This is a genomic window from Cupriavidus gilardii, from assembly GCF_013347325.1.
GTDB lineage: Bacteria > Pseudomonadota > Gammaproteobacteria > Burkholderiales > Burkholderiaceae > Cupriavidus > Cupriavidus gilardii.
Window position 1 is genome coordinate 1,853,745 of record NZ_CP054624.1, and the last position, 228,384, is coordinate 2,082,128.

The window sequence follows — 228,384 nt, forward strand, 5'->3', positions numbered from 1 at the left end:
TGATCAACTTCAGCTGCGCGACGATTTCCTCGACGATCACCGGCGCCAGGCCTTCGACCGGCTCATCGAGCATCAGCAGGCGCGGATGGTTCATCAGCGCGCGGGCGATGGCGAGCATCTGCTGCTCGCCGCCCGACAGGTTCGCGCCGCTGTTGCGGCGCCGCTCGCGCAGCCGCGGGAAGATCCGGTAGACGTCGTGGAGCTGCCACGGGGAATCGCGCCGGGCACCGAGCTTCAGGTTCTCCTCGACGGTCAGCAGCTTGAAGATGCCGCGATGCTCCGGCACGAAGCACAGCCCTTGCGCGGCGATGCGGTGCGGCGGCAGCCCGGCGATATCGTTGCCGCGGAACAGCACGCGGCCGCCGCGCGGGGGCACCACGCCGGCGATCGCCTTCAGCGTGGTCGACTTGCCGGCGCCGTTGCGGCCCAGCAGCGTCACCAGTTCGCCCTCGCCCACCGCGAACGAGACGCCTTGCAGCACATGGCTCTTGCCGTAGTAGCCATGGATGGCCTGCACTTCGAGCATCGTCATCGCTGCCCTCCGGTGATCATGTTGCCGAGATAGGCCGCGCGCACGCGCGGGTCGCCGCGCACGCTGTCGGGCGGGCCTTCCATCAGCACCTTGCCCTGCTGCATCACGGTGATGGTGTCGGAGATGTCCATCACGATGTCCATGTTGTGCTCGATCAGCACGACGGTATGGTCCTCGGCCAGCCCGCGGATCAGCCGCTTCATCGCGCCGAGATCGTCGACGCCCATGCCCGAGGTCGGCTCGTCGAGGAAGATCGCGCGCGGCCGCGCGGCCAGTGCCATGCCGACCTCGAGCCGGCGCTGCTGGCCGTGCGACAGCGCACCGGCCACGGCATCGGCGACGCGGGTCAGTTCCAGCCGCTCCAGCACCCGCTCGACGGTATCCGTACAGGACAGCTCGCCGACCGGGCGGCGCCAGCAGTTCATTGCGCGCCGCGGCTGCGTGCCGAGCGCGGCCAGCCGCAGGTTTTCGCGCACCGGCAGGCTGGGAAACAGGCTGGTGACCTGGAACGAGCGCGCGATGCCTCGCTGCACGCGCTGGTAGTCGGTTTCGCCGGTGACGTCGTGGCCGTCGAACACGATGCGGCCGCTGGTCACGCTGCGCGTGCCGGTCAGCATATGGAACAGCGTGGTCTTGCCGGCCCCGTTCGGTCCGATCACCGAATGCACGGTGCCGGGCATCACGCGCAGGTCCACGCCGCCGAGCGCCATGAACTTGCCGTACTGCTTGACCACGCCGGTGGCCTCGAGGATCGGGGCGGTCATGCGCGTTCCTCCCTTGCGGTGACTGCTTCCGTGGCGACTCCCGCGGCGGCTTCCGTGTCGGGGCCGATCGCGGCGGGCTCGCGGCGGATGCCGCGCAGCCGCAGCCAGATCGTCGTGCCCAGCCCCCACAGGCCGCGCTGCATGAACAGGCTGACCGCGATCAGCAGGAAGCCGAGCAGCATCAGCCAGCGCGGCCACAGCGTCGACAGCCAGTCGGCCAGCAGCACATAGAACGCCGCGCCCAGCACCGAGGCGAACACGTTGGCGGTGCCGCCGATCACCGTCATGATCAGGATCATCTCGCTGACGTGGTAGTCGATATTGGCCAGCGGTGCGATGCCGGTCAGCATCGCGTGCAGGCCGCCTGCCAGGCCGGTCACCGCGCCCGAGATCACGAAAGCCAGCAGCTTGAACGCCTTGATGTTGTAGCCGACCGCCAGCGCGCGCTCCTCGTTGTCGCGGATCGCCAGCAGCGTGCGGCCGAACACCGAATCGGTGACGCGCAGCACCAGGAAGAACACCACCAGGAACAGCACCGCGACGAAGCCGTAGAACTGCCACGGCGAGGCCAGCGAGACCAGCTCGCGCCCGGCGAGCGACAGCGCGGGTCTCGGGATGTCGAGCAGGCCGTTGTCGCCGCCGGTCAGCGACGGCACCGAATAGGCCAGGAAATAGAACATCTGCGAGAACGCCAGCGTCAGCATCACGAAGTAGGTGCCCCGCTGCCGGATCGAGAACCAGCCGACCAGCGCCGCAGCACCCGCGCCGATGGCGATCGCCAGCGCCAGCGACAGCGGCACCGGCAACGCGATACGAGTCAGCGCCAGGCCCAGCGAATAGCTCCCCAGGCCGAAGAAGATGCCCTGGCCGAACGACAGCAGCCCGGTGTAGCCAAGCAGCAGATTGCAGGCCATCACGGCCATCGCGTAGATCAGCACCTCGGTCGCCAGCGTGCCGGAGCGCAGCGTCAGCGGCAGCAGCAGCGTGACGGCCAGCGCCAGCCACCAGAATCGATACGCCATCATCCCCTCCCCAGCAGGCCGTGCGGACGCAGCAGCAATACCGCCGCCATCGCAACATAGATCATCAGCCGCGCGCCCTCGGGCCACAGCGTGCTCATCAGGCTTTGCACCACGCCGACCAGCAGCCCGCCGATCAGCGCGCCGGTAAAGCTGCCCATGCCGCCGACCACCACCACGATGAAGGCGACGCCCAGCGCCTCGACGCCCATGAACGGCTCGGCGCCGCGGATCGGCGCGGCCAGCACGCCGGCGATCGCGGCGGTGGCGGCGCCGAGCGCGAACATCAGGCTGAACAGCCGGAACACGTTGATGCCCAGCAGCGACACCATCTCGGTCGACTCGCTGCCGGCACGCACCGCGCTGCCCAGCCGCGTGCCCTCCAGCAGCCACCACAGCGCCACCGCCAGCAGCGCGGTGAACGCGATCACGAACAGCCGGTACTTCGGATAGATGAAGTCGCCCCACATCACCACGCCCTGCAGCGCGTCGGGCGGCGGCACGTCGACGCCCAGCGGGCCCCAGCCGACGATGATCAGCTCCTGCACCGCGAGCGCGAGGCCCACCGTCACCAGGATATGGAACTCATGGGGCTGGGCGTAGACGTGGCGCAGCATCATGCGCTCGACCAGCCAGGCGAGCGCGCCGATCAACAGCGGCGCGAGCACCAGCGCCGCCCAGAAGTTCATGCCCAGCTGCAGCGCCTGGAAGCATAGATAGGCGCCCAGCGCATAGAAGGCGCCGTGCGCGAAGTTGACGAAGCGCAGCAGCCCAAAGACGATCGACAGGCCGACGGCAAGCAGGAAATACAGCATGCCGATGCCGATCCCGTTGATGACCTGCAACAGGTAGACGTTCATGAAGCGCTTCTTCGCTTTTGCTGTCGGATTGGATGGCGCCCTCTGACCATCGAAGGCGCGGCGTTCTTCCTGTCCCCTCAGGGGGACAGGGTTGGGGAGAGGGGCTGGTTGCGAAGCGCAGGGGTTGGCAAGCGCCCCTTGCCCTGTCCCCCACCCCTCTCCCGCAAGCGGAAGAAGGAGAAGGGGGAAGATCAGCCGGATCGCTCAAGCCATCTTGCACTGCGTCTGCTCGGGCGGCAGGAAGGCCTTGCCGACGCTGATCACGTCGGCGTAGTCGTCCTTGTCCTTCATCCTGGCCTTGGCCTTGCCCTTGAGCAGGTAGTAGTTCTTCAGCACCTGGTGATCGGCCGCGCGGATTTCCTCGGGGCCGGTCAGCCCCTCGTACTTGAGCCCTTCCATCGCCGCGATCACGGCCTTCGGGTCCGCACTGCCGGCCTTGACCATCGCGTCGAGCATCAGCTTGGTACAGATATAGGAACCGGCCAGGCTGTAGTTCGGATTGGCCTTGAAGGCCGTCTTGCAGCGCTGCACCAGGTCGCGGTTCAGCGGCGTGTCGACCCCGTGCCAGTATTGCGCGCCGAAATAGACGCCGTCGCACAGGTCCGCGCCCAGCGATTCGAACTGCTCGAGCCCCGAGGCCCAGGCCAGCAGGATCGTCGTGTTCTTCTTCATGCCAAAGCTGACCGCCTGGCGCAGCGTGTCGGCCGATTGCGAGCCGAAGTTCAGGATCAGCAGCACGTCGGGCTTGGCCGCGATCGCGTTGGTCAGATAGCCGCTGAATTCCTTCTCGTTGAGCGCGTGGTAGCTGTTGCCCACATGCTCGATGCCCTTCTCCTTGAAGATATTCTTGGCCGCCGACAACAGGCCCTCGCCGAACACGTATTGCGGCGTGATCGTGTACCAGCGCTTCGCCTTGGGCATCGACTCGATCAGCGGCCGCACGGTGCGCTCGATCGCGCCGTAGGTCGGCACCGACCAGCGGAAGGTCGCGCGGTTGCAGTCCTTGCCGGTGATCTCGTCAGCGCCGGCGGTGGTGACGAAGACCCCGCCGAACTTCTCGGCCTCCTTGCCCATCGCCAGCGATTCGGACGACAGGATGCCGCCGGCGAAGTAGCGCGCGTTCTTCTGCTGCGCCAGCTCCTGCACCTTGCGCACCGCAGTGGCGGGCTTGCCCTCGGTATCGAGCACGCTGTAGCGCAATGGCTTGCCGAGCACCTTGCCGTACTGCTCGACGATCAGCTTCATGCCGAGATCGGCGAACTTGCCGTTGGCCGCGAACGGGCCGGACATCGGCACCGGGCAACCGAGTTCGATCGCATCGTCGGCGGCCAGAACGGCACCGGCGCGCAGCAGGGATGCGGGGACGGCGGCCAGCGCGCCGAGTTTGAGCACGTCACGACGATTCAAAGCTCACTCCTTGGATCTGTGGGGTCCATCGAAAGGGAAGGTCCGGCACGCGACAGGATCGCAACAGCGCTACAGCAAGAATCGAACCCGTTTATTCTATTTATACGTATAAACTGGTTGAAGGCATCATAGAAGCCGGTTTGCGCGACTGTCAATGAAGCGCCGGTCAGGGTTTACCTGCGCCCACGGACGCGGCGGGCATGCGCGAACGCGGTGCCGTGCGCACCGCGATGGACCTTGGTGAACCGGCAAGGCGCATGCCGCACCGGCATGGCGATCAACGAAAGGAAGGACAATCCATGGTGACGTTCCGCGGCGCGAAGGCGCCGGCTCTGGCGATCCGCAAGCAGAAGCGCGCCGACCTGGTGGCGGAGGAACTGAAGCGGCTGATCACCGAGCGCGATCTGAAGCCCGGCGACAAGCTGCCGCAGGAGATCAAGCTGCAGCAGACCTTCGGCGTCAGCAAGAGCACGATCCGCGAAGCGCTGAAGTCGCTGGAGGTGCAGGGGCTGATCAGCGTCAGCACCGGTCCGGCCGGCGGCGGCACCATCGTCGAGGTGCCGCTGGACCGCACGTTCCAGCTGATGCAGAACTACCTGTTCTTCAAGGACGTGGGCATCGCCGACGTCTATACGGTGCGCCGTCTGCTCGAGCCGGAGCTGGCCGCCGGCGCGGTGCCACATCTGACGGAGGACGACTTCCGCGCGCTCGAACACACGATCGACCTGTGCGACCCGACCTCGGCCTCGGCCGCCGCGCCGCTGGACCAGCGCCAGGAGGACCTGAGCTTCCATGACATCCTGGCCGCGGCCAATCCGAATCCGATGCTGCGTTTCTGCTGCGAGCTGATCAACGAGATGCTGCGGCAGCTGGTGGTGTTCGGCAACGACACGCCGGCCTGCGAGCACGAAAAATTCGGCGCGTCCAATGTCCGCTTCCACAAGAAGATCGTCGCGGCGGCGCGCGCGCGCGATGCCGAGCAGGTGCGCAAGCTGATGGCAGCGCATATGCAGGACTGCACGCGCCATATCACGCGGATGAACGGCCGCGTGCATGGCCGGCTGGTGCTCGACTCGGAATTGCCGCGCCGTTCGCTGGTGGTGCGGCCCCGCGATCGCGAGCCCGAGCAAGCCGGTTGAAGGCGCGGTCGGCCCCGCGCCGCAGCGCTAGTCGGCCTTGATGCCGGTTGCGCGGATCAGCTCGGCCCAGCTCGCGGTTTCTCCCCGGATCCGCGTCGCCAGCGCTTCGGGCGTGCTGGCCCGCGGCGCCAGCATCGCGTACCACGAACTGACCTCGATACCGGCCATGCCCTGCTCCGCCATCGAGGGAATATTCGGCGCGGCCGGCGAGCGTTTGGCGGGGCCTGTGTGAAAAAGCCGGGCGCTCATGCCGGGTTGTCTTCGAATACTTCGGCCAGGGTTTCGGCGCGAAGCAATCGCGTTGACCAGTGATCGAGCTGCTCTTCCGTTGCGCACTGAATCCTGGCTACCGCATATTCCGGCAACGATCCGAAGCGAATGGTAAGCTGCCGCTGCAGTATCCGGGCCTCGCCCTCCAGCCTTCCCTCAAGCCGGCCTTCGGCCTTCCCCTGTTCAATGTACTGACGCTCCCACACCTTGAAGCTCTGACTCAGTTTCATATTCATCTCCTTAAAATCGTTGACCACCGCTATGTCCAGCGTGTTGCCACTACGCCGGCCAATGAGCTCCGGCAACACGTTAAGGAAGATTCGCTGCAGCTCCGCGTCGCCCTTCACGATGTCGGCGAGTTTGTCGACCAATTCGCCGACCTCCTGCGGGGTTTCCGCCTCTTCCAGCTGCATCAGTACCGCAACCGGGTTGCGCATCGCGCGCAACTTTTCCTTGCTGATACGTCCACTATCCAACAGCAGGTATTTAAGCTTGGGCAGGTAGTCACCGACAAGTCCAAGCATCTCCGGCAGCATCTCCGCAATGTCGGTCGGCGCATCCCATGGCGTTTCGCCGTTGTAAAGCACAATCGGCAACACCGGCGGGATGCCAAGCCGAGGCTTGACGTATTCCTTGCGGATCAGACTTTGATAGAGCAGTCCAAGATAGGACATGATCCGCACCGGCATGCCGTAATCGACTGTGCTCTGGAACTCCATCATCAGATAAAGGTAGACCCAATCGTCATTGGCGCGAACCCGCCAGACGATGTCATTGGCCCGCTGGCGCAGATCGTCTGCGACATAGTGGCAAGGGATACTTTCTAGCGTGCCGAAGTCGAGCCTGCGGAGCCATGGATCTGGAATGAATCCCGAGACCAGGTTGCGGACCATCGATGGAGAGGAGAACAACTGCTTGTAGCTGGCGTCTTCGAGTTGGACCATGGTTGGCATCGAGGAGTATCGAGGCCGACAGCATCCTGCGCGCGGGCTCTCGATGCTTCACAGAAGGACACGCATTTTGCGTTTCATGCCGCCGTCGGCCGACATTGAGAATCGTCTTAGCGATGGGCGCGCCGTGGCCCATCAGGCTGACCTGGCCGCCAGCAGCCTTCGGCAAAATCGCGGACACTATCCGGCGTTGCAATACAACTCGATCGGCTTGCCGCCGGGATGAACGGCGGTGCCAGGCCGCCCCGAAGGAGACACCATGACCCAAAAGAAGGCCATCCTTGTCATCGGCGCCGGCGATGCGACCGGCGGTGCAATTGCGCGGCGCTTCGCCCGCGAAGGCTATATCGCCTGCGTGACCCGGCGCAACGCCGACAAGCTGGCGCCGCTGGTCGCGCAGATCGAAGCCGAGGGCGGCATCGCCCATGCCTTCGGCTCGGACGCCCGCAAGGAAGAGGAAATGACGAGCCTCGTCCAGCGCATCGAGGCGGAGATCGCGCCGATCGAGGTGGCGGTGTTCAACATCGGCGCGAACGTCCGCTTCGACGTGCTGGACACGACGGCCCGCGTCTACTTCAAGGTCTGGGAGATGGCCTGCTTCGCGGGCTTCCTGATGGGACGCGAGACGGCGCGGGTGATGGTGCCGCGCGGCCGCGGTTCGATCTTCTTTACGGGAGCGACCGCCAGCCTGCGCGGACGCGCCGGATTCGCGGCGTTTGCGGGCGCCAAGCACGGCCTGCGCGCGTTGGCGCAGTCGATGGCGAAGGAGCTGGGACCGCAGGGCATCCATGTTGCCCATCCGATCATCGACGGCGCGATCGACACCGCGTTTATCCGCGAGAACTTCCCCGAGCGCTATGCGCTGAAGGATCGCGACGGCATCCTGAATCCCGAGCACATCGCCGACGCCTACTGGATGCTGCACCAGCAGCCGCGCGACGCGTGGACGCACGAGCTCGATCTGCGGCCCTGGATCGAAGCCTGGTAACGGGCTGAGTCGCTCGGTCCCGGCGCTGGCGGGAACGATAGCGACGCTTGCACGAGGCGAGCTACGTCGCCCCGCGCACGCGAAAACCCAGTGGCCTGGACGCCTGGAGACCCGCAGCCGCCCGCCGCTCAGCGCCCGCTATCGAACATCCCCGCCAGCCGCTGGAACGTCAGCTGCTCGGCCTCGTTGACGATCCGGTCGATCAGCGTCTTGACGCTCGGGATGTCGTGGATCAGCCCGGCCACCATGCCGCAGCTCCAGGCCCCTGCCTCGACATCGCCCTCCACCATGACCTTCGGATAGATACCGGCGACCTGGTCGTAGATATCCGAGATCTTGAGGTCGGCGCCCTTCTCGCGCTCGATCTGCAGCAGCCGCTCGACGCCGCCATTGTTCAGCACCCGCTCGGTATTGCGCAGCGCCCGCATGATCAGCCGCGTATCGAGCTCGCTCGCTTCGACGATCGCCTGCTTGACGTTCGCATGCACCGGCGCTTCCTCGGTAGCCAGGAAGCGCGTGCCCATGTTGATGCCGTCCGCGCCCAGCGCCAGCGCGGCCACCAGGCTGCGGCCGTCGGCCATGCCCCCGGACGCGACGAACGGAATCTTCAGTGCTTCGGCGGCCCGTGGCAGCAGGATCATGTTCGGCACGTCGTCCTCGCCCGGATGGCCGCCGCACTCGAAGCCGTCGACGCTCGCCGCATCGCAGCCGATCTTCTCCGCCTTCAGCGCGTGACGCACCGACGTGCATTTGTGAATCACCTTGATGCCGGCCGCCTTCAACGCCGGCATGTACTGTTCGGGACTGCGGCCCGCGGTCTCGACGATACGCACGCCACCTTCGGCGATGGCCGCAATGTATTCCGCGTAGGGCGGCTCCGAGAACGTCGGCAGAAAGGTCAGGTTGACGCCGAACGGCTGGTCCGTCATCTCGCGGCAGCGCGCGATCTCCCTGGCCAGCAGCTCGGGCGTGCGCTGCGTCAGCGCAGTGATGATGCCCAGGCCGCCGGCATTGGAAACGGCCGCCGCCAGATCGGCAAGGCCGACGAAATGCATGCCGCCCTGGATGATCGGATAGCGGATCGCGAACAGTTCAGTGATGCGTGTTTTCATGGGCAGGAGGCCTCCGAACGGGTGGAAAGGCAGGACGCGAATCAGGCGGCGCGCGCGCGGACGATCTCCTCTTCGACGTCGCGCAGGCTGTCCTTGCCGAAGAAGATCTCGTCGTCGACGAAGAACGTGGGCGCGCCGAACGCCCCGCGCTCGAATGCGCGCTGCGTATTGGCGACCAGCGTTTCCTTGACGGCCGGCTGAGTGATCGCCTCCAGCAACAGGGCACCATTCAGTCCGGCTTCGTTCAGCACGGATTCGATCACGGCTGGATCGTCCATTTTCAATCCACGCTCCCACATCGCGCTGAAGACCGCATCGACATAGCGCGCAAAGCTGCCATCGCGATTTGCCGCGATTGCGCCTCGCATGATCTGCAGCGTGTTGACCGGAAAGTGGGGATTCATTCGAAACGCGGTCAGGCCATGTCGCCGGATAAAGCGCTGCATTTCCAGCTGCCCGTATTCCGGCTTGTTCCTGATGCCGGCAAACGCCTCCATCGGCGAACGGTTGCCGGTCAGCCGAAACAGGCCACCGAGCAGAATCGGCACGTATTCGAAGGTCACACCGGTGCTCGCTTCCATGGCCGGAAGGACCTTGTGCGCCAGATAGGCGTTGGGACTGCCGAAATCGAACAGGAACTGCGCGTTGACGGTACGCATTGCTTGTCTCCATCTCCGATGGTGGTTCTTTTGCCGATCGGCTTCGCCGGCTCGTTCTCCGCCAACAATGTATCGTCGTGCGGGTGTTTGGCAAGGCTTTCCGCGTCCGTTCCACCATGCAGTCCGGGCGTACCAGCCGCGCAGGCGTCAGCCGCGGCTCTCCCCGATCGGCGCGCCGCGCTTGGGCACCACCTTGGCCTTGACCACCGAGGTATTGGTTTCGGCCATTTGCGCGACCCGATCCAGCAAACCATCCAGTTCCTCGATCGAACGCACATACAGGCGGGCAACAAAGCAATCCTCGCCGGTCACCTTGTCGCATTCGCCGATCTCCGGAATGTCGGCGATCAGCTTTTGCACGATATGGAGCTTGCCGGGCAGCGGGCGGATACGAACGATCGCCTGCAGCGGATAACCAAGCGCGGCCGGATCGATATCGATGGTGAAGGCACGAATGACCTTGCGTTCTTCCAGGCGTTTGAGCCGTTCCGAAGTGCTCGGCGAAGACAGCCCGACACGGGCGGCCAGTTCCTTCAGTGAAATCCGGGCGTCCTCTGCCAGCACGGCAAGGATGCGCCGATCGACATCGTCGAGCATTTTTATCTTCCTTAGGCGATCAGGCGATATGCCTTCCAAATACAGGAATGGACCCCATCCAGCCTAACAAACCATATAGAATCGCGGCCCTCCTCATGCGATTCTAAACACCATTCAGCCTTCAGGAGAAAGACGGTGAATTCCCTACGCGGCACTGCCGAAATGACGGCCTCGATGGTGTTGTCCGGCACCATCGGCTGGTTCGTGGTCGAGTCCGGACAGCCGATCCGCGACGTCGTGTTCTGGCGCTGCCTGTTCGGCGCGCTGACGCTGCTGGCGGTCTGCGCCGCGCTGGGCATGCTGCGTCAGCTGACCTGGCGCACGCTGGGCCTGGCGGCACTGGGCGGCGTGGCCATCGTGATGAACTGGCTGCTGCTCTTTGCGGCCTATCCGCGCGCATCGATTTCGATCGCAACGGCGGTCTACAACACGCAGCCGTTCATGCTGGTGGCATTGGGCGCGCTGCTGTTTTCCGAGCGCATCACGCTGACCAAGCTGGCCTGGCTGCTGATCGCGTTCTCGGGCGTGCTGATGATCGTCCAGGCCAAGCCGGACCGCGGCCATGGCGCCACCGACTATCTCGGAGGCATCGCGCTGGCGCTGGGCGCGGCCTTCTTCTACGCGGTGGCGGCCATCATCACCAAGCGCCTGTCCGGCGTGCCGCCGCATCTGATCGCGCTGATCCAGGCCTGCGTTGGCATGGCGATGCTGGCACCGTTCGCCAATCTGTCGGACCTCGCGGCCTATGACGGGTCGTGGCCGATGCTGGCGACGATCGGCGTGGTCCATACCGGGCTCGTCTATATCCTGCTGTATGGCGCGATCCAGAAGCTGTCGACGGCGATGACGGCGGCGCTGTCCTTCGTCTATCCCGTGGTCGCGATCGTCGTCGACATGGTGGCCTTCGGTCTGCGCCTCGATTGGGCGCAGTGGGCCGGTGCCGCGGCGATCCTGATCGCGGCCGCGGGCATGACGCTGGGATGGCGGCTGCCGCTTGCGCGCAAGCACGGCGCCGCCGCCAAGAGCGGATCCGCTTAACGACGTCTCCGCCCTCCTGCCACCCCGTTCCGGTATACTTCGGCCCGGGTGCTCACCCCACGGGGTGGCAGGATTAGCGTCGGTCGGGCCGCCACGCGGCTTTTCCGCGACCGATGCATGCACCACCCTCATCCGGACCATTCCCCTGGTCGACTCACCGCTCCCACGCGCTGTCACGTAACGCCGCCTTCCGCGCCTCCCGGCAACGGAAGCCGCGGCGTCTGCGCGCGCGCAATCCCATTCGCTTCCATCCCGGTATAGCTTCCCAAGAGAGGTCCCATGGCAATCGTACAAAGACGACTCTCCAATACGTTCCAGCGCTTTTTCGAGTCCGAGAAGGCGGGCGGCATCCTGCTGATCGCCTGCACCGTCGTTTCGCTGATACTGGCCAATTCGCCGGTCGGCGATCAGTACCTCCACCTGTGGCATGTGAAAGTCGCGGGCCTCAGCGTCGAGCACTGGATCAATGACGCGCTGATGGCCATTTTCTTCCTGCTGATCGGCCTCGAACTCGAACGCGAGCTGTACAACGGCGAACTGTCCAGCCTCCGCAATGCCCTGCTGCCCATCGTCGCGGCGGCCGGCGGCATAGCGGTTCCCGCACTGATCCACTTCGGATTCAACGGCGGCACGCCGACGCAGGCCGGCATCGGCATTCCGATGGCGACCGACATCGCGTTCGCGCTCGGCGTGCTGGCGCTGCTCGGCAGCCGCGTGCCCGCGTCCCTGAAGATATTCCTGACCGCGCTCGCCGTGATGGACGACCTCGGCGCCATCATCGTGATCGCGCTGTTCTACACGGCCGAGCTGGCATTCGTCTATCTGGCCGGCGCCCTCGCGGTATTCGGCGCGCTGCTGTTCATGAATCGCGTGCTGCGCGTGATGTCGCTGATTCCCTATCTGCTGGGCGGCGTGCTGATGTGGTTCCTGATGCTGAAGTCCGGCGTGCACGCGACGATTGCCGGCGTGCTGCTGGCCTTCGCGATCCCGTTCTCCGGCCGCCAGGACGACGCCGCATCGCCATCGCATCGGCTCGAGCATTTCCTGCACCGGCCGGTGGCCTTCGTGATCCTGCCGATCTTCGCGTTGGCGAATACCGGCATCGTGATCGGCGGCGACTGGGCGCAGGAGCTGGCCTCGTCGAACAGCCTGGGCATCCTGGCCGGACTGATGGTCGGCAAACCGCTGGGCATCACGATCCTGAGCTTCGTCGCGGTGGCCGTCGGCATCTGCAAGCTGCCGCTGGACCTGCGCTGGCGGCATGTCTTCGGCGCGGGCCTGCTGGGCGGTATCGGCTTCACGATGTCGATCTTCATCACCAACCTGGCCTTTGCCGGCGAGCCGGGCGTGATCAATGCATCGAAGATGGCGATCCTGCTGGCATCGCTGAGCGCGGGCGTGCTGGGCTTCGTCTGGCTGAAGCTGTTCGGCAAGCCGGTGGCGTCCGATGTCGATATGGATACGATGGACTTCGAGGCCGATCCGGTATCGCAGCCGGACGCCCCCTCGGGGCGCTGAGCCGCAGAGGGGTTGTTCCGCCCTGCCCACTGCGGCCCCTCCCCCGCTTGCGGGAGAGGAAGGCCGCGCAGCGGCGGAGCGGCACCCTTGTCCCATGAGTGTGCTCGAGGTTTTCTCACCTCTCCCGCTCGCGGGAGACGGGCGGGGGAGAGGGCAGCCCCCAGGCACAACGCTACCTCTTGTCGTGCGAATGCACCTGCAGCGCCTCCAGGAAGCGCGACACCATGTTGTACGCCGCGATGGTCGCGGTCAGCTCGACCACATGCCGGTGCCAGAAGTGCCGCGCGATCTCCGCAAACACAGCCGGCTCGACACGAATGTCGCGCGTCATCGCGTCGGTGTAGGCGAGCACCGCGCGCTCGACATCGGCGAACAGCGTGCTGTCGCGCCAGGCGGGCAACGCATCGAGCTGGGCTTGTGTCATACCCTCCTTCAGCGCGATCGGCGCATGCTGGTCGGCCTCGTACGACGCGCCGTTCAGGATCGCCACGCGCATGATCACCATTTCGCGCAGCGCGCCGGGCAAGCTCGATTTCTGGCGGATCGCGGTCAGATAGGTCAGCCAGCCTTCGGCCACCGGCGGCGCGTGCAGCAGCATCTGATAAAGATGCAGCACGCTGCCACGCTCGGCGGCAATCCGCTCGGCCAGCGGCTGGATGTCGGGCGCCGACAGATCGGCGTAGGGAATGGCGGCCATATTGATGTTCGTAGTGGCGTAGTGAAATGGCGAAGCTTGAGACCGACCGGTGCGGTCCGTTGGCCTGGTCAGCCGCAAGACCTCGCCGCCGTCGGAAATTGCGGCGCAGGCCATGGTGGAGGTCGGCATCGTCGCCGACCGGCTGAAGCGGCGGTGGCCGGGATGGATCTGGCCACCGGCCGCGTAGCGTTGCTGCGGTCCTGCCCTTACCGGCTGAACGCCGCCTGCAGGTCGGCCTGGCTGGTCACGCCTCGTTGCAACAGCAGCATCAGCAGGATGCGCGCCTTGGCCGGCTTCAGATCGTCGGCCATTACTGCGCCGGCGTCGAAGCTGGTCTTGCCGCCGCCGACGAAGCCGTAGTTCGGCAGGACGCGTCCGTTGTGCACGCGGGTCGAGATCACGACCGGCACCTTCTTCGACAGCGCGTATTTGACGGCTTCGAACATCGGCTGATTCATGTTGCCCATGCCGAGCGCCTGCACCACGATGCCCTTGACGCCACGGTCGACGGCGTTGCGCAGCGCCGCGCCATCGGCACCGCCGTACATCGCGACGATTTCGACTTCGGGCATCTTGTCGGTCTGGATCGGAATATGCTGGCGGCGCGATGGCGTGCTGCTGTAGATGACCCGATCGGGATACACCTCGCCGATAAAGCCGAAGTCGCCCGAGTTGAACGTCTCGACGTTCGCGGTGTGGGTCTTGGTGACGTAACGGGCGGCATTGATCTGGTTGTTCATCGCCAGCATCACGCCCTTGCCCTTCGATTGCTCGTCGACGGCGATGCGCGCGGCGTTGAGCAGATTGCGCGGCCCATCGAAGTCGGGCGACGAGGCATTGCGTTGCGCGCCGATCAGCACGACGGGCTTGTCCGAGCGCACGGTCAGGTCAAGCCAGTATGCGGTTTCTTCCAGCGTATCCGTGCCGTGCGACACGATGACGCCGGCCACGTCCGGCCGATCCAGCGAAGCCTGCACGGCCCTGGTCAGCGCGATCCAGCGCGGCGGATCCATGTAGTCGGACGGCACGTTGGACAGATTGTTGACCTGGATGGTGGCGTACTTGCCGATGTCGGGCACCGTGGCCAGCAGGTCGTCGCCAGAGATCGCAGGTACCGGTGCATTCTTGACCGGGTCGATCTTCATCGCGATGGTGCCGCCGGTGGCGATGAACTGCACAACCGGCTTGTTCTGCGCGAACGAAGTGGTAGTGGCTGACGCAAACAGCAGCATGCTGAGCAGGGCGCGGCTTGGCTTCATTCGAAGTCTCCTGGGATGTGATTATCGGAACCCGGCTCAGTCCCTTGGGGGGACGGACGGGTTCGCTTGCATTGGGCCACATCTTGCCGCCCCGCGCCATCCGGGCGACTCCCCGGATTCCCGGGGCGCTGCTCGACGCCCCGGCGGGGACAGGACCGCTATTGCTTGCGCTGCGCCAGCGCATTGCGGATCGCCGCTTCCGTTTCCGCGTACTGCCCCTCGCCGAAATGCTGGTAGACGATCTTGCCTTCCGCATCGACGAGATAGAGCGCGGGCCAGTACCGGTTGTGATAAGCCGACCATGTCGCATAGCCATTGTCCTGAGCGACCGGATAGCGGATATCGAAGCGCTTGATCGCGGCCTGGACGTTGGCGGTCGACTTTTCGAACGGAAACTCGGGCGTATGCACGCCGACCACGACCAGCCCCTGATCCTTGTACTTGTCATGCCACTGCTTGATGTAGGGCAGCGTGTTGATGCAGTTGATGCAGGAATAGGTCCAGAAGTCGACCAGCACGACCTTGCCGCGCAGGCCCTCCATGGACAGCGGCGGCGAGTTCAGCCAGCGGTCGATGCCGACGAATTCGGGCGCCCTGGTTTGATGGGGAATAGTGGCGCCACCGGTGGAACCCACGGCGTTGGCGCCATTGCCGATGAAACAGACCGCGGCGATGCCGGCGGCGGCCAATGTGGAAGCGAGGAGCGTGCGCATGATATGTCGGACGGATCGAAATGGATGAGAGGAGGCGGGTTGCGGACTGGGCTGGCAGGCCACTGCCGGTCAGTTGACCGGCAGGAAGGCCGTTACACGCTCAAACCAGCACGGTCTCCACGTGGATGTTTCCGCGCGTTGCCTTCGAGTACGGGCAGATGCCGTGCGCCGTCTCGACCAGAGCCCGCGCCACGCCGCTGTCGACGCCGGGGATATGGACCTGCAGACGGGCCTGCAGCAGGAAGGCCTCGCCGGCCATGGCCAGGCCGACCTCGGCGTCCACCGACGGTGCGGACGGCAGCGCGACGTTCAGCTTGCCGGCGGCCTTGCCCAACGCGCCGATGAAGCAGGCGGACCAGCCCGCGGCGAACAGCTGCTCCGGGTTGGTGCCGGCGCCCTTGCTTCCCGGCGGCGACAGCTTGATGTTCAGCCGGCCGTCGTCGCTGTGTGCCTCGCCGTCGCGTCCGCCGGTGGTGCGGGTCTTGCCGGTGTACAGCACCTTGTCGATCGGGGCTGCCTGGGTCGTCTGGGCCATTTCGGTTTCCTCGCTGGTTCGATCCATGGGTTGCGTTCGATGATGATGATTTCGCTTGCCGGACGGTCAGGCGTAGGCGCCGTCCAGATACGGATCGACACTGCGCGCAGGTTCGGCCGAGACGCCGGTGCGGTCCTGTCCGGCCAGCGTACGGGCACCGTCGGTGTACAGGTCGAACTGACGGGCACCGTCGCTGTACGGGTCGGTCTGGCGCGCGCCGTCGCTATAGACGCTGCGCGGCTCCTGCGCCGAGCGGGCGCCGCTGCTGTACGGGTCGCGTGCATCGGCCACCGAACGGGCGCCTTCGGTGTACGGGTCCCGCGCACCGGGCTGGGCGAAGCCGGCGGCTTGCGCGCCGACGGCAGCGGCGGCGAGCGACAGGGCAAGAACAAGGCGCTTGGCGAATTGGGCGGTCATGATCGTTTCCTTTGAAAGAGAGATTGCGTTGCGGGTTGGTATCGCGCGGTCCGGATCGCTTCGTTGTCGTTCAGCGCCGGGCCACGGATGCCATTCAAGGCGACCGACGTATCGCGCCCGTAGCGGGCAAGGGTCGTTTTTGTCTGGGTGCGTATCGCCGCGGACGCGAGATACAAAGGCATACAAAGCGGGCAAAAAAAATCGGCCCCGAAGGGCCGATCGAAATGCCTGCGCTCTTGGTCGTTCCCGCGTTCGCGGGAGTGACGGGTGAGAAGGGCCAGGCGTCAGCCCAGCCTGACTTCGGCCGCCAGGCCGCCCCCCTCGCGATTGCGCAGCGTCAGCGTGCCGCCGATGGCGGCAGTCAGCTCGTGGGCGATCGCCAGGCCCAGGCCGGTACCGCCGGTTTCGCGGCTGCGGGACTGTTCCAGGCGTACGAAGGGCTTGAGCACGGCCTCGAGCTGGTCGTCGGGGATGCCGGTACCGCGATCGAGCACCTCGATGGCCACGCTGTCCCCGTCCCGGCGCACGCTCAATTCCGCCGCCCCGCCAAACTTCAGCGCGTTGTCGATCAGATTGGTCAGCACGCGCCGCAATGCATGCGGGCGCGTGACGATGGCCCCGCCGGCGTTCTGCAGCACCGTGACGGCCTTGCCGGTGTCCTGGTAATCGTAGGCCAGGCTCTCGACAAATGAGCCCAGGTCGAGCCGCGACGGCTTCTCGCCGTCTCCATGCGCGCTGCGGGCATACGCCAGCCCTTCCTGGACCAGCGTCTGGATCTCGGACAGGTCGTTCAGCATCTTGCGCTTGTCGTCCGAATCATCGGCCATCTCGGCACGCAGCTTCATCCGCGTGATCGGCGTCTGCAGATCATGCGAGATCGCGGCGAGAATCTGCACCCGTTCCTCGACAAAGCGGGCGATGCGGCCGCGCATCGCGTTGAACGCGCGCGCGGCGCGGGCCAATTCCGTGGGGCCGGTCTCATCGAGCGGCGCCGGCTGGGTGTTCGGATCGAGGGCGTCGGCGGCATCGGCCAGCGCGACCAGCGGCCGGATCGCCAGCCGCACGGCGAACCAGCAGCACAGGATCAGCAACAGCAACTGCAGGACCAGCACATAAGGCAGCCATTGCGCGATCGGCGTCATGCGCGGATGCACGTCGATGGTCAACGGGCTGCCGTCGCTCAGCGTCAGATGGGCCTGCACGCGCTTGCCGTCGCCGGGAATCGATTCCACCCGCACCGGAAAGCGGCCTCCGCTTGCTTCGGTGATCCGCTCGGCGATATCCCTGCCGCACGCGGTCATCTCGGGCACGCCCGGCAGCCCGGTGCCAAGGATGTACTGATAGTTGCCGCGATTGACGCGGGGCAGCCACTGGGGCCGCTCCGCCGCCGGCACCCGGTCGAGGATCGCGATCGACGTCGCGACATCGGTCTCCAGCGTGCCGAGCATCACCTGCCGCGCCGACATATAGCGCTCGGAAAACAGCACGGCGAACGACAGGCCGTGGGCGACCACCAGGCCGGCAAGCAGGATCAGGAAAAGCCGCGATCGCAGCGTGCGCGGCCACGCCCAGCGGGGCGCGCTCACTGCCGGGCCTCGCGGATCTCCACCGGCGAGGCAAAGACATAGCCCTCGCTGCGCACCGTCTTGATATAGCTCGGCTCGCGCGCATCGTCGTTCAGGCGCTGGCGCAGCCGGCTGACCAGCAGGTCGATCGAGCGCTCGAACATCTCGGCCTCCCGGCCCTGCGTCAGATTGAGCAACTGGTCGCGATTGAGCACGCGCTGCGGATGGTCGACGAACACGCGCAGCAGCCGGTATTCCGCGCCGCTCAACGCGACGATCGTGCCCTCGGCGTCGATCAGGTGGCGCGCGGTGGTATCGAGCTGCCACGTGCCGAAGGCGAGGATCTGTCCGGCCTCGGTGATCTGCAGATTGGGCGGCAGCATGCGGGTACGGCGCAGCACCGCCTTGATGCGGGCCAGCAGCTCGCGTGCGGCGAACGGCTTGGCGAGGTAATCGTCGGCGCCCATTTCGAGGCCGACGATGCGGTCGGTCTCGTCGTCGCGCGCGGTCAGCATCAGCACCGGCGTGGCCTTGTGCTTGCCGGCGCGCAGCTCGCGGCATAGCACCAGGCCGTCGTCGCCCGGCAGCATCACGTCGAGCACGATCAGGTCGACCGTGTTGGCGTCCAGGAAGGCACGCATATGGCGGCCGTCGGGCGCCACGGTCACGCGCAGACCGTTCTTGGTCAGATACGTCGAGACCAGTTCCCGGATTTCCCGGTCGTCATCGACGATGAGGATATGGTCGACGTGAGCGTCCATTGTTGTCACCAGCAGATTGAAGGAGAGCGAGCTGTGCGCGACCGGCGTGCCGCCATGCCTGCCGCCCCGGCATTGTATGGGGACGGCAAATCCGCGTGTATCGCAATGTATCCGGCCGGCGTGGCCTCACACTGCGGTACAAACTCGCCGCTTCACGACACATCGCAGCGACGCGGGCCGGGTCTGATCGAGGGCAAGCCAACCCCTTTTTCCTGGAGATACGATCATGACCCTGCTGATTCTCGCCTACCTTGGCGGCGCCCTGACCATCCTCAGTCCCTGCATCCTGCCGGTGCTGCCGTTTGTGCTGAGCCGGTCCGGACAGCCCTTTCTGCGCGGCACGCTGCCGATGCTGGCCGGCATGGCACTGACCTTTGCCGCCGTGGTGTCGCTGGCGTCGGCCGGCGGCGCCTGGGTCGTTCAGGCCAACGAATACGGACGCATCGCCGCGCTGGTACTGCTGGCGGTCTTCGGGCTGGCGCTGCTGCTGCCCCGGCTGGCGGATGCGCTGGCGCATCCGCTGGTTGCGCTCGGCAACCGCCTGGCCGACGGCAGTGGCGCTGGCAGCGGCAGGGGTGGTGGTGGCAGTGCCGGCACCATATGGGGCTCGCTGGGCCTTGGCGCCGCCACCGGCATGCTGTGGGCCCCGTGCGCGGGGCCGATCCTCGGGCTGGTACTGACCGGCGCCGCGCTGAACGGCGCCAGCGTATCGACGTCGCTGGCGTTGCTGGCCTACGCCGCCGGGGCCGCGACCTTGCTGGCCGCGGCGCTGGGCATCGGCGGCCGCGTGCTGGCGGCAATGAAGCGTTCGATGGGCGCCACCGAATGGCTGCGCCGCGTGCTGGGCCTGGCCGTGCTGGGCGGCGTGCTGGCAATCGGCACCGGGGCGGACACGGGCTTGCTCGCCCGCCTGTCCACCAACGGGCCGGCGTGGCTGGAACAGGTGTTGGTCGATGCGGTCGGGCTGCCGGCCGGTGCGCACTAGCGCTTGGCCGGGGAACGAGGCCCAGCGGCGCCCAACGAGGTCCGCCCCTTGGGCGATCGACCTCCGATCAGGGCCGCTCGCGCCTCGGTTCCAGGTACGGCTCCACCCGCGCGTCGCGCATCGCGTAGCCGCTGTCGCCCATTGCCGTCTCGGCGCGCTCGACGCGCAGCAGGCCCTCGATCCACACGGTGTCCATCGTGCGGATACCCTGCAGCGGCGCCTTCGCCTGGACGTGGACGACCTGATTGGCGGGCGGTGGCGGCACGTGGATGCAGGCGCCGAAGTACGGCACCAGCAGGAATTCGCGGATCGCCTCGCCCTCGCCGCCCAGCGACACCACAAAGCCGGGCAGGCGCACCGGCGAACCATCGAGGGAAGGTTCGACCGGCGCTTCCTGCCAGTATTGTTTGGCCTTCTCCAGCGCTGCCTGCGCCCGGGGATCGCCATCTTCCATCTGTGCCAGATCGAGGCCCTTCAGCGGCGCCAACGGGTCCCAGCCCTTTGGCAGCAGGGCGTCCCATTCGATTTCGCGATAGGTCGTGGGCGCGGGCGTCGTGGGCGCCGACTCGCGCTGCAGCGTTTCGCCGATCGCGTATTTGCGCTGCGCCGCAGACGGCGGCCCGGCCGAATCGCCGCGGCCGCGGATCCACCAGAGCCCCGCGGCGCTCAGGCCCGCCACCCCCGCCACGCCGCCTGCCGCGAGCAGCCACTTGCGGCGCCGCGTGTTGCCAGGCGTTTGCCTTGTCATCTTTTATGTCCTCGGATTGAGCCCGTCCGCCAGGCTCAGGCGGTAGGCCCGCCATGCCGGCAGCAGGCTTGCTGCAAACCCGGCCACGACCAGCGCGGCCAGCAGCGGCAATTCCGCCAGGCTGGGCCACGATACCGGCAGCGCCACGCCCAGGCGCGCCTCGAGCCAACCGGCCAGCAGCGCGCTGCTCAGCGACAGCAGCGCCACGCCCGCGGCGACGCCGGCCAACATCAGCATCATGCCCTCGATGGCGAGCAATGCCAGGATATCGCGCGGCCGCGCCCCGGCCGCCCGCAGGATCGCCAGCTCGCGCCGCCGCTCGCCCAGCGCGGCCAGGATCGACGAGGCCAGTCCGGCCAGTCCGATCACCGCGACCATCGCCGACACGGCGCGCAGCGCATTGCCGGCGATATCGACGAGGTCCCACAGCGCGTCGAGCGCCACACCGGGCAGCACCGCCATCAATGGCTCGCGCGTGTCCTGGGCGATCTCCCGCTGCAGCGCGAAGACGCGCGAGCGCAGCTTCAGGCCGACCAGCACCGCGGTGACGCTGTCGGGCGTCAGATCGAAGCGGCGCAGGTGTTCCGGAGCGATCGCCGCGCCGGGCACCCGTGTGCCGCCCTGGAAATCGAGATGGATCGCCTGCATCGCCTCCAGGCCGATATGGATGGTGCGATCGACCGGCGTTCCGGTTGGCGCCAGGATACCGACCACGGTAAAGGGCTTGTCCTCGTGCTCGAGACGCAGCGCGCCCGGGGCCGCCGCATCGCCATGGGTCAGCACGATCTTTTCTCCGATGCGATAGCCCAGCCGACGGGCAACCTCGGCGCCGAGCACCGCGTCGAACATGCCATCGAGGCGGTCGTCGAAGGGCCGGCCCTGCGCGACCCGCAACGCGCGGCCGTCGCCATGGCGGAAATGCTCGAAATACCCGGCCGTGGTCGCCAGCACCGGAAAGCCGCGATGCGAATCGCCAAGTGAAAGCGGGATCGTCCATGCGACCTGCGGGTGGGCGGCAAGGCGTTGCACGCTGTCCCAACCGATGTTGTTGGTCGCGCCGCCGAGCCGGAAGACCGCGTACAGCACCAGCTGGATCGGACTGGTGCGGGCGCCGACGATCAGGTCCGTGCCCGACACCGACTGCGCGAAGCTCGCGCGCACCTGATGCCGGACCCGCTCGATGCCGAGCAGCAGCGCGGTCGACAAGGCGATCGCGATCACCATCCAGACCAGGTTGGCGCGGCGGTTCCAGGCGCTGCGCGCGGCGATCGACATCAGCGCGATCATGCCGGCTCCCCTTCGCGCGCCGCCGGCATCGCGAAGCACCGGTCGAAGCCGGACGCCAGCCGGTCATCGTGGCTGACCATCACCAGCCCCGCGCCGGACGCGCGACACTCTCGCTGCAGCAGCGTCATGAAGGCGGCCTGCCGGGCGGCATCCAGGGACGACGTGGGCTCGTCGGCCAGGATCAGCGCGGGCCGGCCCAGCAGCGCGCGCGCCGCGGCGACGCGCTGCTGCTGCCCCACCGACAGCTGTGCGGCGGGACGCCGCCACAAGCGGGCCGGCATATCGAGCCGTTCCAGCAGCATGCCGGCCGCCTCGGTCGCGCCACCGGCCTGCTCGCGGGCGCGCGCTTCGCGGCTCGCGGAGAAGCGGCACGGCAGCAGCACGTTGTCGAGCACGGACAGATAGGGCAGCAGGTTCAGCTGCTGAAAGACGATGCCGATGTGGTCGGCGCGAAAGCGGTCGCGTCCAGCCGCCGGCAGCGCCGCCAGGTCGATTCCGGCGACGCGGATGATGCCCTGGCGTGGCGACACCACCCCGGCCAGCAGCGACAGCAGCGTGGTCTTGCCGCTGCCGCTGGGGCCGGACACGAACAGATGCTCACCGTGGGCCAGTTCGAAGGCAGGCAGCGACAGCGCGCCGCCTTCGCGCCCCGGCCAGCGAAAGACCACGTTCTCGGCCACCACAAGCGGCTCGCCGTGCTGCGCGTGCGCGATCGCTTCAGCCATGGCCATCACCAGCGCAGGCGCGGCTGTGCCGGCGTCAGCGTCGCGCCCGACTGACGCGTCTCGGCGGCAAGCTGGGCGGCAATCCGGCTGACGCCTGGAAACAGGCGGAACACGCGCACCTCGAGCGAGCGCAGTGCCTCGGGCCGCGCGCAGCGGAAGCGGTAATCCGCATCGAGATCCGCATGCTGGTGCCCCGCCTGCGGCTGTCCGCGTGGGGCTTCCCCCTCGCCGGTCAGGCCGTGATGCAGCTTGCCGAAATGAACCTGCGCGGCCTCGAGGCGACAGTCGGCCTCGGGAGAAGGCCGGAACAACGCCGCGCCGTCGCGCAGGGTCGCGGTTGCCTGACGGACCTTCGCCCGCTCGGCGTCGGTGCGCGGCAGGCGCTCGAAGCCGAACACATTGTCCAGCGGCGATGCCAGCGCGATCGACAGCACCGGCCCTTCCACCGCGACATCGAGCGTGGCCTGCCCATGAACATGCGGCCCGGCGGCGTGCGCATGGCCGGCCAAGGTCGTCGCGACGAGCGCGATGGCGGACAACAAGCGCGGGAGTAGCGAATACACGTGTCGATCGTCCTTCTGCGAAACCCGTCCATCGGCCGGGTGGGAGAAATGCGTGCACGCGTTGGGCTGCGTACACCGATCGATTAATGATAACTTATTATCAGTAGAGTTCCCGTGCCGGCCCCCGCCTCGCACCATTAGCGCGGCGCCAGCACGGATGCATCGATCGCGTCCAGCGTGGCCCGGCCCGTCAGCGCCATCGCGACTTCGAGCTCGGCCTGCAGCAACGTCAGCATATGCGCGACGCCCGGCATGCCGCCCACCGCCAGGGCATGGAGCACCGGTTGACCGACCATCACCGCCGTCGCGCCCAGGGCGATCGCCTTGACGATATCCGTGCCGCGCCGAATGCCGCCATCCAGCAGCAGGGGCACCCTGCCCCGGACTTGCGCGGCGATGGCCGGAAGGCAATCGATCGTCGCCGGCACCGTGTCCAGCGTACGGCCGCCATGGTTCGAGACGACGATGCCGGCAACCCCGGCGCTCAGGGCCGGCTCGACATCCCGCGGGTTGAGCAGACCCTTGACCAGCACCGGCAGCGAGGTCTGCCGGCACAGCGCCTCGATGTCCCGCCATGTCGGCGCGCTCTTCAGCATGCCGCGGAAGACGGGGCTGCCGTTGCTGGCGTTGACCGGTTCGGCCAGCGCATAGCCCGCCAGATTGACGGCCCCGACATCGTCCGGCAGGCAGAAGCCCGCGCGCTGCTCGATATTGCGGATGCCGCTGACGACGGCATCGATGGTCACGACGATGGCCCTGTATCCGGCCTGTTCGGCCCGGCGCACCAGATCGCCCGTATCCTGCGGCCGCGGCTGGAAATACAGCTGGAACCACAGCGGCACCGTCGAGGCCCGCGCAATCGCCTCGAGCGTGACGCTGGCCTGCGTGCTGACCGTCATCCACGTGCGCGTCAGCGATGCGGCCTGCACCGTCGCCAGTTCGCCGTCCGGATGCACCAGCCGATGGAAGGCCGTCGGCGCGATCAGGATCGGGTAGTCGAGCGCCTCGCCGAACAGCGTTCGCCGTGCCGAGGCGTGCGACATGTCGACCAGCGCGCTCGGCATCAGCCGCAGCCGCTCGAACGCGGCGCCGTTCTCGTGCTGCGTGATGCCGTCGGCGGCGGCGCCCGCGACATAGGCGCGCACGCCCGGCTCCACCCGTTCGTGGAAGCGCCGCTCGTAATCGCGCAGCGAGACGGTATCCGCGGGGATCTGCCAGCGCGTCACAGCTCGGCCCAGCGCCGCAGCAGGTTGTGATAGTGATTGACGAGGGCCAGCACCGCGTCCTTGTCATCGCCCAGCTGCTTGCGGATCTCGATGATCGCGAGATCGAGCTCGTACAGCATGCGCCGCTGGCCGTCGTCCTTGACCATCGACTGCGCCCAGAAGAACGAAGCCCAGCGCGTCCCGCTGGTGACCGGCGTGACCGCGTGCAACGACGAGGCGGGATAGACGACCAGATGGCCAGCCGGCAGCTTGACGGTGTGCGAACCGTAGAGGTCCTGGATCACCAGCTCGCCGCCTTCGTACTCATCGGGATCGGACAGGAACAGCGTGCTGGAGACATCCGCGCGAATGCGCATGCCGCCCGTTCCCGGAACGGTGCGGATCGCGTTGTCCACGTGCGTGCCGAAGTTCATCGCGCTGTCGTAGCGATTGAACATCGGCGGCATCACGCGCAGCGGCAGCGCGGCCGAATGATAGGTGGGGTTGCGGCCCAATGCGGTCAACACCAGCTCGCCCAGCTCGCGCGCCTCGGCGCTGTCGACCGGAATCTGCAGGTTGTGCTTCGATTGCGCCGCCAGGTCGCCGGCGGTCACGCGTCCATCGACCCATTGCGAGCGCTCGAGGCGTTGCCGGCAGTACCGGATTTCTTCGGGGGTCAGGACGTCGGGGATCTGGACCAGCATGGCAGCGTTGGCGGGAGGAAAGGCGGTGCGGCGGAAGCCCCGATTCTAGCGGCTTCCCGGAAAGCCGAAGGGGCCGCAGACAGCCGGCCCCTTCGTCTCCGCTTAGAACGTCATGCCGACGTTCAGCAGGAACGTCCTGCGCGAGGTGGGCACCGCGCGCACGGCGCCGAACGAGGACTGATAGTTCAGATGGTCCGTCAGGTTGTAGCCGTTCAGCGAGATCCGGTACTTGCCGACCTTGTACGCGATCATCGCGTCCAGCGAGAAGTTGTCCGGCATCTTCGCGGTGTTCGCCGAATCGGCCCAATAACCGGTGGCGTACTGCAGGCCGCCGCCGATGGTCAGCTTGCCCGGCACGGGAAGCAGCGTGTGCGGGATGTCATAGGCGGTCCACAGCGTGACGTTGTGGCGCGACACGCCCGGCGCCGCATTGCCGACGATGGCGCCGTTGGTGGCCGAGGTCACCTCGCCGCTCAGGTAGGCATAGGCGACATTGGCGGTCCAGCCGCCGACGATGCGGCCGCTCAAGCCCACCTCGACGCCGCGGATCTTGCGGCCCTCGCCCGAATCGGAGAAGCCGTTGGTGATGTCGCCGGTCACCGGATCGACCGTGTAGGCGTTGGCCTTCTTCGTCTGGAAGATCGCGCCGGTCAGGCCCAGACGCTTGTCGAGGAAGTCCACCTTGGCACCGACCTCGATGGTGTCCGAACGCTCGGGCTCGTTGCCGACGCCGTTCTGCGGCACTTCCGAAGCCACGCCGCCGACCGCCACCGCGATATCGGTGCCCACCGGGCGGTAGGTGCGCGAGAACGACGTGTAGAACATCGCGTCCCTGGTCGGCTCCCAGATCGCGCTGATCGACGGGCTCAGCTTCTTCGAGTCCGCCTTGCCGCCCAGCGTCGAGGCGCTGGTCGAGAATTCGCTCTGGAAGTAGTCCCAGCGCAGGCTGCCCAGCAGCGAGAACTTGTCGTTGAGCCAGACGCGGTCGTTCATGAACACGCCGACATTGGTCGCATTGGCGTCGCGCGTGTTGCCGTACGCGACCGTCGCGTTCGGGCTGTTGTCGAACACCGGATTGACGACGGTCTGGTTGTTGTTGCGGCCGGTCCACGTGCCCAGGCTGCGATGGTCGCGCTGGTAGATCGTGTCGAGGCCGACCATCGCCTTGTGGCGCAGGCTGCCGGTCATGAACTCGCCACGGGCGCTCAGCACGTTCTGGACACCCCAGCCGCGCTGCAGATAGGTCATGCCGCCGCCGGCGCCGTATGACAGCGCGACGTTCTGCCCGGCCAGCAGCCGCTGCAGGTTGGCGGCATTGATGCCGGCGGGATTGGTCGCCGAGAAGTCGCGCTCGTAGTAGCTGAAGCGGGTGTCGTTGCTGATCGTGATGCCGTTGTCGAGCTTCGTCTTGAAGTTGGACGACACCACGTGCGCATCGGTCCGGTCGCGGTCGGTATTGCGCACGTACGAGGTCGACGACGAGATGCCCGGCACGCCGTACTCGGTCAGCGGACGGTAGATGCCATCGGCGCCCTGCGCGACGGGCACGCCGAAGTCCGGCGCGCCGGTGCGGCGCAGGTACGAATAGTTCAGGTGCCATTCGGTGCTGGTACCCAGGCCCGTGCCGAAATCGATCGCCAGGCCGCGGCGGTCGTCGCCGACGTGGGCGCGGTCGGCCACGCGGCCGTTCTGGAACATGCCGTTGATGCGTAGCGCCGACGTGTCGTTCAGGCGGAAGTTGCTGTCGACGGTGGTGCGGTAGGTGTCTTCGGTGGCAAAGCCCTGATCGATGCTGGTGCTGGTATGCAGGTTCGCCTTCTTGGTGGTCTGGTTGATCAGGCCACCGACGTTGCCGACGCCGAAGCTTTCGCCGGACGGTCCCTTGATCACCTCGACGCTTTCCGTATTGAATGCATCGCGCTTGTAGGCGCCGAAATCGCGCAGACCGTCGACATAGATGTCGCCCTTGGCGGACAGGCCGCGAATGCGGAACTGATCGCCGTTCTGGCCGCCGTTGCCCTCGCCGGTCGAGATCGTGATGCCGGGCACGTTCTTCAGGATCTGTTCGAGCGAAGTGGCGTGCTGCTGCTCGATGACCTCCTGCGGCACCACGTTGATCGTCTTCGGCGTTTCCCGAACCGTTTCCGGCAGGCGCGAGATGCCAAGCGGCGCGTCATTGGTGTTCTGGATCGCGTCGCCGGAGACCGTCACCTGGGGCAGCACGTTGCCGCCGGTGCCGGCGCGTCGGCCGGCCGCGTCCTCACCAGCGCCCGCCTGCGCGTGGGCGGCGAGCGGGATCGTCGACACCGAAATCACCAGACCCGCGGATGCGCCTGAAACCAACAGACGGATGGCGTTCGCTATTTTTCTTTGCTGCACGGAGGACTCCAGAGAAGGACAACGGACATGACGCTGCCGAGCCTCCGCTGGAAACCATGCGCACCCTCCCCGTCAAAGAGGTGAACACTGCATTTCGGCGCTGCCGCAACGGCAGGCATTCAGCAACAATCAAAATGCGAATCATTACCATTTGATGTTGCCGGCGTTTGTTGATTTGTGGCGAACGATGGCGGCACGGACGAATTGACACAATTCGCCACAATTGGCCCCTGGCGGGCCCGAGGGCGGGCGCCCCTGGTGACTGCCGCCTCAGTTCGGCAGCTCGATCAAGGCCCGCAGGCCGCCTTCGGCACGGTTGTGCAGCGTGACGTCGCCGCCGTGGGCGCGGATGCACGAACGGGCGATGGCCAGGCCCAGGCCAAGCCCGCCGGTATCGGCGCTGCGCGCGGAGTCAAGCCGCGTGAACGGCTCGAACACCCGCTCCAGATGCTCGGGGTCGATGCCCGGCCCCTTGTCGTCGACCTCGATGCGAAGCGTGTGCCCGATCTTGTCGGCCACCACGCGAATGCCGACCTCGCCGTAGCGCGCGGCATTGTCGATGATGTTGCTCAGCCCGCGCTTCAGATGGACGGGGCGGCAACGATAGAACAGGCCCGGATCGGGCCGCGTTACGCAGCGCACCGCGCGCCCCTGGATCGTCTGCTGATCGACGATTTCCTGGATCAGTTCATCGAAGCGGACGTCCTGGGTCGGCTCCTGCAGCGCATCGTCGCGCGCGAACTGCAGCGCGCCTTCGACCATCACGCTCATGTCGTCCAGCGTCTTGACCATCGCGTCGCGCAGCTCGCCGTCATCGATCAGCTCGGCCCGGATCCGCAGCGAGGTCAGCGGCGTGCGCAAGTCATGCCCGATGGCCGCGAACATCTGGGTCCGCCCGTTGACGAAGCGAGCCAGGCTCTCCTGCATGTCGTTGAATGCGCGGGTAATCTCGCGCACGCCGCTGAGCCCGTCCGGTGCGGGCAGGATGACCCGCTCGCCGCGGCTGACGCGCTTCGAGGCCTCGGTCAGCAACCGCAGCGGACGCATAATCCGCCGCCCGAACAGCAGCGCGATCAGTGCCGTCGGCAGCATGCCGACCAGCAGCGAGAAACTGAGCACGCGCGACCAGTGTGCCGGCACCATCGTCGGCCAGTGCCGGCTGCGCAGCCAGCGTCCATTGGGCAGCTGGACCTCGACGTCCAGCGCCAGCGCGTGGGTTCTGCTGAACGCCTGTTCCAGCCAGTTGCCGCCGCGTTGGCCGCCCCGCTCGGGTTCGGCCTGCTGCAGGCGCACGTGGACCGGTACGTTGTCCGCCACGTCGAGCAGGCCGCGCAGGCGCTGCGCGATCGCCCGCTCCTGCTCGCCCATCCCGTACGGGTCCGGCAAGGCGTGCGCGGCCAGGCCGAACGTCGAATCCGGCAGGCTGATGTCCGCGAGCAAGGCATCGGCATCGGCGGATCGGCTGGCCAGCCGGTAGGCCGAAAGGATCCGCGTCTCGATGGTCCGCACCGACAACGGATGCAGCGTGACATTGTCGGCGCGCCACCACGACAGCGCGACCACGGCGAACACATGGGCGGCCAGCATCGCCAGCAGCCACAGGGCCACGAGCTGGCCCGACAGGCTGCGCGGGAACCATTTCATGAGGGCAGCACCGACACCTTGGTCGCCAGCAGATAGCCGTCGCCGCGCACCGTCTTCAGCATGCCGGGATGCCGCGGATCGGGTTCGAGCTTCTTGCGCAGGCGGCTGACCTGACTGTCGATGCTGCGGTCGAACGTCATCGTGCCCGAGCGCTGCGTCATGTCGAGCAGCTGGCTGCGGCTCAGCACGCGGTTGGCGTTCTCGACCAGCGCCCGCAGCAGATGAAATTCGGCGGTGCTGAGCGGGACCTCCTCGTCGCTGGGATTGCGCAGCGCCCGCGTCCTCGTATCGAAGGTCCAGCCGCAGAACGTGAAACGGTATTCCCGGGGCGCGGGCGCATCGCTCGCGTCGCGCGCCTCCGGCACGCGGTTGCGTCGCAGCACGCTGCGGATGCGAGCCACCAGCTCGCGCGGATCGAAGGGCTTGACCACATAGTCCGCCGCGCCGATCTCCAGACCGGCGATCCGGTCGGCCTGCTCCGTCATCGCGGTCAACAGGATCACCGGCGTTCCCACATGCTCGGACACGTAACGGCACAGCGACAGCCCGTCCTCGCCGGGCAGCATGATGTCCAGGATGATCAGGCTGTAACGGCGCGCTTCGAGCCGCTGGCGCATCGCCTTGCCGTCGGCCACGGCCTCTACGTCAAAATCGAAGCGCCTGATGTAAGTCGACAAGGGATCACGTATGTCCTTGTGATCGTCGACGATCAGGATGCTGGGACGGGGGTCCATTGTGCTCACACTGCTATCAATAAACGAGAATCGTTATCGCATTTTACCGTGAGGTGGCCTGGCGGCTCGGCAACCGGCCGGGGCACCCGGCTGCGGCACGCGGTTCGGCAACGACTGCGACACCCGGTCGCACTCCCGCGGCCTCGCTTGCCCAGCATCGACGTTCCGTTCTAAACTTTCAGAAATTACTGAAAATTCAAAACATACAAACATGCAACTGTCGCCCCTGGTCCAGCGCTTCGTTCTGCATTTCGGCGAAATGGGAAGCCGCTGGGGCATCAACCGCACCGTCGGCCAGATCTACGCGCTGCTGTTTACCGCGGCGCGCCCGCTCAATGCCGACGAGATTGCCGAGTCGCTCGGTTTCTCACGCTCCAACGTCAGCATCGGGCTGAAGGAACTGGAGTCGTGGAACCTGGTACGGCTTTCGCACCAGCCGGGCGACCGGCGCGAGTACTTCTCGGCCCCGGACGATGTCTGGGCCATTTTCCGGACCCTGGCCGAAGAACGCCGCCGCCGGTAGATCGACCCGACTTTGTCGATGTTGCGGGAAGTTCAGCTCGAAACGCCGTCCGATCCCGACGACAAGCATGCCCAGCGGCGCATGCAGGAGATGTACGAGCTGATCCTGCTGGTGACGGGCTGGTTCAACGATATGCAAAAGCTTGATATCGCCACTTTGGAAAAATTGATGCGACTGGGCTCCCGCGTGACTAAGCTGCTGGAAGTGAAGGACAAGCTATCCGGGGCCGTCGGCGGCAAACCCGCCGAAGGCAAGCGCAAGCCGGCTCGCACCAAGAAGGAGTAGTGCCCCATGTTGTCGTCGCTCGACCCGATCCTGCTGGCGCGGATCCAGTTCGCCGCCAATATCACCTTCCACATCCTGTTCCCCACCATCAGCATCGCGCTCGGCTGGGTGCTGCTGTTCTTCAAGCTGCGCTACGGCAAGACGGGCGACGAACGCTGGATGGCGGCCTACCGCTTCTGGGTCAAGGTGTTCGCGCTGACCTTCGCGCTGGGCGTGGTCAGCGGCATCACGATGAGCTTTCAGTTCGGCACCAACTGGCCGGGCTATATGGAGACGGTCGGCAACATCGCCGGACCGCTGCTCGCCTACGAGGTGCTGACCGCGTTCTTCCTGGAAGCGACCTTCCTCGGCATCATGCTGTTCGGCATGCGCCGGGTCAGCAATCGCACTCATACCATCGCCACGCTGCTGGTCGCCGGCGGCACCACGCTGTCGGCGTTCTGGATCCTGGCGCTGAACTCGTGGATGCAGACGCCCGCCGGCTTCGAGATGATCGACGGCAAGGCCCACGTGGTCAGCTGGCTGCAGGTGATCTTCAACCCATCGTTCCCGTTCCGCCTGACCCATATGCTGATCGCCTCGGGCCTGACGGTGTCGTTCCTGCTGGCCGGCATCTCGGCCTACCGCTGGCTGCGCAACGACCGCTCGCCCGAGGTCCGCTCGACCATGCGCACCGGCGTGATGGTCGCGGCGGTGCTGATCCCGCTGCAGATCGTCGTCGGCGACCTGCATGGCCTCAATACGCTGGAACACCAGCCGGCCAAGATCGCGGCGATGGAAGGCATCTGGACCACGGGCACCAGCGTCCCGGCCGTGCTGTTCGGCTGGCCCAATGCGGTGACCCAGAGCACCGACTGGGAAATCTCGATCCCGAAGCTGGCGTCCTTCTACCTGACCCACACCTTCGACGGCGAGGTCAAGGGCATCGACGCGTTCCCCGGCAAGCATCCGCCCGTGGCGCCGGTGTTCTTCGCCTTCCGCATCATGGTCGGCGTCGGCATGCTGATGCTGCTGGTCTCCTGGCTGGCGGCCTGGCAGTTCAAGCGGCGCGGCGAGCCGTCCAGGGGCGTGGCCCGCATGCTGCTGGCAATGACCTTCTCCGGCTGGGTCGCGCTGGTCGCCGGCTGGTATGTCACCGAGATCGGCCGCCAGCCCTACCTGGTCTACGGCGTGCTGACCACCGCGGAGGCTGCCTCGAAGGTGCCGGCTACGATGGTCGGCTCGACCCTGCTGATGTACCTGTCGCTGTACCTGCTGCTGATCGCGGCCTATGTCTCGGTGGTGTTCTATCTGGCCCGCCGCGCCGGCACCGATCCGGCCATCGACGAGCCGGAAATCGAAACCCCTCAACCCGTCATCGGCGGCAAGCCACGGAGCGCGCAATGACCGACCTGTCCCAACCCGCCGGCTGGATGCCGCTGGTCTTCCTGGCCCTGATGGGGCTGTCGATGCTGATCTACGTGATCCTGGACGGCTACGATCTCGGCGTCGGCGTGCTGCTGCGGCGCGCCGACGATGCCGACAAGGACACGATGATCGCGTCGATCGGACCCTTCTGGGATGCCAACGAAACGTGGCTCGTGCTCGGCGTCGGCCTGCTGCTGACGGCCTTCCCGATGGCGCACGGCGTGATCCTGACCAATCTGTACCTGCCGGTCGCGCTGATGCTGGCCGGCCTGATCCTGCGCGGCGTGGCCTTCGACTTCCGCGTCAAGGCGCGCGCCCACCACAAGCCGTGGTGGAACTGGGCCTTCTACGGTGGCTCGCTGCTGGCCTCGTTTTCGCAGGGGCTGATGCTCGGCCTCTATATCACCGGCTTCGAGTACGGCTGGCTCGACCTGCTGTTCGCGGTGGTGGTCGGCCTGTGCCTGGTCGCGGGCTACTGCCTGCTCGGCGCCAGCTGGCTGATCATGAAGACCACCGGCAGCCTGCAGGCGCGGGCAATCTACTGGGCCCGGCGCAGCCTGTGGCTGACCGGCGTGGGCGTGGCCGCCATCTCGGTGGTGACGCCACTGGTCAGCGAGCGGATCTTCGACAAGTGGTTCTCGCTGCCGAACATCATCCTGCTGGCGCCGATTCCGCTGATCACGATCGCGCTGTTCGTGGTGATCGACCGGCTGCTGCGGCGGATGGGCCCGCTGCAGAGGGCGGGGAACGACCGCCTGGCCTGGGTACCCTTCGTCGGCACCGCGGTGATCTTCCTGATGGCGTTCAACGGCCTGGCCTATAGCCTGTTCCCCTACCTGGTAGTCGACCAGCTCGACATCTGGCAGGCCGCCAGCGCGCCGGAATCGCTGGCGGTGATCCTGATCGGCGCGGTCATCGTGCTGCCCACCATCCTCGGCTACACGATCTACGCGTATCGCGTGTTCTGGGGCAAGGCCACCGACCTTCGTTACTATTAGGCTGATTCAGGAGGCTGATTTTCAGGCTGATTCAGGCCGATTCAGGCGAGTTGGCCTTTCACCGAAGGCGGTACGAGATCAGGCAGGCATGAAGGGCAGTGAAGGAAGCAGGCAAGGGCTGAACGCCGCGGCAACGCGCCCGGGCGGTGTGGTCCGCCGCGTGCGCGAACAGGCCGGCGCGCATGTTCGCGCGCTGACCCGCAGCAACTCCGGCCTGACGCTGGACTACGACAATCCCCCCGGCGATCCGGGCCTGTTCGGGCCCGATGCGGTCTGCTGGCGCGTGCATGGCGACTTTCCCGCGATGCTGGCCGGCGGCGTCAGCGCGCTGCTGATGCAGACGATGCACCCGCTGGCGCTGGCCGGGGTCTGGGATCACTCCAGCTTCCGTACCGACATGCAGGGGCGGTTGGGCCGCACGGCCCAGTTCATTGCCGGCACCACCTATGGCAACCGCGCCGACGCGATGCGCCTGATCGAACGGGTGCGCCGCATCCACACTGGCGTCACCGGCACCGCGCCCGACGGCCGCGCCTATGCGGCCAGCGATCCCGAACTGCTGACCTGGGTCCACGTGGCCGAGGTCTCCAGCTTCCTCGCCGCCTATCTGCGCTATGTCCGTCCGCTGTCCGCCGCCGAGCAGGATCGCTATTACGACGAGGTGGCGCTGGTCGCCGAACTGCTGGGCGCCACCGAAGTGCCGCGTTCGCGCGACCAGATCGCGGCGTACCTGCGGAAGATGCGACCGCAATTGCTGGTGACCGAGCGGACCCATGAGGTCGTGCGGCTGGTGATGCAGATGCCGGTGGCCAATCCGCTGCTGGTGCCCGCGGTACGGATCATGGCCGATGCCGGCATCGCGCTGCTGCCGCACTGGGTGCGGCGCGAGCTCGGGCTGGCGGGCGCCAGCGCCAGCGCGCTGCGGCGCCCGCTGTCGCTGGCCGGCATGCGGGTATTGGCGCCCACGCTGCGCTGGTCGCTCGGCGGCGGGCTGGCAGCGCGTGCCCGCCGGCGGGCCACTGCGGCGCCGCGCTAGACAAGTGCTGATCGGCTCAGGCGCCCAGCTCCACGGCCGGCGTCGAGCGGGCCTGCCGCATCCCTGCTGCGGCGCGACGCCCTGCCCGCTTGCGGGCCCAGAGCGCCACGCCCGTTACGCACAGCATCGCCACCACCAGCCCCATCGCCGAAATCAGCAGATGGCGGCGGCAAGGCCGAACCAGCGGTGCAGCCGGACAAGAAGAGCGCGCATGGGTCAACGGAGGGACATGGTTCCTCTGACATTGACGAATCACGGCGCGGCATCGGAACCGGGGACGCGTTCAGTCGGCCTGCGCGCTTGCCTTGACGGTGACCGGCGCATACCCGTACTGACGGGAAAAGGCGCGCGAAAACGCGGCGGCGCTGCCGAATCCGGCTCGGCTGGCGACCGCCTTGACGCTGTGTCCCATGGCGAGCTGGGCCCTGCCGAACGCCAGGCGCCACGAAGTCAGATAATCGGCCGGCGTGGTGCCGACCGTCCGGGCGAACTGCGCGACGAAATGGCTGCGCGACATGCCGGCGATACGAGCCAGATCGTCGGTGCGCCACGGCCGCGCTGGCTCGTCATGCATGGCGACCAGGCATGGATGGAGCCTGGGGTGCGCCAGGCCGGCCAGCAGGCCCGCATTGACGGTGCCCATCGCGATCGCACGGCGCAGCGCGAGCACCACGATGATTTCGCAAAGCCGGTCCTTGACGGTCGGACTGCCGCATCTGCAGTCCTCGACCTCGGCGACGAACAGCTCCGCCAGGCCCCGCATCCCCGGGCGCTCGGCCAGCGGGAACACCAGTTCGTCCGGCAAGGCCCCGACCAGGGGATTGGCGGCGCCGCCGAAATCCACGGCCGCCGCGGCCAGAACCGCGCCACCGGCATGGCAAGGCGTTCCGCCCGAGGCACGGAACACGAGATGCGTGGGAACGCCGATACCGCCGTCGGGATCGTCGGCATCGCCGATGACATACAGCATGGCGAGCGCCCCACCTCTCCCCGCATCGGCGCTCGCGACGGCCCGCAGGCCGAACGCCCGCAGGAAGGCAGCCAACCGATCATGTTTTGCTTCGCGCACCGGCATTTCGATCATCTCTTTGTCCGAAAGGATGATCGATCTTATGCCAGACTTGGCCGATCGCAATACAGGAACAAGAACGATGACTGCCGACACCGCCGCCAAATTCGATCCCTTGCGCGCTGCCGAATACGAGAAACAGAGCCGGATCGCGCTCGCCGGCTACGACGCCTGCCATGAACTGGCCGCCTGCATGCTGACCGCCGCGCTTGGCCCCGGGTCGAGCGCCACCGTGCTGGTGGCGGGCGCCGGCGGTACCGGCAACGAGATCGTGGTCGCTGGCGCGCTCGAGCCGAACTGGCGCTTCGTCGCGGTCGATCCCTCGCAGCCGATGCTGGAGCTCTCGCTGGCCCGAATCCGCGAGGCCGGCCTGTTGGGGCGTACCGAGCCGGTGCTTGGCGTGGTCGCCGACCTGCCGGACGAGGTCCGCTTCGACGCCGCGACGCTGGTCGGGGTGCTGCACCACTTGCCGGGCGACGCCGCCAAGCAGGCGATTCTCCGCGACATTGCCCAGCGCCTGAAGCCGGGCGCGCCGCTGGTCCTTGCCGGCAACCGCTACACCTATGCGTCGCGGCCGGTGCTGATGGCCGCGTGGGCGCAGCGCTGGCGCATGAATGGCGCCAGCGAGGAAGAGGTCCGCATCAAGCAGGGCAAGATCCTGCAGGGCGCGGATCCGCCGGAATCCGACGAGGCCGTCGCCACCTTGCTGACCGATGCCGGCTTCGAGAAGCCCGAGCCGTTCTTCTCGAGCCTGTTTTGGGGAGCCTGGATGGCGCGACGCGCCTGAAGCCGCTGGCGGCAACGCGGTGCCTTACTGCAGCGTCAGCCCCGACTGCCTGACCAGCTTCTCGGTACGCGGAATCTCCGCATCGACCATCGCGCGGAAATCGGCCACGCTGCCGCCGCGCGGCTCGGCGCCCGTCGCGGCCAGCTTGTCGCGGAAGGCAGGGTCCAGCAGATGCCGGTTGATCGAGGCATTGAGCTTGCCCACGATGTCCGCCGGCGTTCCCTTGGGCGCGACGATGCCGTACCACGGCGCGATGTCATAGCCGGGATAGCCCTGCTCCGCGATGGTCGGCACATCGGGCGCCATCGCCGAGCGTTTGGCGTTCGACACGCCGAGCGCCCGGAGTTTCCCGGCCTTGACGTAGGGCAGCCCCGTCATGATGGTGTCGAAGTACATCGACACCTGACCCGACAGCAGGGCCGGAATCGCTTCCCCCGCGCCCTTGTACGGCACATGCACGATGTCGATGCCGGCCATCGCCTTGAGCATTTCGCCGGCCATGTGCGAGGTGGTGCCCGCGCCGAACGACGCATAGGTCAGCTTGCCCGGATTGGCCTTGGCGTAGGCCACCATGTCGGACAGCGTGCTGAACGGCAGCGACGGATGCGACAGCAGGATATTCGGCGTATAGGCCACCACCGCCACCTTCTCGAAGGCATCCGGGTCGTAGCTCAACTTCTTGTAGAGAAAGCGGTTGGTCACCATCGAGGCGGGGCCCGACATCAGCAGCGTATAGCCGTCGCCCGGCGCGCGGGCCACCGCTTCGCTGCCGATCATCGCGGCGGCTCCCGGCTTGTTCTCGATCACGAAGCTCTGGCCGTACTCTCTGGCCAGGGCCTGACCCAGCTGGCGCGTGATCAGGTCGGTAGCGGCACCGGGGTTGAACGGCACCACAATCTTGACCGGCTGCCTGGGCCATGCAGAATCGGCATGGCTCCACGACGATGCGGCAAGGATGGCCGGCGCGGCGACGGCAAGGCAAGCGCGAAGAAGACGGGAACGTAGTGGCATCGACAGACCTTTTTGAGCGAAGGGGATGCGCCGGCGCAGCGGCTGGCGACGCGCAGTCCATCGCAACTGCCGTGCCCGCGGAAAACCGTGCGAAATACGCCGAAAACCACCGGATGCGGACGCACGTCTCCCGCCGGCGCCATCGGCATGACGCCAGTCCCCTTGTTGCAACACGGTGCACCAATCCGGTCGATGCGGGCTCACCGCCCAGGGGCAATCGCCACTACGTCAGGCTGATCCAGGTCGTCTTCAGGTCGGTGTACTTGTCGAGCGCATGCAGAGATTTGTCTCGCCCCGAGCCCGACTGCTTGACGCCGCCGAACGGCACCGTGATATCGCCGTCCATATAGCAGTTGACCCAAACCAGCCCCGCCCGCAGCTGGCGCGACACGCGATGCGCGCGGGCCAGGTTGGCCGTCCACAGGCCGGAGCCGAGACCATAGGGCGAATCGTTGGCCATGCGCAGCGCCTCTTCCTCGGTGTCGAACACGGTGACCGCCAGCACCGGCCCGAAAATTTCCTCGCGCACGATCGACAGCGATTGCGCCGGACACTCGAAGATCGTCGGCTGCAGGAAGTAGCCGCCGGTTTCCGCCCGTACGCGTTGGCCGCCCAGCCTCAACCGTGCCCCTTCGCGCTGGCCCGCCGCCACATACGACATCACGCGATCGAGCTGGCGCGCATCGACGATCGCGCCCATCGCGGACGCCGGGTCGAGCGGATCGCCGGGCTGCATGTTGGCGGCGCAGGCCTCGAGCTTCGTCATGAACGCGTCGTAGATGCCGCGCTGCACGTAGAGACGCGAGCCGGCGATGCAGATCTCGCCCTGGTTGTTGAAGATGCCGATCGCGGCGGCCTGCGCCGCGCGGTCCAGGTCCGGGCAATCGTCGAAGACGATGTGCGGCGACTTGCCGCCGCATTCGAGCCAGACCCGCTTCAGGTTCGACTGGCCCGCATACTCCATGAAGCGCTTGCCTGTGGCGGTCGAGCCGGTAAACGCAATGCAATCCACGTCGGGATGCCGGCCCAGTGCCTGCCCCGCCTGGGCGCCCAGTCCCGGCACCACGTTGAACACGCCGGCCGGAATGCCGGCCTCCTCGGCGAGTGCGGCCAGGCGCAGCGCGCTCAGGGGCGACTGCTCGGCGGGCTTGAGCACCACGCTGTTGCCGGCGGCCAGCGCGGGCGCGACCTTCCAGCTTGCCATCAGCAGCGGATAGTTCCACGGCACCACGGCCGCGACCACGCCCAGCGGCTCGCGCGTGATGGTGGCCAGCACGTTGGCATCGGTCGGCGCGATCTCGTCGTAGATCTTGTCGATCGCTTCGGCGTACCACGCGTAGGTGCGCGCCGATTCGGGGATGTCGTACAGCAACGTGTCGGCAATCGGCTTGCCCATGTCCAGCGTTTCGAGCAGCGCCAGTTCCTCGCGATGCGCATCGATCAGCGCCGCCAGCCGCAGCAGCGTGGCCTTGCGCTCGCGCCGCGGCATGGCGGCCCAGGCGCCCTGCTCGAAGGCCCTGCGGGCCGCGGCGACCGCGCGGTCCACATCGGCGTCGCCGCATGCCGCCACCTTCGCCAGCACGTTGCCGGTGGCCGGATCGACGCTGTCGAAGGTGGCGCCATCGGCGGCGTCGGTCCATCGGCCGTCGATATAGGCCTGTCCGCGCAGGTTCGGGACGATCGACTGCGCGCGTTGGCGCCAACAAGCCGGGTCGTGAAGCTCGCTCATGAAGGTTGCCTCGAATCAATTGAGGAAGGAGAAACCGCCGCTGCCGCGGGTCGCCCCGGCAGCGTCAATGACAGCCCGGCGGCGACGATCAGCGCAATGCCGCCCATTGCCATCGCATCCGGCCAGCGGCCGAACCACCAGGCGCTGTAGACCAGCGCGAGCAGCAGATGGCAATAGTTCAGCGGCGCCAGCGTGGAAGCCGGGGCCCGCTGCAGCGCCAGGATCAGCAGCACCTGGGCCAGCGCGCTCATGAAGCCCATGGCGAGGATCGTCAGCCAGTCGACCAGGTCCGGCCACACCGCCGGCAGGAAGAACGGCGCCGGCAAGCCGGTGGCGATCATGCAGATGATCGCCGCGAAGCCGTACTGCACCGTCGCATCGACCTTGCCGGCCATGCGCCGGGTCAGCAGTTGCAGCAGCGCGTAGCCGAGCATCGCCGCCACCATCAGCGCCGTGCCGATCCACGACAACTGGCCGCCGGGGCGCACGATCAACAGCATGCCGGCGAATCCCGTTGCCACCGCCAGCCACTGACGCGCGCCGACGCGCTCGGCCAGCAACCACGGCGACAGCGCCACCACGACCAGCGGCGCCATGAAATAGATCGCCGTCGCTTCTGCCAGCGGCATCCACAGCAGCGCGGTCATGAAGCAGGTACCCATGACCGCCAGCATCAGGCCCCGCAACACCAGCAAGCCGCGATGGGGCGTGCGCCAGAAGCGCAGGCGGCCCGCGTTCGCCAGCATCGCGATGGCAACGGTGCAGGTGGCCGCATAACGCACCGCATTGAGGAAGGGCGCCGGATAACGCCCCACCAGGTGCTTGGCGGTCGCATCGACGGTGGCGAACAACATCACCACGCACAGGAACAGCAGGCCCCCGCGCCACCAGCCGGCGCCGTTGCCGGGGACCGGCGCGGCGGCGCTCACGTGCCCGCCCGCGCCACCATCGCGCCGAGCAGCACGTTGGCTCCCGCCTCCAGATGCTCCGGCCTGGCGTCCTCGATCTCGTTGTGGCTGATGCCGTCCTTGCAGGGCACGAAGATCATCGCCGTCGGCGCGACGCTGGCCATGTAGACCGCGTCATGGCCAGCGCCGGTGACGATGTCCTGATGGCGATAGCCACGCGCCTCGGCTTCGTTGCGCACGTCGGCGATCAGCTCCGCGGCGAACGGCGTCGGCGGGAAATACTGCACGTCACGCACATCGACCTCCAGTGCCGTGCCCGTGGTGGTACCGGCGGCCAGCGACGCGCAAGCCGCGCGAAAGCGCGCATCCATCTCGGCCAGCCGGGCCGCATCCTCGTGGCGCAGGTCCACCGTGAACGTCACGGCGCCGGGAATCACGTTGCGCGAGGCCGGATGGGCATGGACCACGCCGACGGTGCCGCGGCCGTGCGGCGCGAAATCGTTGGCGATGCGCACGACTTCCTGCATCAGGAAGGTGGCGCCATACAGCGCATCGCGCCGCAGCGGCATCGGCGTGGGGCCGGCATGGGCTTCCATGCCGGTCACCGTCACGTCGTACCAGCGCAGGCCCAGCGAGCCGGTTACCACGCCGATCACGTTGTCCGCGGCCTCGAGGATCGGGCCTTGCTCGATATGCGCCTCGAAATAGGCGCCGACCCTGCGGCCTCCGACCTCGGCGCTGCCGGCATAGCCGATCGCCCGCAATTCGTCCTCGACCCGCTTGCCGTCGCGGTCGGTAGCGTCCAGCGCCGTCTGCAACGGGAAGATGCCGGCGAACACGCCGGAGCCCATCATCACCGGCACGAAGCGCGTGCCTTCCTCGTTGGTCCAGATCGCCACCTCGAGCGGGGCCTCGGTCTGGATGCCGCGATCGTTGAGCGTGCATATCACCTCCAGCCCGGCCAGCACGCCGAAACACCCGTCGAACTTGCCGCCGGTCGGCTGCGTGTCGATATGGCTGCCGGTCATCACCGGTGGCAGCGCGTCGTTGCGGCCTGCGCGTCGGCCAAAGATATTGCCGACCTTGTCTACCGTCACGGTCAGGCCGGCCTCGCGCATCCAGCCGGTCACCAGGTCGCGCCCCTGACCGTCCAGCTCGGTCAGCGCCAGCCGCGCGTTGCCTCCCCTGGGCGTCGCGCCGATGCGCGCCAGCGCCATCAGCGAATCCCACAGCCGCTGGCCGTCGATCTTCAGTGTCGTCATCGTGTTCTCCTCGGGAGGCGGTGCTCAGGCCATCGCCGGCGCGAAGCCCGACAGAAAGGCATCCAGCGCGGGGCCGATGGCCTCGACCTCGTAGCCGCCCTCCTGCACAACGACCGTCGGCACGCCGAGCGCATGGATGCGTTCGCCGATGCCGCGGTAGCCGTCCATGCCGACGGCCAGCACGCTGATGGGGTCGTCCACATAGGTATCGAAGCCAAGCGACAGCACCAGCGCCTGCGGCCGGTAGTCGCGCAGCGCGTCGAGCGCGCTGTCGAGCGCGGCCAGGAAGCCGACGTCGCCGGTGCCGTGCGGCAGCGGGAAGTTCAGGTTGTAGCCATAGCCCGCGCCGTAGCCGCGTTCGTTGGCATAGCCGGTATAGAACGGGTAGTAGCCGGCCGGGTCGGCATGCAGCGAGATCGTCATCACGTCCGAGCGCTGGTAGAAGATCTGCTGCGTGCCGTCGCCGTGATGCGCGTCGACATCGAGCACCGCGACCTTGCCGAAGCGCTTGAGCAGCCCCTGCGCGGCAATCGCGGCGTTGTTGACGTAGCAGAAGCCGCCGGCTCGGTCGCTGTGCGCGTGATGGCCGGAGGGCCGGCAAAGCGCGTACGCCATGCCGCCGTCCTGGTGTTCGCAGACATAGTCCGCCGCCGCCACCGCGCTGTGTGCCGAGCGCAGGATCGACAGCCAGCTGTGCGGGCCGAGCGGGCAGCTCAGGTCGCCCAGGTAATACCCCGCCTGCGCGATCACCGAGTCGGTCGGGCAATCGGGCCGGCGGCTCTGGTCGAGCTTGCCGTTGTGGTACGGCGAAAGGTTGGGCAGCACTTCGATGCCAGGTTCGAAGCCGGGGCGCGCCAGCGCCTGCCAACGCTCGTAGGCCTGACACAGGAAATCGAGATAGGCGGCGCTGTGCACCGCTTCCAGCGGCGCGCGGCCGTAGTCCGGCGCGACGGTCAGATCGATGCCGCGCGCGGCAAGCGCCGCCTGCAGCGCGGCCGCGCGTGCGGGCACGTCGGTCGGCTCGCACAGCCGGCCCGCGCGCATGAACTGGCGGGGCTGATGGAGCAACTGGTCATCCGAGAAGAAAGCACGCATATCGTAGGTGTGGGTTGTCGAGCGGCGATCGAGGGTGGCGCGCGCAGCGCGACGCGATCAGGCGGCCGCCTCCGCCTGGCGCGCCAGCGCCGCTGCGCGAATCTGCGACAACGTCATGCCGGGCGCGATGCCGTCGGGGTCGTAGCGCAGTTCGAGCAGCGCGGGCAGACGTTGCGTATGGGCAAAGTCGAGTGCCCTCGTCAACGCCGGGCCGAACTCGGCGTCGCTTTGCACCACCTCGCCGTGGCCGCGATAGGCGCGCACCAGCTCGCTGAAGTCCGGGTTGTCGAAGCCGAGCGCGATGGTGCGGCCGGGAAACTCGCGCTCCTGGTGCGCGCGGATGGTTCCCCACATGCCGTTGTTGAATACCAGCACGACGATGCCGAGCCGGTACTGCATCGCCACGCCGAGCTCCTGCAGGTTCATCTGGAAGCAGCCGTCGCCGGCGTAGCACACCACGGAGCGGTCCGGATATTCGAGCTTGGCCGAGATCGCGGCCGGCAGCCCGTACCCCATCGATCCCACGGTCGGCGCGAGGCTGGTGCCAACGCCCTGGAAGCGGTGGTAGGCATGCGCGAACAGCGCGTAGTTGCCGGCGCCCACCGTGATGCAGGCGTCAAGGGGCACGTGGTCGCGCACATGGCAGGCGACGGCATTCAGGTTCAGCGGACCGGGTGCGGATGCCGGCTCCTGCTGCGCCAGGTAGTCCCCGCGCGCCGCGCGGGTCTGGCTGGCCCACGCCGGTTCGGCTGCGGGCCGCAGCGTGTCGACGGCCTGTGCGAACGACACGACGTCGGCGACGATCGGCAGCGCAGGCTGGAATACGCGCCCGAGCTCGTTGGCGTCGGGATAGACATGCACCAGCCGCTGGCGCGGCAGCGGGCTCTCCACCAGCGTGTAGCCTTCGGTGGTCGCCTCGCCCATCCGCGTGTTCACCGCGATCAGCAGATCGGCATCGCGGATGCGCGCGCGCAGCGCCTCGCCCATGCCCCAGCCGACATGGCCCACAAAATTCGGATGATGGTTGTCGAAGCACTCCAGCCGGCGCCAGGCCGCGCCGACCGGCAAGGCGAAGCGCTCGGCGAAGCCTTCGATCTGGCGCATCGCTTGCGGCGTCCAGCCGGAGCCGCCAACCAGCAGGAACGGCCGCCGCGCCTGCGTCAGCAGCGTGCCGAGCGACGCCAGTGCCGCCGGGGTCGGTGCTGCATACGAACGCTGGTAGCGCGGCAGATCGGCCACCGTGGCCTTGCCCCACAGCGTATCCTCCGGCAGCGCCAGCACCACAGGCCCGGGCCGGCCGCTGGTCGCCACCGCAAAGGCGCGCGCGATGAACTCCGGGATACGGTCGGTGCGGTCGATCTGCGCGACCCACTTCGCCATCTCGCCGAACATGCGGCGATAGTCGATCTCCTGGAACGCCTCGCGCTCGATGAAGTCGTTGCCGACCTGGCCGACGAACAGGATCATCGGCGTCGAGTCCTGATAGGCGGTGTGCACCGCGATGCTGGCATTGGTCGCGCCAGGACCGCGGGTCACGAAGCAGATGCCGGGCTCCCCGGTCAGCTTGCCGTAGGCCTCGGCCATATAGCCCGCGCCGCTTTCCTGGCGGCAGACCACCGGCTGGATCGCGTCCTGATGGTCGTAGAGCGCATCGATGCAAGGCAGATAGCTTTCGCCGGGCACCAGGAACACGCGCTTGACGCCATGGATGCGCAGCTGCTGGACCAGGATCTGGCCGCCATTGCGCTCGCGCAGCGGTTGGCCGTCCACGGGGCGGCTCGGTGTGGACGCTTCGGTCATGGATTGGCTCCGTGTGCAACCGTGCAAGGCGGCGATGCCGCGCCCGCCGCCGTCTTGATCTCGATCTCGACGAACACGCATTCGCCTTCGTGCGCGTTGATCACGTTGTGTTCGACGCCGGCCGGCCGCGAATACGCGCGTCCGGCCACCAGCTGGCTGGTGACCTCGCCTTCCGGCGTCTGCAGCAGCAGCGGGCCGGTCGTCATCGGCACCACCACGTAGTCGTAGCCATGCCGGTGAAAACCGGTCTCCGCGCCGGGCGCGAAGCGCCATTCGGTGACGATCACACGCTCGTTGTCGACCTGCACGGTCGGCACTGCCTGGGGTCTGCTCATGTTGGGGCTCGCATTGGGGTTCGGTGGTGCAGCGGCTGTCGGCTGTCGGCTGTCAACTCTCAGCGGTCGATGCCGCCCATGCACAGGTACTTGATTTCCAGATAGTCCTCGATGCCGTATCGCGAACCCTCCCGGCCCAGGCCCGATTGCTTGACCCCACCGAACGGTGCGACCTCGTTCGAGATCAGGCCGGTGTTGATGCCGACCATGCCGTACTCCAGCGCTTCGGCGACGCGCCAGATGCGGCCGATATCGCGGCTGTAGAAGTACGAGGCCAGGCCGAATTCGGTGTCGTTGGCCATGCCGACCACCTCGTCGTCGGTATGGAAACGGAACAGCGGCGCCAGCGGGCCGAACGTTTCCTCCTTCGCGACGCGCATCGCCGGTGTCACGTCGGCCAGCACGGTCGGCTCGAAGAAGGTACCGCCGATCGAATGCCGCTTGCCGCCCGCCAGCACGCGCGCGCCCTTGTCCAGCGCATCGGCGATATGCGACTCGACCTTAGCGACCGCGTCCTCGTTGATCAACGGACCCTGCAGCACGCCGGGCTCGACGCCATTGCCGACCTTGAGCTGCGCGACCGCGGCCACCAGCTTGCGGGCGAAGGCGTCATAGACCTTGTCGTGCACGTACAGCCGGTTCGCGCAGACGCAGGTCTGTCCGGCGTTGCGATACTTCGATGCAATGGCGCCCTCCACCGCCGCGTCGAGATCGGCATCGTCGAACACGATGAACGGCGCATTGCCGCCGAGCTCCAGCGACAGCTTCTTGATGGTGTCGGCAGACTGGCGCATCAGGATGCGGCCGACCTCGGTCGAGCCGGTGAAGGTCAGCTTGCGCACCACCGGATTGGCGGTCAGCTCGCCGCCGATCGCGACAGCGTCGCCGGTCACCACGCTGAACACGCCCGCCGGCACGCCGGCGCGCTCGGCCAGCACCGCGAGGGCCAGCGCCGACAGCGGCGTATCCTCGGCTGGCTTGAGCACCATCGTGCAGCCGGCCGCCAGCGCAGGGCCGACCTTGCGCGTGATCATCGCCAGCGGGAAATTCCACGGCGTGATGGCCGCGCAGACGCCGACCGGCTCCTTGACCACCACCAGCCGGCGGTCCGCCATCGGCGATGCCAGCACATCGCCGCAGACGCGCTTGCCTTCCTCGGCAAACCACTCGAGGAACGAGGCGGCGTAGACCACTTCGCCCCTGGCCTCGGCCAGCGGCTTGCCCTGCTCGGTGGTCATCAGCAGCGCGAGGTCGTCGGCGTGCGCCAGCATCAGTTCATGCCACTTGCGCAGGATCTGGCTGCGCTCGCGCGCGGTGCGGCGCCGCCAGTCGATCTGCGCGACGCGCGCGGCCTCGATGGCGCGCCGCGTCTCGGCGGCGCCCATCATCGGCACCTTGCCGATCGGCGCACCGGTGGCAGGGTTCGTGACGACGAAGGACTCGCCGCGGTCGGCGTCGATCCAGGCGCCGCCAACCAAGGCCTGCGCACGCAGCAGGCCGGTATCGTTCAGTTGCATCAATCGCTCCGGAAATTGGGCCGCGGATGTCGATCAGCGGGCCAGCACGTCGGCCAGGATGTCCAGCCCTTCGTCCATCACCGCATCGGGAATGGTCAGCGGGAACAGGAAGCGGATCACGTTGCCGTGCACGCCGCACGACAGCAGCAGCAGGCCCTTCTGCAGCGCGCGGTTCTGTACCTCGCGCGTGAACTCGGCATCGGGACTGCCGTCGGCCTGCTGGAACTCCACCGCGACCATCGCGCCGAGCCCTCGCACTTGCGCGATCTGCGGCACGCGCGGGCGCAGGCTGTGCAGCCGGTCCATCAGCCGCTCGCCGAGGGCGGCGCCGCGCGCGATCAGGTTCTCCTCTTCCAGCACCTCGAGCACCGCCAGGGCCGAGGCGACGGCCAGCGGATTGCCGGCATAGGTGCCGCCGAGCCCGCCCGGGGCCGGCGCGTCCATGATCTCGGCACGGCCGCACACCGCCGACAGTGGCATGCCGCCGGCCAGGCTCTTGGCCATCGTGGTCAAGTCCGGCGCCACGCCGTAGTGCTCCATCGCGAAGAGCTTGCCGGTACGGCCGAAGCCGGTCTGCACCTCGTCGGCGATCAGCAGGATGCCGTGCTCGTCGCAGAGCGCGCGCAGCGCCTTGACGAAGGCGGCGGGCGCGACATTGAAGCCGCCCTCGCCCTGCACCGGCTCGAAGATGATGGCGGCGACCCGTTTCGGATCGACGTCGGCCTTGAACAGGACCTGCAGCGCCTTCAGCGAGTCGTCGACCGACACGCCGTGCAGCTCGCATGGGTAAGGCGCGTGATAGACCTCGCCCGGGAACGGACCGAAGCCGACCTTGTAGGGCACGACCTTGCCGGTCAGCGCCATGCCCATCATCGTGCGGCCATGAAAGCCGCCGGAGAATGCGATCACCGCGGGTCGCCCGGTGGCCGAGCGGGCGATCTTGATGGCGTTCTCGACCGCCTCGGCGCCGGTGGTGAAGAACGCGGTCTTCTTGGCCCACTGGCCCGGCGCGCGCTGGTTGATCTTCTCGGCGAGCTCGATATAGCTGGCATAGGGCACGATCTGGTAAGCGGTATGGGTGAACCGTTCCAGCTGCTTCTGCACGGCTGCCACCAGCCGCGGGTGGCGGTGGCCGGTGTTCAGCACCGCGATGCCGGCCGCGAAGTCGATGAAGCGGCGGCCTTCGACATCCCAGATCTCCGAATTCTCGGCCCGTTCAGCGTAGAAATTGCACATCACGCCCACGCCGCGGGGCGTGGCGGCATCCTTGCGGCGGACCAGTTCGGCATTCTTCATCGTGTTCTCCATGGGGCTTCGGGTTGGGCGCGCGGACGGCATCCGGGCATGCGGGCTTGCCGGCCGGGCCAATGCGTTGTCAGGCGGCGGCGCGGATCGCCTTCGGATCCCACTCCTTGCCGGGGATCGCCGCGATCAGGCGCTGCGTGTAGTCGTGGCGCGGCGCGTCGAAGATCTGGGCCGGCGGCCCTGACTCGACCACCTTGCCCTTGTGCATCACGATCACGTGGTGGCAGATCTGCGCCGCCACGCGCAGGTCGTGCGTGATGAAGATCAGGCCGATGTCGAGCCGCTTCTGCAGCGTGGCCAGCAGCTCCAGCACCTGCGCCTGCACCGAGACGTCGAGCGCGGACACGGACTCGTCGGCCACCAGCAGCTTCGGCTCGAGCGCCAGCGCGCGAGCAATGCCGATGCGCTGGCGCTGCCCGCCGGAAAACTGGTTCGGATAGCGGTCGAACGCCGAGTCCTCCAACCCGACCAGCTGCAGCAGCTCGCGCGCGCGCGCCTCCGCCTGCTGGCGCGGCACGCCATTGGCGATCGGCCCGTCGCTGACGATCCGACCTACGGTATGGCGCGGATTGAGCGAGGCGAACGGGTCCTGGAAGATCATCTGCACATCCTTGCGCAGCGGGCGAAAGCGCCGTTCGGGCATCCGCGCGATGTCCTGGCCCTGGAACAGCAAGGTGCCGCCGTCGATGTCGGTCAGCCGCAGCAGGCATTTGCCGATGGTCGACTTGCCCGAGCCCGACTCGCCGACGATGCCCAGCGTCTCGCCGCGCCGCACGGCAAAGCTGACGCCGTCGACCGCATGCACCACGCGCTTGCGCGAGAAGAGCCCGCCGCCAGACACATAGGTCTTGCGCAGGTCGCGCACGTCCAGCACCGTCTCCGCCGCCTGGCCGTCGGCTTCGCCGCAGCGGCCGTGCGGCACCGCGCCGATCAGCCGGCGCGTATAGGGATGCTGGGGGTGGTTCAGCACCTGCTGTGCGCTGCCCATCTCGACCAGCACGCCCTTCTCCATCACGGCGACACGGTCGGCAATCTCCGCCACTACGCCGAAATCGTGGGTCACGAACATCACGCCCATGCCCTTTTCGGCCTGGATCCGCTTGATCAAGGCGAGGATCTGTGCCTGCGTCGTGACGTCCAGCGCGGTGGTCGGCTCGTCGGCGATCAGCAGCGCGGGCTCCAGCGCCAGCGCCATCGCGATCACCACGCGCTGCCGCTGGCCGCCCGACAGCCGGAACGGATAGCTGTGCACCAGCGTGGCTGGATCGGGCAGGCCGACGAAATCGAGCAGTTCCAGCACGCGGCGCATGCGCGCCTCGCCCGGATAGGCGTGGTGCACGCGCATGACCTCCGCAATCTGGTCGCCGACCGTCATCACCGGATTCAGCGCGGACAGCGGCTCCTGGAATACCATCGCCATGTCCTTGCCGCGCATCGCCAGCAAGGTGGCTTCGTCCTGCGCGAGCAGGTCCTTGCCGCGGAACAGGATGCGGCCGCCCTGCGGCTTCAGGTAGGGCGGCAGCAAGCCCATGATGGCGTTGGCGCTCATCGACTTGCCCGAGCCGGATTCGCCGACGATGCAGAGGATCTCGCCGGCGTGCAGGTCATAGGAGATGTCGCGCACCGCGTAGGGGCGGTCGCCGCCCTTGGGCAGGGCAATGGTCAGGTCGCGAATCGACAGCAGCGGCGCGGCGACAGACTGGTTCTGGGGGTGCGGCATCGATTGAACGGTCATGGCTCGCTCCCTCATTCGCCGCGGCGGCGCAGCTGCGGATTCATGGCGTCGTTCAAGCCTTCTCCGATCAGGTTGATGGACAGTACCGTCAGCAGGATCGCCACGCCGGGCCACACGCTCATCCACCAGGCTTCGCGGATCATCGTGCGGGCCGCGCCGATCATGAAGCCCCAGCTCATCATGTTGCGGTCGCCCAGTCCCAGGAAGGACAGCGCGGACTCGGTCAGGATGGCGGTCGCGACCATGAACGAGGCCGACACGATGATCGGCGACATCGCATTGGGCAGGATCTGCGTGGCGATGATGCGCAGCGGCTTCTGGCCGATCACCACCGCGGCCTGCACGAACTCGCGCTGCTTCAGCGACAGGAATTCGCTGCGCACCAGGCGCGCCACCGGCGGCCAGGACACCACCGAAATGGCGCCGACGATCGAATAGATCGACGGATTGAAGATCGCGACGATCACCACCGCCATCGCGAGTTGCGGAATGGTCTGAAAGAACTCGGTGAAGCGCATCAGCGCGTCGTCGATGCGGCCGCCGCAGTAGCCGGCCACCGCGCCGATCAGGATGCCGAACAGCAGCGCCACCGCGGTGGAGATCACGCCGACCAGCAGCGACACGCGCGCGCCGTACAGCATGCCCGCGGTGATGTCGCGGCCCAGCATGTCGGTGCCGAACGGATAGGCCGGATCGGCGAACGGCTGCACCAGCGGATCGGCCACCATCAGCCAGGGCGATTCCTCGTACAGCACCGGGGCGAACAGCGCGAACGCGATCACGGCGAGCAGCACCAGCGCGCCGATCACCGCGCCGTAGTTTCGGCAATAGCGTTGCAGGAAGGCTTTCATGCGGTGACTCCCTTGCCGGCGACCGAGATGCGCGGATCGATGAAGCGATACAGCACGTCGGTCAGCAGGTTGAAGAAGACGACGAGGGCCGACGTCACGAAGAAGATGCCCAGCAACAGCTGGTAGTCGCGCTGCAGCAGCGCGTCGAACATCAGGCGGCCGATGCCGGGCCACGAGAACACCGTCTCGGTCAGTACCGCGCCGCCGGCCATCTGGCCGAGCTGGATGCCGGCGAAGGTGATCACCGGCAGCAGCGCGTTGCGCAGCACGTGCACGCGGATCACCCGGCTGGCCGGCACGCCCTTGGCGCGCGCGGTCTTGACGTAATCCATGCCCATCACCTCCAGCATCGAGGCGCGGGTCAGCCGCACATAGACCGCCATGAAGAAGCAGCCCAGCGAGATCGTCGGCAGGATCATGTGCAGCGCCACGTCCTTGACGCGCGCCATGCCGGTGTAGCCCGCGCCGATGGTTTCCATGCCGAAGGCCGGCAGCCAGCCGAGCACCACCGAGAACAGGATGATCGCCATCAGCGACAGCCAGAACAGCGGCGTCGCGTACAGCAGCAGCGCGCCGGACATCACCGCGCTGTCGATCCAGCGGCGGCGGTTCTCGTAGCGCGTCCGCGCGGCGATCACGCCGAGCAGCACGCCCAGCACGATCGAGAAGACAAAGGCGCCGCTCATCAGCAGGAAGGTCGCCGGCAGGCGGTCCAGGATCAGGTCCAGCACCGGCAGATGGTTGCGGTACGAGTAGCCCAGGTCGAGCTGGGCCACGCCCTTCAGATAGATGCCGAGCTGCGTCAGCAGCGGCTTGTCGAGGCCGAACTGCTCGCGCAGCTGGCCGACGAACGCGGCATCGCCGGCGCCGGCCTCGCCCGCCATCACGGTCGCGGGATCGCCCGGCGCGAGGCGGATCAGGAAGAAGTTGATGATGACGACGCCGAGCACGACCACGACGGCCTTGCCAAGACGCGATATCAGGAAGGAAAGGAAATTCACGGCAGGCTCCACTGACTTCGTGGTGGCGGTCACGCTGTCCCCTGCCCTCTCCCGCAGGCGCGAGAGGGCAGAAAACAAGGGGCGACGAACGCGGCTCAGTTCTTCTCGATCGAGACGTTGTCGAACGACTCGTTCAGGCCGATCGCCGTGGTCACCAGGTTCTTCACGTTCTTGCGGTAGAGCGTCGGGAACTCCAGCTCGAACAGGTTGGCGTTGGCGACGTCGTTGACCAGGATCCGCTGCACCTCGCTATAGAGCTTCTGGCGCTCGGCCGGATCCATGGTGGCGCCCGCCTTGGTCCACAGCTCGTCGGCCTTCGGATTGTTGTAGCCCTGCACGTTGGCGAACGGCGTGCCCTTGACGATATTGCGCGCCACGTACAGCCGCTCCACGCCCAGCGCCGGATCGCCGTACTGGTAGGTGTAGGTTGTGGTCAGGTCGAAGTCCCAGTTGCTGACCCGCGCGGCCCAGGTGCCGGCGTCGGCCGATTCGATGCTGACCTTGAAGCCCAGCTGCTCGAGCATCTGCTTGGTGTACTCGTCCAGCCGATCCCAGTTGGCGCCGTACGAGGTCGCCAGGATCTTGATCGGGTACTGGCCGACATTGACGCCCGACTCCTTGATCAGGTCGCGTGCCTTCTTCAGGTTGAAATCCATGTTCGGCATGTTCTTGTCGAAGAACAGCGTGGTCGACGCGAACGGGCTGACCGCCGGCTTGCCCATGCCGAAGAAGATGTTGTTGACGATCATCTTGCGGTTCAGCGCATGCATCACCGCCTGGCGGACCTTGACGTTGTCGAACGGCGGCTTGCGCTGGTTCATCAGCATGCTGGCCATCGGCGAGAACAGCTCCCAGCCCTTGGTGGTGTATTCCACGTTAGGCAGCGCGCGCAGGCGCTTGACGTCGACGTTGTCGACATCGCCGCCGCGCAGCACCTGCACGTCGCCCTTCTCGAACGCCACCGCGCGCGAGGCCGAATCGGGAATCACGTAGAAGACCAGCTCGTCCAGGTACGGCTTGCCCTTCTTCCAGTAGTTCGGGTTCCTGGCCAGCTTGATATAGGCGCCCTTCTTCCACTCCTTGAACATGAAGGGGCCGGTGCCGACCGGTTTCTGGTTGGCCGGGTTGTTGCGGTAGTCGGTGCCCTCGTACAGATGCCTGGGCATCATCGGCATGGTGCCGGTCTCGAACATCGAGATGAACGGCGGGAACGGTTCCTTCAGCTTGATTTCGACCGTGGTGTCGTTGACCGCGCGGATCGACGCCATGTACTTGTTCAGCACGGCACGCGTGCGCACATGGACCTCGCGCAGCAGCTTGTCGATCGAGAACACCACGTCGGCCGAGGTGAACGGCTTGCCGTCGTGCCACTTGACGCCGCTCTGCAGCTCGAAGGTATAGGTCAGGCCGTCGGGCGAGATCTTCCACGACTTGGCCAGCTCGGGCTGCGGCTTCAGATCCGGCGTATAGGTCAGCAGGCCCTGATAGATCTTGCCGGCGATGTACTGCGTCGGCGCCTGCGAATTGAGGGCGCTGACCAGGATCGGCGGCTCGGGCTGCACGATGCCGGACAGCGTGCCGCCGGTGGTCTGGGCGGCGGCGTTGCCGGCCGGCAGCGCCAGCGGCAACAGGGACAGGCCTGCCGCCGCGATCGCCAGCGAAGCCAGGCGCTGTTGAAAGCGCGTCGTAACTCGTTTCATCGGCTCGTTTCCTTGTCGTTGTGAACAGCGGGTACTGATGGCACCTACGGAGTCGCAAACTGAGGCGCAACTGAAGCGCAAACTGAGGCACTGCTTTGCATGGATCGCGTCTTGTCACGCCGTGACAGAACGCGTGGCCGGCGTCATGCCCTGGCAATCGGCTCCACACCGCACCAGTCGTGCAGGAACTGCGCCAACGTGGTGGTCACCCGCACCATGCTGTCGAGCGACACGGATTCGTCGATACCGTGGATGTTGCGGGCGATGGGCCCGTAGCACGTCACCGGGGTATCGAGCATCAGGCGGAAATGGCGCGCATCGGTGGTCGCGGTGGTGGCCTCGCGCTTGACCGGCTCGCCGTGAACCTTGCGATGGGCCTCGGCCAGCGCCTGCATGCTCGGCACGTCGAGATCGAACTCGCAGCCGGGCGCATGAAAGCCCTCGTAGCGGATGGCAAGTTCGAGATTGCTGGCAAGCCGCGCAACGGTGGCGCGGATGCGGGCTTCGACGATGGCCTTGGTCTCGTCGATGTCCATATGCGGATAGAAGCCAATGCGCACGCCCAGCGTGCAGGTGCACGGCACCGACGAATTCCATTCGCCGCCGTGGATCTGCCCGAGATTGAAGTTGATCGGGTGGGCATGATCGCGATACACCGGCGGGCGGTTCTCCGGCCGGTTCCATTCGGCCTCGAGTTCGCGCAGGTCTTCCATCACGGCGACGCCCGCCTCGACCGGATTGACGCCCGAGGTCATGTAGGCCGCGTGGGCCGGCTTTCCGGTCAGTTCGATGAACATCCAGTAGACGCCGACCTGCGCGCTCATCAGTCCTTCGCCGAGCGGCTCGGGAATGATCACCGTATCGAAGGCGGCCAGCTTGCCGGCGCCCACCGCGCTGCGCAGCGCGGCCACCGTGGCCAGCGCGCCGTTGCCGGTGTTCTCTTCCTCGAGCACCGCGTTGAACCCCACCGCACCCGCCGGCTGCACGCCCAGCGCGCGCAGCGCCTTGAAGGCGGCCAGTGCACAGACGATGCCCGCCTTCATGTCGCCCGAGCCACGGCCATAGAGCCAGCCGTCCTCCACCACTGGCGTGTACGGCGGGTTGCGCCACATCGATTCGGGGCCGGTGGGCACCACGTCGAGATGGCCGTTGAACAGCACCGAACGTCCGCCTTTCGCAGCAGGCCGGTGCGTGGCCAGCAGGTTGTAGCGGCCGCCGTCCGGACAGCACGGCGGCGAGAACAGCGGCAGATGCCTGATGGCATCGGCACGCAGTTCGATGCGTTCCGATGCGAGTCCCAGATCGCGCAAGGCCGCCTCGATGAATTCCGCCGCGGGCTGCTCCTGTCCCGAAGGGCTGGCCGCGGCGACGAAGCTCGACAGCGTCTCGACCATGTAGGGCAACAACGAGCGCACGGCGCCGGCGATGTCGGTGGTACTGAGGTGGCTTGCCGAATCTTGCATGAGGGCTCCTTGGAACACCGGGCTGCGAGGCTCGCCGATGTGAAAACTGCTTGCACCGGCGCGCGATGGGTGGGAAATTAGCGCACAGTTGGCACCATAGATAGGTCCATATTTGCCGTTTTTGCTGGAGCCATTTTGAAAGAGTCCATTCTGTCCGAGCTGCTGCTGCAACGGCTGGAACGGCCGGCCGACGGCAGCGCCGACAAGGCCGGCATGCACATGAACCGGCAGGTCTATCAGATCATTCGCCAGGAAATCCTTGCAGGTACGATCCCCGCGGGCTGCAAGCTGCCCGCTTCGCGGATGCTGGCGAAAGAGGTCGGGGTGTCGCGCAACACGGTGCTGTACGCCTACGAGCAGTTGTTGGCCGAGGGCTATGTCACGGCGTCGACGGGAAGTGGCACCTTTGTGTCGCACACCTTTCCCGACCATAGTGCATTGCACAAGGTTGGCGCCGGCAATGGCACCATCACCGCGCCTGCAGCGCAGCAAAACCCGAACCGCTTTGCGTTGTCGCGGCGCGGCCAGCATCTGGTGTCGCATGCCGGTGCGTCAGATCGCCAATGGGGCGCGTTCATGGCCGGCGTGCCCGACGTCTCGCTGTTCCCGCGCGCGGTATGGACCCGGCTGCTGAACAAGCATTGGCGCGAGCCGCGTCCAGAGCTGCTGACCTATGCGCACAACGGCGGCTATCTGCCGCTGCGCCGCGTCCTCGCGGAGCATCTGCGCCTGGCCCGCGGCGTCCGTTGCGATGCCGAACAGATCATCATGACGACGGGCATCCATCAGGCGATCGACCTGATCGCGCGCCTGCTGGCCGATCCCGGCGACAAGGCCTGGATGGAAGATCCCGGCTACTGGGGCACGCGCAGCCTGCTGTCGAACTCGGGCGTGGAGCCGATCCCGGTCCCGGTCGATGGCGAAGGCATCGCGCCGGACGCCGCCACGCTGCAGAATCCGCCCCGCTTCATCTTTGCGACGCCGTCGCATCAGTATCCGCTCGGCACCGTGATGAGCCTGTCGCGCCGGCGCATGCTGCTCGAATACGCGCGCCAGCGCGGCGTCTGGATCGTCGAGGACGACTACGACAGCGAATTCCGCTTCGAGGGCCGCCCACTCGCTTCGCTGCAAGGGCTCGACGAGCACGATCGCGTGATCTACATGGGCACGTTTTCGAAGACGCTGTTTCCCGGCATCCGCATGGGCTTCATGGTGTTGCCCAAACCGCTGGCCCCGCATTTCGCCATCGGCCTGTCGGAGCTGTTCCGCGAGGGACAGCTGATACAGCAGGCCGTGCTGGCCGACTTCATCGAGGAAGGGCACTACGCCACCCACATCCGGCGCATGCGCTTGCGTTATGCGCAGCGGCAGAGCCTGCTGCGCGAAGCCATCGCCGAGCGCTTCGGCGCGGACTGGCCCACGTCGACGCACGAGGCCGGGCTGCACCTGGTCATGCATCTGCCGCCCGGCGCCGACGACCTTGGCATCAGCATGGCGGCACGCACGCAGGGCCTGAGCGCGCGGCCGCTGTCGCGCTATTACTGCGACGAGACGCAGGCGCGGCAGGGACTGCTGATGGGCTATGCCTGCGTGCCCGAGGAAGAGATCGGACCGGCGTTCCGCAAGCTCGCCGAGGTCATCGAACCGGCCATGGAGCATCTGGCCCGCAAGCAGGAACCGCGACGCGAGTCGACGGTGAAGATCAACCGCGAGGCGTGGAGCGGCGCCTGATCGCGCCACGGATTGTCTCGCCCTTTTCCCCTACCCCTTCGCTCCCGCTACAAGACTCGTTCATGGCAATCTCCAGCAACCAAACCCCATCCGCGCCGGCGAACCGCGACGCCGTGCTGTCCGAACTGGCCGCCGCGCTCGATGCCGCCGGCCTGCAGACCGGCGACGACATCGAAACGCGCTTCCGCAAGGACTGGTACGCCCCGCTCGATCCGGAGCCGCCGATCGCCGTGGCGCGGCCGCGCAATACCGCCGAGGTGTCCGCGGTGCTGGCGATCTGCCATCGCCATCGGCAAGCGGTCGTGCCGCAAGGTGGCCTGACGGGACTGGCCGGTGCTGCGACGCCGGCCGGCGGCGAACTGGTGCTGTCGCTGGAACGGATGCGGGGCGTCGAGGAGATCGACGATCAGGCGGGCACGATGACCGTGATGGCCGGCACCACGCTGCAGGCCGCGCAGGAGGCGGCGCGCGCGGCGCACTGGCTGCTGCCGGTCGATCTGGGTGCGCGCGGCAGCTGCCAGATCGGCGGCAATATCGCGACCAACGCCGGCGGCAATCGCGTGATCCGTTACGGCATGATGCGCGACCAGGTGCTGGGACTCGAAGCGGTGCTGGCCGACGGCACCGTGCTGACGTCGCTGAACAAGATGCTGAAGAACAACGCCGGCTACGACCTGCGCCAGCTGTTCATCGGCAGCGAAGGGACGCTCGGCGTGATCACGCGCGCCGTGTTGAAGCTGGCGCCGCTGCCCGCCAGTACGCAGACCGCGCTGTGCGCCTTGTCCCGCTACGAGGACGTCGTGCAACTGCTGCGCCATGCGCAGCGCAAGCTGGCTGGCCGGCTGTCCGCGTTCGAGGTGATGTGGGCCGACTTCTACGAGCTGGTGACGACGCGCGTGTTGGGCGTGCGTGCGCCGCTGCCGGCCGGCCACCCGTTCTACGTGCTGCTCGACCTGCAGGGCGACGACGCCGGCCAGGATGCGCCCGCCTTCGAGTCGATGCTGGAGACCGCGATGGACGCGGGGATGATCCAGGACGCCGCGGTCGCGACCAGCGACAAGGAGGCGCAGAGCTTCTGGCAGTTGCGCGACGCCGTCGCCGAGTTTCCGGTGATGTGGGCGCCCAACGCCGCGTTCGACGTCAGCCTGCCGATCGGCCGCATCGGCGAGTTTGCGCAGGCCTTGCGCGCCGCCGTGCTGGACCGATGGTCCGAGGCCGAGCTGGTGAACTTCGGCCACGTCGGCGACAGCAATCTGCATGTCAGCGTCTATCTGCCCAACGTTGCGCTGCCCGACTTTCCGGAGCACGAGATCAGCGAAGTGGTCTATCGCGTCGTGCAGGAATTCGGCGGCAGCATCTCGGCCGAACACGGGATCGGCACGCACAAGAAGCCGTTCCTCGGATGTTCGCGTACGCCCGAGGAACTGGCGGTCATGCGTCTGCTGAAGCGGACGCTCGACCCGCACCACATCCTGTGCCCGGGCCGGGTCGTCGATCTGGAGTAAATCGCCGAGCGGGCGCCGCATCGCATGAGGCCGCACGCCTCGACGGTTCGGCCGCTATTCGGCAGCTATTCGACCGTTATTCGACCGTTATTCGCCCATTATTCGACGGTCGCCGCGGCCTTGACCGGACTGCCGCGCAGCGTCGCCTCGCGCAGCCGCACGACCAGCAGCGGCGCCAGCAGCGAGACCGCGGCGCTGGCGAGGAACAGCGCGCGGAACGAACGTTCCGCGGTCTGCCGCACCGCCGCCGCCTCGGCGCCATCGCCCAGCGACAGCACCTCGCGGAACAGATGCATCAGCACGTCCTCCCCACCGGGCAGCGGGCTGACCGCCATGCCGCTATGGCGCAGCAGCGCGATCAGCACCGTAGTCAGCACCGCGACCCCGACCGCGCCGCCCAGCATCCGCGAGAACGCCGTCAGCGCGGTGGCAACGCCGACCTGCTGCGGCGGCACCGCGTTCTGCGTCGCCACCAGCGCGCTGGGCAATTGCAGGCCGATCGCGAGGCCGAGCGCCACCATCACGATGCCGGTCAGCACGACGGCACGCGGGTCCACGAAGGCCAGCGCCGCAATCGCCAGCGGGGCGGCGGCGGCGCCGATCAGTTGCAAGGGCTTGTAGCGGCCGCTCCAGGTCATCAGCCGGCCCGCGATGAAGGCACCGAACGGGATCGCCAGCGTCAGCGGCACCAGCCGCAACGCCGCGCTGTCCGCCTGCGCGCCGCCGACCACCTGGAAGCGCAGCGGCAACAGCACCGACATCGCGATCAACTGGAAGAAACACAGGAACAGCGTGATGCAGCAGATCGCCACCGTCGGCACGCGCAGCATTGCCAACGGAATCACCGGATCCGCCGCGCGGCGCTCCTGCCAGACGAACACCAGCAGCGCCGCCACGCCGCCGCCGAGCAGAGTCAGCGAGTCGGCGCGCCAGACATCGTGGCCCTGGCCCAGCCGCGTCAGGAACACCAGCACGCCGGTCAGTCCGCCGCCGAACAGCAGCGCGCCGAGATAGTCGATCCGATGCTTGCGGCCGCCGGCCGCAGGCAGATGGCGCAGCGCACGGCGCACCGTAAATAGCGCCAGCAGGGCCAGCGGCAGGTTGATCCAGAAGATCCAGCGCCACGACAGATAGTGGGCCAGGTAGCCGCCGATCACCGGTCCCGCCATGCTGGCGACCGCCCACACGCCGCTGACATAGCCCTGATAACGGCCGCGCTCGCGCAGCGGCACCACGTCGGCAATCGCCGCCTGCGACACCGAGATCAGCCCCCCGCCGCCGAGCCCCTGCAGGATGCGCGCGACGATCAGCTGCGGCATCGTCTGCGCCAGCGCGCACGCGATCGAGGCCAGCAGGAACAGCACGATCGCGAACGACAGCACCGAGCGCCGGCCGAGCACGTCGGACAGCTTGCCGTAGATCGGCGTGGCCACCGTCGACGCGATCAGGTAGGCCGACACGACCCAGGCCATCACATCGAATCCGTTCAGGCGTAGAGCGATCTCGGGCAAGACCACGGCCACGATCGACTGCTCGAGCGCACCGAGCAGGATTGCCAGCATCAGGCCGAAGATGACCTGCATCACCGGCACCGGCGGCGACCCGGTCGGCTCGCCGGATGGAATGGGCTTTGGTGGAATGGAGGGGACCGCAGGCGAGGCCGGCGACCCAGCGGAAGCCGCAACGGAAGCAGCCGCGCCGGCAAGGCGCAGGCCAGAACGAAGGGGAGCGATCATCGGGCGGGCAAGGAGAAACAACATAGCCGGTGCACGACCGCACTGGCCGGACCGGCTTTTCTAATGAAGGACAGACGGCTATTGTAGGCGCTTGCTTAAAAGTGTGCGTTTGGGCGCGCTTTTACTCGTCGCTTTGGCCCTTGGTGCTGTCCAACGTGGCAAACAAGTCTTTTGCCAGGGCTACACAGTCGTCGTAGCTCCGGGCGAATTGCCGCCGCTCGATCTGCGCGAATTGCTTTTCAAGGATCGGGCGCCGTCCAACGACCTGGTCCATGAACGCGGCTGCGTGTCGTAGCAAGAACGGCGCTGCGCCCTCGAGCGCGTCGCGATCCTGTTCGACAACAACAGCCAAGTCGAACAGGTCGCGTGCGGTCGCCCGGTCGCCTCGGTGGTACAGCTTCTTTGCAACGATCTCGGTCGCGGTTTCGACGCGAACCGGCCGCCCCATGATTTCCCAGACCTCAAATGGATCGTCGGTCAGGTTTGGGGAAGCCACAAAGTCGACCTCCCCGGAATCCAGGACGAGTTTGACGAAGTTTCCCTGCTCCACATAGTCGGAGGTAATGGCCTCTGCCACATCGCTTAGACGTGGTGTCACAAAGCCGAGGTACTGCGGATCAGGGACGAAGATATCGATGTCCTTCGACATGCGATGGTCGTAACGCAGCATCAATACCGTGCCACCGCCAAACGTCCAGAGCGGCTCGATGCCTCCATGCGTCTTCACTTCCTCCATCAGCGTTAGCGCATGCGGAAATAGGGCCTCCCAAGGGTCGCCGCGGAGTTTCACCGTCATGCCCATAGGCCACCCCGCGTCGCCGTCAGCTCACGCGCCATCCGGCGCAGGTTCTTCCAGATTTCGGTGGGCTTCCGATCGTGGCGCGTGGCCACTTCCGCCACCATCTTCGTCACCAACTGCAGCGGCGCCTCATCCAGGATTTGGGCGACTTGGGGCTGCAGTTCGTCGGGAACTTGTCCGCTGATCAGCGCCTGCTCCAGTGCCATTGGCGTCAGCTCACCGGAATAGCTGGTATTGGCACCCTTCGCCGCCATCCATACCGCCCGCGCGGGGCGACCCCGCTTCTGTTCAGGGTCCGCAACTTCCAACGTCAGCCCCAGAACGTCCAGAAGACGGCCAAGCGTGTCTACGGTGACGTTGACATGGCCGTGCTCGATGCCGTTCAAGGTTTGCCGCGACAGCACCGCCATATCTGCCAATTGCTGCTGGGTCAGGCCCAGTTGGATTCGTTTGCGGCGAATGGCGTTGCCAAGTAGAGCGACGTTCATTTGGCGTCTCCAGTTTTTGTCAATTATAGACGACAAAAACGGAGCGCCAAATCGCCCTTCCTGGCTCCGGTCGACCACGCAAATTGGGACGCGGTCTACGTCCCAACTACGTTTCAGAAACTCTGCCAGTCATCTGCGCCAGCAGCCGGCGCTCCCGCAGCGGCCAGAGCGGCGGGCCGCACCGGCGTGCCACGGGACTTCGCGCCTGCTGCGTCAGCACCGTCGGCGCGAGAGACCGCCGGTGTCTTGGGAGTGGGTGCGGTCGTGGCCGCACGCAGCGAGGCGGGGCTTGCGGCCGATGCAACCTTGGCCCCCGGCGCAGCTTTGGCAATCGGCGCCGCCACGGCGAGCATCGGTTCCCGAGCCGGGTCCGTGGCTCGCGACAACGCCACCGTCGCCTCCTCGACACGGAACTTCGCCGCGTCCTGCACCAGCCCCGCAGCCTGCTGCTGCAGGCTTTCGGCGGCGGCTGCCGCCTGTTCGACCAGCGCGGCGTTCTGCTGGGTCACGCTTTCCATCTGCGCGATCGCGCGGTTGACCTGCTCGATGCCGGTCGACTGCTCGGCGCTGGCGGCGGAGATCTCGCCCATGATGTCGGTCACGCGGCGGACCGCTTCGACGATGCCGTCCATGGTGCCGCCGGCCTGCTCGACCTGGCGGGCGCCGACTTCCACCTGCTCGACCGAGCGGTTGATCAGCTCGCCGATCTCCTTGGCCGCCGCCGCGCTGCGCTGCGCGAGGCTGCGCACCTCGGCCGCGACCACGCTGAAACCGCGCCCCTGTTCGCCGGCGCGCGCGGCCTCGACCGCGGCGTTCAGCGCCAGGATATTGGTCTGGAAGGCGATGCCCTCGATCACGCCGATGATCTCGGCGACCTTGGCCGACGACTGCGAGATGCCCTGCATCGTCTCGACCACGCTGCGCACCGTACGTCCGCCCTCGGCGGCCACCGCCGAGGCGTTGACCGCGAGCTGGTTGGCCTGGCGGGCGTTGTCGGCGTTCTGGCGCACGGTCGAGGTCAGCTGCTCCATCGACGCGGCGGTCTGCTCGAGCGAGGCCGCCTGCTCCTCGGTGCGTTGGGACAGATCGGTGTTGCCCTTGGCAATCTCGCGCGTGGCGCCGTCGATCGCGCCCGAGGCGCCCTGGATGCCGCGCACCAGTACCGACAGTTCGGCGAAAGCGCGCTGCATCGCCTTCAGCATCCGGCCCATCTCGTCGTCGCCCTTGGCGCGGATGGCGAAGGCCAGATCGCCTTGCGCCAGCGCTTCCGCCGCGGCCAGCGCCTGCCGCGCTGGTCCGGCGATCGAGCGGGTGATCGCCACTGCCAGGCCGACGGCCAGCAGCGCGGATACCGCGCCGAGCGCGAGCAGCAGATTGCGCGTGAACAGATAGTCGGCCTGGGCCTGCTGCACGGCCTCGGTGGCCATCTTGCGGCCCGAGGCGATCAGCGTGTCCAGGCGTTCGAAGTACGCTGCCTGCGCGGCCGGCAGCGTGACGATCAGACCGGCACGCGCGGCGACAAACTCGCCTGCCTGCAGCTGCGTCAGCAACTGATCGAGCTGGGTGTTATAGGCGGCGCGATGCTTGCCAAGCTCGTCGAACACCTGCTTGAGGCCGGGATTGTCGGAGGCGGCAATCAGCCTGGAGAGATCGTCGAGCGTGGCGCTCATCTGCTTGCGGCGCTCGTTGACACGGCCGACGTTCTGCTGGACCACGGCCGGGTCCTCGGTCAGCACCGCGTCCCGCACCATGATGCCGATGGCCTGCGCGCCCTCCTTGACGCCGTCCAGTTCCATCACCTTCAACAGACGCTGCTCGACGGTCGTCCGCATCGAGGCATTCATATCGCCCAGCGCGATCACGCCGAAACCCGCCACCACGGCCAGCAACGCCACCATTGCGGCAAAGGCTGCCGCCAGGCGCGCGCCAATGCCGAAATGCTTCCACCCTCCCATACCGCCCCCTCTTCTCGTAGTCGGCGCCGCGCGCGTGTGCGCGGCGGTGCTTCGCTAACGGCAAGAAGGAACGCTTTCTTGATGGCAGCCGATACGGCCTGGTATCGGCTATCGGCGGTCAGAGGTCAGGAAAAACGAGCGGCAAGCGCGGCGCCATGGCGAAATGGCAAACAAGGGGCAAAAACCCCCTCAACTCCATCGATTGCCCGGAACAGGACGGGTGTCCAATTGACGCCGAGCATCCGGTATTCCGCCCGAGGCGGGCGAAGACGTCCGGCATTGCACAGGACGCGGGCAAAAAAGAAGCCCACGCGCGGGGTGCTCGTAGGCTTTCCAGGACTGCTAGAGCCGATTGGCTCGCGGCCGACTATAGCGGTGCTTAGATGAGGTGTAAATACAGTTTCCATCAGGGTAAATGCCGATAGTGGCACTTACTTTGTTTTACAAATAAAACAAGGAAAGATCGCCCCGATCGCTGCGGAAAAGCGGCGAGGTGAGTACGTACTCGGATGGGAACCCGCCTCGGCCCGCAGTTCGCTTCAAACGCTGCGCCGATCGAAGCACTTTACGCCGAGAACAGCTGTGGTTATCGGCACATGTATGCAAGCACTTAATTAGAGGTTTACCTCTAGACGCATGTCACGGCTTCTTCGATCCCCGAGTTGTAAAAATTTGTTACCCTCCGGGCCGAAGTATTCCCCTTCTCTTCTGGCAGCACGCCAGTCCGACCGTCGAGGCTACACATCCGCGAACCACAAGCGCCACGGCCGCAAGGACACGCGATGACTTCCCCCGCGCCGGTACCGAGAGCGAATGTTTCATCCCTCGCCAGATCGGGCTCTCGCCAATACGGATACCGTCGTGCCGCATCCGTGCCGGCTCGTGCCTGATCCCCGTACCGTTGTCTGCCGACAGAACCCTATCGGGCTCGACCGGAGAAGTCGTGAAGTATCAGGAAATCAGAAGTATTCGCCCGGGCCGTCAGCTCCAGGACCGACAACTGGCCTTTCACCGCGCCAGCCGGCATCCGGTAGTGCTGCATCTGACCAGTGGCGTGCGCCTGCACGGGGTCGTGGTCGGCGCCGACGCCTATATGGTGTTGCTGGCCCTGGCTCCCGGCGACCCGGCGCCGCAGATCGTCTACAAGCATGCGATCGCGGCAATCACCCCGGACAACGTCGACGGACAGCCGATCGAGCTGCCCCACGACGAGGTGCCGCCCGAGTTCGTCCGGCTCTTCACCCCTCGCACCCGGTCCCGGCGGCGGGCCTGAGCCAGTCCGGGAGCCGCCCCCAGCCTTGCAATGAGCGCTTTCCGCACCGCCGACTGAAAGTCACTCTAAACCTTTCGGCAGCCCGGTCGATAACCTTGGCAACGGAGGCACTTCACGCCCTGCAGTGCAGGCAGCCAACGTTACGGCACCCGCCGGAATGCGTAAAACATTGCAAATAGGAGTCGTACCATGGCGCAAGTCATTAATACCAACTCGTTGTCTCTGATGACTCAGAACAACCTGAACACGTCGCAATCGGCGCTGAACACCGCGATCCAGCGCCTGTCCTCGGGCCTGCGTATCAACAGCGCCAAGGACGACGCGGCCGGTCAGGCGATTGCCAACCGCTTCACCGCCAACATCCGCGGCCTGACGCAAGCTCAGCGCAACGCCAACGACGGCATCTCGCTGGCGCAGACGACCGAAGGCGCGCTGACGGAAGTCAACAACAACCTGCAGCGTATCCGTGAACTGTCGGTGCAAGCCGCCAATGGCTCGAATTCGCCTTCGGACCTGAAGTCGATCCAGGACGAAATCGCTCAACGCCTGGATGAAATCGACCGTACGTCGCAACAGACCGATTTCAACGGCGTCAAGGTGCTCGCTTCCGACAAGACGCTCACCATTCAAGTGGGCGCCAACGATAGCGAAACGATCGATATCGATCTGAAGCAGATCAACCGCAACTCGCTCGGCCTCGGTGGATTTAATGTCGGTGCATCCACCACGGTGACATCGTTCACCACTACCGCGGCTGGTGTTACCACAACGGCCAAGGTCAATCTCGCAGGCGTGGCCGGAGCCGAGCTGCCTGACGGCGAGCTGAAGCTCGTTGGTTACGGCGCTTACACGGCTGCAACCGACACCTACGCAAACTACGCGGTTGTCGACTCTGCTGGCAACGCGTACAAGCTTACTGCCGGCGACGTGAATGCTGGAACTGGTGCGGTAACTAACACCACAATCTTCGCCACGCAGGCAAGCATGGCTGCCGCCAAAGCAGCATATGACGCTGACGCCGCAGCGGGGACTGCTTCGACGGCTAATCCGCTCGCAGCACTTGATGCGGCGCTGAAGAAGGTCGACGAACTGCGCAGCTCTCTGGGTGCCGTGCAAAACCGTTTTGATTCGGTGATCGCCAACCTGGGAACCACGGTGACCAACCTGTCGGCTTCGCGTTCGCGCATCCAGGACGCTGACTACGCAACGGAAGTGTCGAACATGACCCGCGCGCAGATCCTGCAGCAAGCCGGTACCTCGGTGCTGGCGCAAGCCAACCAGACCACGCAAAACGTGCTGTCGCTGCTGCGTTAATTCGCAACGGCGCGGAAGGCCGGGCCCGCAAGGCCTGGTTTTCCGCTGGGAATGCTTTGCAGGCAGTTCGCTGCCTGCAAAGCGTTTCTTGGGACGCGTTGACGTAGACAAGCTGAACAACAAAGGCAGAAGACTATGGCTACCATCTCCAACATCGGTATCGGGTCCGGACTGGAACTCGGCTCGCTACTCGAGAAGCTAGAGACTGCGGAAAAGGCCCCACTGAAGCTCATCGAAAGCCAAGCTTCCAGCTACCAGGCCAAACTTTCTGCCTACGGTACCCTGAGCAGCGTGCTGTCGGCCTACCAGGCCGCCGCCAAGAAACTGGGGGATGCAGCGACGTTCGGTGCGGCCAAGGCCGCGGTCGGCTCGAGCGACATCATGTCGGCGGCTGCCGCCTCCAACGCGGTGCCAGGAACCTATTCGGTCAACGTAACCAGTCTCGCGCAAGCCCAATCGCTTGTTGGCAAGAACGTCGCCAGTCAGACCACCGCCATCGGCACGGGCAAGATCACCATCGAATTTGGCGAGCGCCTCGGCTATAACGCGGGCACTGGCGGCTACACCGATCCGCTAGGATTCACCGCCGACGCCGAGCGCACCAAAACCATTGACATCGGGCCCGGCCAGAACACGTTGCAGGGCATTCGTGACGCCATCAACAAGGCCAATGCCGGCGTTACTGCGAGCATTGTCAACGACGGCAGCGACACACCGTATCGTCTGGTGCTGACTTCGAACACCACAGGGGAACAGTCCAGCATGCGGATTTCCGCGGACAGCCCGGAACTGAGCAATCTCGTAGGCTTCGACCCTACCCAAGCAGTGCAGCCGAGCGGTATGCAGGAAACGGTTCGAGCCACCAACGCCGAGTTGAAGATCAACGGCATCGACGTCACCAGTCAGACCAACACGGTCACCGACGCGGCACAAGGTGTCACGCTAACGCTCAACAAGACTGGCACGAGCAGCCTTACGGTGACGCGCGACGCTGATGCGATCAAAGCGGCGATCCAAGGTTTCGTCACCGCATACAACAACATTCAAAGCACCGCCAAATCGCTAACGTCGTTCGACAAGACCACCGGCAGCAGCGCCGCGCTGAACGGAGACAGCACCTTGCGATCGATTCAGACCCGCCTGCGCAGCATGCTGAACGTTCCACAGCCTGACGGCAACGGCGGCACCATCACCCTTTCGGAGATTGGTGTGTCATTCACCAAGGATGGCACGCTGGCGATTGACGACGCCAAACTTACCAAGGCGATTAAAGACGATCTCGGTGGCGTTACCTCGATGTTCTCGCACACCACCGGCGCCGGCGGCTACGGCAAGCAGATCACCGACGCGATCGACGATCTGAACAAAACCAACGGCGCGATCAAGGTTGCGACCGATGGCCTGACTGATACGCTGAAGGACCTGGAAGACCGCTATACGCAGGTCGAGGACCGCGTCAACGCGACCATCGACCGCTACCGCGCGCAGTTCACCCAGCTCGATTTGCTAGTCAGCCAGCTGAACCAGACCAGCAGCTATCTAAACCAGCAGTTCGCCGCGCTGGCCAACCAGACCAAGAAGTAACCAACGGCAAGGACCGCCATCATGTACGCGCGCCAAGCAATCAACGCTTATGCCCGGGTCGGCGTGCAGACCGGGGCCATGAGCGCGAGCCCGCACAAGCTGATCGCCATGTTGTACGACGGCGCGCGCTCGGCCATCGCACGGGCCAAGTTCCATCTCGATGCGGGCGACGTGCAGGCGCGCGGGCTGGCCATCTCGAAGGCGATCGACATCGTCGACAACGGCCTGCGCGCGGTGCTGGATCACGACACCGGCGGCGAGATCGCCGCCAACCTCGAAGCGCTGTACGACTACATGACCCGCCGCCTGCTGCTGGCCAATGTGCGCAGCGACGTCACGCTGCTCAACGAGGTCGACGCGCTGCTGGAAAACCTCGCCACCGCATGGGCGCAGATCGGCGAACCGGAAGCCGGCGACCACGCCGCGCAATCGGCGGCCCCGGCTCAGTCGGCGGCCGTTGCCGAAGCACAGGAGAACTGATGATGCGTACCGTGTCTCCTACCGTGCTGAATTACGAGGAACTGCTGGTGCTGTCCGAGCAGATGCTCGAGGCCGCCGAGGCGGAAAACTGGACCGCCTTCAACGACGTGCAGACGGTTTACCTGGCCGTGGTGGACCGCCTGCGCGAGCTCGAGCACAACGTGCCGGTCTCGGCCGAAGAACGGATGCGCCGCCACGCACTGCTCGACCGGATCCTGGCGTACGACGCCCGCATCCGCGACCTGATGCTGCCGCACCTGGCACGCCTGGGCCAACTGCTGGGCGATTCGCGCCGCCGCCAGAATCTTTCGCACGCCTACGGCAGCCTTGCCTGACCCTGCACCGGGTCCCGCTGGCCGTCGCCGGCGAGCCGGTGACCCAGCGGACCATCCGGAAGCGACCCCATGACCGCGATCCATCTGCCGCCCGGCTCGCCGTCAGGGCAAGGCCTCGATGCCAACACGCTGCGCGCGCAGGTGTCGGCCAACAAGCTGGCGGCGCTGATTCCAACCACCAGCCCCGGCGGCGCCACGGTCCGGCAATCCGACGGAACCGCTCCCGGCGCGGTGGAACTGTCGGTGCGACCCGGTCCACATGGCCAGACTACGGCCACCTCGCCCACCGGCTCCACCCGCGAAACCCTCAGCTTCGCCGCCCGTACCATCCTGACCCTGCTGGCGCAGGGTTCGGCCGCGCCACTGCGCAGCGCCGGTCCACTGCTGGCCGTGCCGCCCACGCGGCTGCCCGAGGGAACCGCACAGGTACGGCAGGCGTTGATGCATCTGGTGCAGGACAGCGGGCTGTTCTATGAATCGCATCTGGCGCAATGGATCGCTGGCGAACGTGGGCTCGCGAGCCTGGCCCGCGAGCCGCAGGCCGGGATCGGCCGGCATCCCTATCCCGGGACCGGCGGCCTACCGCATGGTGGCACCGCCTCGGGTCAGGGACCGGCGGCTGGACCCTACGGCCAGCAGCCCGGTGCACCGATGCAGCCCTCTGGCACCGCTCCCCTGCCGACTCTGCCCTCCGCCTCGCCCGCCGACGCCCAGGCCCTGAGCAGCGCGATCCAGGCGCTGGCCGCCGCCGAACCGTCGCAGGCCGTGCTCGACGCGGCGTTGAATGCGGCCCGATCCGCGGCCAGCGCAGGGGCCGATGCCGGCGCCGACGATCCTGCCGCAGCACCGGGCGACACCGGTGCCCGCAACAGCGACGCGCCACGCGGCAACGAAACGCCGCGCTCGCTGCAGGCCGCTGCGCAGGCGTATCAGGCCGCCGCCAACGATGCCGCCCGCCAGGCTGGCGCGCAGACCTCGCTCGGCGCGACCGCTGACGAGGCGCTGGCACGGCCGGACCCGACGGCCAACATGCCGAAAGCCGAAGCCGCGCCCGTCATCCATCCGAATACCGAAGGCATCGTGCGCCAGCAGCTCGAACTGCTGGCCACCCAGCAGTTCCGCTGGGCCGGCGAAGCATGGCCCGGCACGCCGATGCAGTGGGACATTGCCGAACGCCAGCACGAGCATGGGTCTTCCGGCGAGCACGGCGACCGCGCAGACGAGCGTACATGGTCCAGCCGCCTGGTGCTGGAGCTGCCTCAGTTGGGAACGGTGGAAGCGCGCCTGACTCTGACGCCGAACGGCCTGGAAACCCGGCTGGCGGTGCAGGAAGACCGCATCGTACGAATGCTGGACGACGCGCAGGGCCGCCTGCGCGAGAACCTCGGCGCGCGCGGCATCGACCTGCTGCATTTCTCGATCCGCCGCGGCACCGACGCGGAGGGCGCCGCATGAGCCAGCAGGACACGCCCCGCGGCGCCGCCGTCGCGCTGTCGTACCAGAAGAACGACGCGGCCCCGCGCGTGGTCGCCAAGGGCTACGGCCTGATCGCCGAATCGATCATCGCGCAGGCGCGCGAGGCCGGCGTCTATGTCCATGATTCGCCGACGCTGGTCAACCTGCTGATGCAGGTCGACCTCGACAGCCAGATCCCGCCGCAGCTCTATACGGCGGTGGCCGAACTGCTGGCCTGGCTGCATCGGCTGGAAGCGGATACGGGGATCGTGCGGATCGAGTGAGGGCCGCCGCAGGCCCGATCCACAACGAAAAAAGGCGACCGCAAGGGTCGCCTTCGCGGGCAAGCGGGACGCTTACACCGCCATATTCATCACTTCCTGATACGCCATCGCCAGCCGGTTGCGCACCTGCACGCCGGTCTGGAACGAAATGCTGGCCTTCTGCATTTCGATCATCACGTCGTTCAGCGCGATTCCCGGCTTGCCGAGCTCAAACGCCTCGGCCAGGCCGTAGGCGCGTTCCTGGGCGCCGCTGATCTTCTGCAGCGAACGCTGCAGCTCGCCGGCAAAGCCGGTGGCCGCTGCCGGGGCAGTCTGCGAGGTCGTGCCCGACGCGCTCTGCGCCAGGCCGCGCAGCTGCTGCAGCATGCCTTCGATGGAAGCAATCGAACTCATCGGTCTGTCTTTCCGTAATGGGCGGGGCGCCGAAACAAAGTCGGCCGGCCCCTGATTGGGTCGGTCGGACGGGCGCAGCCGCGCCGCGCGGGCGGCCGTTCCCATCCAGCAGCCGAAGCGTACCCGTCGCCTTCGGCATGGCATAGGCCGAAATCGGACCGAAAAGCCGTCCTATTCCCCGGATTGTCTGTGCGCCCGGTAACCGATCATCGCTACCGTGCCGGGTCTGGCGGGTTCTCGCCTTGCCGCTCCCCACCCGCATCCCTGGTTTGCCGCCAGAGATTGCATTAACGACACCGGCGCCCCTTTGTTTAACTATCGCGGAGAGTACGCGTGTTTTGTCTGCTGCGTGATCTGAGCCATGCCGACATCGGCCACCGCCAGGGCGGCGCAATGCGCCCCCGGCAAGGTTCGCCCCTGCCCGGCCGGCTCGGCGGGTCGGCCAACACGGAGGCCCGCGCATGAATGCCGCGGCCGTGCTGGGCAACCGCTCGGAATTGATCGAGCGCTTCAAGGGCAATCCGCGCCTGCCGCTGATGCTGGGCGGCGCTGCGCTGGCGGCCGCGATCGCGGTCGGCGTGCTGTGGTCGCGCAGCCCCGACTACAAGGTGCTGTACAGCAACCTGTCCGAACGCGACGGCGGCGCGGTGATCGCGTCGCTGCAGCAGATGAACGTGCCGTACAAGTTCGCCGAGGGCGGCGGTGCGGTGATGGTGCCGGCCGACAAGGTCCATGAGATGCGGCTGCGGCTGGCCTCGCAGGGCCTGCCCAAGAGCGGCAACGCCGGCATGGAGCTGATGGACAACCAGAAGTTCGGCATCAGCCAGTTCGCCGAACAGGTCAATTACCAGCGCGGGCTCGAAGGCGAGCTCGCGCGCTCGATCGAGTCGATCGCGGCGGTGCAGTCCGCCCGCGTGCATCTGGCCATTCCCAAGCCGACGCTGTTCGTGCGCGAGCGCCAGAAGCCGACCGCTTCGATCGTGCTGACGCTGCATCCGGGCCGCGCCATCGATGAGGGCCAGGTCGCGGCGATCAGCCATCTGGTCTCGTCGAGCGTGCCGGAGCTCACGCCCAAGTCGATCTCGATCGTCGACCAGCATGGCAACCTGCTGTCGGGCAACGGCAGCAACGAGCGCATGCTCGATGCCACGCAGCTCAAGTACGTGCAGACGCTCGAGCGCACCTATGTCCAGCGCGTCGAGTCGATCCTCGCGCCGATCGTCGGCCAGGGCAATGTAAAGGCCCAGGTTACCGCCGACGTCGACTTCAATATCGTCGAGCACACCGACGAATCGTTCAAGCCGAACCAGGACCCGACCCGCGCGGCGATCCGCAGCCAGCAGACCAGCGAGTCGAACCAGCAAGGCGGCTCGCCGGTCGGCGGCGTGCCGGGCGCGTTGTCGAACCAGCCGCCGCTGCAGGCCGCCGCGCCGGTGGTCACGCAGCAGCCGGGACAGCAAGGACAACAAGGACAGCAGGGTCAGCAAGGCCAGGCCGGCCAGCAGGCCCAGGGTCAGCAGGCCGGCACCGCGCAGGCCGCGCTCGCCGGCGCGCAGACAGGCCCGAGCAGCAACCGCCGCGACTCGACCACCAACTACGAACTGGACCGCACCGTGCGCCACGTGCAACAGGCGCCGGGCGGCATCCGCCGTCTGTCGGTGGCGGTGGTGGTCAACCATCGCCAGGTTGTCGGCGCGAACGGCAAGGTCACCAGCGAACCACTGACGGCCGCTCAACTGGCGCAGATCGAGAATCTGGCCAAGGAAGCGATGGGCTTCTCGCCGGCGCGCGGCGACTCGCTCAATGTGGTCAACAGCCCGTTCACCTCCGGCGACGAGATCAAGCCCGAACTGCCGCTGTGGAAGCAACCCGAGATGATCGAGCTGGCCAAGACCGCCGCGCAATACCTGCTGCTGGCACTGCTGGCCCTGTTCGTGTGGTTCAAGGTGGCACGGCCGATCCTGCGCAAGTACACCGCGCCGCCGTTGCCGCCGCCAGCGGAGGCCAACGCGGCCGAGTCGGTGCTGCTGCCGGTCGAGGAGCAGCAGCCCGATCCGGAAGTGCTGCGCCTGACCGCCAAATATGAAAGCGATCTCGCCCTGGTGCGCGACGCCGCGCAACGCGACCCGCGTCTGGTCGCCAGTGTGATCAAGAACTGGATGTCTAGCGATGAACGGTGAGGGCTTGCAGAAGAGCGCCATCCTGATGATGTCGCTCGGTGAGGATGCGGCGGCCGAGGTGTTCAAGCACCTGTCGCCGCGCGAAGTACAGACGCTGGGCTCCGCCATGGCGTCGCTGAACGCCGTCACGCGGGAAGAAATGGCGGCAGTGCTGGCCGAGTTCCGCAGCGAGACCGAGCAGTTCCTGGCGCTGTCGGTCGACTCGAGCACGTTCATCAAGAGCGTCCTGAACAAGGCGCTGGGCGAGGAACGCGCGCTGTCGGTGATCGAGGACATCCTGGAATCGCGCGACCCGGGCAGCGGCATCGATTCGCTGAACTGGATGGACGCGACTTCGGTGGCCGAGCTGATCCGCGACGAGCATCCGCAGATCATCGCCACGATCCTGATCCACCTGGACCGCCAGAAGGCGTCCGAGGTGCTGGCGCTGTTCACCGACCGGCTGCGCAACGACGTGGTGCTGCGGATCGCGACGTTCGGCGGCGTGCAGCCGGGCGCGCTGCAGGAACTGACCGACGTGCTGACCAAGCTGCTGGCCGGCCAGAGCCTGAAGCGCAGCCGCATGGGCGGCATCCGCACCGCGGCCGAGATCATCAACCTGATGAACACCACGCACGAGGAGGCGGTCATTGCCGGCGTGCGCCAGCACGACAGCGACCTCGCGCAGAAGATCATCGACGAGATGTTCCTGTTCGAGAACCTGCTGGAAGTGGACGATCGCGGCATCCAGCGCGTGCTGAAGGAAATCGCCACGGAGTCGCTGATCGTCGCGCTCAAGGGCGCGCCGCAGGAGCTGCGCGACAAGTTCATCCGCAACATGTCGACCCGTGCGGGCGAGATGCTGCGCGAGGACCTGGAAGCGCTGGGTCCGGTGCGCGTGTCGCAGGTCGAGGCCGAGCAGAAGAGCATCCTGCAGGTGGTAAGACGCCTGGCCGACGCCGGCGAGATCCAGATCGGAGCCGGCGACGATGCCTATGTCTAATCCCTACGCGCGGCAGGCGCTGGGCCACCATCTGGGCGGCCCGCTCGGCAACGAGCGCGACGATGAGCGCGACGACGGTTTCGGCGCACGCTACGAGCCGCGTGCACAAGCTCGCGCCGCAGTGCAGCCTCCGCCCGCCGCATCGCCATCCGCGTCCGCTGGGCTGAACCTGCGAGGCGGCCGCGACGGTGCGGGCTTCGAAAGCTTCGATGCGTTGGGGGCCGGCGAACGCCAGCCCGGCGGCAAGCGCGGGGACCCCGGCGGCGACGGCAACGGCTGGCGCCGCTGGAAGATGTCGGCCTTCGACGCGCCGCCGCCTCCGCCGCCCGCATTCGAAGCCGAACCGGAAGAACCAGCGCCGCCGCCGATCGACTTCGCCGCGCTCGACGCGATGCGCGAGGGCGCCCGCAAGGAAGGCTATGCCCAGGGCTACACGCAGGGCCAGACCCAGGGCTACGGCGACGGCCATCGCGAAGGCTACGCGCGCGGTCTCGAGACCGCGCGCCAGGAGGCTGCCCGCCTGCAGGAACTGGCCGGCACCTTCGCCAGCGCCCTGCGCCGCATCGACGACGAGGTCGGCCAGACGCTGATCGCGCTGGCGCTCGATGTCGCCCGCAAGCTGGTGCACGACACCGTCGCGCACAACCCTGCCGTGCTGCTGTCCGCGGTGCGCGAGCTGCTGGCCAACGAACCGGCATTGTCCGGCGCCCCCTGCCTGCTGCTGAACCCCGACGATATCGAACTGGTGCAGACGCATCTGGCCGGCGAGCTGGAAGCGGCCGGCTGGTCGGTGCGCGCCGATGCGACCGTCGCACGCGGCGGCTGCATCGCCAGCGCCGCCAGCGGCGAGCTGGACGCGACGCTGGCGACGCGCTGGAGCCGCGTGGTGAAAGCCCTTGGCCGCAATGATCCCTGGGAAGCGCCCGATGCGTGAAGCGATCGCCGCTGCCTCGACCGATGCCGCAGCCGGCGTGCCCGAGCTGCATGGCCAGCGCTGGCGCGATGCGCTGGCCGGCGCCGCCGCCAACGTGGCAGAGCTGGACAGCAAGCGCAGTTGCGGGCGGCTGACGCGCGCCGCCGGGCTGGTGCTGGAGGCCGTCGGCCTGCGCCTGCCGGTCGGCAGCGACTGCCTGATCGAAATTCCCGGCCATGCCGGCGCGGCCGGTCAGGGGCCGCGCATGGCGGAGGCCGAAGTGGTCGGTTTCGGCGCCGACCGCCTCTATCTGATGCCGCAATCGGACGTACTGGGCCTGGTGCCCGGCGCGCGAGTCTATCCGCTCGAACCGTCGCCGCTGCCCAGCGGCGACAGCGCGCCGCGCGAACCCGGCTCGAAGCGGCTGCCGGTCGGCGAAGGGCTGCTGGGCCGCGTGCTCGACGCCGCCGGGCGGCCGCTGGACGGCCTCGGCCCGTTGCAGGCCGCGCGTGAAGTACCGCTGGCCGGCTCGCAGATCAATCCGCTGTCGCGCGCGCCGATCGATACCGTGCTCGATGTCGGCGTGCGCGCGATCAACGGCATGCTGACCGTTGGCCGCGGCCAGCGCATGGGCCTGTTCGCGGGCTCGGGCGTCGGCAAGAGCGTGCTGCTCGGCATGATGGCGCGCTATACCAGCGCGGAAGTGATCGTGGTCGGCCTGATCGGCGAACGCGGCCGTGAGGTCAAGGACTTCATCGAGAACATCCTTGGCGAGGAAGGCCGTGCGCGCTCGGTGGTGGTTGCCGCGCCGGCCGACACCTCGCCGCTGCTGCGCATGCAGGGCGCCGCCTATGCGACGCGCCTTGCCGAATATTTCCGCGATCAGGGCCGCCATGTGCTGCTGATCATGGATTCGCTGACGCGCTATGCGATGGCCCAGCGCGAGATCGCGCTTGCCATTGGCGAGCCGCCTGCAACCAAGGGTTACCCCCCTTCGGTGTTCGCCAAGCTGCCGACCCTGGTCGAGCGCGCCGGTAACGGCGCCGAGGGCGGCGGCTCGATCACCGCCTTCTATACCGTGCTCGCCGAGGGCGACGACCAGCAGGACCCGATCGCCGATTCGGCGCGCGCGATCCTCGACGGCCATATCGTGCTGTCGCGCAGCCTGGCCGAGGCCGGCCACTACCCGGCCATCGACGTCGAGGCCTCGATCAGCCGCGCGATGACCGCATTGATCTCGCTCGAGCAATTCGGCTCGGTGCGCCGCTTCAAGCAATTGATGTCGCGCTACCAGCGCAACCGCGACCTGATCAGCGTGGGCGCCTACGTGCCGGGCGCCGATCCCGAACTCGATCTGGCGATCCGCCTGCATCCGCGCATGGAAGCGTTCCTGCAGCAGGACATTCACGAGCGCGCCGGCTACGGCGAATCGATCGACCAACTGCATCTGCTCTTCGACAGGAGCGCAAATGGCTAAGACCTCTCCGCTGAACACGCTGGCCGACCTGGCCCAGAACGATACCGACACCGCCGCGCGCGAGCTCGGGCGGCTGCAGGGCCAGCGCACGCAGGCCGAGCAGCAGCTCGCCGCGCTGACCCAGTATCGGCAGGAATATCGCGCGCGCATGCAGGCGCTGATGCAGAGCGGCATGCCGTCGGCGCGCTGGCACGACTTCTCGCAGTTCCTCGATTCGCTCGATGCGGCCATCCGGCACCAGACCGAGGCGCTGGCCAAGGCCGAATCGCAGCTGCTGGCCGGCCGCGCCAACTGGCAAAAGCAGAAGCAGCGGCTGAACTCCTTCGACACGCTGATCCAGCGTGCCGAGTCGCGCGAGCAGCAGATCGCCGCGCGCCGCGAGCAGCGCGCCACCGACGAATACGCCGCGCGCCTGGCGCGGCAGCAGATCCGCAGCGGACACAACCAATAAGAACCCGATGATCGACATCAGCCAAATCGTCAGCGGCGGCACCGCGGCCGCCACCGCCCCGCGCAACCCGCAGCCGGCGTCTGGCGCCAGCGAGTTCGGCGATGCACTGGCGCGCGCGCGCCAGACGCAGCCCGGCGAAGCGCGCCCGGCCAGCCAGCAGCAATCGGCGGCCAGGAATGGCAAGGCCGCCGACGGCGCCGGCAAGAGCGCGGCCGAAACGGGCAAGAAAGCGGAGTCCCCTGACGCCAACAGCCAAGCCGAACCCGGCAAGACACAGGCGAATTCGGGCAAGGTCGGCGGCACGACCGAAGATCGGAAGGACAGCACCGACCTGGCCGACGGCGAGGCCGGTACCAGCGACACCGGCGCCGCGGCCGCCGCGGCACTGCTGGCCGCAATGCTGCCGGCAGCGCCCGCTGCCGCTGCTGCCCCTGCCGGAGCCGCCGGCACGGGCGCGGCGGCAAACCCCGCCGTGCCGGCCGCGCCGACGGCCGCGCTCGCCGGCCAGCTGCCGGCTACGGCAGCCGCCTCCGACGCTGCCCCGTCGCTGGCAGAAGACACGCTGAACACCATCGCGTCGCAACGCGCGGCGCTGGCGGCCACCGCGGGCGCGCCGGAAGCGGCTGCGGCCACGCCGACGGATGCGGAAGCGGACGCCGGCAAGCCAGCCATGTCGTTCGACGCGACTGCCAGGACCGCGTTGAGCGCCGCGCAGCTGCAAGCGTCCTCCGACACGGGTAGCGCGCATGACGGCGCAAGCGGTGGCCGGGACGGCAACACTGGGCAGTTCGCCGCCCCCGCGCAGCAGCCCGCTGCGGCCGCGAGCAGCATGACCGCATCGCCAACGGCGGCGTTGCAGGCCGCGCTGCAGGCCGCATCGGACGCCGCCAAGGCATCGGGCGAAGACCGCGGTGCGGTGGCCGCACCGATCGAAGGCGCCACGCCGCTCGCGCACGGCACCGCCACCACACTCGGCGCGCAAGCCGGTGCCCAGGGTCCGGTCACGCTGCCGCTCTCTCCGCGTGTCGGCGATCCGCAGTGGCCGCAGGCGCTCGGCCAGCAGATGGTCCGCCTGTCCACGCAGGGCAACCACACCGCCGAGCTGCAACTGAACCCGCCCGACCTTGGCCCACTGAAGATCGTGCTCAATGTGGTCAACGATCAGGCCCAGGCCCAGTTCGTCTCGCCGCACGCCAGCGTGCGCGCGGCGGTCGAGGCCGCCCTGCCCCAACTGCGCCATGCGATGGCCGACAGCGGCATCCAGCTGGGCCAGACCTCGGTCGGCGCCGAGCAGTTCGCCGGCCAGCCGGGACAGGGGCAACAGCAGGCCCCGCAGCACCGCGGACAGGGCTTCGCACAGGGCGTGACGGAGTTCCAGCAGCCTGGCGCTACTCAGGCCGCGACGGCCCCGGCCACGCCGCGCCGCGTGGCGCTGGGTGAGGTCGATACGTTCGCCTGAGCGGACGCATTACGGGCTCTCGGTGTTCTCCCTCTCCCGCAAGCGGGAGAGGGGAGCCAACCCGCTGGTAGCCGCTCACCGGCGTATCATTCCCCTCCCCATGAATCGATACGCGCGGTACCCCCATGACCTTCGACCTGTTCGACAACCTGCCGGAGCCGGGCAGCCGCGGCGGGGAACATAGCGAAGCAATCGGCCCGGGTGCCGTGGTGCTGCGCGGCTTTGCGTTGTCCCGCGGTTCTGCGCTGCGCGAGGCGATCGAACAGGTTCAAGCCGAAGCCCCCTTCCGTCATCTGATCACACCCGGCGGCTTTCGGATGTCGGTGGCGATGACCAATTGCGGGACGCTCGGCTGGGTCTCGGACGCAAGCGGTTATCGCTACGACCCCATCGACCCGGACAGCGGCCGGCCCTGGCCCGCGATGCCGGCTGTCTTCACCGAACTCGCACGCGAGGCGGCCGCAGCGGCCGGCTATCCCGGTTTTGCGCCCGATGCCTGCCTGATCAACCGCTACACGCCCGGCACGCGGCTGTCGTTGCACCAGGACCGCGACGAGCGCGATCTGCGCGCGCCGATCGTCTCCGTATCGCTGGGCCTGCCCGCAGTATTCCTGTTCGGCGGGCCGAAACGCGCCGACCGTCCGGCACGCGTGCGCCTCGCTCACGGCGATATCGCCGTCTGGGGCGGGCCGAGCCGGCTCTTCTATCACGGCATCGCGCCGCTCGCCGATGGCGATCACCCGTTGACCGGGGCGCTTCGCCTGAACCTGACCTTCCGCAAGGCCAGCTGAACCACGCCGCCATGACGGTGCGATGACACTTCGATGAAGCCTCGATGAAGTCTTGCCGCGCAGCTGACCCGCCGCGTCTTCCCGTGCACTTGATGCCATTGCATCAGACATCTTTTCATCGCGACGTCACGGACCGCCCCTAGCATCCACCTCGCCGTCAATTTGCACTTGCCGCTGCATTCATCGCATTGGCACGATGCGGCCGCGCAATGTCCACGACATGCCTTGGAAAAAAGGGCTTCGACATGGCCGCGATGCGATGCCCGGCATTCAATCCAACAAAGGGAGGTCCCCCGTCATGTCTTACATCACCGATAAGGCGCGCGAGCCGCGCCGTGCGGCTGAAGGCTACATCACCGTTCCCGGCCAGACGCTCGAAGAGATCGTCGCCGCCAACCCGGCCCGCCGCAAGGTCCTGCGCGGCGGCCTGAGCCTGTCGCTGCTGTCGGTCTTCGGTTCGACCAGCCTGCTGGCGGCCTGCGGTGGCGACGACGATCCCGCACCGGCCCCGGCTCCGGCCCCCGGCCCGACCCCGAACCAGCCGCTGGACTACAGCATCGGCTTCAACCCGGTGGCGGACAAGGTCACCGCCGATACCGTGACGCTGCCCGAGAACTACTCGTACGAGGTCCTGTTCTCCGCAGGCGATCCGGTCGAAATCGGCTCGGTCGGCTATAGCGGCTCGTTCCAGAGCTCGGCGGAAACCGAGCGCCAGGCCGGCGGCAACCACGACGGCATGCACTTCTTCGAGATCCCCGGCGTCGATCCGCAGAAGGGCGGCCTGCTGGCGATCAATCACGAAGCGATGGATTCGGCCATCCTGTTCCCGGGCAGCTACGACGAAGCCACCGCGACGGCCGAGCAGAAGCGCCTGGCGCTGTCGTCGGTCGGCGTGTCGATCATCGAAATCGAATTCGTCGACGGCAAGTGGCGCGTCAAGCGCGACTCGCGCTACAACAAGCGCTATACCGGCAACACGATCTACAAGGTCGGCGGCCCGGCGGCCAGCGCGATCGGCGGCAGCGTGGTCGGCACGCTGAACAACTGCTCGAGCGGCAACACGCCGTGGGGCACGTACCTGACCTGCGAGGAAACGACCGACAACTACCTCGATCAGTCGAACCCGGAAGAGGGCTACGGCTGGGTGGTCGAGATCGACCCGCTGAACCAGCTGGGCGCGCCGACCAAGCGCACCGCGATGGGCCGCTTCGACCACGAGAACACCGCCTTCATGACCGACGCCAACAACCGCGTGGCGTTCTACATGGGCGACGACGGCACCCCGGGCTGCATCTACAAGTTCATCCCGAGCAATGCCTTCGATCCGAACAACCGCGCCGCCAACGCCAACCTGCTCGACCAGGGCACGCTGTACGTGGCCAAGTTCAACGCCGACGGTTCGGGCCAGTGGGTCGAGCTGACGCACGGCAAGAACGGCCTGGTCACCGGTGCCAGCGATCCGGGCAACTACACGCAATCGACCACGCCACCGGCGCCGACCATCGTCGACTTCAACTCGCAGGCCGACGTGCTGATCAAGACCAAGGCGGCTGCCCGCGTTGCCGGCGGCACGCTGATGGACCGTCCGGAGTGGATCACGGTCGCGCTGGACAAGACCGTGTACTGCACGCTGACCAACAACGGCAGCCGCCGCGTCACCGATGCGGCCAACCCGCGCGCCACCAACCCGCACGGCCACATCATCCGCTGGAAGGAACAGGGCGACTCGCCGCTGGCCACCACCTTCACCTGGGAAATCTTCCTGCTGGCCGGCGACCCGTCGCTGGCCGCGGACAACCTGAAGGGCAGCATCGTCGGCGACACGTTCTCGAGCCCGGACGGCATCCGCGTCGATCCGAAGGGCCGCCTGTGGGTGCAGACCGATGCCGGCACCGGCAGCAGCACGACCGACATCTTCGGCGCCAACTCGATGCACTACGTCGACCAGCAGACCCGCGAGTGCAAGCGCTTCCTGGTGGGCCCGCACGGCTGCGAGATCACGGGCATCGCCTACACGCCGGACCTGACGACGTTCTTCATCAACATCCAGCACCCGAACGGCGCATGGCCCAGCGCCAGCCTGCCGGCGCGCTCGTCGACCATCGTGGTTCGCCACAAGGACGGCAAGCCGATCGGCGCTTAAGTCTCGGCGTCCGATGCCGGCCCTCGCGCCGGCACTCCCAGAAGCCCCGACGGCGACCTGCCGTCGGGCTTTCTTGCTTGTTGCCGCGAAAGCGGTGGGGCGCGCTCAGGCGCAGTCGCTTGCCGTCAACCGGCTGCCGGCAAGCGGCGCCAGCGGCCGCCGCGCGCTGGCGCCAGCGTCGCAATCGCTGCCACGCCGGCATGCGCCTGCGCTGCATGTCGGCGCGCGAGCAGCGCCTGCTCCAGCAGGAAGCGGTCGCGCCATTGCGTCGCGGCTACCTGCGTCGCGGCCTCTTCGGTGCCGTCGACCGGCGTGGCATCTCCCTTCACGGCGCCCTTCACGGCGACATCGGCCGTTGCGCCCTCGCCCGGCCGCGCGGCCAGCGTCGCGAGCTCGTCCTGCACCTCGGCAAGACGCCGCCGCGTGTCTGCGCTCGCGGGCACCGGTGCTTCGCTGCCGACCGTTTCCGCTCGAATCACGCCCGCCAATGCCGCCATCCTTCGCACGGTCACATGCAGCCGCGCCAACTCCGCAACGATGGCCCCGTCGAGCTCGGTGCCAGCCTGCTCCAGTGCCTGCTCGGCACGTGCCGACGCGCGGCCGGCGGCCACGCGCAGCGCTTCCAGCCGCAATTCGGAATCGTCGAGCGCACCCTCGGACATTGCCTGCGCAAAGGCGGCGCGCAGATAGATCGCATGGATCGCGACCGCGTCTCGCGCGCGCCGGCGCGCCCGCGACAGCTCCGCGCGCGGGGCCAGCACCAGGTAGCTGGCCAGCGCGATCAGGCAGCCGAACGCGGTATCGGCGCCGCGCAGCATCGCCACATGGCTGCTGTCGGACGCGGGTTCGCCGATCCACGAAAACAGGATCACCGCAGGCGTCAGCATCAGTGCGAACAGGCCGGGGCTGCCGGCAAGGCGGGCCACGTATGCCGCGGACAGCGACACCGCGCTGATCGCCAGCGCGACCGGCGCGGCGGGATGCAGCAGCCCCACCAGGCAGGCCAGCAGCGCACCGCCCAGCGAGCCGGCGAAGCGCTGCAGCGAGATGCGCCGCGTGGTTTGCAACTGCGGGCTCAGCACCATGATCACCGTCACCGCGACCCAGTAGCCATGATCGAGCCGCCAGACCAGACCGGGCAGCAGACTCAGGCCTCCCGCCAATGCGAGGCGCACCGCGTGGCGCGTCACACGGGCATCGCCGGCACCGAGCTCCGCCAGCGCAGTGCTCCACTCTCGCAAGCCGATCCACAGCGAGCGGCGCGGCCAGTGGAACGATGCGCGCCACGCGGCAAAGTCCGGGAAGCGCGCCAGCGAGGCCAGCGCGGCGTGATAAAGCGGCGGTGCGCTGGCATTGGCGACCTGGCCATGCACACGTCTGAGTTGCAGATACATCGATCGCGTCAGCGCGGGCAGATCGGCCGCATGGCGGGACAGGCCCTGCTCGATCTGCTCGCGCAGATCGTCGAGGCAGCGGTGCAGATGCCGCAGCGGCAGCAGTTCGTGACCACGCCTGCCGCGCAGATCGGATGCGACGATCAGCAAGGCGAACACCGCCTCGGCCATCGCGATCAGATAGCGGTAATGCAGCAGCGTAGCGGCATCGAACCAGCTGCGCTGCGCGGCGAGCAATTCGCGCGCCTGCTCGATCCGCTCGCGCACCCGCCGCTTGCCGAGATCTGTCTGCCCGTCCTCTGGCGCATTCGCGGCCCGGCCCCCCGGCGGCAAAGCGGATTCGGCCAGCGTGCGGGCCAGCGCTTGCAGCGCCGTGAAGATCGCCACCATCTGTGGACGCGGCCGCGTATCGCGTGCCGACGGCAGCAGGGCCAGCGACACCGCGCAGGCGAAGGCGCCGCCGAGCAGATAGTCGCGGCCCATCTGCAGCGCCCACGCCGCGGCGTTGCCGACATCGGCATTGGCATCGGCCACCGGTTGCAGGCAGGCGGCGATCAGCACCACATACAGCAGCTTGGCCGATAGCGCGGCCGCGGTCCCGCGCAGTTCCACCATGCCGGCCGCCAGACCGGCGAACAGCACCACGGCCACCGCCACGATCGGACTGCCGGCCATCGCACCGCCCAGCGCGCTCGCGAATGCCCCGCCCAGGCCTACCGCGGCAAGCGGAGGCAGGCGATCGCGCGCGGTACCGCCGGGATCGGCGAGGCACGTCCAGATCGAGGCGGTCGCCGACCACAGCAGGCCCTGGTCCGACCCGAGCCAGCCCATCGTCGCCAGCGCGAGGAACGAGGCGCCATAGATCGCGCCGCGCCGGCATCGGGCGGCATTGCGTGCTTCGGCAACGGTCGCGCGAATATTGGTCGAGACCGCGGCGACCAGGATGGCAAGGAGACGATTCAGGGACGAGACGGCGCGCATCGGGCTGGGACAAGCAATGTTCCAGCCACTCTATGGGATTCGATGTTGCGACGCAATAAAACGGCGCTGCGGACCGTCTTTTCGCCGCTCTGGTGCGGGCTCGCCGCGGGGTGGTGCGAACGATTCGCCGGTGTGGTGCAGCGTGAAGGCTGGAAGCCGCCATTGTCGCGGCGCTTCCTTCGATATGCGGAAATCGCCGAGAAAACTGCCTATGCCGGCGTGCCGCGCTACGTTCGGTAGGGGCGAAAAAAAACCGCGCGAAGTTTCGCGCGGCTGGAATCCACCGAGGTGGTGGAGGAGACAGACTCGACTATATACCATCTGCTGCGACGCAACAAGTTTGCTGCAATTACCCGACGCGACGGTGCGGGATTTGTGGCATGTGCGCCACAGCAACGAGCTTCACCGGTCGGGCTGCACCGCCCGCCGCAGGGCCGCCCGGGCCAGCAACCGCGTCGAGTCGAGCGTCGGCAGCGGCGAATTGGCGTCGCTGATGATCAGCGGAATCTCGGTGCAGCCAAGCACCACCGCATCGCAGCCCCGCGCCCTCAGATCGGCGATCACACTCTGGAAGTACCCGACGGTCTCGGTCCGGAAGATGCCGCGTACCAGCTCGTCCATGATCAGCCGGCCGATTTCCGCGCGCTGCTGCAGATCCGGACGCACCGCCTCGATGCCGCGTGCGGCCAGCTTTTCAGGATAGACCTCGCTGTCGACGAGCCAGCGGGTACCCGTCACGCCGACCTTGCGATAGCCCCGCTGTACCGCTTCGTCGGCGACGACCTCCGCGATATGCAGCCAGGGCAGCGGGGAACAGGCCACGACATGGTCGAACGCCTGATGGATCGTGTTGTCCGGACAGATCAGAAACTCGGCCCCGGCGCGTGCCAGCTTGTTGGCGGACTGGAGCATCAGCTCGCCCACACCGCGCAGGTCGCCGCGATCCAGGCAGTCGACATAGTCGGCGAGCGAAGGCGTATGCATCGAGACCTCGGGATGCCCGTGCGGCCCAAGAAACTGCGCGCCTTCGGCGCAAATGGTCCGGTAGCACAGCGCAGCGCCCTCGGCGGAGCAGCCGACGATGCCGATGTGTTTTGGCATGGTGTGGATTTTCCTTGAAGTCGTTGGATAGCGGTCGAATAGCGGCGGATAGCGGTCGGGTCGCCGTCGGATTGCCGTGGGCCATTGTAGCCACGGTGAGGTCTTGCCGATGACGCTCAGCCGATCGCCCGCCGCAGGCACTCGAGAAACGCCCCCGCCAGCGCCGGCTCCGGATGCTGCCGCGCGCGCAACACAAAGCTGTTGAACGCGATCGCCGGCTCGAACGGCAACGCCTTGACGCCGGCAATCCGCAGGCTGCGGATCACCAGCGGATTCACCACGCTGACGCCCAGGCCCATGCTGACCATCGTGCAGATCGTCGCCGCATACGGCGTCTCGAGCGTCAGCTTGCGGCGATCGGGCACGAAGGCGGCGTCGATGGCCGCACGCGTGCCGTCGCCGTGCGTCAGCGAGATGAAGGTCTCGCCATCGAGATCGCCCGCGGCGACGCGTCGCTTGCGCGCGAGACGGTGATCGGCCGGCACGACGCAGACGCCCTGCACCTCGCGCAGCGAGCTGGCCTCCACGCCCGGCGTATCGGCTACGTACGAGACCAGTCCGAAGTCGCAGAACTGGGTCGCGGTCCATTTCGCGACGGTCGGCGAGTCGCTGGTATGGACCGAGATCGGCACGTCGGGATGCCGCTTGCGGAATTCGCGGATGGCGGGCGACATCACGCTCATTGCGATCGACGGCACCGCGCCGATGCGCAGCGTGCCGGTGCCCAGCTGCCGGATCGCGCGGGCGGAATCGCGCAAGGTGTCCAGGCCGACGAAGGCGCGTTCGACATCACGAAACAGGGCCTCCCCCTCGGCGGTCGGCACCAGGCGTCCCGCGATGCGCTCGAACAACCGGAAGCCCGCCTCACGTTCCAGCTGCGCGATCACGCGGCTGACGTTCGGCTGGGACGTATGCAGCTGCTCGGCGGCGATGGTCATTGAACGCGACAGCATCACCGTGCGGAAGGTCTCGATCTGCTTGAAGTTCATCGTGTCGTCGGCGAAGAAAGCGCGCGACGATGGTATATCAAAACCGTATGCATTGGCCCGATATTGTGATTTGACGATATGCGGCGCGCATTTCCATACTGGCCCGAACACAACATCCCTCACCGAGACATCGCGCCATATGGACACGACAGCAACCGACGCCACCGGCAACGCCCCCTCGAAAGTCAGCCGCCGCCTGCAGCAGGCGACCGCTCCGGAAGTCTGCGAACTGATCTACCTGCCGCGGCTGAACCGCGACTTCGGCAGCGGCTTCCGCTATCTGACCGACATCAACCGGGCGCATCTGCTGATGCTGCATGCCGCCGGTCTGGTGCCGGGTCCGACGGCGTCGAGGATTGCACGGGCGCTGGAGGAGATGGAACACGCGGGCGCCGACGCGGTACCGCTCGACCCGGCGCGCGAGGACGCCTACTTCAACTACGAGGCACAGCTGATGCAGACCGCGGGTGCCGACGCCGGCGGGCGCCTGCATGTCGCACGCAGCCGCAACGACATCCTGGCCACGCTCGACCGGCTGCGCGCGCGCGATGCGGGGCTGGCGCTGCTGCAGGCGATCCAGGACCTGCGCACGACCACGTTGGCCATGGCGCAGCAGCACGTCGACACCGTGATGCCCGGCTACACGCATCTGCAGGCGGCGCAGCCGATCACCTACGGTTACTACCTGGTGGGCCTGGCCGATGCGTTTTCCCGCGATGCCGAACGGCTGCTGCGCGCGCTCGATGCGCTGGACGCCTGCCCCCTCGGTGCCGGTGCGTTGGCGGGTACCGCCTTTCCGATCCAGCGCGAGGAAACCGCACGGCTGCTCGGCTTCTCGCGCTGCGTCGCCAACGGGCTCGATGCGGTGGCATCGCGCGATTTCGCCTGGGAAATGATGTCGGCAATGACGATCGCGGCGGTCGGCTGGAGCCGCGTGGCCCAGGACTACTTCGTCTGGTGCACGCCGGAGTTCGGACTGATCGATTTCCCCGACAGCGTGGCCGGCACGTCGAGCATCATGCCGCAGAAGAAGAACCCGGTCGTGCTCGAATACCTGAAGGGCAAGGGGGCCCATCTGACCGGCCTGCTGACCGCCGCGCTGTCGACCGTCAAGGGCACCAACTTCTCGCATACCGGCGACGGCAACCGCGAGAGCATGCGCGGCTTCTGGGAATGCGCCGACGAATGCGTGCGCAGCGCCAGACTGCTGACGCTGGTGATCGGTTCGGCCACGCCGCTGCGCGAGAACATGCTGCTGCGCGCACGCCGCGATTTCTCCGCGGCCACCGATCTTGCCGATGCGCTGGTGCGCGAGGCCGATCTGTCGTTCCGGGAGGCCCACCATATCGTCGGGGCCGTGGTACGCCAGGCACTGGACGCGCGGCTTCCCGCCGACCGCATCACCAGCGAGATGGTCGATATCGCCGCGCGCGAGCAGATCGGCCGCGCGATCGGTCTGAGCGACGAGGCGGTGCGGCGCTGCCTGGACCCGGTGCAGGGCGTCAGCGCCCGCATGGCGTCCGGCGGGCCGTCGCCCGCGCTGGTGCGTACGCGGCTCGTCGCGATGCAGACGGAGCTGGACGCGGCCGCTGCGGATCTTGCCGCCCGGCGCGCCGCCGTCGCGAGCGCGCGGGAGACACTGAAGCGCGAAAACGCCGCGCTCGCCGCCGCCCTGTAAAAACGACACCGCCGGCCCTGGGGCCGGCGGAATGTCATGGCGGTGCTGCCCTCAGCGGGCGTCGTCCCGGCATCACTGAGGCGGCGAGCCCTCCTTGAAGGCCGCCTTGATCTGCTCGCGCAATTGCGGCGAATCCTGATGCTGGTGGACCGTCACCGCATGCTGCACCGCGGCCTCGAGCAATTCGTCCTCGCTGTCGGCGCTGATCGCCACGGTGCACCTGGTGTCGCTGGGAATCTCCCGGCAATCGATATATTTGCGTCCCATTGCTGCCTCCTGACGCTGCCTGCATGAAATGGCGGAACGAGTTCCGCGCTGGCACCGCCGGCGCGACACCGGTCAAGGCCGGCGGGCTGCATTGAGTATAGGCAGGCGGCGGGCAATCGATGCTTACCCGGCGGCGCTGCCGCCAAGCCGGCGGCGCGTCGCGGCGGCGATGTCTCGCGTCCATGGCTCGGCGGCCCAGCGACGCTCGGCGAACGCCTCGATCTGCTGCCGATACGCCAGCGACAACCCGATGATGTCGAGCCCTTGCAGGAACATCTCGCGATGGCGGGCCGACAGCGCAAAGCCGGCATCGAATCCGTCGGCCATGACACGCATCGATTCGATATCGATGCCGACCGGGCCACCGTCGGAGCGCTCGACGATTTCCATCAGCGCGGCGACCTGCTCCGGCGGCAGCATCACCAGCAGCAGCCGGTTGTTCATCGCGTTCGAATAGAAGATCTCGCCGAAGCTCGGCGCGATGACCGCGCGGATGCCGTATTGCTGCAAACCCCAGACCGCATGCTCACGGCTCGAGCCGCATCCGAAGTTCGAGCCGCCGATCAGCATGGAGGTGCCGGCGTATTCCGGGCGGTTCAGCACGAACTGCGTACGCGGCATCCCCTGCGCATCGAAGCGCAGGTCGTACAGCAGGCCCTGCGCGAGGCCGGATTTGTCGATGCCGCGCAGGAACTGCTTCGGCATGATCTGATCGGTGTCCAGGTTCTCGATGCGGATCGCCGCGGCCTTGCCCTCGATGCGAAGCGGTTCAGTCATGGTGGTGCTCCAGTGCGCGTACGTCGGTGATCCGGCCGGTCACGGCGGCGGCGGCGGCCATCGCCGGACTCATCAGATGCGTGATCGCCCCCCTGCCCTGCCGGCCTTCGAAATTGCGGTTGGTGGTCGACGCGCAGCGCACGCCGGCCTCCAGCACATCGTCGTTCATCGCCAGGCACATCGAACAGCCAGGCTGCCGCCATTCGAAGCCCGCCTCCGTCAGCAGCGCGGCGATGCCCTCGGCCTCGGCCTGCGCCTTGACCGCACCTGACCCGGGCACCACCATCGCGCGCACACCGTCCGCCACGCGGCGGCCGCGCACTACCTGCGCCACCGCACGCAGATCCTCGATCCGGGCATTGGTGCAGGAGCCGATGAACACGTGCTGGATCGGCGTGCCGGCGATCGGTGCGCGCGGTTCCAGGCGCGTATAGGCCAGGGCCTGTTCGGTGCTGCGGCGTGCGGGACCTTCGGGCTGCTCGATGGGATCGGGAATGCGCCCGCCCACCGGCACGACCTGATCCGGGCTGGTGCCCCAGGTGACATGCGGCGCCACGTCGCTGGCATCGAAGCGGTGCTCGACGTCGAAGGCCGCGTCGGCATCGCTGTGCAGCGCCCGCCAGGCGGCAAGCGCCCGAGGCCGCAAACCGTCGTCGATATCGGGCGCGCGTTGCAGCACGTAATCGATGGCCGTCGCATCTGGCGCGATCAGCGCGCCGCGTGCTCCGGCCTCGACCGCCATATTGCACAGCGTGAAGCGCGCCTCGACGCTGAGCGCTTCGATCGCGCTGCCGCAGAACTCCACCACATATCCGCGTGCGCCCTGCGCACCGATCCGGCCGATGATCATCAGCACCAGGTCCTTGGCCGTGGTGCCCGGCGGCAGCGTGCCGTCGACGCGAATCCGCATGTCCTTCGCCAGCCGATAGACCAGCGTCTGCGTGGCCAGCACGTGCTCGACCTCCGAGGTGCCGATGCCGAAGCCCAGCGCACCCAGCGCGCCATAGGTGGTGGTATGGCTGTCACCGCAGATCACGACCATCCCCGGCCGGATCATGCCGTGCTCGGGCGCGACCACGTGCTCGATGCCCTGCAGCCGGTCGTTGGTATCGAACAGCGCAATTCCATGCCGATCGCAATTGGCCTTCAGATTGCTCGCCTGCAGTGCCGACGCGGGATCGGCAATCACGCGGATCGCGCCCGGCTGGCTCGCCGGATGCGTGGGGATGATATGGCTGACCACGGCGACGTTCTGCCCAGGCATCAGCACCGGCCGGCCCTGCTCGTGCAGGCCGGCGAAGGCCTGCGGGCTGGTGTACTCGTTCATCAGATGCAGATCGCAGAACAGCAGGACGTTGTCGTCGTCGAGCCTGGCGACCGTATGCGAATCGACCAGCTTGCGATATAGCGTGCGGGGGGTCATGCGAGGTTCCGAATGAGGCGATATGTCATGCCGCGATACTCAGCGGCCTCTGGCACGAATATGCGCCCGGCGATGTGCCGGGCAACGTGCGCGGCTTATTCCGCCGAGATGCCGCGCTCCTTGATCAGCTTGGCCCACAGCGGCATTTCCTTGGCGAGGCGGGCGCGGGCCTGGTCCGGCGTGGTCGGCATCGGATCGAATCCCTCGCGCACCATGCGGGCCTTCAGCGCCGGCGCGTTCAACGCGGTATTGAGCGCGGCGTTCAGCCTGGCGATCACCGGTTGCGGCGTGCCGGCCGGCGCGAACACCATGAACCAGGTTTCGAACGCATAGCCCGGCAGTCCGGCCTCGGCGATGGTCGGCACATCCGGCATCAGTGCCGAGCGCTTCGGGCCCGTCACGCCGATCGCGCGCAGCTTGCCGGCCTGCACCTGCTGCTGCGCGGCTGACAGCACCGGGAAGCTCATGTTGACCTGCCCGGCGATGGTGTCCATCAGCGCCGGACCGCCGCCGCGGTACGGGATGTGTTCGATCGGTACGTTTGCCACGCTCTTGAACAGCTCCGCCGCCATATGGAAGGTGCTGCCCGGGCCCGCCGATCCATAGGTGTACTTGCCGGGCTCGGCCTTCAGCATCGCCAGCAGCCCCTTCAAATCCTTGGCCGGCAACTGGTTGTTGACCACCAGCACGTGCTGGGAACTCGCCACCATGCCGATCGGCGCCAGGTCCTTCTGCGTGTCGTACGGCATCCTGGCGAACAGCGAGGGATTGATCGCCAGCGACACCGTCTGCAGGCCAATCGTGTAGCCGTCGCCGGCCGCCTTGGCCACCGCATCGACGCCGATATTGCCGCCGGCGCCGCCCTTGTTCTCGATCACGATGGTGCCGCCAAGCGCCTTGGCCCATTCGTCGGCGACCAGCCGCGCCGCGATATCGGCGCTGCCGCCCGGGGCGTACGGCACCACCAGCTTGATCGGCCGCTCGGGATAGTTCTGCGCATACGCGCCCGCGGCGCCCACCGTGCTACCGAAAGCCAGCGTCAGGCCGGCGCAAAGGAATTGCAGTTTCATCGTTGTCTCCATCCACCCGTGGGTTGGTCGTTATTGGTTTGGTCATTGGTCTTGTTGTGCGAGGCATCGTATCATTGATGAAAACCAGCATAATTTCCGCGCAGATCATGCTTGATTAACTAGAAGTCATGAATCGGCATTTCCGCTCGCCGCAACAAACAGACCCTCCATGGACGGCTTCTCCGACCTTGCCTTCTTCGCCACCGTCAACAAGCACGGCAGCCTGGCCGCCGCCGCGCAGCAACTGGGCGTCACGCCCCCCGCGGTCAGCAAGCGCCTGGCCGCGCTCGAACGGCGCCTCGGTGTGCGCCTGCTGCAACGGACCACCCGGCGGCTCAGCCTGACGCCCGAGGGTGAGACCTATCTGGTCGAAGGCGCGCGCGTGCTCGCCGAACTGGAGGCGCTGGAACGTACCGTGGCGGGCAGCGGCGCGACGCCGCACGGTCTGCTGCGGATCAGCGCGACGCTGGGCTTCGGCCGGCGGTATATCGCGCCGGCGCTGTCGGCGTTCGCGCGGCTGCATCCGCGCGTCGAGGTGCAGCTGCATCTGAGCGACCGCCCCGTCAATCTGGTCGAGCAGGGCTTCGATGCGTCGATCCGTTTTGGCGAATTGCCGGATGCGCGGCTGACCGCCCGGCTGCTGGCCAACAATCGCCGCCTGCTGTGCGCGACCCCGGCGTATCTGAAGACCGCAGGCACACCAGCCACGCCGCAGGACCTGACGCGACATCAATGCATCTTCATCCGGGAGAGCGACGAAACCTTCGGCACCTGGCATCTGCGCAGCGGTGCGCGGCAGGAGACCGTCAAGGTGCGCGGCCCGCTCAGTACCAATGACGGCGAATCGGCGCTGGGTTGGGCGCGCGAGGGACATGGCATCCTGGTGCGTTCGGAATGGGATGTGGCGCCGCTACTGCGCAGCGGCGAGCTGCAGCCTGTGCTGAAGGAATGGAATCTGCCGAACGCCGATATCTATATCGTGTTTCCCACGCGCAGCCACCTGTCGGCGAAGACGCGCGCGCTGGTCGATTTCCTGCTGCAGCGCTTTGCCGCGCATCGGCGTGTGGACAGCGGCGCGCCGCACAACGGCTGGTGATAATGGCGTCCGCGCGCCAAGGCCGTCAGTCGCGGTACGGCCGCAGCGGCGCAGCCACGGCCTCGAGCGGCTTGCGTTCGGCATCGACCGCGTATCGCCACGCCAGCAGCCCCGCGACGATGACCAGCGCGGCGCCGATCGCATAGCCGATCGCCACCGCTTCGCGGCTGCCGGTGTCGACCAGCATGCCGAACAGCGCCGGTGCGGCGAAGCCGCCGGCACCGGTACCGATCGCGAAGAAGATCGAAATCGCCAGTGCGCGGATTTCGAGCGGAAAGACCTCGCTGACGGTCAGATACGCCGAGCTTGCCGCGGCCGACGCGAGGAAGAACACCGCCGACCAGCACAGCGCCAATCCGCGCGCATCGACCCAGCCCTGCACGAATGCCCAGCCGGTCAACGCCAGTCCCACCCCGGACAGGCAGTAGGTCAGGCCGATCATCCTGCGCCGGCCCACCTGATCGAACAGCGGCCCGAGAATCAATGGGCCGAGCACGTTGCCCAGCGCGAACGGAAACAGATAGAGCGCCACGCGGCCATCGGGCACGGCGTAGAAGCGCGTCAGCACCAGCGCGTAGGTGAAGAAGATCGCGTTGTAGAAGAAGGCCTGCGAGATCATCAGCGCCAGCGCGACCACCGTGCGTCGGCGATAGCGATGCAGCATCACGTCGGCGACCTCTCGCCACGGCGTCGCCTGTCCCGCGGTGCGCGGCATGTTTCGCAGCACGGTGTCGTCGCGAGCGGTGTGCGCGGAATGGCCGTAGACCTCGGCCTCGATCCGCTCGACGATGCGCAGCGCTTCTTCCGGCCGGCCATGCGTCAGCAGCCAGCGCGGGCTCTCCGGCACATCGCGACGCACCAGCAGGATCGCGATGGCGAGGATCGCGCCGAGCGCGAAACCCGCGCGCCAGCCCAGCTCGGGGCCGAGCACGCGCGGGTCCAGCAGCACCAGACTCAGGCCCGCGCCGAGCGCCGCACCGAGCCAGAAGCTGCCATTGATCGCCAGGCTGACGCGGCCGCGCACGCGCGCCGGCACCAATTCGTCGATCGCCGAATTGATCGCCGCGTATTCGCCGCCGATGCCCAGGCCCGTGACGAAGCGGCATAGCGCGAAGACCGCGAAATTCGGCGAGAACGCAGTCGCCAGTGTCGCGCCCATATAGACCGCCAGCGTCAGCAGGAACAGCCGCTTGCGGCCGAGCCGATCGGTCAGGCGGCCGAAGATCAGCGCACCGAGCACCGCGCCGGCGATATAGATCGAGCCCGACCAGCCGAATTGCGAAGCCGACAGCCCCAAGGTATCGGGCCGCTGCAGCACGCCACCCAGCGAGCCGACCAGCGTGACCTCCAGCCCATCGAGCACCCATGCCACGCCGAGCGCGATCACCACGCGCCAGTGCCAGCGGGACCAAGGCAGACCGTCGAGCCGCTCAGGCAAGGCGGCCGCCGGCGCGATCGTGCTCGCCTGCGCAGTTGCGGTCATCACGCCTTACCGGCCGACTTGCCGGCCTTGCCGGATTTCGCGGCCTTGCGCATGGAACTGATCTTCGCCTTGCCGCCCGCCTTGCCGTCCGCCCTGTCATCGAGATGGCCCGGCAACCCGCGCGCCTTGCTGCTGCGCGCCAGCTTGACCGCATGCGCGAGCGCCAGTGCAAATCCCGGCACGGTGTCGAGACGCCCGTCGATATGGCGGCGGAAGAAGTCCGCCCAGCGGAAATCGGGATAGGCCTGCTTGACCTTGTCGTAGCCGCCGGCCAGCTGCGCGAAGGCCTCCAGACTGCGGTACGGATCGTCACGCATCTCGGCGAGCGAATGCGGCAGGGCCGCGAGGCCCTGCCGCTCGCCGTATTGATCGTACGGGTGGACCAGATGCCGCGCCTCCATCTCGAGCCAGAAGCGGTCGGGCGGCAGCGCGCTCCAGTTGTGCTTGATCACCGCCGGCACGCTCTCGATGCCGAGTTCGTACCAGGCGCGCGCCCAGTGATGATGGTCGATGACATAGAACGCCGGGCCCGGGCCGATCACGACATGGATGCGATGCCGCTCCATCAGCTCGATCTGCTTGCGGCCCTGATGGCGCAGGGTCACGTCCATCTTGCTCTGTACGTGATACAGGCCGACCGTCATCTGCGTCGGCCGCAATTGCCTGACAGGCAGCGTGACACGGGCGCCCTTGCGCCAGGTTTCGCCGGTGAGCGCTTCAGCGGGCGGCGCCGATATGGCACCGCCCGCCGCTGACTTGTCGTCGGCCGGATCCAGAGCTTCGCGCAACCGGGCGGGCTCGCCGCTGCGTTTCATTGCCTTGCCTCCCTTGCGACCGTCTTGCCGTGGCTTCATGCGCGCCTTTGGTGGTTCGCTGATGACCCGGGCGGGGCAAGAAGCATGCCGTGGCTGGAAGCGTTTTACGCCGCCAACCCTTTGAGGGAATGGCGCGACGCTTTTGTAAAAGCTGCAATATCCGGTTGCCGGAACTGCCGACGGCGCGTTATTTCACTTCCACACCTGGACCCATTTCTCGAACTCGCTCGGACGCAGGCGGAACCGCGCAATGCTGCCGAGATGCAGCGTCATCAATTGCGTTTCGACGACCTCGACAAAACGGGAGCGATCCTGTTCCGCGAGCTGCTCGGCACGGCTTCGGATAAAGGACACGGCCTGGACCTTGTTCATTGCCATGCGTACCACCTCGGCCACGGTCTCGCCAATCTGGATTCGATATCGCATGCGGAAAGGGTCCGGCTCCCCGACCGACTGCCGGACAGCGGAATAGCGCGCGCACGAGCGCTGGTAGGCCCATGCAAATACGTCGCGCAGCAATTCGACGCGATTCAATTCATGGACGGCCAGCATGGCGCTGATATAGGCCTGCTGCGGGACATCGACGAAAGAAAGCGGACAGAGGTTGTGCTTGATCAACGGAATATTCGCGGCCAACCGCGAGACGCGTTTATTGACGTCCTCGAACGGCTGCAGATAGGGCAAATGGACCATCGCAAAAAATGCCTGCTCGCGCGGTTGTAACGCGCCGCAGCGCGCCGGCCCAACGGCTGGAGGACATGGGCCTGAATCGATTCGGCCTCGGCCGTCAAGGGCACGCGGATCTCGCCGCGCCCCGTCAGTCCGAGTCCCAGTTTGACGTTGCCCGCCGTGGTGACCATCGTCGCCGCGCGATACCGAGTCGCGCGCCTGGCACGCTCGCAGCGCAGGTATCCTTGCGCAATCAGGTCGTTCGGCCATCGCTGAACAGTGCGGCGTGTGGCCGCTCCATGCAGGCCGGCATCGATCTGCTCGATTCCGACGCCTTCCGGGTGGTGTGATACAAGGTCAAGCAAGACCTCGTATTGCTTGTTGGGGTGTGTTTCTGGCATCACTTCAACGTTCGCCTGATGTCGCGATTTCTAGAATTGCGACATCATCAGCGTCAGCAATGTCGCGAAAACCGATTATCACGACATCATCGATGTCGCGTAACAGCGCCTCTGCAGAACGTGGCTATGCGCAAGAGCGGTCCCGCAGCACGATCCGACATGAAGCCGCAACGTATCCTCCCTCTCGACACACTGCTTTCCGAAGTCCGCGCCTGCCGAGCCTGCGAACCGGACCTGCCGCTTGGTGCCCGCCCGGTCCTCCAGGCCTCACCGCAATCCCGCATCCTGATCGTCGGCCAGGCCCCCGGGATCAAGGTCCACGAAACCGGCATCCCGTGGAACGACGCCAGCGGCAAGCGGCTGCGCGAATGGCTCGGAGTCGATGCCGAGACGTTCTACGACCCGACCCGATTCGCCATCGTGCCGATGGGCTTCTGCTATCCCGGCCGCGCCGCAAGCGGCGACAAGCCGCCCCGGCCGGAATGCGCGCCGTTGTGGATGGACCGGATTCTGGCCAGCCTGAAGCACATCGAACTGACACTGCTGGTCGGCTTGCACGCGCAGCGGTATTTCCTCGGCGCGGCGAACAAGGCGTCGCTGACCGAGACCGTCAGGGCGTGGGCGGAATATGGGCCGGATGTCGTGCCGTTACCGCACCCGTCGCCGCGCAACGTCGCCTGGTTTCAGCGCAATGGCTGGTTCGGCGAGGCAGTATTGCCGGCGTTGAAGGCACAGGTCGCTCGGGTGCTGGCCGGGGCTCGATAACGCGGGCTTCACCCCAAGTTCCGCAAGACAGATCGGGGCAATGGAATTTCCCGATCGGGAAATTTTCAGGTTTTCAGGCTCTCGCTTCGTTGGATTTTTCCCGATCGGGAAAAATCACCCTTCCGTCCCTCCGCGCGCCACCTTGCTCCGGCTCCCCGCCCCCAACACCCTGCGCAACGCCGCCTCGAACCTTGGATCCAGTACGGCGCCCACGTTGAACCGTGCCCATTGCGATCGGGCTTCGGGATCGACCCGGAACACGCGGCCCGGGGCGATCATGATCTTTTGTGCCAACAGGACTTCGGCGAGTGCAAGGGAGTCCGGTACCTGTGGAAATGCTGCCCACAGGTACAGGCTCTGCGGCGGCCGCACCCATACGTCGGCGCCGAGGCGATCGAACAGGGTCAATGCCCGCTCGGTAGCATCCGCGAGTCGCGCACGCAGTTTGGCGAGATAGCGCTGGTAGTGGCCTTCGCTGAGGATCACGTCGACGGTGCGCTCGCAGTATTCCGAGCTGCTGACATGGATCAGCGTTTTCAGGTCGGCCAGGTCGCTGGCGAGGGCATCGTTGCAGGCGATATAGCCGACCCGCAGCGCGGCCGAGAAGGACTTCGAGAAGCTGCCGATATAGATCGTCCGCTGCAGCTGATCCAGTGCGGACAATCTCGGCAGCGTGGTCGGCTTGAAGTCCGCCAGCGCATCGTTCTCGACCACCAGCAAATTGAAGCGCTCGGCGAGTTGCAGCAGGCGATAGGCTTTGGCCGCGGAAAGGTCCGAGCCAGTGGGGTTGTGGCCGACCGATTGCGTGAAGAACAGCCGCGGCCGCTCGCGGGTCAGGATCTGTTCGAGCGCCTCGATATCTGGCCCATCCGCGAGCCGCGGCACGCCGACGATGCGGGCACCGGCGAGCTTGAGCTTGCCGAACAGCGGGTAGTAGCCCGGATCGTCGACCAGCACCGTGCCGCCGGCCGGCACGAAATAGCGGATCACCAGGTCCAGCGCCTCGTTGGCGCCGTGCGTGAGCACGATCTGCCTGGCCTGCGCGCCGATGCCGACATCGCCCAGCTTGCGCACCAGATGGTCGCGCAGCGGCCCGAAGCCGAAGCGGTTGCCATAACGGAACAGCGCGCCCAGGCCGGTGCGCACGACCTTGTGGTGATAGCGGTCCAGCCGCGCCTCGGCCAGCCAGGACACCGGCGGAAAACCGTCCCCGACCGCCAGCACGTCGGGCCGGCTCTTCAACTGCTCGCGCATCAGCCAGACGATGTCCATCGCGCGGCCAAGCGTGCCGGCATCCTCCTCCGGCGCCGGCCTGGGTGCCACCTCGCGCACGAAGAAGCCGGAACCACGCCGCGGCTCGACCAGCCCGCGCGCGACCAGCAGCTCGAAGGCGGCGACGATGGTGTTCTTGCTGTAGCCATGCAACTGCGCCAGTTCGCGCAGCGACGGCAGACGATCGCCGGTGCGATACGCGCCTTCGGCGATCTGGCGGGCAATCGAGTCAGCCAGCGTGGCGGCAAGCGACGGGGATCTGCGGGCGGTGCCGGGAGCGGTCGTGGTCATTGAAGGGGCGGAAAATCGGGCGAAAGGCCACTGTCCCCGCAAACTGTACCTCTATTGACTGGTACAGTCACCCTAGACTGTCTCCATTCCATACCAGAGAACCATAGAACGGAGACCTCGATGCTCGCTTCCCTGCCCTCGTCCGATGCCGCTGCCGCTGCCGCTGCCGCCGCGGCCGAGACCCGTCGCAAACCCGTCGATTCCCGCCTGCCCCGCTTTCGCGAAATGACGCCCGCTCAGCGCCTGGCCGCGATTGCCGACGCGGTGGGCCTCGACGACGACGAGCATGCGCTGCTGGCCGAGCCCGGCGCACTGGGCGCCGCCCGGGCCGACGGCATGATCGAAAACGTGATCGGCACCTTCGAACTGCCTTTCGGCGTTGCGGGGTATTTCCAGATCAATGGCAAGGACGTGCTGGTGCCGATGGCGGTCGAGGAGCCGTCCGTCGTCGCCGCCGCCTCGTATATGGCCAAGCTGGCGCGCGGCTGCGGCGGTTTCGAAACCTCGAGCTCCGGCCCGTTGATGCGCGCGCAAGTGCAGGTGGTCGGTATCGCCGATCCCTATGGCGCGCGGCAGGCGCTGCTGCGCCATCGCGACGAGATCCTCGCCGTGGCCAACGCACGCGACAAGGTGCTGATCGGACTGGGCGGTGGCTGCCGCGACATCGAGGTCCATGTGTTTCCCGACACGCCGCGCGGCGCGATGGTGGTGATGCATCTGATCGTCGACGTGCGCGACGCGATGGGCGCCAATACCGTCAACACGATGGCCGAAGCGGTGTCGCCGGTGGTCGAGCGGATCACCGGCGCGCCGGTCCGGCTGCGCATCCTGTCGAACCTCGCCGACCTGCGGCTTGCGCGCGCTCGCGTGCGCCTGACGCCCGAAGCGCTGGCCACCGGCGAGCGCAGCGGCGAGGCGATCATCGAAGGCGTGCTGGACGCGTACACCTTCGCGGCGATCGATCCGTACCGCGCGGCGACACACAACAAAGGCATCATGAACGGCATCGATCCGGTCATCGTCGCGACCGGCAACGACTGGCGCGCGGTCGAGGCCGGCGCGCATGCCTATGCCTGCCGCGCGGGCCGTTACACGTCGTTGACCCATTGGGAGAAGGACGCCAGCGGCGCGCTGGTCGGCACCATTGAATTGCCGATGCCGGTCGGGCTGGTCGGCGGCGCGACTAAGACTCACCCGCTGGCGCGGCTCGCGCTGAAGATTCTCGGTGTGCAAAGCGCGCAGGAGCTCGGCGAAATCGCCGCTGCCGTCGGACTGGCGCAGAATCTCGGCGCCTTGCGAGCGCTAGCCACCGAGGGCATCCAGCGCGGCCATATGGCGCTGCACGCGCGAAATATCGCGCTCGTCGCCGGGGCCGTCGGTGCGGAGGTCGAACAGGTGGCGCGGAAGATGGCCGAGGAAAAGGACGTACGGACCGATCGCGCGATTGAACTGCTGGCGCAGTTGCGGCAGGGATAGCGGCAAGAGAACTGCCCAGCGGGGGACTTTCCTCCCCCGCCCGCCACACCAAGAAAAAACGCCCGACAAATGCGAGGCGCCACACAGGAGACAACCATGCCAACACAATCCAAGCCCACCGGCAGCCCGCTGGTCGAAGTCTGGGGCGACACCGCGAACCCGCGCCATCTTGCCTGCGCGATCGTCATCGGTGGCGCGTTGAGCCTCGCGGCATTTGCCATCGCCAGTCGCATCCTGACCGAGCTGGTTCGCACACCCGAGCTCGCGCGAGCCTATGCGATGCTCGCCGGGCTGGCCGGCTGCGTGCTGGCCGGCTTCATTTGCGCGTGCCTGTTCAAGCCCAAGCGAGTCGTGACCGAGGACACGTCGGACGCGAGCAGCGCGACGGCCAGCACCGCACGCGAGCAGGCACTCGACCGCCTTGCCGAGGAATCGGGTGGATTGGGAACCATGGCGGACCTGCCCGCCGCCACCGTGCAGGAACTGCGCGAGCTGCAGCTCTACGAACTGTTCGCCGCGCGCGAGCGCGGTGCCGTGGCCGCCGGCCAGGCCGAAACCGCAATGCCGGACGCGGCCGCCGCTCCCGCGCGTCCCAACGCCGCCTGACCCGCCACCCGCCTGGAGCGCACCATGATCGAATCCACTCCTCTGCTGACGCAGATTCTCGTCGCGCTGGGCATGGGCCTGGCCGGCGCCATCGTGTTCGCGGCCATCGGCCTGGTGTCCGGCACCGACGAGACCACCACGCTGGCGCCGCTGACGCTACTCGTCGTGCTGCTCGGCGTGCCGCCGGCCGGCGTGTTCACCTTCTTCCTGGCCGGCGCGGTCGCCAAGCATATGACGCACGCAGTGCCGACCGCCTTGCTCGGCATCCCCGGCGACACCATGGCCACGCCCCTGATGCAGGACGCCAACCATCTGCGCAATCTGGGCGTCCCGCATATCGCCTTGCGCAAGATGATTTCCGGCGCGATCGTCGCCGCGTTCTGCGCGGTGCCGCTGGCCGTGCTGTTCGCCGTGCTGCTGGCCCCGTTCGGCGCCACCATCACCAAGGCGGCGCCGTGGATCTTCGTGGCCGCCGCGCTGGTGATCGCCTACGCCTCCCCGGGCCGCTGGGCCTCGGTGGCAACGCTGGTGCCGTTCGTCGTGGTGATCGTCGCGCTGCAGACCTTGACCGCGAAATTCGGCGTCAAGCTCAGCATCAGCTATTTCCTCGGCATTGCCATCGGGCCGCTGATCGCGGACCTGTTCTCGACGCTGTCACCGGTCGACCGCCCGCGCATGCAGCGCAAGGAAGTACGGACCTTTACGCTGGCGCCGGACGTCAAGGGTTGGAGCGGCTATTTCCCCAATCCGCTGAAGGTGATGGACGGCACCCAGACCCGCTGGACCGTGGCGACCGCCGCGATCTCGAGCGCGACCTTCGTGTTCAGCCCGGTCGCGATGACCGTGGTGCTGGGCGAGCTCGTCGGCTCGCGCATCAAGCACGCCTATCACCGGCTGACCACGGTGCTCAGCGCCCGCAATGGCGTTACCGAGGCGACCTATATCGCCGAGGCATTGATTCCGCTGATTGCGTTCGGTCTGCCGCTGAGCCCTGTGGCTGCCGGTCCGGCCGCGCCACTGTTCAACGCCCCGCCGGTGTTCACCGTCGATGCGGCCAATGGCCAGACCCACAACCTGCACAACCTGTTGAGCCACTGGGAATTTCTTGGCTACGGCCTGCTCGCGGTACTGCTGGCAGCGATCGTGTCGTATCCGTTCGCGATGAACTACGCGCGCCGCGCCGCGCTGTTCGTGTCGCGCCGCATCTCGCACGAAGCCATCGTCGCGACGTTCGTCGGACTGATCCTGGTGATCAGCGTGTGGGAAGGCCAGCTGCTCGGCCTGCTGGTGATCGTCACGCTCGGTTCGATCGGCGGGCTGCTGTCGCGCGTGCTGGGCTTCAACACGGGCGTGCAGTTCATGGGGTACTACACGGCGGTGCTGACGGTGCCGGCGTTGATCAAGCTGGCGGGATGAACACCGACGCCACCACATGCGCAGGCAAAAAAATGGCGCGGTCTACCGCGCCATTCTTATTGCGGGTGGCTACCCTTCGCGAGCCTACCCAGGATCATCATCCTCGCGGCAAAACAACCTTGGAAAATACGTGTCTCGGTCCTTTTCCCAAGTTGCGGGCAGGTCGCTGTTTGCTTCCAAGGCGCGATAGATTCCTCGCACGTCGGCCTTGCTCACCATCTTTGCGGCAAGCATACGTCGCAGCAAGTCATGGCCATGCATCGTAGCGATGCCAAACTCCTCGCCCAGCTTGTGCATGGCGAGATCGTCGGTCACGACGATCGCCTGCTTGAGTTGGCCGAAAGCCAGCACCCGGCAATCCACCGGAGAGGGAGGACTTCGGTACTGGCTGGCGTTGCCGATCACCCAACCACGGAGCACGCTCGCAGCGGCATCCAGTTGTTCGCGGTCGTCACGACTGAGACGGAAGCGCTTCGCCAAGCGCTCTGATTGGAGCGCACCGTCCTGAAACCACGGAAAATTGATCTGCAAGCGGGGGCTACGCTGAAACTCGCGCTCGACATCCTCGAGGATCGTCAGTTGGTAATCTTTCTGTCCGAAGGCGACACCGAGCAGCGGCTTGACACGCTTGGCAATCCGCAGATATGCATTCGTGTCAAGCAGCAGCAAGGTCAACGCACAAGCTCCGCGTAGATAGCTTTTGCGTCGACGAGACCGATGTCCAGAAGTTGCTGTACGAACCCCGCCTCGATACCTCGTTCGCGCATCATCGCTCGTAGCGCGACGTAGAAGTCGGACTGAAATACCTGCTCGGCAGCTGCGATATATTCGCGGGCAGATGGCGGAGGTCTGTCGAACATCGCATGACTGACAAGAGCCGCTGGACTGGCGTTGCGGGCCTTGTGCAACTTCACTTCGTCTATTGCCATCGGCGGCAAGTCATAGTGACGTTGGTAGTTTCTTGCCTGGCAGAACACCGTGTATAGCGAAATGGCATGGTGTTGCGCATGCTCTTGTAGTGCGGCCAATGCAGAAGTTTCGCGCTTTGAGCGTGCCGCGTCGCCGTATGCCTCGATGGCGCAGGGCTGCGGGAAGAGCAGCGCGCCCGCAAAAGCATCTGCAAAATCCTCACCTTCCTCCTTGCCGGCCATGTAAGGCGTATAGACGTGCGCCAGCTCGTGCGCCATCCAGAACTTGAAGTCCTCCAGCTTGGTATCGAGGTTCACAAAGACGAACGTAACGCGCTCCGCAGGCAGGGCGATATGCAACGCATTCGCGTGAAGCTGCTTCTCACCCCAAAGTACCGGCACCAATACGGCACCAGCCTCTTTGAACTGGCCAATCAAGTGGTGGTAATCCAGTACTGCGCGATCGCCGAGCCCGAGTTTTGTCCTTACCTCCGCGACCGTTCGCTGAAGCGCCGCATACTCCGTCGTCGCGGTATCGAGACGCGGCCGCAGAGAATGGCCCGGAGGCAGGAAAGGCACCAACTGCTTGAGCAGCATGCCAATCTCCCGGGCATGGGCAAGATGCCGCTCCGTGGTCTTGGTATTGGCCCGCTTCCTGAATGCAATGACGGGAGCGCCCTCATCTGACTGGGTGACCAGTTCCGCGAAGTCCAGCCGCAGCAGCATGGACAGCTTCAGCAGTTTGTCGGGACGAGGAAAGTCTTGTCCCTTCAGCCAGTTCGTCACGGCTTGCGGGCTGACGCCCAGCCTTCGCGCAAGCTCTGCTTGGGACAGCCCTGCCTTTTGCAGGCCCTCGCTGACGGCGGCCTTGGAGAGGGTTTTTTGCATAGCGGCCCATTCTAGGCACCACGCGCGGCAGCGTCAAGTTTCATCAAGTTACCACTCAAGCTCAGTAGTCACATTGCATGCTACCCAAAAGGTCCCGCTACGGCGTTGATCCGATTCTCGTTTATGCCGACGTGCTCACCCAACGTGCCGTGGCGCCGGCTTACTCCCCTTCCCAATAATCCAGGCTTCCCTCCGCGCGGCCGATATAGGCAAACCCATTGCCGTGATCGAGCACGCCGAATTTTCCCGAGTCGGGATAGTGGCAAAGCTCCGGTGCCGCCATCGTGCTGACGGCCAGCACTTTCAATTCCTGCGCGCCGGTGTTGATGAGCTGATGCGCGGTTTCCGGACCGCCCGACGGGCAAGAAATCACGTCGCCGGCGCGGATTGGATGGCGGGCCTCGCCGATGCGTACTTCACCGGTGCCTTCGACGATAAAGAACATTTCCTCGTTGGCACGATGGCTGTGGAAAGGAAACACGCGCTTGCCGGGCTCGATCACCGTCAGGTTGTAGCCGAGCTTCTGCGCGCCGAGCATGCGCCCGATCGGCGCCATCCGGCCGCCGTAGCGGTCGGCGGGCAGTTCGGAGCCGTATTGGCGGGACAGGTCGGCGAAGTCCAGGTATTGAGCGTCGGCAATGTTGAGGATGGGGTGAGTCATGGGGGCGTCTCCTTGATGAGCGTTGTGCTTGCAGTCTAGCGTCAGCCTGTCCACATCGATCCAGCAACAAGTCCCTCAAGGTTCGCGAGGGATATCATCCTGTGCTGTGGATCGCGGGCGTCCGAAACGCCACGACAAGCGCTGCGCCGCGCCGGCCAGTCGGCGCGCGACGTTGCCATCGAGTCCGCTATCGAAACTCCCCGCCGTCCCCATTGCCGCGAGCACCAGCACCACGGTACCAGTGTGGTCGAACACAGGGACCGCCAACGTATGGATACCGGGCACCGGCCTGTCGAGCGCATCGTCCATGCCTTGCTCGCGAATGCGTGCGAGCCTCGCGGCGTATGCGGTCTTTTCCTCTCGTAGCCCCTTTACCGGTGCGCCGGCCATCCGCACCGTTTCCTGTTGCAGCAATCCGTCGAGGACGTCTGCGGGCTGATGGGCAGCGAACACGCGGCCGATCGCGGTATTGACCAGCGACAGTACCGTACCGACGCGCAGGCTGACGTGCTGCGGCCGCGCCGATTCTTCGAGCCGTACTACGGTAGGCCCGAGCGGCCCGAGCACTGCCATCGCGACACTGAGCCCGGTATCCACGGCCACGCCGCGCACTTCCGGCTCGGCCTCGCGCACGGGCGACAGGCGCTGCAGCGCGATCAGTCCCAACTGCAGCGCCAGCGGTCCAGGCAGAAAACGCCCATCGGCATCGCGCTGGAGTACGCCGGCTCGCACCAGGCTGACCAGATGTGGAAACGCCTTGGCGGGCACCATGCCGGCCAGGCGCGCCAGTTCACTCAGCGCAAGCGGACTGCCCGCGCGCAGCAGCGCACCGATCAGCTCGGCGCTGGCATCGAGCGCCTGAATGCCGCGCTGCGGCTTGCCTGCGGCCGCTTCGGTGGGTCCGATGAGGTTCGTCATGGCTCAGCCTTCCGCACGCAGCGAATCGGCGATCTTCGCCGCCGTTGCCTGCAGGGCGCGCGCAAGTTCGCCGCGCCACGTGGTGTCGATGTTCGCGGTCGGGCCGATTGCCGTCAGCAATAAACGGAGCGCGCCCACTGCGTCGCGCACGGGCACGCAAAGGCTGCTGACGCCGGGACTCGGGATATCGATGCTGCGTGCGATGCCGCGGCTGCGCACCTCGTCGAGCTCGGCAAGAAACGCAGCGCGTGGGGGACGCGCCGGCAGCGCGTCGAACAGCGGCACCCAATGCGCTTGGTCCACGCAGGCGCAGTACATGCGGCCCGTCGCGGTGGTCGCCAGCGACATCACGGTGCCGACATGCAGATTGACGTGCAGCGGCGCATTGCCGCGCTCGTAGCGAACGATGGTCGGACCTTGAGGACCAGGCACGCTGACGGCCACGCTGCAGCCGGTCCGTGCGGTCAGTTCGGCCACGAGCGGTACCGCCGCATGCAGGCCGGGATCCAGCTCCAGCCGCATCCGTGCCAATTGCAGTGCCAGTGGGCCGGGCTCGAAGCGATCGTCGAGATGGTCGCGCTTGATCCAGCCCTGGCGCGTCAGCGAAACGAGATAGGGATGCGCCTGGGCCGGTGCGATGCCGACGGCCGTGGCGAGCTCCGCAGCCGATAGCGGCGCGCGCGCTTGCGCCAGCGCCTGCAGGAAGCGGCCGGCCACATCGACGCTCTGCACGCCGCGCTGCGTCTTCTCCTGTCCCGCCTGCCCGTCCTCGCCCATCGTCTCCCTCCGAAAGGCTGGATATTAATCCAACGCCGCATGCAGACCGCCGCGACGGCCTGCAAGTGGACACGCCGCCCGTGGTAGCTCGGGCGCAGCCGGCCCGCCCTCGTTTTTTATGTTTTAGCCAATCACTTCGTTATTGACTAACTCACGAACCTCTCCTACCATCCGTCTACCCCGACAACGCCGTGCGCGCCCTCGCGCGCCCGGCCAATCCCATAACGAAGGGGCGAGACAGTATTCGTGCGTTGTCACCCGCAATGCCGCCCGCTGCCGCGCCCCGTCACCCACGACGAGGCAAGCATGGCCAAAGCATTCGCATCGCAAGCCGACCTGGAAGCCAAAAAGGTCACCTTCACCCAGCTGTCCGAGAACGCCTACGCCTATACGGCCGAGGGCGATCCGAACTCGGGCGTGATCATCGGGGACGACGGTGTGCTGATCGTCGACACCACCGCGACGCCCGCGATGGCGCAAGACCTGATCGCCAAGATCCGCACGGTCACCGACAAGCCGATCAAGTACGTCGTGCTGTCGCACTACCACGCGGTCCGCGTGCTCGGCGCATCGGCCTATTTCGCGGAAGGCGCGCAGCAGATCATCGCCAGCCGCGGCACCTACGAAATGATCGTCGAGCGCGGCGAAGCCGACATGAAATCCGAAATCGAGCGTTTCCCCCGGCTGTTCGCCGGCGTCGAGACGGTGCCGGGCCTGACCTGGCCGACGCTGGTATTCGACAAGGAAATCACGCTGTTCCTCGGCAAGCTCGAAGTCCGCATCGCGCATCTCGGCTCGGGCCACACCAAGGGCGATACCGTGGTCTGGCTGCCGTCGCAGAAGGTGCTGTTCTCCGGCGACCTGGTCGAATACGAGGCGGCCTGCTATTGCGGCGACGCGCAGCTGGCCGAATGGCCGGCCACGCTCGACGCGCTGCAGGCGCTCGGCGCGGAAAAACTGGTCCCGGGCCGCGGGCCCGCGCTGACCACGCCGCAACAGGTGCGCGAAGGCATCGCCTACACCAAGGACTTCGTCACCACGCTGTACCGAGCAGGCCAGGAAGCGGTGGCACAGAACATGGACCTGAAGGCCGCGATGGCGCATACGCGCAAGAGCATGGACCCCAAGTTCGGCCACGTCTTCATCTACGAGCACTGCCTGCCGTTCGACGTGACGCGCGCCTATGACGAGGCGTCTGGCATCACGCATCCGCGCATCTGGACGGCCCAGCGCGACAAGGAAATGTGGGCCGCGCTGCAGGATTGACGCAGCGGGATCGGCATCCGGGATGGTGGAAGGAGACAACAAGATGACGGTCGACTATCAACGATTGACCTTCGAATACCGGCCCTGCGCGGAGCAATCGGCAGTCGGCGCGGTGCATCCGGTCGTGGTGGTGGGCGCCGGGCCGGTGGGCCTGGCCACCGCGATCGACCTGGCTCAGCAAGGCATCGAGGTAGTGCTGCTGGACGACGATTGCACGCTGTCGACCGGCTCGCGCGCGATCTGCTTTGCCAAGCGCACACTGGAGATCTTCGATCGGCTTGGTTGCGGCGAGCGCATGGTGGACAAGGGCGTGCGCTGGAATCTCGGCAAGGTCTTCCTGCGCGACCAGATGGTCTATGCGTTCGATCTGCTGCCGGAGACCGGACATCGGCGGCCCGCCTTCATCAACCTGCAGCAGTACTACGTCGAAGGGTTCCTGCTCGAGCGCGCGCTTGAACTGCCGAACGTTGACATCCGCTGGAAGAACAAGGTGGTCGGCATCGAGCGTCGCGATGACGTGGGCCCCGACGGCACCGTCACGCTGACGGTGGAGACGCCGGATGGTCCCTACGCGGTGACGGCGCGTTATGTCGTCGCCGCCGACGGCGCGCGCAGCCCGATGCGCAATCTGCTCGGACTCGACAGCAAGGGCCGCACCTTCAAGGACCGCTTCCTGATCGCGGACATCCGGATGGAAGCCGGCTTTCCGAGCGAGCGGTGGTTCTGGTTCGACCCACCCTTCCATCCGAATCAATCGGTGCTGCTGCATCGGCAGCCGGACAACGTCTGGCGCATCGATTTCCAGCTTGGCTGGGACGCCGATCCCGTGTTGGAAAAATCGCCGGAGCGGGTGATCCCCCGGGTGCAGGCGCTGCTCGGCCCGGATGCGAAGTTCGAACTCGAATGGGTCAGCGTCTATACGTTTTCCTGCCTGCGCATGGACAGCTTCCGGCATGGCAACGTGCTGTTTGCCGGCGATTCCGCGCATGGCGTGTCGCCCTTCGGCGCACGCGGCGCCAATAGCGGCGTGCAGGATGCCGACAACCTGGCGTGGAAGCTCGCCCATGTCTTGCGCGGCGACGCACCGGACGCGCTGCTCGACACCTACGCCAGCGAGCGGGAATATGCCGCGGACGAGAACATCCGCAACTCGACGCGCTCCACCGACTTCATCACCCCAAAGAGCCAGGTAAGCCGCGTGTTTCGTGATGCCGTGCTGACGCTCGCGGCCAAACATCCGTTTGCGCGGACGCTGGTCAATAGCGGGCGGTTGTCGGTGCCGAGCGTGTTGGCCTCGTCTCCATTGAATACGGCCGATACCGAAACCTTTGCGAGCCCGATGGTGCCTGGCGCGCCTTGTGCCGATGCGCCGGTAGTTGTCGACGGTGCGCAGGATTGGCTGTTGTCGCGCCTCGATGGCGGCTTCTGTTTGCTTGTCTACGGCAATCCGCAAACGCTCGATGCGGATATTTCAAAGCAGATCGCCGCATTGCGTGCGCGGCCAGGTGCACCGCGTCTTCTGTTCGTGTCGCCCGCTACCGCCTCTACCACATCGACCGCTGACACCGCTGTGTTGGTCGATGCCGAGAGCGTGGTGGCCAAACGCTACGACGCCGTGCCGGGCACCGCGTACTTGATTCGACCGGACCAGCATGTGTGCGCGCGCTGGCGTGCCGTCGATGCGGACCGCGTGATGGAAGCGATGGCGCGGGCTCAGGGCAAGTATCTGGCGGAGTCCGCAACGATCTCGCCCGCCGCACCAGCACAAGCAGAAGCAATCGCTGCCTGACGCGCCAGCCACCGGCACCTCGCCCCGCCTCGCGACTGTTCTCTCCCCTCTCCCGCATTCGGCGGAGGGCCGGGGACCAGGCAGCCGCGCCGCAGTGACCGCGAATGCCCGCTCGACGCGCAAGAACACGATTTCCGGAGACACCATGCCCCTTACCACCGAACCCAACCTGGCCCGTCCCGACGACTTCTACGAAGCGCTGATCGACATGCACCGGGAGCTGGACGACGCCCAAAGCCAGGCCACCAATGCTCGCCTGATCCTGCTCCTTGCCAACCACATCGGAGACCACGAAACGCTGATGTCGGCATTGCGGTTGGCACGCGAGGCGGAAACCGCCTCCGCCTGATTCGGCCAGTCCACGGCATGCCCCGCGCGATCCGCTGAAACACGACGAAATCCACTCCGGGCCGACGGTGCACAAGACACCGGTCCGTTAAGGGCGGCGCGATCCGCCCGTCTTTTTCCTCCTTCCTGCTTTACGGAGACAAAGCATGTCCCAACTCCACGCGGGCACCGCGACGCCCCCGCTCGCCCTCGCACACGAAGAAGACGCGCTGCACCAGAAGATCTGGATGCGGATCGTCCCCTTCCTGTTCGTCTGCTACGTCATCTCCTTCCTCGATCGCATCAATATCGGCTTCGCGCAATTACAGATGAAGCACGACCTCGGCTTCAGCGATGCGATGTACGGCCTTGGTGCCGCGGTGTTCTACGTCGGCTATGTGCTGTGCGAAGTGCCGAGCAATATGCTGCTCGCCCGCTTCGGCGCGCGGCGTACGTTCACTCGCATCATGCTGCTGTGGGGCGCCGTCTCGGTGGGAATGGCCTTCGTCTCGACGCCGGCGCAGTTCTACACGCTGCGTTTCCTGCTCGGCGTGTTCGAAGCCGGCTTCTTCCCCGGCATCGTGCTGTACATGACCTACTGGTTCCCAGCCCGCCGCCGCGCTGCGGTGATGGCGATCTTCTTCGCCGGCGTCGCCGTCGCCGGGGTGCTCGGCGGCCTGGTCTCCGGCTGGATCATGCGCGATATGGCTGGCGTGATGGGGCTGTTCGGCTGGCAATGGATGTTCGCGATCGAAGGTGCGCCCGCCGTGCTGCTCGGGCTGATTGCCGCCTGGTATCTGGTCGACAGCCCCGCCGATGCCAGATGGCTGACCGCTCGTGAAAAGGCGCTGCTGGCGCGGCAGCTCGAAGCCGAACAAGGCAGCCACGCCGCCCATACGCTCGGCGCGCTGCGCGAGGCACTGCGCAATCCCAAGCTGTACGTCTTCGCGTTCATCTATTTCGCGCTGACCTGCGGCTCGCTGACACTGAATTTCTGGATGCCGCTGATGATTCGGGATTTCGGCATTACGGATGTGGTGTCGATCAGCTTGTATAGCGTGATTCCCAATGCCGTGGGCGCCATCGGCCTGATCCTCATTGCACGGAATTCGGACCGCACCGGCGAGCGCCATCGCCATTTCCTGCTGTGCTGCTGCGGGGGCGCACTGGCCCTCGCGCTGCTGACGCTGCGCCTGCCGCATTTCGGCGCGATGCTCGCGATCCTGTCCGTGGCAGCCGTGCTGATCTTCGCCGCGCTGCCGATCTTCTGGTCACTGCCGCGCAGCTATTTGCCGGGGCATACCGCGGCAACCGGGCTCGCGTTCATCAGCAGTGTTGGCATTACCAGCGGCATCGTCAGCCCCTGGGTCATTGGGCAGGTCAAGGTGCAGACCGGCAGCATGGATAACGCGTTGTATCTGTTGGCGGGCTTGCTGGTGGCGGCCGGGGTCGTCATGTGGAAAGCGGTGCCGAGGGATGCGGGGCAGTAATCGTCGCCAGTTCGGCCGTTTCAAGGGGAATTGCCAACGCCGCTTCCGTCTTTGATATGGTTTCGACATGAGCAATGACTGATGCGTCCATTCCTGACAACGGCTCAGGGAACGCGGGAGGCAAGCACATGTACGTCATCATGGGCGGTACCGGACATGTTGGATCGGCGACAGCGGAAGCGCTGCTCGCCCGCGGCCAGGCGGTCACCATCGTGACCCGCTCGGCCGCCCGCGCGGCCAAATGGTGCGACAAGGGCGCCGATATCGTCGAGGCCGATGTGGAAGACGTGGCGTCATTGCGCGCCGCATTTCGACGCGGGCGCCGGGCGTTCTTGCTCAACCCGCCTGGCGACACCAGCAAGGACACCGACGCGATCGAGCGGCACACGGTCGCCAACATCGTTGCCGCGCTCCAGGGCTCTGGCCTGGAGAAGGTCGTCGCCGAATCCACAGGCGGCGCCCAGCCCGGCGAGCGCATCGGAGATCTGAGCGTCCTGTGGGAGCTCGAAGAAGGACTGCGCCGCCAACCGATTCCCGCTGCGATCAATCGCGCCGCTTACTACATGAGCAATTGGGAGTGGCTGCTCGACTCGGTACGCAGCACGGGCAAGCTGCCGACGATGTTCCCTGCCGATCTACCGATACCCATGGTCGCGCCACGCGATCTGGGAGAAGCGGCAGCGGCCCGGCTGATGTCCCCGCTCGATGATGTTGGTGTCCGTTATGTCGAGGGGCCGCGTCGGTATTCCTCCAAGGACGTTGCGACTGCCTTCTCGCAGGCGCTCGGCCGCCCCGTTGAAGTGGAAGTCGTGCCGCGGGACAAGTGGAAGGAGACGTTCCTGGGATTAGGGTTTTCGGAGGCTGCGGCCGATTCCTATGCCCGGATGACTGCGGCCAGTGTGGACGGTGGATTCGATTTGCCGGAGGAGCCGCTGAAGGGCGGGACGGCGCTGGAGGAATATATCGGCAGTCTTGTGGAGCAGTGGCAATAGCTAGGGCCACGCTCCTAGCGACGATCAGCTGCTCGTGTCACTTCTTTTTCGCTTTGTCGTAATGCCACTTCACGGCGAAGAACATGCCCGTACCGAGCACGAGAACCTTGAACGCGATGAACACTAAAGGGAACCAATCCATCATTTTGAGTATTTCCTGGGTGTGACTTGAAGCGGTTCCGATCATAACACCCCGGAACAAGGGGGCGGACTCACGATCGGAAGCGCGCCGTCGAAGCGAGGGTTTCGAGCCGCGGCTCACTACGCGGTTGGTCCGAGCCATCTGTCACGGCGACCGCGTCGCTGCCGCACCAGTGATCCCGCAAAGACAAACTACGCAATCGGACGCGCAAAAGCATCACGGCCAAACAGGCCCACCATCCAGCCCCGCCGTTTCCGGCAGACCGCAGATCAGGTTCGCATTCTGCACCGCCTGACCCGCCGCTCCCTTTCCTAGGTTGTCGACCACGCCCATCGCGATCACCAGGTTGCGCTCCGGATCGGCCGCATAACTGACGAACGCGAGATTCGAGCCGGTGGCCCATTTGGTCTGCGGCGGCTTGTCGCTGACGCGCACGAATGGGCGTCCGGCGTAGAAGCGCCGGGCCGCGTCCAGGCACTGGTCCGTGGTGGCACGGCCGCGGCAGTAGATGGTGACGAGCACACCGCGGGTCATCGGCACCAGATGGGGCGTGAACACCAGCCCTGCCGCACTGCCGCCGCTCAGCCGCTCGATCGTCCTGGCAATCTCGGGCATGTGGACGTGCTTGAGCAAGCCGTAGGGCACGACGTTTTCGTTGCTCTCCGCGTAGCTGAACTTGCTGTCCGCCCCGCCCCGGCCGGCGCCGGAGATGCCGGTCTTGGCGTCAATCACAATGTTGCCGGCTTCGATCAGCCCGTTGGCCAACAGCGGCGCCAGCGCGGTCAGCGTCGCCGCGGGGAAGCAGCCGGGGTTGGCAACGCGGGTCTGACCCTCGATCTGAGCCGGCCAGACGTCGGCGAGACCGTACGCCCAACCGTCGACGTAGCGGTGATCGCCGCCGATGTCGACAATCTTCACGTCCTTGGGAACGCGCGCCAGCGCGTCGGCCGACGACCCGGTGGGCAGCGACGCGAAGAGGACGTCGAGCTTCGGCAGGGTCGCCGGGTCCCACTTCTCGATCACCAACTCGGCAAGCTTGGCCGGCACACCGGGAAAGCGATCCACCAATCGGCTGCCGGCGCTGCCCTCGCCTGCGGCGTAGACCAACTCGAAAGACGGGTGGCTCGCGATCAGGCGCATCGCCTCGCCGCCGCCAAAACCGCTGATTCCGACAATGCCGACGCGAATGCTCATGGTGGTGTCCTGCCGCTGGAGTGAGAGAACAAGGCGGGTTTTATCCCGGGCGCGTAAAGTCTAACTGACTCTCCCGGGATAACGTCCTCTCGGCAGTAACGAACGACCGCTCCCGCGCTCTATCCATCCACTGGCTTCTCGCGATCAGCAAATGTCATCCCGCGCGGGGAGCGCCGAAACGACTTACGAACCAACCTTCAGCCGCCCGCCACGGCCCAGTCCGCCCTTGACCTCCTGCGCCTTGTAGTTGCGCAGCGAGATCACCATGTTGTTGTAGGCGTCCATGAATGCGGCGACAGTGGCCTTGCCTTCGGGCGTGCGGGAGAAACCGCCGAGGCCGCCGGCCGTATTGCCGCCAAAGGCGCCAAGGGCCGCGCCGAAGTTGGTGGCCGTGGAATTGCCTTCCGAGATGGAGACCTGCACGCCCGAGCGGATGTCGAACATGGTCAGCGTCACGACCGATGCCTTGCTTTGCATCGCACCGCCAACAAGCGCGCCGACGCTGCCGAACAGGCCACCCACACCAGCCGCCAGCTGGCCGGTGGAGTCGTTATCGATAATGATGGCCGGTTCCATGTAGTAGTCGGCCGCTACGCGCTGGCCTTTCTGCTGGCGCGAACCTGCGCGGAATTCGCCGGAATTGCGCTGCTTGTCGGTAATGTTCGACAGCTTGCTTTCGGTGCGATTGTTGCCGATCGACGTAATCACGAAGCAGTTCGACTGCTGCACGGCAAGGCGAATCAGCGGCTCGATGCTGGTGACCTTGGTGGCTGCACCAAAGCTCGCATACCACTCCTTGCCACGGCCATCATCGACGGCCAGCGTGCCCAGCGGCGAATCGCAGCGCTCCAGCGAAGCATTGGCGTTGACGCTGGTGGCACCACCCGCGGCGCCGGTGGCAGCGGTAGGCGCGGTGCCGGTGCTGATCAAACCGCCGCCGGCAGTGGCGCAGCCAGCGAGAACCACGGACGCAGCCAGTGCGGCCACGCGCAGAGAAATATTCTTGGGCATGATAGGGCGTTCCTGTCGAGGAAATTGACGAAAAAATCCGGGTGGGAAGGCTTAGCGGTGATACCAGCCGGAAGGGCCCCATACCCAGTAATACGGATAGCTGCTGTACCAGGCGACCCAGGAGGTACGGTAGGCCTCGCGAACCCGGTACGCGCTCTGTTCGTCTTTTTTGGCAGCCTGGGCCTGCGGAATCAAATCCTTGGCTTCCTTGCTGCCCTTGGCTGCGGCTCGCATCAGCCAAGCCTCGGCTTCGGCAGGGTCCGAACCCATTTCCTCAAAGCCCATCAGATAAATTCGACCAAGCGCGAGTTGCGCTTGCGTATGACCGTTGTCGCCGGCCTTGCGCAGCCATTCCAAGGCTTGATAGCTGTCGCGCTTCACCCCGTCGCCACGCAGCAGCCGCAGGCCCAGGTCGTAAGCGGCATCCGGATTCTTCTCGGCCACGTTGGCCAATGCCTGCATGCGCGGATCGGGTTCGTTCGAGGCGAGCTGCGCGGTCGCTACGCGTCGATCCTGTTCGGTGCAGGCATTCCCGTCGCACAGGCGCACCGTGGACGACCGCGGCGCCAACTGTTCTTCAGGCGTTTGCGCGCAACCGGCAAAGCCCAAAGCCGTGGCCAACAGCAATGGAACAAGAACACGCATAGATGACCCCCCGAGGTCTGCTTTTATTCGTTCTGTATTTGTTCGCCTTTTGAGAAGGCGTATGGATTGTATTTTCGGCAGGGAATATTTGCACCCAACCGCCGTAGGTGTGGGGCGTCGCCTGCATGTTGCCGGCGACTCGATTCGATCACCATTTCCGGCGATGCCTGGCGATTGACGCAACCCGCTCGATATCGCCATTTATCGGACAAACAATTTCGAAGCCCGATTGACGGTGTTCTCCACTTCCTCCGCGCACGGCAGCTTGTCACCATGGGAATTCAGCCCGGAAACGCCATCGGGGGCACGGTTGGTCGAAGGCCCTTGCGCCGATCAAGCACCGCCCGCGTCGCACCAAATACCCACTAGGAGCAGGGTCATACGTACCTACCAAACGTAGGATACGATTGGTAGGTACGTTCATCTACGGAGCCAATCATGCACGCGCTGATCGTCGTTTCGCACCCCAATCGGGAATCGCTGACGCATGCCGTGGCAAATCATATTGCCTCCGGACTGTCGGCATCCGGCCGGCACCACACCTTCGAACTGGCTGATCTCGCCGCGGAAGGCTTCGATCCTCGCTTCACCGCCGCCGACTTGGCCCTCCATCGGCGCGAAACTCCGCCCGCGCCGGACGTTGCGGCGGAACACGCACGACTCGATCGCGCGGATGCGCTGGTGCTGGTCTACCCCGTATATTGGTGGTCCTTTCCGGGCATGCTGAAGGGCTGGATCGACCGCGTCTTCACCAATGGGTGGGCCTATGACGAAGAACCGGGCGGCAAACTGGTCAAGAAGCTTGGCCACCTGGCGGTCCACCTCGTCGGGATCGGCGGTGCGAACATGGGTACTTACGACCGCCATGGCTATGCCACCGCAATGAAGACGCAGATCGACCATGGCATCTTCGGCTACTGCGGCGCGCCGGTCGTGACCTCCGAACTTCTGCTACCTTCGGATCGTGAGGCGCCCTCCTCGCATATCCACAAGGCCCGGGCGCTCGGCCAGAACCTCTTCTCGCGGAAAGAATGACTCAGCAAAGAAAATTCGCCACGTCGAACGACGCCGCCGGCTCGCCCTCCGGGCCACGCCGCCGGTTGTCTCGCGAGGAGCGCCAGCGGCAGCTGCTGGACTGCGCATGGAAGCTCGTCAAACGAGAGGGGTCAGACGCGCTCAGTCTCGGCCGGCTGGCCGAGGTAGCCGGCGTGGCAAAGCCTGTGGTCTACGATCACTTCGGCACCCGCAATGGTTTGCTGTCGGCGCTCTATCGGGATTTTGACGAGCGCCAGACGGCCATCATCGACGCCGCCATCGCGGCCAGCCGGCCCACACTGAAGGAGAAGGCGCGCGTCATCGCGGCGAGCTATGTCGATTGCGTGTTGACGCAAGGGCGGGAAATGCCGGACGTGCTGTCGGCATTGAACGGATCGCCCGAACTCGCGACACTCAAGCGGCAGTACCAGCAGGCGTTCATCGAGAAATGCCGGGCGATCCTGGCGCCGTTCTCCGGGCCAGAAGGACTGTCACTGGCTGGATTGTGGGCGATGCTCGGCGCGGCCGATTCGCTGTCTCATGCGGTCGCTGCCGGAGACCTGACCGAAGAGCAGGCGCGCGCAGAACTGGCGCAGACCATTGTAGGGCTGGTCAAGCGAAGCCGGTCCGCCAGCCTATGAGCTCCGCCCGGTGGAATGTACCGGGTATTCGCCGGCGTTACAGGGTTCACCCGCTACGCAAGCGCCATCTCATCCGGGATGAGCGCGCCTACGGAGGGACACGCAACTTGATTCCAGTTCACCAGCTTGAGTACGTCCGTCCCGGTTGGGACATTTATCGCACTATATTCGCCGGGTCGCCAACGCGGCCGCCATCTCGCGGGCATGACCCACACCACCCCATGCGGCTCGCGATCCCACAACATACAGCCGGCTTTTGGCACGGGACACCAGAACGTTCAATATATTGGGCGTGCCGCACGCCCATCGTCGGGCTCCTTGCTGCTCTGCCATTGGCGCGCCCAATATGGCGATCACAGCCTCGGCTTCCTTGCCCTGGAAGGTGTGAATAGTACCAACACGGTCCGTTATCCAGTCGTCCGGATCCACCTGAAGCCGCTCAAGAATATGGCGGTGCGTCTGGAGCTGGCGTCGTAATTCATGGGCGACGATCCTGAAGGGCGTAATGATGTAAAGATCAGGCTGTTGCAGGCCCGCCGATGCCAGTTCGTGCAGCATGCGAACAACGACGTCACCCTCGGCTTGGCACCACTTTGTGGATGCACTCCCGTCGACGTTGATCCATGCGGATGGTCCGAGGACAGTCGCAATCGGCGACTCCTTGGCTTGCGCGGCGTGAACCATTTGACCGTCGTAGGCAATACGGTTGGAGATCCCAAACATTGGCTCCAAGCACCGCCTGTGAACCAGCAGTGGCAAGCCGACTCGCCGAGTACCGCTGTCAGCCTTGAACTCGGCTTGGTAGTGCGAAGCTTCGTCAGCAACCGTCTGTACCGACGCGTCAGGGGCCGCCCATTCCTGAGGCGACACCTTGAAGTATTTGCAAACCTCCAATACGAGGCGCTCAGGCAAGGCCACGACAGGCGGTACCTGCAATGGATCACCCACCACAATGACGCGCTTAGACCGCAGCATTGCGCCTACCGCGGACTGCGGAGTAGCCTGCCCCGCCTCGTCAACCAGCAGCCATCCAATGCTGGAAGCAGGAAGGTCGCCGAGCATCCTTTCGACGGACGCAAACGTGGTGGAGACTGCCGGAACGACGATGAAAAGTGTCGACCATAGGTCCGGGAGCAGGGCTCTTTTTTCGCTTTCGTGGAACGCTCCCGCTTGCATTGCACTCATCAGCGCGCCGAGGTTGTGGCTGAACTTCTGAGCGGCCACATCGATAAAGGCCCGGTGTACCTGGAGCGCCGCTGAAAACAGATCCTCCCGCTTCTCGTGAAGCGAATCCGGAATCCATGGTGCACTCAAATTCCAATGCTCATGGCCGCGTTCGAAGAACTCACTATCCACCAGACGCGGACCAGCTCGCGGCGGAAATCATGAATGCGCGCCTGAACGTTCGACACAACCCTGGCCGCTTCCGATGCTTTGCTGATGGCCGCTTGCAATTCGCGCTTTGCGTTTGCTGCCAGAACTTCGGCCCGTTTCTTATTTGCAACTGCGGCGGCGAGTTCCTTTTCAGCCGCGACTCTCGCTTTCAGTAGCGGCGCGTATCCGTCCCGCCATGTCCGAAATCCGGCTGTCCTCAACAAGCGGGCGAACCAGCCCGGCCTGCGCGCAAGCATCTGCCGTTCCTGCAGCATCGCATTGTCCAGCGATGCCTGTGCAGTGGCCAGGATATCTGATGTCGCACGGACCTCTCTCTCGCGATCATCGGACGCAGCGGCACAAGATTCGCGTAGCGCCTCGGCTGCTTGTACGGCACGCATTGCTGGCGCCAATCGAAGACAGGTCTGGCGGGCATCCTCGAGCTGCTGCAGGCACGCTTCGACATCCGCCTTTAGCGATTGAAAGCGATGCCGCGCCTTCTTCCAGTTTGCCCTGGCTTCTTCCGGAGTAGGCGGAATCTCGCGCGTAACAACCGACGGGATCTCCCGAGAAACGATGTTTCCCTGCTCGTCCCTGACCTCGCGAAATACCGGCTCACCTCGGGCGGCCTTTAGATACAACCTTAAGCTCTTATCGTCATCCCACCAGATTGCCTGCTGAAAGCCATTGCGATTTTTGGCGTTGCCCAGGACTGCTGCGATAAGCCCCCATGATGACTCGCCTTTGGGTAGCGTACCGTCTGCGGCTTGTCCTTCGAGCAGACGATCTGAGATCGTGCGGAAGTAGTTGAAGTCTCGTCCGATGGACTTGGCTGAAGGCAACTCCTTGCTGACGTTCTCGACCGCCTTGTTGTTGCTCGATGCAATGAGCACCTCGTGCCCTTTCAGCGATGCGTCGAGCCGGTACAAGTGAAAGAACGCGCGATCGCCTGCTGCGACCTTTTCGCCCGTTGTGGAAAACGCGGCCAGTGGATCGTCAAAGCGAGCCATGGCTTCGGCACGGTCCAATACGCAAGCCGCAACGACATCGCGCAGCAGCGTGGTCTTCCCGGTTCCAGGCGGACCGTTGACAGCGGCGATTCCTTGCCGGCCGCCCACGAACTCCGAACGTATGGCGTTCACGGCAGCCTGCTGCAGAGTCACCAATGGGTGACCTCCAGGTCCGGGCCATCGCGCTGCCGGCATTCTATGTGGCGCGACTAGATCTTCGACAGCTGTATGGTCGGAGAGCAGGTCACGGCTGTGATCGACCTTGTTCAAGCCCAGGTAGCGAGCGAGAGCCTCATTTGCCTGCCCACTCTCGATGGCCCGGGCGGCCTTGGTCAAGTCACTAAGATAGAAGGAGTTCAGTAAGGCGACTTCCGGGGGGGTCTTCGATTTGAAATAGTGATACACGCGAACGGCAAAGCCGGGCGGCTCTATCAAATCCGGCGGAAGGTGAAGGGTTCCGACCAACCATTGGAATGCCGACAGTAACGTGCCGTAGTCCAGCGGCATCAGCTCGCCATCGGCATCCTGGCGCCTGAGGCGTTCCGTTAGCGCGCTGACCAGCCGCCTTTCCACGTCTGGCCATGTACCGAGTGCGGTCACGTCTCCACCGAGCGCGATAGGCAAGGCCCACGCGAAGCTGGAGATCGCCACCGCATTCTCCTCGACCAGTTTTCCGGTTCGATCCAGCAAGACGGCTGCAATTGGCGCCTTCTCACGCTCGCGGCCGTTTCGTTCCTCATTCTCCCCAAACACGGCAACAAGAGCATCCGTGGCCCGGTCTAAAGGAATACTGCCGAGGACTACCTGATAAAACAGCTGCTGTTTAGGACGCGACCGCTCGTTGCGATACCACGGCATGTCGTCGCCCTGAAGAAGCGCGACACATCGCTGATCTCCATTTGCCATATCGGCGGGACGGCGGTATGTCTGTGGTGATAGGGCTTCGAAGGCTATCCAGCTTGCGAGAATTGCCTGCGGTTGATCCCGCTCTACGAAAACCGGACTCGCGGAAATGCCTTTTACTTTTGTGGGTGGCCCCTGATCTTCTGGCCCGGGAAATTTGGCATTGGAAGCGGTGACGGCCGCGACATTCGCCTGTGTGACGCGAGCGGCAGCCCCTCCCCCACCTGGGGTGGCCCTGGAACTTGGCATGCCCGCACGTAACGATGCCTCGATGCGGCGGAGCAAGGCGTTGGCACGTCCCGTGCTGCGGTGACTCAGTTCATCCAAGAGCTGCCGGCACAAATCGGGATCGAGAGGTGCCGCGGCATATAAAGACTCGAGCTCCGCGATGCTCTTGCTCACATATGGACGTCTTACCGGCATGACTCTCTGGCCTCAATCAGACTGGCTCTTGCATTTCAATACCAAGCCTGCATGCCATTCAAGGTCAAATCACCAGTAAAAGGGCATGCAGCCTTATTCCACATACTCGGCGTTGCAGCATATCTTTGTCTGGGGGCTTGCACAACCGCTCTCCAGCGGGGCTTTAGAACAGAAAAACGTACATAGGCAATATCCGCGCAAAACAAAAAGCCTCGGAGGCTCACACCCCCGAGGCTTTTCCCAACGACAACAATTTCAATCGCAGGTTTAATTCAACTCAAACCCGGCGGCCTCGCATCGCAAAGCTGCGGTAGGCCAAATCAGCGGCTATCAAACCGTCACCGTATCTGCGACTCCCTTGAAATCCTCGATCTGATCGAAGTTCATGTAGCGGTAGATCTTGTCGCCATTGGCGTTGAGCACGCCCATGTCGGCCATGTACTCCTCCTTGGTCGGAATACGACCGAGGCGCGAGCAGATGGCGGCCAGTTCCGCCGAGCCCAGATACACGTTGGTGTTCTTGCCCAGGCGGTTCGGGAAGTTGCGGGTCGAGGTCGACATCACGGTCGCGCCTTCGCGTACCTGGGCCTGGTTGCCCATGCACAGCGAGCAGCCCGGCATTTCGGTACGCGCGCCGGCAGTGCCGAACACGCCGTAGTGGCCTTCCTCGGTCAGCTGCTTCTGGTCCATCTTGGTCGGCGGGGCGACCCACAGCTTGACCGGGATGTCGCGCTTGCCTTCGAGCAGCTTCGACGCGGCGCGGAAGTGGCCGATGTTGGTCATGCAGCTGCCGATGAACACTTCGTCGATCTTGGCGCCGGCCACGTCGGACAGCGTCTTCACGTCATCCGGGTCGTTCGGGCAGGCGACGATCGGCTCGTGCACGTCGGCCAGATCGATTTCGATCACGGCGGCGTACTCGGCGTCGGCGTCCGGCTCGAGCAGCTTCGGATCGGCCAGCCATGCTTCCATCGCCTTGATACGGCGCGACAGGCTGCGGGCGTCCTGGTAGCCCTCGGCGATCATCCACTTCAGCAGCGTGATGTTGCTGTTGATGTATTCGATGATCGGTTCCTTGTTCAGGCGCACCGTGCAGCCAGCGGCCGAGCGCTCGGCCGAGGCGTCGGACAGTTCGAACGCTTGCTCGACCTTCAGGTCGGGCAGGCCTTCGATTTCCAGGATGCGGCCGGAGAAGATGTTCTTCTTGCCTTGCTTGGCGACGGTCAGCAGGCCCTGCTTGATCGCGTACAGCGGAATCGCGTTGACCAGGTCGCGCAGCGTGACGCCCGGTTGCATCTTGCCCTTGAAGCGGACCAGCACCGATTCCGGCATGTCCAGCGGCATCACGCCGGTGGCAGCGGCGAACGCCACCAGGCCCGAGCCGGCCGGGAAGCTGATGCCGATCGGGAAGCGGGTGTGCGAGTCGCCGCCGGTGCCGACGGTGTCGGGCAGCAGCATGCGGTTCAGCCACGAGTGGATGACGCCGTCGCCCGGGCGCAGCGAGATGCCGCCGCGGGTGCTGATGAATTGCGGCAGCGTGTGGTGCGTCTTGACGTCGACCGGCTTCGGATAGGCGGCGGTGTGGCAGAACGACTGCATCACCAGGTCAGCCGAAAAGCCCAGGCATGCCAGGTCCTTCAGCTCGTCGCGGGTCATCGGGCCGGTGGTGTCCTGCGAGCCGACCGAGGTCATCTTCGGTTCGCAGTAGGTGCCCGGGCGGATGCCCTTGCCTTCCGGCAGGCCGCAGGCGCGGCCGACCATCTTCTGCGCCAGCGTGTAACCCTTGCCAGTGTCGGCCGGGTTCTGCGGCAGGCGGAACAGCGTCGACGGGGCCAGGCCCAGCGCTTCGCGCGCCTTGGCGGTCAGGCCGCGGCCGATGATCAGCGGAATGCGGCCGCCGGCGCGCACTTCGTCGAACAGCACCTCGGACTTGACCTGGAATTCGGCGATGACTTCGCCGTTCTTCAGTGCCTTGCCTTCATACGGGCGCAGCTCGATCACGTCGCCCATTTCCATCTTCGACACGTCGAGCTCGATCGGCAGCGCGCCGGCGTCTTCCATCGTGTTGTAGAAGATCGGAGCGATCTTGCCGCCCAGGCACACGCCGCCGAAGCGCTTGTTCGGCACGAACGGGATGTCTTCGCCGGTGAACCACAGCACCGAGTTGGTGGCGGACTTGCGGCTCGAGCCGGTACCGACCACGTCGCCGACGTAGGCGACCAGGTGGCCCTTTTCCTTCAGCGTTTCGATGAACTTGACCGGACCGCGCTTGCCGTCTTCCTCGGGCTGGAACGCGGCGCCTTCGCGCTTGTTCTTCAGCATCGCGAGCGCGTGCAGCGGGATGTCGGGACGGGTGGTGGCGTCCGGCGCCGGCGACAGGTCATCGGTATTGGTTTCGCCCGGGACCTTGAACACGGTCACGGTCAGGCTTTGCGGGACTTCCGGACGGCTGGTGAACCATTCGGCGTCGGCCCAGCTTTGCAGCACGGCGCGCGCGTTGGCGTTGCCCTTGTCGGCCTTCTCCTTGACGTCATGGAAGGCATCGAACATCAGCAGCGTCTTCTTCAGCGCGTCGGCGGCGACGGTGCCCACTTCGGCGTCGTCCAGCAGTTCGATCAGCGGCGAGATGTTGTAGCCGCCGAGCATCGTGCCGAGCAGTTCGGTTGCGCGGGCACGGTTGATCAGCGGGCAGGCTTCCTTGCCGAGCGCGACGGCGGCCAGGTACGAGGCCTTGACCTTGGCGGCGTCATCGACGCCGGCGGGCACGCGGTGGGTGATCAACTCCAGCAGGGCCTGCTCTTCACCCGCGGGCGGGTTCTTCAGCAGTTCGATCAGTTCGGCGGTCTGCTGCGCGGACAGCGGCAGCGGAGGAATGCCAAGCGCGGCGCGTTCGGCGACATGGGCGCGATAGTTTTCGAGCATGGGAACCTGCGGGGTGATAGAGGAATGAGGGTTAAACAACACCGTTGTGGCTGCGATTGTACGCTCAACGCGTGTCCTCGGTCAAACGTCTTATATCTTATATAAGACTTAGGACTGACGACTGCGCAGCCGCCCCTGCCCGTTACCGGGTGTAACCGCCGTAAGTCGTTGGCAACAAAGGGAAACGGCGGGCCCCGACGGCCTGGCCGCGCGGTACAACGGAGGCTGCCGAATCATGGGGAGAACGGTGTGAATGCAGCAATTTTTGCCCTGCGCCGAGGGCTGGCCGTCATGGCGGTCTGCGGCGTGACGATGGTGGGCGGCCGGGCCCACGCGCAACCGGTCGAATCCGGCCCGATGACGGTGGCAGGCACGCTGGTGGTCAACGGGCCAGTGACGGTGCAGGGGCCGGTCGAGGTCGACGGGCGCGTGCGGGTACGCGGGCCGGTGACCGGGCAGTGGTTCGAGACGGACGACGGTCCGTCGATGCGCGGGGCGCCGCAGCGCACCTTCAACGGCCCGCTGACCGTGCATGGGCCGTTGCGCGTGCAGGGCGACCTGATCGTCAACGGGCCGCTGGAAGCCGCCGGCCCGATCCGTGCCGCTCGCATCCGTGCCGACGGGCCGGCGCGGCAGCGGCAATACGGCGAGGACCGCCGCGGCTATCCCCCGCCCTACCAGCAGGGCCATCCGGACCAGCCTTATGACGGGCGCGGCTATGACGGGTACGGCTACGGGCGCTGACAAGGCGGGCAAGCATCGCCCTCTTTCGATCCCGCCGGGCCCCCGCCTTCGCGGGGACGACGAAGCGGATCAGTACGCGCCGAAGCGCCCGGGCGTCGGCCCTACTCCGGCAACACCTCGAACGCCAGCACCTGGGTGACCTGCGTCGCGTTGAAGTTGTTGTCGGACACCAGCACCAGGCTGTCGCGGCCATTCGGCAGCTTCGGGCCCCAGGCCATGCCCTCGATGTTGTCGACCGTCTTCAGTCCCAGCGTGTTCAGGTTCTGCACCAACCGTTTCTGCACCGGCACATAGCTGGCGCCTGCCAGCCGGTCCAGGCCGCGCACGTCGGTCGCGCCGCGGATATCGATCTGATACAGCCGCACATAGGTCGTGAAGGTGCCGTCGGCACCCTGCACGCCGGCGCGCTCGAGCGTCAGCAGCCGGTTGTCGTCGATCGCCAGGATCTCGGTCACGCCGTTGTCGGCGCTGCGTCCGGGGGCCGGGGCCGCCGGAATGGCGTCGAGCGGATAGACGTACTGCGCCAGCACACTGCCGTTGCGGTCGTAGCGCAGCAGCCGGGACACCGAGCCGGACGACGGCGTCGGCAGGGCACCGTCCTGATACAGCGGCCCTTCCATGCTGACCCACAGCGACTTGCCGTCGGCCGACAGTGACAGGCCTTCGAACGTTGCGTTGTTGCGCGAGCCGGTTTCCTGCGTCGGCGACATCCGGAACGCCGCCGGCAGCGGCAGGGTGCCGGTCAGCAGACCGTCGAGGTTGGCCCGGGCGACGAAGGGGTCGAGACCGAGCGCGCGATCTCCCTCGCTGGTCCACCACAGGCTGCGGGTCGACGGATCGAAGCGGATGGCCTCGGGATCGGGCACCACGCCGCCGGCGGTGCGATTGGGAAAGGCGCTGCCATCGGCCTGGCGCAGCGTGACGACGCTGGCGATCTGCACCGGCTGCAGGCGGGCCATGTCATAGCTGAGCCGCGCGGTATAGAAGCGCGCCGGCTGCTTGTCCGAGCGGTCGTCCGAGACCAGATACCAGAGCTGGGACGCGGGATCGTAGTCGATGCCCGACAGGCCGCCCACCGTGGTGCCGCCGACCTGCAGGTCGTTGGGCAGCGTCTGCTCGCCGATCAGGCGGACCGATCCGACCGAGCGCCGCGGGCTGTCGTCATTATCCTCGTCGCCTCCGCAGGCGGCGGGCAGCGCGGTCCACATCACCAGCGCGGCCAAACCCAACAGGCGGACCCCGGCACGGCCGGCGGGCGCGGCGAAGGAACGGAAGGCGGAAGGGACAGCGGAACGACGCATGCGCGGGCTCTCCAGGGAAGGAAAATCCCGCGAGTCTGGCCCTTGGCAATGACCCGCCGATGACAAGCCGAGTGCCGCCGGCTCAAGTTCCGCCGTCCGCCAACGTTAACCCGTGAGATGACCGTCCGCCGCCGCCGACGGTCGCTCCCGCTCGACTCAAACGGCCAAGCTGAGCGGGTTTCCCCCTTTTTTTCGGCCCATTGCCCGCCACCGATTCACCGAGAATGGCGTGGCATTCCGATACAGGCATCTCATGGCGAAAACGCTCACGACTCCCCAGGCATCCGGCTCCAGCAAGCGCGGGGTGCTGATTCTCGCCGGTGTCGCGGTCGCGGCCGTGCTGGGCGCGGGAAGTTTCTTCCTCGGCAGCCTGCTGAACAACCGCGCACCCGCCGCGCCGGCCGCCCCCGTGGTACCGGCGCCGATCTTCGTCGCGCTCGACGCCTTCACCGTCAATCTGAAGGGCGAGGACGGCGACCGCTTCCTGCACACCGGCCTGTCGGTCAAGGTGGCCGACACGCAGACGCAGGCGCGCATCGCCGAATACCTGCCGGAAGCGCGCAGCCGCATTCTGCTGTTGCTGTCGGCCAAGCAGCCGCCGGAGCTGTCGACCGTCGAGGGCAAGCAGAAGCTCGCCGAAGAAATCAAGCAGGCGCTGGCAAGGCCGTTCGCACCGGCGCTGCCGAGCCAACAGATCGTGGATGTCCTGTTCACTTCCTTCGTGGTGCAGTAAGCCCGTGCCCTGCCCCGCTTGCCAACCCGATATGAAGCCGACCACCCGACTCTCGCCCGCCGATGCGCACCTCGCGCGCGCCCAGGCCGGCGTGCGTGCGGCGCTTCTCTAATCCAGTCGTTCATTGGGGCAGGACACTAAATGGCTTACGACAAGTTCCTCTCGCAGGATGAAGTAGACGAGCTGCTCAAGGGCGTATCCGGCGAAGCCGAAACACCCGAGGCCACCGCGCCGGTCGCCGAAGACGGCGTGCGGCCTTACAACCTGGCGACCCAGGAGCGCATCGTCCGCGGCCGGCTGCATACGCTGGAAATCATCAACGAGCGTTTTGCGCGCCAGCTGCGCACGGCCCTGTTCAACTTCATCCGCCGCGGCGCGGACATCTCGGTCGGCTCGATCCGGATCGAGAAGTACGGCGAGTTCGTGCGCAACCTGCCGGTGCCGACCAACCTGAATCTGGTCCACATGAAGCCGCTGCGGGGCACCGCGCTGTTCGTGTTCGACCCGAATCTGGTGTTCCTGGTCGTCGACAACCTGTTCGGCGGCGACGGACGCTTCCATACCCGCGTCGAAGGCCGCGACTTCACGCAGACCGAGCAACGCATCATCCGCCGGATGCTGGACCTGGCGCTGGCCAGCTATGGCCATGCCTGGCAGGCGGTCCACCCGATCGAGTTCGAATACGTCCGCTCGGAGATGCACACCAAGTTCGCCAACATCGCGATTCCCAACGAAGTCGTGGTGACCACCGCCTTCCATATCGAACTGGGCGCGGTCGGCGGGCAGCTGCACGTCTGCTTCCCGTACTCGATGATCGAGCCGGTGCGCGATCTGCTGATGAACCCGCTGCAGGATGAAGTCGAGGTCGACAAGCGCTGGCTGCAGCAGCTGTCGCAACAGCTGCGCGCCGCCGAGGTGGAGCTGGTGGCCGAATTCGCGCATCTGCGCAGCACCGTGGCAGAAGTGCTGGCGCTGCGCGCCGGCGACGTGCTGCCGATCGAGCTGCCCGAGAACGTGATCGGCAAGGTCGACGGCGTGCCGGTCATGCAGTGCAGCTACGGCACGATGAACGGCCAGTACGCGCTGCGTGTGCAGCGCATGTTCAATCATCAAGACAGCGATTCCAACAAGGAAACCGACCATGACTGACGGCAAAGAGGACAAGCCGGCCGATCCGATGGACGACTGGGCGAGCGCCCTGGCCGAGCAAACCAGCGCGACCGCTGCGCCTGAGCCCGCCGCCGCCACGGTGGCGACGGCCACGCCCGCGGCCGCGACGGTCTTCCAGCCGCTGGAGCGCGAAGCGTCGAGCGGCTTCCACAACGATATCGAGATGATTCTCGATATCCCGGTGCAATTGACGGTCGAACTGGGCCGCACCAAGGTACCGATCAAGAGCCTGCTGCAACTGGCGCAAGGTTCGGTGGTCGAGCTCGACGGCCTGGCCGGCGAGCCGATGGACGTGCTGGTCAACGGCTATCTGATCGCGCAAGGCGAGGTGGTGGTGGTCAACGACAAGTTCGGCATCCGCCTGACCGACATCATCACGCCGTCCGAACGCATCCGGAAGCTGAACAAATGAAACCCGCTCTGGGCCGCGCCTTGCGGCCCGCGCCGGGCACGCGCTCGTACGCGGCCCGCTCGATCTGCGGTGCGGCGGCCGGCCTGCCGGTTCTCGCCCACGCGGCGGACGCCGTGACCGGTGCAACCGGCGCCGGCGCGCTGGCCCAGGCCGGTCTCGGCCTGTTCGCGATCATTGCGCTGATCCTCGGCCTTGCCTGGCTGGCGCGCCGCGCCGGCCTGGTGCGGCATGTACAAGGCGGCGTGATGAAAGTCGTCGGCAGCACCAGCCTGGGCGCACGCCAGCGCCTGCTGCTCGTCGAGGTCGGCGACACCTGGCTGGTGCTCGGTGTCAGCGCCGGCGAAATCCGCACGCTGCATACGCTGCCGGCCGGCTCCGCGGCGCCCGGCGAGGCAATCGCCGGCATCGGCGGCATGGCTGGCATGGGCTCGACGCCCACGTCGCCCCAGGCCCCGTTCGGCGACAAGGCCACCTTCGCGCAGAAGCTGCTGCGCTCGATGCAACAGAACCTGCAACAGACCCTGAAGTCATGAACACCTTGTACGCCGCCAGCCGGCGTCGGTCCGGAGCGCCGCTGACGCTGGCGCTCGGCCTGCTGCTGGCCGCCGCTCTCGCATTCGGCACCGATCCCGCGGCCGCGCAGGCCCTGCCGGGCATCGTCAGCCGCCCCGGCCCGGGCGGCAGCCAGACCTGGTCGCTGTCGGTCCAGACGCTGGTGCTGCTGACCTCGCTGTCCTTCCTGCCGGCCGCGCTGCTGATGATGACGGGCTTCACCCGCGTGGTGATCGTGCTGGGCCTGCTGCGCACCGCGCTCGGCACGGCGACGTCGCCGCCAAACCAGGTGCTGATCGGCCTGTCGCTGTTCCTGACGTTCTTCGTGATGTCGCCGGTGCTCGACCGCGTCTACACCGAGGCCTACAAGCCGCTGTCGGAGAACCGCATCAGCCTCGAGCAGGCCGCCGAGCGCGCCGCCGCGCCGATGAAGGCGTTCATGCTGAAGCAGACCCGAGAGAAGGATCTGGCGCTGTTCGCGCAGATGGCCAAGACGCCGGAGATGCAGGGCCCCGAGGACGTGCCGCTGCGCGTGCTGGTGCCGGCCTTCGTCACCAGCGAGCTCAAGACCGCGTTCCAGATCGGCTTCACGATCTTCATTCCGTTCCTGATCATCGACCTGGTGGTGGCCAGCGTGCTGATGGCGATGGGCATGATGATGGTGCCGCCGGCAACGATCTCGCTGCCGTTCAAGCTGATGCTGTTCGTGCTCGTCGATGGCTGGCAACTGCTGCTCGGCTCGCTGGCGCAGAGCTTTCTTACCTGACGTTGCAGCGCCGAGCTTCCCGACCTGACGTTCCAGACCTGATGTTCCACGCCGACGCCGCAAGCGCACCGGAGGCCCAATGACGCCGGAAACCGTAATGACCATCGCCACCCAGGCGATGAAGATGACACTGCTGCTGGCGGGCCCGCTGCTGCTGGTCGCGCTGGTCGCCGGCCTGGCGATCAGCCTGTTCCAGGCCGCCACGCAGATCAACGAAATGACGCTGTCGTTCATTCCGAAACTGCTGGCGCTGTTCATCACGCTGGTGCTGGTGGGCCCGTGGATGATCAACACCTTCGTCGACTACATGCGCGAGGTGTTCGAGGGCATTCCGGGGCTGGTGCGCTGAGGCGGCTGAGCGCGCCGCAGAGAACGACCCAGGCAGCGACGCAACTGACGACAACCAAGCCAAGAGGCGAGACGCGATGGTATCGGTGACCACGGCCCAGCTCTACGAATGGATCGCCGCCTTCCTGTGGCCGCTGTTCCGGCTGCTGGCGCTGATCGCCACTGCGCCGCTGTTCGGCGAGGGCACCATTCCGCGGCAGGCGAAGATCGGCCTGGCCGCGCTGATCGCGATCGCGGTCTCGCCGACCATCGAGAACCTGCCGGTGGTGCCGGTCTATTCCTTCGACGGCTTCCTGCTGATCCTGAACGAGATCGGCGTCGGCATCGCGCTCGGCTTCACGATGCGGCTGGTGTTCGCCGCGGTCGAATACGCCGGCGAAATCATCGGGCTGCAGATGGGCCTGTCGTTCGCCTCGTTCTTCGATCCGAGCGCCGGCGGCCAGACCATGGTGCTGGGCCGCTTTCTCGGCATTGTCGCGATGCTGCTGTTCCTGGCGATGGACGGCCACCTGCTGATGCTGGCCACGCTGGTCGACAGCTTCTCGGCGCTGCCGATCGGCGGCACGCCGCTGTCGGCCGATGGCTGGGCGGCCGTGGCCCGTGCGGGCGGCACGGTGTTCTCGTCGGGGCTGCTGCTGGCGCTGCCGCTGGTGGCCGCGCTGCTGACGCTGAACCTGCTGCTGGGCATCCTGAACCGCGCGTCGCCGCAGTTGTCGATCTTCGCGGTCGGCTTCCCGGTCACGCTGGCCGGCGGCCTGCTGTTGCTGATGCTGGTGATGCCGCAGATGAACGTCTATATGTCGCATCTGATCGAGACGGGGCTGTCGTCGCTCGAGAACGTGCTAGGCCAGCTGGCGCGCTGATCGAGGACACCGCCACGGCGCCGGTTGCGGGCGCGGGTGCCGACTTGCGCCGCCATGTCTGCATTGTCTTGCCCCAAACGCGGCATGCGCGCGTGATGCCAGCGCGCGCGATATACCACAACGCGGCGATTTGCGGGCGCGCGGCGCTGCGCCGATAATGTCGCCGCCCGGCGCCTGCCAGCATCGGCCGGGCCGTCGGTCCGCTCGCCGCGGCGTTCTTGAAGCGCGATCGCACCGGCCGGCCAGCCGCCATCCTCGCCTTCCCCGCCGTACCGTCGATGCATTCAGATCAAGGTCTTCCCTATCCGCAACGCCAGTGGGCGATCCTGACCGTATTCTGCGGGCTGATCATGGCCGTGCTCGACGGCTCGATCGCCAATATCGCGCTGCCGTCGATTTCCCGCCAGCTCGGCACCGACCCGGGCCACACGATCTGGGTCGTCAACGCCTATCAGCTGACGGTTACCGTCTGCCTGCTGCCGTTGTCCTCGCTTGGCGACATCCTCGGCTACAAGCGTGTCTACCGGATCGGCCTGGCCACCTTCCTGGTCGGCTCGCTGCTGTGCGCGCTCTCGGTCAATCTGCCGATGCTGGTGGCCGCGCGCGTGCTGCAGGGCATCGGCGGCGCCGGCATCATGAGCGTCAACACGGCGCTGGTGCGCTACATCTATCCGCCCACCAAGCTCGGCCGCGGCATCGGCCTCAATGCGCTGGTGGTCGGCATCACGACCGGCATCGCGCCGTCGGTCGGCGCGCTGATCCTGTCGTTCGCCAGCTGGCAATGGCTGTTCGCGATCAACGTGCCGGTGGCAATCATCGCGCTGAGCCTGAGCCGTTGGGCGCTGCCGGTCACGCCGCCGCAACCGCGCCCGTTCGACTATCCGAGCGCGCTGCTGTCGGCGGTGGTGATCGGCCTGTTCGTGCTCGGCGTCGACGGCCTTGGCCATGACGGCCTGCGCCGCGCCGCGATCGGCGGGCTGGTCGCGGCGCTGCTGCTCGGCTGGTGGCTGGCGCGGATGGAGCGCGGCAAGGCGGCGCCGCTGGTGCCGGTGGACCTGTTCGCGAGCCGCGCCTTCTCGCTGGCGGTCGGCACATCGTTCTGCTCGTTCATGACGCAGATGCTGGCCTTCGTCGCGCTGCCCTTCTATCTCGAATACCAGCTCGGGCGTTCGCTGCAGGAGACCGGGCTGTTGATCACGCCGTGGCCGCTGATGGTGGCGGTGATGGCGCCGCTGTCGGGCCGGCTGTCGGATCGCTTCCCTGCCAGCGTGCTGGCCGGCCTGGGCCTGGCGCTGCTGTGTACCGGACTGGTGCTGCTGGCGATGCTCGACCGGGGCAGCAGCAGCATCGATGTGCTGTGGCGCATGGCGATGTGCGGGCTGGGCTTCGGCCTGTTCCAGTCGCCGAACAACCGCGCGATGATCGGCGCGACGCCGCCCCATCGCAGCGGCGGCGCCAGCGGCGCGCAGGCGACCACGCGGCTGCTGGGGCAGACCACGGGCACCGCGGTGGTGGCCCTGCTGTTTGCGCTGGTGGGGACGTCGGCATCGCGCACGGCGCTGGGCGTGGCGGCCTGTGTCGCGGCGGTCGGTGCCGCGGTCAGTCTGGCGCGGCTGCGCGGCGAGCCGGACCGGCTGGCGGAACGGGCTACGGCCGCGCTGGAGGAATAGCAGAAGGATCGGCAGCGCGAAGGCGCCCACCTCACCGCCGCATGCTCCCGCTCCCGCGTGCGGGAGCGGGGAGAAAAACACCGCGACGAGATTGGTTCGAGCGGTCTGATGCTTCCTCCTCGCGCCCGTGCCCCGCTCCTTACTGCGGGGTCGTCCCCGAATCCTTGACCACCTTCGCCCACTTCGCGATCTCGGCCTTCTGGAACGAGGCCAGCGCGTCGGGAGTGCCAAGCACCGGGTCGAGCCCCAGCGTCTTCAGCTTGGCCTGCACGTCGGGCAGCGTGAAGATCCGGTTCAGCTCGGTATTGAGCTTGGCAATGACGTCCTTCGGCGTGGTGGCCGGCACGAAGATCGCGAACCACGAGTCGGCCTGGAAGCCGTTCAAGCCCTGCTCGGCCAGCGTCGGAATATCCGGCGCGGAGGCGGAGCGCTTCAGGCTGGTCACGCCCAGCGCGCGCAGCTTGCCCTCCTTGATCACCGGCAGCGCCGACGGCAGGTTGTCGAACATCATCGTGATATGGCCGCCCAGCAGGTCGGGAATCGCCATCGCGCGGCCCTTGTAGGGCACGTGCGTGATCTTGACCCCGGCCACGGTGTTGAACAGTTCGCCCGCCACGTGCGGCGAGGTGCCGATGCCCGGCGTGCCGAAGCTCAGCGCGCCCGGCTTCGCCTTGGCCAGCGCGATCAGTTCCGCGGTAGTCTTGGCCGGCACGCCGGGGTGGACCACCAGCACGTTCGGCGTGGTCGCCAGCAGGATCACCGGCGCGAAATCCTTGACCATGTCGTACGGCAACTTGCTGTAGACCGCGCCGTTGATCGAATGCGTGCCGACCGTGCCGAGCGCCAGCGTGTAGCCGTCGCCCGGCGCGCGTGCCACTGCTTCCGCGCCGATATTGCCGCCCGCCCCGGGCTTGTTGTCGACCACTACCGGCTGGCCCCACGACGGCGAGATCTTCTCCGAGACGATGCGGGCCAGCGTATCGGGCGCGCCGCCGGTCGGGAAGCCCACCACGATTCGGATGGGCCGCGCGGGGAAGGTTTCTGCATGGGCCGCCGGCGCGGCGAACGCGGTGGCAAGCACCGTGGCGAGCACGGAGAGTGCGCCGGTGAATCGGGTAATCCGCATGGTCTTTGTCTCCTTTGTGTTGGACGCTTGTTCGGTCTCTATCGGTCAATCAGCATCGGTTATCGGCGCGCACCGGAAGGTCATGGCTTGCCGATCGCGCCGAACTCGCTGATGACCTTCTCCTGCAGCCGCCGCATGCCCTTGAGCCAGCGGTCGTAGTCCTGGCCCTTGCGGCGGTAGTACTCGAGCACCTCGGGATGCGGCAGGATCAGGAAGCGTTCGTCGCGCATGCCTTCCAGCGTCACCGCGGCCACGTGTTCGGCCGTGACCGAGCCCTCCTGCAGGAAGCCCTTGCGCTCGCCGTTCTCGCCGAACAGCATCTTCGTCTGCACGCCCTGCGGGCAGATGCAGCTGACCTTGATGCCGCGATCGCCGTAGGTGATCTCCAGCCATTCGGCGAAGCCGATTGCCGCGTGCTTGGTCACCGCATGCGGTGCCGAGCCGATCTGCGACAGCAGGCCCGCCGCCGACACCGTGTTGACGAAATAGCCCTCGCCCCTCTCCAGCATCTGCGGCAGCACCGCATTGGCGGCGTGAATGTGGGCCATCACGTTGATCTCCCAGATGCGCTGCCATTCGTCGGCGGTCGCGTCCAGGCCCTTGCGCAGGATGATGCCGGCATTCGAGCAGAACACGTCGACCTGGCCGAAGCGGCGCGTCGCCTCATCGGCCAGCGCCTGCACCGCGGCGGCGTCGGCGACGTCGGTGCGGCAGCCAAAGGCCTGGCACGACGGCGCGAGTTCGGCCGCTTCCGCCGCAACCTGCTGCGCGCCCCGCTCGTCCAGATCGGCGACCGCGATGCCGCGCGCGCCGGCCCTGGCAAACGCCAGTACCAGCGCACGGCCGATGCCGGTGGCGCCGCCCGTGACGATGACGGTCTTGTTGCTGATCTCCATGCCTGTCTCCTTGTGTTGATGATTGTGGTGGTCGAGATGTCGTGGGTATTGGTGATGGTCCGGATGGCCAGGTCCGCTCAACCGTGGACGCGCCACAGCCGTCCCTGCAGCGACTCGGCAAGCTGGCGCACGCGCGGACCGAGATTGGCTTCGAGAATTTCCGGGGTCAGCCGCGAGGCCGCGCCGCCGATATTGATCGACAGCACCTCGGTGCCGCCTTCCAGCACGACGGGTGCGGCGGCGCCGCTGACGGTGCGGTCCCATTCGGCATGCGCGACACAGAAGCCGCGCCGGCCGTAGTCGCGCATTGCACGGTCAAGCTTGCCGCGGATCGTCGGCCAGCGGGTCTGATAGTGGCGCTCCAGTTCGACGAGCATGCTCGCGCGCCGCGCCGCGGGCAAACCCGCGAGCCAGGCGCGGCCGATCGCCGAGGTCGCGATCGGCAGGCGCGAGCCCGGGGTCAGCCGCATCACCAGCGCGCCGCGCGGTTGGCACACTTCGAGATAGACCATCTCGTGGCGGTCGGGCGTGGCAAGGGCAACGGTGCAGCCGGTGGCGAAGGCCAGCGACTGCATCAGCGGCTGCGCGACCTCGCGAATGCCGGAGGTCGCCAGATACCGATGGCCCAGCACCATCGCGCCCTGGCCCAGCCGGTACTTCTCCAGCGACTCGACGTAGACCAGATAGCCGAGCCGCGTCAGCGTATAGGTCAACCGCGACACCGTCGGCCGCGGAATGCCGGTGCGGCGCGACAGCTCGGCATTGCCGAGGTAGTCATCGTGCGGGCCGAACGCGCGCAGCAGATCGAGACCGCGCGCGAGCGCCGTGACGAAGCTGCGGTCCTCCGCTTCCCCGGGACTTCCGGGGCCCGCGTCGGCGGCATCGCGCAATGCGCTCGCCGGCACCGGCGAGGGCGGCTCGGCGACAACGGGGATCACGGTGGCGGTGCGCTTCATGTTCGGTGCAGGCGGAGAGTCGAGGCGGCGACGGCAGCAGAGCCGCGAGCTGCAGCGGCGGCAAGAAACAGGGAAAACCCGCGTGAATTTTCAGCCGGCGGCATCGGCAAAAACCGCTGCGGCGCCGGGCCGGAAAGCCCTATTTCGCTGTGCGAAAGACTATTCCGTATTCCTTGACTGTGCCTCAAGCCCTATGCAACAGTCAACGAAAACGAACGATCGTGCGGAGACGCTGCGACACGCATCGCGGCGGTCAGTCACGACACGAATAACCGGTATGAAAGCTGGGCATTTTGCGGCCCGGCACGACCGTTTCAGGAGACCGTCATGCAACCCTTTCCGACGCGCGCAAAGCCGCGCAGTTGACCCCCACATCGGTTGACCGGCAGTCCGCGTTTTATCGCGGCGCTGTCCTGCCGCGCGCATCGGTCCGCCGAAGCGTGCTCCCGTTTGCGATTTCGATCTGCATGAGGTGAGTCGGTGTCAATGTTCTTCCAACAGTTTCTGAACGGGCTGACGCTCGGCGGGGTCTACAGCCTCGTCGCGCTCGGCCTGACGCTGGTCTACGGCATCCTGCACGTACCCAACTTCGCGCACGGCGCCTTTTACATGGCGGGCGCCTACGTCTCGTATTACATGATGACGTCGCTGGGCGTGAACTACTGGCTGGCGATGGTCGCCGCGGCGCTGGCCGTCGCGGTGCTGTCGATGCTGGCCGAGCGGCTCGTCTTCCATCCGCTGCGCAACGCGCCCGAGCTGCACGACATGATCGCGGCGATCGGCATCCTGCTGTTCCTCGAGGCCGGCGCGCAGGCGCTGTGGGGCGCCGACTTCCATCGGATGCCGACGCCGTACGGCCAGCTGGTCGAGGTGTTCGGTCTCACTGCGCCGCTGCAGCGACTGCTGATCATCGCCGCGGCCTTCACGCTGATGGTGGTGCTGCATCTGTTCCTGACCCGCACGGTGACCGGCTCGACCATCGTCGCGATGGCGCAGAACCGCGAAGGCGCGGCGCTGGTCGGCATCGACGCGACGCGCGTGACGCTGCTGGTGTTCGCGATCTCCGGCGCGCTGGCCGCGATCGCCGCGACGCTGTATGCGCCGATCAATCTGGTCTATCCGGCGATGGGACACCTGGTCATCACCAAGGCCTTCGTGATCATCATCCTCGGCGGCATGGGCAGCATCCCCGGCGCGATCCTGGGCGGCCTGATCATCGGCATGGCGGAGAGCTTCGGCGGCTTCTACGTGTCGACCGACTACAAGGACATCATCGCCTTCGTGCTGCTGGTGATCATCCTGTCGATCCGGCCGCAGGGCCTGTTCGCCGGCAAGGCGGCCTGACGGCCGCCGCCGCATCCAAGCGCACAAGGTAGGCACAAGGTAGGAGACATCTCGACATGAACGCATTGCAAGGCAAGACCGGCTGGGCGTTGCTGCTGGCGCTGGCCATCGCGTTTCCGCTGCTGACGACCAACAGCTATTACCTGACGGTGATGACGCTGGCCTTCATCTACGCGATCGCGACGCTGGGCCTGAACCTGATCACCGGCTACACCGGCCAGCTCAATCTCGCGCACGGCGGCTTCATGGCCATCGGCGCCTATACGCTGGGCATCCTGACCGTCGATCACCAGATGCCGTTCTGGGCCGCCTTCGTGCTGTCCGGCGTGGTCTGCATGATCGTCGGCTATGTGGTCGGCGTGGTATCGCTGCGGCTCAAGGGCCATTACTTCTCGATCTTCACGCTGTGCATCGGCTACATCATCTACCTGCTGATCGAGAAGTGGGAAAGCCTGACGCACGGCACGGTGGGCCTGATCGGCATTCCGGTGCCGGCGGCGATCGGCCCGGTCAGCTTCGACAGCGTGCAGGCGCAGTACTACCTGGTGCTGTTCTTCCTGGTGATCGGCACCTTCCTGATGCATCGGATCGTCAGCTCGCTGCTGGGCCGCAGCTTCATGGCCGTGCGCAACAGCGACGCGCTGGCCGAGGCGCTGGGCATCGACCTGATGCGCACCAAGGTGCTGTCCTTCGTGCTGTCGGTCGCCTATGCGGGCTTCGCCGGCGCGCTGTACGCGGGCCACGTGCGCTTCCTCGGCCCGGACATCGCGCGTACCGACCTGACCTTCGACATGGTGATGGCGATGCTGGTCGGCGGCATCGGCACGCTGCTCGGACCGCTGCTGGGCGCGCTGCTGGTGCCCTGGGTCACGCAGACGCTGCAGTTCCTGCAGGACTACCGCATGCTGGTGTTCGGCCCGGTGCTGATCCTGCTGATCATCTTCCTGCCCGACGGCATCGTCGGGTCGTACCTGAAGCGCCAGGCACGCCGCGCCGCGGCCGCGCGCCGCGGCCAGCGCCAGCCGGCACGCCGCGCCGATGGTGGCCACGCCGCCGCCGATGCGGCCGACGGCAAGGCCGCTGCCCCCGCCCCCGCTTCCGCCGGAGCCGACCATGCTTGAGATCCGCAACCTGACCAAGAAATTCGGCGGGCTGACCGCGGTCAACGACGTCTCGGTGACCTTCGAGGCCGGCCATATCAACGCGATCATCGGCCCCAACGGCGCCGGCAAGACGACGTTCTTCAACCTGGTCGCCGGCACCCATGCGCCGACTTCGGGCGAGGTACTGTTCAAGGGCACCAACGTGGCCGGCAAGCGCGCCGACCACATCGCGCGGATGGGCATCGCGCGGACCTTCCAGGCCACCGCGCTGTTCGATCGCGCCACCGTGCTCGACAACCTGATCGTCGGCCACCGGCTGCGCACGCATGCGGGCCTGCGCGACGTCTTGTTCAACACGAAGCGGTTGCGTGAGGAAGAGCGGCTGTGCCGCGACAAGGCCGAGGAGGCGCTGGACTTCGTCGGGCTGTCGCACCTCGCGCACGAGGTGGCGTCCGACATCACGCAGGAGGAGCGCAAGCGCGTCGCCTTCGCGCTGGCGCTGGCCACCGGCCCCGAGCTGCTGCTGCTCGACGAACCGGCCGGCGGCGTCAACCCCGAAGAGACCGTGGGCCTGGCCGAGCTGATCCGCAAGATGGTCCGGCACGGCAAGACAGTCTGCCTGATCGAACACAAGATGGACATGATCATGCGGCTGGCCGACAAGATCATGGTGCTGAACTACGGCGAGAAGATCGCCGAGGGCACGCCGGCGGAAATCCAGCGCAATCCGCAGGTCATCGAAGCCTATCTGGGAGCCGACCATGTTGCAGCTTGAACGCGTATCGCTTTCCTACGGCAGCTTCCGCGCGCTCGACAACATCACGCTGCACGCCAAGGCCGGCGAACTGGTGGTGCTGCTCGGCGCGAACGGCGCCGGCAAGAGCTCGATCTTCCTGGCGATGAGCGGCATCCACCGGACCAGCGGCGGCAGCATGCGCTTCGACGGCCGCGAGCTGTCCGGCATGAAGCCGTCGCAGATCGTGCAGGCGGGGCTGGTGCACTGCCCCGAGGGCCGCAAGCTGTTCCCGACGATGAGCGTGCAGAAGAACCTGACGCTCGGCGCCTACGTGCATCGCCGCGACAGCGCCGGCATCAAGCGCTCGCTGGAGGAGGTCTACGAGCTGTTCCCGATCCTGCAGCAGAAGAAGGACGATCCCGCCGGCTCGCTGTCGGGCGGCCAGCAGCAGATGGTCGCGCTCGGCCGCGCGCTGATGGGCCGGCCGCGCGCGCTGCTGCTCGACGAGCCGTCGCTGGGGCTGGCGCCGCTGGTGGTCAAGCAGATGTTCGAGGTGATCCAGCGCATCAACCGTGCCGGCACCACCGTGCTGCTGGCCGAGCAGAACGCCTATGCGGCGCTGGGCATCGCCCATCGCGGCTACGTGATCGAGGGCGGGCGCATCGTGATGGAGGGCGATCGCGATTCGCTGCTCAATGACGAGGGCGTGCGCCGGGCCTATATCGGCGGGTGATGCCGCGCACAACGGCTCGCCGGCGCCAATCGGAAGAACACCGCATTCAACCAGGACCATCCGGGCCACGACCCGATGGCACTTTCATCGTTTAAGGAGACGGAACATGCAGAACGCCACCAAACCCCGCCGCAAGCTGTTGCCGCTGGCCGCCACCGCGCTGGCCGCCTTGCTGGCCACCGGCGCGGCCTTCGCGCAGGAAGTGGTCAAGCTCGGCTACACCGGCCCGCTGTCGGGCGGCGCCGCGCTGTACGGCAAGAACGTGCTGTCGGGCATCCAGATGGCGGTCGACGAGCTGAACGCCAGCGGCGTCGAGGTGGGCGGCAAGAAGGTCAAGTTCGAAGTGGTCGCGCTCGACGACAAGTACGCGCCGGCGGAATCCGCGATCAACGCGCGCCGCCTGGTGCAGCAGCACAAGACGCCGGCCGTGTTCGTGCCGCATTCGGGGGGCATCTTCGCGCTGCAGGCCTTCAACGAACAAGAGAAGTTCATCGTGATGGCGTACTCCAGCGTGCCGCGCATCACCGACGCCGGCAACAAGCTGACGATCCGCATCCCGCCAGCGTACACCGGCTATATCGAACCGTTCGTCAAGGCGCAGATGAAGCGCTTCGGCAAGAACGTCGCGCTGGTGCCGGCCGACCACGACTACGCCAAGGCGTGGGTGCAGGCCTTCGTGCCGGCCTGGGAGAAGGCGGGCGGCAAGGTCGTCGGCAACAACCCGATGTCCTATACCAAGGCGACCGACTTCTACAGCGGCGTGTCGCGCGTGATCGCCGACAAGCCGGACGTGCTGTTCGTCGGCGGCCCGTCCGAGCCGACCGCACTGGTCGTCAAGCAGGCTCGCGAACTCGGCTTCAAGGGCGGCTTCATCGTGATGGACCAGGCCAAGCTCGATGAAATGGCGCGCGTGACCAACGGTCTGGGCATGCTGGAGGGCGCCATCGGCGTGCTGCCGCTGAACAGCGACAGCCGGCCGGCCACGCAGGCCTTCAACAACAAGTACAAGAAGCTGCACGACGGCAAGGATGCGACCACCGAGATGTCGCTGAACTACACGATGGTGCATACGCTGGCCAACGCGATGAAGCTGGCCGGCACCACCACCGACGCCACGGCGATCCGCGCCAAGATGCCCGACGCGATGAAGACGCTGCCGAAGGAGCTCAACCCGAACGAGATCGACGGCATCGATGCCAAGGGCGGTTCGATGGCCGATACCGTGGTCGGCTGGGTCCAGGGCGGCAAGATCAGCCAGGTGCGGCTGTCGGAGCTGGCGAAGTAAGGGAGCGACCCGCGCAGGCGGCAAAAGGAAAGGGCCCGCAACGGGCCCTTTCGCTGGCAATCCCCGCTGCGGCGGGGATCGTCGTTTTCACGGTCCGGATGTCCGCGCCCTTCGGATCTTCGGCCCTTTCCGGTCCTTTGCGTCTGCGCTCCTTCGTGACTTTCAGTCCCTGGCCAGCCGCTGCTGCTCGTACAAGCGGTCGGTCAGCTGATCCGCCGGCATCGGCTTGCCGTACAGATAGCCCTGGACCTCGTGGCAGCCGTTCGCCAGCAGGAAATCGCGCTGCTCGACCGTCTCGACGCCCTCGGCGATCACGCCGATGTGCAGGCTGGCGCCGACATTGATCACCGAGCGGACGATGGCCGCGTCGACCGGGTCCTGTGTCACGTTGCGGATGAAGGACTGATCGATCTTGATGCGGTCGACCGGGAAGGTCTTCAGGAAGCTCAGCGACGCATAGCCGGTGCCAAAGTCGTCGCACGTCAGCGTCACGCCATCGCGGCGCAGCGTCTGCAGTTGGCCGGACACCTCGTCGCCCTGCTGCAGGGCGATGGTCTCGGTGATCTCCAGTTCCAGCCGGTTCGGCTCCAGCGCAAGCTCGCGCAGCACGTGCCGAACCTCGGTCAGCAGGCGGCTTTCGGCCAGTTGCGCCGCGAACAGGTTGATCGCCACGCGCGGCGCCTGCTCGAACTGCAGCGACCAGGTCCGCGCCTGCGCGCACGCCGTCTGCAGCAGCCACATGCCCACGTCGATCGCGACGCTGCTGGCAGCCAGCGCATCGATAAAGGCTGCGGGAGCCAGCAGGCCCTGGGTCGGATGGCGCCAGCGCATCAGCGCCTCGGCGCCGACGATGCGGCCATCGCGCAGATCGACCTGGGGCTGGTACAGCAGCTCGAATTGCCGCTGCGCATAGGCTTCGCGCAAGGCCTGCACCAGCGACAGACGGCTGGTCACGTCGGCGCGCATCTGCGCCTTGAAGAAACGAATCGTGCGGCCGCCATCGCGCTTGGCCCGTGCCAGCGCCAGACTGGCCGAGGCCAGCGCATCCGAGGCATTGTCGCCGCCGGCCGGCATCACGCAGGCACCCAGGCTCGCCAGCACATAGTGGCGGTGGCCATTGCAGTCATACGGCTCGGACAGCAGCGACAGGATCGCCGCGCTGACGTGGCGAACCAGTGTGGGATCGTAGATCGAGGGCAGCAGCACGGCGAACTCGTCGCCGCCGGTGCGGCCGATCACGGCATCGCGCGGCGAAGCGTCGCGCAAGCGGCGGGCCATCTGCTGCAGGATGCGGTCACCCTCGCGATGACCGTGCATGTCATTGAAGGCGCGGAAGTCGTCGATGCCGATCAGCACCAGCGCGCAGCGCGGCACGGCCTCGGTCTGCAGGCGTGCTTCGAGCTTGCTCAAGAAGAATGGGCGGCTTGCTACCCCGGTCAACGGATCGGTGTCCGCCGCCGGAACCGCGCCAGCCGCCATCGCCTCCGACCTGGCCACTATCCCCGCCCCGTTTGTGATTGTCGACATCGTGCTCGGTCAGCTATCCCGGCAAGTGTGACGAAAAATTGGAAAAAAGCAAGCGGGGTGAAGGATGAGATGCCTTGCTAGTTAAAACAATGGCAAACAACGGTAGACGAACTGCTTCTTATTACCCTCGCTCTTCCGCCATGCGGAACTGCGGCGCGCGATTCGTTGCCAGGGCTGGGCTGGCGGGTGTGACGCAGGAGGCTGTCGGATTTCTCCGACAGCTATATCGGAGAGCGCAGCGTTTCGAGTCACCGGCACCCCCACTATCGTTCCATCACGGCACGCGGCCGGACCCGGACCACCACCAGGAATGCGGCAATCCGTTGGCTGACCATGCCAACGGATTCGCCAACCCTTGGCCTCGAGTGGCACGACGCGGGCGGCCCCGTAACTTCTTCGATTTCATTTCACCTGCAAGGGGAAATCCATGAAGCTGTTCTCGAAATCCGGGATTGCACTGGGACTGATGGTGGCGGCCAGCGCCATGCTGGCGGCATGCGGCGGCGGCGATGATGGCATCGACGACCGTCTCGGCCTGAACGAACCACAAACGCGCGTGATTCACGCCGTGCCTCCGATCCCGACCACCCTCAATCTCGACGTCTATCAGAACGGCGCGCGGACGTCCCTGCAGAATATTCCGTACAAGTTCGTCGCCCGCTATTCGGACGTCGATGACGGCAACCACCTGTTCACGTTCAACGCCGCCGGCACGCAGACCGAAGTGGGCCGCGCCCAGGTCGACGCAGCCACCGGTCACAAGTACACGATCGTGGCGCTGCCGGGCGACGATCGCGCCGACACGCTGGTGATCGACGATCCGTACGAGAAGGGCCTGCTGTCGAACAAGGCCCGGGTGCGCGCGGTCAACGCCGCGTTCAATGCGCAGAACGTCGATATCTACGTGACCGCCCCGTCGGTGGATCTGAATACGGTCAACCCGACCTTCGCCAACGTGGCCTACAAGTCGGCGGTGCCGGCCTCGGGCCAGGACTCGAACGAGTTCGACGGCGGCAACAACTACCAGATCCGCATTACCACCGCGGGTACCAAGCAGGTGATCTTCAGCTCGGGCGCGATCACGATCGACAACAACGCCGACTGGCTGATCATGCCGATCCCGGTCGATGGCATCGCATCCGCCGTGCCGAACAACATCAAGGTGCTGGTGGCCAAGGCCAACGACGACTCGCAGACGGCCATCGAGCTGGTCAGCCAGTAACGAGGGCTCGCCTTCTCGCGACGTTGTTCTCCCTCGCCCCTCAGGGGCAGAGGGGTGAACAAGACCGGAGGCTCAAACGACAATCGGCGGCGGCCTCAACGGTCGCCGCCGATTTCGTTTTGCAGCACATCGAGATGGGACAGGTAGGCGTCCAGCTCTTCGCGGCCGCTGTCGGTGATCGAGTAGACCCGGCCGTTGCCTTCGACCAGTTCCGCGGTGATCGCCCGTGCGATCAGCAGGCTGCGCAGGATCGGGCGCAGCGAGCGGATGTTCTTCTCGATGCCATGTTCGCGCAGCCGCTCGACGAGAGCGAGCACCGTGGCCGGACTGGACTGCACGAACTTCAGGATATAGAGCCGGGAAACGAGACTATCGATGGTCGGTCTTTTCATGCAACGATAGACATGCGCAAAACGACCGGGCCGGTCGGCGCCCGGAATGGCTCCGTGGCGCCGGCCGGCCCGGTTTCTCTCTACTCCTCCTGGAAGGCGATTTCGCGCTTGGCCTTGATCGAGGGCAGCGCCACCACCGCCACCAGCGCCGCGGCGGCAATCAGCAGGCCCATCGACAGCGGACGGGTGAAGAACACCGAGAACTCGCCACGCGAGAGCAGCAGCGTGCGGCGGAAGTTCTCTTCCATCATCGGTCCGAGCACGAAGCCGAGCAGCAGCGGCGCCGGTTCGCACTTGAGCTTCAGGAACAGATAGCCCACCACGCCGAAGCCCGCGGCCATGAAGACGTCGAAGGTCTGGTTGTTGACCGAATAGACGCCGATGCCGCAGAACACCAGGATCGCCGGATACAGGAAGCGATACGGCACGGTCAGCAGCTTGACCCAGATGCCGATCAGCGGCAGGTTCAGGATGATCAGCATCAGGTTGCCGATCCACATCGAGGCGATCAGCCCCCAGAACAGCGAGGGGTTGCTGGTCATCACCTGCGGACCCGGCTGGATGTTGTGGATCGTCATCGCACCGACCATCAGCGCCATCACCGCGTTGGGCGGAATGCCCAGCGTCAGCAGCGGGATGAACGAGGTCTGCGCCGCGGCGTTGTTGGCCGATTCCGGACCCGCCACGCCTTCGATCGCGCCCTTGCCGAACTCGTGCGAGTACTTCGACGACTTCTTCTCCAGCGTGTACGCCGCGAACGAAGCCAGCGACGCACCGCCGCCAGGCAGGATGCCCAGCGCCGAACCGAGCGCGGTACCGCGCAGCACGGCCGGCATCATCCGCTTGAAGTCGGCCTTGGTCGGGAACAGGTTGGTCACGCGATCGGTGAAGGTCTCGCGGTTTTCCTTCTGCTCCAGGTTGGCGATGATCTCGGCAAAGCCGAACATGCCCATGGCGAGCGCGACGAAGTCGATGCCGTCGGTCAGTTCCGGGATGTCGAACGAGAAGCGCGCCGCGCCGGAGTTGACGTCGGTGCCGACCAGGCCGAGCAGCAGGCCCAGCACGATCATCGAGATCGCCTTGACCAGCGAGCCCGAAGCCAGCACCACGGCGCCGATCAGGCCCAGCACCATCAGCGAGAAGTATTCGGCGGGGCCGAACTTGAAGGCCAGCTCCGACAGCGGGCCGGCAAAGGCCGCCAGGATCAGCGTGGCCACGCAGCCGGCGAAGAACGAGCCGAGGCCGGCAGTGGCCAGCGCCACGCCCGCACGTCCGCGCCGCGCCATCTGGTAGCCGTCGATCGTGGTCACCACCGACGACGATTCGCCCGGCAGGTTGACCAGGATCGCGGTGGTCGAGCCGCCGTACTGCGCGCCGTAGTAGATGCCGGCCAGCATGATCAGCGCGGCCACCGGCGGCAGCGTGTAGGTGATCGGCAGCAGCATCGCGATCGTCGCGAGCGGGCCGAGGCCCGGCAGCACGCCGATCAGCGTGCCGAGCAGGCAGCCGAGGAAGGCGTAGGCCAGGTTCTGGAACGACAGCGCGGTCGAGAAGCCGAGCGTCAAATGTTCAAGCAATTCCATCTGCGCGCTCCTTAGCCCGTGATGAACGCCGGCCACACCGGCATCTGCAGGTTGATGCCGTAGACGAAGGCGCCCATGCTGATCAGCACCAGCACCACGCTGTTGAGCAGCGCGCCCTTCCAGCTGAATTCATGGCTGGCCATCGACGACACGATGACCAGCACGAACACCGACAGCACCATGCCGAGCGGCTTGAGCAACAGGCCGAACAGCACCACCGAACCCAGGATCCACAGCAGGATCTTGATGTCCCAGCGCTCCATCCGGTCTTCCTCGCCCTTGCTCGACAGCGAGCTCAGCAGCACCAGCGCGCCGAGTCCGGCCAGCACCAGGCCGAGCAGGAAGGGGAAATATCCGGGACCCATCTTCGCGGCCGTCCCCATCGAATAGCCGCGAGCGACAAAGGAAAAGCCCAGGCCGACCAGCACGAACATCAGGCCGGAGGCGAAGTCCTTTTGGCTGCGTATGCGCAACATGATTCTCCTCGTTAAATGCAAAGCCGCACGGCACAGGCTCTGTGCCGAAAGCGGATGCAACGTTAGAGAAGCGTGCTTTCAGCGCCCTTTCAGTTGTCTGGTTTCAGGGTTAACCACGGCAACAAATGCACGCTTGCATCATGCCGTGATGCTTTTTGAAAGGCATGTGAAAGCGAGATGTAGGCTCGTTGAAAGGAACGGCCATCGAAGGCGCCAGACACGCGAGCCACGCGTCCAGGCCCGACGCGGTAAGCTAACGGGTTCGGAGCCGGGGGCGCCCGCTCGGCCGCCCCCCAATTCCCGACAGCGGACCCAGCACTCACGACACAGGACACAGGAGAAGCCATGTACCAGGACCTCGCCCTTTATATCGATGGGGAGTTCGTCAAAGGCGGCGGCCGCCGCGAACAGGACGTGATCAATCCCGCCACGCAGGAAGTGCTGGGCAAACTGCCGCACGCCAGCACCGCGGATCTGGACCGCGCCCTGGCGGCCGCGCAGCGCGCCTTCGACAGCTGGAAGAAGACCTCGCCGCTGGAGCGCGCGAAGATCCTGCGCCGCGTCGGCGAGCTGACCCGCGAGCGCGCGAAAGAAATCGGCCGCAATATCACGCTGGACCAGGGCAAGCCGCTGGCCGAGGCGGTCGCGGAAGTGATGATCTGCGCCGAGCATGCCGACTGGCATGCCGAGGAATGCCGCCGCATCTATGGCCGCGTGATTCCGCCGCGCAATCCGAACGTGCGGCAGATCGTCGTGCGCGAACCGATCGGCGTCTGCGCGGCCTTCACGCCGTGGAACTTCCCCTTCAACCAGGCGATCCGCAAGATCGTGTCGGCGCTCGGCGCGGGCTGCACGCTGATCCTGAAGGGTCCGGAGGATTCGCCCAGCGCCGTGGTCGCGCTGGCCCAGCTGTTCCACGATGCCGGCCTGCCGCCGGGCGTGCTGAACATCGTCTGGGGCGTGCCGAGCGAGGTCTCGACCTATCTGATCGAATCGCCGATCGTGCGCAAGATCTCGTTCACCGGCTCGGTGCCCGTCGGCAAGCAGCTGGCCGCGCTGGCCGGCGCACACATGAAGCGCGTGACGATGGAGCTCGGCGGCCATTCGCCGGTGCTGGTGTTCGACGACGCCGATATCGAACCGGCCGCCGAGATGCTGGCCCGCTTCAAGATCCGCAATGCCGGCCAGGTCTGCGTATCGCCGACCCGTTTCTACGTCCAGGAAAAGGCCTACGACCGCTTCCTGGCCCGCTTCACCGAGGTCATGGGTTCGATCAAGGTCGGCGACGGCCTGGAGGACGGCACGCAGATGGGTCCGCTCGCGCACGAGCGCCGCATCGCCTCGATGGAGCAGTTCCTCGACGATGCCAGCCATCGCGGCGGCAAGGTCGTCGCCGGCGGCGCGCGCATCGGCAGCAAGGGATATTTCTTCGCGCCCACGGTGGTCACCGACCTGCCCGACGACGCCAGACTGATGGTCGACGAGCCGTTCGGCCCGGTGGCGCCGGTGACGCGCTTCAAGGACGCCGAGGAAGCGCTGCGGCGCGCCAACAGCCTGCCGTACGGCCTGGCCTCGTATGTCTTCACCAACTCGCTGAAGACCGCGACGCTGGTCTCCAACGGGCTCGAGGCCGGCATGGTCAATATCAACCATTTCGGCATGGCACTGGCCGAGACGCCGTTCGGCGGCATCAAGGACTCCGGCATCGGCAGCGAAGGCGGCATGGAGACCTTCGACGGCTACCTGGTGACCAAATTCATCACGCAGGTGTGATGACGGCCATGCTGCGATAGCACATCGTCCTCGCGCAGGCGGGGGCGACGTGCCGCCGGCGACCGCCATCGCGCGTTCTCCGGCGCGCAATTCTTACAAGGCTTTCATCGCGCGGGCGCCGACACTGGCGCTCGCGACACCCGTCCAGGCGCATCGCGCCGCACCCCTCCCCGTTGGGCACCGAATTTGCTCGAACAAGGTATTGCCGCCACGTGGCGCGGCAACTCCCGTCGAAGCGGGGATGCCCCATGTCCTTGACGCATTCGGAGCCGGCCAGCGCCCTGGCCCCATCTTCGCCCCCTGCCGCCGACACCTCGGCTTGCGCGTCCGTACCGGCCCGCACCATCGAACTGCGCGTCAACGGCGCCATGCATGTCGTGACGGTCGAACCCCGCACCACGCTGCTGGACGCGCTGCGCGAACAACTGGGCCTGACCGGCACCAAGAAGGGCTGCGACCGCGGCCAGTGCGGGGCTTGCACGGTGCTGGTCGATGGCCGCCGCATCAATGCCTGCCTGACGCTGGCGGTAATGCAGGAAGACCGCGACATCACCACCATCGAGGGACTGGCCGACGGCGACCGCCTGCATCCGATGCAGGCCGCCTTCGTCGCGCATGACGCGCTGCAATGCGGCTACTGCACGCCGGGCCAGATCTGCTCGGCGGTGGCGATGCTGGCCGAGGCGCGCGACGGCCGGGCCAGCGCGGTAACGCCGCCGGGGCAATCGGCGCACGGGGCGCACTCGGCGGCGGCGCTGACCGACGACGAGATCCGCGAGCGGATGAGCGGCAACCTGTGCCGCTGCGGGGCCTATCCCAATATCGTTGCAGCGATCCGGTCGGTCGCGGCGCACGACGGCCGCGGCGACACGCAGCGCGCCGGCGATGGGCATATCGATTCCCGCTGAGCCCGGGACCGCCGCCATGCATTCATTCGACTACGACCGCGCCGACAGCGTCGACACGGCGCTGCAGCTGGGCAAGCAGCCCGGCGCGCGCTTCGTCGCGGGCGGCACCAATCTGCTCGATCTGATCAAGGCCGGCGTCGAACGGCCACAGCGGCTGGTCGATGTCGGCCGGCTGCCGCTGGCAAGCATCGATGCAACGCCCGATGGCGGCATCCGCATTGGCGCGATGGTCGGCAATGCCGATGCCGCAGATCATCCGCTGGTGCGCGCGCACTATCCGCTGCTGCAGGCCGCCCTGCTGGCCGGCGCCTCGCCGCAGCTGCGCAATATGGCGACGATCGGCGGCAATCTGATGCAGCGCACGCGCTGCCATTACTTCTACGACATCGGCTTCGACGCCTGCAACAAGCGCGACCCCGGCTCGGGCTGCGCCGCGCGCGACGGCGTGCAGCGCCAGCATGCGATTCTCGGCGCGAGCGAGCATTGCATCGCCACGCATCCGTCAGACATGTGCGTGGCGCTGGTGGCGTTGGACGCATCAGTGGTCGTGCGCAGCGCGGGAGGCGAGCGCCGCATCCCCGTGGAGGACTTTCACCGCCTGCCCGGCGACACACCGGAGCGCGATACCAATCTCGAGGCCGGCGAGCTGATCGTCGCGGTGGAATTGCCGCCGTCGCGCTGCGGCGCCCATTGCCACTATCTGAAGGTGCGCGACCGCGCCAGCTATGCATTCGCGCTGGTATCGGTCGCCGCCGCGCTGCAACTGGACGGCGGCATCGTGCGCGCGGCGCGCATCGTGCTGGGTGGCGTCGCGCACAAGCCGTGGCGCGCGCAGGCGGCCGAGCAATCGCTGCGCGATCGCCCGCTCGACGAAGCCGCGCTGCGCCGGACCGCCGCGCTGGCCGTGCAAGGCGCGCGGCCCTACCCGGGCAATGCGTTCAAGGTCGAACTGGCGCAGCGCGCGGTGATCCGGGCGCTGTCCATCGCGGGAGGCATGCGATGAGCTTGCGGGAGAACCCCACCGGGAACGTTGGCGGGAGCGTGCCGGATATCGCCCGCCACCATGTCGACCGCGTCGACGGCGTGCTGAAGGTCACCGGGCGCGCGCACTACACCGCCGACCACCAGCTGCCCAACGTGCTGCAGGCGATCATGGTCACCAGTACCATTGCCGCCGGCGAGGTGGCATCGATCGACACCGGCGCGGCGGAGCGGATGCCCGGCGTTCGCCTGGTGATGACCCCGTTCAACGCGCCCCGGCTGCCGAAGAACGGCAAGGCGGCCGCGGGCAAGATGCCTGCCGGCCGCGTGATGAACCTGCTGCAGGACACCAGCGTGCGCTACAACAACCAGCCGATCGCGCTGGTAGTGGCCGATACGCTGGACCAGGCCCGCGAGGCCGCGTGCCATCTGCGCATCGCCTATCGCCGGCAGCCGGCGACGCTGGACTTCGCCAAGGCCAAGGCGCGGGCCTACGAACCGCGCAAGGTCAAGAACGAGTCGGCGGACACCGCGCGCGGCGACCTCGATGCGGCGATGCGCGAGGCCACGACCACGATCGACGCGACCTACACCACGCCGATGCAGCACCACAACGCGATGGAGCCGCACGCCACCATCGCCGCGTGGGACGGCGACACGCTGACGCTGTACGACGCCACGCAGTACGTCGCCGGCGTGCGCAAGGCGGTGGCCAAGACCTTCGGCATCCCGGCCGGCAAGGTTCGTGTGATCTGCCCCTTCGTCGGCGGCGGCTTCGGCGGCAAGGGCTCGGTCTGGTCGCACGTGGTGCTGGCCGCGATGGCCGCGCGCGCGGTAGGCCGCCCCGTCAAGCTCGCGGTCGAGCGCCCGCAGTTGTTCGGTCCCGCCGGCGCGCGGCCGCCGACCGAACAGCGCGTGATGGCCGCCGCGCGCGCGGACGGCACGCTGACCGGCCTGCGCCATGACGTGGTGACCGCGACCTCGTATCTGGAGGACTGGGTCGAGCCCGCCGCGATGATGACGCGGCTGCTCTATGGCTGCCCGACCGTCCACACCAGCCATCGCCTCGTCAAGCTGCATATCGGCACGCCGACCTTCATGCGCGCGCCCGGCGACGCGAGCGGCAGCTTCGCGCTCGAATCGGCGCTGGACGAACTGGCCCATGCGCTGAAGGTCGATCCGGTCGAGCTACGGCTGCGCAACGATACCGACATCGACCTGAGCCAGAACCTGCCGTTCTCCAGCCGCCGAATGAGCGAGTGCTTCCGTCTCGGCGCGGAGCGTTTCGGCTGGTGGCAACGCGACCCGGCCCCGCGCAGCATGCGCGCCGATGGCAAGCTGGCCGGCATGGGCGTCGCCACCGCGACCTACCCGGCGATGCGGCAGTCGGCCACCGCCACCGCCATCATCGAGCCGGACGGCAGCGCGTGCATCCGCTGCGCGACGCACGACCTGGGCACCGGCACCTATACGGTGATGACGCAGGTCGCGGCACAGGCATTGGGGATACCGGCCGCCCGGATCCGCTTCGAGCTCGGCGACACCGCATTTCCCGATGCGCCGATCGCCGGCGGCTCGCAGACCGTGGCGAGCGTGGCGCCGGCCGTGCAGGCGGCCGCCAGCGCGGCACGGCAAGTGCTGGTCGACCGCGCCGTGGCCGACCGCGCCTCGCCGTTGTTCGGCGCACCGCCGGAAGACGTCGCGGTGGCCGACGGCTGGCTGGCCCGGACGTCCGACCCGGCCTGCCGCGAATCCATCGCGGCGGCGATGGCGCGCAATGGCGGACAGCGGATCGAGGCCACGCGCACGGCCGAGCCGGGCGACGAGGCACAACACCATTCGATGCATTCGTTCGGCGCGATCTTCGCCGAGGTCCATGTCGACCCGGATCTCGGTGAAGTGCGCGTGCCTCGGATGCTCGGCGTCTTCGGCGTCGGCCGGCTGCTGAACCGCAAGACCGGCCACAGCCAGCTGATGGGCGGCATGGTGTGGGGCATCGGCCTGGCGCTGCACGAGGAATCGTTGCTCGATCCGCGCAGCGGACGCATCGCCAACGGCAATCTGGCCGAATACCACGTGCCGGTGAACGCCGATGTCGGCCAGGTCGAGGTCATGGTCGTCGACGAGTTCGACCCGCATATCAATCCGCTCGGCGCCAAGGGCATCGGCGAAATCGGGATCGTCGGCGCCGGGGCGGCGATCGCCAATGCGGTATTCCATGCGACCGGCAAGCGGATACGGCACCTGCCGATCACGCCGGACAAGCTGCTGTAAGCGGCAGGCCTGCATCGCGCTTATTTACAAGCCATCCCGGCAAAGATTGCACCGTCGATGGTGGCGGCGCGCCCTGCCAGCGCGACGGCACCGTGTCACCGCTCGTGGCGACGGTACGGTTTTTGCGGCCATTGCCTGGTACGTCCATGATCGATGGAGACCGAAATGAACGGCAGCAGAGACAACGGCAATCGTCCTCCGATGCGGCCCCGGGAAACCGGCGAGGACCGGCGCGGACGCGGTACCGTGACCGGCGGCATGGAGTGGTTCCCCGAGGACCCGCGTACCGGCGAGGTCGCGGAAACCTGGCGCCATCGCGGCTATGGCGGATCGCGCGGCATGCGCGACGCCTACCATTATCGGCGCGGCGACACCGGCGCAATGGGCTCCGGCGGCGGCAGCGTCGGCTTCAACGAGTTCGGCGAGCGTGGCACGAGCAGCGGCGCGGGCATGGGCGGCAGTACGGGCACGCGGCGCCCGCGCACCTTGCCCAAGGGCTATCGGCGCACCGACGAGCGCATCTGCGACGAGGTCTGCGAACGGCTGGCCGAGGCGCGCGAACTGGACGTGTCCGAGGTCACCGTGGAGGTCGGCTCGGGCATCGTCACGCTGAGCGGCACCGTGTCGGACCGGCGCGCCAAGTACCGCGTCGAGGATATCGCCGAGGAAGTGATGGGCGTCGACGAGGTCAGGAACAACATTCGCGTGCCGCGCTGACGGCGCGGCCGCCGGCTCCGTGCCGCGAGAGACAGCAAGGGGCGGCGCGCGTTACCGGGGGGCCGTCCCGGCTTCGGCCGCGCGAATGCGGTCCGCCTGTTCGCGCAGCGCCTGCATGAAGGCGTGCAGCACCTCGTCGTCGCCGCCCTTGCGCCATACCGCCCCGACCGGGCCGAACGATTCCCGGTCCCCGAGCGGCAGGATATGCAGCAGTCCCAGCGAGGCCAGATGCTCGGCCATCGCCGCGGAGCAGACGCCGACATAGTCGGTCTCGCGCAGCACCGCCTGCATGGTCACGATGGAACCGGTCTCGACAGCCGGCCGCAGACCCGCGGCGCCGTGCTCGAGCAGCACGGTATCGAGCCGCGTGCGCATCAGCGTCTCGCGCTGCGGCATCGCCCACGGATACGAGAACAGCTGGCCCCAGCGCAGGCGTCTGGCGTGCGCCAGCGGATGATGCGGGCCGACCACCACCGCCATCGCGTCCTCGAACAGCACCTCATGCGCCAGATGCGGCCCGTAGGCCCGCGCGTCGATCGAACCGACCACCAGATCGAACTCGCGCTTCTCCAGGCGATCGAGCAGCGTGTTGAACGCGCCTTCGGTGACCTGGATCGACACATTGGGCTGCGTCCGCTGAAACGCGACGATGGCCCAGGGAATCAGATGCGCGACGCCGGCCAGCACGCTGCCCACATGCAGGCGCGCCACCGCGCCCTTGGCGATCGCACCCAGTTCGTCGTGGGCGCGCGATACCTCGCCGAGCACGCGCACGGCCAGCCGGCGCACGGCCTCGCCGGCCGGCGTCAGTTGCAGGCGCCGGCCGCGGATCGCCAGCCTGACGCCGGCCAGTTCTTCCATTTCGCTGAGCCAGTGCGACACCGCCGACTGCGTCATATGCAGCCGCGTCGCGGCGGCCGACAGCGTGCCCGCGTCGTGAAGAATCAGGAAGGACTCGAGGTGCCGCACCCGCAGTCGGCGCGCCCAGGCGATGCTGTGGTCGGATGGATCCATGAGCGAATACTAATAGATGGTTCGAAACAATTCACTAGGTGCGTTTGCGGTTCGGCCCAATAATTTCCCGGCATCCAGGCGCCAGACCTGGAATTCGACGGACCTGGACACTGCCACCATCTATGAGAAAAACTTCCCTTTTCCACTTCGCTGTTCCTCTTGCCCTCGCCTTCGGCGTGGCCGCACCGAGCTACGCCTGCGGTGAGCCGGGCGCGTCGTCGCGCCCGATCCGCCTGGTCGTCTCGCAGCAGGCCGGTGGCAGCACGGATACCCTGGCCCGCATGTGGGCCGAGCGCGTCGGCAAGACGCTGCAGACGCCGATCGTGGTCGAGAACCGGGCCGGCGCGGGCGGCATCATCGCGGCCAAGTACGTGCTGAGCCAGCCAGCCGACGGCTGCACGCTGTTCCTTGCGGGCGTCTCGCAGATGGTGCTGAACAAGTTCGTCTATGCGCCGCTGGCCTACAAGCCGGAATCCGATTTCGCGCCGGTGTCGATGCTGGCCACCGTGCCCTTCGTGCTGGTCGCCAATCCGCAATCGGGCCTGCGCAACTATCGCGAGCTGGTCGATGCCGCCAAGGCCAAGCCCGGCAGCATCAGCTTCGCCTCGTCGGGCAACGGCAACTCAACCCATCTGGTGGTCGAGCTGATGCAGAAGCAGCAGGGCATCAAGCTGCTGCACGTGCCGTATCGCGGCGAGCCGGATGGCGTGGTATCGACCGTCTCCGGTGCGACGCAGGTGATGGCGCCGGTGCTGAGCACCGCGCTGCCGCAGATCAAGGCCGGCAAGCTGACGCCGCTGATGCTGTTCGCGTCCAAACGCGTGCCCGAGCTGCCGGATGTGCCGACCGCCGCCGAGCTGGGCCTGAAGGGCTTCGAGAACATCGGCTGGAGCGGCATCGCGGCGAAGGCCGGCACGCCGGCCAACGTCATCGCACGGCTGCATGCCGCGACGCAGACCTTCCTGGCCGAGCCGGCCGTGGTCGACAAGCTCAAGTCGATGCAGGTGCTGCCGATGCCGGGACCGTCGGACCAGCTGATGGAGCTGACGGTGCGCGACACCGCCAAGTGGCAGGGCGCGATCGGCGACCTGGACCTGAGCGCGAAGTAAGCCTGGCCCATCCCGTCCTCCCCGCAATCCCGCGCCGGGATGCGCCATCGGCATCGCCGCCGGCGCATCCCGGCGCAAACCTATCGAGACAAGCAATGACCCGTAGTGGAATGGTGTCCTGCCCGCAGCCGGAAGCAGCGGAGTCCGGCATCGAGATCCTGCGCGCGGGCGGCAATGCGGCCGATGCCGCGGTCGCCTGCGCGCTGGCACAAACCGTCGTCGATCCGCTGATGTGCGGCATCGCGGGCTTCGGCACCGCCGCCGTCTATATGCCCGGCAGCGGCGCGCACGAATACATCGACTTCCATGCGACCGCGCCGGCGGCGGCGCGCCCCGACATGTGGGCCGATCTGCTGGAAGGCGAAGCGCGCGACGGCTTCGGCTTCTTCATCAAGGATCGGCTCAACGACATCGGCTACCAATCGATCGCGACGCCGGGCACGCTGCGCGGGCTGGAAGCGCTGCATCGCAGCCACGGCAGGCTGCCGTGGAAAGAGGTGGTGCAGCCGGCGATCCAGTGGGCGCGCGACGGCTACTTCGTCCGCCCCGGCATGTATGCGTTCTGGATCGACGAGGCGACGCTGGGCCGCGCCAGCAATCGCGAGCGCCTGGCCTTCAGCGAGAGCGGCCGGCAACTGTATTGCCGGCCCGACGGATCGCCGCATACCATCGGCACCCCGCTGAAGAACCGGGACTACGCCGATACGCTGGAGCGGATCGCGTCCGGCGGCGTCGATGCCTTCTATCTGGGCGAGATCGCCGAGCAGATCGTCGCCGACATGCGCGAACACGGCGCGCTGCTGTCCCGCGAAGACCTGGCCGGCTACCAGGCCGTGCGCACCGCGCCGCTGGCCGGCGGCTACCGCGGCCGCCGCGTCACCACCAATCGGCCCCCCGGCGGCGGCGCGATGCTGCTGCAGATGCTGGCTATCCTCGAGCAGTTCGATCTGCGCGCACTGCGGCACAACAGCCCCGACTACATCCGCGTGGTGTGCGAGGCGATGAAGCAGGCGACCATCGACAAGGACCGCTTCATCGGCGATCCGGCCTTTGTCGACGTGCCGCTGGACAGGCTGCTGTCACCGGATTACGCCCGCGAGGTCGCACAGCGCATCCGCGAGGGCCAGCGCGCCGAAGTGCCGCGCGTCAATCCGGGCCATGCGGTGCCGCGCGACACCACGCATCTGTCGGTGGTCGACGGCGAGGGCAATTGCGTGTCGCTGACGCACTCGCTGGCGATGCCGTCGGGGGTCATCACGCCGGGCCTGGGCTTCATGTACAACGGCTGCATGGGTGTATTCGACCCACGCCCGGGACGCGCCGGCAGCATCGCGCCCGGCAAGCGCCGCTTCACCTCGTCGTGCCCGACCATCGTCTTCAAGGACGACAAGCCCGAGATCGTGCTCGGCGCGCCGGGCGGCACGCAGATCGCGATGGGCGTGCTGCAGAGCATCGTCAATGTGGTGGACTTCGACATGCCGATGCAGGCCGCCGTGTCCGCGCCGCGCTTCTCGTCGACCAGCAACGCGATCGACGTCTGCAACCGTATCCCGCGCTATGTCACGCGCGAGCTGGAGCAGGACGGCTATCCCGTGATACGCAACCCGTACAACTACACGATCGGCTGGGTGCACGCGGTGCGGATCGTCGACGGGCGGCTGGAAGGCGGCGCCGATCCGGGGCGCGACGGCGTGGCACTGGAGATCGAGGTGCCAACGGCATAGCGCGCTGGCTGTCGACAACCGGGCGCGATGCGGGGCACGCCAACCTCACGGGTTGGCGTGCCCCTGTTCCGTCCGGTGTTGTGGCCGAGCGCTCGACTGCTTGTCTGGATACCGAACCACCAGTGCAAAGCTCGCCCAACACAGCAGGGTCATCGACAAGGCCACGGCGCCGAGTTGACCGCTCGGCAGGAACGGCGCCGTGGCCTGTGTCGCCAGGGCGCCCGTCGCGAGCAATGCCAGCACCATCAGCGCCGACGCGCGTCCGAGTTGGGCGTTCGGCACCGACAGCGCCTCGCTGAACGCGGTCGGGCCGCGTATGCCCAGCACCGCGCAGAACGCGGCCCAGAACGCCAGCAGCCACGGATAGGAAAGTCGGTCGGCCCACCATGCCGCCAACAGCGCGGTGCAAAGCAGCCCATGCAGCAGCGCGCCCAGCTGGATCGCATGGCGCGGGCCCAGCCGGTTGCTGATCCGGCCGGCCTGGCTGGCCGCGACGATGAACCCCGCCACGCCGCAGACCTGCGCCAGCGCAAAGCCGCTCTGGCCTGTGCCGGCGAGCGCGGGAAGGACTTGCGGCGCGCTGGCGACGAAGGCGATCAACGCGCCGAACGACAGCGAATGGGCCAGCGCCAGTCCGACGAAATGCCAATTGCACAGCAGGGCGCGATAGCCGACCCGTCCGGCTTTCTCCTCGGTCTCTGGCAGCGCGACCGGTGTAGCCCGCAGTGCGAACGGAGCGGACACCAGCGCGACGATGCCGATGATGGCGAAGGTCGTGCGCCAATCGGCGATCAGCAGCAGCGCGGTGCCAAGGACCGGCCCGGCAGCGGGCACGATCGCCTCGATCATCGCGATCGCGGCGATGCCGCGCACGCCGTCCTGTTCGGGCAGCGTCGCGCGCACGACGGTCGGCACGACCACTGTCGCGGCCCCCGCCGCGATGCCTTGTATCAGGCGAAGGCCAAGCAGCACCGGCAGATCAGGCGCCAGCGCGCAGCCGAAGCTGGTCAGGATCAGGGCCAGCAAGCCCGTCTGCACGCAGCGCCTCGGGCCGATCCGGTGCAGCATCTCGCCCCAGACCAGTTGCGAGGCGGCCAGGCCCAGCAGGAAGATCGCGATCGTCAACTGCCCTTGCGCCACCGTGATGCCGAGATCGCGCTGCATCGTCGGCACGGCAGGCAGATACAGGTCCATCGTCAGCATGCTCGCCGCCGTGATGGTGGCCAGCGGAAGGACCGTACGAATCGATGGCTTCGACAAAGGAGACTCCTTGCAGCCGGCACGGACACTAAGTCCGTCGCCGCATCACCAGATACAGCCCGGCGGCGGCGATCGCCATGCCGGGCCAGGCCGCCAGCGGGATGGTCTCGCCCAGTACGGCCCAGGCGATCAGCGCGGTGGTGGGCGGCACCAGAAAGAACAGTGCCGAGACGCGCGAGGCCTCGCCGTGGCGGACCATCGCCAGCAGCAGCGTCATCGCGACGATCGAGTTGGCGACGACCAGATAGGTCAACGATCCGAACAGCGCCGGCGTCCATTGCACCCGCATCGGTTCGAGCCACCACGCCAGCGGCGCGGTCACCGCCAGCCCGACGCCGTATTGCACCAGATTGGCCGTCAGCGGATGGGTGTCCCGGCCGAAGCGCTTTTCCCACAGCGTGCCGGCGGTCATCACCAGCAGGGCCAGCACCGCGAACAGCAGCGCCAGCCGCGACGACAGGTCGATCGACGAGGTGGCGACAATCACCATCGCGGCGCCGCTCGCGCCCAGCAGCAGGCCGATCCACCGCACGCGCCCGACCCGTTCGCCGGCGATCGCCGGGGCAAGCAGTCCAACGAGAATGGGCTGCTGCGAGGTGATCAGCGCCACCGCGCCCGACGACAAGCCGTACTTCAGGCTCAGATAGGTGAACGAGAAATAGCCGGCCTGCAGCAGCAGGCCCACCATCGCCAGATGGCCCCATGCCGCCCACGTGGCCGGCAAGGCGGGCCGCACCCACAGCCACGGCAGCACCAGCAGCGCCACCACGCACGCGTAGCGCAACGCGAGAAAGGTCAGCGGATCGGCGTAGGCCAGGCCGAGCTTGAGGAAGACGAAGCCGCTCGACCACAGCAGCAGAAACAGCGCGGGCGCGGCCTTCAGCCATGCGGGGACGGCGCTTGCGGAGCGGGTCGGCGGGATCATGGAGGGACGGGATGTCGGTCGGGGGCGGGCCGGTGTCGGTCTGGCGCCGACTACCGTTTCGGTCCAGCGGGAATACTATACGAACTCGCTCCCCGGCTCCCGCCCCCGCGGCTCACCGAACCAATAACAATGAAGCCCGACGCCAGACTCGTTACCGGCCCGATCGGCCGTACCCTGCTGCTGTTTTCGCTGCCCGTGCTCGGCAGCAACATCCTGCAATCGCTGAACGCCTCGATCAATTCGATCTGGGTGGGCCATTATCTCGGCGAGGCGGCGCTGACGGCGACGTCGAACGCCAATATCGTGCTGTTCTTCCTGCTCGGCGTGGTGTTCGGCATCAGCATGGCCAACACCATCATGATCGGACAGGCGGTCGGCGCGCGCGACCTCGACGAGGCCCGGCGCGTGGTCGGCACCAGCACCACGTTCTTCGTGCTGCTGTCGGTCATCGCCGCGGCGCTGGGCTATCTGTTCACGCCGGACATCCTCGGCGCGATGGGCACGCCTGCGGACGCGCGGCCGCTGGCGATCCGCTATCTGCGGATCATCTTCCTGGCGCTGCCCTTCATGTACTTCTACAACTTCGTGATGATGACGCTGCGTGGGGCCGGCGACTCGCGCACGCCGTTCTATTTCATGCTGTTGTCGGTGGTACTGGACGTCGCGCTGAACCCGCTGCTGATCTTCGGCCTCGGACCGATTCCTCGCATGGACATCGCGGGCTCGGCGCTGGCGACACTGATCGCGCAGCTCGTCAGCCTGGCCGCGATGATGTGGCTGCTCTATCGCCGCAAGCATTTCCTGACGCTGCATCGCGGCCAGTTGCGCTACCTGCGGCCCGACCTCGGCATCCTGCGCGCGCTGGTGACCAAGGGGCTGCCGATGGGCCTGCAGATGGTGGTGATCTCGTCGTCCGCGATCGTGATGATGGCGCTGGTCAACCAGTACGGCTCGCAGACCGCGGCAGCGTATGGCGTCGCCTCGCAGCTATGGACCTACGTGCAGATGCCGGCGCTGGCAGTCGGCGCCAGCGTCTCGTCGATGGTCGCGCAGAACGTCGGCGCCAGCCGCTGGGATCGCGTCGGGCGCATCACCGGCATGGGGCTGGCATTCAATCTGGCGATGACCGGGGCGCTCGTCGGCCTGGTCTATCTGTTCAACCGGCATTCGCTGGGCCTGTTCCTGCCGGACGACGGCGGCGCGATCGAGATCGCCCAGCACATCAACGCGATCGTGCTGTGGTCGTTCATCCTGTTTGGCTTCACCATCGTGCTGTTCGGCACGGTCCGCGCAACCGGCGCGGTGATGGCCCCGCTGGCGGTGCTGTTCGTGTCGATGTGGGTGGTACGCCTGCCGTTCGCCTGGTGGCTCGGCCGCACGATGGGCGCGGACGCGGTGTGGTGGAGCTTCCCGCTCGGCTCGGTGGTTTCGATCACGCTGGCCGCGGCCTATTACCGCTTCGGCAACTGGCGCGCCAGCCAGATGCTGCCGGCCGCGCGGCCAGCCTGCGAGGTGGTCGGCCAGGCGCCGGATACCAGCATGGGAACGCCGGCGGAGGATGCGTTGAAGCCGGCCAATGAGCCAGCCTGAGCCTCGCCGTTTCCAGGGTGATACGAAGGCGTGCCGCTCGGTGTCCGAAAAACGAGTACAAGATTTCGGACAAGCAGCCTGCCTTTATCGGAAGAACTCGCCCCGCATCACAAACGTATAGTCTGCCTCGACCGCCATCAGCCAGACCAGCACCAGCAGGCACAGCGGCGGCAGCAGGATCGCGTAGACCAGCGCCAGGCGCTCCCACGCCATGTGCATGAACACGGCGACGATCAGGCCGGCCTTGGCGACCATGAAGATCAGGATCAGCGTCCAGCGCAGCGCGCCCTGCACGTGGAAGTAGTCGACCGCATACGACATGGCCGACAGCACGAACAGCAATCCCCAGATCTTCAGGTAGAGGCCGATCGGATGGGCCTGGCCGGTGGCGCCGTGCCCCTGGTCGGCCGCGGGCGCGCCGCCGTGCGACGGCATCGGGGAATCGTGCAGCATGGGCTCGGACATGGCGGACCTCACCACAGGTAGAAGAAAGCGAAGATGAACACCCAGACCAGGTCGACGAAGTGCCAGTACAGACCGGCGATTTCGACGATCTGATAGTTGCCGGTGCGCTCGTAGCGGCCGCGCAGCACGCGCATGGCAACAACCAGCAGATAGATGACGCCGCACGACACGTGCAGGCCGTGGAAGCCGGTGATCATGAAGAACGACGAACCGAACTGCGCCGCGCCCATCGGATTGCCCCACGGACGCACGCCCTCCTCGATCAGCTTGGTCCATTCGAACGCCTGCATGCCGACGAAGGTGGCGCCGAGCGCGGCGGTGGCCAGCATCAGCACCGCGCAGCGGGCCCGGTCGCGCCGATAGGCGAAGTTGACGGCCATCGCCATGGTGCCGCTGCTGGTGATCAGCACGAACGTCATGATCGCGATCAGGATCAGCGGAATCGATTCGCCGCCGATCGTCAGCGCGAACACCTCGCTGGGATTGGGCCACGGCACCGTGGTCGTCATCCGCACCGTCATGTAGCTGATCAGGAAGCAGCTGAAGACGAAGGTGTCGGACAACAGGAAGATCCACATCATGGCCTTGCCCCACGACACCTGGAAGGCGTGCCGGTCCGAACCCCAGTCGGCCAGCATGCCGCGCCAGCCGCCGTGCGCGGGGGCCGCCGTGTGCGCCACCGATTCGGCCACGCGGTCGCCGGGATGCAGTTGGGTCGCCATATCGCCTCCTTCGCTTGCCTGGCCGCCTGTTGCGCGTACTTGCTGCGCGTACTTGCTGCGCGATCAGGCGGTACCGCAGATGTAGCGCACGATTTCCGGGGTCAGCCAGCCGAGCGCGGCCAGCAGCACCAGCCATACCGCCAGCATGAAGTGCCAGTAACGGGCCAGCAGCCGCACGCGCAGCGCGGCCCCGGCCCGCGCGCCGGCGCGAACCCCCTGCCACGCGGCGATCCACGCCACCAGGCCGCCGACCATATGCAGGCCGTGCATCCCGGTCAGCATGTAGAAGAAGCTGCCGGCCGGATTGTTGGCCGGCAGGATCTCGGCGGCGCCCAGCGCCTGCCACACCCACAACTGACTGGCGACAAAGCCCAGCGCGCCGATCCCGCCCAGCATCAGCGCGCGCCGCGCGTTCGTGTGCTCGCCGGTCCGTGCCGCACGGGCTGCCTGCCACATCGCCACGCTGCCGACGACCAGCAGCGCCGTCGACAGCCACACTTGCCACGGCAGCGCGATCCGATGCCAGTCGGCCGAGTCCATGCGCAGGCCGAAGGCGACGACGAACAGCGAGAACAGCGAGGTGACCACGCCCATGAAGACCCACAGCGCGACGCTGGCGGGCGTCGAGCCGGACGCGTGCTGACGCATCGCATCGCCGCCGCGAGGGGCGGGGCCATCGTCGCCGCGCGTGACTCGGTACAGTGCTCCGGTATTCATGCGACGGCTCCCTGGCTGGCGTGCGGTTCCGGTTCGGCGCCGCCGGCCTCCGGCGGCGCATTCTGCGCGATGAAATCCTCGCGCGCGCCGGGCACGCTATAGGCGTAGGCCCAGCGATACACCACCGGCAGATGCGGGCCCCAGTTGCCGTGTTCCGGCGGCGTCTGCGGCGTCTGCCATTCGAGCGAGGCGGCGCGCCACGGATTGGCGCCGGCCGGCTCGCCGTGGCGCGCGCTCCGGATCAGGTTCCAGACGAACAGCAACTGCGCCGCGGCCACGACGAAGGCCGCCACCGAGATATAGGCGTTCAGCACGTGCGCCGACTCGGGGATGAACGCGTAGTTCTCGAAGGCGTAATAGCGGCGCGGCATGCCGAGGATGCCGAGGTAATGCATCGGGAAGAAGATCGCGTAGGTGCCGACGAAGGTGACCCAGAAATGCACGCGGCCCAGCGTGTCGTTCAGCATTCGACCGGTGACCTTCGGGTACCAGTGATAGATGCCGCCGAACACGACGAGGATCGGCGATACGCCCATCACCATGTGGAAGTGCGCGACCACGAAATAGGTATTCGACAGCGGGATATCGACGCTGACGTTGCCGAGAAACAGGCCGGTCAGTCCGCCGATCAGGAAGGTGCTGATGAAACCGATTGCGAACAGCATCGGCACCGAGAAATGGATGTCGCCGCGCCACAGCGTCAGCACCCAGTTGTAGACCTTGATCGCGGTCGGAATCGCGATGATCAGCGTCGTGGTCGCGAAGAAGAAACCGAAGTACGGGTTCATGCCGCTGACGAACATATGGTGGGCCCACACCACCACCGACAGCACGCCGATCGCCAGGATCGCCCACACCATGGTCCGATAGCCGAAGATGCTCTTGCGCGCGTGCACGCTGATCAGGTCCGACACGATGCCAAAGGCCGGCAGCGCGACGATGTAGACCTCGGGATGGCCGAAGAACCAGAACAGGTGCTGGAACAGCAGCGGGCTGCCGCCCTTGTAGTCGAGCTGCTGTCCCATCGACACCATCGACGGCATGAAGAAACTGGTGCCGATGGTCTTGTCGAGCAGCATCATCACGCCGGAGACGAACAGCGCGGGAAACGCCAGCAGCGCCAGGATCGTGGCCATGAAGATGCCCCAGACGGCCAGCGGCATCCGCATCAGCGTCATGCCTTCGGTGCGCGCCTGCAGCACCGTGGTCACGTAGTTCAGGCCGCCCATGGTCGCGGCGACGATGAAGATCAGCAGCGACACCAGCATCAGGATGATGCCCCAGTCGTAGCCGGGCGTGCCGGGCAGGATCGCCTGGGGCGGATACAGCGTCCAGCCGGCGCCGGTCGGCCCCCCTGGCACGAAGAAGCTGGCGAGCAGCACGATCACCGACAGCAGATAGACCCAGAAGCTCAACATGTTGAGGAACGGGAATACCATGTCGCGCGCCCCGACCATCAGCGGGATCAGGTAGTTGCCAAAGCCGCCGAGAAACAGCGCGGTCAGCAGATAGATCACCATGATCATGCCGTGCATGGTCACGTACTGGTAGTACGCGTTCGCGTCGATGAAATCGAAGCGCCCGGGAAAGCCCAGCTGCATCCGCATCAGGTTCGACAGCACGACGCCGACCAGCCCCACCACGATGGCGACGATCGTGTACTGCACCGCAATCACCTTGTGGTCCTGGCTCCAGACATAACGCGTCCAGAAGCTGGTGGGCCCGTGGTGGACGGCATCGTCGGCGTAGGCCATGGTGATCTCTCCTGCGGTCGGTGACCTGTCGTGGCGGGCCGCATCCGGCTCCGGACACGGCGCTGCCCTCTGTACTGCTGCGCTGCGGTTGCGCCGTGCCTATTTGCCCGCCGCCTCGCGCGGCGCGCCCGCGGTGGACCGGATATAGGCGATCAGCGCGTTGACCTCGTCCTCGGTGAGCGGCATCTTCGGCATGATCGGCGCGAAGCCCTTGACCACACGCTGCTGCGGCTCACGGATTTCGGTACGCAGATAGTCGTCGTCGACCTTGGCGCTGCTGCCGTCGGTGAAGGTCGTCGTATGCCCGTACAGGCCCTTCCAGGTCGGCCCGACGCTCGGCGAGCCATCGGTGCTGTGGCACGCGACGCAGCCCTTGCTCTGCGCCAGCGTCCTGCCCTGTTCGGCGAGATCGGCGGCAGCGGGCCCGGGCCCACGTGTGCCGATCGGCTGCGCCGGCACCGTGGCGGCGGCGGCGGGCTGCCCCGCGCGCATCGCGACGAAGGTCTGCTGCTTCTGCAGCCAGGCGGTAAAGGCGGCCGGCTCGTCGACCACCACCTTGCCGCGCATGTTGTGATGGCCGACCCCGCACAGCTGCGCGCACAGCACGTCGAAGGTACCGGCCCGCGTCGGCGTGAACCAGAACGATGTCACCATGCCGGGCACCATGTTCATGCGGGCGCGGAACTCCGGCACGTAGAAGTCGTGCAGCACGTCCTTCGAGCGCGCCAGGATCTTGATGGGCCGCCCCAGCGGCAGATGAAGTTCCGGGCCGGCGACGATGATGTCGTCCTGTCCGTTCGGATCGTCGGGATTCAGTCCGAGCGGATTGCCGGGGCCGACGAAGCGGGGATCGGTGGTGCCGAATTGCCCGCCCGCGCCCGGGAAGCGGAAGCCCCACGACCACTGCTGTCCGACCACCTCGACCAGCATCGCATCGCGCGGCGGACGCACATAGTCCGCATAGACGAACAGGCCCGGCGCCAGCAGCGCCATGATGCCCAGCGTGGTGCCGCCGATCAGCCAGAGTTCGAGCTTGTGATTGACCGGCTGGTAGGCCGCGCGGCTGCCGTCGCGATGGCGATAACGCCAGACCATGTAGCCGACGAACAGGTTGATGCCGATGAAGAAGGCGCCGGTGATGACGATCGTGATGGTCAGCGTGTCGTCCATCTGCTTCCAGTTGGACGCGAGCGGCGTCGCCCACCACGGGCTCAGGAAGTGGAAGAGCACCGAAGCGACAACCATGACCACGAGTGCGATGGCGAGCGCCATATCGACCCCTCCTTCTGTGCCGCCGGCACGAGGGCTGCCCAAGTCACGCAGGTAGGATAAGACTAGTGCATCCGATCAGCCCGATTCAAGGCAAGGCGACGCGCAGGCCGTGCCGCATCGCACAAGCCATGCGCCCTCGATGCATGGGCGACGCACCGGCACCGGCACGCCCATGAAAAACGGCGGCCGGAGGCAAACCCCGACCGCCGCGCATGCGCCGTCGCGCCTCAGTGCGTGACGTCCTTGCTTTCCAGCTTCCAGTACGCCGCCGCCGCACACATGCCGAACACGATGTTGCCAAACAGGGTGTGCCAGCCCCGCGCATCCGCAAACCACGGGAAAAAGCGCGTCATGCCATGGAAGTTGATCAGGTAGATCACCAGGCCGAACACTGCGCCGACCAGCAGCGCCATGCCGAGGCTGGAATCGAGCTGGAACGGCGCCATGATCGCGGCCAGGATCATGCCGAGCACGGCGCCCAGCACGAAGTGGATCACCAGTGCGGCCGTGACCGTCGCCAGGCTGAACATGCCGCTCTGCAGCACGTCGGGGCCCATGACGATGGCGGCGATCATCCGCGTGGTGGGCCATGGGTTGGTGTCCGCGATCATGGTCGACCAGAACAGCTCGAGCACCAGCAGCAGCGCGCCGGCAGCCAGGCCGGACACAGCGGCCGCGCTCCAGTCGGGCACGCGGCGCACATAGTGGTGCGAATGCATGTGAAGTTCCATTGCCACCTCCGTACGCTGTGACGAGACCGGGTCTCGTTCATTTGCACAGCATAGGACACGCGGCCGCGATCGGCGCAAAGGCCTGCATGCCTCGGGTCAACCCCGAGCGGCAAAGACCTTGGATAGTGCGCCCCGCTGCCTATACTGCAGGCATAACAGCATTCCCCACAGAGAGAGAGGAAAGGAGACCGCCATGCCGACCCTGGACATGCACGACCTCGTGTTCCTGATTCCGATGGCGCTGGTTGGGATTATCGTGATGGGCATGGTGCCCGTTGCAGCGCGGCCACTGCAGATCAGTTGCCGCACGCTCGGCGCAATCGCCGGCGCGCTGCTGGGCCTGGCCGTGCTCGAGGCGATCCCGCTGCTGATCTGAACGGATCAGCTGGCCACGGGCTCCGAGCCGGTCCTCGACCGACTCGGCACTTGCCGGTGCGACTTGCATCGCGACCGGCGGGGAGGCTGACATGTCCCTGTTCTGGATCGCCACCCTGCTCGCTGCCGCGCTGGCGCTGACGGTCGGACGCGCGCTGTGGCGCAGCATGCGGCCCACGCGGATGCGCTGGCGCCATTGCCGGCGGATGCGGCGGCGCGCCATGCCGACGCCGCGCAACCGGCCGCACGCCGGCTCGCATGGGGTCCAGCAAAACCGCCTGCACCACGGCTAGCAAGGCTTCCTGCGACGCATCATTCCAACGCGAAGGGAACGCTCGCGTCGCGTGCCGACGCCGTGCGTCAGATCTCGATCATCGCGAAATCGGCCTTCGCCACATCGCATTCCGGGCAGCGCCAATCTTCGGGAATCTCTTCCCAACGCGTGCCGGGCGCGATGCCGTCGTCCGGCCAGCCCTGCTCCTCGTCATAGACCCAACCGCAAATCAGGCACACCCAGGTCTTGTAGGCGACGGCTTCCTGCTGCAAAACTCACTCCTTTATTCAATCCGGAGCGAATCATACGCGTTTTTGCTGCGGCGCCACGATGAGCAGCCCGCGCGCGGTCCGGACGAATGCGGCTGCGCCCCCCCGGCGTACAGGGGCGTCGGGCTGGCATGCAGGTTGCAGCGGATTGGCGATCCCGCTTCCGATCCGAGCACCGCCGATGCCCGCCATTCCACGCGACGCACCCGGGGACCATAGCCTGGCCATGCTGGCCGACCCCTATCGCTTCATCGCCAAACGCTGCCGCGCGCTGCAATCCGACGTCTTCGAAACGCGCGTGCTGCTGCGCCGCACGCTGTGCATGACCGGGCCCGAGGCGGCCGCGCTGTTCTACGATCCGCAGCGGTTCCAGCGCGGCGGTGCCGCGCCCGAGCCGGTGCGCGCGACGCTGTTCGGCAAGGGCGGCGTGCAGACGCTCGACGGCGACGCGCACCGGATGCGCAAGGCGCTGTTCATGCATGCGACCGCGCCCGAGCGCATTGCGACGTTGTCCGACGCGGTCGCGCAGCAATGGCTGCTGTCCGCGCGGTCTTGGTCCGATGGCCAGCCGGTGGCGCTGTACGACGCGCTGCACCCGCTGCTGACCCGCGCCGTCTGCAGCTGGGCTGGCGTGCCGTTGCGCGAACACGAGGTCGAGCCCCGTTGCCGGCAACTGACTGCACTGTTCGACCAGGCGGCTGCGCCTGGACTGGGCCATTTCCGCTCGCGGCGCGCACGCGATCGCGTCGAGGCGTGGCTGTCGCGGCTGATCGATCAGGCACGGGCCGGGCAGTTCGAGATTCTCGAGCACACGCCGATGCATACTGTGGCGTGGCACCACGATGCGGATGGCCAGCTGCTGCCGCCGCGCATCGCCGCCGTGGAACTGGCGAATCTGCTGCGGCCGACCGTGGCGGTCTCCGTCTTCATCGTGTTCGTCGCGCACGCGCTTCACCTGCATCCGGCATGCCGCGAGCGCCTGCAGCAAGGCGATCCCGCTTATCTCGACGCCTTCGTGCAGGAGGTGCGGCGCTGGTATCCGTTCTTTCCGGCGGTGGTGGCGCGGGTGCGGGACGATTTCGAATGGAAAGGCTATCGCTTTGTGCGCGGCCGGCGCGTGATGCTGGACCTGTATGGCACCAACCACGATCCGCGCAGCTGGGACGACCCGGACGCGTTCGCGCCCGAGCGCTTCCTGGCCCGCGCGCCGACGCCGTTCAACTTCATCCCGCAGGGCGGTGCGCAGGCCGCCGACCATCATCGCTGCCCGGGCGAGGGCATCACCGTCGCGCTGATGAAGCAGGCGGTCCTGTTCCTGCTGCGCGGGCTGCGTTATACGGTGCCGGAGCAGGACCTGACGCTGGACTTCGGCAGGCTGCCGGCGCTGCCGCGCGATCGCATGGTGATTCGCGACGTGCGGCTGGTGCACCGGCGCGCCGGCGCCGCTACTGCCGGATCGTGAAGTCCACGCGGTTCGGCGAGCCCTTGTCCTTGATCCCGTCGGTATCGAGCTTGGGCGCGGTCAGGAACAGGCGCGCCTCGGGTACCTTGCCCTCGCGCTCGAGCGCCTGCTTGACGGTCAGCGCGCGCCGCTCGGCCAGCTGCCGCAGGCCCGAGTCGGTGACCGGCGCGTTCTGCAGCAGCAGCGCTTCCATTTCCGCGGTCGGCAGCGACTTGGCCATGCCGATCAGGTTGCGCGGCTTCTTGATCGACGAGCGCCGGTAGACCGCTTCCAGGTACTTCGGGTACTCCTGCGGGCTGACGGTCACCTTGGCACCCTGCTCGCCGTCCTCGTCGTCGGCCGCGCGCTGCTCGCGCGCCGACTGCCGCAATTCGCGCACCTTCTGCTCGGCCACCTGCTCGCCGAGCCAGGCTCGGCGCGCACCGGCGGCATCGGTGGCCGGATCGATGCGGCCGGTGATCTCCAGCCGCAGGCCGGGCCGATCGTTCAGCGCCTTGCCCAGCGTCTCGACCTTCTTGCGCCCGGCATCGGTCAGATTCGCCGAACCGGGGGCAAACTCGACATAGCCCAGTTCGTCGCCGCCGCCAAAGGCCGAGGCGATCAGCGAAAACGGCGAGGTGATGGCCTTGGTCAGCAGATTGATGATCACGCGCACGATGACGCCGCCGATGCTGAACTCGGGGTCCGACAGCGAGCCCGACACCGGCAGGTTGACGTCGATCACGCCATTGCGGTCCTTCAGCAGCGAGACCGCCAGCAGCACCGGCAGCTTGGTCGCGGTCGGGCTGTCGACCTTGTCGCCGAACGTCAGCTGGTCCAGGAACAGATGGTTGCTGGCGTTCAGCTGGCCGTTCTCGATCTTGTAGGCGACGTCGACCGTCATCTTGCCCTTGGTGATCGGATAGCCGGCGTACTTGGTCGCATACGGGGTCAGGCGCGTCAGCTCGACGCCGGCCGCCTTCGCGGCGATATCGAGGTAGAGCTGCTCGCCGAGCGGGTTCAGCTTGCCGCTGATCGTCACCGGGGCATCGTCGTCGAGCCGGCCCTCGAGCACCAGATCCGCCGGTGCCGGATCGCCGGTCGACACCTTCGAGATCGAGCCGTGCATGCCGGTCAGGTTGGCGGTGTAGTTCGGCTTGACGAAGAAGTCCGAGAAGTTGATGTTGCCCTTGTCGATCTTCACACCGCCGATGCGGATCTGCGGACCGGCCGCGGTGCCCTTGGTCGAAGGCGCCGCCGGCGCGGAGGCGCTGGCAGCGACCGTGGCCGAGGCGGACTGGGCCTGGGGCGCGCTGGCCGGTGCCGGCGCGGTGCTGGCCTGCGTCAGGCTGGTAGTCGGCGCCGGCTGGCCCTGCTGCGCGCCGCCGGACACCACGTCCTGCAGATTCAGCCGGCCGTTGGCGTTCAGGATCACGCGTGCATAGAAGTCGTTCAGCGCGATCTGGCCCAGCGCCAGCCGCAACGGCCCCTTGCTGTCGTCCATATGGAAGTCGATGCCGCTGAGCCCCAGCGAGCGCCAGCGGATGAAGTCCTCGCCATTGAGGCGGTCGACCGTACGCACATTGCTCAGCTGCGCGGCGCCGGCGAAGGTCGCGGCCACCGGCTTGCCGCTGGGCACGGCGACCGCGAGCTTGCCGTTGACGGTGGCATTGCCCGCGCGCAGCGCGGCGTTGAAGCGATCGGCGAGATAAGGCTGGAATGGCGCCAGATCCAGTTGCTTCGCATCGACGCGCATCTGCAGTGCCGGCAGCGTGGGCTGCACGGTACCGTCCAGCGACAGCACGCCGCGGCGGCCCGATTCGGCCTTGGCCTTCAGTGCGATCGGCGTGGCGGCCAGGGGCCAGCGGACGGCGCCGGTCTTGACGTCGATCCCGCGCAATTGGTGGACCACGGGGCGATTGCCGTTGGCAGCGGCCGGCTGGTAGTCGGTCAGGCGCAGCTTGCCGCCGTCGATGGCGATGCTGCCGACTTCGACCTGCCACGGTTTGGCGGGCGCAGCGGCGGCGTTCGTCCGCGCCGCCGCGGTCGAGGCCCGGGCGGCCTTCCCGCTCGCGGCCCGCGACTGCGCCACCCAGATGCGCGAGGCCTCGACCAGTTCGCCGCGATGATCGCGCACCGCGGCAAATTGCGGGTGGCTCAGGCCGATCTGTGCGACCTGCAGCGACTGCGCGGCCAGATCGAAGCGCAGGCCGTCCAGCGTCAGCTTGTCGGCGCTGACCAGCGGCAGCTTGTCGCCGACCAGATCGCCGCGCTGGCGGGCGCGTTGCTCGCCACGCCTGGCGGCGGCCTGGTCCACCGGCGCAGCGGCAACGCGCGGGGCCGCGACCGGATCGCGCAGGGCCACATGGACGTTGCTCATCGCGACGCGCGAATTGTCCAGCGACAGCGCGAAGGCCGGCGCGGCCCACGACATCCGGTAGTTCAGTTCGGCATCGAGCGCGGACTGGCCCAGTTCGATGCGCAGCTCGCCCGGGAACCAGGCGGCGAAGGTCTGCGGCTGCAGTCCGTTGGCGCGCAGCGTGCCGGCCAGCGTGGCGTCCCGCAGCGACAATGCGCCCTGGTGCGCGATGGTCTGGCCGTCGGCCACCGCCAGCGTGGCGTCGAGCCTGGCCGGCTTGTCGCTGTCGCCGGACAGCCCATCGATCTGCACGTCGATCGGGCCGAGCGCCAGCGTGCCGGGGCCGGAGAACGCCGCCTCGTCGCGCAGTGCGACGCGGGCCTGCTTCAGCGCGACGCGATCGATCGTGTAGCGCCAGGGCTTGGCGTCGGCGGCGGGCCGCGCCGTCTGTGCCGTCTGCGCAGCGGCGGGTGCCGAAGCGGCCGGTGCGGAGGCGGAAGCCAGCGGGGCGGAGGCGGAAGCCGATGCGGTTGCCGGGGCCGATGCCGATGCCGATGCCGATGCGGCCGCGGCGGGCGCAGCGGGTTGCGCCGCTGCCGGGGCCGTCGCCGTTGCCCGCGGCAGGAAAGCCGTAGCGAGGTCCAGCGTGCCATCGGCGCGCCGCAGCGCGCGCACGTCCAGCCCGTCCAGCGTCACGCCGCGCAGATGGATCAGATTGTCGGCCGGCGCCAGCCGCGCGATATCGACCGTCAGGTTGCCGGCCTGCAGCAGCGGCGTGCCGTCGCGCTTGCGCACATCGGCCTCGCGCAGCGAGGCGGTGCCGGAGACCTCGATCTGCTGCTGGTCCTGCTGCTGGCGAAAGCCCACGACCAGCCGCGTATCGAGCTTGCCGGCCTTGACCTCGGCGTCGGTCAGCCGGGGCGCGAACGGCATGAAGCGGACCAGATCCAGGCCATTCAGATCGAGGTTCAGCTTCGCTTCGCGCGCATCGGCGAACGGCAGCATGGTGCCGCTGACGGCCAGCGGCGAGCCGTTGATATGGGCGCTGATGGTGGGCTGCGTGACGATATTGACGTCGTGCGGCAGGTTCGACAGGAAGGGCAGCGTGACGGTCAGATGATCGACGCGCTGCGTTTCGCCGAGCATCTTGTCGTCGAAGCGCAGCGAACTTTCCGTCAGCGCGATGTTGTTGATCGAGAAGCGGGCCGGTTCGCCATCGTCCGGACCCTTGGGCCTGGCTTCCAGCCGGTCGCGGATATCGTCGAAACTGAGCCGGCCGTCCGCTTCACGGACGACATGGACGGCGAGGCGGTCGATATGGACCGCGTCGACCACCGGAGCGAGGCGCCACAGCGACGCGATCGACGCGTCGATGTCGGCCGACCCCAGCGTCAGCATCGGCGTGGTGCCGTCCGGCTCGAAGATCGTGACATCGCCGACCGTCGCGGCCAGCGAGAACGGCCGCACCTGGGCCGTGCCGATCGTCACCTTGCGTCCCAGCGCCTCGCTGGCCTGGCTCGCCGCCAGCGAGCGGATCAGCGGCGGTCCGCCGAAGTAGCCGGCCAGACCGAAAATCGCCACTGCCGCCGCAATGCCGCCCGCCACGCGCAGGCCGGTACGCCGGCGCGGCGTCGCCGTGGCGGCCTGCATCGAAATCTTGAATGCCATGTCGTCCCGAAGAATTTGACCCCCACAACCGCACGCGCCGGGCGGTTCCGCCTCGCCGTCATCGCGGCCTCGCGCCCTCCCGATACACGTCCTTGGCTCCAGTTGTGCTCTGGATCCCACTTTTTTGGGCATTATGGTAATGCTTCATGACAGTGTGCGGGGGATTATTGCGACCGGCGCGCCGGCGGCGGCGCGTCCGATCTGGTATCGTTTCGCCTTTGCGAAGCGTTCCGTCGCATGCCAGAGGCGCACCCGTCCTCTGGCCCTGCCTCTCTCCCGCGCTGTACCCGCCGGCCGTACCCTCACACTTACCCGTGTTAGCGCGCTTCGCATGCGATCTCTTCCATGCGAGTTTCCCCAATGTCCACCACCAGCAGTACTGTTGGCGCCGGCGGCGCGTCGCTCGAACGCGCCGCGCGCCCGCTGACCGGCCAGGATTACAAGACCCTGTCCCTCGCCGCCCTGGGCGGCGCCCTCGAGTTCTACGACTTCATCATCTTCGTCTTCTTCGCCACCGTGATCGGCCAGCTGTTCTTCCCGCCGTCGATCCCGGACTGGCTGCGGCAGCTGCAGACCTTCGGCATCTTCGCGGCCGGCTATCTGGCACGTCCGCTGGGCGGCATCATCATGGCCCACTTCGGCGACCTGCTCGGGCGCAAGAAGATGTTCACGCTGTCGATCCTGCTGATGTCGGTGCCGACGCTGCTGATGGGCCTGCTGCCGACCTATCATGCGATCGGCCTGCTGGCGCCCGTCGCGCTGCTGCTGCTGCGCGTGCTGCAGGGCGCGGCGGTCGGCGGCGAAGTCCCGGGCGCCTGGGTCTTCGTGTCCGAACACGTGCCGACCCGTCACGTCGGCTATGCCTGCGGCACGCTGACGGCGGGGCTGACCGCCGGCATCCTGCTCGGCTCTCTGGTGGCGACCGGCATCAACACGATCTTCACGCCGGAGCAGCTGACCGACTGGGGCTGGCGCGTGCCGTTCCTGCTCGGCGGCGTGTTCGGCATCGCGTCGATGTATCTGCGCCGCTGGCTGCATGAAACCCCGGTATTTGCCGAGCTGCAGCGCAAGAAGGCGCTGGCCGCGGAAATGCCGCTGAAGGCCGTGGTGCGCGACCATCGCGGCGCGGTGGCGGTGTCGATGCTGCTGACGTGGATGCTGTCGGCCGGCATCGTCGTCGTGATCCTGATGACGCCGACTTTCCTGCAGAAGCTCTACGGCTTCGACGCGCGCACGGCGCTGGTCGCCAACAGCGTGGCCACGCTGTGCCTGTCGATCGGCTGCGTGGTGGCCGGCGCGCTGGCCGACCGCATCGGCGCCCGCCGCACGCTGTTCTTCGGCGGCCTGTTCCTGGCGGTCAGCAGCTATCTGTTCTACACGGTGATCCATCAGCGCCCCGACCTGCTGCTGCCGCTCTATGCGATCGCAGGCTTCGCGGTGGGCACGATCGGCGCGGTGCCGTTCGTGCTGGTCAACGCCTTCCCCGCGCATGTCCGCTTCTCCGGGCTGTCGTTCTCGTACAACCTGTCGTACGCGATCTTCGGCGGGCTGACGCCGATGGCGGTGACGCTGATGCTGAAGAACGATCCGCTGGCCCCCGCGCACTATGTCGTCGCGCTGTGCGCGCTGGGCATGGTGACGGCGCTGTTCGCACGCAAGTCCGCCAGGCTGTAAGCGGAGCGGGCGGCCGGCCAGCGCGGGGCGGACCCTTAGCGCCGATGCTCGCGGAAGAACTCCCACATCAGCATGCTGGCCGCGGGGCCGGTATCGCTGTGGTAGCGATAGGCCGGATCGCCGCCGCTCCACGCGTGGCCGAGCCCGGCCACCTCGCATAGCTGCACCAGCTCCTGGCGCGCATGGCCGAAGCGGGACTCCAGATAGTGGCCGGCGGGCACGCGCGCGGCATCGCCTTCGTCATTGGCCCGCTCGCGCGGCACCGGCTCGCCGTTGCGGCGCTGGCTGTCGACGCGATCCGGCAAGCGGTTGTAGGCCAGGAATTGCCGCGCCAGCAGCCGTGCATTGACCGGATGCACGACCTCGTCGTCCATGCCATGCAGGATCAGCGCCGGCATCGGCTTGCCGGCGAGCGCGGCGCCCGCCGCATCGAGCAGGGTAGCCGGCTCGGCCCGCGAGCCGTGCTGCATCGCCCGCAACCCCGAGCGCGCCGAATCGGCGGCACCCACCACCACGCCGGAATGCAGGCCGACCGCGGCGACCTTGTCCGGATAGCGCAAGGCCACCACCGCCGCCATCGCGGCACCGGCGGACAGCCCGGCCAGATAGACCCGCTGCGGACAGACATCGCGCCGCAGCGCCAGCGCATCGATCAGCGCCGCGATCGCCTGCGCTTCGCGCGCGCCCTCGCTGGCGGCAAGGTCGAACCATTGCCAGCAGCGCTGCAGTTGCCGGCGCAGCGGCTGTTCGGCATAGGCGACCAGGAACCCCTCGCGCTCGGCCAGCGCATTCATCCGCGTGCCGGCAGCGAAGTCTTCGGCCGTCTGCCGGCAACCATGCAGCATCACGACCAGCGGCAGCGGCCCCGCGTGCCGGCGCGACGGCTCGTAAAGCCAGTAGTTCATCTGCGAAACAAGTTCGCCCGGCATCGCCGGCAGCTTCAGGCGCCGCTGCGACCACTGGCCCGGCAGCGGCCCCGCGGGCAACGCCAGCGGCGGCGGCACGCGCATGCGCGCGGCCGGTGCCGCGGTGCCCGGCCCATGCAGCCGGTCGAACCAGCGGCCAAGGTGACGGGCCGACTGGCGGGGCAGCGTGCCGATCTGCCGCCATGGGCGCTGCCAATTTCCCATCAAGCTTCTTGCCATGCGCGTGTACGGAAGCGCGAGAACGCTCCGGTTCCATTTTTGCTGCGTTGCAGCATAGCACATGGCGTTGAACGCAATTCGCTTACCAATGTAGGACAGTGACTGACAGCACACCGGCAATCGGCTCGCTATGGTTTCGCCATGGCGAACGGGCAGCCCCGCCCCGCAGCCGCCATTCGAGGCGATTCTCGATACCGGTATCTTCATGCGGAACACGCTTTTGCTTTCGTTGCCCCACCCATGGCGCGCGGCCGCGCTGATCGCCTGCGCATCGTGGCCGGCCGTGGCCCAGCATGGCAACGCCGCCGCCTCGACCACCGCGGCGCCCAGCATGTCCGCACTGGCCCGGCTGCTGGTCGGCGTGGCAGACGGCCGGCCTACCGGCATGAACGGCGTCACCCGGCTGACCGGTTCCGGCGCCAATACCGATGTGGCGCTCGGCTCCGCCTGCCGCGAGCTGACGCGCTCCGGCCCGATCCTTCTCGATACCGCCACGCGCCTGGACGGCTGCCGCGGCGAGACCGGCAAGCGCGTCGTCTTCCATCTGAATCTGGTTCGCTTCGACGCGTCGCGCGAGGGCACCGCCGCCTTCATGGCCAGCGCGACGCCGGCACTGGTACGCGGCATCTGCCGCAATCCCGATGTCCCGGTGCTGGGCCGACTGGGCATCGCGCTGGTGTTTCGCTACACCGGCATCGGTGACCGTCCGGTCGGCGAAATCGCGATCGCGCCGGGCCGCTGCGACCAGGAATGAGCGCGGCATCGGACTGCGGGCAACGCGTCCGATAGAACACCGTCCGCGTCGAACTGCGATAGTCGCGGCATGGCGCATTGGCTAGATTCCTCCGCTTCACCGTGTCCGTCCGGAGGTCGCTCGATGCCATCCCCCTTTGCCAATCGCGCGCCGTCCATCGCGGCGACGATGCGCCAGCCTGCCGATGCAGCGCTCTGAGCGCCGGCTGTACGGGCTGATGTCGTGCGGCTGCCTGCTGTGGGCGGCGCTGGTGGCAGCGGAGCTGGGCCGCACGCAGACGCCGCGCGACGATACCGCAGCCGTGCGCGAGCGGCTCGCCGACACGCTGACCGGCGCGGAACGCCGCTGGCTCGCCGCGCATCCGGTGGTGCGCTACAGCGCGTCGCCGATCGGTGGGCCGATGGCCTTCGTCGGTGCCGGCGGACATGCGGCCGGCATCGCGGTGCAGGCGCTGGAGCAGGTCGGCCGCATCACCGGCCTGCGTTTTCTGCCGGTCTGGCAGCAGGACCCGGCGGCCCGCGAAGCGGCGCTGCGCGACGGCACGGTGCTGCTGGTGCCCGCGGTGCCGGCGGACTGGTCCGCACCGCCGTCCGCACTGCCGTCCCCGCCTCCCGATGCCGCCGCGATGCGCGAACCCGGACGGCGCGCGCACCGGCTGCAGCCCTCGCTGCCCTATCTGATCACGCCATGGGTCATCACCACGCACGCCACCAACCGCAAGATCCGCGACGCGACCGCGCTGGCCGGCATGCGCATCGCCGTGCGCCGCGGCAGCCCCGGCCTGGCGGCGCGCCTTGCGCAGGTCCCCAACGCCACCATCATCCACACCAGTTCCACCAGCGAGGCCTACCGCATGGTCGCGCACGGCCAGGCCGACGCCGCGGTCGATACGCTGACCTGCGCCCACTACATGGTCCGATACGCCTTCGCGCCATGGCTGCGCGTGGCCGCCCCGCTGGGCCCGCAACCGGCGGCGATCGGCTTCGGCGTCTCGGCCGCCGCGCCGCAGCTGCGCATGATCCTGAACAAGGCGCTCGCCGCCATCCCGCCGACGCACTGGGACACGCTGCGGGCCGGCTGGGCGCCGTCGGCATCGATGCCGGCCACCGTGCCGGCACAGGTGTCCGCGCAGCAGCGGCAGCGGCCATGGCTGCTGACCGGCTCGCTCGGCACCATGCTGTGGATGACCGCAATGGGGGCATGCGCGGTCGCACTGCATCGCCACGGCCGGCGCATCGCCCGTGCCGCCACCACGCTGCACCGCCGCCTTGACGGCGGGCGCCCGGCCGGCCGCTCCGCGCCGGTACCGGACGTGGCGGCATCGTCCGGCGCGGACCGCCTGGGCTTCCTGGCCACGATCTGCCATGAGATCCGTACCCCGATGCACGCGGTGATCGGCATCCTCGACCTGCTGAAGCACAAGGCCGCGATCCATGGCGAGGCCCGCCACTACATCGACACGGCGCACGACTGCGCCAGGTCGCTGGTCGCGCTGGTCGGCGACCTGCTCGACATGGCCAGGCTGGAGGCGGGACGGATGGAAATCCGGCCGGAGCCGGTGCAGCTCGATACGCTGTTGCGGCAATGGGTCCAGGCGTTCCGTCCGCTGGCATCGTCGCGCGGCCTGCGCATCCGCCTGCAGCTGGACGCGCTGCGGGCCCGGCGCCACCGCGCCGATCCGCAGCGGCTGCGGCAGGTCGTCGGCAATCTCCTCAGCAACGCGATCAAGTTCGGCGGCCATGGCGACATCACCGTCAAGCTCGAGAGCGCGGGCGAGCACGTCGATCGCGAAACCGTGCGGATCATGGTGCGCGACCGTGGTCCGGGCATCGCCGCGGAGCAGATGCCGCGGCTGTTCGAACCGTTCTACCGGGCCGCGGAAGCCGGCGGACCCGGCGGCACCGGCCTGGGCCTGTCGATCTCGCGGCAGCTCGCCCGGCAGATGGGGGGCGAGCTCGAACTGATCAGCCGGCCGGGCCACGGCACCACCGCGCTGCTGACACTGACGCTGGCCGCGGAATCGTGCAGCGCACGCGCGCCGCAGGGCAACCGTCATCCGGTCCCTTGCGGCGAGCCCGCCATCGCGCCGCTGGGCAAGCGCTATTGCGCGCTGATCGTCGATGACCATCCGGCCGGCAGGATGCTGCTGGCCCGCCAGTTGCGGCATCTGGGCGTGGAAGCCGTCGCTGCCGGCAACGCGCACGAGGCGCTGGTGCGGTTCGCCTCGCCGGACGCCGCATTCGATCTGGTGATCCTCGACTGCAATATGCCGGGCATGGACGGCTTCACGCTCGCGCGCAGGCTGCGCGTCCAGGAGCGCGCCCTGGCGCGACGGCGCGTGCCCGTGTTCGGCTACAGCGCCGACGCGCGGCCGCATAACCGTCAGCAGGCACTGGCGGCCGGCATGGACGATTGCCTGTTCAAGCCGATCGATCTCGACACGCTCGGCCGCGCCCTGCAACAGTGGCTGGCCGATCCGCCGGACGGGCAGCGCGTGCCGGCGCCGTTCGCCGCGGCCACCCCCGCATCAGCCTCCGATGCCGCGATACGGGCGGCCTTGCTGGCCGGCAACACCGCGGACCTGGCCGCGCTGCGCGTGGCCGTCGCGCGTGCAGACTGGCAGGCGGCCCACGCGGTCGCGCACCGCATCAAGGGCGCCGCCCGGCTGGTATCGGCCGATGCCGTCGCGCAGGCCTGCGAGGCCCTGGAAGCGGCCTGCGGCGACGGCGATGCGGCTGGCGTCGCGGCTGCGATGACGCAGCTGGTGCCGGCGCTGGCGCGGTGGGCCAGGACGCTGTCGCGCTGAGGCGTGCGCGACGACGCGATCCGCCGCGCCTGGCCTGGCCGCAGCATGCGCTCGAGTCCGGCGTTTTGAGATTGGTCTTATCCTTTCGCGCTGCCTTCCCCGCTAATCTGGCGGGGCATTGCAGCGCTTTCGGCCATTTCCCGTTTTTGGTCTGGAGGCCGGCATGCGCGCTGTCGCTGTATCGGGCCGAGGCATCGTCCTGTCCGTAGCCCCAACGTGTCACCGGCTACCCGATACCGATTCGACGCGCCTTGCGCCGCACGGCATTTGCCGCGCGGCGCTTCTTTTCCGATGGGCCGCACGCTCCGGGCACCAGTTGCGCTGCGCGCGGCTGCTCGGCAAGCCGGCGCAGGAGCAATGGCATGGCACTGAACATCGTCGTCGCGGACGACCATCCCGCGATCTCCCTGGCGATCCGTAGCGTTCTGCAGGGGCACGCCGGCTGGCAAGTCTGCGCTGACGCGACGACGCCCGAGGCGTTGTTTCGCGCGATCGCGACGTGCACGCCCGACGTCGTGGTCACCGACTACCATATGCCCGGCGGAGAGGCCAAGGACGGATTGCGGATGCTCGGCCAGATGCGACGGCAGCATCCGCAGATGCGCGTGGTGGTGCTGACGATGATGACCAACCCGCTGATCCTTCGCGCAATCGCCGAAGTGCCGGTGCAGGGCATCCTGCTGAAGGATTCACCGCTCGACGAACTCGTGCATACGCTGGTCCAGGTCGAGCGCGGCCGCACCTATATCGGCAGATCGGCGGCGCGGATCCTGGCGGAATCGAGCGCGCGCTATCCGTGCCCGGAGGAGCGGGCCGGCATCGGCAGCCTGTCGGTGCGGGAAACGGAAGTGTTGCGGCTCTATCTGAGCGGCAAGTCGGTGACGCAGATCGCCACCGCGCTGAGCCGCAGCGTCAAGACGATCAGCCGGCAGAAGAACTGCGCGATGCAGAAGCTGGGGGCGAGCAACGACAGGGAACTGTTCGACTTTGCCGCCCGCCAGGATTTGATGCTGCCGCAGCCGTCGGCGGGTTAGCCGACGGCGTACGGCCGAGGATGCGCGCTTACTCGGCGGAGCGCGGCGCCGCGATGACCGGCGACACGACAGTTTCGCCGCCATCCTGATCGTCGCCCGGGCGGCGCTGCTTGGCGCCGGCAGCACGCTGCTCCCAGAAGACCGCGTTGTCGATGCCGAGCGGACCGGGCACGAAGTTCGGATCGATGCCCTGGCGCTTTTGCGCCTCGTAGTCGCGCAGTGCCTTCAGCGCGGGCTTCTGCAGGATCACGATCGCCACGATGTTGAGCCATGCCATCAGGCCCACGCCGATGTCGCCCAGCGCCCAGGCCAGCGTCGCGGTGCGCACGCAGCCGTACAGTGTGGCGGCCAGGATCGCGACCTTCAGCAGGAACACCAGCCACGGGCGGTGGATCTTGCGGTTGATATACGCGACGTTGGTTTCGGCGATGTAGTAGTAGGCGACGATCGTCGTGAACGCGAAGAAGAACAGCGCGATCGCGACGAAGGCAGCGCCGAAGCCGGGCAGCACGCTTTCGACCGCATGCTGGGTGAAGCCAGGGCCCGCTTCCACGCCGGCCAGGCCGGTGTGCAGCGCTTCCTTGGCGGGGCCGACCACGTTGTAGGCGCCGGTGATCAGGATCATGAAGGCCGTCGCCGAGCAGACGAACAGCGTGTCGACATAGATCGAGAACGCCTGCACCAGGCCCTGCTTGGCCGGGTGCGACACTTCGGCAGCCGCCGAAGGATGGGGGCCGGTACCCTGGCCGGCTTCGTTCGAGTAGACGCCGCGCTTGACACCCCACTGGATCGCCAGGCCCAGCACCGCGCCGAAGGCCGACTCCAGGCCGAAGGCGCTACGCAGGATCAGGCTCATGACCTCGGGCAGCTTGCCGATATTGAGCGCGATGATGACGCAGGCGACCAGGATGTAGCCCAGCGCCATGAACGGCACCACGATTTCGGCGAACTTGGCGATACGCTTGACGCCGCCGAAGATGATCAGCCCCAGCAGGATCACCAGCACCGCGCCCGTCACTGCCGGTTCGATGCCGAACGAATTGGCCATGCCGGCCGCGATGCTGTTCGACTGCACGCCGGGCATCAGCACGCCGCAGGCCAGAATCGTCGCCAGCGCGAAGATCCACGCGTACCACTTGGTGCCGAGCCCCTTCTCGATGTAGTAGGCCGGACCGCCGCGATACTGGCCGTCGACCTCTTCCTTGTAGATCTGCGCCAGCGTCGATTCCACGAACGCCGTGCTGGCGCCGAGGAAGGCCATCACCCACATCCAGAACACCGCGCCCGGACCGCCGAAGGTAATGGCGGTCGCCACGCCGGCGATATTGCCGGTGCCGACCCGGCCCGACAACGACATCGCCAGCGCCTGGAAGGAACTGACACCCTGCGCCGACGACTTGCCGTCCAGCATCAGCCGGATCATGCCGAAGAAGTGGCGCACCTGGGCGAATCGAGTGCGAATGGAGAAATACAGACCGACGCCCAGGCACAGATAGATCAGTGCCGAGCTCCAGATGACGCCGTTGATGGCATCGACGATTTCGTTCATGGCGAATCTCCGAGTCGGGTCCGGGCGAGATGGTGCCCGTCATGTCGGCGGTCGAGGTGCCCCGGGGTCGAGGCAAAACCGCCCCCCTGGAAAAAGGCGTAACCATACCGCAACCGATCGTTATCTCCCCACCTAGGGAGAACCCGAATTCGTCGTCCGAAACGGCGCCTGGCGCGTTGTGGGATGGAGGATCGTGCACCACGAACGGGCATGACCCGCGGGGTCGCCGACGCCTGAAATTGTGTCGATGGGAAACAAAAAGCCGGCACTGACAGGCGGTTTTTACGTCACCGAACCACAAGTTACAGAACTGTTTCATGTTGTCGCCGCCGAGGCCGGCCGCAGGCCCGATCGTGCGTCGTAACCTGAACGCTCCCTACCGCTCCGATGGATGCAGAGGAATCTCATGTCTGAACGATTGATCATGCTGGACGTGCCCGGGGTGCTGTTCTCCGAGCGCTCCGCCGCGCGGCTGGGCGGCAAACCGGAAACCGGCGCGGTGCGCGAACTGCGCCTGTTCGATCCCGTCGCACTGGGCTTCGTACGGCGGCTGTTCGGGCTGGCCGGCGCCCGCGTGGTACTGCCGCACGCCTGGGGCGTCGGCGCCCGCTCGGTCCTGGTGCAGCAACTGGACCTGCAGGTGCATGCGTTTGCGCCGGCCGCCACCGGCGGCTTCGGCGCCGAGGTAGCCGCCTACCTGGCAGCGACCCGGCCGATCCCGCAGAACTTCGTGGTACTGACCGCCGATGCGGCCTCCGTCGACCCGTCGCTGCAGTCGCGGCTGATCGCACTGGACCCGGCCAACGGTCTGACGCTGGACGACTTCAAGCAGGCGCTGGACCTGCTGGGCGTTGCGTGCCCCAACGGCATGTACCCGCCGACGCAGCCCGACCCGCGCCTGCAGGCCCGCCTGCAGCAGCTGCGCCGCGCCGCGCGCCATGGCGCCCTGCCCGGGCTGGTGCCGTCGTCCGTGGCCGAGCCCGCGCACGCCTGATCCGAGCTGCCCGCCCGACGGCCGCGTGCGTCGGGATCGGCCCGCATAGGCAGGCCCGCCCCCGCGTCTGCATAATGTGGCGCATGAACCGAGGGGGCGGAGATGACAGCAGCCGCGCTGGCTGACCGACGCGGCATCCACTGGCGACGCGGCTGGCCGCGATATCTGCCAGCGGTCCTGGCCGCGGCCTGGACGCTGGGCTTGCAGGCCCAGCCTGTCCGCACGCCGGACACCACGGCCCCCTCCGCCGCTGCTGCCGCCCCGCCCGCCGACGCTGGCACGGCTCCCCCGGTCTGCCAGGCGCCCTGGTTCCGCAGCGGTGCCCGCGCGCAACTCGAGGCCGATGGCCAGATGCCGATGTCGATCACGATGACGGTGCGCCATCCCGGCCCCGTGCCGGGCGGCTGCGCGGCCTGGCTCGACATCCACTCCAAATCCGCGCTGGCGGCGATGATGGGACCGCCGGTCGTCATGGACCAGATGCACCGGCTGACGCTGCTCGGCGATGCGGGCGCCGCCCACGGCCGGATCAGCAGCCAGCACGCGACCATCAATGCGCAGGCGCGCTATGCCCGGCTGTTCGGCGAGGCGTCGTTCGAAGGCACGGGGCTGTTGTCCTATGCCGGCCACGACATCCGCGAAGGGGTCACGTTGCCCGGCGAGTCGCTGCACTCCAGCGCCAACCTGCAGATCAACAGCCTGCATTCGGGCGAAGCGGTGACGACGATCCGCGTGCCGCGCGCCTCGATCCACATCGGCGAGCGACGGGTCGGCCGCCGACAGCACATCGACACGCCGCTCGGCCGGCGCGAATGCCTGCCGATCCGCTACGACAAGCAGGCCTCGCTGGGCGAGGTCCATATCGGCGACGACGTCGAACGGCCCGACCCCTACAGCATGACGGTGACCGACTGGTACTGCCCCAGCGAAGCCTTCGTGTTGCGCACCGAGATCCGCCAGGGCGACCAGCAGCAGGTCATCGAGACCACGGCGATCGGCATGCCGGACAGCGGGCGGTAGCACACCACGGCCCTGTCACGGCCGCGCTACGGCCCGGCTGCCGCGGCGGCTCAGGCCGCCTGCAGGTCCTCGAGCGGTCCGAAGAACTCGAAGCGCAGGCGCTCGGGCGCAATGCCCAGCGCGCGCCCGTCGGCATAGACCGCGCGCATGAAGGCCTTCGGCCCCAGCAGATAGAGATCGACATCGCGATCGGCGGGCAGCCGGTTCGCCAGCAGCTCGCGCGTGACGAAGCCAACGGCGTGCGGGTCATCCCCGGGCCGCGGCGTGTCGTAGACGTAGCAAACGCTCACATTGTCGTGATTGGCGGCGATTGTATCGACGCGCTCGCGAAACGCATGGACGCCGCCGTGCCGCGCGGCATGGATGAAATGGATCGGCCGGCCCGCCGGCGCCGCCGCCTCGAGCATGCTGATCGCGGGCGTGATGCCGACCCCGCCGGTTACCAGCACCAGCGGTCGCTCGTTGGCCGCCGGCTCCAGCACGAAGTCCCCGCAGGGTTGCAGCGCCTCGAGCACATCGCCGACCGCGGCATGGTCGTGCAGCCAGTTCGACGCGCGGCCGCCGGGTTCGCGCTTGACGCTGATCCGGTACCACGGCTTGCCCGGCGCATCGGACAGCGAGTAGTGGCGACGGGTCGGCGCCCCGTCGATCGTCAGCAGCAGCGTCAGGTACTGGCCGGGCCGGAACGCCGGCAGCGCACCGCCGTCTGCCGGCTCCAGGTAGAACGAGGTAATGATCTCGCTCTCCTGCACCTTGCGCGCAATGCGCAGGCCGCGCGTGCCGCGCCAGCCGCCGGGCTGGGCCGCGTTGTCGCGGTAGACCGCCTCCTCGGCATCGATCAGGATCTTCGCCAGCACGCCATAGGCCTCGCCCCAGGCGCCGATGATCTCGTCGGTCGCCGCTTCGCCCAGCACGTCGCGGATCGCCTGCAGCAGGCAGCCGCCGACGACCGGGTAGTGCTCCGGCTGGACGCCCAGTGCGGCGTGCTTCTGCACGATGCGCGGCAGCGCGCCGGCCAGCGCGTCCAGCTGGTCGACATGGCTGGCGAAGGCGAGCACCGCGCCGGCCAGCGCCCTCGCCTGCGTGCCGTGGACCTGGTGGGCCTCGTTGAAGAAGGCCTTCAGCTCGGGATGCTGGCTCAGCAGCAGCCGATAGAAATGTTGCGTGATCGCTTCGCCGTGCTGCTTCAGCACGGGCACCGTTGCCTTCACCAGCGCGATGGTATTCGGGGACAGCATGAAAAACGCTCCTGTGATTGGACGTCAATGGGTACCCGTACTCATATCAAGCGCCGTGCCAGGGACAACGACCGGCGCAAGCCCTTGATTTCCATGGCATCATGGCGGGAAGTTGTCGAAACGACCACGCCACCATCGAGGTCACAAAGACCTCATCGTTGTCCACATGACCACAAACCCCGATTTCCCGACGCTCGCCGACGACGGCCGCTTCCGCCAGTTGCTGGCCGCCGTCCGCGGCATCGTCCATTGCGATGCCGCGGCCCTGCTGCGGCTGCAAGGGCAGGTACTGGTACCGGTCGCCGTGCACGGCCTGAGCGACGATGCGCTCGGACGCCGCTTCCCCGTGTCGGCCCACCCGCGGCTCGCGCAGCTGCTCGACAGCGAGGAGGGCGTGCGTTTCGCCGCCGACTGCGGCCTGCCGGATCCCTACGACGGCCTGATCGAGGGCCAGCCCGACATCCTGCCGATCCACGACTGCATGGGCGCGCCGCTGCATTGCGGCGGCCGGCTGTGGGGCCTGGTCACGCTGGACGCGCTGCGGCCCGGCGCGTTCGCCGACATCTCGGCGGCCCAGATGCAGGCCGTGGTGACGATGCTCGAATCGGGCATCGAGGCCGACGAGACGATCCGGGCGCTGGCCGAACGGGCGGCGCGCGAGCGCGAGATGAGCCGGGCGCTGCAGGCCCGCGGCCAGCCACGCGAGCTGATCGGCAAGAGCGCGGCAATGAAGCGGCTCAAGCAGGAAATCGACACCGTGGCCGGTTCGGATCTGAGCGTGCTGATCCTGGGCGAGACCGGCGTCGGCAAGGAGCTGGTGGCCCAGCGGCTGCACGACCGTTCCGCCCGCCGCGAACGGCCGCTGGTGCAGATCAACTGCGCGGCGTTGCCGGAGACGCTGGCCGACAGTGAGCTGTTCGGCCACAAGCGCGGCGCGTTTACAGGCGCGGTGCAGGACCGCGTCGGCAAATTCGAGCTGGCCGACGGCGGCACGCTGTTTCTCGACGAGGTCGGCGAGCTGCCGCTGCCGGTCCAGGCCAAGCTGCTGCGCGTGCTGCAGAGCGGGGAAGTGCAGCGGCCCGGCAGCGACCGGCTGCTGCGCGTCGATGTCCGCGTGCTGGCGGCGACCAACCGCGACCTCGGCAAGGCGGTCGCCGAGGGGCGCTTTCGCGCGGACCTGTACCACCGGCTGTCGGTCTATCCGCTGCGCGTGCCGCCGCTGCGCGAGCGCGGCCGCGACGTGCTCGCGCTGGCCGGCGGCTTTCTCGAGGAAAACCAGCACCGTCTCGGGGCACGCAACCTGCGGCTGGCGCCCGACGCGGCGCTGGCGCTGATGGCGTATTCATGGCCAGGCAATGTCCGCGAACTCGAACATCTGATCAGCCGGGCGGCGCTGCGCGCGCTGGCCGAACCGCGCCGCGGCGCGCGCTGGATCGCGATCGAACCGCGCCACCTGGGCCTGGACAGCGGCGCCGGCCGGCTGGCGCACGGCACCGAGGAGATCGCCCACCACGGCCGGGCCGCCCCGGTGCAGCAGAACGACGGCACAGCCCCGGGCTTCGAGCCATCGCCGCCGGCAAGCGCACCGCGGGCCGGCCCGCTGCCTGCGGGCGGCACGCTGCGCGAAGCGACCGACGAATTCCAGCGCCGCTGGATCGAAGCCGCACTGGCGCGGCACGGCGGCGCCTATGCGGCCGCCGCGCGCGAGGCCGGCATGGACCGCAGCAACTTCCACCGGCTGGCGCGCCGGCTGGGCGTCGCGCCCGAGACCCCGCTGCAGGCGCGGGCGGGCCGCCGCACCGATCCGCACTAGCGCATCCCGATCCGCCGGCCCTGCCCTTCACCACGAGCGGCGGCCAAGGCATACTTGGCCCTGCGAGCCGTTCGCCTGCCTGCACTCGCCGATCTCGACGGCCCGGCCAGAAAATTTTCTGTCGGCTGTCCCTGTGCAAACGCCGACTAGCGCCAATACTAGAGATCGGAGGCGCGCGGCCCGTAGTGCGCAATGACGCTTCGATCGACCACCCATAGCACCGGAAGCGAACCGTGTCGCGTCGTGTCTGGCCTATCGTTGTCCTGCTGGTCCTGGTTGGCGGCGCCTGCTATTTCGCCGCCCATCTGATCGCCGACGAGGTTCGCACCTCGCGGTGGCAGGCGCGCTATTTCCACGATTGGGGCCAGCGCCTGACCTACACGATCGCGCCCGGCGCCAGCGACCGCATCCGCTTTCCCGACGCCGGCCCCTACGACATGCGGCTCGGCTATGCGCGCATTCCGCACTACACCGAGCTGCTGGAAGCGCGCGGCTTCGTGCGCGAGCATCAGGCGCGGATGTCCCAGGCGATGCTGGAATACCTCGAACTGGGCCTGTACGCGCCGTATCGCGAAAAGACCCGCGCCGGACTGGCGCTGCTCGATTGCAACGACCGCAGCGTCTCGGTGCAGCGCTTTCCCGAACGCCAGTACCAGGACTACCGCGAAGTGCCGCAGGTGCTGGCCAGCTCGCTGCTGTTCGTCGAGAACCAGGGGCTGCTCAATCCGGAATATCCGACCCGCAATCCCGCGCTCGACTGGCGCCGGCTCTCGCGCGCGGGCGTCGACCAGCTGTTCGCCATCGTCGACCGCGAGCGCGATACGCCGGGCGGCAGCACGCTGGCCACGCAGATCGAGAAATATCGCCATTCGCCGCACGGACGCACGGCGTCGATCTCCGAGAAGCTGCGGCAGATGGGTTCGGCCTCGGTGCGCGCCTATCTCGACGGCCGCGACACGGTGCGCGCGCGCGAGCGCATCGTGGTGGACTACCTGAATACCGTACCGCTGTCGGCGCGCAATGGCCGCGGCGAAATCCACGGCATCGGCGATGGCATGTACTACTGGTACGGCGAAGACTTCGACGAAGCCAACCGGATGCTGCACGAGATCGAGCAGAAGCCGCCGACGCCGCGCGAGGCGCAGGTCTTCAAGCAGGCGTTGTCGCTGATCATCGCGCAGCGCCGCCCCTCGTACCATCTGCGCCGCTACGACACCAACCTGGAGCCGCTGACCGACAGCTATCTGCGCCTGCTGGCCGGCGCCGGCGTGATCTCGCCCCGGCTGCGCGACGCCGCGCTGGCCGCGCGGCTGGACAAGGCGCCGATCCCCTCGCTGCCGCCGGCCGATCCCTTCGTCACGCGCAAGGCCATCAACCAGGTACGCGCCGATCTGTCGCGCCTGCTCGGCGTGTCGAGCCGCTACGATCTGGACCGGCTCGACCTGACCGTCGCCAGCACGATCAATACCGAAGCGCAGCGCCAGATCACCGCGACGCTGATGAAACTGCGCGACAAGCAGGGGGCGCGCGAGCTCGGCCTCTATGGCCACAACATGCTGCGCGACCATGACGATCCGTCGAAGCTGGTCGCCAGCTTCACGCTGTTCGAGCGGGTCGGCAATGCCAGCTATCTGCGCGTGCAGGCCGACAACATCGACCAGCCGTTCGACCTGAACAGCGGCGCGCGGCTCAATCTCGGCTCCACCGCCAAGCTGCGCACGCTGGTGACCTATCTGGAGATCCTGGCCGAGCTGCACGACCGCCATGCCGGCATGACGCGCGCCGAGCTGGAGCGCATCCCGGTCTCGCCGCAGGATGGGCTGACGCGCTGGACGATCGACTGGCTGCTGAAGAATCCGAACGGCGATCGGCGCGCGATGCTCGAGGCCGCGCTCGAACGCAAGTACGCCGGCGGCGCCGGCGAGGCGTTCTTCACAGGCGGCGGACTGCAGACCTTCACCAACTTCGAGCGCTCGGCCAGCGTGGCAAGCCTGACGGTGCGCAAGGCCTTCCAGCACTCGGTCAATCTGGTGTTCATCCGCATGATGCGCGACATCGTCCGCTACGAGGTCCACCGCGCGCATCCCGATGCCAGCGAGCTGCTGGCCGATCGCGATGCGCCAGGCCGCCGCAAATGGCTGGAGCGCTTCGCCGACGAGGAAGGCAGCCAGTTCCTGGCCGGCTTCTACCGCAAGTACAACGCGCTCGACAAGGACGGCCGCATCGCGTTGCTGCTGCAACGCGTGAAGCCTGTCGCGGTGCGCGTGGCAGTGGCCTTGCGCAGCGCCGATCCGGCCATGGACGAGGCCACCTTCGCGCGGCATCTGCGCGCGAAACTGGGCACGAAGCTGGACGACGAGGACGTGTACGCGCTCTACGACAAGTACGGCAAGGACAAATTCTCTCTGAACGACCGCGGCTACCTGTCGCGCATCCATCCGCTCGAACTGTGGTTGATCGACTATCTGGACCACCACTCCGAGGCCGATCTGAAGCAGGTGCTGGAGGCCAGCGCCGATGTCCGCCAGGAGGTCTACACCTGGCTGTTCCGCACGCGCAGCAAGGCTGGCCAGGACAACCGCATCCGCATCCTGCTCGAGCGCGATGCGTTCGAACGAATCGGCGAACGCTGGCGCCGGCTGGGCTATCCGTTCGATACGCTGACGCCCTCCTATGGCAGCGCGGTCGGTGCCTCCGGCGATCGTCCGGCGGCACTGTCGGAGCTGGCCGGCATCCTGCTCAACGGCGGATTGCAGCCGTACACCGAGACCGTGCGCTGGCTCGACTTCGCCGCCGGCACGCCCTACGAAACGCGCTTCGTGCTGCGGCCCGGACAGCGCAAGCGGCTGTTGCCGGAGGACGTCGCCGAACTCGCGCGGCGCTCGCTGCTGGACGTGGTCGAGGGCGGCACCGCGCGCTCGGCGCAGGGCGTCTTTCCGGCCGAGCGCGGCATGGCGCTTGGCGGCAAGACCGGCACCGGCGACCACCGGCACATGGTGTTCGGCCGCGGCGGCTACGTGATCGCATCGCGCGCGGTCAGCCGCTCCGCAACCTTCGTGTTCACCATCGGCGAGCGCTATTTCGGCACCGTCACGCTGCATGTACGCGGCCCCCACGCGGCGCGATACAACTTCACCAGCGCGCTGTCGGTCAAGCTGCTGCGCGGGCTGGCGCCGACCATCGTCGCGATGGACCCGCAGGCGGGTCCGGCAATGCTGGCCTGCACCGGCGGCTGAGAGCGCCAGGCGCGGAGCCGCCGTGCCAATGGCGCGGAGCTCCGATCGCCTGCGCACGGTTGACGCGATCTGTTCGCTGCCCCACCAATTCCCCGCTGCGCCGCGCCCGAAACGTCGCGCCGCGACTTTGCCCGCCCCGCCCCTGCGCTTACCATCAAGCAAACGACGAGCATCGGCATCCGCCGAGACGCAGGCAGAAAATACGTCGCTGTGGAACGGGGGCACCTTGGGCAGCTATATCGAAGACTACTGCGCGCGCATCCGGCAGGGCGGCGCCAACGCCGTCATCGCGCATCCGGTCGTCGTCGACAACGACGGCACCTACGTGATGCACTACGTGCCGTTCGAGCACGTCAACGCGACGGCACGCCTCGTGCTGGTCAGCACGACACCGGGACACATGCACCTGCGGCTCGCCGCCGAACTGACCGAGGCGCTGCTGCGCGCGCATGCACCGGGCCGCATCGTGCAACTGGAGAACAAGCGCCAGATCGAACTGGGCGGACCGCTGGTCAGGCCCAACCTGATCCGCATGCTCGATCATTTCGGCATCCCCGCGCTGGTCGGCGCCGAACGCGCGCCCGCCCTGTGGGAGGACGGCTTTCACCTGCTGCAGCCGCTGGCCCTGCTGCCGCAGGCGACGATGCGCCGCGGCCTGGCCTTCGATGGCACGCTGGAAGCGCTGCTTGCCATACCGATGCTGCGCCGCGCGTTCGAGTCGCAGTTCCTCGAGCGGCTGACCCGCGTCCGCGACGATGCCCTGTTTCTGGCGCTGGGCCGCACCGCGTGGGCGGGGCTGTGCCATGCCGCGGAAACGGGCGCGATCGGCGCCGGCCAGCTGCTCGGCATGATGCCGGTGCCGGCGCGCGCCGGCAGCATGGTGCGCTATTTCCTTGGCGAGATCAGCGCGGCGAAGCTCTCGCCCAGGGATCCGGTCAGGCACCGCACCGCCTGGCTCGACGCGGCGCGGCGCGAATTGATCGAGAACGTGCGCCGCCATCGGCAGGCGCAGAGCGGCACGATGACGGGGACCACCACCGGCACCACTACCGGGACCACTACCGGGACCACTACCGCGGCGGCATGAACCCCGGACCGCTGGATACCCCGGGGCGCTACAGCGTCTGCGTGCCGCTGACCGGCCGCAGGTCACGCGCGGCCTGCGCGGCCAGTTCGAAGGATCGCAGCCGCGCGCGGTGATCGTAGATCTGCGCGGTCAGCATCAGCTCGTCGGGACGCAGATCGTCGACGAAGCGCTGCATGCCCTCGCGCACCGTATCGAGGCCGCCGACCACCGAACAGGAAAGCGAGCGGCGGATATGGGCGGCCTCGGTCTCGTTCCACATCGATTCGATATCGTCGACCGGCGGACGGATGCGCCCCGGCGTGCCGCGCACCAATGCCAGGAACTGCTGCTGCAGCGAGCTGAACAGCCGCGTCGCCTCGGCGTCGGTGTCGGCGGCGAACACGTTCAGGCCCAGCATCACGTAGGGCCGGGACAGCGCCTCGGACGGCCGGAAGGTCTGCCGATACAGATCGACCGCCTGGCGCATGAAGCCCGGCGCGAAATGCGAGGCAAAGGCGAACGGCAGGCCCATCGATGCCGCCAGCTGCGCGCTGAACAGGCTCGAGCCCAACAGCCACAGCGGCACCTTCAGGCCGGCCCCCGGTACCGCGCGCAGCCGCTGCCCGGGCCGCGGCTCGTCGAAATAGGCCTGCAGCTCCTCGACGTCCTGCGGGAAGGTGTCGGCGGTATCGTGGGTGGCGCTGCGGCGCAGGGCGCGGGCGGTCAGCTGATCGGTGCCCGGCGCACGGCCCAGGCCCAGGTCGATACGGCCCGGAAACAGCGAGGCCAGCGTGCCGAACTGCTCGGCGACCACCAGCGGCGAATGGTTGGGCAGCATGATGCCGCCCGAGCCGACCCGGATGGACGAGGTGCCGTTGGCAACGTAGCCGATCAGCACCGCGGTGGCGGCGCTGGCGATGCCGGGCATGTTGTGGTGCTCGGCCAGCCAGAAGCGGCGGTAGCCCCAGCGCTCGGCGTGCTGCGCGAGGTCCAGCGAATTGCGCATCGACTGTGCGGCGTCGCTTCCCTCGGGAATCGGCGACAGATCGAGCAGGGAATAGGCAGTGGTGGGAGCGGTCATGCGGGAAAGCGGTGCGGGAACGGTTATGGCCGGACATGCGGCGATCGAAGGCTCGTCGGCACTTCGACCCGGATGCACGCCGCGGCGCCGCCAGGGCGCAGGCCGCGGCGGCGATCGAATTGGAACGGCAACTATAGCCGTTCTCTTCCCGCGTTGTCGGAAGGGTCTCCCGCCCCGATCGATGCCGCGCCTGCCCCTTCAGGCCGCCAGCACAGGCTTCCGATGCAGCTGGTTCCAGGCGTCGATCCCGCCCAGCAGCGCCCAGGTATTGGCATAGCCGGCGGCCCGCAGCCGCTCGGCCAGCATCGCGGCGGACAGCTCGTTGGGGCAGGCGCAATAGACGACGATCTCCACCGCAGGCGGATGTTCGGCCAGCAGGTCCAGCGGCGCATCGGGATCGACCGGCAGCGCACCGGGGATGCGCTCGAGCGCAGCGCTGCCCGGGGCGCGCACGTCCAGCACCAGCGGCAGGCGGCCGTCCTGGCGCCGCGCTTCCAGTTCGTCGACGCTCATGCGCGGAATCAGCCGGGTGCGGCGCAGCAGCCGGACCCGCTTCCACCAGCGCCAGACGATGAACAGCGCGAGCGCCAGCAGCGCCAGCATCAGCGCCAGATGGCCATAGGTGCCGAAAGCGTCCAGCACGGCGTCGATCGCATCGCTGAACGCGGCGCCGATCATCAGCGCGCCGCCGGCCCAGACCACCGCGCCCAGCGCATCGTAGAACAGGAAGACCGCGAACGGCGTCGCCGTCATGCCTGCCATCGCGGTCGACAGCGCGCCCGCGCCCGGCAGCAGCTTGGAGAAGATCAGCGAGCGCGGGCCGAGCCGCAGATACAGCGACTGCGTCTGCCGGATACAGCTGTCCTGCGACAGCGAGACCTTGCAGATGGTGCGCAGCATCGGCTGGCCCAGGCGCCGGCCTGCCACGTACCACAGCGAATCGGCGATCAGGCACGCCACCACCACGGCGCCCAGCACCGCGCCGATCGACGGGCCGGTCTCGCGCATGCCGAGCGCCCCGGCCACCAGCAGCAGCGGATAGGCAGGCACCGGCAGGCCGGCCTGCTCGATCAGCACGTTCAGAAATACCAGCGTCAGTCCATGCTGTTCCAGCAGGACCTGCAATTCGCCCACGGCGGTCTCCCGGTCAATGATCGAAGGCGCGATGATTCGCGATATGGACGGAGTTTGCCAGCATCGCGGCCACCGTGGCCGATCCTGGCCTGGACGATCGTTTCAAAATCTCTGAATGTCGGATGCGCGCGAGCGCTCGCCCTGCGCCGCAAGCCGTGGCAAGATGGCGCCGAAGCGGCTCGGACCCGCCGGCCGCTCGCAACTGGGAGATGCGTATGCTGTCATTCCTCGGTACGGTGATCGTCGGCCTGATCGTCGGGCTGATCGCCAGGGCGATCAAGCCTGGCGACGACAAGATGGGCTGGATCTTGACCATATTGCTCGGCATAGGCGGTTCGCTGATCGCCGGATATGTCGGCCAGGCGCTCGGCTGGTATCGCCCCGGGGAGCCGGCCGGCTGGATCGCCTCGGTGATCGGCGCGATCGTGCTGCTGGTGATCTACGGGCTGGTGCGGCGCAGAGCCTGACGCCTGCCCGACGGGCGGGGCCGTCGGCGGCCCCGCTCATCTTTCCCATCGTTCCTTTGCGCCCCGGCCCCGCTGCCGGACTCGCGCTCCGCTGCTCCCGGTACGCTGCGTCCGCAGGACAGTGCCGACGCTAGCAAGACATTCCCATCCGCCGCAGCGCCTCTTCGATCCCCGCCAGTGCGGCGAGCATGCCCGCACCGATCGCCTCCTTGCGCAACGCCATCAATTCGGCCTGTAGTCCGGTACGGCCGCCGTCCGCCGCGCCGCGGCCCAGCGCCGCCAGCACACGAGCGCGCCGAATCTGGAATTGCGCCCACGGAAACGGCTCCGGCCGCGTATAGGCCTGCAGCGCGTCGGCATAGCGGTCCGCTTCGTCCCAGCGGCCATTGCGCAGCGAGACTTCCATCGCGGCTTCATAGAGATCGAGATGGCAATGGCTGACGCAGCTTTGTGCAAGGATCGCCTCGCCCTGCGCCAGCGCGCGGCGCTGCCTGTCCGGATCGCGCGAGGTGCGGGCGAGAAAGCCCAGGATCATCGGGCCGGAATAGCGCATGCCGGTGTCGCGGCTCAGGGCCAGCGCTTCGTCGAGCAGCTGCTCCGCGGCTTCCGGGTGTCCCTGGTTGCCGATGGCCAGCGCCCGCCGCCCTGCCAGTTCGGCCTCGAAGCGGCGCGCGCCCAGCCGCCGGGCCAGCGCCAGCGCCCGTTCGGCATGCGCCTGCGATTTGGCCCATTCTCCGGTCTGCTGTTCCGTCGACGCCATCACGTCGTAGGCCAGCAGCTCGATGCGGGCATCGCCGATCCGGCGGGCGATGCGCAGGGCCTCGTCGCAACGCGCCAGCGCGGACGACAGCGCATGGCACAGGCTGTCGACCGCACCGACCATCGGCAGGTTCGCCCCTTCGATCCGCACGAAGCCGCGCGCGCGGGCCAGCTCGACGCAGCGGACGAAATGCGCGCGGGCGGTGACCATCCGTCCCTGCTGGTAGTAGGCATCGCCGAGGCCGCCGAGCGCGCGGGCCTCGCCCAGCGCCGAGCCGGCCGCGCCGGCGTGCCGCAGCGCGCGCTGGTGCGCGCTCAGGCAGGCGTCGATATCCCCCATCGGAAAATGAACGTTGCCGCGCAGCGATTCGATCTGCGCCAGCATGTCCTCGTCGCCGATCGCCGCGGCGCCGCGCTGCGCGTGCTGCAGGGCGATCAGCGCACGCTCGTAGCGGTCCAGCAGCCGCAGCGCCGAGGCCACGCCGAACCATGCGCGGGTGCGCTGGCCGTGGTCGCCGGCCAGCGCCACGGCGTGCTCGAAGGCCTTCAACGCTTCGGCCGGTTGCCCGAGGTTCAGCGTCAGCTCGCCGCGCAGGCAGGCCAGAGACTGCCGGATGGCGCCATCGCCGGCCAGCTGCAGCGCGCGCTCGACCAGGCGCAGCGCCCGCTCGTTGCGAAAGTGGCCCGCCTCGTGCCGCGCCGCGGCTTCGTAGGCCGCCGGAGCACCGGCATCGCTGGCTGCGTCCAGATGCTCGGCATGCAGCATCGGATCGCGGCCTTGATACCAGTCGGCGGCGCGCCGATGCAGTGCGAGCCGGCGCGACTTGAGCAGCGACGCGTAGACGGCCTGATGGATCAGCGCGTGCATGAACAGATAGTCTTCGCCCTCGGGCCGCAGCAGCGCGTGCCGCACCAGCGCATCACAGGGGTCGCCGGCCGTGCCGAGCAGGTGGCGCAGCGCCGCCGGAGAGAAGCGCTGGCCCAGCACCGCGGCCGCCTGCAGCGCCTGGCGATGCGGCTCGGGCAGACGGTCCATGCGCGCCAGCACGATGCTCTGCAGCGTGCCGGGCAGCGCGTCGGCGTCCGTATCGGGCGCCGCGTTGCGCAGCAGCTGATCGAGAAAGAGCGGATTGCCTTCGGCGCGGCGGATGCAGGAGTCCGCCAGCTGCTCGTCGACATGGCGATAGCGCGTCGCCAGCTCGCGCGCCTCGGCATCGTTCAGCGGCCCCAGGTCGATCGTGGTCAGCGACGCGCTGCCGGCGGCCGCGCGCCAGCCGCTGTCGAGCGGATCCTGCTCCGGCCGCACGGTCATCGCCAGCACCAGCCGGCAGGTGCGCGTCGCGGCCGCGATCCGGGCCAGGCAATCGAGCAGCGCGCGCTCGGCCCAGTGCACGTCCTCGACGACGATCAGCAGCGGCTTGAGCGCGCTGCGCCGGGCCACCTGCGCCAGCACGAAGCGCTGCACGCCGCGCTGGCGCGCGCCGGCATCCATCGCCGCCAGCGCCGCGGCCTGCGCCTCGGGCTGCGGTACGTCGAGCAGATCGAAGGCAAACGGCACGTCGTCATCGTCGATGCGGCCGCCGGCGACGGCCTGCGCAATGACGGCGGCACGTGCATCGACGCCGGCGCAGGCATCGATGCCGAACAGTCCGCGCACCAGCACGCGCAACGGGTCGCCCGACGTACCGACGCCGAAATCGAGCACCAGCGCGCGCAGCGCTTCCATGCCGTGCTCGCGCCCCAGCGCGACGAAGCGCTCGGCGAGCCGGCTCTTGCCGATGCCGGCTTCGCCGCGGATCACGACCACGCGGCCCTGTCCCGAGCGCAGGCAATCGCCGGCGACGCCGGCCAGTTGCACCAGTTCGGCCTGCCGCCCGACGAAGGCGTGCTGCGGCGGCGTCTCGGCGGCATCGAGAAACCGGTGCACACGCCACAGCGGTATCGGCTCGGCGATGCCCGGCATCGACACATCGGTCAGGTGCTCGACCTCCAGGCGCCCTGGCAAGGCCAGATAGACGCGGTTCGACACCACGGTCTCGCCGGCCTGCGCGTGCTCCATCACGCGCGCGGCAACGTTGACCGGCGGACCGGTCAGCGTCATGGCGCCCCCGTTCGAGGACGCGGCGGCGAACAGTACCTGTCCGCTGGCGACGCCGACCCGCACCGCCGGCGGCGTCGCGCACTCGGGGCACAGGCGGCGCACGCCGTCGTGCAGGCCGGCGGCGACGTGCATCGCGCGTTCGGCATCGTTGCCATGCGCCACCGGCACGCCGAACACGACGGTCAGCCGCGCGCCGATCTCGTCGGTCACGGCGCCGCCACACGCGGCCGCGAGCGCCCGCGCCCGTTCGCGCCAGCGGATCAGCAGGCCGTGGAGCTGCTCGGCGTCGAGGCCGGCGGCATGGGCACCGATATCGTCGACGCTGGCGACGACGACCACGGCATGGCGCGGCTCCGGCGTCCTCGGCGCGGGCGCCGCGGCGGCGGAGCCGGGATCCGGCGGCGCGATCACCGGACCGGTGCCGGCGGGCGCGTCCCGCGCTGCCGGTGCAGTGGGGGCCATCGGCGGCACCATCGACTGAACCATCGGCGGAACCGCAGGTGGCACCGCAGGTGGCACCGAGGGTGGCACCGCCGACGGCGCCGCCGAGGACTGCCGCCGCGCGCGCAGGATCTGCTGATGCAGCGCCTCGGTTTCCGCCTCGGGCGACACGCCGAGTTCCCGCTGCAGCGCGGTCCGGGACAGCCGGTATTGCTTCAGTGCCAGCGCCTGCCGGCCCTGCCGGTCGTACAGCCGCATCAGCGCGCGGTGCACCGACTCCTGCAGGGCATCGAGCGTCAGCAGGCGCGTGGCGCAGGCGATGGCACGGTCCAGCTCGCCGGCCTGTTCATGCCGATCGACCAGCCGCGCCAGCGCCTGCAGCGCCAGGCCGCGCAACCGCTCGCGCTCGACCGCGAGCCAATGGTCGAAGGTCGGCGCGGCGGCATCGAACCCTTCCAGCAGATCGCCGCGATACAGCGCGACCGCGGCCTCGAGCGCGTCCGGAGTGGCCGCGCGCAGATGGTCTTCGAAGGCCACCACGTCGACCGCGACGCCGCACAGCGCCACCCGGTCGGCATCGGACAACACCACCGGATAGCCCTCGACGGCCCGGCGCACCGCGCTGAGCGCCTGACGCAGGCTGGTACGCGCCTGTTCGGCATGGCTGTCGGGCCAGAGCAGCGCCGCCAGCTTGTCGCGAGGCTGCGGCCTGCCGTCGGCCAGCGCGAGATAGGCCAGCACCGCGCGGGCCTTGCGCGCGGACAGGGGAAGGGGAGTGCCGTCCGGCGAACTGAGCGTGAAGCCGCCGAACAGATCGAGGTGGACCGCCGCCATCGCTTGGTGTCCTTGCGGTTGCCGATGTCAGAGGCGGGCGCGGCGGCATCGGCGAGCGAAGCTGCCCTGAAAGCTCTTTTATAGGCCACGGATTGACGCAGCGCGGTACTGCCGCCCGAGAACTTTCACGCTTCTTTCACGCCGGCGCGCACGGCCATATCACGCCCGCCCCCTAACCTCGCTACTGCCCCGCTTTCCAAGACACTCCAATGGCGAGGCCAGCCGCGACGCCCGCCGGCCGCACGATGCGGCGCAGACAGCGACATGACCACCGGGCTGCTGGATTGCGCATTAGAAACAAGGATGACTTCCATGGCACACACCGATTCCCGGCACCTGCAGGTTTCGTCGGGCAATAGCCGTTCGATGGAGCGCTTCGAATCCGCCCTCGAACTGTTGCAGGGCTACTACGGCGATCCGCTGACGATGATCGACGAGACCCTGGCCGAAGACCCCGAGTTCGTGATGGGGCACGCGCTACGCGCGGGGATGCTGATCACCGCAGGCGATGGCGCGGTTGGGCCGCTGCTGCGCCAGACCGTCGAGACCGCCGAGGCGCTGCACGGCATCGCCAACGAGCGGGAGCGCCGGCATATCGCCGCCGCGCGCGCGTGGCTCGACGGCGAGTTCGCCCGCGCCAACCGGCTGTATGGCGACATCGTGATCGATTACCCGCGCGACGCGCTGGCGCTGCAGGTCGCGCATATCACCGACTTTCTGCTTGGCCAGTCGAGCATGCTGCGCGATCGCATCGCGCAGGTGCTGCCGAACTGGAACGCGCGCGTGCCCGGCTTCAGCCATGTGCTGGGCATGCATGCCTTCGGCCTGGAGGAGACGCATCTCTACGAACAGGCCGAGGAACGCGGGCGTTTCGCACTGGAGCTCGATCCGCGCGACCCGTGGGCGATCCATGCGGTCGCGCATGTGATGGAGATGCAGGGCCGGCCGGATCAGGGCATCGGCTGGCTGCAGTCGCACCAGCAGGACTGGGCCATCGACAACATGATGGCCGTCCACAACTGGTGGCATCTGGCGCTGTTCCACCTCGAGCTCGGCCATGCGGACCAGGTGCTGGCCCTGTACGACGGACACATCCGCGCCACGCGTTCCGCGGTGGCGCTCGAGGTGGTCGACGCCAGCGCGATGCTGTGGCGGCTGCAGCTGCGCGGCATCGACGTGGGCTCGCGCTGGGCCGAACTGGCCGATACCTGCGAGGCGCGCGGCGCCGAAGGGACCTACGCCTTCAACGACGTGCACGCCGGCATCGCCTATCTCGGCGACGACCGCCCCGCGTCTTTCGCCCGGCTGATGGCCAATATGCGGCGGGCGGCGGCGGGATCGGGCACCAACGCGGCGATGACGCGCGAGGTGGGCCTGCCCGTGATCGAGGCGCTGTATGCCTTCGAGGCTTGCGACTACGACCATGCGATCGAGCTGTTGATGCCGGTCCGGCTGATCGCGCATCGCTTCGGCGGCAGCCACGCGCAGCGCGACATCCTGAACCTGACGCTGATCGAGGCGGCCCTGCGCGGCGGCCGGGCCAATCTGGCCTGTGCGCTGGCGGCCGAGCGGATGGAGCTCAAGCCGATGACGCCCAGCCTCAGCGCGCTGGTGCAACGGGCCTCGACGCTGTACCGCGAGAGCGCCGAGACGCAGGCGCGCGAGCCCGCGGCACGGGCAGCCTGAGTCCGCGCCGAAGATCGGCGCGCCTTGCCCGACGGGCTTGCATATCGGGTTCTCCGGGTATCGGAGAAGCGCCGATGCGCGCAAGCCACCGCAGGCGGCCTCGTGCCGCCTGCGGGTTTTTGGCGAGGGGCGGGGGCTGGCGGTATCCTTTGGGTCATTCCCGCCCGGAGCTTCAACATGACAAACCCGACGGAACCGGTGCACGGTACCGAGGCCGCGGCCAACGCGGAAGGCACGCCCAGGCAGCTGGAGGCCAAATATCGCGCCCTGGTGGAAGCGATCCAGGACTACGCGATCTTCACGCTCGACGTGTCGGGCAATATCACCAGCTGGAATCGCGGCGTGGCGAAGATCAAGGGCTACGCCGCCCACGAGATCATCGGCAAGCATTTCTCGGTGTTCTACACGCCGGACGCGGTGGCACGCGGCTGGCCGCAGTACGAGCTGGGGCGCGCCGCGCAGGACGGCCGTTTCGAGGACGAAGGCTGGCGCGTGCGCAAGGACGGCACGCTGTTCTGGGCCAACGTGATCATCACGGCGATGTTCGACGAGCAGAACGTGCTGCAGGGCTTTGCCAAGGTCACGCGCGACATGACCGAGCGCAAGCGGCTGGAAGAACTGGAGCAGTCCAGCCGGCGCATGAGCGAGTTTCTCGCCACGCTGTCGCACGAACTGCGCAATCCGCTGGCGCCGATGCGCAACGCCGTCAACCTGATGCGGCTCGAGACGCTCGGCTCGGGCGACCAGCGCGCGCCGCGCGACAGCGCGACGCTGCGCCAGTGCCAGACCGTGCTGGACCGCCAGCTGTCGCATATGACGCGGCTGGTCGACGACCTGCTCGACATGGGCCGCATCACCTCGGGCAAGGTCGAGCTGCAATACAGCCGCGTGGACCTGTCGGACATCGTCACGCGGGCGGCCGAGGCCGCCAGGCCGACGCTGGAGCGCCGGCGGCAGCGGCTGGACCTGCAGGTGCCCGAGCGGGTCGCGATGCGGGCGGACCCGATCCGGCTGATCCAGGTGCTGCAGAACCTGCTGCTGAACGCGTCGAAATTCTCGCCGCCCGGCAGCCAGATCACGATCCAGGCCGAACGGCAGCCGCAGGTGGTGGAGCTGCGCGTCAGCGACGAGGGAATCGGCATTCCGGCGAGCGAGATCGAGAGCATCTTCGACCTGTTCGTGCAGCACAAGCATGGCAAGGTGTCCGACGACGGTGGCCTGGGCATCGGCCTGTCGCTGTGCCGGTCGCTGGTGGAGCTGCACGGCGGCTCGATTCGCGCCAGCAGCCCCGGCGAAGGCATGGGCAGCACCTTCACGCTGCGCCTGCCGTTGGCCCTGGAGAACGCCGACGAGAAACGCGATGCACCGGTGCCGCTGCCGGCCGGTGCGCTGCGCGTGATGCTGGTCGACGACAACCGCGACTCCGCGGACAGCCTGGGCATGCTGCTGCATGCGATGGGACACGAGGTCCATATCGCCTATGACGCCGAGGGCGCCATCGAGATCGCCGGCGGCTTCGTGCCGCAACTGGCGCTGATCGATATCGCGATGCCCGTGGTCGACGGCTTCGCGCTGCTGCGCGGATTGAAGAGCATGCGGGGCTGGTCCGGCACCGTGTTCGCCGCGATGACCGGTTTCGGCCAGCCGAGCGACCGGGCCGAGACCAAGGCCGCGGGCTTTCATTTCCATATCGTCAAGCCGGTCGAGCTGCCGAAGCTGCAGATGCTGCTGGCGATGGTCGAGCAGGGAACCGTCGCCGGCGCCGCCCCGGCGGGCAAATTGCCGCCGGCATAGTCGTTACCGGCTGCGCTTTTCGCTTCCCTCCCCTTTCCCTCCCCCGTTTCCCCCCTTCGCTTTCCGCCTGGACGCCTCCGCCGCCGGCCCTGCCCGGTCGGCGCGGCGTCGTTTCCGCGTGCGTGCCTTTGGCAGCGGGTAGGCGTAAACCCGCAGCCACCGACAAATCGCTTGACCGATCAATTCATGGATATAAACTGTGATTCATCATTCTGAATTAGAGACATTGCCCGTGCCCGACCGCCCCACCTATTTCGTGTCGCTCGACGACGTCCCCGGTTATCACCCCGCCAACCATGTCGGTACCCTGAACCGCCGCCTGATCGGGCCCGAAACGGTCGGCGCGCGCCATCTGGAGGTGGTGCACGGCACCATCGAAAAGGGCAAGGGCGCGCTGCCGCATGCGCATCCGGGCATCGAGCAGGTCTGCTACATGCTCGAGGGCCGTGCACTGGCCGAAGTCGGCGGGCAGCGCCGCGAGCTGGGTCCGGGCGACTGCTGCTTCTTTCCGGCCGACCAGATGCATGTGTTCACGGTGATCAGCGACGAACCGGTCAAGGTGCTGGTCATCTATTCGCCGCCGTACGAGGAATCGCCGGAACGCGTGGTGCGGCCCGACTGAGCCGCCCCCCACCCCGAGCCCGCGCCAGTCGGGCATCCCACCAGAACGAGGAGACAGACGATGAACATGCTGACGAGGCAGGGCCTGGGCCGACGCTTGAGCCGACTATTGATGGGCACCGCGGCGGCGCTGGCGCTGTCCGCCCCCACGGCGCAGGCCGACACCTTCCCTTCCAAACCGGTCAAGCTGGTGGTGCCGTTCGCCGCCGGCAGCGGCACCGATGCGGTGGCCCGGCTGACGGCCAAATACCTCGGCGAGTCGCTCGGCCAGTCGGTCGTGGTCGAGAACAAGCCGGGCGCGAACGGCACCATTGCCGCCGAATACGTGGCCAAGGCCGCGCCGGACGGCTACACGCTGTTCATGACCACCAACACCACGCATTCGGCCAATCCGTCGCTGATGAAGCAGCTGCGCTACGACCCGGTCAAGGACTTCACCCCGGTCGCGCGCATGGGCAACCTGCCGTTCATGCTGGTAGTCAGCCCGTCGCTGCCGGTCAAGACGCTGCCGGAGTTCATCGCCTATGCCAAGTCGCATCCGGGCCTGTCCTATGGCAGCGGCAACAGCACCGGCATCGTCGCCGGCGCGACGATGGCGCGGATGGCGGGGTTGAAGATGCTGCACGTGCCCTACAAGAGCACGCCGCCCGCGATGACCGACGTGATCGGCGGCCAGATCCAGGCGATGTTCGTCGACTTCGCCGCCGGCATCGCCAACGTCAAGGCCGGCAAGCTGCGCGCGCTCGGCGTGACCACCGCACAGCGCAGCGAACTGCTGCCCGACGTGCCGCCGCTGGCCAGCGTCCCCGAACTGAAAGGCTTCGATATCACGTCGTGGAACGGCGTGTTCGCGCCGGCCGGCACGCCGGCGCCGGTGGTCGAGCGGCTGAACCGCGAACTGGTGGCGATCGTCTCCAACAAGCAGCACGCCGCGCAGTACTACGCCTTCGGCTTCGAACCGTTCGGCAGCACGCCAGCCGAGCTGGGCAGCTTCGTCACGGCGGAGCTGCGCAAATGGTCGAAGCTGGTCAAGGATGCGGGCATCCAGCCCGAATGACCTGGCGCCGTGACGCCCGCCCCTGACAACCGCCGCAACACGAGGACAGCGACGTGAATTTCGAACTCTCGGACCAGCAGACCGCCATTGTCGAAGCGGTGCGCACGGTCTGCTCCCGCTTCGACATGGAATATTGGGACCGGCTCGACCGCGACCACACCTTCCCGCACGATTTCCACGCGGCGATGTGCGAGGGCGGCTGGCTCGGCGTGGCGATGCCCGAAGCGCTCGGCGGCGCCGGTCTCGGCATCCTCGAGGCGGCGCTGGTGATGCAGGCGATTTCCGAGTCGGGCGCCGGCATGAGCGGCGCCTCGGCGGTCCATATGAACGTGTTCGGCCTGAACCCGGTGGTCGTGTTCGGCTCCCCCGAACAGCAGGCCCGCTTTCTGCCGCCGCTGATCGCGGGCCGCGAGAAGGCCTGCTTTGCCGTGACCGAGCCCGACGCGGGACTCGATACCACGCGCCTGAAGACGTTCGCGCGCAAGGTCGACGGCGGCTATCAAGTCAGCGGCCGCAAGATCTGGATCTCGACCGCGCAGGTCGCCGACCGCATGCTGCTGCTGGCGCGCACGCGCACGCTGGAGTCGGTCGGCAAGCCGACCGAAGGTCTGTCGCTGTTCTACACCGCGCTGGACCGCAACCGCATCGAGGTGCGCGAGATCGACAAGATGGGCCGCGCCGCCGTCGACTCCAACATGCTGTTCATCGACGAGCTGTTCGTGCCGGACGAAGACCTGATCGGCGAGGAAGGGCGCGGCTTCGAGTACATCCTGCACGGATTGAATCCCGAGCGCATCCTGATTGCGGCCGAAGCGGTGGGCCTGGGCCGCGCGGCGCTGGCGATCGCCACGCAGTACGCGAAGGACCGTGTGGTATTCGGCCGGCCGATCGGCGCCAACCAGGGCGTGCAGCACCCGCTGGCACAGGCGTGGATGCAGCTCGAAGCGGCCAACCTGATGGTGATGAAGGCCGCGGCGCGCTACGACGCCGGCCTGCCCTGCGGCGCCGAGGCCAACACCGCCAAATACCTGGCAGCCGAGGCGGGCCACAATGCCTGCCAGACCGCGATCCTGACGCTCGGCGGCATGGGCTATTCGCGCGAGTACCGCGTCGAGCGGCTGCTGCGCGAATCGTATATCCCGCGCATCGCGCCGGTCAGCCCGCAGCTGATCCAGTGCTTCATCGCCGAGCGCGTGCTCGGCCTGCCGAAATCGTACTGAGCGCCGGAGGATATCGCGTGATGGATCACGGCATGACGAATCTGCGCTGGGACGCGCCGGACCCCGCCGCCACCGGCCCGCTGGCCGGCGTGCGCGTTGTCGACATGACCTCGGTCGGCATGGGCCCGTATGCGACACAGATCCTGGGCGACATGGGCGCGCAGGTGATCAAGGTCGAGTCGCCGGAAGGGGACGTGTTCCGCCACGCAGAGCCGGCGCGGCATCCGAACATGGGCGCGGCCTTCCTGAACCTGAACCGCAACAAGCGCTTCGTCGTGCTGGACCTGAAGCAGGCGGAAGACCTCGCTGCCCTCAAGCGCCTGCTCGCCGAGGCAGACGTGTTCGTCTCCAACGTTCGCCCCGCCTCGCTGCGCAAGCTGGGCCTGGACTACGCGTCGCTGCGCGAAGACCATCCTCGCCTGATCTATTGCGGCGCCTATGGCTATGCCGAGGACGGCCCGTACGCTGGACAGCCGGCGTTCGACGACATCATCCAGGCGCGCAGCGGCCTGGCGCAGTTCCAGGGCGCCAACGGCGACCAGGGCCCGCGCTACGTCAACACGATCCTCGCCGACAAGGTCGCCGGACTGACCGTCGCCTACGCGATTCCGATGGCGCTCTATGAACGCGAGCGCTCCGGCCAGGGCCAGGCGATCGAGGTGCCGATGTTCGAGACGCTGGTGTCCTTCCTGGCCGTCGAACAGCTGGCCGGCCGCACCTTCGTGCCGCCGCTGGGCGACGCCGGCTACGGCCGCGTGATGTCGCCCCATCGCAAGCCCTACCGGACCGCGGACGGCTATCTGGCGCTGCTGCCCTACACCAGCGCCCAGTGGGCACGTTTTTTCGCGGTGGCAGGACGGCCGGAGCTGGCGGCCGATCCGCGCTACGCCACGCCCGCGGGCCGCAGCGCGCATATCGACACGCTGTATGAAACACTGGCCGACATCGTGCTGACGAAGACCACCGCCGAATGGCTGGACCTGCTGCGCGACGCCGACATTCCGCACAGCGAGGTGCCGCGCTTCGACAGCGTGCTCGACGACGCCCACTTGCGCGCGACCGGCATGGTGTTCGAATACGCGCATCCGACCGAGGGCCAGCTGCGCGCGGTCGGCATTCCGACCCGCTTCTCGCGCACGCCCGGCAATATCCGGCATTGGCCGGAGCCGCTGCCGAAGCGGGCGGCGCGGGCGGCCTCCAATACCGCGGCGGACGCGGCCAACGATCCGGCCTAGCTTCGCCGCAAGCCGCGGCGGCGCCCGCCAAGGCCTTACACTGTCGGCCTTGCGCAGCATGCCCCGATCAACAGGCCGACAGGAAACCAGCCGATGCCCGCCGTGGAGCCCGCCCCGGAACCCGCCGATAAAGCCGCGGACAAAGCAGCCGAGAAGGCCGCAAGCGCGAACGTCAAGACCGCGCTGCGCGTGGTCGAGATCATGGAGATCTACGCGCGCGAAGGCCGCTCGCTGACGCTGACCGAGCTGGCCAGGCTGCTGGGCGCGCCGATGTCGAGCTGCCTCGGCCTGATCCGCACGCTCGCGGCGCTCGGCTATCTGTACGAGACCGGACGGCGCCAGGGTTACTACCCGACCGGCCGCCTGCTGGCGATCGCGCAACGGATCGCCGCCAACGACCCGCTGCTCGAGCGGGTGCAGCCGGTACTCGAATCGCTGCGCGACGAGACCGGCGAGACCGTGATCTTCGGCAAGCTGCAGGACGACGGCCGCGTGGTCTATCTCGATGTGGTCGAGTCGAGCAATCCGGTGCGCTACATCGCCACCGCGGGCGAACTGCGGCAGGCCCATACCAACTCGATCGGCCGTGCGATCCTTTCCGCGCTGCCTGCCGCCGACCGTGACGCGCTGCTGGCGCGGGCCTCGTTTGCGCCGCTGACGGCTCGAACGGTAGCCTCGCGCGAAGCGCTGGAGGCGGAACTGGAACGATCGCGCGAGCGTGGCTGGGCGCAGAACTTCGGCGAATCGCTGGCCGACCTTGGCGCGGTCGCGGTGCCGCTGACGCTGGCCGGCGTGGTCTACGGCGTATCGGTAGCCGGCCCGATCCACCGGGTCGAATCGCGCGCGGCCGACATCGCGATGCCGCTGCGCACGGCGGTACGCGCGCTGCAGGGCTAGACCCTCCCGCTTCCGCCGCCTTCCCCCGCCTCCTGCGGCCTCTCTGCCTGCGACACCTGTCGCATTCCGGACGCGACACCTGTCGCATGCCGCGACGGCGTCGCGACGTGCCGGGTGCCATCGCGCACGCGCCGAACATCCCGCGCCGCCCCTGAGCCGGCCTCTCCGATCCGCCGCAAAGCCGCGCCCCGCAAGGCTTTCCGGGCTCCCGCCCGGCGCGGGCGGCCCACCGTCATCCCCCTGTTTCCCCGCACTGGCATCGCGCTTGCAATGACATCGCAGCCGCGGCGCCCGCCGCATCCGCACTTCCCCGAACGCGGACACGGGCGCCACGCCAAGCGAAAGAAACAGGAGACACGACGATGGAACCGACCACGGACCAGTTGCTGTGGATGTACGAAAAGATGGTCGAGATTCGCCATTACGAGGAGACGATGGCGAAGGTGTATCTCGAAGGGAAGCTGCCGCCGAAGATCCAGAAGGGGCTGGCCTTCGATATCGGTGCCGGCCCGGTGCCCGGCGAAATGCATCTGGCCGCGGGCCAGGAGCCGGTGGCGGTCGGCGTCTGCGCGCACCTGCGCACCGAGGACACCGTGGTCGGCGCCCACCGCCCTCACCACTTCGCGATCGCCAAGGGCGTGCCGCTCGACGAGATGACCGCCGAGATGTTCGGCAAGGTCACGGGCCTCGGCCGCGGCAAGGGCGGCCACATGCATCTGTTCCATCCCGAGACCAAGTTCTCGTGCAGCGGCATCGTCGGCGCGGGCGCGCCGCAGGCCTGCGGCGCCGCGCTGGCCGCCCGCAAGCTGGGCAAGGACTGGGTTGCCATCGCCTTCTTCGGCGAAGGGGCGGCCAACCAGGGCGCCTTCCACGAGGCGCTGAACCTGGCGGCGCTGTGGAAGCTGCCGGTGCTGTTCGTCTGCGAGGACAACAAATATGGCATCTCGGTCGAGAAGTCGGCTTCGACGTCGGTCGACAGCAATGCGGTCCGCGCCGCCGGCTACGGCATGCCCGGCGTCCTGGTGGATACCAACGATGCGGTGGCGGTGTTCCGCGCGGCCGGCGTCGCGGTCGCGCGCGCGCGGCGCGGCGAAGGTCCCACGCTGATCGAGGTCAAGACCGACCGCTACCTGGGCCACTTCCAGGGCGATCCCGAAACCTACCGGCCGAAGAACGAGGCGCAGACGCTGCGCAGGAACGATCCGATCGACCGGCTCGGCAAGCAGCTGCGCGAGCAGGGCCTGCTCGACGACGAAGCCGATGCCGCGCTGCGCCGGCAGATCGTCGCGCGGGTCGACGCCGGCTACGCATTCGGCCGCGAAAGCCCCTACCCCGCCCCCGAAGAAGCGCTGCAGCACGTGTTCGCGTGACGGTGCCGGCGACGGCGCCAGCCGCACGCGATCGCGCCCGATCGCACCCAATCCGCACGCCATCCGCATGCTGCCCGCAATGACAGGAGACAACCAGATGCAACCCAACGACAACAACCCCTCGGCCGCGCGCAAGCTGACCATGGCCCAGGCGATCGCCGAGGCGATCGGCCAGGAGATGGAGCGCGACCCCAGCGTCTTCGTGATGGGCGAGGACATCGGCAAGTACGGCGGCATTTTCAGCGCCACCACCGGACTGCTCGATCGCTTCGGCCCCGAGCGCATCATGGACACGCCGATCTCCGAGACGGCGTTCATGGGCGCCGCGATCGGCGCCGCCGCCGAAGGGCTGCGCCCGATCGCCGAGCTGATGTTCGTCGACTTCTTCGGCGTCTGCTTCGACCAGATCTACAACCATCTGGCCAAGAACACCTACATGTCGGGCGGCCGCGTCAAGCTGCCGGCCGTGGTGATGACCGGCATCGGCGGCGGCTACAACGACGCCGCCCAGCACTCGCAATGCCTGTACAGCACCTTCGCGCATATGCCGGGCATGAAGGTCGTGGTGCCGTCGAACGCCTACGACGCCAAGGGCCTGATGATCGAGGCGATCCGCGACGACAACCCGGTGGTCTTCTGCTACCACAAGGGCATCATGGGCCTGTCGTGGATGTCTTACTTCGAAGGCAGCACCACCGCAGTCCCCACCGAGGCGTACACGATTCCGTTCGGCAAGGCGCGCGTGGTGCGCGAGGGCCGCGACGTGACCATCGTCACGCTGAGCCAGATGGTGCAGAAGTCCGTGCTGGCGGCCGAGCACCTGGCGCAGGAAGGCATCGACGCCGAGGTGATCGACCTGCGCACGCTGGTGCCGCTGGACAAGCAAGCCGTGCTGGAGTCGGTCGCCAGGACCGGACGCCTGCTGATCGCCGACGAAGACTATCTGAGCTACGGCCTGTCCGGCGAGATCGCCGCGATCGTCGCCGAGCATCTCGACACGCTGAAGATGAAGGCGCCGGTGCGGCGCCTGGCCGTGCCCGACGTGCCGATTCCGTTCAGCCGTCCCCTCGAGAACTTCGTGATCCCGCAAGTGGACACGATCGCCGCCAGCGTCCGCGCGCTGATGCAAGCCAACCCCGAACTGAAGCAAGAAGCCAAGAGAGAAGCAGCATGACCGACGTAACGATGGCAGACGACGTGTGGGCCGATGTCGAGGAAGGCACCGAGGCCCTGTTGCAGGACTGGCAGGTCAATGTCGGCGACAGCGTCGTCGAAGGACAGACGCTGGTGGTGGCCGAGCTGGTGAAGACGACCCACGAGATCGTGGCGCCGGCGGCCGGCCGCATCGCCGAGATCCTGGTGCAGTCGCAGGACACCTTCGCGCGCGGCGCCGTGCTGGCGCGCATCGAGGAGTAGATCATGGCCGAAGCCTCACTGACGCTGGCGGCGAAGGACGGAACCGCCGCGGCGCCGCCCGCGCCCGCGCGGCAGACGATTGCCCTGACCGGCATGCGCGGCGCGATCGCGCGCGGCATGACGGCCGGCTGGCAGATCCCCCGCGTCGCGCATTCGCTGGAGGTCGATGTCAGTGCAGTCGAGGCGCGGCGCGCGCAGCTGCAGGCGGAGCTGGGCGACAGCGTCAAGGTCACGCTGACCGCCTATCTGCTGCGCGCCGCCGCGCTGACGCTGCGTGCGCATCCCCGGCTGAACGCGCGCGTCACCGACAAGGAGATCGAGCTGATGCCCGACGTCAATATCGGGCTCGCGGTCAGTCTCGACGATGGCCTGGTGGTGCCGGTGCTGCGCGAGGTCGACCGCAAGTCGGTCGAGCAGATCGCGCGCGAGGCGCGCACGCTGGCCGAGGGCGCGCGCAACGGCACGCTCGGCGCGGGCGCCTACCAGCGCGGCACCTTCACCATCAGCAACCTGGGCATGACCGAGGTCGAGCGCTTCACGCCGATCCTGCACGCGCCGCAGGCCGCGATTCTGGGCGTCACGCGCGTGATCCGCCGCGCCGTGGTCAAGGATGACTGGATCAGCATCGCACCGATGATGGGCCTGCATCTGGTGTTCGACCATCGCGCCGTCGACGGCTACCCGGCCGCGGCGTTCCTCGGCGACCTGAAGCGGCGCCTCGAGTCCGCGGAAGACCTGTGATGGCTGCGCTCGCCCCGACCCTCGTCACCGCGACGCCACACGCCGAGCAGGCGTGGAACGCGCGGCAGCTGGCCGAGCCGGTCACCGAGCCGCGCCTGCGCCTGTGGACCTATCGCGCGCCCGGCGTGGTGTTCGGCTGCTCGCAGCGGGCGCTGCACGAGCGCACCGCGTTGGCGGACCGCGCGGTCGTGCGCGGCTCCGGCGGCGGTGCGGTGCTGACCGGACCCTGGATGCTGTCGGCCTCGATCGTGCTGCCGCCGGATCACGCACTGCTGTCGAGCGGACCGATCGGCAGCTACCGGTGGCTCGGCGTGCTGCACGCGGGCCTGCTGCGCGACATGGGCATCGCCGCGTTCGCGCTGCCGCCCGAGCAGGCGCGCAGCCACCAGGCCGATGCGGCGCTGACCTGGGCCTGCTATGGCGGCCTGTCGCCCTGGGAGGTCGTGGTGGATTCGCGCAAGATCGTCGGCCTCGCGCAGCTGCGCCGCCGCACCGGCGTGCTGCTGACCTCGGGCACGCTGATCGCGCCGCCCGACTGGCGCCTGCTGTGCGAGGCGCTGGGGCAGCCGGCCAGGCTGGGCGATGCGCTCGCCGACCGCACCACCTCGTGCGAGACCGAGCTGGGCGCGCCGGTGATCGCCGAGGTGCTGGCCGACCGGCTGCACCACATGCTGACCGACGTGCTCGGCAGCGTGGCGGCCAACGACCACGAGGCCATGCCGCAGGCTTCCGTCCGCCATGTGCTGCCGCTGCGCGGTGCCGCGGCGCCGCCCGGCTAGCGCGGCGCCCGCCAGGTGGCCGGCGCAAGCGAACCCGGCCAAACAACGATACCGATATCCCACCGAAGGAGACGACAAATGCAAGACGACATCCAGCAAGCGGATGCCGCCGCGCCCGCGGCCGGCATGCGCATCGTGGCCAAGACCCAGCCAGTGACCCGGCGTGGCTTCCTGCGCGGCACGGGCCTGGCCGCCATCGGCGTCGCCGTGGTCTCGCCCGGCGCGTTGGCCAAGCCGGCCCGCGAGGCGCTGGTCACCGACCTGAAGGCGCTCGGCACGCCGACCGCGCGCACGCTGCTGGTGATGGCGCGCGACATCTTTCCGCACGACCGCTTCGCCGACCGCTACTACGTCGAAGCGATCGCGCCGCTGGACCGCGCCGCCGCCAGCGACAAGGCGGTACGCACGCTGCTGCAGCAGGGCGTGCGCGAACTCGATGCGGCGGCGCAGCGCAAGCACGGCAAGCCCTATGCGCAGTTGCAGGACGAGGCCGACCGCGTCGCGCTGCTCGAGGCCATCGAGACCACGCCATTCTTCGAGAAGGTGCGCGGCGAGATGGTGACCAGCCTCTACGACAACAAGGCGGTCTGGCCGCTGCTCGGCTACGAGGGCTCGTCCTGGGAAAAGGGCGGCTACGCGAACCGCGGCTTCAACGACATCGACTGGATCTGAGCCGTACCCGACGCGCAGGGCTGCGCAGACAGCATCGCGAACCATACAAGGCAGGACACTGGAGACAAACATGGCAACACGGATCGACCTGAACGACCGCGACGCGGTCGTCATCATCGGCTCGGGCGCGGGCGGCGCCACGCTGGCCAACGAGCTGGCGCAGCGGGGCATCGGCAAGATCGTGATTCTCGAGGCCGGCAAGCACTATACGCAGGCCGACTTCGAGAACGACGAATGGGCGATGTTCCGCAAGATCTCGTGGCTCGACAAGCGGATCTCGGCCGGCGGCTGGCACCACACCAAGACCTATCCGAACCTGCCCGCGTGGATCGTCAAGGCGGTGGGCGGCTCGACCATCCACTGGTCCGGCGTCGCGCTGCGCTTCCAGCCGCACGACTTCCGCACGCGGCAGATCTACGGGCAGGTCGAAGGCGCCAACGTGCTGGACTGGCCGATCACCTACGAGGAACTGGCGCCGTACTACGACAAGGCCGAGAAGAAGATGGGCGTGACCGGCAGCGCCGCCAGCGGCCAGCCGCCGATGCCCGAAAGCAACCAGTACAAGGTGGTCGCGGCCGGCGCGCGCAAGATCGGCTATCGCAAGATCGTGCGGCCGGTGGCGTCCAATTCCACGCCCTACGACGGCCGCCCGGCCTGCCAGCAGGCCGGCTTCTGCATGCAGGGCTGCAAGATCGGCGCCAAATGGTCGGCGCTCTATACCGAGATTCCGAAGGCGCTGGCGACCGGCCGCGTCGAGCTGCGGCCCGAGAGCATGGTGCTGCAGGTCCAGCACGACAAGTCAGGCAAGGTCAACGGCGTGCTGTACGCCGACAGCAAGGGACGCAAGCACCTGCAGAAGGCGCGCGTGGTCTGCGTGGCGGGCAATTCGATCGAATCGGCGCGGCTGCTGCTGAACTCGGCGTCCAGCCTGTTCCCGAACGGGCTGGCCAATTCGTCGGGACAGGTCGGCCGCAACTACATGAACCACGCGACCGCGGCCGCGGTGGCGATCCATCGCAAGCCCGTCTACATGTACCGCGGCTTCGATATCGGCGCGGTGGTGGCCGACGAGGTCGCGCTCGATACGAAGCGCGGCTTCAACGGCGGCTACTACCTGGAGGGACTGGCGCTCGGGCTGCCCTATACGGCGGCCTTCATGAAGCCGGGCGGCTGGGGACGCGACGTGACCTCGGCGCTGGAGCAGTACGACCACATGACCGCGATCTGGGTCTGCGGCGAGGACATGGCGCGCGAGCAGAACACCATCACGCTGCATCCGACCGAGAAGGACCAGTACGGCCTGCCGATCCCGATCGTGACCAAGACCTACCACCGCAACGACGAGGCCATCGCGGCGCACGGGCTGCAGCAGTTCCGCAAGCTGTCGGAAGCGGTCGGCGCGACGCGCGTCATCGACATGCCGGCGTATCCCGCCAGTCACAATATGGGCACCAACCGGATGAGCGCCAACGCCCGCGACGGCGTGGTCAACCGCTGGGGCCAGGCCCACGACGTCAAGAACCTGTTCGTCTCGGACGGCAGCCAGTTCACCTCCAGCTCCGCCGCCAACCCGACGCTGACGATCGTGGCGCTGGCCATCCGCCAGGCCGAATACCTGGCCGGCGCGCTGCGCAAGGGCGAGGTCTGAGCCCGGGCTTGTCGGGATTGAAGTCCGGCCCGGGGCTGGTGTAAGGTCGTCGCGCCTGGGAAGGCGTCGCCCTCCCCGCTGCGAAGAAGGCTCCCCTCTCCCGCGTGCGGGAGAGGAGCCGGGGCAGGGGGCAAGGACGCACGCCATGCCCACGGCCTTTTCCGCTGCCCCGGCCTATATTGGATAACACCACGAAGACAACAGCACAAAAGCGTCGTCCGTCCCGGCGGCAAGGCGCAGCGAAGGAGACCCCGTGATCAGTGCCAAGCAAGCCGCCCAACGGCACGCGCATGTCGAGCAGGTGCTGACGCTTGCCAGTCAGGCCGATCCGGAGCGGCCGCCGCTCAGCGAGATCGAGCGCTCGTGGATCCGCTGCGTCAACGAGTACGGCATGGACCCCGGCCGGCGCATGCCCGCGCATATCGTGGAAGCGGGACGGCTGCGCGAGCACAAGGACCAGATCGAGGACTTCCTCGGCGTGGCGCGCACCGGCATGGAACAGCTGTACAAGCGCATGTCGTCGCTCGGCTACGTGCTGCTGCTGACCGATTCGCACGGCATCGCCGTCGACTTCATCGGCAACGACCAGTGGGATCGGGAACTCAAGAGTTCCGGCCTGTATCTCGGCGCGGACTGGAGCGAGCGCCAGGCCGGCACCTGCGCGGTCGGCACCTGCATCGTCGAGCAGCACGCGGTCACCTGCCATCAGACCGACCATTTCGACGTCTCGCATATCAGCCTGACCTGCAACAGCGCGCCGCTGTTCGACCCGACCGGCGGTTTTCTCGGCGTGCTCGACGTCTCGGCGCTGACCTCTCCCGGTCCGCGCGAGAGCCAGCATCTGGCGCTGCAGATGACGGCGATGTATGCGCAGATGATCGAGGACGCCAATTTCCTGCGCTACTTCCGCGACCGCTGGATCCTGCGGCTGGGCGCAACCTGGTCGCTGGTCGACGTCAGCGGCGAGATCATGGTCGCCTTCGACGCCGACGGCATCGTCTGCGGCATCAACAGCGGCGCGCGCCGCGCGCTGCGTGCGGCGGACCATGGTCCGGTGATCGGACGGCCGCTGACGATGCTGTTCCGCGAGAGCCTGAGCGACCTGTGGCGCATCGCACGCGCCGGCATGTCGTCCGACCGCGCCACGCTGCGCACGCATGGCGACGAGGTCTACTACGCCAGCGCGATCGCGCCGCGCGTGATGCCGCACCGCATTCCCACACCGGCCGCGCCGGAACCCGGCGACACCGCCGCGCTCGACGCGCTGGGCGCCGACGATGCGCAGATGCAGCGGCTGATCACGCAGGCAAAGCGCCTCGCCAACAAGCCGCTCAATGTGCTGATCCACGGCGAGACCGGCACCGGCAAGGAGGTCCTGGCCAAGGCGCTGCATCAGAGCAGCAACCGGCGCGAGCACGCGTTCATCGCGGTCAATTGCGCCGCGATCCCGGAGACGCTGATCGAGAGCGAGCTGTTCGGCTATACCGCCGGCACCTTCACCGGCGCGCGCGGCAAGGGCATGCGCGGCCTGATCGCGCAGAGCGATGGCGGCACGCTGTTCCTCGACGAGATCGGCGACATGCCGCTGCATCTGCAGAGCCGGCTGCTGCGCGTGCTGTCCGAGCGCGAGGTCACGCCGCTGGGCGCGCAGCGTCCGATCGCGGTCGACCTGCGCGTGGTCGCGGCCTCGCACCGCGATCTGCGGCAGCTGATCGCCGAAGGCCGCTTCCGCGAAGACCTGTATTACCGGCTGTGCGGCGCCACGCTGTATCTGCCGACCTTGCGCGAGCGCCAGGACAAGGCCTATCTGATCGAGCGGATCTGCCAGGAGGAAGCGGCCCAGCTGCAGATCGACGCGACGCTGTCGAGCGACGCGCGGCGCGCGATGCTGGCCTACGACTGGCCTGGCAATGTGCGCCAGCTGCGCAATGTGCTGCGCTTCGCGCTGGCAATGAGCGACGGCGGCCATATCGATCTGGGCGATCTGCCGCCGGAGGTGACCGACGCGGGTACGGCGAGCCCGCTGCGCGCGCTGCCCGCGTCCGTGCCCGCATCCGTGCCACCATCCGATCCCGCCGGCGCGCCGGTCCCCGACGACCCGAAGGCGCGCCAGTTGCTGGCCGCGCTGCAAGCCCATCACTGGAACGTGACCGAGGTCGCCGCGGCCTGCGGCATCTCGCGGGCGACCGTCTACCGGCAGATGGAGCGGTTCGGCATCGTCGCGCCAAACCGGCGCTAGGGCCCGACCGGGTCAACGCCCTTACGCGAGGCGGCTGGCATGGCAGCCGGGACCGACGTACCATCGCTGCATCGGCCGATTCTTGCGCCCTGTCCTAGGCCCCGTCGTCGCCACCGCCATGCCGCTACCCGCCGAACGCCTGAACGAATATCTGGACTTCGCCCACCGCCTGGCCGATGCAGCCGCGGCGCAGAGCCTGCCGCTGTTCCGCACCCATGCCGAGGTGCAGGACAAGGGCGGCCGCCGCTTCGACCCGGTCACCGCCGCGGATCAGGCCGCCGAGACAGCGATGCGCGAGCTGATCGCCGCCACCTATCCCGACCATGGCATCCATGGCGAGGAGCATGAGCGCATCGAAGGCACGTCGCCGCTGACCTGGGTGCTCGATCCGATCGACGGCACGCGGGCCTTCATCACCGGCCTGCCGCTGTGGGGCACGCTGATCGCGCTGAACGACGGCGACCGGCCCGTGCTCGGCGTGATGGACCAGCCGTTTACCGGCGAGCGCTTCGTCGGCACCTGCGACGCCGCCTGGCTCGGCAAGACGCCGCTGCGCACGCGGCCCTGCGCGAGCCTGGCCGAAGCGAAGCTGATGTGCACCACGCCGGAAATGTTCGGCGACGAACCCGAATGGAAGGCGTTCCGCTGCGTGGCCGACCGCGCGCGGCTGCTGCGCTATGGCGGCGACTGCTACGCCTACTGCATGGTCGCCGCCGGCCATGTCGATGCGGTGGTCGAGGCCGGGCTGCAGCCCTACGACGTGCAGGCGCTGATCCCGATCGTCGAGGGCGCGGGCGGCATCATCACCAGCTGGACCGGCGACGACCCCCAGCATGGCGGCCGCGTGGTGGCCTGCGGCGACCGCCGGCTGCATGCGCAGATCCTGGCGGCGCTGGCCGAATAACGCTGGCCGAGTAGCGCTGACCGAGTAGCGCTGACCGAGTAGCGCTGGCCGATTAGCGCGGGCGAGTGGCCGGATCGCACGGCCGTCGACGAGCGGCGCCCGGCCCGCGGATTTCCCTCCACCACGCGCGCCGGTTATGATGCGCGATTATCGAACGACCGCCGCCACTCCCGTTCCGGCCTTTTTCCGTATGGACGCCACCCGCTCCACCACCGCCTCAGTCCCCGCCGTCCCTGCGGCCTCCGATGCTGCTCCGCTGCGCCCGGCACCGGCGCGTCCCGATCAGCTGGACCAGTACGCAGGCGACCCGAACTTCATGCTGTCGCTGGCGCGTGGGCTCCACGTGCTCGAAGCCTTCTCCGAGCGCAGGCGGCCGCTGACCATTTCGCAGATCGCGCAGCGCACGCAGCTGTCGCGCGCCTCGGTGCGGCGCTGTCTCTATACGCTGCAGCGGCTCGGCTATGTCAGCCAGGAGGACGGCCGCTTTGCGCTGCGTCCGCGCGTGCTGCATCTGGGCCACGCCTATTTCTCGTCGACCGCGCTGGTCGCCCAGGCACAGCCGATCCTGGACCGGCTCAGCGCGGCGGTAGGCGAGACCTCGGCGCTGGCGATCCTCGAGGACACCGACATCCTGTATCTGGCGCGCTGCGAAGTGCGCCGCATGCTGTCGCACGCGCTCGGCATGGGCAGCCGCCTGCCGGCCTTCTGCACCTCGATCGGGCGCATGCTGCTGGCTCATCTGGACGAGCCGGCGCGCGACGCGTACTTCGAGCGCGCCGAGTTGCGCCCGCGCACGCTGCAGACGAAGGTCTCGCGCACCGAGCTGGAGGCCTGCTTCGAGCAGGCCCGCACGCTCGGCTATGTGGTCGTCGACGAGGAACTGGAGCTGGATCTGCGCGCGCTCGCGGTGCCGGTGCATGCGGAGTCGGGCGAGGTCGTGGCCGGCATCAGCGTCAGCGTGCGCCCCACGCAGGTCGGCGAAGCAGAGATGCTGGCCCGCATGCTGCCGCGCATGCGCGAGGCGGCGTCGGAAATGAGCCGACTGATCGCGGCGTGAATGGGCGCCGTGAATTGGCGCCGTGAATTGGCGCCGTGTGAATTGGCGCCATGAAATGGCGGCGTGAGGTTGCGGCATGCGTCCGCGGCCCTGCGCCGCTGTCTCCTCGCCACAACGACAAATCGACATGTCGCGCCAATACTGCGCCGCTGATTTGAAGCGAATCATGTCGCAATGCTCACAATCGTGACGCTTTAAAGCGCGAGGCGCGTCGCCGCCATCACTCCTCGGAATAGACCGTAGAAAAGTGGCGTTATTGACTGCATCGCGTTGCGATATACATTGCTAAAATCACCGTCCACAAGTCCGAACCCGAAAGACTCTTGCCAAAAAAGAGACTACCGCAACACCAATATGACTTTTGATGACATCTCGCTTGGCGCAATCGTCGCGGATATGCGCATGGCAGAGAGACCCCTGATGCCCGCCGAACAGGCCTATCTCGCCGAACTGCGCCAACGGATTGCGGCCGGCTCGGAGAATTTGTGGGCGATCCTGGAAGACGCGGGCATGCCATCGAACGGCGGCCGCCTGTCCGGCGATGTGATGCTCGCTCTCACGATGGTGGCGCAGAGCAAGCCGCAATAAGGTAGAAAAGCGCGACGCCGCCACTCACGCGCCGTTCCCCCGAATGTGGGGGGACCGGTGGCCTGCAATGACGCTGGATTTCCGCATTTGCGGGAACGACGCGAATGTTTGTGGCGGCTTTCCGCGGAATTCAAGCGCGCTTGGCTCGCGCCTTTTCTTCAGCCCCGATGGGCCAATTCCAGCGCGAATACCAGCCGCTGCAGCGTATTTTCCAGCCGCCCATCCGGATTGACGAAGGCACAGCCGAAATGATGAATCGCGCTGTCGTCGCGGCCGACCAGCCAATGCCCCACTACCTGCAGATCCAGATCGAGCTTGCCGAGCTCGCGGAAATCCAGCCGCGCGCGGGCGATGCGCGTACCGACCGGCAGCTGCGTATCGCCGACCGTGCGCGAGCGCAGCCCCACACCCGATAGCGACAGATCCGAGATATCGAGCTTGACCACGGTACCGTCGTCGAGCCTTCCCTCGCAGCCATAGCCTCGCGTCACCAGCGTGCGCGCGCGGAAATGCCGGCGGCGCTGGAAGTGATAGAGCTTGTCCGGGAACGGCGCCCTGAACGCCGGGCCGCCCTGGTATTGCACGGGCTCGGGCCGGCCGATGGCAAAGTTCACCGGCACGCCGCGCAGCGACGCCGAGATCGCGTTCTCCTCGGCCTCCAGCACCGCCCGCGCCTCCTCGTCGGTCCGGCACCAGTCGAAGATGAAGGTGCGGCTGGCCGGATCGACGTGCAGCACCGAGGAAACCGTCTCCCGGCCGCGGCCGGAACGCACGTTCAGCGTGCATTTCTGCCAGGCCAGATCGCGCAGCACGGTGCCGATCTGCGAGGCGTGGGTCAGGCGGTACTGTTCGTCGGAAGCAACGTCGGAAGCGGCGGCCGATGCGGCGTCGGACGCGGCTGCGGCCTCGGGCCGGTCGATGGACTCGTGGGAACTCATGAAATCACGCGGGCGGGTGCGGGGATCCAGATGCGGGCGAAGGGGACTCTAGTACAGAATCGGCATCGCCGGCGCAAAACTTGAGCCCGACTTACGGGGGGTTGTCCGGAACCGGCTCGCGCAAGGCGAAGGCCCGGCGGCAGCGATGCTCGGCGCCCTGCCGCTGCAGGCGGCTCTCGAACAGCACGAAGCGCCGCGACAGATAGGGCGGACAGCCCAATTCGCGCTGCGCGGCGAGCCATTCGCGCAGCGGCGGCTCGGGCGCATGCGGTGCGCAGCGCGCCAGCGTCAGGTGCGGGTGGAAGGGACGCGTTTCCCGCTCGACCCCGGCATCGCTCAGCGCGAGATCGATCGCGCCATGCAGCGCCAGCAGCGGTTCGGCGGGCCTGACGCCGGCCCACAGGATGCCGCCGCGCCGGCCGAAGCGCCCGACGCCGGCGACCTGCACCGGGACCGCAACGGCGGCAATCGTGGCCAGCGCATCGTCGATGGCCACGGCCTGTTCCTCGTCGACCTCGCCGACGAAGCGCAGCGTCAGGTGGACCTGCGCGGCCGGCGTCGGGCGGATGCCGCGTTCGCGAGGCAGCGTCGCCAGCAGCGAGGCCGCCAGCGCGGGCGGGGTTTCCAGTGCGACGAACAGCCGTGGCATGTCGGCGGGAGCGTTACGGTTGCGGCGCCGGTAGCGTGATGCGGCTACCGTTATGCGGCGGCCGCCAGCGCGTCGCGCAACAGCGGCAGGTGCGGCGCCGCCGCCGTGCCTTCCAGCCGCAGCAGTGCCTGCTTGCGATCGGTACCGCCGGCATAGCCGGTCAACGCACCGTTGGCGCCCAGCACGCGATGACAAGGCACGATCACCGAAATCGGATTGCGCCCGACCGCGCTGCCGACCGCCCGCGCATGGCCGGGCGGCAGGCCCAGCCCCAGGGCCAGCTGCCCATAACTGACGGTCTCGCCGAAGGGAATCTCGCACAGCGCCTGCCAGACCCGCTGCTGGAACGCGCTGCCAACAAGCCGCAGCGGCACGGTAAAACGCTGCCGGACGCCGGCGAAGTATTCGATCAGTTCCTGCGCCGCCTGCTCCAGCAGCCGCGCATGGCGTGCATCGGCGGGGGCGCCGTCGAACGGTCCGGCCGGATGGTATTTCTGGCCGGAGAAGAACATCCCTGTCAGATAGCCGTCTTCGGCGCGCAACAGCACGTCGCCGAGCGGGCCCGACATCGAACGGTAGTGAATCATGTTGGCTGCTCCTGTGACTGTGGACGGCGGGTGCGGCGCGGTACGGCTTGCTTGCCGCCGGCGCCGCCGACGCCCGCCGGTGCGGCGCGCGCGGTCACACGCTCGCGCTCGCGGCCGTCCTGCAAGTCCTGGTACTGGCGCCACAGATGCATGGCCGCGTAGGCGCGCCACGGCGCCCACTGCGCGGCGTGCCGCAGCATCTCGCCGGTGCGCTCGATGCCCAGAACCTTGCGCAGCGCGTAGTCGGTGGCCGGGAACGCATCGGGCCAGCCCAGCGCCCGCATGGCAATGTATTGCGCGGTCCAGTCCCCCACGCCGTCGATGGTGCATAGCGCCGCAACGGTTTGCGCGGGCTCCACGCCCGGTTCGAGCGACAGCCTGCCATCGACCACCGCCGTGGCGATCGCCTGGATCGCGCGGGCCTTGGCCTGCGGCACGCCAAGCGCATGGATTTCCGTGACCGGCACCGCGGCCAACGTGGCGGCGCTCGGGAAACAGGCGCGCAATTCGTCCATCGGCACGGCCAGCGGCGTGCCATGGGCCAGCACCAGCCGATGCAGCATCGCGCGTGCCTGCGCCAGGGAGACGACCTGACCGAGCACTGCGCGCACCGCGATCTCGAAGCCGTCCACCGTACCTGGCAGCCGCATGCCCGGCATGTCGGCGGCCAGCGCGCCCAGATGGCGGTCGACCACATCGGGCCGGCAACCCAGATCGCACAGGCGCCGGACCTTGCCGAGCACCTGCGGAATGGCATGCGCCAGCGAACCGGATAGCGTCACGCGCAGCACGTGGCGCTGCGGGGCCAGTGCCAGCCGGATCCAGCCGCTGTGCAGCCGTCCGGCCACCTCGATGGCCACGGTGCGTCCGTATTCGCCGCCGTGCGCGTCGGGCCGGATCTGCTCGACGCCCGGCACCGCACGCGCGCCGAGGAACTGCAGCAGCGCGGCCCACGCGAACGGCGGCCGATAGCCGAGCTCGAACACCAGGCGGTCTGCCGGCATGCCCGCCGCGCGCTTGCGCATCGCGGTCGGGGCGAGGCCATAGCGCGTCTTCAGCACGTCGTTGAAGCGGCGGACGCTGCCGAAGCCGGCCGCGAGGGCCACCTCGGGGACGGGCAACGCGGTATCGGTCAGCAGCCGCTTGGCCAGCAGCAGGCGCTGCGTCTGCGCGTATTCGACCAGCGAGACGCCGAACTGCGCGGTAAACAGCCGCCGCAGATGCCGCTCGGTGACGCCGATGCGCGCCGCCAGCTCCGGCACGCCGGCATCGGCGAGGAAGCCCTCGTCGATCAGCGTCGCCGCCGCCTGCGCCAGCCGCCCGGACAGATCGGCCAGCCCATGTCCCGGAGCGAGCTCTGGCCGGCAACGCAGGCAGGGCCGGTAGCCATGCTTCTCGGCGGCCGCCGCCGTGGCGAAGAAACTGCAGTTTTCGCGCTTGGGCGTGCGCACCGCGCAGACCGGCCGGCAGTAGATGCCGGTCGACGACACGGCGACGAAAAAGCGCCCGTCGAAGCGGCGGTCGTGCGAAACCACGGCGCGGTAGCAGGTGTCGGGATCGAGTTCCATGGCTGCATGCTACCGCTTTCCGCCCCAGCGACCAGCCGGATTCGGACATGCGAGTCGGCGACGTTCTGCACGTTCTGCACGTTCGCCGCGTTCGGCACGCCGCACGTTCGGCACGTCGCCACCTTCGGCCGGGCGCCTGGCCGGCTCGACAGGCCGGTCCCGCTCAGCGCGACTTGCTCCGCCGCCCGCGCCACTGGCGCGCCGCGATGACGAAGGCCTCGATCAGCGCCGCGGTGGGCGCACGCGACAGCGCCGAGGGGCGCGCCAGCACGCCGACCTCGCGATGGATGGGCCGGCCCGGCAACGGCTCGGCCTGCACGTTCGGGCATTGCGCCAGCGGCAGCAGATCGGCCGGCACGATCGCACAGCCCAGGCCCTGGTCGACCATCTGCAGGATCACCGCGGGCTCGTCGAGCTCCATGCCTTCGTCGACGCGCAGCCGATGGCGCTTCAGATATCGGTCGACCAGATGCCCGCCGGCCGAATGCCGGTTGTAGCGGACGAAGGGCAGCGCGCCGAGCATCGCCTTGAGCTCCCGCGGCGCACCGCGCGGTGCGATCGCAACGAAGGGCTCGCTCAGCAACGGCAGCCATTTGAGCTCGGCCGGAATGCCGAGCCGCGGCTTGATCATCACCGCCACTTCGAGTTCGCGCGCATCGACCTGGGTCAGCAGTTGTGTCGACATGCCGGGCACGATGTTGACGTGGGTCTTCGGGTAATCGGCGCGAAAGCGCTGCATCGCCTTCGGCAGCAGCGTCGATTGCACGGTCGATACCGCGCCCAGGTCGATCGGCGTCAGCGCGGGGGCCGCATGCGCCTGTCCCTTCATCGACTCGTACAGCTCGACGAAGCGGACTGCCTCGGGCAGCAGCTTGCGCCCCTGCTCGCTGAGCGTCACCGATTTGCCGGTGCGATCGAACAGCGCGCAACCCAGGTCCTCTTCCAGCCGCCGTATCTGCGTGCTGACCGCCGACTGCGTCAGCGACAGCCGCACCGCGGCCGCGGAAAACGAAGCCGTCTCGGCGGCGACCAGGAAGGTGCGGAAGTAGCGGATCATGGCAAACGGATCATGGCAAGCGGATCATCGCAAAGGGACTATCGGATCCCATCGAAATCTCTGATGCTCAGCGCCAAAATGATTCGCTTCATATCGCGACTTGCGCTGAGTAGAATTTGCGGGACCATACCACGACAGCGGCGCCGCAGACCGGCGCCGCATTGCAGAAAGGCCCCGACATGCAATCCATCCCCCTTTTCCACCTGGCGTTCCCGGTGCACGATCTGGCCGAGGCCCGGCGCTTCTATGGCGAACTGCTCGGCTGCCCCGAGGGCCGCAGCTCGGACAGCTGGGTCGACTTCAATTTCTACGGCCATCAGGTGGTCGCGCACCTGGCGCCCGAAGAGACCGGGCATCGCTCGACCAGCGCGGTCGATGGCGACGACGTGCCGGTGCGCCATTTCGGCGCGATCCTGTCGATGGAGCAATGGGAAGCGCTGGCCGACAAGCTGCGCGCGGCCGACGTCAAGTTCGTGATCGAACCGCACGTGCGCTTCAAGGGCCAGGTCGGCGAACAGGCCACGATGTTCTTCCTCGATCCGTCGGGCAACGCGCTCGAGTTCAAGGCCTTCGGCGATATCGGTCAGGTCTTCGCGAATTAGGGACTGCCGCCCTGCGCTGCCGTCCGCCAGCACTGCAGCGCCATAGCGCTGCAACGCTATAACGACAGGCCGCCCAGATGGTCCGCCAGCAGATCGATGAAGGCCCGCGTCTTGGCCGGAATCGCGCGTGCCGCGGGCCATACCGCCTGCACCGGGATCGGCGGCGCCTCGAAGCGGTCTAGCACGGTCACGAGGCGCCGCTGCTCGAGCAGATGCCGCACCTGCCATAGCGGGCCGAAGCCGATACCGAGGCCCAGCACCACCGCCTCGTTGACCGCCGCGGTGCTGCCCGCACGCAGCCTGCCCTCGACCGGAAAACGACGCTGCTTGCCGTCGACCAGGAACGGCCAGCGCGCATCGTTGCCGTCGCCGCTGCGCACGACGCAGCGATGCGCGGCCAGTTCGCGCGGGTGCGCCGGCACGCCGTGGCGCGCCGCGTGCTGGTCGTCGGCGCCGCCGGACGATTTGCCGGCCTGGTTCCCCAGGCGCTGCGGGACAGCGGCGTGACCGTACGCGGACTGGTCCGCGATGCGGGACGCTCCGCCGTCGCGCTGGCCAATGGCGCCGACGAGGTCGCGGTCGGCGATCTGCGCTCGCCACAAGCGCTGGCGGCCGCGCTGGACGGCATCGATGGCGTCTTCTACATCGTGCGCGAGCTCGCCGGCAGCACGGCCAGGGCGGCGTAGACAGTTGGCCGCGACGCCGACGCACCGTGCGTTGCGGCCCCGATTTTGAGACACCTTCTGCTTGCCGGGTGACCCCAAGGACTGTATATTTGTACAGTCCTTGATCGCCACGGAGGTAAGCATGTCAATCGCACGAGCCGGCAGCAAGAACGAGGCCCTGCGTCTGCTGGCCGCCCGTGAGGTTCTGGCGCTGGAGCTGGACTATGAAACGGGTTGGCAGGACGCCGTCGAACTGGGCCGGCTGGGGGAAAAACGCGGCATCCGCGTCCAGTACCGCGGCCAGGAAAGCATCGCGGTACGCTCGCACGACGCCCTGATCGAAGGGCTCGCCAAACCCAAGACCACCTTCCGTCAGCGCAATCTCTATTGCCTGTTCGATCTCGGCGCCATTCCAGACCAGCAACTGCACGAGCTGGAAGCGCGCGCCAGCCGCCTCGGCGACTACATCCTCGCCGGTCATCTGCTGCGCGACGTCGATGCCTTCTGGCATTGAGACGGCATTGAGACGCCATCGAGGCGTGACACAGGCGTGACGCAAGCGGGTTCCTGCGACGCCGTGCCGCAGCCTCTGCAATCTCGCCAAAACCACCGCTTTACCCGAAGATCCACCAAATACTTTCGTGAGGTTTTCGAAAGAAGGTGGTAACCGGGCAACGCACGATGGTGCCCCCGATCGCGGGCGCGGTTCGTCCAGCGTCAGCCAGCGAGCGGTAACGATCAGGCCAAAACACAACAGGAGACTCGCGACACCATGTCAGCCAACCTGTACGACGCCAAGGAACCGCTGCTGCGCTGTCTGCAAGAGAATCTGGCCGGCTGGCATTCGGCCCTGGACCACGTTCTGTCGCAGTCCGGCATCTCGACCGCGGAATGGCATCTGCTGCAACACCTGGCACACCGCCAGCGCGTCGAACCGCACCAGCTCACCGCTTCCTGCGCTCTCCCCTGGCTCCAGACCGAGGAATTCGAGGCGATGGTCCGCAGCCTGTCGGACCAGGGATGGCTCGAACCCCAGCCCGGCCCGCACGCGGCGCAGCCGATTCCGCTCATCCGCTCGAGCGCCAGCCATCGGATGGACAAGCTGGGTCAGGCCATCAAGGCGCTGCAATCGGTCTGGGTCTCGCCGCTGAGCCTGGAAGAGCGCGGCATGATGATCACCTATCTGACCAAGATGCAGCGCCAGCTCGAGCGGCTGGCGGCCCGCAACCCGGCGAACCGTGGCAGCGCGACGCGGGGCGCCCCGGACCGGCGGGTGCTGATCCGCTGAATTGCCGGCCGCTGCCTGACTACGCTCCAGCGCTGGTGCTGGCGCTGAGGCTGGCGTTGGGGCGATACTGCGGCCAGATCGCGCGCGCTTGCGGGCACACCGCATTGCGCGGCAACTGCAGCAAGGTCAATCCAAACCGCCCCTCTCCGCTGTCGACCGCTCCCAACGACGCTTCCATCAGCTGACCTGTGGCCGGCGCCTGGGCAAACCAGTCCGACATCGCCACAAGGCGCTCCTGCACGGCGACAGCCGGCATGACGTCGTTGGACAATTCCATCGCGCGCGGCGTCTCTCGCGCCGGCACCGCATCCGTATCGATACGCCAGCCCGCCGAACACGCCGTCTCGCTGAGCCAGCTGGCCCGTACCGTCCCGGCCTCGTCGAGCACCAGCACGGCCTTCTGCGCCGTGCGCGCCAGCCAGCGGCGCGCGGCATGCAGCAGCGGCACCTGCAGTTGCGAGGCAAAAGCCATCAGCACATCGCCATCGACATGACCCGCCAGGCCGAGCTGGCAAGCGGCGGCCGGCATCGTCAGCCGCGCCGCAAAGCTGTAGGCACGCGCGGCCGGGCTGTCGTCGTCGGCCAGCGAATACAGGCCGGCTTGCCGGCACTCGAACGCGTCGGTATCGGCATGCTCCGCCCGCATCGCATAGCAGGCGAGCAACCAGGCCTGGACGAAGCGGGTTTCTGCCGGACCCAGCGCGGCGCGGTGCAGCAGTGTCCAGCCGCCGGTGCCGGTGCGGTACAACACGCCGTCGATATCGCCGAGATCCGCCGGCTGGACCGACACGATCGGATCGCGGCGGCCCAGGACGGCCGCGGCCCCCAGCGCCAGCGCGCCCACGTCGAGCGGTGCGGTCGGCGACGTAGCGCAGGCCGCCTGCAGTGCGGCAATGATCGGAAAGCAGGGCGGACCAGCCGGCTCGTCGCCGGCCAGTGCCAGATGCGGAGCCCAGCCGTGCGCGCCGGCACCGGGATGTGCCATCCCGGGTGCCGTGCCGGCAAGGCGGACGCGTTGAAGCTGTTTCATGCTCGAACCCTCCGCGCCCGGGCCGGCGTCAATCGCGCAACAGCTGCTTGGCGATGATCATCTGCTGGATCTGCGTGGTGCCTTCGTACAGGCGCAGCAGACGGACGTCGCGATAGAAGCGTTCGGCCTTGTACTCGGCGATATAGCCGGCGCCGCCGTGGATCTGCACCGCGCGATCGGCCACGCGGCCGACCATCTCGGTACAGAACATCTTGACGCACGAGGCCAGCATGCTGACTTCGGGATCGCTCTTGCCAGGCTCCTTGGCGTCGTAACGCTGCGCGCAATCGCGCACCATCGACAGGCCGGCGTACAGCTCGGCCTGGCTGTCGGCCAGCATGCCCTGGATCAGCTGGAACTCGCCGATCGGGCGGCCGAACTGCTTGCGATCCTTGGCATAGGCAACGGCGTCGGTCAGCAGGCGGTGCGCCATGCCGCAGGCCAACGCCGAGATATGCAGGCGGCCGCGGTCGAGCACCTTCATCGCGGTCTTGAAGCCCACGCCCGGCACGCCGCCGATGATGTTGGCCGCCGGCACACGCACGTTCTCCAGCACCACGTCGCAGGTCTTGGTGCCGCGCTGGCCCATCTTCTTGTCGGGCTTGCCCAGCGAGATCCCCGGCGTGTCGGCCGGCACGATGAAGGCCGAGATACCGGATGCCCCCGGGCCGCCGGTGCGCGCCATCAGCGTGAAGGCGCCGGCGCGCGGCGCATTGGTGATGAAGCGCTTGGTGCCGTTGATCACATAGTGATCGCCGTCCAGCTCGGCCTTGGTCTGCAGCGAAGCTGCGTCGGAACCCGCGTTCGGCTCGGTCAGCGCGAACGAGATGACCAGCTCGCCGCTGGCAATGCGCGGCAGATAGTTCTGTTTCTGCTCCTCGGTGCCGTCCATCAGGATGCCTTGCGAGCCGATGCCGACGTTGGTGCCGAACACCGAGCGGAAGGCGAGCGCGGTATGGCCGAGGTCGTAGACCACATCGCATTCCTGCGACATCGACAGCCCGATGCCGCCGTAGTTTTCCGGGATCGAGATGCCGAACAGGCCCATCTCCTTCATGTCGGCCACGATATCGGCCGGCACGTCGTCCGTTTCCTCGAGGATGTCCTCGGCGGGCTTCAGGCGCTCTTCGATGAAGCGCTGCACCGAGGCGCGCAGCAGGGAAAACGATTCGGTGTCCAGGGTCATGGCGGTCTCCGTGGGAAGGCGGGGAGGAAGGGTGGCAGCCCCGGCCGGCAGTGGCCGAGCAGGCAGCCGTGCCGACAATGCGGGCGAATGCCCGTCATGGTACGCCGCCCCCGGATTTTGACAATCCACGCCAGCTTGGACAGAATGGACAGCCATATTTGACAATCCCCGCCCGGTGCTGCGATCCGGCGCGCCTTCCCGGCCCTTCCCCCCTGTGCCGCCATGATGGATCTGAACGCCCTGCGCCTGTTCGTCGATATCGTCGACGCCGGCAACCTGTCCGCCGCCGCGCGCAAGCTGAAGATGACGCGCGCCAACGTCAGCTACCGGCTCAAGGCGCTCGAGGAAGAACTCGGTGTGCAACTGCTGCGCCGGACCACGCGCCATGTCGAGCCGACCCCGGTGGGCGCCGGCCTCTACGAGCACGGCCGCAACATCCTGGCCGAGGTGGCGGCGGCCGATGCGCTGATCACCAATATGGGCAAGACGCTGCAGGGCCATGTGCGGCTGTCGGTGCCGACGGGCCTGGGGCATGCGCTGCTGTCGCCGCTGCTGGTGCAGTTCAAGCACCGCTACCCGGACATCACGCTCGATGTGGTGTTCGACAACCGCATCCACAACCTGGTCTCGGAGGACGTCGAGGTCGCGCTGCGGATCATCTCGACGCCGCCCGATTCGGTGGTGGCCACCGAAATCGGCGAGGTCGACTGGGTGGTCTGCGCCTCGCCGGCCTATCTGGCCGCGCAGCCGGCGCCACGGACGCTTGCCGATCTGCAGCGCCACGCGATCGTCTGCGCCTCGCCGGTCGGGCAGAAGCTGAAGGCCTTCGGCACGCGCGCCGGCGAGGACCAGCGCGAGCAGGTCGCGCTGGAACCGACGCTCAGTTCCGAGAATTTCGCCTTCCTGAAGGAGGCCGTGCTGGGCGATGTCGGCATCGGCATCTTTCCGCTGTATGCGATCGGCCGCGAGCTGGCCGCGGGCCTGCTGACGCCGGTGTTGCGCGACTACCGCATCAGCGTGTTCGGCAGCCGGCTCTATATGCTGACGCTGCCGAACCGCTACCAGACCATGGCGACGCGCTGCCTGCTGACGTTCCTGAAGGGCGAACTGCAGGCGATCTGGCCCCGGCTGGCCGCGATGCCGCAGTAACGCAGCAGCGCAACGATGCAATGACCCGGTCGCCGGCAGGAGCCGACGGGGGCGCCAACCTCACTGGCGCCCCACCTCCTCTAATCCGGCCCGCCCGTCGACGCGCGCTCGATCACGCGAAACCCCACGTCGACGACGCGCGGCTCCACCGGCAGCCCCTTGCACTTGTCCAGGATCAGCCGCGCCGCGGTCGCGCCGATGTGCGCGGCGTCGACCTGGACCGTGGTCAGCGACGGCGCCATGTGCGCGGACGCCTCGGCATCGCCAAAGCCGCAGACCGCCAGATCCTCGGGCACGCGCAAACCCCGCGCCTGCGCTTCGACCAGCACGCCCTGCGCCAGCTGGTCCGAACTGCAGCAGATCGCCTGCAGGCGCGGTTCCTTGTCCAGCAGCTCGGCCAGCGCGCGCCGCCCCAACGGCAGATTGCTCGGTGCCGGCACGACCGCGGTCGGCACCGGCCGGCCGAACGTCGACACGAATGCCTCCGAGCGGATCCGCGCGCGGCGATCGTCGCCGGTGGCGATGCCCACGCGCTGCCAGCCCTTGGCGAGGAAATAGCCGGCCACCGCGCTGCCGACCTTGACGTGCGAAAAACCGACCGCCATGTCCACCGGCCGGTCGCTGAGCTCCCAGGTCTCGACGACCGGAATGCCGGACTGCCGCAGCCGCTCGCGCGCCGCCTCGGACTGGATCAGCCCGGTGACGACGATACCGTCCGGGCGCCGGCCGATCATCGCGTTGAGCAGCGCTTCTTCGCGCGAGTCGTCGTAGCTGCTCTGTCCGAGGATCAGGTGGTAGCCGGCGGCCTCCAGCGTTTCGGTCAATGCCTTGATGGTCGGCAGGAATTGCGTCACGGCGATATCGGGCACGACGGCCGCCACCATCAGGCTGCGCCGCGACTTCAGTCCGCCCGCGATCAGGTTCGGGATATAGCCGACCGCGTCGGCCGCCTGCTGCACGCGTTCGATCGTCTTGGGCGACACCATGCCGGGATTGCTGAGTGCGCGGGAGGCGGTGATCAGCGACACGCCGGCCTCGCGGGCAACGTCATGCAGGGTGACGGACTTGTTCTGCGCTTTGGTGGTGGCCACGTTTTGAGGTTCTGCTCGGGTTCTGCTCACGGACAAGGGATCACGGCGGGCAATTCGGCACCGCGGGCACAGGACCGGCTCAGGGAAACCCAGCGGCGCCCCTGTGCCGAATCGCGTTGACAGCGACGATATGACAACGTTAGCATTTCGCCGAAACGCGCCCGTTCGTGCCGCGCCGTGCCGAAAAATGCTCGACGCATGGCTTGCGACATTGTAACGGGCTTGCTTTGGCGCCGAAATGACAACGTTGTCATACGAACACAACCGCGCATGCGCGGGGCCGCCCCAGCCGCATCGAAGCCATTCCAACGGAGACCGCGCAATGCCCCTCGCCGCCGACCGCATCGCCTGGATCCGCCTGTCCAGTTGCTATCTGCCGCTGGCCACCCCGATCAGCGACGCCAAGGTGCTGACCGGCCGCCAGAAGCCGATGACCGAGGTTGCGATCCTGTTCGCCGAGATCGCCACGGCGGATGGGCGCGAAGGCCTGGGCTTCAGCTATTCGAAGCGCGCCGGCGGTCCCGGCCAGTACGCCCACGCCTGCGAACTCGCGCCGACGCTGCTGGGCGAAGACCCCAGCGATATCGCGCGGCTGTGGGACAGGCTGTGCTGGGCTGGCGCCTCGGTCGGGCGCAGCGGCATGGCAACGCAGGCGATCGGCGCCTTCGACGTGGCGCTGTGGGACCTGAAGGCGCGCCGCGCAGGCCTGTCGCTGGCCAAGCTGCTCGGCGCGCAGCGCGATGCGGTGCGCTGCTACAACACCTCGGGCGGCTTCCTGCATACGCCGCTCGATCAGCTGTTGATCAACGCCGCGGCCTCCGTCGAGCGCGGCATCGGCGGCATCAAGCTCAAGGTCGGCCAGCCAGACGGCGCGCGCGACCTCCAGCGGGTCGGCGCCGTGCGCAAGCACCTGGGCGACGCGGTGCCGCTGATGGTCGACGCCAATCAGCAGTGGGACCGTCCGACCGCGCAGCGCATGTGCCGGACGCTGGAGCCCTTCAATCTGGTCTGGATCGAGGAACCGCTGGACGCCTACGACCACGAGGGCCATGCCGCGCTCGCCGCGCGGTTCGATACCCCGATCGCCACCGGCGAGATGCTGACCAGCGCCGCCGAACACTGGGACCTGATCCGCCACCGCGCCGCCGACTACCTGATGCCCGACGCCCCGCGCGTGGGCGGCATCACGCCCTTCCTGAAAGTCGCCGCGCTGGCCGAGCACGCCGGGCTGATGCTGGCTCCGCATTTCGCGATGGAGCTGCATGTCCATCTGGCGGCGGCGTATCCGCGCGAGCCCTGGGTCGAGCATTTCGACTGGCTCGAGCCGCTGTTCAACGAGCGGCTCGAGATCCGCGATGGCCGCATCGTCGTGCCGACGCGGCCCGGCCTGGGCGTCTCGATCAGCGAGCAGGCGCGTGCATGGACGCGCGCGCAGGCCGAATTCGGCGAGCGTCCGTAAGGGCCGCCCGCCAATGAAGAACAGGCCGGCGCCAAAGACCGGCCGATCCACGCCAAGCGAGAGACCCATCCTCAAGGAGACACCGATGAAACGCCTGATCGCCACGCTGGCCTTCGGCCTCGCCGCCACGCTGTCGGCCCACGCCGCCTGGCCCGACAAGCCGGTCACGATGGTGGTGCCCTTCCCCGCCGGCGGCTCCACCGACGTGATTGCCCGCATCGTCGGCGCCAAGCTGCAGGAGCAGACCGGCGTCAGCTTCCTGGTCGAGAACAAGCCCGGCGCGGCGGGCGCGATCGGCGCCAGCTTCGTCAAGCGCGCGGCGCCGGACGGCTACACGCTGCTCGTGTCGTCGCTCGGACCGCTGGTCATCGCCCCGCATCTGATCAAGAGCACGCCGTACGATCCGGCCCGCGATTTCGACTACATCTCGGTGGCGGTGCAGGCGCCGAACATCCTGGCGGTGCCGGCCAATTCGCGCTTCCAGACGCTGCAGGAAGTCGTCGCGTACCTCAAGACCAATCCCGGCAAGCTGACCTTCGCCTCGGCCGGCAACGGCACCAGCGACCATCTGACCGCCGAGCTGTTCTGGCAGCAGACCGGCACCATTGGCACGCATGTCCCGTACAAGGGCGGCGCGCCCGCGATGAACGACCTGATCGGCGGCCAGGTCGATGCGACCTTCATGAACATCAATACCGCGATGCCGCAGGTCAGGGCCGGCAAGATCCGCGCACTGGCAATCACCAGCACGCAGCGCTCGCCGGTGCTGCCGTCGGTGCCGACCATGGAAGAAGCGGGCATCAAGAACCTGGTCGTCTATTCGTGGCAGGCCGTGGCGGCGCCCAGGGGATTGCCCGCCGATATCCGCGAGCGGCTGCACAAGGGCATCGTCGCCGCGCTGAACGACCCTGCCGTCAAGAACAAGCTGCTCGAGGTCGGCTTCGAGATCGTCGGCAACACGCCCGAACAATTCACCCGCTTCCAGGCCGCCGAGTCGGCCCGCTGGAAGCACGTCATCGAAACCGGAAAAATCGCCGCCGACTGACGGCGGCACAGGAGACCCACTCATGATGCAAACGGCGAGCCGAAGCCCCGGCCAACCGCTCTATATCCGCATGCACGAGGCCGACAACGTCGCGATCGTCGCCAACGATGGCGGCCTGCCGGCCGGCGCCACCTT

At 67.4% G+C, this 228,384-nt stretch carries 205 protein-coding genes and 3 pseudogenes (2 of these 208 running past the window's edge); 106 read left to right on the plus strand and 102 right to left on the minus strand.

The features are described from left to right. The 5 genes from FOB47_RS08360 to FOB47_RS08380 form a co-directional block, all read right to left on the minus strand. Nucleotides 1–526, minus strand: the 5' portion of a protein-coding gene (locus FOB47_RS08360; RefSeq protein ID WP_174780959.1) for an ABC transporter ATP-binding protein. 176 nt of this gene lie to the left of the window's left edge; only the first 526 of its 702 coding nucleotides appear in the window; the start codon lies at nt 524–526; the stop codon falls past the left edge of the window. Nucleotides 527–528: 2 nt separating this feature from the next. Next, complete coding sequence (locus FOB47_RS08365; protein WP_151022814.1) at nt 529–1,296, minus strand: ABC transporter ATP-binding protein; 768 nt, start codon at nt 1,294–1,296, stop codon at nt 529–531. Then, nucleotides 1,293–2,318 carry a branched-chain amino acid ABC transporter permease gene (locus tag FOB47_RS08370; protein ID WP_082371849.1) on the minus strand — a complete coding sequence of 342 codons (1,026 nt, stop codon included), beginning with the start codon at nt 2,316–2,318 and terminating at the stop codon, nt 1,293–1,295. Before FOB47_RS08370 ends, FOB47_RS08365 begins: the two co-directional genes overlap by 4 nt. Next, complete coding sequence (locus FOB47_RS08375; protein WP_174780582.1) at nt 2,318–3,175, minus strand: branched-chain amino acid ABC transporter permease; 858 nt, start codon at nt 3,173–3,175, stop codon at nt 2,318–2,320. Before FOB47_RS08375 ends, FOB47_RS08370 begins: the two co-directional genes overlap by 1 nt. Nucleotides 3,176–3,379: 204 nt before the next feature. Next, nucleotides 3,380–4,582, minus strand: a complete 1,203-nt coding sequence (locus tag FOB47_RS08380; protein WP_174780583.1) for an ABC transporter substrate-binding protein — start codon at nt 4,580–4,582, stop codon at nt 3,380–3,382. 299 nt (nt 4,583–4,881) lie between these two features. Between FOB47_RS08380 and FOB47_RS08385 the strand changes: the two genes are divergently transcribed. Further along, entirely contained in the window at nt 4,882–5,721 is an 840-nt protein-coding gene (locus FOB47_RS08385) for a FadR/GntR family transcriptional regulator (protein WP_053823510.1), read from the plus strand. Nucleotides 5,722–5,748: 27 nt separating this feature from the next. Here FOB47_RS08385 and FOB47_RS08390 read toward each other — a convergent pair. Further along, nucleotides 5,749–5,940: pseudogene (locus tag FOB47_RS08390) on the minus strand (tripartite tricarboxylate transporter substrate binding protein); the annotation flags it as partial. A gap of 26 nt (nt 5,941–5,966) precedes the next feature. Continuing rightward, nucleotides 5,967–6,935, minus strand: coding sequence for an Rpn family recombination-promoting nuclease/putative transposase (locus FOB47_RS08395; protein ID WP_174780584.1), 969 nt, complete (start codon nt 6,933–6,935; stop codon nt 5,967–5,969). Between FOB47_RS08395 and FOB47_RS08400 the strand changes: the two genes are divergently transcribed. Both FOB47_RS08400 and FOB47_RS08405 read left to right on the plus strand, forming a co-directional pair. Further along, a complete protein-coding gene (locus FOB47_RS08400; RefSeq protein WP_174780585.1) occupies nt 6,934–7,167 on the plus strand; it encodes a hypothetical protein in 234 nt (77 codons plus the stop codon). The genes FOB47_RS08395 and FOB47_RS08400 overlap by 2 nt on opposite strands. Before the next feature lie 33 nt (nt 7,168–7,200). After that, on the plus strand, nt 7,201–7,929 hold the full coding sequence (locus FOB47_RS08405) for an SDR family oxidoreductase (RefSeq protein ID WP_174780586.1): 729 nt from the start codon (nt 7,201–7,203) through the stop codon (nt 7,927–7,929). A 128-nt stretch (nt 7,930–8,057) separates the two neighbouring features. Here the strand turns inward: FOB47_RS08405 and FOB47_RS08410 are convergent, their stop codons facing one another. The 3 genes from FOB47_RS08410 to FOB47_RS08420 all read right to left on the minus strand — a co-directional run bounded on the left by FOB47_RS08410 (nt 8,058) and on the right by FOB47_RS08420 (nt 10,297). After that, nucleotides 8,058–9,041, minus strand: a complete 984-nt coding sequence (locus FOB47_RS08410) for an NAD(P)H-dependent flavin oxidoreductase (RefSeq protein ID WP_151022816.1) — start codon at nt 9,039–9,041, stop codon at nt 8,058–8,060. A 41-nt stretch (nt 9,042–9,082) separates the two neighbouring features. Then, nucleotides 9,083–9,700, minus strand: a complete 618-nt coding sequence (locus FOB47_RS08415) for a 2-hydroxychromene-2-carboxylate isomerase (protein ID WP_174780587.1) — start codon at nt 9,698–9,700, stop codon at nt 9,083–9,085. 147 nt (nt 9,701–9,847) lie between these two features. Next, entirely contained in the window at nt 9,848–10,297 is a 450-nt protein-coding gene (locus tag FOB47_RS08420; protein WP_053823506.1) for an Lrp/AsnC family transcriptional regulator, read from the minus strand. A 162-nt stretch (nt 10,298–10,459) separates the two neighbouring features. Between FOB47_RS08420 and FOB47_RS08425 the strand changes: the two genes are divergently transcribed. Both FOB47_RS08425 and nhaA read left to right on the plus strand, forming a co-directional pair. Further along, nucleotides 10,460–11,335: a DMT family transporter gene (locus tag FOB47_RS08425; protein ID WP_174780960.1), complete on the plus strand. Its 876-nt coding sequence runs from the start codon at nt 10,460–10,462 to the stop codon at nt 11,333–11,335. A gap of 279 nt (nt 11,336–11,614) precedes the next feature. Next, on the plus strand, nt 11,615–12,853 hold the full coding sequence (gene nhaA, locus FOB47_RS08430) for a Na+/H+ antiporter NhaA (RefSeq protein ID WP_174780588.1): 1,239 nt from the start codon (nt 11,615–11,617) through the stop codon (nt 12,851–12,853). Between the two features lie 172 nt (nt 12,854–13,025). Here nhaA and FOB47_RS08435 read toward each other — a convergent pair whose 3' ends face one another. Then, nucleotides 13,026–13,550: a carboxymuconolactone decarboxylase family protein gene (locus tag FOB47_RS08435; RefSeq protein WP_174780589.1), complete on the minus strand. Its 525-nt coding sequence runs from the start codon at nt 13,548–13,550 to the stop codon at nt 13,026–13,028. Nucleotides 13,551–13,599: 49 nt separating this feature from the next. Here FOB47_RS08435 and FOB47_RS08440 point away from each other — a divergent pair, with 49 nt between their 5' ends. Continuing rightward, nucleotides 13,600–13,737: a hypothetical protein gene (locus tag FOB47_RS08440; RefSeq protein WP_174780590.1), complete on the plus strand. Its 138-nt coding sequence runs from the start codon at nt 13,600–13,602 to the stop codon at nt 13,735–13,737. Nucleotides 13,738–13,756: 19 nt separating this feature from the next. Here FOB47_RS08440 and FOB47_RS08445 read toward each other — a convergent pair whose 3' ends face one another. From FOB47_RS08445 to FOB47_RS08470, 6 genes are all read right to left on the minus strand, one after another. Further along, nucleotides 13,757–14,809, minus strand: coding sequence for an asparaginase (locus FOB47_RS08445; protein WP_053823502.1), 1,053 nt, complete (start codon nt 14,807–14,809; stop codon nt 13,757–13,759). A gap of 158 nt (nt 14,810–14,967) precedes the next feature. Continuing rightward, nucleotides 14,968–15,522 carry a thioredoxin family protein gene (locus FOB47_RS08450; protein WP_144425925.1) on the minus strand — a complete coding sequence of 185 codons (555 nt, stop codon included), beginning with the start codon at nt 15,520–15,522 and terminating at the stop codon, nt 14,968–14,970. 100 nt (nt 15,523–15,622) lie between these two features. Beyond that, entirely contained in the window at nt 15,623–16,057 is a 435-nt protein-coding gene (locus tag FOB47_RS08455) for an organic hydroperoxide resistance protein (protein ID WP_174780591.1), read from the minus strand. Nucleotides 16,058–16,123: 66 nt separating this feature from the next. Next, entirely contained in the window at nt 16,124–16,474 is a 351-nt protein-coding gene (locus tag FOB47_RS08460) for a hypothetical protein (RefSeq protein WP_053823501.1), read from the minus strand. 284 nt (nt 16,475–16,758) lie between these two features. After that, nucleotides 16,759–18,060, minus strand: coding sequence for a sensor histidine kinase (locus FOB47_RS08465; protein WP_174780592.1), 1,302 nt, complete (start codon nt 18,058–18,060; stop codon nt 16,759–16,761). Further along, nucleotides 18,057–18,800 (minus strand): response regulator, encoded by a 744-nt coding sequence (locus tag FOB47_RS08470; protein WP_053823500.1) that lies wholly within the window; start codon nt 18,798–18,800, stop codon nt 18,057–18,059. The genes FOB47_RS08465 and FOB47_RS08470 overlap by 4 nt, the downstream gene beginning before the upstream one ends. Nucleotides 18,801–19,026: 226 nt before the next feature. On the opposite strand from FOB47_RS08470, the pseudogene FOB47_RS08475 reads away from it, so the two are divergent. Continuing rightward, nucleotides 19,027–19,761, plus strand: a pseudogene (locus FOB47_RS08475) (cytochrome c biogenesis CcdA family protein); the annotation flags it as partial. Nucleotides 19,762–19,852: 91 nt separating this feature from the next. Here the strand turns inward: FOB47_RS08475 and FOB47_RS08480 are convergent. From FOB47_RS08480 to FOB47_RS08520, 9 genes are all read right to left on the minus strand, one after another. Further along, nucleotides 19,853–20,533, minus strand: coding sequence for a DUF3299 domain-containing protein (locus FOB47_RS08480; protein WP_315904276.1), 681 nt, complete (start codon nt 20,531–20,533; stop codon nt 19,853–19,855). Nucleotides 20,534–20,536: 3 nt separating this feature from the next. Further along, nucleotides 20,537–21,820 carry an ABC transporter permease gene (locus tag FOB47_RS08485; RefSeq protein ID WP_174780594.1) on the minus strand — a complete coding sequence of 428 codons (1,284 nt, stop codon included), beginning with the start codon at nt 21,818–21,820 and terminating at the stop codon, nt 20,537–20,539. Beyond that, the gene (locus FOB47_RS08490) at nt 21,817–22,545 is read right to left on the minus strand and encodes an ABC transporter ATP-binding protein (protein ID WP_174780595.1); all 729 of its coding nucleotides are present in this window, start codon (nt 22,543–22,545) and stop codon (nt 21,817–21,819) included. The genes FOB47_RS08485 and FOB47_RS08490 overlap by 4 nt, the downstream gene beginning before the upstream one ends. 5 nt (nt 22,546–22,550) lie before the next feature. Beyond that, on the minus strand, nt 22,551–23,108 hold the full coding sequence (locus FOB47_RS08495) for a DUF2796 domain-containing protein (protein WP_174780596.1): 558 nt from the start codon (nt 23,106–23,108) through the stop codon (nt 22,551–22,553). Nucleotides 23,109–23,245: 137 nt separating this feature from the next. Then, entirely contained in the window at nt 23,246–24,334 is a 1,089-nt protein-coding gene (locus tag FOB47_RS08500; protein WP_174780597.1) for an alpha-hydroxy acid oxidase, read from the minus strand. Then, nucleotides 24,331–25,017: a Fe2+-dependent dioxygenase gene (locus tag FOB47_RS08505; RefSeq protein WP_053823494.1), complete on the minus strand. Its 687-nt coding sequence runs from the start codon at nt 25,015–25,017 to the stop codon at nt 24,331–24,333. Before FOB47_RS08505 ends, FOB47_RS08500 begins: the two co-directional genes overlap by 4 nt. A 102-nt stretch (nt 25,018–25,119) precedes the next feature. Then, nucleotides 25,120–27,324, minus strand: a complete 2,205-nt coding sequence (locus FOB47_RS08510; RefSeq protein ID WP_244959205.1) for a TonB-dependent receptor — start codon at nt 27,322–27,324, stop codon at nt 25,120–25,122. 342 nt (nt 27,325–27,666) lie between these two features. Continuing rightward, on the minus strand, nt 27,667–29,040 hold the full coding sequence (locus FOB47_RS08515) for an ATP-binding protein (RefSeq protein ID WP_174780599.1): 1,374 nt from the start codon (nt 29,038–29,040) through the stop codon (nt 27,667–27,669). Beyond that, the gene (locus tag FOB47_RS08520; protein ID WP_174780600.1) at nt 29,037–29,774 is read right to left on the minus strand and encodes a response regulator; all 738 of its coding nucleotides are present in this window, start codon (nt 29,772–29,774) and stop codon (nt 29,037–29,039) included. The genes FOB47_RS08515 and FOB47_RS08520 overlap by 4 nt, the downstream gene beginning before the upstream one ends. Nucleotides 29,775–29,985: 211 nt before the next feature. Here FOB47_RS08520 and FOB47_RS08525 point away from each other — a divergent pair. From FOB47_RS08525 to FOB47_RS08540, 4 genes and pseudogenes are all read left to right on the plus strand, one after another. After that, nucleotides 29,986–30,582 (plus strand): annotated as a pseudogene (locus FOB47_RS08525) (GbsR/MarR family transcriptional regulator). 6 nt (nt 30,583–30,588) lie between these two features. After that, the gene (locus tag FOB47_RS08530; protein ID WP_174780601.1) at nt 30,589–31,968 is read left to right on the plus strand and encodes a cytochrome ubiquinol oxidase subunit I; all 1,380 of its coding nucleotides are present in this window, start codon (nt 30,589–30,591) and stop codon (nt 31,966–31,968) included. Continuing rightward, the gene (locus FOB47_RS08535) at nt 31,965–32,987 is read left to right on the plus strand and encodes a cytochrome d ubiquinol oxidase subunit II (protein ID WP_174780602.1); all 1,023 of its coding nucleotides are present in this window, start codon (nt 31,965–31,967) and stop codon (nt 32,985–32,987) included. The genes FOB47_RS08530 and FOB47_RS08535 overlap by 4 nt, the downstream gene beginning before the upstream one ends. 88 nt (nt 32,988–33,075) lie before the next feature. Then, on the plus strand, nt 33,076–34,023 hold the full coding sequence (locus tag FOB47_RS08540) for an oxygenase MpaB family protein (RefSeq protein WP_174780603.1): 948 nt from the start codon (nt 33,076–33,078) through the stop codon (nt 34,021–34,023). A 283-nt stretch (nt 34,024–34,306) separates the two neighbouring features. Here FOB47_RS08540 and FOB47_RS08545 read toward each other — a convergent pair whose 3' ends face one another. Continuing rightward, the gene (locus FOB47_RS08545; RefSeq protein ID WP_174780604.1) at nt 34,307–35,107 is read right to left on the minus strand and encodes a helix-turn-helix transcriptional regulator; all 801 of its coding nucleotides are present in this window, start codon (nt 35,105–35,107) and stop codon (nt 34,307–34,309) included. Between the two features lie 67 nt (nt 35,108–35,174). Here FOB47_RS08545 and FOB47_RS08550 point away from each other — a divergent pair, with 67 nt between their 5' ends. Beyond that, complete coding sequence (locus FOB47_RS08550) at nt 35,175–35,879, plus strand: class I SAM-dependent methyltransferase (protein WP_174780605.1); 705 nt, start codon at nt 35,175–35,177, stop codon at nt 35,877–35,879. Nucleotides 35,880–35,903: 24 nt separating this feature from the next. Here FOB47_RS08550 and FOB47_RS08555 read toward each other — a convergent pair whose 3' ends face one another. The 14 genes from FOB47_RS08555 to FOB47_RS08620 form a co-directional block, all read right to left on the minus strand. Continuing rightward, nucleotides 35,904–36,890: a Bug family tripartite tricarboxylate transporter substrate binding protein gene (locus FOB47_RS08555; RefSeq protein WP_053823486.1), complete on the minus strand. Its 987-nt coding sequence runs from the start codon at nt 36,888–36,890 to the stop codon at nt 35,904–35,906. A gap of 223 nt (nt 36,891–37,113) precedes the next feature. Further along, on the minus strand, nt 37,114–38,619 hold the full coding sequence (locus tag FOB47_RS08560) for an aldehyde dehydrogenase (protein ID WP_174780606.1): 1,506 nt from the start codon (nt 38,617–38,619) through the stop codon (nt 37,114–37,116). Then, nucleotides 38,616–39,548 carry a DMT family transporter gene (locus tag FOB47_RS08565; protein ID WP_174780607.1) on the minus strand — a complete coding sequence of 311 codons (933 nt, stop codon included), beginning with the start codon at nt 39,546–39,548 and terminating at the stop codon, nt 38,616–38,618. Before FOB47_RS08565 ends, FOB47_RS08560 begins: the two co-directional genes overlap by 4 nt. After that, nucleotides 39,545–40,789 carry a Zn-dependent hydrolase gene (locus tag FOB47_RS08570; protein ID WP_174780608.1) on the minus strand — a complete coding sequence of 415 codons (1,245 nt, stop codon included), beginning with the start codon at nt 40,787–40,789 and terminating at the stop codon, nt 39,545–39,547. Before FOB47_RS08570 ends, FOB47_RS08565 begins: the two co-directional genes overlap by 4 nt. A 24-nt stretch (nt 40,790–40,813) precedes the next feature. Further along, nucleotides 40,814–41,884, minus strand: a complete 1,071-nt coding sequence (locus tag FOB47_RS08575) for a histone deacetylase family protein (protein WP_174780609.1) — start codon at nt 41,882–41,884, stop codon at nt 40,814–40,816. Between the two features lie 57 nt (nt 41,885–41,941). Further along, entirely contained in the window at nt 41,942–43,684 is a 1,743-nt protein-coding gene (locus FOB47_RS08580) for a thiamine pyrophosphate-binding protein (RefSeq protein ID WP_174780610.1), read from the minus strand. Continuing rightward, a complete protein-coding gene (locus FOB47_RS08585) occupies nt 43,681–44,019 on the minus strand; it encodes a cupin domain-containing protein (RefSeq protein WP_053823481.1) in 339 nt (112 codons plus the stop codon). Before FOB47_RS08585 ends, FOB47_RS08580 begins: the two co-directional genes overlap by 4 nt. Before the next feature lie 59 nt (nt 44,020–44,078). Next, the gene (gene gabD, locus FOB47_RS08590; RefSeq protein ID WP_053823480.1) at nt 44,079–45,536 is read right to left on the minus strand and encodes an NADP-dependent succinate-semialdehyde dehydrogenase; all 1,458 of its coding nucleotides are present in this window, start codon (nt 45,534–45,536) and stop codon (nt 44,079–44,081) included. Between the two features lie 33 nt (nt 45,537–45,569). Next, nucleotides 45,570–46,832, minus strand: a complete 1,263-nt coding sequence (gabT, locus tag FOB47_RS08595) for a 4-aminobutyrate--2-oxoglutarate transaminase (protein ID WP_174780611.1) — start codon at nt 46,830–46,832, stop codon at nt 45,570–45,572. Between the two features lie 79 nt (nt 46,833–46,911). Next, on the minus strand, nt 46,912–48,576 hold the full coding sequence (locus FOB47_RS08600) for an ABC transporter ATP-binding protein (protein WP_170265848.1): 1,665 nt from the start codon (nt 48,574–48,576) through the stop codon (nt 46,912–46,914). An 11-nt stretch (nt 48,577–48,587) separates the two neighbouring features. Next, nucleotides 48,588–49,427, minus strand: coding sequence for an ABC transporter permease (locus tag FOB47_RS08605; RefSeq protein ID WP_053823479.1), 840 nt, complete (start codon nt 49,425–49,427; stop codon nt 48,588–48,590). Then, nucleotides 49,424–50,428 (minus strand): ABC transporter permease, encoded by a 1,005-nt coding sequence (locus FOB47_RS08610; RefSeq protein WP_053823478.1) that lies wholly within the window; start codon nt 50,426–50,428, stop codon nt 49,424–49,426. The genes FOB47_RS08605 and FOB47_RS08610 overlap by 4 nt, the downstream gene beginning before the upstream one ends. Nucleotides 50,429–50,523: 95 nt before the next feature. Next, the gene (locus tag FOB47_RS08615; RefSeq protein ID WP_174780612.1) at nt 50,524–52,128 is read right to left on the minus strand and encodes an ABC transporter substrate-binding protein; all 1,605 of its coding nucleotides are present in this window, start codon (nt 52,126–52,128) and stop codon (nt 50,524–50,526) included. A 143-nt stretch (nt 52,129–52,271) separates the two neighbouring features. Next, nucleotides 52,272–53,591, minus strand: a complete 1,320-nt coding sequence (locus tag FOB47_RS08620) for an ArgE/DapE family deacylase (protein WP_174780613.1) — start codon at nt 53,589–53,591, stop codon at nt 52,272–52,274. A gap of 135 nt (nt 53,592–53,726) precedes the next feature. Here FOB47_RS08620 and pdxR point away from each other — a divergent pair, with 135 nt between their 5' ends. Together pdxR and FOB47_RS08630 are read left to right on the plus strand one after the other, a co-directional pair. After that, complete coding sequence (pdxR, locus tag FOB47_RS08625) at nt 53,727–55,322, plus strand: MocR-like pyridoxine biosynthesis transcription factor PdxR (protein WP_174780614.1); 1,596 nt, start codon at nt 53,727–53,729, stop codon at nt 55,320–55,322. A 62-nt stretch (nt 55,323–55,384) separates the two neighbouring features. Next, complete coding sequence (locus FOB47_RS08630; RefSeq protein ID WP_174780615.1) at nt 55,385–56,827, plus strand: FAD-binding oxidoreductase; 1,443 nt, start codon at nt 55,385–55,387, stop codon at nt 56,825–56,827. 98 nt (nt 56,828–56,925) lie between these two features. On the opposite strand, the gene FOB47_RS08635 is transcribed toward FOB47_RS08630, so the two are convergent. The 4 genes from FOB47_RS08635 to FOB47_RS08650 all read right to left on the minus strand — a co-directional run bounded on the left by FOB47_RS08635 (nt 56,926) and on the right by FOB47_RS08650 (nt 61,805). Next, the gene (locus tag FOB47_RS08635) at nt 56,926–58,410 is read right to left on the minus strand and encodes an MDR family MFS transporter (protein ID WP_151022830.1); all 1,485 of its coding nucleotides are present in this window, start codon (nt 58,408–58,410) and stop codon (nt 56,926–56,928) included. Between the two features lie 274 nt (nt 58,411–58,684). Beyond that, a complete protein-coding gene (locus FOB47_RS08640; RefSeq protein ID WP_174780616.1) occupies nt 58,685–59,359 on the minus strand; it encodes a nucleotidyl transferase AbiEii/AbiGii toxin family protein in 675 nt (224 codons plus the stop codon). Continuing rightward, nucleotides 59,356–59,850, minus strand: coding sequence for a helix-turn-helix transcriptional regulator (locus FOB47_RS08645; RefSeq protein WP_006577177.1), 495 nt, complete (start codon nt 59,848–59,850; stop codon nt 59,356–59,358). Before FOB47_RS08645 ends, FOB47_RS08640 begins: the two co-directional genes overlap by 4 nt. Before the next feature lie 113 nt (nt 59,851–59,963). Further along, a complete protein-coding gene (locus FOB47_RS08650; protein WP_174780617.1) occupies nt 59,964–61,805 on the minus strand; it encodes a methyl-accepting chemotaxis protein in 1,842 nt (613 codons plus the stop codon). 943 nt (nt 61,806–62,748) lie between these two features. Between FOB47_RS08650 and FOB47_RS08655 the strand changes: the two genes are divergently transcribed. From FOB47_RS08655 to FOB47_RS08685, 7 genes are all read left to right on the plus strand, one after another. Then, nucleotides 62,749–63,078, plus strand: coding sequence for an RNA chaperone Hfq (locus tag FOB47_RS08655; RefSeq protein WP_053823474.1), 330 nt, complete (start codon nt 62,749–62,751; stop codon nt 63,076–63,078). Nucleotides 63,079–63,267: 189 nt separating this feature from the next. Further along, entirely contained in the window at nt 63,268–64,392 is a 1,125-nt protein-coding gene (locus FOB47_RS08660; protein ID WP_174780618.1) for a FliC/FljB family flagellin, read from the plus strand. Between the two features lie 135 nt (nt 64,393–64,527). Then, on the plus strand, nt 64,528–65,976 hold the full coding sequence (gene fliD / locus FOB47_RS08665) for a flagellar filament capping protein FliD (protein WP_174780619.1): 1,449 nt from the start codon (nt 64,528–64,530) through the stop codon (nt 65,974–65,976). 21 nt (nt 65,977–65,997) lie between these two features. Further along, nucleotides 65,998–66,456 (plus strand): flagellar export chaperone FliS, encoded by a 459-nt coding sequence (gene fliS, locus FOB47_RS08670; protein ID WP_174780620.1) that lies wholly within the window; start codon nt 65,998–66,000, stop codon nt 66,454–66,456. Beyond that, complete coding sequence (locus tag FOB47_RS08675) at nt 66,456–66,791, plus strand: flagellar protein FliT (protein WP_174780621.1); 336 nt, start codon at nt 66,456–66,458, stop codon at nt 66,789–66,791. Before fliS ends, FOB47_RS08675 begins: the two co-directional genes overlap by 1 nt. A 69-nt stretch (nt 66,792–66,860) precedes the next feature. Next, nucleotides 66,861–68,246: a flagellar hook-length control protein FliK gene (gene fliK, locus FOB47_RS08680; protein WP_174780622.1), complete on the plus strand. Its 1,386-nt coding sequence runs from the start codon at nt 66,861–66,863 to the stop codon at nt 68,244–68,246. Then, the gene (locus tag FOB47_RS08685) at nt 68,243–68,530 is read left to right on the plus strand and encodes an EscU/YscU/HrcU family type III secretion system export apparatus switch protein (protein WP_174780623.1); all 288 of its coding nucleotides are present in this window, start codon (nt 68,243–68,245) and stop codon (nt 68,528–68,530) included. The genes fliK and FOB47_RS08685 overlap by 4 nt, the downstream gene beginning before the upstream one ends. A 72-nt stretch (nt 68,531–68,602) precedes the next feature. Here the strand turns inward: FOB47_RS08685 and fliE are convergent, their stop codons facing one another. After that, on the minus strand, nt 68,603–68,923 hold the full coding sequence (fliE, locus tag FOB47_RS08690) for a flagellar hook-basal body complex protein FliE (RefSeq protein ID WP_174780624.1): 321 nt from the start codon (nt 68,921–68,923) through the stop codon (nt 68,603–68,605). Between the two features lie 461 nt (nt 68,924–69,384). Here fliE and fliF point away from each other — a divergent pair, with 461 nt between their 5' ends. The 8 genes from fliF to FOB47_RS08730 all read left to right on the plus strand — a co-directional run bounded on the left by fliF (nt 69,385) and on the right by FOB47_RS08730 (nt 79,319). Then, nucleotides 69,385–71,103 (plus strand): flagellar basal-body MS-ring/collar protein FliF, encoded by a 1,719-nt coding sequence (gene fliF, locus FOB47_RS08695; RefSeq protein WP_174780625.1) that lies wholly within the window; start codon nt 69,385–69,387, stop codon nt 71,101–71,103. Beyond that, nucleotides 71,093–72,085 (plus strand): flagellar motor switch protein FliG, encoded by a 993-nt coding sequence (gene fliG / locus FOB47_RS08700; RefSeq protein WP_053823465.1) that lies wholly within the window; start codon nt 71,093–71,095, stop codon nt 72,083–72,085. The genes fliF and fliG overlap by 11 nt, the downstream gene beginning before the upstream one ends. Then, nucleotides 72,078–73,019, plus strand: a complete 942-nt coding sequence (gene fliH / locus FOB47_RS08705) for a flagellar assembly protein FliH (RefSeq protein ID WP_174780626.1) — start codon at nt 72,078–72,080, stop codon at nt 73,017–73,019. Before fliG ends, fliH begins: the two co-directional genes overlap by 8 nt. Further along, the gene (fliI, locus tag FOB47_RS08710) at nt 73,012–74,475 is read left to right on the plus strand and encodes a flagellar protein export ATPase FliI (protein WP_174780627.1); all 1,464 of its coding nucleotides are present in this window, start codon (nt 73,012–73,014) and stop codon (nt 74,473–74,475) included. The genes fliH and fliI overlap by 8 nt, the downstream gene beginning before the upstream one ends. Beyond that, nucleotides 74,468–74,926 (plus strand): flagellar export protein FliJ, encoded by a 459-nt coding sequence (gene fliJ, locus FOB47_RS08715; protein WP_053823463.1) that lies wholly within the window; start codon nt 74,468–74,470, stop codon nt 74,924–74,926. Before fliI ends, fliJ begins: the two co-directional genes overlap by 8 nt. A 7-nt stretch (nt 74,927–74,933) precedes the next feature. Continuing rightward, nucleotides 74,934–76,385, plus strand: coding sequence for a flagellar hook-length control protein FliK (locus FOB47_RS08720; RefSeq protein WP_174780628.1), 1,452 nt, complete (start codon nt 74,934–74,936; stop codon nt 76,383–76,385). 125 nt (nt 76,386–76,510) lie between these two features. Further along, entirely contained in the window at nt 76,511–77,176 is a 666-nt protein-coding gene (gene alkB / locus FOB47_RS08725) for a DNA oxidative demethylase AlkB (RefSeq protein WP_174780629.1), read from the plus strand. A gap of 298 nt (nt 77,177–77,474) precedes the next feature. Further along, on the plus strand, nt 77,475–79,319 hold the full coding sequence (locus FOB47_RS08730; protein ID WP_174780630.1) for a PhoX family protein: 1,845 nt from the start codon (nt 77,475–77,477) through the stop codon (nt 79,317–79,319). 125 nt (nt 79,320–79,444) lie between these two features. On the opposite strand, the gene FOB47_RS08735 is transcribed toward FOB47_RS08730, so the two are convergent. Continuing rightward, nucleotides 79,445–81,694 (minus strand): FUSC family protein, encoded by a 2,250-nt coding sequence (locus FOB47_RS08735; protein WP_174780631.1) that lies wholly within the window; start codon nt 81,692–81,694, stop codon nt 79,445–79,447. Between the two features lie 42 nt (nt 81,695–81,736). On the opposite strand from FOB47_RS08735, the gene FOB47_RS08740 reads away from it, so the two are divergent. Then, entirely contained in the window at nt 81,737–81,934 is a 198-nt protein-coding gene (locus FOB47_RS08740) for a hypothetical protein (RefSeq protein ID WP_174780632.1), read from the plus strand. Nucleotides 81,935–82,096: 162 nt separating this feature from the next. Here the strand turns inward: FOB47_RS08740 and FOB47_RS08745 are convergent, their stop codons facing one another. Both FOB47_RS08745 and FOB47_RS08750 read right to left on the minus strand, forming a co-directional pair. Further along, nucleotides 82,097–82,795 carry an aspartate/glutamate racemase family protein gene (locus FOB47_RS08745; RefSeq protein ID WP_174780962.1) on the minus strand — a complete coding sequence of 233 codons (699 nt, stop codon included), beginning with the start codon at nt 82,793–82,795 and terminating at the stop codon, nt 82,097–82,099. A 116-nt stretch (nt 82,796–82,911) separates the two neighbouring features. Further along, nucleotides 82,912–83,784: a LysR family transcriptional regulator gene (locus FOB47_RS08750; protein WP_053823459.1), complete on the minus strand. Its 873-nt coding sequence runs from the start codon at nt 83,782–83,784 to the stop codon at nt 82,912–82,914. 139 nt (nt 83,785–83,923) lie between these two features. On the opposite strand from FOB47_RS08750, the gene argH reads away from it, so the two are divergent. Next, complete coding sequence (gene argH / locus FOB47_RS08755; protein WP_174780633.1) at nt 83,924–85,462, plus strand: argininosuccinate lyase; 1,539 nt, start codon at nt 83,924–83,926, stop codon at nt 85,460–85,462. A gap of 72 nt (nt 85,463–85,534) precedes the next feature. Here argH and FOB47_RS08760 read toward each other — a convergent pair whose 3' ends face one another. The 4 genes from FOB47_RS08760 to FOB47_RS08775 all read right to left on the minus strand — a co-directional run bounded on the left by FOB47_RS08760 (nt 85,535) and on the right by FOB47_RS08775 (nt 88,999). Beyond that, nucleotides 85,535–85,729 carry a DUF1059 domain-containing protein gene (locus FOB47_RS08760; RefSeq protein ID WP_053823457.1) on the minus strand — a complete coding sequence of 65 codons (195 nt, stop codon included), beginning with the start codon at nt 85,727–85,729 and terminating at the stop codon, nt 85,535–85,537. A gap of 123 nt (nt 85,730–85,852) precedes the next feature. Further along, complete coding sequence (gene leuD / locus FOB47_RS08765) at nt 85,853–86,506, minus strand: 3-isopropylmalate dehydratase small subunit (RefSeq protein WP_174780634.1); 654 nt, start codon at nt 86,504–86,506, stop codon at nt 85,853–85,855. Next, nucleotides 86,499–87,929 carry a 3-isopropylmalate dehydratase large subunit gene (gene leuC / locus FOB47_RS08770; RefSeq protein WP_174780635.1) on the minus strand — a complete coding sequence of 477 codons (1,431 nt, stop codon included), beginning with the start codon at nt 87,927–87,929 and terminating at the stop codon, nt 86,499–86,501. Before leuC ends, leuD begins: the two co-directional genes overlap by 8 nt. Nucleotides 87,930–88,024: 95 nt before the next feature. Then, nucleotides 88,025–88,999, minus strand: coding sequence for a tripartite tricarboxylate transporter substrate binding protein (locus FOB47_RS08775; protein ID WP_053823454.1), 975 nt, complete (start codon nt 88,997–88,999; stop codon nt 88,025–88,027). Between the two features lie 169 nt (nt 89,000–89,168). Between FOB47_RS08775 and FOB47_RS08780 the strand changes: the two genes are divergently transcribed. Beyond that, nucleotides 89,169–90,095, plus strand: coding sequence for a LysR family transcriptional regulator (locus FOB47_RS08780; protein ID WP_053823453.1), 927 nt, complete (start codon nt 89,169–89,171; stop codon nt 90,093–90,095). 25 nt (nt 90,096–90,120) lie between these two features. Here FOB47_RS08780 and FOB47_RS08785 read toward each other — a convergent pair whose 3' ends face one another. The 3 genes from FOB47_RS08785 to FOB47_RS08795 form a co-directional block, all read right to left on the minus strand. Continuing rightward, a complete protein-coding gene (locus FOB47_RS08785; RefSeq protein ID WP_053823452.1) occupies nt 90,121–91,578 on the minus strand; it encodes an MFS transporter in 1,458 nt (485 codons plus the stop codon). Then, nucleotides 91,578–92,393: a ParB-like protein gene (locus FOB47_RS08790; protein WP_053823451.1), complete on the minus strand. Its 816-nt coding sequence runs from the start codon at nt 92,391–92,393 to the stop codon at nt 91,578–91,580. Before FOB47_RS08790 ends, FOB47_RS08785 begins: the two co-directional genes overlap by 1 nt. 192 nt (nt 92,394–92,585) lie before the next feature. Continuing rightward, the gene (locus FOB47_RS08795) at nt 92,586–93,167 is read right to left on the minus strand and encodes a Fic family protein (protein WP_226995095.1); all 582 of its coding nucleotides are present in this window, start codon (nt 93,165–93,167) and stop codon (nt 92,586–92,588) included. Here FOB47_RS08795 and FOB47_RS26145 point away from each other — a divergent pair. Both FOB47_RS26145 and FOB47_RS08800 read left to right on the plus strand, forming a co-directional pair. After that, on the plus strand, nt 93,152–93,412 hold the full coding sequence (locus tag FOB47_RS26145; protein WP_226995105.1) for a hypothetical protein: 261 nt from the start codon (nt 93,152–93,154) through the stop codon (nt 93,410–93,412). The genes FOB47_RS08795 and FOB47_RS26145 overlap by 16 nt on opposite strands. A 210-nt stretch (nt 93,413–93,622) precedes the next feature. Then, on the plus strand, nt 93,623–94,228 hold the full coding sequence (locus tag FOB47_RS08800) for a uracil-DNA glycosylase family protein (RefSeq protein WP_053824539.1): 606 nt from the start codon (nt 93,623–93,625) through the stop codon (nt 94,226–94,228). Nucleotides 94,229–94,342: 114 nt separating this feature from the next. Here the strand turns inward: FOB47_RS08800 and FOB47_RS08805 are convergent, their stop codons facing one another. Then, a complete protein-coding gene (locus FOB47_RS08805; RefSeq protein WP_174780636.1) occupies nt 94,343–95,791 on the minus strand; it encodes an aminotransferase-like domain-containing protein in 1,449 nt (482 codons plus the stop codon). Nucleotides 95,792–96,016: 225 nt separating this feature from the next. Between FOB47_RS08805 and FOB47_RS08810 the strand changes: the two genes are divergently transcribed. From FOB47_RS08810 to FOB47_RS08820, 3 genes are all read left to right on the plus strand, one after another. Beyond that, complete coding sequence (locus FOB47_RS08810; RefSeq protein WP_053823449.1) at nt 96,017–97,267, plus strand: hydroxymethylglutaryl-CoA reductase, degradative; 1,251 nt, start codon at nt 96,017–96,019, stop codon at nt 97,265–97,267. 96 nt (nt 97,268–97,363) lie between these two features. After that, nucleotides 97,364–97,873, plus strand: coding sequence for a hypothetical protein (locus FOB47_RS08815; protein ID WP_174780637.1), 510 nt, complete (start codon nt 97,364–97,366; stop codon nt 97,871–97,873). A gap of 24 nt (nt 97,874–97,897) precedes the next feature. Further along, nucleotides 97,898–99,289 carry a tripartite tricarboxylate transporter permease gene (locus tag FOB47_RS08820; protein WP_174780638.1) on the plus strand — a complete coding sequence of 464 codons (1,392 nt, stop codon included), beginning with the start codon at nt 97,898–97,900 and terminating at the stop codon, nt 99,287–99,289. 84 nt (nt 99,290–99,373) lie between these two features. Here FOB47_RS08820 and FOB47_RS08825 read toward each other — a convergent pair whose 3' ends face one another. The 5 genes from FOB47_RS08825 to FOB47_RS08845 all read right to left on the minus strand — a co-directional run bounded on the left by FOB47_RS08825 (nt 99,374) and on the right by FOB47_RS08845 (nt 103,441). After that, nucleotides 99,374–99,964 (minus strand): hypothetical protein, encoded by a 591-nt coding sequence (locus FOB47_RS08825; protein WP_174780639.1) that lies wholly within the window; start codon nt 99,962–99,964, stop codon nt 99,374–99,376. Then, entirely contained in the window at nt 99,961–101,085 is a 1,125-nt protein-coding gene (locus FOB47_RS08830; RefSeq protein ID WP_053823445.1) for an XRE family transcriptional regulator, read from the minus strand. The genes FOB47_RS08825 and FOB47_RS08830 overlap by 4 nt, the downstream gene beginning before the upstream one ends. A gap of 160 nt (nt 101,086–101,245) precedes the next feature. Continuing rightward, nucleotides 101,246–101,746, minus strand: coding sequence for a cupin domain-containing protein (locus FOB47_RS08835; protein WP_174780640.1), 501 nt, complete (start codon nt 101,744–101,746; stop codon nt 101,246–101,248). Between the two features lie 75 nt (nt 101,747–101,821). After that, nucleotides 101,822–102,664 carry an IclR family transcriptional regulator gene (locus FOB47_RS08840; RefSeq protein ID WP_174780641.1) on the minus strand — a complete coding sequence of 281 codons (843 nt, stop codon included), beginning with the start codon at nt 102,662–102,664 and terminating at the stop codon, nt 101,822–101,824. A 3-nt stretch (nt 102,665–102,667) separates the two neighbouring features. Then, the gene (locus FOB47_RS08845; protein ID WP_174780642.1) at nt 102,668–103,441 is read right to left on the minus strand and encodes an IclR family transcriptional regulator; all 774 of its coding nucleotides are present in this window, start codon (nt 103,439–103,441) and stop codon (nt 102,668–102,670) included. Between the two features lie 306 nt (nt 103,442–103,747). Between FOB47_RS08845 and FOB47_RS08850 the strand changes: the two genes are divergently transcribed. From FOB47_RS08850 to FOB47_RS08870, 5 genes are all read left to right on the plus strand, one after another. Next, nucleotides 103,748–104,707, plus strand: coding sequence for an MBL fold metallo-hydrolase (locus tag FOB47_RS08850; RefSeq protein WP_174780643.1), 960 nt, complete (start codon nt 103,748–103,750; stop codon nt 104,705–104,707). 43 nt (nt 104,708–104,750) lie between these two features. Continuing rightward, the gene (locus FOB47_RS08855) at nt 104,751–106,496 is read left to right on the plus strand and encodes an FAD-dependent oxidoreductase (protein ID WP_174780644.1); all 1,746 of its coding nucleotides are present in this window, start codon (nt 104,751–104,753) and stop codon (nt 106,494–106,496) included. Nucleotides 106,497–106,641: 145 nt separating this feature from the next. Further along, complete coding sequence (locus tag FOB47_RS08860; RefSeq protein WP_053824538.1) at nt 106,642–106,845, plus strand: DUF2783 domain-containing protein; 204 nt, start codon at nt 106,642–106,644, stop codon at nt 106,843–106,845. 145 nt (nt 106,846–106,990) lie between these two features. Further along, nucleotides 106,991–108,313 carry an MFS transporter gene (locus tag FOB47_RS08865; protein ID WP_174780645.1) on the plus strand — a complete coding sequence of 441 codons (1,323 nt, stop codon included), beginning with the start codon at nt 106,991–106,993 and terminating at the stop codon, nt 108,311–108,313. 128 nt (nt 108,314–108,441) lie between these two features. Beyond that, nucleotides 108,442–109,305, plus strand: coding sequence for an NmrA family NAD(P)-binding protein (locus FOB47_RS08870; protein WP_053823440.1), 864 nt, complete (start codon nt 108,442–108,444; stop codon nt 109,303–109,305). Nucleotides 109,306–109,663: 358 nt separating this feature from the next. On the opposite strand, the gene argC is transcribed toward FOB47_RS08870, so the two are convergent. The 3 genes from argC to FOB47_RS08885 form a co-directional block, all read right to left on the minus strand. Then, nucleotides 109,664–110,641, minus strand: coding sequence for an N-acetyl-gamma-glutamyl-phosphate reductase (gene argC / locus FOB47_RS08875; protein ID WP_174780646.1), 978 nt, complete (start codon nt 110,639–110,641; stop codon nt 109,664–109,666). A 183-nt stretch (nt 110,642–110,824) separates the two neighbouring features. After that, nucleotides 110,825–111,652 (minus strand): hypothetical protein, encoded by an 828-nt coding sequence (locus FOB47_RS08880; protein WP_053823438.1) that lies wholly within the window; start codon nt 111,650–111,652, stop codon nt 110,825–110,827. A gap of 51 nt (nt 111,653–111,703) precedes the next feature. Then, nucleotides 111,704–112,297, minus strand: a complete 594-nt coding sequence (locus tag FOB47_RS08885) for a tetratricopeptide repeat protein (protein WP_053823437.1) — start codon at nt 112,295–112,297, stop codon at nt 111,704–111,706. A 438-nt stretch (nt 112,298–112,735) separates the two neighbouring features. Here FOB47_RS08885 and FOB47_RS08890 point away from each other — a divergent pair, with 438 nt between their 5' ends. Together FOB47_RS08890 and FOB47_RS08895 are read left to right on the plus strand one after the other, a co-directional pair. Then, entirely contained in the window at nt 112,736–113,332 is a 597-nt protein-coding gene (locus tag FOB47_RS08890) for an NAD(P)H-dependent oxidoreductase (protein WP_053823436.1), read from the plus strand. Then, a complete protein-coding gene (locus FOB47_RS08895; protein ID WP_053823435.1) occupies nt 113,329–113,973 on the plus strand; it encodes a TetR/AcrR family transcriptional regulator in 645 nt (214 codons plus the stop codon). Before FOB47_RS08890 ends, FOB47_RS08895 begins: the two co-directional genes overlap by 4 nt. 162 nt (nt 113,974–114,135) lie before the next feature. Here FOB47_RS08895 and FOB47_RS26150 read toward each other — a convergent pair whose 3' ends face one another. From FOB47_RS26150 to acnB, 3 genes are all read right to left on the minus strand, one after another. Further along, nucleotides 114,136–115,329, minus strand: coding sequence for a DEAD/DEAH box helicase (locus FOB47_RS26150; RefSeq protein WP_244959206.1), 1,194 nt, complete (start codon nt 115,327–115,329; stop codon nt 114,136–114,138). After that, the gene (locus FOB47_RS08900) at nt 115,284–117,662 is read right to left on the minus strand and encodes a hypothetical protein (RefSeq protein WP_244959207.1); all 2,379 of its coding nucleotides are present in this window, start codon (nt 117,660–117,662) and stop codon (nt 115,284–115,286) included. Before FOB47_RS08900 ends, FOB47_RS26150 begins: the two co-directional genes overlap by 46 nt. Nucleotides 117,663–118,013: 351 nt before the next feature. Next, on the minus strand, nt 118,014–120,605 hold the full coding sequence (gene acnB / locus FOB47_RS08905) for a bifunctional aconitate hydratase 2/2-methylisocitrate dehydratase (RefSeq protein ID WP_174780647.1): 2,592 nt from the start codon (nt 120,603–120,605) through the stop codon (nt 118,014–118,016). 249 nt (nt 120,606–120,854) lie between these two features. On the opposite strand from acnB, the gene FOB47_RS08910 reads away from it, so the two are divergent. Further along, nucleotides 120,855–121,349 (plus strand): hypothetical protein, encoded by a 495-nt coding sequence (locus tag FOB47_RS08910; RefSeq protein WP_151023322.1) that lies wholly within the window; start codon nt 120,855–120,857, stop codon nt 121,347–121,349. 101 nt (nt 121,350–121,450) lie between these two features. Here FOB47_RS08910 and FOB47_RS08915 read toward each other — a convergent pair whose 3' ends face one another. Further along, nucleotides 121,451–122,650 carry an esterase-like activity of phytase family protein gene (locus FOB47_RS08915; RefSeq protein ID WP_244959208.1) on the minus strand — a complete coding sequence of 400 codons (1,200 nt, stop codon included), beginning with the start codon at nt 122,648–122,650 and terminating at the stop codon, nt 121,451–121,453. A gap of 253 nt (nt 122,651–122,903) precedes the next feature. On the opposite strand from FOB47_RS08915, the gene fliL reads away from it, so the two are divergent. The 8 genes from fliL (at nt 122,904) to FOB47_RS08955 (ending at nt 129,164) form a co-directional block, all read left to right on the plus strand. Beyond that, nucleotides 122,904–123,383: a flagellar basal body-associated protein FliL gene (gene fliL, locus FOB47_RS08920; RefSeq protein ID WP_053823431.1), complete on the plus strand. Its 480-nt coding sequence runs from the start codon at nt 122,904–122,906 to the stop codon at nt 123,381–123,383. 141 nt (nt 123,384–123,524) lie between these two features. Then, nucleotides 123,525–124,532, plus strand: coding sequence for a flagellar motor switch protein FliM (fliM, locus tag FOB47_RS08925; protein ID WP_053823430.1), 1,008 nt, complete (start codon nt 123,525–123,527; stop codon nt 124,530–124,532). Further along, entirely contained in the window at nt 124,525–124,965 is a 441-nt protein-coding gene (gene fliN / locus FOB47_RS08930) for a flagellar motor switch protein FliN (RefSeq protein ID WP_053823429.1), read from the plus strand. The genes fliM and fliN overlap by 8 nt, the downstream gene beginning before the upstream one ends. Beyond that, nucleotides 124,962–125,498 carry a flagellar biosynthetic protein FliO gene (fliO, locus tag FOB47_RS08935; protein ID WP_053823428.1) on the plus strand — a complete coding sequence of 179 codons (537 nt, stop codon included), beginning with the start codon at nt 124,962–124,964 and terminating at the stop codon, nt 125,496–125,498. Before fliN ends, fliO begins: the two co-directional genes overlap by 4 nt. After that, nucleotides 125,495–126,283, plus strand: a complete 789-nt coding sequence (gene fliP / locus FOB47_RS08940) for a flagellar type III secretion system pore protein FliP (protein ID WP_053823427.1) — start codon at nt 125,495–125,497, stop codon at nt 126,281–126,283. Before fliO ends, fliP begins: the two co-directional genes overlap by 4 nt. Nucleotides 126,284–126,362: 79 nt before the next feature. Beyond that, the gene (gene fliQ, locus FOB47_RS08945; protein WP_023264555.1) at nt 126,363–126,632 is read left to right on the plus strand and encodes a flagellar biosynthesis protein FliQ; all 270 of its coding nucleotides are present in this window, start codon (nt 126,363–126,365) and stop codon (nt 126,630–126,632) included. Nucleotides 126,633–126,708: 76 nt separating this feature from the next. After that, nucleotides 126,709–127,494 carry a flagellar biosynthetic protein FliR gene (gene fliR / locus FOB47_RS08950; protein ID WP_053823426.1) on the plus strand — a complete coding sequence of 262 codons (786 nt, stop codon included), beginning with the start codon at nt 126,709–126,711 and terminating at the stop codon, nt 127,492–127,494. Nucleotides 127,495–127,772: 278 nt separating this feature from the next. After that, complete coding sequence (locus FOB47_RS08955; RefSeq protein WP_174780648.1) at nt 127,773–129,164, plus strand: MFS transporter; 1,392 nt, start codon at nt 127,773–127,775, stop codon at nt 129,162–129,164. Between the two features lie 139 nt (nt 129,165–129,303). Here FOB47_RS08955 and FOB47_RS08960 read toward each other — a convergent pair whose 3' ends face one another. From FOB47_RS08960 to FOB47_RS08970, 3 genes are all read right to left on the minus strand, one after another. Continuing rightward, the gene (locus tag FOB47_RS08960; RefSeq protein ID WP_174780649.1) at nt 129,304–130,290 is read right to left on the minus strand and encodes a Bug family tripartite tricarboxylate transporter substrate binding protein; all 987 of its coding nucleotides are present in this window, start codon (nt 130,288–130,290) and stop codon (nt 129,304–129,306) included. An 80-nt stretch (nt 130,291–130,370) separates the two neighbouring features. Then, nucleotides 130,371–131,186 carry an SDR family oxidoreductase gene (locus tag FOB47_RS08965; RefSeq protein ID WP_174780650.1) on the minus strand — a complete coding sequence of 272 codons (816 nt, stop codon included), beginning with the start codon at nt 131,184–131,186 and terminating at the stop codon, nt 130,371–130,373. A 77-nt stretch (nt 131,187–131,263) separates the two neighbouring features. Continuing rightward, nucleotides 131,264–132,142, minus strand: coding sequence for an IclR family transcriptional regulator (locus tag FOB47_RS08970; protein WP_053823423.1), 879 nt, complete (start codon nt 132,140–132,142; stop codon nt 131,264–131,266). Between the two features lie 480 nt (nt 132,143–132,622). Here FOB47_RS08970 and FOB47_RS08975 point away from each other — a divergent pair, with 480 nt between their 5' ends. The 5 genes from FOB47_RS08975 to FOB47_RS08995 all read left to right on the plus strand — a co-directional run bounded on the left by FOB47_RS08975 (nt 132,623) and on the right by FOB47_RS08995 (nt 137,343). Next, on the plus strand, nt 132,623–133,486 hold the full coding sequence (locus FOB47_RS08975; protein WP_006579083.1) for a branched-chain amino acid ABC transporter permease: 864 nt from the start codon (nt 132,623–132,625) through the stop codon (nt 133,484–133,486). 56 nt (nt 133,487–133,542) lie between these two features. Then, nucleotides 133,543–134,607 (plus strand): branched-chain amino acid ABC transporter permease, encoded by a 1,065-nt coding sequence (locus tag FOB47_RS08980; RefSeq protein WP_170265845.1) that lies wholly within the window; start codon nt 133,543–133,545, stop codon nt 134,605–134,607. Continuing rightward, the gene (locus FOB47_RS08985; protein ID WP_053824536.1) at nt 134,600–135,364 is read left to right on the plus strand and encodes an ABC transporter ATP-binding protein; all 765 of its coding nucleotides are present in this window, start codon (nt 134,600–134,602) and stop codon (nt 135,362–135,364) included. The genes FOB47_RS08980 and FOB47_RS08985 overlap by 8 nt, the downstream gene beginning before the upstream one ends. Continuing rightward, complete coding sequence (locus FOB47_RS08990; protein WP_174780651.1) at nt 135,351–136,058, plus strand: ABC transporter ATP-binding protein; 708 nt, start codon at nt 135,351–135,353, stop codon at nt 136,056–136,058. Before FOB47_RS08985 ends, FOB47_RS08990 begins: the two co-directional genes overlap by 14 nt. A 106-nt stretch (nt 136,059–136,164) precedes the next feature. Then, nucleotides 136,165–137,343 (plus strand): ABC transporter substrate-binding protein, encoded by a 1,179-nt coding sequence (locus tag FOB47_RS08995; protein ID WP_151022960.1) that lies wholly within the window; start codon nt 136,165–136,167, stop codon nt 137,341–137,343. 162 nt (nt 137,344–137,505) lie between these two features. Here FOB47_RS08995 and FOB47_RS09000 read toward each other — a convergent pair whose 3' ends face one another. Further along, nucleotides 137,506–138,843, minus strand: a complete 1,338-nt coding sequence (locus tag FOB47_RS09000) for a putative bifunctional diguanylate cyclase/phosphodiesterase (protein ID WP_174780964.1) — start codon at nt 138,841–138,843, stop codon at nt 137,506–137,508. 454 nt (nt 138,844–139,297) lie between these two features. On the opposite strand from FOB47_RS09000, the gene FOB47_RS09005 reads away from it, so the two are divergent. Beyond that, entirely contained in the window at nt 139,298–140,092 is a 795-nt protein-coding gene (locus tag FOB47_RS09005) for a DUF4397 domain-containing protein (protein WP_053823421.1), read from the plus strand. 95 nt (nt 140,093–140,187) lie between these two features. On the opposite strand, the gene FOB47_RS09010 is transcribed toward FOB47_RS09005, so the two are convergent. From FOB47_RS09010 to FOB47_RS09020, 3 genes are all read right to left on the minus strand, one after another. Further along, complete coding sequence (locus FOB47_RS09010; protein WP_023264200.1) at nt 140,188–140,484, minus strand: helix-turn-helix transcriptional regulator; 297 nt, start codon at nt 140,482–140,484, stop codon at nt 140,188–140,190. A gap of 80 nt (nt 140,485–140,564) precedes the next feature. Then, on the minus strand, nt 140,565–142,067 hold the full coding sequence (locus FOB47_RS09015; RefSeq protein WP_151022962.1) for a tripartite tricarboxylate transporter permease: 1,503 nt from the start codon (nt 142,065–142,067) through the stop codon (nt 140,565–140,567). Nucleotides 142,068–142,078: 11 nt separating this feature from the next. Continuing rightward, a complete protein-coding gene (locus FOB47_RS09020) occupies nt 142,079–142,540 on the minus strand; it encodes a tripartite tricarboxylate transporter TctB family protein (RefSeq protein ID WP_053824535.1) in 462 nt (153 codons plus the stop codon). A gap of 348 nt (nt 142,541–142,888) precedes the next feature. On the opposite strand from FOB47_RS09020, the gene FOB47_RS09025 reads away from it, so the two are divergent. The 5 genes from FOB47_RS09025 to FOB47_RS09045 all read left to right on the plus strand — a co-directional run bounded on the left by FOB47_RS09025 (nt 142,889) and on the right by FOB47_RS09045 (nt 149,196). Beyond that, a complete protein-coding gene (locus tag FOB47_RS09025) occupies nt 142,889–144,316 on the plus strand; it encodes an NAD-dependent succinate-semialdehyde dehydrogenase (RefSeq protein WP_053823420.1) in 1,428 nt (475 codons plus the stop codon). Between the two features lie 248 nt (nt 144,317–144,564). Then, nucleotides 144,565–145,224, plus strand: a complete 660-nt coding sequence (locus FOB47_RS09030) for a (2Fe-2S)-binding protein (RefSeq protein ID WP_174780652.1) — start codon at nt 144,565–144,567, stop codon at nt 145,222–145,224. 16 nt (nt 145,225–145,240) lie between these two features. Beyond that, on the plus strand, nt 145,241–146,227 hold the full coding sequence (locus FOB47_RS09035) for an FAD binding domain-containing protein (protein ID WP_174780653.1): 987 nt from the start codon (nt 145,241–145,243) through the stop codon (nt 146,225–146,227). Nucleotides 146,228–146,265: 38 nt separating this feature from the next. Then, nucleotides 146,266–148,479, plus strand: a complete 2,214-nt coding sequence (locus FOB47_RS09040) for a xanthine dehydrogenase family protein molybdopterin-binding subunit (protein ID WP_244959209.1) — start codon at nt 146,266–146,268, stop codon at nt 148,477–148,479. A 165-nt stretch (nt 148,480–148,644) separates the two neighbouring features. Beyond that, nucleotides 148,645–149,196 (plus strand): BON domain-containing protein, encoded by a 552-nt coding sequence (locus FOB47_RS09045; protein WP_244959210.1) that lies wholly within the window; start codon nt 148,645–148,647, stop codon nt 149,194–149,196. A 51-nt stretch (nt 149,197–149,247) separates the two neighbouring features. Here the strand turns inward: FOB47_RS09045 and FOB47_RS09050 are convergent, their stop codons facing one another. Further along, nucleotides 149,248–150,210: a LysR family transcriptional regulator gene (locus FOB47_RS09050; RefSeq protein WP_174780656.1), complete on the minus strand. Its 963-nt coding sequence runs from the start codon at nt 150,208–150,210 to the stop codon at nt 149,248–149,250. Between the two features lie 122 nt (nt 150,211–150,332). On the opposite strand from FOB47_RS09050, the gene FOB47_RS09055 reads away from it, so the two are divergent. Both FOB47_RS09055 and ggt read left to right on the plus strand, forming a co-directional pair. Further along, nucleotides 150,333–151,319, plus strand: coding sequence for a Bug family tripartite tricarboxylate transporter substrate binding protein (locus FOB47_RS09055; RefSeq protein ID WP_053823415.1), 987 nt, complete (start codon nt 150,333–150,335; stop codon nt 151,317–151,319). Between the two features lie 95 nt (nt 151,320–151,414). Beyond that, nucleotides 151,415–153,043 carry a gamma-glutamyltransferase gene (ggt, locus tag FOB47_RS09060; protein ID WP_174780657.1) on the plus strand — a complete coding sequence of 543 codons (1,629 nt, stop codon included), beginning with the start codon at nt 151,415–151,417 and terminating at the stop codon, nt 153,041–153,043. 45 nt (nt 153,044–153,088) lie between these two features. On the opposite strand, the gene FOB47_RS09065 is transcribed toward ggt, so the two are convergent. Continuing rightward, nucleotides 153,089–154,303 carry an MFS transporter gene (locus tag FOB47_RS09065; RefSeq protein WP_053823413.1) on the minus strand — a complete coding sequence of 405 codons (1,215 nt, stop codon included), beginning with the start codon at nt 154,301–154,303 and terminating at the stop codon, nt 153,089–153,091. A gap of 28 nt (nt 154,304–154,331) precedes the next feature. Continuing rightward, a complete protein-coding gene (locus tag FOB47_RS09070) occupies nt 154,332–155,228 on the minus strand; it encodes a DMT family transporter (protein ID WP_174780658.1) in 897 nt (298 codons plus the stop codon). Nucleotides 155,229–155,357: 129 nt separating this feature from the next. Here FOB47_RS09070 and FOB47_RS09075 point away from each other — a divergent pair, with 129 nt between their 5' ends. Further along, on the plus strand, nt 155,358–156,818 hold the full coding sequence (locus FOB47_RS09075; RefSeq protein WP_174780659.1) for an MATE family efflux transporter: 1,461 nt from the start codon (nt 155,358–155,360) through the stop codon (nt 156,816–156,818). 84 nt (nt 156,819–156,902) lie between these two features. Here FOB47_RS09075 and FOB47_RS09080 read toward each other — a convergent pair whose 3' ends face one another. The 6 genes from FOB47_RS09080 to FOB47_RS09105 all read right to left on the minus strand — a co-directional run bounded on the left by FOB47_RS09080 (nt 156,903) and on the right by FOB47_RS09105 (nt 162,479). Beyond that, nucleotides 156,903–157,253, minus strand: coding sequence for a cytochrome C oxidase subunit IV family protein (locus tag FOB47_RS09080; RefSeq protein ID WP_174780966.1), 351 nt, complete (start codon nt 157,251–157,253; stop codon nt 156,903–156,905). Nucleotides 157,254–157,291: 38 nt separating this feature from the next. Then, entirely contained in the window at nt 157,292–157,921 is a 630-nt protein-coding gene (locus FOB47_RS09085; protein ID WP_232963366.1) for a heme-copper oxidase subunit III family protein, read from the minus strand. Nucleotides 157,922–158,068: 147 nt separating this feature from the next. Continuing rightward, nucleotides 158,069–158,722 carry a cytochrome c oxidase subunit 3 gene (locus FOB47_RS09090; RefSeq protein ID WP_174780660.1) on the minus strand — a complete coding sequence of 218 codons (654 nt, stop codon included), beginning with the start codon at nt 158,720–158,722 and terminating at the stop codon, nt 158,069–158,071. Further along, on the minus strand, nt 158,719–160,476 hold the full coding sequence (ctaD, locus tag FOB47_RS09095) for a cytochrome c oxidase subunit I (protein ID WP_174780661.1): 1,758 nt from the start codon (nt 160,474–160,476) through the stop codon (nt 158,719–158,721). Before ctaD ends, FOB47_RS09090 begins: the two co-directional genes overlap by 4 nt. Nucleotides 160,477–160,575: 99 nt before the next feature. Continuing rightward, the gene (locus tag FOB47_RS09100) at nt 160,576–161,748 is read right to left on the minus strand and encodes a c-type cytochrome (protein ID WP_174780662.1); all 1,173 of its coding nucleotides are present in this window, start codon (nt 161,746–161,748) and stop codon (nt 160,576–160,578) included. A 227-nt stretch (nt 161,749–161,975) separates the two neighbouring features. Continuing rightward, complete coding sequence (locus FOB47_RS09105) at nt 161,976–162,479, minus strand: hypothetical protein (protein WP_174780663.1); 504 nt, start codon at nt 162,477–162,479, stop codon at nt 161,976–161,978. Nucleotides 162,480–162,672: 193 nt separating this feature from the next. Here FOB47_RS09105 and FOB47_RS09110 point away from each other — a divergent pair, with 193 nt between their 5' ends. Both FOB47_RS09110 and FOB47_RS09115 read left to right on the plus strand, forming a co-directional pair. Beyond that, nucleotides 162,673–162,855 carry a hypothetical protein gene (locus FOB47_RS09110; protein ID WP_006578697.1) on the plus strand — a complete coding sequence of 61 codons (183 nt, stop codon included), beginning with the start codon at nt 162,673–162,675 and terminating at the stop codon, nt 162,853–162,855. A 91-nt stretch (nt 162,856–162,946) separates the two neighbouring features. Beyond that, nucleotides 162,947–163,147 (plus strand): hypothetical protein, encoded by a 201-nt coding sequence (locus tag FOB47_RS09115; protein ID WP_053823407.1) that lies wholly within the window; start codon nt 162,947–162,949, stop codon nt 163,145–163,147. Nucleotides 163,148–163,214: 67 nt separating this feature from the next. Here FOB47_RS09115 and FOB47_RS09120 read toward each other — a convergent pair whose 3' ends face one another. Beyond that, nucleotides 163,215–163,400 (minus strand): rubredoxin, encoded by a 186-nt coding sequence (locus FOB47_RS09120; RefSeq protein WP_023264193.1) that lies wholly within the window; start codon nt 163,398–163,400, stop codon nt 163,215–163,217. 178 nt (nt 163,401–163,578) lie between these two features. Here FOB47_RS09120 and FOB47_RS09125 point away from each other — a divergent pair, with 178 nt between their 5' ends. Beyond that, on the plus strand, nt 163,579–164,859 hold the full coding sequence (locus tag FOB47_RS09125) for a cytochrome P450 (RefSeq protein ID WP_174780664.1): 1,281 nt from the start codon (nt 163,579–163,581) through the stop codon (nt 164,857–164,859). Here FOB47_RS09125 and FOB47_RS09130 read toward each other — a convergent pair. After that, the gene (locus FOB47_RS09130) at nt 164,843–168,865 is read right to left on the minus strand and encodes a DUF748 domain-containing protein (protein ID WP_174780665.1); all 4,023 of its coding nucleotides are present in this window, start codon (nt 168,863–168,865) and stop codon (nt 164,843–164,845) included. The two genes, FOB47_RS09125 and FOB47_RS09130, sit on opposite strands and share 17 nt — an antisense overlap. 360 nt (nt 168,866–169,225) lie before the next feature. Between FOB47_RS09130 and FOB47_RS09135 the strand changes: the two genes are divergently transcribed. Further along, a complete protein-coding gene (locus FOB47_RS09135; RefSeq protein ID WP_174780666.1) occupies nt 169,226–170,539 on the plus strand; it encodes an MFS transporter in 1,314 nt (437 codons plus the stop codon). A 35-nt stretch (nt 170,540–170,574) separates the two neighbouring features. Here the strand turns inward: FOB47_RS09135 and FOB47_RS09140 are convergent, their stop codons facing one another. After that, nucleotides 170,575–171,669, minus strand: a complete 1,095-nt coding sequence (locus tag FOB47_RS09140) for an extracellular catalytic domain type 1 short-chain-length polyhydroxyalkanoate depolymerase (RefSeq protein ID WP_244959211.1) — start codon at nt 171,667–171,669, stop codon at nt 170,575–170,577. 235 nt (nt 171,670–171,904) lie between these two features. Between FOB47_RS09140 and FOB47_RS09145 the strand changes: the two genes are divergently transcribed. The 3 genes from FOB47_RS09145 to FOB47_RS09155 all read left to right on the plus strand — a co-directional run bounded on the left by FOB47_RS09145 (nt 171,905) and on the right by FOB47_RS09155 (nt 176,278). Continuing rightward, nucleotides 171,905–172,438, plus strand: a complete 534-nt coding sequence (locus FOB47_RS09145) for a hypothetical protein (RefSeq protein ID WP_244959212.1) — start codon at nt 171,905–171,907, stop codon at nt 172,436–172,438. A 184-nt stretch (nt 172,439–172,622) separates the two neighbouring features. Further along, nucleotides 172,623–175,244 carry an ATP-binding protein gene (locus tag FOB47_RS09150; RefSeq protein ID WP_174780668.1) on the plus strand — a complete coding sequence of 874 codons (2,622 nt, stop codon included), beginning with the start codon at nt 172,623–172,625 and terminating at the stop codon, nt 175,242–175,244. A gap of 362 nt (nt 175,245–175,606) precedes the next feature. Further along, nucleotides 175,607–176,278 carry a response regulator gene (locus tag FOB47_RS09155; RefSeq protein WP_053824531.1) on the plus strand — a complete coding sequence of 224 codons (672 nt, stop codon included), beginning with the start codon at nt 175,607–175,609 and terminating at the stop codon, nt 176,276–176,278. A gap of 28 nt (nt 176,279–176,306) precedes the next feature. Here the strand turns inward: FOB47_RS09155 and FOB47_RS09160 are convergent, their stop codons facing one another. Beyond that, complete coding sequence (locus FOB47_RS09160) at nt 176,307–177,827, minus strand: alanine/glycine:cation symporter family protein (RefSeq protein WP_174780669.1); 1,521 nt, start codon at nt 177,825–177,827, stop codon at nt 176,307–176,309. 406 nt (nt 177,828–178,233) lie between these two features. Between FOB47_RS09160 and FOB47_RS09165 the strand changes: the two genes are divergently transcribed. Continuing rightward, a complete protein-coding gene (locus tag FOB47_RS09165; RefSeq protein WP_232963224.1) occupies nt 178,234–178,821 on the plus strand; it encodes an HAD domain-containing protein in 588 nt (195 codons plus the stop codon). 102 nt (nt 178,822–178,923) lie between these two features. After that, nucleotides 178,924–179,841, plus strand: coding sequence for a hypothetical protein (locus FOB47_RS09170; protein WP_244959213.1), 918 nt, complete (start codon nt 178,924–178,926; stop codon nt 179,839–179,841). Nucleotides 179,842–179,891: 50 nt separating this feature from the next. Here the strand turns inward: FOB47_RS09170 and hmpA are convergent, their stop codons facing one another. Then, nucleotides 179,892–181,079: an NO-inducible flavohemoprotein gene (gene hmpA, locus FOB47_RS09175; protein ID WP_174780670.1), complete on the minus strand. Its 1,188-nt coding sequence runs from the start codon at nt 181,077–181,079 to the stop codon at nt 179,892–179,894. 166 nt (nt 181,080–181,245) lie between these two features. On the opposite strand from hmpA, the gene norR reads away from it, so the two are divergent. From norR to FOB47_RS09190, 3 genes are all read left to right on the plus strand, one after another. Continuing rightward, nucleotides 181,246–182,892, plus strand: a complete 1,647-nt coding sequence (gene norR / locus FOB47_RS09180; protein ID WP_174780671.1) for a nitric oxide reductase transcriptional regulator NorR — start codon at nt 181,246–181,248, stop codon at nt 182,890–182,892. 233 nt (nt 182,893–183,125) lie between these two features. Then, nucleotides 183,126–186,128, plus strand: coding sequence for a transglycosylase domain-containing protein (locus FOB47_RS09185; protein ID WP_174780672.1), 3,003 nt, complete (start codon nt 183,126–183,128; stop codon nt 186,126–186,128). Between the two features lie 226 nt (nt 186,129–186,354). Then, nucleotides 186,355–187,215 (plus strand): hypothetical protein, encoded by an 861-nt coding sequence (locus FOB47_RS09190; protein WP_174780673.1) that lies wholly within the window; start codon nt 186,355–186,357, stop codon nt 187,213–187,215. A 28-nt stretch (nt 187,216–187,243) separates the two neighbouring features. Here FOB47_RS09190 and FOB47_RS09195 read toward each other — a convergent pair whose 3' ends face one another. Together FOB47_RS09195 and FOB47_RS09200 are read right to left on the minus strand one after the other, a co-directional pair. Next, complete coding sequence (locus FOB47_RS09195; RefSeq protein WP_174780674.1) at nt 187,244–188,275, minus strand: LLM class flavin-dependent oxidoreductase; 1,032 nt, start codon at nt 188,273–188,275, stop codon at nt 187,244–187,246. Nucleotides 188,276–188,473: 198 nt separating this feature from the next. Continuing rightward, a complete protein-coding gene (locus FOB47_RS09200) occupies nt 188,474–189,409 on the minus strand; it encodes a DedA family protein/thiosulfate sulfurtransferase GlpE (RefSeq protein WP_174780675.1) in 936 nt (311 codons plus the stop codon). Between the two features lie 215 nt (nt 189,410–189,624). Between FOB47_RS09200 and FOB47_RS09205 the strand changes: the two genes are divergently transcribed. Continuing rightward, on the plus strand, nt 189,625–189,876 hold the full coding sequence (locus FOB47_RS09205) for a GlsB/YeaQ/YmgE family stress response membrane protein (RefSeq protein WP_006577258.1): 252 nt from the start codon (nt 189,625–189,627) through the stop codon (nt 189,874–189,876). Nucleotides 189,877–190,006: 130 nt separating this feature from the next. Here FOB47_RS09205 and FOB47_RS09210 read toward each other — a convergent pair whose 3' ends face one another. Then, nucleotides 190,007–194,011: an ATP-binding protein gene (locus FOB47_RS09210; protein ID WP_174780676.1), complete on the minus strand. Its 4,005-nt coding sequence runs from the start codon at nt 194,009–194,011 to the stop codon at nt 190,007–190,009. A gap of 312 nt (nt 194,012–194,323) precedes the next feature. Here FOB47_RS09210 and FOB47_RS09215 point away from each other — a divergent pair, with 312 nt between their 5' ends. The 18 genes from FOB47_RS09215 (at nt 194,324) to FOB47_RS09300 (ending at nt 213,935) form a co-directional block, all read left to right on the plus strand. Further along, nucleotides 194,324–195,697 (plus strand): tetratricopeptide repeat protein, encoded by a 1,374-nt coding sequence (locus FOB47_RS09215; RefSeq protein WP_174780677.1) that lies wholly within the window; start codon nt 194,324–194,326, stop codon nt 195,695–195,697. A gap of 177 nt (nt 195,698–195,874) precedes the next feature. After that, nucleotides 195,875–197,491 (plus strand): PAS domain-containing hybrid sensor histidine kinase/response regulator, encoded by a 1,617-nt coding sequence (locus FOB47_RS09220; protein WP_174780678.1) that lies wholly within the window; start codon nt 195,875–195,877, stop codon nt 197,489–197,491. Nucleotides 197,492–197,723: 232 nt separating this feature from the next. After that, entirely contained in the window at nt 197,724–198,113 is a 390-nt protein-coding gene (locus FOB47_RS09225; RefSeq protein ID WP_174780679.1) for a cupin domain-containing protein, read from the plus strand. A gap of 66 nt (nt 198,114–198,179) precedes the next feature. Beyond that, nucleotides 198,180–199,169: a Bug family tripartite tricarboxylate transporter substrate binding protein gene (locus tag FOB47_RS09230; protein ID WP_151022994.1), complete on the plus strand. Its 990-nt coding sequence runs from the start codon at nt 198,180–198,182 to the stop codon at nt 199,167–199,169. A 53-nt stretch (nt 199,170–199,222) separates the two neighbouring features. Further along, the gene (locus FOB47_RS09235) at nt 199,223–200,389 is read left to right on the plus strand and encodes an acyl-CoA dehydrogenase family protein (protein ID WP_053823390.1); all 1,167 of its coding nucleotides are present in this window, start codon (nt 199,223–199,225) and stop codon (nt 200,387–200,389) included. Between the two features lie 32 nt (nt 200,390–200,421). Further along, entirely contained in the window at nt 200,422–201,624 is a 1,203-nt protein-coding gene (locus tag FOB47_RS09240) for a CaiB/BaiF CoA transferase family protein (RefSeq protein ID WP_174780680.1), read from the plus strand. Nucleotides 201,625–201,717: 93 nt separating this feature from the next. Next, complete coding sequence (locus tag FOB47_RS09245; protein ID WP_174780681.1) at nt 201,718–202,521, plus strand: IclR family transcriptional regulator; 804 nt, start codon at nt 201,718–201,720, stop codon at nt 202,519–202,521. Between the two features lie 362 nt (nt 202,522–202,883). Next, nucleotides 202,884–203,891: a thiamine pyrophosphate-dependent dehydrogenase E1 component subunit alpha gene (locus FOB47_RS09250; RefSeq protein WP_174780682.1), complete on the plus strand. Its 1,008-nt coding sequence runs from the start codon at nt 202,884–202,886 to the stop codon at nt 203,889–203,891. 97 nt (nt 203,892–203,988) lie between these two features. Continuing rightward, nucleotides 203,989–205,065: an alpha-ketoacid dehydrogenase subunit beta gene (locus FOB47_RS09255; protein WP_174780683.1), complete on the plus strand. Its 1,077-nt coding sequence runs from the start codon at nt 203,989–203,991 to the stop codon at nt 205,063–205,065. Further along, on the plus strand, nt 205,062–205,307 hold the full coding sequence (locus FOB47_RS09260) for a lipoyl domain-containing protein (protein WP_053823386.1): 246 nt from the start codon (nt 205,062–205,064) through the stop codon (nt 205,305–205,307). Before FOB47_RS09255 ends, FOB47_RS09260 begins: the two co-directional genes overlap by 4 nt. Nucleotides 205,308–205,310: 3 nt before the next feature. Then, nucleotides 205,311–206,048 carry a 2-oxo acid dehydrogenase subunit E2 gene (locus FOB47_RS09265; RefSeq protein WP_082371674.1) on the plus strand — a complete coding sequence of 246 codons (738 nt, stop codon included), beginning with the start codon at nt 205,311–205,313 and terminating at the stop codon, nt 206,046–206,048. Continuing rightward, nucleotides 206,048–206,827, plus strand: a complete 780-nt coding sequence (locus FOB47_RS09270; protein ID WP_217488895.1) for a lipoate--protein ligase family protein — start codon at nt 206,048–206,050, stop codon at nt 206,825–206,827. The genes FOB47_RS09265 and FOB47_RS09270 overlap by 1 nt, the downstream gene beginning before the upstream one ends. Nucleotides 206,828–206,905: 78 nt before the next feature. Continuing rightward, nucleotides 206,906–207,499: a gluconate 2-dehydrogenase subunit 3 family protein gene (locus FOB47_RS09275; protein ID WP_174780684.1), complete on the plus strand. Its 594-nt coding sequence runs from the start codon at nt 206,906–206,908 to the stop codon at nt 207,497–207,499. Nucleotides 207,500–207,569: 70 nt separating this feature from the next. Beyond that, nucleotides 207,570–209,147 carry a GMC family oxidoreductase gene (locus FOB47_RS09280; protein WP_053823385.1) on the plus strand — a complete coding sequence of 526 codons (1,578 nt, stop codon included), beginning with the start codon at nt 207,570–207,572 and terminating at the stop codon, nt 209,145–209,147. Nucleotides 209,148–209,400: 253 nt separating this feature from the next. Next, the gene (locus FOB47_RS09285; protein WP_174780685.1) at nt 209,401–211,386 is read left to right on the plus strand and encodes a sigma-54-dependent Fis family transcriptional regulator; all 1,986 of its coding nucleotides are present in this window, start codon (nt 209,401–209,403) and stop codon (nt 211,384–211,386) included. Nucleotides 211,387–211,504: 118 nt separating this feature from the next. After that, entirely contained in the window at nt 211,505–212,290 is a 786-nt protein-coding gene (hisN, locus tag FOB47_RS09290; protein WP_053823383.1) for a histidinol-phosphatase, read from the plus strand. 190 nt (nt 212,291–212,480) lie between these two features. Then, a complete protein-coding gene (locus tag FOB47_RS09295) occupies nt 212,481–213,347 on the plus strand; it encodes an IclR family transcriptional regulator domain-containing protein (RefSeq protein WP_244959214.1) in 867 nt (288 codons plus the stop codon). Nucleotides 213,348–213,701: 354 nt separating this feature from the next. Next, nucleotides 213,702–213,935 (plus strand): hypothetical protein, encoded by a 234-nt coding sequence (locus FOB47_RS09300; RefSeq protein ID WP_006576881.1) that lies wholly within the window; start codon nt 213,702–213,704, stop codon nt 213,933–213,935. A 158-nt stretch (nt 213,936–214,093) separates the two neighbouring features. On the opposite strand, the gene FOB47_RS09305 is transcribed toward FOB47_RS09300, so the two are convergent. The 5 genes from FOB47_RS09305 to FOB47_RS09325 form a co-directional block, all read right to left on the minus strand. Then, entirely contained in the window at nt 214,094–214,873 is a 780-nt protein-coding gene (locus tag FOB47_RS09305) for a flagellar brake protein (protein ID WP_053823381.1), read from the minus strand. Nucleotides 214,874–214,964: 91 nt separating this feature from the next. Next, nucleotides 214,965–215,522: an RNA 2',3'-cyclic phosphodiesterase gene (gene thpR, locus FOB47_RS09310; protein WP_174780686.1), complete on the minus strand. Its 558-nt coding sequence runs from the start codon at nt 215,520–215,522 to the stop codon at nt 214,965–214,967. A 50-nt stretch (nt 215,523–215,572) separates the two neighbouring features. After that, on the minus strand, nt 215,573–216,109 hold the full coding sequence (locus tag FOB47_RS09315) for a methylated-DNA--[protein]-cysteine S-methyltransferase (protein WP_151022977.1): 537 nt from the start codon (nt 216,107–216,109) through the stop codon (nt 215,573–215,575). After that, complete coding sequence (locus FOB47_RS09320) at nt 216,106–217,677, minus strand: DNA-3-methyladenine glycosylase 2 family protein (RefSeq protein WP_174780687.1); 1,572 nt, start codon at nt 217,675–217,677, stop codon at nt 216,106–216,108. The genes FOB47_RS09315 and FOB47_RS09320 overlap by 4 nt, the downstream gene beginning before the upstream one ends. Before the next feature lie 163 nt (nt 217,678–217,840). After that, nucleotides 217,841–218,734: a LysR family transcriptional regulator gene (locus FOB47_RS09325; RefSeq protein WP_174780688.1), complete on the minus strand. Its 894-nt coding sequence runs from the start codon at nt 218,732–218,734 to the stop codon at nt 217,841–217,843. 179 nt (nt 218,735–218,913) lie between these two features. Here FOB47_RS09325 and FOB47_RS09330 point away from each other — a divergent pair, with 179 nt between their 5' ends. Beyond that, complete coding sequence (locus FOB47_RS09330) at nt 218,914–219,336, plus strand: VOC family protein (protein ID WP_174780689.1); 423 nt, start codon at nt 218,914–218,916, stop codon at nt 219,334–219,336. Nucleotides 219,337–219,392: 56 nt separating this feature from the next. Here FOB47_RS09330 and FOB47_RS09335 read toward each other — a convergent pair whose 3' ends face one another. Next, nucleotides 219,393–219,758, minus strand: coding sequence for a LysR substrate-binding domain-containing protein (locus FOB47_RS09335; RefSeq protein ID WP_244959215.1), 366 nt, complete (start codon nt 219,756–219,758; stop codon nt 219,393–219,395). Between FOB47_RS09335 and FOB47_RS09340 the strand changes: the two genes are divergently transcribed. The 3 genes from FOB47_RS09340 to FOB47_RS09350 all read left to right on the plus strand — a co-directional run bounded on the left by FOB47_RS09340 (nt 219,726) and on the right by FOB47_RS09350 (nt 221,289). Beyond that, nucleotides 219,726–220,022, plus strand: a complete 297-nt coding sequence (locus tag FOB47_RS09340; RefSeq protein ID WP_244959216.1) for an NmrA family NAD(P)-binding protein — start codon at nt 219,726–219,728, stop codon at nt 220,020–220,022. The two genes, FOB47_RS09335 and FOB47_RS09340, sit on opposite strands and share 33 nt — an antisense overlap. Before the next feature lie 121 nt (nt 220,023–220,143). Continuing rightward, entirely contained in the window at nt 220,144–220,515 is a 372-nt protein-coding gene (locus FOB47_RS09345) for a PHA-granule associated protein 4 (RefSeq protein WP_174780690.1), read from the plus strand. A gap of 258 nt (nt 220,516–220,773) precedes the next feature. Continuing rightward, the gene (locus FOB47_RS09350; RefSeq protein WP_174780691.1) at nt 220,774–221,289 is read left to right on the plus strand and encodes a hypothetical protein; all 516 of its coding nucleotides are present in this window, start codon (nt 220,774–220,776) and stop codon (nt 221,287–221,289) included. Between the two features lie 19 nt (nt 221,290–221,308). Here the strand turns inward: FOB47_RS09350 and FOB47_RS09355 are convergent, their stop codons facing one another. Continuing rightward, on the minus strand, nt 221,309–222,319 hold the full coding sequence (locus FOB47_RS09355) for a hypothetical protein (protein WP_174780692.1): 1,011 nt from the start codon (nt 222,317–222,319) through the stop codon (nt 221,309–221,311). Nucleotides 222,320–222,347: 28 nt separating this feature from the next. Beyond that, nucleotides 222,348–223,505: an acyl-CoA dehydrogenase family protein gene (locus tag FOB47_RS09360; RefSeq protein ID WP_006577944.1), complete on the minus strand. Its 1,158-nt coding sequence runs from the start codon at nt 223,503–223,505 to the stop codon at nt 222,348–222,350. A 225-nt stretch (nt 223,506–223,730) separates the two neighbouring features. On the opposite strand from FOB47_RS09360, the gene FOB47_RS09365 reads away from it, so the two are divergent. Further along, the gene (locus tag FOB47_RS09365) at nt 223,731–224,654 is read left to right on the plus strand and encodes a LysR family transcriptional regulator (protein ID WP_174780969.1); all 924 of its coding nucleotides are present in this window, start codon (nt 223,731–223,733) and stop codon (nt 224,652–224,654) included. 80 nt (nt 224,655–224,734) lie between these two features. On the opposite strand, the gene FOB47_RS09370 is transcribed toward FOB47_RS09365, so the two are convergent. Continuing rightward, on the minus strand, nt 224,735–225,745 hold the full coding sequence (locus FOB47_RS09370) for a LacI family DNA-binding transcriptional regulator (protein WP_174780693.1): 1,011 nt from the start codon (nt 225,743–225,745) through the stop codon (nt 224,735–224,737). Nucleotides 225,746–226,067: 322 nt separating this feature from the next. Between FOB47_RS09370 and FOB47_RS09375 the strand changes: the two genes are divergently transcribed. The 3 genes from FOB47_RS09375 to garD form a co-directional block, all read left to right on the plus strand. Then, nucleotides 226,068–227,204 carry an L-talarate/galactarate dehydratase gene (locus tag FOB47_RS09375; protein WP_174780694.1) on the plus strand — a complete coding sequence of 379 codons (1,137 nt, stop codon included), beginning with the start codon at nt 226,068–226,070 and terminating at the stop codon, nt 227,202–227,204. 85 nt (nt 227,205–227,289) lie between these two features. Next, nucleotides 227,290–228,249 carry a Bug family tripartite tricarboxylate transporter substrate binding protein gene (locus FOB47_RS09380; RefSeq protein WP_174780695.1) on the plus strand — a complete coding sequence of 320 codons (960 nt, stop codon included), beginning with the start codon at nt 227,290–227,292 and terminating at the stop codon, nt 228,247–228,249. A gap of 25 nt (nt 228,250–228,274) precedes the next feature. Next, nucleotides 228,275–228,384, plus strand: the beginning of a protein-coding gene (garD, locus tag FOB47_RS09385) for a galactarate dehydratase (protein WP_217488922.1). Its footprint extends 1,453 nt past the window's final position; only the first 110 of its 1,563 coding nucleotides appear in the window; the start codon lies at nt 228,275–228,277; its stop codon lies off the right edge, out of view.

Excerpts from the sequence above, each read along its gene's own strand:
- FOB47_RS08365 (WP_151022814.1), bottom strand. The coding sequence starts at position 1,296 with ATGACCGCCCCGATCCTCGAGGCCACCGGCGTGGTCAAGCAGTACGGC.
- FOB47_RS08370 (WP_082371849.1), bottom strand. The coding sequence starts at position 2,318 with ATGGCGTATCGATTCTGGTGGCTGGCGCTGGCCGTCACGCTGCTGCTG.
- FOB47_RS08375 (WP_174780582.1), bottom strand. The coding sequence starts at position 3,175 with ATGAACGTCTACCTGTTGCAGGTCATCAACGGGATCGGCATCGGCATG.
- FOB47_RS08385 (WP_053823510.1), top strand. The coding sequence starts at position 4,882 with ATGGTGACGTTCCGCGGCGCGAAGGCGCCGGCTCTGGCGATCCGCAAG.
- FOB47_RS08400 (WP_174780585.1), top strand. The coding sequence starts at position 6,934 with ATGGTTGGCATCGAGGAGTATCGAGGCCGACAGCATCCTGCGCGCGGG.
- FOB47_RS08395 (WP_174780584.1), bottom strand. The coding sequence starts at position 6,935 with ATGGTCCAACTCGAAGACGCCAGCTACAAGCAGTTGTTCTCCTCTCCA.
- FOB47_RS08405 (WP_174780586.1), top strand. The coding sequence starts at position 7,201 with ATGACCCAAAAGAAGGCCATCCTTGTCATCGGCGCCGGCGATGCGACC.
- FOB47_RS08410 (WP_151022816.1), bottom strand. The coding sequence starts at position 9,041 with ATGAAAACACGCATCACTGAACTGTTCGCGATCCGCTATCCGATCATC.
- FOB47_RS08415 (WP_174780587.1), bottom strand. The coding sequence starts at position 9,700 with ATGCGTACCGTCAACGCGCAGTTCCTGTTCGATTTCGGCAGTCCCAAC.
- FOB47_RS08420 (WP_053823506.1), bottom strand. The coding sequence starts at position 10,297 with ATGCTCGACGATGTCGATCGGCGCATCCTTGCCGTGCTGGCAGAGGAC.
- FOB47_RS08425 (WP_174780960.1), top strand. The coding sequence starts at position 10,460 with ATGACGGCCTCGATGGTGTTGTCCGGCACCATCGGCTGGTTCGTGGTC.
- nhaA (WP_174780588.1), top strand. The coding sequence starts at position 11,615 with ATGGCAATCGTACAAAGACGACTCTCCAATACGTTCCAGCGCTTTTTC.
- FOB47_RS08435 (WP_174780589.1), bottom strand. The coding sequence starts at position 13,550 with ATGGCCGCCATTCCCTACGCCGATCTGTCGGCGCCCGACATCCAGCCG.
- FOB47_RS08445 (WP_053823502.1), bottom strand. The coding sequence starts at position 14,809 with ATGAAGCCAAGCCGCGCCCTGCTCAGCATGCTGCTGTTTGCGTCAGCC.
- FOB47_RS08450 (WP_144425925.1), bottom strand. The coding sequence starts at position 15,522 with ATGCGCACGCTCCTCGCTTCCACATTGGCCGCCGCCGGCATCGCCGCG.
- FOB47_RS08455 (WP_174780591.1), bottom strand. The coding sequence starts at position 16,057 with ATGGCCCAGACGACCCAGGCAGCCCCGATCGACAAGGTGCTGTACACC.
- FOB47_RS08460 (WP_053823501.1), bottom strand. The coding sequence starts at position 16,474 with ATGACCGCCCAATTCGCCAAGCGCCTTGTTCTTGCCCTGTCGCTCGCC.
- FOB47_RS08470 (WP_053823500.1), bottom strand. The coding sequence starts at position 18,800 with ATGGACGCTCACGTCGACCATATCCTCATCGTCGATGACGACCGGGAA.
- FOB47_RS08480 (WP_315904276.1), bottom strand. The coding sequence starts at position 20,533 with ATGACAAGGCAAACGCCTGGCAACACGCGGCGCCGCAAGTGGCTGCTC.
- FOB47_RS08485 (WP_174780594.1), bottom strand. The coding sequence starts at position 21,820 with ATGATCGCGCTGATGTCGATCGCCGCGCGCAGCGCCTGGAACCGCCGC.
- FOB47_RS08490 (WP_174780595.1), bottom strand. The coding sequence starts at position 22,545 with ATGGCTGAAGCGATCGCGCACGCGCAGCACGGCGAGCCGCTTGTGGTG.
- FOB47_RS08505 (WP_053823494.1), bottom strand. The coding sequence starts at position 25,017 with ATGCTGGTCCAGATCCCCGACGTCCTGACCCCCGAAGAAATCCGGTAC.
- FOB47_RS08515 (WP_174780599.1), bottom strand. The coding sequence starts at position 29,040 with ATGAAATGGTTCCCGCGCAGCCTGTCGGGCCAGCTCGTGGCCCTGTGG.
- FOB47_RS08520 (WP_174780600.1), bottom strand. The coding sequence starts at position 29,774 with ATGGACCCCCGTCCCAGCATCCTGATCGTCGACGATCACAAGGACATA.
- FOB47_RS08530 (WP_174780601.1), top strand. The coding sequence starts at position 30,589 with ATGTTGTCGTCGCTCGACCCGATCCTGCTGGCGCGGATCCAGTTCGCC.
- FOB47_RS08535 (WP_174780602.1), top strand. The coding sequence starts at position 31,965 with ATGACCGACCTGTCCCAACCCGCCGGCTGGATGCCGCTGGTCTTCCTG.
- FOB47_RS08540 (WP_174780603.1), top strand. The coding sequence starts at position 33,076 with ATGAAGGGCAGTGAAGGAAGCAGGCAAGGGCTGAACGCCGCGGCAACG.
- FOB47_RS08545 (WP_174780604.1), bottom strand. The coding sequence starts at position 35,107 with ATGATCGAAATGCCGGTGCGCGAAGCAAAACATGATCGGTTGGCTGCC.
- FOB47_RS08550 (WP_174780605.1), top strand. The coding sequence starts at position 35,175 with ATGACTGCCGACACCGCCGCCAAATTCGATCCCTTGCGCGCTGCCGAA.
- FOB47_RS08555 (WP_053823486.1), bottom strand. The coding sequence starts at position 36,890 with ATGCCACTACGTTCCCGTCTTCTTCGCGCTTGCCTTGCCGTCGCCGCG.
- FOB47_RS08560 (WP_174780606.1), bottom strand. The coding sequence starts at position 38,619 with ATGAGCGAGCTTCACGACCCGGCTTGTTGGCGCCAACGCGCGCAGTCG.
- FOB47_RS08570 (WP_174780608.1), bottom strand. The coding sequence starts at position 40,789 with ATGACGACACTGAAGATCGACGGCCAGCGGCTGTGGGATTCGCTGATG.
- FOB47_RS08575 (WP_174780609.1), bottom strand. The coding sequence starts at position 41,884 with ATGCGTGCTTTCTTCTCGGATGACCAGTTGCTCCATCAGCCCCGCCAG.
- FOB47_RS08580 (WP_174780610.1), bottom strand. The coding sequence starts at position 43,684 with ATGACCGAAGCGTCCACACCGAGCCGCCCCGTGGACGGCCAACCGCTG.
- FOB47_RS08585 (WP_053823481.1), bottom strand. The coding sequence starts at position 44,019 with ATGAGCAGACCCCAGGCAGTGCCGACCGTGCAGGTCGACAACGAGCGT.
- gabD (WP_053823480.1), bottom strand. The coding sequence starts at position 45,536 with ATGCAACTGAACGATACCGGCCTGCTGCGTGCGCAGGCCTTGGTTGGC.
- gabT (WP_174780611.1), bottom strand. The coding sequence starts at position 46,832 with ATGAAGAATGCCGAACTGGTCCGCCGCAAGGATGCCGCCACGCCCCGC.
- FOB47_RS08600 (WP_170265848.1), bottom strand. The coding sequence starts at position 48,576 with ATGACCGTTCAATCGATGCCGCACCCCCAGAACCAGTCTGTCGCCGCG.
- FOB47_RS08605 (WP_053823479.1), bottom strand. The coding sequence starts at position 49,427 with ATGAAAGCCTTCCTGCAACGCTATTGCCGAAACTACGGCGCGGTGATC.
- FOB47_RS08615 (WP_174780612.1), bottom strand. The coding sequence starts at position 52,128 with ATGAAACGAGTTACGACGCGCTTTCAACAGCGCCTGGCTTCGCTGGCG.
- FOB47_RS08620 (WP_174780613.1), bottom strand. The coding sequence starts at position 53,591 with ATGCAAGATTCGGCAAGCCACCTCAGTACCACCGACATCGCCGGCGCC.
- FOB47_RS08630 (WP_174780615.1), top strand. The coding sequence starts at position 55,385 with ATGGCAATCTCCAGCAACCAAACCCCATCCGCGCCGGCGAACCGCGAC.
- FOB47_RS08635 (WP_151022830.1), bottom strand. The coding sequence starts at position 58,410 with ATGCAGGTCATCTTCGGCCTGATGCTGGCAATCCTGCTCGGTGCGCTC.
- FOB47_RS08640 (WP_174780616.1), bottom strand. The coding sequence starts at position 59,359 with ATGACGGTGAAACTCCGCGGCGACCCTTGGGAGGCCCTATTTCCGCAT.
- FOB47_RS08645 (WP_006577177.1), bottom strand. The coding sequence starts at position 59,850 with ATGAACGTCGCTCTACTTGGCAACGCCATTCGCCGCAAACGAATCCAA.
- FOB47_RS08650 (WP_174780617.1), bottom strand. The coding sequence starts at position 61,805 with ATGGGAGGGTGGAAGCATTTCGGCATTGGCGCGCGCCTGGCGGCAGCC.
- FOB47_RS08660 (WP_174780618.1), top strand. The coding sequence starts at position 63,268 with ATGGCGCAAGTCATTAATACCAACTCGTTGTCTCTGATGACTCAGAAC.
- fliD (WP_174780619.1), top strand. The coding sequence starts at position 64,528 with ATGGCTACCATCTCCAACATCGGTATCGGGTCCGGACTGGAACTCGGC.
- fliS (WP_174780620.1), top strand. The coding sequence starts at position 65,998 with ATGTACGCGCGCCAAGCAATCAACGCTTATGCCCGGGTCGGCGTGCAG.
- FOB47_RS08675 (WP_174780621.1), top strand. The coding sequence starts at position 66,456 with ATGATGCGTACCGTGTCTCCTACCGTGCTGAATTACGAGGAACTGCTG.
- fliK (WP_174780622.1), top strand. The coding sequence starts at position 66,861 with ATGACCGCGATCCATCTGCCGCCCGGCTCGCCGTCAGGGCAAGGCCTC.
- FOB47_RS08685 (WP_174780623.1), top strand. The coding sequence starts at position 68,243 with ATGAGCCAGCAGGACACGCCCCGCGGCGCCGCCGTCGCGCTGTCGTAC.
- fliE (WP_174780624.1), bottom strand. The coding sequence starts at position 68,923 with ATGAGTTCGATTGCTTCCATCGAAGGCATGCTGCAGCAGCTGCGCGGC.
- fliF (WP_174780625.1), top strand. The coding sequence starts at position 69,385 with ATGAATGCCGCGGCCGTGCTGGGCAACCGCTCGGAATTGATCGAGCGC.
- fliG (WP_053823465.1), top strand. The coding sequence starts at position 71,093 with ATGAACGGTGAGGGCTTGCAGAAGAGCGCCATCCTGATGATGTCGCTC.
- fliH (WP_174780626.1), top strand. The coding sequence starts at position 72,078 with ATGTCTAATCCCTACGCGCGGCAGGCGCTGGGCCACCATCTGGGCGGC.
- fliI (WP_174780627.1), top strand. The coding sequence starts at position 73,012 with ATGCGTGAAGCGATCGCCGCTGCCTCGACCGATGCCGCAGCCGGCGTG.
- fliJ (WP_053823463.1), top strand. The coding sequence starts at position 74,468 with ATGGCTAAGACCTCTCCGCTGAACACGCTGGCCGACCTGGCCCAGAAC.
- FOB47_RS08720 (WP_174780628.1), top strand. The coding sequence starts at position 74,934 with ATGATCGACATCAGCCAAATCGTCAGCGGCGGCACCGCGGCCGCCACC.
- alkB (WP_174780629.1), top strand. The coding sequence starts at position 76,511 with ATGACCTTCGACCTGTTCGACAACCTGCCGGAGCCGGGCAGCCGCGGC.
- FOB47_RS08730 (WP_174780630.1), top strand. The coding sequence starts at position 77,475 with ATGTCTTACATCACCGATAAGGCGCGCGAGCCGCGCCGTGCGGCTGAA.
- FOB47_RS08735 (WP_174780631.1), bottom strand. The coding sequence starts at position 81,694 with ATGCGCGCCGTCTCGTCCCTGAATCGTCTCCTTGCCATCCTGGTCGCC.
- FOB47_RS08740 (WP_174780632.1), top strand. The coding sequence starts at position 81,737 with ATGTTGCGACGCAATAAAACGGCGCTGCGGACCGTCTTTTCGCCGCTC.
- FOB47_RS08745 (WP_174780962.1), bottom strand. The coding sequence starts at position 82,795 with ATGCCAAAACACATCGGCATCGTCGGCTGCTCCGCCGAGGGCGCTGCG.
- FOB47_RS08750 (WP_053823459.1), bottom strand. The coding sequence starts at position 83,784 with ATGAACTTCAAGCAGATCGAGACCTTCCGCACGGTGATGCTGTCGCGT.
- argH (WP_174780633.1), top strand. The coding sequence starts at position 83,924 with ATGGACACGACAGCAACCGACGCCACCGGCAACGCCCCCTCGAAAGTC.
- FOB47_RS08760 (WP_053823457.1), bottom strand. The coding sequence starts at position 85,729 with ATGGGACGCAAATATATCGATTGCCGGGAGATTCCCAGCGACACCAGG.
- leuD (WP_174780634.1), bottom strand. The coding sequence starts at position 86,506 with ATGACTGAACCGCTTCGCATCGAGGGCAAGGCCGCGGCGATCCGCATC.
- leuC (WP_174780635.1), bottom strand. The coding sequence starts at position 87,929 with ATGACCCCCCGCACGCTATATCGCAAGCTGGTCGATTCGCATACGGTC.
- FOB47_RS08775 (WP_053823454.1), bottom strand. The coding sequence starts at position 88,999 with ATGAAACTGCAATTCCTTTGCGCCGGCCTGACGCTGGCTTTCGGTAGC.
- FOB47_RS08780 (WP_053823453.1), top strand. The coding sequence starts at position 89,169 with ATGGACGGCTTCTCCGACCTTGCCTTCTTCGCCACCGTCAACAAGCAC.
- FOB47_RS08785 (WP_053823452.1), bottom strand. The coding sequence starts at position 91,578 with ATGACCGCAACTGCGCAGGCGAGCACGATCGCGCCGGCGGCCGCCTTG.
- FOB47_RS08790 (WP_053823451.1), bottom strand. The coding sequence starts at position 92,393 with ATGAAACGCAGCGGCGAGCCCGCCCGGTTGCGCGAAGCTCTGGATCCG.
- FOB47_RS26145 (WP_226995105.1), top strand. The coding sequence starts at position 93,152 with ATGGGCCTGAATCGATTCGGCCTCGGCCGTCAAGGGCACGCGGATCTC.
- FOB47_RS08800 (WP_053824539.1), top strand. The coding sequence starts at position 93,623 with ATGAAGCCGCAACGTATCCTCCCTCTCGACACACTGCTTTCCGAAGTC.
- FOB47_RS08805 (WP_174780636.1), bottom strand. The coding sequence starts at position 95,791 with ATGACCACGACCGCTCCCGGCACCGCCCGCAGATCCCCGTCGCTTGCC.
- FOB47_RS08810 (WP_053823449.1), top strand. The coding sequence starts at position 96,017 with ATGACGCCCGCTCAGCGCCTGGCCGCGATTGCCGACGCGGTGGGCCTC.
- FOB47_RS08815 (WP_174780637.1), top strand. The coding sequence starts at position 97,364 with ATGCCAACACAATCCAAGCCCACCGGCAGCCCGCTGGTCGAAGTCTGG.
- FOB47_RS08820 (WP_174780638.1), top strand. The coding sequence starts at position 97,898 with ATGATCGAATCCACTCCTCTGCTGACGCAGATTCTCGTCGCGCTGGGC.
- FOB47_RS08830 (WP_053823445.1), bottom strand. The coding sequence starts at position 101,085 with ATGCAAAAAACCCTCTCCAAGGCCGCCGTCAGCGAGGGCCTGCAAAAG.
- FOB47_RS08835 (WP_174780640.1), bottom strand. The coding sequence starts at position 101,746 with ATGACTCACCCCATCCTCAACATTGCCGACGCTCAATACCTGGACTTC.
- FOB47_RS08840 (WP_174780641.1), bottom strand. The coding sequence starts at position 102,664 with ATGACGAACCTCATCGGACCCACCGAAGCGGCCGCAGGCAAGCCGCAG.
- FOB47_RS08845 (WP_174780642.1), bottom strand. The coding sequence starts at position 103,441 with ATGGGCGAGGACGGGCAGGCGGGACAGGAGAAGACGCAGCGCGGCGTG.
- FOB47_RS08850 (WP_174780643.1), top strand. The coding sequence starts at position 103,748 with ATGGCCAAAGCATTCGCATCGCAAGCCGACCTGGAAGCCAAAAAGGTC.
- FOB47_RS08855 (WP_174780644.1), top strand. The coding sequence starts at position 104,751 with ATGACGGTCGACTATCAACGATTGACCTTCGAATACCGGCCCTGCGCG.
- FOB47_RS08860 (WP_053824538.1), top strand. The coding sequence starts at position 106,642 with ATGCCCCTTACCACCGAACCCAACCTGGCCCGTCCCGACGACTTCTAC.
- FOB47_RS08865 (WP_174780645.1), top strand. The coding sequence starts at position 106,991 with ATGTCCCAACTCCACGCGGGCACCGCGACGCCCCCGCTCGCCCTCGCA.
- FOB47_RS08870 (WP_053823440.1), top strand. The coding sequence starts at position 108,442 with ATGTACGTCATCATGGGCGGTACCGGACATGTTGGATCGGCGACAGCG.
- argC (WP_174780646.1), bottom strand. The coding sequence starts at position 110,641 with ATGAGCATTCGCGTCGGCATTGTCGGAATCAGCGGTTTTGGCGGCGGC.
- FOB47_RS08880 (WP_053823438.1), bottom strand. The coding sequence starts at position 111,652 with ATGCCCAAGAATATTTCTCTGCGCGTGGCCGCACTGGCTGCGTCCGTG.
- FOB47_RS08885 (WP_053823437.1), bottom strand. The coding sequence starts at position 112,297 with ATGCGTGTTCTTGTTCCATTGCTGTTGGCCACGGCTTTGGGCTTTGCC.
- FOB47_RS08890 (WP_053823436.1), top strand. The coding sequence starts at position 112,736 with ATGCACGCGCTGATCGTCGTTTCGCACCCCAATCGGGAATCGCTGACG.
- FOB47_RS08895 (WP_053823435.1), top strand. The coding sequence starts at position 113,329 with ATGACTCAGCAAAGAAAATTCGCCACGTCGAACGACGCCGCCGGCTCG.
- acnB (WP_174780647.1), bottom strand. The coding sequence starts at position 120,605 with ATGCTCGAAAACTATCGCGCCCATGTCGCCGAACGCGCCGCGCTTGGC.
- FOB47_RS08915 (WP_244959208.1), bottom strand. The coding sequence starts at position 122,650 with ATGCGTCGTTCCGCTGTCCCTTCCGCCTTCCGTTCCTTCGCCGCGCCC.
- fliL (WP_053823431.1), top strand. The coding sequence starts at position 122,904 with ATGGCGAAAACGCTCACGACTCCCCAGGCATCCGGCTCCAGCAAGCGC.
- fliM (WP_053823430.1), top strand. The coding sequence starts at position 123,525 with ATGGCTTACGACAAGTTCCTCTCGCAGGATGAAGTAGACGAGCTGCTC.
- fliN (WP_053823429.1), top strand. The coding sequence starts at position 124,525 with ATGACTGACGGCAAAGAGGACAAGCCGGCCGATCCGATGGACGACTGG.
- fliO (WP_053823428.1), top strand. The coding sequence starts at position 124,962 with ATGAAACCCGCTCTGGGCCGCGCCTTGCGGCCCGCGCCGGGCACGCGC.
- fliP (WP_053823427.1), top strand. The coding sequence starts at position 125,495 with ATGAACACCTTGTACGCCGCCAGCCGGCGTCGGTCCGGAGCGCCGCTG.
- fliQ (WP_023264555.1), top strand. The coding sequence starts at position 126,363 with ATGACGCCGGAAACCGTAATGACCATCGCCACCCAGGCGATGAAGATG.
- fliR (WP_053823426.1), top strand. The coding sequence starts at position 126,709 with ATGGTATCGGTGACCACGGCCCAGCTCTACGAATGGATCGCCGCCTTC.
- FOB47_RS08955 (WP_174780648.1), top strand. The coding sequence starts at position 127,773 with ATGCATTCAGATCAAGGTCTTCCCTATCCGCAACGCCAGTGGGCGATC.
- FOB47_RS08960 (WP_174780649.1), bottom strand. The coding sequence starts at position 130,290 with ATGCGGATTACCCGATTCACCGGCGCACTCTCCGTGCTCGCCACGGTG.
- FOB47_RS08965 (WP_174780650.1), bottom strand. The coding sequence starts at position 131,186 with ATGGAGATCAGCAACAAGACCGTCATCGTCACGGGCGGCGCCACCGGC.
- FOB47_RS08970 (WP_053823423.1), bottom strand. The coding sequence starts at position 132,142 with ATGAAGCGCACCGCCACCGTGATCCCCGTTGTCGCCGAGCCGCCCTCG.
- FOB47_RS08980 (WP_170265845.1), top strand. The coding sequence starts at position 133,543 with ATGAACGCATTGCAAGGCAAGACCGGCTGGGCGTTGCTGCTGGCGCTG.
- FOB47_RS08985 (WP_053824536.1), top strand. The coding sequence starts at position 134,600 with ATGCTTGAGATCCGCAACCTGACCAAGAAATTCGGCGGGCTGACCGCG.
- FOB47_RS08990 (WP_174780651.1), top strand. The coding sequence starts at position 135,351 with ATGTTGCAGCTTGAACGCGTATCGCTTTCCTACGGCAGCTTCCGCGCG.
- FOB47_RS08995 (WP_151022960.1), top strand. The coding sequence starts at position 136,165 with ATGCAGAACGCCACCAAACCCCGCCGCAAGCTGTTGCCGCTGGCCGCC.
- FOB47_RS09005 (WP_053823421.1), top strand. The coding sequence starts at position 139,298 with ATGAAGCTGTTCTCGAAATCCGGGATTGCACTGGGACTGATGGTGGCG.
- FOB47_RS09010 (WP_023264200.1), bottom strand. The coding sequence starts at position 140,484 with ATGAAAAGACCGACCATCGATAGTCTCGTTTCCCGGCTCTATATCCTG.
- FOB47_RS09015 (WP_151022962.1), bottom strand. The coding sequence starts at position 142,067 with ATGGAATTGCTTGAACATTTGACGCTCGGCTTCTCGACCGCGCTGTCG.
- FOB47_RS09025 (WP_053823420.1), top strand. The coding sequence starts at position 142,889 with ATGTACCAGGACCTCGCCCTTTATATCGATGGGGAGTTCGTCAAAGGC.
- FOB47_RS09030 (WP_174780652.1), top strand. The coding sequence starts at position 144,565 with ATGTCCTTGACGCATTCGGAGCCGGCCAGCGCCCTGGCCCCATCTTCG.
- FOB47_RS09035 (WP_174780653.1), top strand. The coding sequence starts at position 145,241 with ATGCATTCATTCGACTACGACCGCGCCGACAGCGTCGACACGGCGCTG.
- FOB47_RS09045 (WP_244959210.1), top strand. The coding sequence starts at position 148,645 with ATGAACGGCAGCAGAGACAACGGCAATCGTCCTCCGATGCGGCCCCGG.
- FOB47_RS09050 (WP_174780656.1), bottom strand. The coding sequence starts at position 150,210 with ATGGATCCATCCGACCACAGCATCGCCTGGGCGCGCCGACTGCGGGTG.
- FOB47_RS09055 (WP_053823415.1), top strand. The coding sequence starts at position 150,333 with ATGAGAAAAACTTCCCTTTTCCACTTCGCTGTTCCTCTTGCCCTCGCC.
- ggt (WP_174780657.1), top strand. The coding sequence starts at position 151,415 with ATGACCCGTAGTGGAATGGTGTCCTGCCCGCAGCCGGAAGCAGCGGAG.
- FOB47_RS09070 (WP_174780658.1), bottom strand. The coding sequence starts at position 155,228 with ATGATCCCGCCGACCCGCTCCGCAAGCGCCGTCCCCGCATGGCTGAAG.
- FOB47_RS09075 (WP_174780659.1), top strand. The coding sequence starts at position 155,358 with ATGAAGCCCGACGCCAGACTCGTTACCGGCCCGATCGGCCGTACCCTG.
- FOB47_RS09080 (WP_174780966.1), bottom strand. The coding sequence starts at position 157,253 with ATGCCGTCGCACGGCGGCGCGCCCGCGGCCGACCAGGGGCACGGCGCC.
- FOB47_RS09085 (WP_232963366.1), bottom strand. The coding sequence starts at position 157,921 with ATGCTGGCCGACTGGGGTTCGGACCGGCACGCCTTCCAGGTGTCGTGG.
- FOB47_RS09090 (WP_174780660.1), bottom strand. The coding sequence starts at position 158,722 with ATGAATACCGGAGCACTGTACCGAGTCACGCGCGGCGACGATGGCCCC.
- ctaD (WP_174780661.1), bottom strand. The coding sequence starts at position 160,476 with ATGGCCTACGCCGACGATGCCGTCCACCACGGGCCCACCAGCTTCTGG.
- FOB47_RS09100 (WP_174780662.1), bottom strand. The coding sequence starts at position 161,748 with ATGGCGCTCGCCATCGCACTCGTGGTCATGGTTGTCGCTTCGGTGCTC.
- FOB47_RS09105 (WP_174780663.1), bottom strand. The coding sequence starts at position 162,479 with ATGGAACTTCACATGCATTCGCACCACTATGTGCGCCGCGTGCCCGAC.
- FOB47_RS09110 (WP_006578697.1), top strand. The coding sequence starts at position 162,673 with ATGCCGACCCTGGACATGCACGACCTCGTGTTCCTGATTCCGATGGCG.
- FOB47_RS09115 (WP_053823407.1), top strand. The coding sequence starts at position 162,947 with ATGTCCCTGTTCTGGATCGCCACCCTGCTCGCTGCCGCGCTGGCGCTG.
- FOB47_RS09125 (WP_174780664.1), top strand. The coding sequence starts at position 163,579 with ATGCCCGCCATTCCACGCGACGCACCCGGGGACCATAGCCTGGCCATG.
- FOB47_RS09130 (WP_174780665.1), bottom strand. The coding sequence starts at position 168,865 with ATGGCATTCAAGATTTCGATGCAGGCCGCCACGGCGACGCCGCGCCGG.
- FOB47_RS09135 (WP_174780666.1), top strand. The coding sequence starts at position 169,226 with ATGTCCACCACCAGCAGTACTGTTGGCGCCGGCGGCGCGTCGCTCGAA.
- FOB47_RS09140 (WP_244959211.1), bottom strand. The coding sequence starts at position 171,669 with ATGGGAAATTGGCAGCGCCCATGGCGGCAGATCGGCACGCTGCCCCGC.
- FOB47_RS09150 (WP_174780668.1), top strand. The coding sequence starts at position 172,623 with ATGCAGCGCTCTGAGCGCCGGCTGTACGGGCTGATGTCGTGCGGCTGC.
- FOB47_RS09155 (WP_053824531.1), top strand. The coding sequence starts at position 175,607 with ATGGCACTGAACATCGTCGTCGCGGACGACCATCCCGCGATCTCCCTG.
- FOB47_RS09160 (WP_174780669.1), bottom strand. The coding sequence starts at position 177,827 with ATGAACGAAATCGTCGATGCCATCAACGGCGTCATCTGGAGCTCGGCA.
- FOB47_RS09165 (WP_232963224.1), top strand. The coding sequence starts at position 178,234 with ATGTCTGAACGATTGATCATGCTGGACGTGCCCGGGGTGCTGTTCTCC.
- FOB47_RS09170 (WP_244959213.1), top strand. The coding sequence starts at position 178,924 with ATGACAGCAGCCGCGCTGGCTGACCGACGCGGCATCCACTGGCGACGC.
- hmpA (WP_174780670.1), bottom strand. The coding sequence starts at position 181,079 with ATGCTGTCCCCGAATACCATCGCGCTGGTGAAGGCAACGGTGCCCGTG.
- norR (WP_174780671.1), top strand. The coding sequence starts at position 181,246 with ATGACCACAAACCCCGATTTCCCGACGCTCGCCGACGACGGCCGCTTC.
- FOB47_RS09195 (WP_174780674.1), bottom strand. The coding sequence starts at position 188,275 with ATGACCGCTCCCACCACTGCCTATTCCCTGCTCGATCTGTCGCCGATT.
- FOB47_RS09205 (WP_006577258.1), top strand. The coding sequence starts at position 189,625 with ATGCTGTCATTCCTCGGTACGGTGATCGTCGGCCTGATCGTCGGGCTG.
- FOB47_RS09210 (WP_174780676.1), bottom strand. The coding sequence starts at position 194,011 with ATGGCGGCGGTCCACCTCGATCTGTTCGGCGGCTTCACGCTCAGTTCG.
- FOB47_RS09215 (WP_174780677.1), top strand. The coding sequence starts at position 194,324 with ATGGCACACACCGATTCCCGGCACCTGCAGGTTTCGTCGGGCAATAGC.
- FOB47_RS09220 (WP_174780678.1), top strand. The coding sequence starts at position 195,875 with ATGACAAACCCGACGGAACCGGTGCACGGTACCGAGGCCGCGGCCAAC.
- FOB47_RS09230 (WP_151022994.1), top strand. The coding sequence starts at position 198,180 with ATGCTGACGAGGCAGGGCCTGGGCCGACGCTTGAGCCGACTATTGATG.
- FOB47_RS09240 (WP_174780680.1), top strand. The coding sequence starts at position 200,422 with ATGACGAATCTGCGCTGGGACGCGCCGGACCCCGCCGCCACCGGCCCG.
- FOB47_RS09245 (WP_174780681.1), top strand. The coding sequence starts at position 201,718 with ATGCCCGCCGTGGAGCCCGCCCCGGAACCCGCCGATAAAGCCGCGGAC.
- FOB47_RS09250 (WP_174780682.1), top strand. The coding sequence starts at position 202,884 with ATGGAACCGACCACGGACCAGTTGCTGTGGATGTACGAAAAGATGGTC.
- FOB47_RS09255 (WP_174780683.1), top strand. The coding sequence starts at position 203,989 with ATGCAACCCAACGACAACAACCCCTCGGCCGCGCGCAAGCTGACCATG.
- FOB47_RS09260 (WP_053823386.1), top strand. The coding sequence starts at position 205,062 with ATGACCGACGTAACGATGGCAGACGACGTGTGGGCCGATGTCGAGGAA.
- FOB47_RS09265 (WP_082371674.1), top strand. The coding sequence starts at position 205,311 with ATGGCCGAAGCCTCACTGACGCTGGCGGCGAAGGACGGAACCGCCGCG.
- FOB47_RS09270 (WP_217488895.1), top strand. The coding sequence starts at position 206,048 with ATGGCTGCGCTCGCCCCGACCCTCGTCACCGCGACGCCACACGCCGAG.
- FOB47_RS09275 (WP_174780684.1), top strand. The coding sequence starts at position 206,906 with ATGCAAGACGACATCCAGCAAGCGGATGCCGCCGCGCCCGCGGCCGGC.
- FOB47_RS09280 (WP_053823385.1), top strand. The coding sequence starts at position 207,570 with ATGGCAACACGGATCGACCTGAACGACCGCGACGCGGTCGTCATCATC.
- hisN (WP_053823383.1), top strand. The coding sequence starts at position 211,505 with ATGCCGCTACCCGCCGAACGCCTGAACGAATATCTGGACTTCGCCCAC.
- FOB47_RS09295 (WP_244959214.1), top strand. The coding sequence starts at position 212,481 with ATGGACGCCACCCGCTCCACCACCGCCTCAGTCCCCGCCGTCCCTGCG.
- FOB47_RS09300 (WP_006576881.1), top strand. The coding sequence starts at position 213,702 with ATGACTTTTGATGACATCTCGCTTGGCGCAATCGTCGCGGATATGCGC.
- FOB47_RS09305 (WP_053823381.1), bottom strand. The coding sequence starts at position 214,873 with ATGAGTTCCCACGAGTCCATCGACCGGCCCGAGGCCGCAGCCGCGTCC.
- thpR (WP_174780686.1), bottom strand. The coding sequence starts at position 215,522 with ATGCCACGGCTGTTCGTCGCACTGGAAACCCCGCCCGCGCTGGCGGCC.
- FOB47_RS09315 (WP_151022977.1), bottom strand. The coding sequence starts at position 216,109 with ATGATTCACTACCGTTCGATGTCGGGCCCGCTCGGCGACGTGCTGTTG.
- FOB47_RS09320 (WP_174780687.1), bottom strand. The coding sequence starts at position 217,677 with ATGGAACTCGATCCCGACACCTGCTACCGCGCCGTGGTTTCGCACGAC.
- FOB47_RS09325 (WP_174780688.1), bottom strand. The coding sequence starts at position 218,734 with ATGATCCGCTACTTCCGCACCTTCCTGGTCGCCGCCGAGACGGCTTCG.
- FOB47_RS09330 (WP_174780689.1), top strand. The coding sequence starts at position 218,914 with ATGCAATCCATCCCCCTTTTCCACCTGGCGTTCCCGGTGCACGATCTG.
- FOB47_RS09340 (WP_244959216.1), top strand. The coding sequence starts at position 219,726 with ATGCGCGGCCAGTTCGCGCGGGTGCGCCGGCACGCCGTGGCGCGCCGC.
- FOB47_RS09345 (WP_174780690.1), top strand. The coding sequence starts at position 220,144 with ATGTCAATCGCACGAGCCGGCAGCAAGAACGAGGCCCTGCGTCTGCTG.
- FOB47_RS09350 (WP_174780691.1), top strand. The coding sequence starts at position 220,774 with ATGTCAGCCAACCTGTACGACGCCAAGGAACCGCTGCTGCGCTGTCTG.
- FOB47_RS09355 (WP_174780692.1), bottom strand. The coding sequence starts at position 222,319 with ATGAAACAGCTTCAACGCGTCCGCCTTGCCGGCACGGCACCCGGGATG.
- FOB47_RS09360 (WP_006577944.1), bottom strand. The coding sequence starts at position 223,505 with ATGACCCTGGACACCGAATCGTTTTCCCTGCTGCGCGCCTCGGTGCAG.
- FOB47_RS09365 (WP_174780969.1), top strand. The coding sequence starts at position 223,731 with ATGGATCTGAACGCCCTGCGCCTGTTCGTCGATATCGTCGACGCCGGC.
- FOB47_RS09375 (WP_174780694.1), top strand. The coding sequence starts at position 226,068 with ATGCCCCTCGCCGCCGACCGCATCGCCTGGATCCGCCTGTCCAGTTGC.
- FOB47_RS09380 (WP_174780695.1), top strand. The coding sequence starts at position 227,290 with ATGAAACGCCTGATCGCCACGCTGGCCTTCGGCCTCGCCGCCACGCTG.